At 65.8% G+C, this 201,690-nt stretch carries 182 protein-coding genes, 9 tRNA genes and 1 other RNA gene; 63 read left to right on the forward strand and 129 right to left on the reverse strand.

Going from position 1 to position 201,690, the window contains the following annotated elements; translation table 11 throughout:
• Positions 1 to 74 precede the first annotated feature (74 nt).
• Genes AC5RT8_RS03695 through AC5RT8_RS03705 form a run of 3 tightly spaced genes read right to left on the reverse strand, consistent with a single transcriptional unit; the run spans position 75 to position 3,101 of the window.
• The gene (locus AC5RT8_RS03695; RefSeq protein ID WP_494094337.1) at positions 75 to 719 is read right to left on the reverse strand and encodes a hypothetical protein; all 645 of its coding nucleotides are present in this window, start codon (positions 717 to 719) and stop codon (positions 75 to 77) included.
• On the reverse strand, positions 716 to 2,263 hold the full coding sequence (locus AC5RT8_RS03700) for a nicotinate phosphoribosyltransferase (protein ID WP_494094338.1): 1,548 nt from the start codon (positions 2,261 to 2,263) through the stop codon (positions 716 to 718). Before AC5RT8_RS03700 ends, AC5RT8_RS03695 begins: the two co-directional genes overlap by 4 nt.
• Before the next feature lie 25 nt (positions 2,264 to 2,288).
• Positions 2,289 to 3,101 (reverse strand): ribose-phosphate diphosphokinase, encoded by an 813-nt coding sequence (locus AC5RT8_RS03705; RefSeq protein ID WP_494094339.1) that lies wholly within the window; start codon positions 3,099 to 3,101, stop codon positions 2,289 to 2,291.
• A gap of 68 nt (positions 3,102 to 3,169) precedes the next feature.
• Between AC5RT8_RS03705 and AC5RT8_RS03710 the strand changes: the two genes are divergently transcribed.
• Positions 3,170 to 3,358 (forward strand): hypothetical protein, encoded by a 189-nt coding sequence (locus tag AC5RT8_RS03710; protein WP_494094340.1) that lies wholly within the window; start codon positions 3,170 to 3,172, stop codon positions 3,356 to 3,358.
• Between the two features lie 432 nt (positions 3,359 to 3,790).
• Positions 3,791 to 4,222 carry a hypothetical protein gene (locus tag AC5RT8_RS03715; RefSeq protein ID WP_494094341.1) on the forward strand — a complete coding sequence of 144 codons (432 nt, stop codon included), beginning with the start codon at positions 3,791 to 3,793 and terminating at the stop codon, positions 4,220 to 4,222.
• A gap of 659 nt (positions 4,223 to 4,881) precedes the next feature.
• On the opposite strand, the gene nrdF is transcribed toward AC5RT8_RS03715, so the two are convergent.
• The 4 genes from nrdF to nrdH all read right to left on the reverse strand — a co-directional run bounded on the left by nrdF (position 4,882) and on the right by nrdH (position 8,909).
• The gene (gene nrdF, locus AC5RT8_RS03720) at positions 4,882 to 5,856 is read right to left on the reverse strand and encodes a class 1b ribonucleoside-diphosphate reductase subunit beta (protein ID WP_494094342.1); all 975 of its coding nucleotides are present in this window, start codon (positions 5,854 to 5,856) and stop codon (positions 4,882 to 4,884) included.
• A 54-nt stretch (positions 5,857 to 5,910) separates the two neighbouring features.
• A complete protein-coding gene (gene nrdE / locus AC5RT8_RS03725; protein WP_494094536.1) occupies positions 5,911 to 8,049 on the reverse strand; it encodes a class 1b ribonucleoside-diphosphate reductase subunit alpha in 2,139 nt (712 codons plus the stop codon).
• Positions 8,046 to 8,555 (reverse strand): class Ib ribonucleoside-diphosphate reductase assembly flavoprotein NrdI, encoded by a 510-nt coding sequence (nrdI, locus tag AC5RT8_RS03730; protein WP_494094343.1) that lies wholly within the window; start codon positions 8,553 to 8,555, stop codon positions 8,046 to 8,048. The genes nrdE and nrdI overlap by 4 nt, the downstream gene beginning before the upstream one ends.
• 108 nt (positions 8,556 to 8,663) lie before the next feature.
• Positions 8,664 to 8,909, reverse strand: coding sequence for a glutaredoxin-like protein NrdH (nrdH, locus tag AC5RT8_RS03735; RefSeq protein WP_146361766.1), 246 nt, complete (start codon positions 8,907 to 8,909; stop codon positions 8,664 to 8,666).
• Between the two features lie 440 nt (positions 8,910 to 9,349).
• Between nrdH and AC5RT8_RS03740 the strand changes: the two genes are divergently transcribed.
• The 3 genes from AC5RT8_RS03740 to AC5RT8_RS03750 all read left to right on the forward strand — a co-directional run bounded on the left by AC5RT8_RS03740 (position 9,350) and on the right by AC5RT8_RS03750 (position 12,181).
• On the forward strand, positions 9,350 to 10,270 hold the full coding sequence (locus AC5RT8_RS03740) for a LysR family transcriptional regulator (RefSeq protein WP_494094344.1): 921 nt from the start codon (positions 9,350 to 9,352) through the stop codon (positions 10,268 to 10,270).
• Between the two features lie 58 nt (positions 10,271 to 10,328).
• Positions 10,329 to 11,429 carry an FUSC family protein gene (locus tag AC5RT8_RS03745; protein ID WP_494094345.1) on the forward strand — a complete coding sequence of 367 codons (1,101 nt, stop codon included), beginning with the start codon at positions 10,329 to 10,331 and terminating at the stop codon, positions 11,427 to 11,429.
• Positions 11,430 to 11,878: 449 nt separating this feature from the next.
• Complete coding sequence (locus AC5RT8_RS03750) at positions 11,879 to 12,181, forward strand: hypothetical protein (RefSeq protein WP_494094346.1); 303 nt, start codon at positions 11,879 to 11,881, stop codon at positions 12,179 to 12,181.
• Here AC5RT8_RS03750 and AC5RT8_RS03755 read toward each other — a convergent pair.
• Both AC5RT8_RS03755 and AC5RT8_RS03760 read right to left on the reverse strand, forming a co-directional pair.
• Complete coding sequence (locus tag AC5RT8_RS03755; protein WP_494094347.1) at positions 12,178 to 13,251, reverse strand: App1 family protein phosphatidate phosphatase; 1,074 nt, start codon at positions 13,249 to 13,251, stop codon at positions 12,178 to 12,180. The genes AC5RT8_RS03750 and AC5RT8_RS03755 overlap by 4 nt on opposite strands.
• 62 nt (positions 13,252 to 13,313) lie before the next feature.
• Positions 13,314 to 14,411: a fatty acid desaturase family protein gene (locus tag AC5RT8_RS03760; RefSeq protein WP_494094348.1), complete on the reverse strand. Its 1,098-nt coding sequence runs from the start codon at positions 14,409 to 14,411 to the stop codon at positions 13,314 to 13,316.
• A gap of 184 nt (positions 14,412 to 14,595) precedes the next feature.
• On the opposite strand from AC5RT8_RS03760, the gene AC5RT8_RS03765 reads away from it, so the two are divergent.
• Genes AC5RT8_RS03765 through AC5RT8_RS03775 form a run of 3 tightly spaced genes read left to right on the forward strand, consistent with a single transcriptional unit; the run spans position 14,596 to position 17,956 of the window.
• On the forward strand, positions 14,596 to 15,891 hold the full coding sequence (locus AC5RT8_RS03765; RefSeq protein ID WP_494094349.1) for an alanine racemase: 1,296 nt from the start codon (positions 14,596 to 14,598) through the stop codon (positions 15,889 to 15,891).
• Positions 15,888 to 17,195, forward strand: coding sequence for a D-arabinono-1,4-lactone oxidase (locus tag AC5RT8_RS03770; protein ID WP_494094350.1), 1,308 nt, complete (start codon positions 15,888 to 15,890; stop codon positions 17,193 to 17,195). Before AC5RT8_RS03765 ends, AC5RT8_RS03770 begins: the two co-directional genes overlap by 4 nt.
• 56 nt (positions 17,196 to 17,251) lie before the next feature.
• Entirely contained in the window at positions 17,252 to 17,956 is a 705-nt protein-coding gene (locus AC5RT8_RS03775) for a lysoplasmalogenase (protein WP_494094351.1), read from the forward strand.
• Between the two features lie 21 nt (positions 17,957 to 17,977).
• On the opposite strand, the gene AC5RT8_RS03780 is transcribed toward AC5RT8_RS03775, so the two are convergent.
• From AC5RT8_RS03780 to AC5RT8_RS03860, 17 genes are all read right to left on the reverse strand, one after another.
• Positions 17,978 to 18,718, reverse strand: coding sequence for an NUDIX hydrolase (locus tag AC5RT8_RS03780; protein ID WP_494094352.1), 741 nt, complete (start codon positions 18,716 to 18,718; stop codon positions 17,978 to 17,980).
• A complete protein-coding gene (locus AC5RT8_RS03785; protein WP_494094353.1) occupies positions 18,718 to 19,824 on the reverse strand; it encodes an AAA family ATPase in 1,107 nt (368 codons plus the stop codon). The genes AC5RT8_RS03780 and AC5RT8_RS03785 overlap by 1 nt, the downstream gene beginning before the upstream one ends.
• Positions 19,821 to 20,483: a nicotinamide riboside transporter PnuC gene (gene pnuC, locus AC5RT8_RS03790; RefSeq protein WP_494094354.1), complete on the reverse strand. Its 663-nt coding sequence runs from the start codon at positions 20,481 to 20,483 to the stop codon at positions 19,821 to 19,823. Before pnuC ends, AC5RT8_RS03785 begins: the two co-directional genes overlap by 4 nt.
• Positions 20,484 to 20,632: 149 nt before the next feature.
• A complete protein-coding gene (locus tag AC5RT8_RS03795) occupies positions 20,633 to 22,282 on the reverse strand; it encodes an FAD-dependent oxidoreductase (protein WP_494094355.1) in 1,650 nt (549 codons plus the stop codon).
• A gap of 277 nt (positions 22,283 to 22,559) precedes the next feature.
• Positions 22,560 to 22,635 (reverse strand) — tRNA-Ala (locus tag AC5RT8_RS03800).
• A gap of 49 nt (positions 22,636 to 22,684) precedes the next feature.
• A tRNA-Ala gene (locus tag AC5RT8_RS03805) sits at positions 22,685 to 22,760 on the reverse strand.
• Between the two features lie 126 nt (positions 22,761 to 22,886).
• The gene (locus AC5RT8_RS03810; RefSeq protein ID WP_494094356.1) at positions 22,887 to 23,570 is read right to left on the reverse strand and encodes a histidine phosphatase family protein; all 684 of its coding nucleotides are present in this window, start codon (positions 23,568 to 23,570) and stop codon (positions 22,887 to 22,889) included.
• Positions 23,571 to 23,573: 3 nt separating this feature from the next.
• Positions 23,574 to 23,960 carry a ribosome silencing factor gene (gene rsfS, locus AC5RT8_RS03815; protein ID WP_227921091.1) on the reverse strand — a complete coding sequence of 129 codons (387 nt, stop codon included), beginning with the start codon at positions 23,958 to 23,960 and terminating at the stop codon, positions 23,574 to 23,576.
• Between the two features lie 24 nt (positions 23,961 to 23,984).
• Entirely contained in the window at positions 23,985 to 25,241 is a 1,257-nt protein-coding gene (locus AC5RT8_RS03820; protein ID WP_494094357.1) for a hypothetical protein, read from the reverse strand.
• Positions 25,242 to 25,264: 23 nt separating this feature from the next.
• Complete coding sequence (gene nadD, locus AC5RT8_RS03825) at positions 25,265 to 25,930, reverse strand: nicotinate-nucleotide adenylyltransferase (protein WP_494094358.1); 666 nt, start codon at positions 25,928 to 25,930, stop codon at positions 25,265 to 25,267.
• Positions 25,931 to 25,965: 35 nt separating this feature from the next.
• Complete coding sequence (locus AC5RT8_RS03830; RefSeq protein WP_494094359.1) at positions 25,966 to 26,199, reverse strand: hypothetical protein; 234 nt, start codon at positions 26,197 to 26,199, stop codon at positions 25,966 to 25,968.
• Between the two features lie 120 nt (positions 26,200 to 26,319).
• Positions 26,320 to 27,630, reverse strand: coding sequence for a glutamate-5-semialdehyde dehydrogenase (locus AC5RT8_RS03835; RefSeq protein ID WP_494094360.1), 1,311 nt, complete (start codon positions 27,628 to 27,630; stop codon positions 26,320 to 26,322).
• Positions 27,627 to 28,835, reverse strand: a complete 1,209-nt coding sequence (gene proB, locus AC5RT8_RS03840) for a glutamate 5-kinase (protein ID WP_494094361.1) — start codon at positions 28,833 to 28,835, stop codon at positions 27,627 to 27,629. The genes AC5RT8_RS03835 and proB overlap by 4 nt, the downstream gene beginning before the upstream one ends.
• A 55-nt stretch (positions 28,836 to 28,890) precedes the next feature.
• The gene (obgE, locus tag AC5RT8_RS03845; protein WP_494094362.1) at positions 28,891 to 30,468 is read right to left on the reverse strand and encodes a GTPase ObgE; all 1,578 of its coding nucleotides are present in this window, start codon (positions 30,466 to 30,468) and stop codon (positions 28,891 to 28,893) included.
• Positions 30,469 to 30,575: 107 nt separating this feature from the next.
• Positions 30,576 to 30,839, reverse strand: coding sequence for a 50S ribosomal protein L27 (rpmA, locus tag AC5RT8_RS03850; protein WP_104053918.1), 264 nt, complete (start codon positions 30,837 to 30,839; stop codon positions 30,576 to 30,578).
• An 84-nt stretch (positions 30,840 to 30,923) separates the two neighbouring features.
• A complete protein-coding gene (rplU, locus tag AC5RT8_RS03855; protein ID WP_146361875.1) occupies positions 30,924 to 31,235 on the reverse strand; it encodes a 50S ribosomal protein L21 in 312 nt (103 codons plus the stop codon).
• A gap of 349 nt (positions 31,236 to 31,584) precedes the next feature.
• On the reverse strand, positions 31,585 to 34,839 hold the full coding sequence (locus AC5RT8_RS03860; protein WP_494094363.1) for an Rne/Rng family ribonuclease: 3,255 nt from the start codon (positions 34,837 to 34,839) through the stop codon (positions 31,585 to 31,587).
• 438 nt (positions 34,840 to 35,277) lie between these two features.
• Here AC5RT8_RS03860 and AC5RT8_RS03865 point away from each other — a divergent pair, with 438 nt between their 5' ends.
• A complete protein-coding gene (locus tag AC5RT8_RS03865) occupies positions 35,278 to 35,937 on the forward strand; it encodes a vitamin K epoxide reductase family protein (RefSeq protein WP_494094364.1) in 660 nt (219 codons plus the stop codon).
• 12 nt (positions 35,938 to 35,949) lie between these two features.
• Here the strand turns inward: AC5RT8_RS03865 and AC5RT8_RS03870 are convergent, their stop codons facing one another.
• A complete protein-coding gene (locus tag AC5RT8_RS03870; RefSeq protein WP_494094365.1) occupies positions 35,950 to 36,588 on the reverse strand; it encodes a CG0192-related protein in 639 nt (212 codons plus the stop codon).
• Positions 36,589 to 36,713: 125 nt separating this feature from the next.
• Between AC5RT8_RS03870 and AC5RT8_RS03875 the strand changes: the two genes are divergently transcribed.
• A complete protein-coding gene (locus AC5RT8_RS03875; RefSeq protein ID WP_494094366.1) occupies positions 36,714 to 37,814 on the forward strand; it encodes an SDR family oxidoreductase in 1,101 nt (366 codons plus the stop codon).
• Positions 37,815 to 37,890: 76 nt separating this feature from the next.
• On the opposite strand, the gene ndk is transcribed toward AC5RT8_RS03875, so the two are convergent.
• From ndk to AC5RT8_RS03905, 6 genes are all read right to left on the reverse strand, one after another.
• On the reverse strand, positions 37,891 to 38,307 hold the full coding sequence (gene ndk, locus AC5RT8_RS03880; RefSeq protein WP_494094367.1) for a nucleoside-diphosphate kinase: 417 nt from the start codon (positions 38,305 to 38,307) through the stop codon (positions 37,891 to 37,893).
• A 42-nt stretch (positions 38,308 to 38,349) separates the two neighbouring features.
• Complete coding sequence (locus tag AC5RT8_RS03885; protein WP_494094368.1) at positions 38,350 to 38,826, reverse strand: DUF4233 domain-containing protein; 477 nt, start codon at positions 38,824 to 38,826, stop codon at positions 38,350 to 38,352.
• 11 nt (positions 38,827 to 38,837) lie between these two features.
• Positions 38,838 to 40,217: a bifunctional folylpolyglutamate synthase/dihydrofolate synthase gene (locus AC5RT8_RS03890; RefSeq protein WP_494094369.1), complete on the reverse strand. Its 1,380-nt coding sequence runs from the start codon at positions 40,215 to 40,217 to the stop codon at positions 38,838 to 38,840.
• Entirely contained in the window at positions 40,214 to 43,516 is a 3,303-nt protein-coding gene (ileS, locus tag AC5RT8_RS03895; RefSeq protein WP_494094370.1) for an isoleucine--tRNA ligase, read from the reverse strand. The genes AC5RT8_RS03890 and ileS overlap by 4 nt, the downstream gene beginning before the upstream one ends.
• Positions 43,517 to 43,911: 395 nt before the next feature.
• Entirely contained in the window at positions 43,912 to 44,670 is a 759-nt protein-coding gene (locus AC5RT8_RS03900) for an SDR family oxidoreductase (protein WP_494094371.1), read from the reverse strand.
• A gap of 130 nt (positions 44,671 to 44,800) precedes the next feature.
• Complete coding sequence (locus AC5RT8_RS03905; protein ID WP_494094372.1) at positions 44,801 to 45,679, reverse strand: hypothetical protein; 879 nt, start codon at positions 45,677 to 45,679, stop codon at positions 44,801 to 44,803.
• Between the two features lie 317 nt (positions 45,680 to 45,996).
• Between AC5RT8_RS03905 and AC5RT8_RS03910 the strand changes: the two genes are divergently transcribed.
• Entirely contained in the window at positions 45,997 to 46,290 is a 294-nt protein-coding gene (locus AC5RT8_RS03910) for a hypothetical protein (protein WP_494094373.1), read from the forward strand.
• 11 nt (positions 46,291 to 46,301) lie between these two features.
• On the opposite strand, the gene AC5RT8_RS03915 is transcribed toward AC5RT8_RS03910, so the two are convergent.
• Positions 46,302 to 46,685, reverse strand: coding sequence for a DUF488 domain-containing protein (locus tag AC5RT8_RS03915; protein ID WP_494094374.1), 384 nt, complete (start codon positions 46,683 to 46,685; stop codon positions 46,302 to 46,304).
• A 76-nt stretch (positions 46,686 to 46,761) separates the two neighbouring features.
• Here AC5RT8_RS03915 and valS point away from each other — a divergent pair, with 76 nt between their 5' ends.
• A complete protein-coding gene (valS, locus tag AC5RT8_RS03920) occupies positions 46,762 to 49,389 on the forward strand; it encodes a valine--tRNA ligase (RefSeq protein ID WP_494094375.1) in 2,628 nt (875 codons plus the stop codon).
• A gap of 86 nt (positions 49,390 to 49,475) precedes the next feature.
• Here the strand turns inward: valS and AC5RT8_RS03925 are convergent, their stop codons facing one another.
• From AC5RT8_RS03925 to AC5RT8_RS03950, 6 genes are all read right to left on the reverse strand, one after another.
• Positions 49,476 to 50,111: a mycothiol-dependent nitroreductase Rv2466c family protein gene (locus AC5RT8_RS03925; RefSeq protein WP_494094376.1), complete on the reverse strand. Its 636-nt coding sequence runs from the start codon at positions 50,109 to 50,111 to the stop codon at positions 49,476 to 49,478.
• 66 nt (positions 50,112 to 50,177) lie between these two features.
• Positions 50,178 to 51,467, reverse strand: a complete 1,290-nt coding sequence (gene clpX / locus AC5RT8_RS03930; protein WP_494094377.1) for an ATP-dependent Clp protease ATP-binding subunit ClpX — start codon at positions 51,465 to 51,467, stop codon at positions 50,178 to 50,180.
• Between the two features lie 170 nt (positions 51,468 to 51,637).
• Positions 51,638 to 52,312, reverse strand: coding sequence for an ATP-dependent Clp protease proteolytic subunit (locus AC5RT8_RS03935; RefSeq protein ID WP_494094378.1), 675 nt, complete (start codon positions 52,310 to 52,312; stop codon positions 51,638 to 51,640).
• A 46-nt stretch (positions 52,313 to 52,358) separates the two neighbouring features.
• Positions 52,359 to 52,979, reverse strand: a complete 621-nt coding sequence (locus tag AC5RT8_RS03940) for an ATP-dependent Clp protease proteolytic subunit (RefSeq protein ID WP_494094537.1) — start codon at positions 52,977 to 52,979, stop codon at positions 52,359 to 52,361.
• Between the two features lie 284 nt (positions 52,980 to 53,263).
• Positions 53,264 to 54,613 carry a trigger factor gene (gene tig / locus AC5RT8_RS03945; RefSeq protein WP_494094379.1) on the reverse strand — a complete coding sequence of 450 codons (1,350 nt, stop codon included), beginning with the start codon at positions 54,611 to 54,613 and terminating at the stop codon, positions 53,264 to 53,266.
• 54 nt (positions 54,614 to 54,667) lie between these two features.
• Positions 54,668 to 54,741, reverse strand: a tRNA-Pro gene (locus AC5RT8_RS03950).
• Positions 54,742 to 54,893: 152 nt separating this feature from the next.
• On the opposite strand from AC5RT8_RS03950, the gene AC5RT8_RS03955 reads away from it, so the two are divergent.
• Positions 54,894 to 54,967, forward strand: a tRNA-Gly gene (locus tag AC5RT8_RS03955).
• 50 nt (positions 54,968 to 55,017) lie between these two features.
• Here AC5RT8_RS03955 and AC5RT8_RS03960 read toward each other — a convergent pair.
• Both AC5RT8_RS03960 and AC5RT8_RS03965 read right to left on the reverse strand, forming a co-directional pair.
• Entirely contained in the window at positions 55,018 to 55,914 is an 897-nt protein-coding gene (locus tag AC5RT8_RS03960; protein ID WP_494094380.1) for an Fpg/Nei family DNA glycosylase, read from the reverse strand.
• The gene (locus tag AC5RT8_RS03965; protein WP_494094538.1) at positions 55,914 to 56,384 is read right to left on the reverse strand and encodes a ribose-5-phosphate isomerase; all 471 of its coding nucleotides are present in this window, start codon (positions 56,382 to 56,384) and stop codon (positions 55,914 to 55,916) included. Before AC5RT8_RS03965 ends, AC5RT8_RS03960 begins: the two co-directional genes overlap by 1 nt.
• A 251-nt stretch (positions 56,385 to 56,635) precedes the next feature.
• On the opposite strand from AC5RT8_RS03965, the gene AC5RT8_RS03970 reads away from it, so the two are divergent.
• The 5 genes from AC5RT8_RS03970 (at position 56,636) to AC5RT8_RS03990 (ending at position 64,167) form a co-directional block, all read left to right on the forward strand.
• On the forward strand, positions 56,636 to 59,707 hold the full coding sequence (locus tag AC5RT8_RS03970; protein WP_494094381.1) for an FG-GAP repeat domain-containing protein: 3,072 nt from the start codon (positions 56,636 to 56,638) through the stop codon (positions 59,705 to 59,707).
• A gap of 131 nt (positions 59,708 to 59,838) precedes the next feature.
• Positions 59,839 to 62,391 carry an aminopeptidase N gene (gene pepN, locus AC5RT8_RS03975; protein WP_494094539.1) on the forward strand — a complete coding sequence of 851 codons (2,553 nt, stop codon included), beginning with the start codon at positions 59,839 to 59,841 and terminating at the stop codon, positions 62,389 to 62,391.
• Between the two features lie 55 nt (positions 62,392 to 62,446).
• Positions 62,447 to 62,956, forward strand: coding sequence for an OsmC family protein (locus AC5RT8_RS03980; RefSeq protein WP_494094382.1), 510 nt, complete (start codon positions 62,447 to 62,449; stop codon positions 62,954 to 62,956).
• A gap of 58 nt (positions 62,957 to 63,014) precedes the next feature.
• Positions 63,015 to 63,683, forward strand: coding sequence for a mechanosensitive ion channel family protein (locus AC5RT8_RS03985; RefSeq protein ID WP_494094383.1), 669 nt, complete (start codon positions 63,015 to 63,017; stop codon positions 63,681 to 63,683).
• On the forward strand, positions 63,676 to 64,167 hold the full coding sequence (locus AC5RT8_RS03990) for a globin (protein WP_494094384.1): 492 nt from the start codon (positions 63,676 to 63,678) through the stop codon (positions 64,165 to 64,167). The genes AC5RT8_RS03985 and AC5RT8_RS03990 overlap by 8 nt, the downstream gene beginning before the upstream one ends.
• Before the next feature lie 20 nt (positions 64,168 to 64,187).
• On the opposite strand, the gene AC5RT8_RS03995 is transcribed toward AC5RT8_RS03990, so the two are convergent.
• Positions 64,188 to 64,859, reverse strand: coding sequence for a DUF8185 domain-containing protein (locus AC5RT8_RS03995; protein ID WP_494094385.1), 672 nt, complete (start codon positions 64,857 to 64,859; stop codon positions 64,188 to 64,190).
• Positions 64,860 to 65,333, reverse strand: coding sequence for an acyl-CoA thioesterase (locus AC5RT8_RS04000; RefSeq protein WP_494094386.1), 474 nt, complete (start codon positions 65,331 to 65,333; stop codon positions 64,860 to 64,862).
• 147 nt (positions 65,334 to 65,480) lie between these two features.
• Between AC5RT8_RS04000 and AC5RT8_RS04005 the strand changes: the two genes are divergently transcribed.
• The gene (locus AC5RT8_RS04005; protein ID WP_494094387.1) at positions 65,481 to 66,368 is read left to right on the forward strand and encodes an acyl-CoA thioesterase; all 888 of its coding nucleotides are present in this window, start codon (positions 65,481 to 65,483) and stop codon (positions 66,366 to 66,368) included.
• 71 nt (positions 66,369 to 66,439) lie between these two features.
• On the opposite strand, the gene ettA is transcribed toward AC5RT8_RS04005, so the two are convergent.
• The 4 genes from ettA to AC5RT8_RS04025 form a co-directional block, all read right to left on the reverse strand.
• Positions 66,440 to 68,122, reverse strand: a complete 1,683-nt coding sequence (ettA, locus tag AC5RT8_RS04010) for an energy-dependent translational throttle protein EttA (RefSeq protein WP_494094388.1) — start codon at positions 68,120 to 68,122, stop codon at positions 66,440 to 66,442.
• 112 nt (positions 68,123 to 68,234) lie between these two features.
• Positions 68,235 to 68,708 (reverse strand): DUF6993 domain-containing protein, encoded by a 474-nt coding sequence (locus tag AC5RT8_RS04015; protein WP_494094389.1) that lies wholly within the window; start codon positions 68,706 to 68,708, stop codon positions 68,235 to 68,237.
• A 66-nt stretch (positions 68,709 to 68,774) separates the two neighbouring features.
• The gene (locus AC5RT8_RS04020; protein WP_494094390.1) at positions 68,775 to 69,362 is read right to left on the reverse strand and encodes a single-stranded DNA-binding protein; all 588 of its coding nucleotides are present in this window, start codon (positions 69,360 to 69,362) and stop codon (positions 68,775 to 68,777) included.
• A gap of 244 nt (positions 69,363 to 69,606) precedes the next feature.
• A tRNA-Arg gene (locus AC5RT8_RS04025) sits at positions 69,607 to 69,679 on the reverse strand.
• A 194-nt stretch (positions 69,680 to 69,873) separates the two neighbouring features.
• Between AC5RT8_RS04025 and AC5RT8_RS04030 the strand changes: the two genes are divergently transcribed.
• The 5 genes from AC5RT8_RS04030 to AC5RT8_RS04050 all read left to right on the forward strand — a co-directional run bounded on the left by AC5RT8_RS04030 (position 69,874) and on the right by AC5RT8_RS04050 (position 73,589).
• Positions 69,874 to 70,701 carry a DUF4397 domain-containing protein gene (locus AC5RT8_RS04030; protein WP_494094391.1) on the forward strand — a complete coding sequence of 276 codons (828 nt, stop codon included), beginning with the start codon at positions 69,874 to 69,876 and terminating at the stop codon, positions 70,699 to 70,701.
• Between the two features lie 90 nt (positions 70,702 to 70,791).
• Positions 70,792 to 71,466, forward strand: coding sequence for a class F sortase (locus AC5RT8_RS04035; protein WP_494094392.1), 675 nt, complete (start codon positions 70,792 to 70,794; stop codon positions 71,464 to 71,466).
• Between the two features lie 68 nt (positions 71,467 to 71,534).
• A complete protein-coding gene (locus AC5RT8_RS04040) occupies positions 71,535 to 72,101 on the forward strand; it encodes an RNA polymerase sigma factor (RefSeq protein WP_494094393.1) in 567 nt (188 codons plus the stop codon).
• Positions 72,082 to 72,831 (forward strand): anti-sigma factor, encoded by a 750-nt coding sequence (locus tag AC5RT8_RS04045; RefSeq protein ID WP_494094394.1) that lies wholly within the window; start codon positions 72,082 to 72,084, stop codon positions 72,829 to 72,831. Before AC5RT8_RS04040 ends, AC5RT8_RS04045 begins: the two co-directional genes overlap by 20 nt.
• Positions 72,832 to 72,851: 20 nt before the next feature.
• The gene (locus AC5RT8_RS04050; protein ID WP_494094395.1) at positions 72,852 to 73,589 is read left to right on the forward strand and encodes a M50 family metallopeptidase; all 738 of its coding nucleotides are present in this window, start codon (positions 72,852 to 72,854) and stop codon (positions 73,587 to 73,589) included.
• Between the two features lie 10 nt (positions 73,590 to 73,599).
• On the opposite strand, the gene AC5RT8_RS04055 is transcribed toward AC5RT8_RS04050, so the two are convergent.
• Positions 73,600 to 74,019, reverse strand: coding sequence for a DUF3224 domain-containing protein (locus AC5RT8_RS04055; protein WP_494094396.1), 420 nt, complete (start codon positions 74,017 to 74,019; stop codon positions 73,600 to 73,602).
• A 118-nt stretch (positions 74,020 to 74,137) separates the two neighbouring features.
• Here AC5RT8_RS04055 and AC5RT8_RS04060 point away from each other — a divergent pair, with 118 nt between their 5' ends.
• A complete protein-coding gene (locus tag AC5RT8_RS04060; protein ID WP_494094397.1) occupies positions 74,138 to 75,403 on the forward strand; it encodes a glycosyltransferase family 87 protein in 1,266 nt (421 codons plus the stop codon).
• Here AC5RT8_RS04060 and mptB read toward each other — a convergent pair.
• On the reverse strand, positions 75,366 to 76,910 hold the full coding sequence (gene mptB / locus AC5RT8_RS04065; RefSeq protein WP_494094398.1) for a polyprenol phosphomannose-dependent alpha 1,6 mannosyltransferase MptB: 1,545 nt from the start codon (positions 76,908 to 76,910) through the stop codon (positions 75,366 to 75,368). The genes AC5RT8_RS04060 and mptB overlap by 38 nt on opposite strands.
• 236 nt (positions 76,911 to 77,146) lie before the next feature.
• Here mptB and AC5RT8_RS04070 point away from each other — a divergent pair, with 236 nt between their 5' ends.
• The 7 genes from AC5RT8_RS04070 (at position 77,147) to AC5RT8_RS04100 (ending at position 83,874) form a co-directional block, all read left to right on the forward strand.
• Positions 77,147 to 77,713 carry a hypothetical protein gene (locus tag AC5RT8_RS04070; protein ID WP_494094399.1) on the forward strand — a complete coding sequence of 189 codons (567 nt, stop codon included), beginning with the start codon at positions 77,147 to 77,149 and terminating at the stop codon, positions 77,711 to 77,713.
• 50 nt (positions 77,714 to 77,763) lie between these two features.
• Positions 77,764 to 78,366 carry an oligoribonuclease gene (orn, locus tag AC5RT8_RS04075; protein WP_494094400.1) on the forward strand — a complete coding sequence of 201 codons (603 nt, stop codon included), beginning with the start codon at positions 77,764 to 77,766 and terminating at the stop codon, positions 78,364 to 78,366.
• 140 nt (positions 78,367 to 78,506) lie between these two features.
• Positions 78,507 to 78,582, forward strand: a tRNA-His gene (locus AC5RT8_RS04080).
• 372 nt (positions 78,583 to 78,954) lie between these two features.
• Positions 78,955 to 79,635: a hypothetical protein gene (locus AC5RT8_RS04085; protein WP_494094401.1), complete on the forward strand. Its 681-nt coding sequence runs from the start codon at positions 78,955 to 78,957 to the stop codon at positions 79,633 to 79,635.
• A 71-nt stretch (positions 79,636 to 79,706) separates the two neighbouring features.
• Positions 79,707 to 80,675, forward strand: coding sequence for a capsular polysaccharide synthesis protein (locus AC5RT8_RS04090; RefSeq protein WP_494094402.1), 969 nt, complete (start codon positions 79,707 to 79,709; stop codon positions 80,673 to 80,675).
• 1,427 nt (positions 80,676 to 82,102) lie between these two features.
• Positions 82,103 to 83,260, forward strand: a complete 1,158-nt coding sequence (locus tag AC5RT8_RS04095; RefSeq protein ID WP_494094403.1) for an acyl-CoA dehydrogenase family protein — start codon at positions 82,103 to 82,105, stop codon at positions 83,258 to 83,260.
• Between the two features lie 41 nt (positions 83,261 to 83,301).
• Positions 83,302 to 83,874 carry a peptide deformylase gene (locus AC5RT8_RS04100; protein WP_494094404.1) on the forward strand — a complete coding sequence of 191 codons (573 nt, stop codon included), beginning with the start codon at positions 83,302 to 83,304 and terminating at the stop codon, positions 83,872 to 83,874.
• A gap of 98 nt (positions 83,875 to 83,972) precedes the next feature.
• Here AC5RT8_RS04100 and AC5RT8_RS04105 read toward each other — a convergent pair whose 3' ends face one another.
• The 3 genes from AC5RT8_RS04105 to rnpB all read right to left on the reverse strand — a co-directional run bounded on the left by AC5RT8_RS04105 (position 83,973) and on the right by rnpB (position 87,411).
• Positions 83,973 to 85,439, reverse strand: a complete 1,467-nt coding sequence (locus tag AC5RT8_RS04105) for a glyceraldehyde-3-phosphate dehydrogenase (RefSeq protein WP_494094405.1) — start codon at positions 85,437 to 85,439, stop codon at positions 83,973 to 83,975.
• A gap of 110 nt (positions 85,440 to 85,549) precedes the next feature.
• Positions 85,550 to 86,872 carry an MFS transporter gene (locus tag AC5RT8_RS04110; RefSeq protein ID WP_494094406.1) on the reverse strand — a complete coding sequence of 441 codons (1,323 nt, stop codon included), beginning with the start codon at positions 86,870 to 86,872 and terminating at the stop codon, positions 85,550 to 85,552.
• A 131-nt stretch (positions 86,873 to 87,003) separates the two neighbouring features.
• Positions 87,004 to 87,411: RNase P RNA component class A (gene rnpB / locus AC5RT8_RS04115), an RNA gene on the reverse strand.
• A 76-nt stretch (positions 87,412 to 87,487) separates the two neighbouring features.
• On the opposite strand from rnpB, the gene AC5RT8_RS04120 reads away from it, so the two are divergent.
• Positions 87,488 to 88,258, forward strand: coding sequence for a YaaA family protein (locus tag AC5RT8_RS04120; protein WP_494094407.1), 771 nt, complete (start codon positions 87,488 to 87,490; stop codon positions 88,256 to 88,258).
• 26 nt (positions 88,259 to 88,284) lie between these two features.
• Here AC5RT8_RS04120 and AC5RT8_RS04125 read toward each other — a convergent pair whose 3' ends face one another.
• From AC5RT8_RS04125 to AC5RT8_RS04135, 3 genes are all read right to left on the reverse strand, one after another.
• Positions 88,285 to 89,250 (reverse strand): reverse transcriptase-like protein, encoded by a 966-nt coding sequence (locus tag AC5RT8_RS04125; RefSeq protein WP_494094408.1) that lies wholly within the window; start codon positions 89,248 to 89,250, stop codon positions 88,285 to 88,287.
• A 3-nt stretch (positions 89,251 to 89,253) separates the two neighbouring features.
• Complete coding sequence (locus AC5RT8_RS04130; protein ID WP_494094409.1) at positions 89,254 to 89,994, reverse strand: zinc ribbon domain-containing protein; 741 nt, start codon at positions 89,992 to 89,994, stop codon at positions 89,254 to 89,256.
• A 77-nt stretch (positions 89,995 to 90,071) separates the two neighbouring features.
• Positions 90,072 to 90,971 (reverse strand): Nif3-like dinuclear metal center hexameric protein, encoded by a 900-nt coding sequence (locus AC5RT8_RS04135; protein ID WP_494094410.1) that lies wholly within the window; start codon positions 90,969 to 90,971, stop codon positions 90,072 to 90,074.
• Between the two features lie 131 nt (positions 90,972 to 91,102).
• On the opposite strand from AC5RT8_RS04135, the gene msrA reads away from it, so the two are divergent.
• From msrA to epsC, 3 genes are all read left to right on the forward strand, one after another.
• Positions 91,103 to 91,627: a peptide-methionine (S)-S-oxide reductase MsrA gene (gene msrA / locus AC5RT8_RS04140; RefSeq protein ID WP_494094411.1), complete on the forward strand. Its 525-nt coding sequence runs from the start codon at positions 91,103 to 91,105 to the stop codon at positions 91,625 to 91,627.
• An 82-nt stretch (positions 91,628 to 91,709) separates the two neighbouring features.
• A complete protein-coding gene (gene cysK, locus AC5RT8_RS04145) occupies positions 91,710 to 92,645 on the forward strand; it encodes a cysteine synthase A (RefSeq protein WP_494094412.1) in 936 nt (311 codons plus the stop codon).
• Positions 92,646 to 92,695: 50 nt separating this feature from the next.
• Complete coding sequence (epsC, locus tag AC5RT8_RS04150) at positions 92,696 to 93,280, forward strand: serine O-acetyltransferase EpsC (RefSeq protein ID WP_494094413.1); 585 nt, start codon at positions 92,696 to 92,698, stop codon at positions 93,278 to 93,280.
• 81 nt (positions 93,281 to 93,361) lie between these two features.
• On the opposite strand, the gene gnd is transcribed toward epsC, so the two are convergent.
• The 6 genes from gnd to AC5RT8_RS04180 all read right to left on the reverse strand — a co-directional run bounded on the left by gnd (position 93,362) and on the right by AC5RT8_RS04180 (position 97,876).
• A complete protein-coding gene (gene gnd / locus AC5RT8_RS04155) occupies positions 93,362 to 94,798 on the reverse strand; it encodes an NADP-dependent phosphogluconate dehydrogenase (protein ID WP_494094414.1) in 1,437 nt (478 codons plus the stop codon).
• 117 nt (positions 94,799 to 94,915) lie between these two features.
• Positions 94,916 to 95,776 carry a serine hydrolase gene (locus AC5RT8_RS04160; RefSeq protein WP_494094415.1) on the reverse strand — a complete coding sequence of 287 codons (861 nt, stop codon included), beginning with the start codon at positions 95,774 to 95,776 and terminating at the stop codon, positions 94,916 to 94,918.
• A 112-nt stretch (positions 95,777 to 95,888) separates the two neighbouring features.
• Positions 95,889 to 95,961, reverse strand: a tRNA-Val gene (locus tag AC5RT8_RS04165).
• Positions 95,962 to 96,045: 84 nt separating this feature from the next.
• Positions 96,046 to 96,999, reverse strand: coding sequence for an NAD-dependent protein deacetylase (locus AC5RT8_RS04170; protein ID WP_494094416.1), 954 nt, complete (start codon positions 96,997 to 96,999; stop codon positions 96,046 to 96,048).
• A complete protein-coding gene (locus AC5RT8_RS04175) occupies positions 96,996 to 97,460 on the reverse strand; it encodes a peroxiredoxin (RefSeq protein ID WP_494094417.1) in 465 nt (154 codons plus the stop codon). Before AC5RT8_RS04175 ends, AC5RT8_RS04170 begins: the two co-directional genes overlap by 4 nt.
• Positions 97,457 to 97,876: a DUF3052 domain-containing protein gene (locus AC5RT8_RS04180; protein ID WP_494094418.1), complete on the reverse strand. Its 420-nt coding sequence runs from the start codon at positions 97,874 to 97,876 to the stop codon at positions 97,457 to 97,459. Before AC5RT8_RS04180 ends, AC5RT8_RS04175 begins: the two co-directional genes overlap by 4 nt.
• 290 nt (positions 97,877 to 98,166) lie before the next feature.
• Here AC5RT8_RS04180 and aceE point away from each other — a divergent pair, with 290 nt between their 5' ends.
• Positions 98,167 to 100,911, forward strand: coding sequence for a pyruvate dehydrogenase (acetyl-transferring), homodimeric type (gene aceE, locus AC5RT8_RS04185; protein ID WP_494094419.1), 2,745 nt, complete (start codon positions 98,167 to 98,169; stop codon positions 100,909 to 100,911).
• Positions 100,912 to 100,987: 76 nt separating this feature from the next.
• Here aceE and AC5RT8_RS04190 read toward each other — a convergent pair whose 3' ends face one another.
• Positions 100,988 to 101,683, reverse strand: a complete 696-nt coding sequence (locus AC5RT8_RS04190; RefSeq protein ID WP_494094420.1) for a FadR/GntR family transcriptional regulator — start codon at positions 101,681 to 101,683, stop codon at positions 100,988 to 100,990.
• Positions 101,684 to 101,851: 168 nt separating this feature from the next.
• On the opposite strand from AC5RT8_RS04190, the gene AC5RT8_RS04195 reads away from it, so the two are divergent.
• The 8 genes from AC5RT8_RS04195 to fabF all read left to right on the forward strand — a co-directional run bounded on the left by AC5RT8_RS04195 (position 101,852) and on the right by fabF (position 111,093).
• Complete coding sequence (locus AC5RT8_RS04195) at positions 101,852 to 103,213, forward strand: SLC13 family permease (RefSeq protein ID WP_494094421.1); 1,362 nt, start codon at positions 101,852 to 101,854, stop codon at positions 103,211 to 103,213.
• Positions 103,214 to 103,258: 45 nt separating this feature from the next.
• Positions 103,259 to 104,458 carry a CaiB/BaiF CoA transferase family protein gene (locus tag AC5RT8_RS04200; protein ID WP_494094422.1) on the forward strand — a complete coding sequence of 400 codons (1,200 nt, stop codon included), beginning with the start codon at positions 103,259 to 103,261 and terminating at the stop codon, positions 104,456 to 104,458.
• Positions 104,455 to 105,966 (forward strand): carboxyl transferase domain-containing protein, encoded by a 1,512-nt coding sequence (locus AC5RT8_RS04205; RefSeq protein ID WP_494094423.1) that lies wholly within the window; start codon positions 104,455 to 104,457, stop codon positions 105,964 to 105,966. The genes AC5RT8_RS04200 and AC5RT8_RS04205 overlap by 4 nt, the downstream gene beginning before the upstream one ends.
• 111 nt (positions 105,967 to 106,077) lie before the next feature.
• Complete coding sequence (locus AC5RT8_RS04210; RefSeq protein ID WP_494094424.1) at positions 106,078 to 107,301, forward strand: PucR family transcriptional regulator; 1,224 nt, start codon at positions 106,078 to 106,080, stop codon at positions 107,299 to 107,301.
• A gap of 109 nt (positions 107,302 to 107,410) precedes the next feature.
• A complete protein-coding gene (locus tag AC5RT8_RS04215) occupies positions 107,411 to 108,361 on the forward strand; it encodes an ACP S-malonyltransferase (RefSeq protein WP_494094425.1) in 951 nt (316 codons plus the stop codon).
• Entirely contained in the window at positions 108,358 to 109,419 is a 1,062-nt protein-coding gene (locus tag AC5RT8_RS04220; RefSeq protein ID WP_494094426.1) for a beta-ketoacyl-ACP synthase III, read from the forward strand. The genes AC5RT8_RS04215 and AC5RT8_RS04220 overlap by 4 nt, the downstream gene beginning before the upstream one ends.
• A gap of 110 nt (positions 109,420 to 109,529) precedes the next feature.
• A complete protein-coding gene (locus tag AC5RT8_RS04225; RefSeq protein ID WP_055240832.1) occupies positions 109,530 to 109,775 on the forward strand; it encodes an acyl carrier protein in 246 nt (81 codons plus the stop codon).
• Positions 109,776 to 109,854: 79 nt separating this feature from the next.
• A complete protein-coding gene (gene fabF / locus AC5RT8_RS04230; RefSeq protein ID WP_494094427.1) occupies positions 109,855 to 111,093 on the forward strand; it encodes a beta-ketoacyl-ACP synthase II in 1,239 nt (412 codons plus the stop codon).
• A gap of 78 nt (positions 111,094 to 111,171) precedes the next feature.
• Here fabF and AC5RT8_RS04235 read toward each other — a convergent pair whose 3' ends face one another.
• The 7 genes from AC5RT8_RS04235 to AC5RT8_RS04265 form a co-directional block, all read right to left on the reverse strand.
• On the reverse strand, positions 111,172 to 111,675 hold the full coding sequence (locus AC5RT8_RS04235; protein WP_494094428.1) for a DUF3145 domain-containing protein: 504 nt from the start codon (positions 111,673 to 111,675) through the stop codon (positions 111,172 to 111,174).
• 168 nt (positions 111,676 to 111,843) lie between these two features.
• The gene (locus AC5RT8_RS04240) at positions 111,844 to 112,782 is read right to left on the reverse strand and encodes a tyrosine recombinase XerC (protein WP_494094429.1); all 939 of its coding nucleotides are present in this window, start codon (positions 112,780 to 112,782) and stop codon (positions 111,844 to 111,846) included.
• Positions 112,783 to 112,813: 31 nt separating this feature from the next.
• Positions 112,814 to 113,341 (reverse strand): methylated-DNA--[protein]-cysteine S-methyltransferase, encoded by a 528-nt coding sequence (locus AC5RT8_RS04245; RefSeq protein WP_494094430.1) that lies wholly within the window; start codon positions 113,339 to 113,341, stop codon positions 112,814 to 112,816.
• Between the two features lie 48 nt (positions 113,342 to 113,389).
• Positions 113,390 to 114,631 carry a DNA-processing protein DprA gene (gene dprA, locus AC5RT8_RS04250; protein ID WP_494094431.1) on the reverse strand — a complete coding sequence of 414 codons (1,242 nt, stop codon included), beginning with the start codon at positions 114,629 to 114,631 and terminating at the stop codon, positions 113,390 to 113,392.
• Positions 114,628 to 116,169, reverse strand: a complete 1,542-nt coding sequence (locus tag AC5RT8_RS04255; protein ID WP_494094432.1) for a YifB family Mg chelatase-like AAA ATPase — start codon at positions 116,167 to 116,169, stop codon at positions 114,628 to 114,630. The genes dprA and AC5RT8_RS04255 overlap by 4 nt, the downstream gene beginning before the upstream one ends.
• Positions 116,169 to 116,534 carry a YraN family protein gene (locus tag AC5RT8_RS04260; RefSeq protein WP_494094540.1) on the reverse strand — a complete coding sequence of 122 codons (366 nt, stop codon included), beginning with the start codon at positions 116,532 to 116,534 and terminating at the stop codon, positions 116,169 to 116,171. Before AC5RT8_RS04260 ends, AC5RT8_RS04255 begins: the two co-directional genes overlap by 1 nt.
• 128 nt (positions 116,535 to 116,662) lie before the next feature.
• Positions 116,663 to 117,250, reverse strand: coding sequence for a 2'-5' RNA ligase family protein (locus AC5RT8_RS04265; protein ID WP_494094433.1), 588 nt, complete (start codon positions 117,248 to 117,250; stop codon positions 116,663 to 116,665).
• Between the two features lie 44 nt (positions 117,251 to 117,294).
• Here AC5RT8_RS04265 and AC5RT8_RS04270 point away from each other — a divergent pair, with 44 nt between their 5' ends.
• Complete coding sequence (locus AC5RT8_RS04270) at positions 117,295 to 117,879, forward strand: GNAT family N-acetyltransferase (RefSeq protein ID WP_494094434.1); 585 nt, start codon at positions 117,295 to 117,297, stop codon at positions 117,877 to 117,879.
• 3 nt (positions 117,880 to 117,882) lie between these two features.
• Here AC5RT8_RS04270 and AC5RT8_RS04275 read toward each other — a convergent pair whose 3' ends face one another.
• The 16 genes from AC5RT8_RS04275 to AC5RT8_RS04350 form a co-directional block, all read right to left on the reverse strand.
• On the reverse strand, positions 117,883 to 118,203 hold the full coding sequence (locus tag AC5RT8_RS04275) for a DUF2469 domain-containing protein (protein ID WP_227901490.1): 321 nt from the start codon (positions 118,201 to 118,203) through the stop codon (positions 117,883 to 117,885).
• A 7-nt stretch (positions 118,204 to 118,210) separates the two neighbouring features.
• Positions 118,211 to 118,990, reverse strand: coding sequence for a ribonuclease HII (gene rnhB, locus AC5RT8_RS04280; RefSeq protein WP_494094435.1), 780 nt, complete (start codon positions 118,988 to 118,990; stop codon positions 118,211 to 118,213).
• Entirely contained in the window at positions 118,987 to 119,745 is a 759-nt protein-coding gene (lepB, locus tag AC5RT8_RS04285; protein ID WP_494094436.1) for a signal peptidase I, read from the reverse strand. The genes rnhB and lepB (AC5RT8_RS04285) overlap by 4 nt, the downstream gene beginning before the upstream one ends.
• 11 nt (positions 119,746 to 119,756) lie before the next feature.
• Positions 119,757 to 120,467 carry a signal peptidase I gene (lepB, locus tag AC5RT8_RS04290; protein ID WP_494094437.1) on the reverse strand — a complete coding sequence of 237 codons (711 nt, stop codon included), beginning with the start codon at positions 120,465 to 120,467 and terminating at the stop codon, positions 119,757 to 119,759.
• Between the two features lie 5 nt (positions 120,468 to 120,472).
• Entirely contained in the window at positions 120,473 to 120,832 is a 360-nt protein-coding gene (rplS, locus tag AC5RT8_RS04295; protein ID WP_494094438.1) for a 50S ribosomal protein L19, read from the reverse strand.
• Between the two features lie 245 nt (positions 120,833 to 121,077).
• Positions 121,078 to 121,857: a tRNA (guanosine(37)-N1)-methyltransferase TrmD gene (gene trmD / locus AC5RT8_RS04300; protein ID WP_494094439.1), complete on the reverse strand. Its 780-nt coding sequence runs from the start codon at positions 121,855 to 121,857 to the stop codon at positions 121,078 to 121,080.
• Positions 121,858 to 122,418, reverse strand: coding sequence for a ribosome maturation factor RimM (rimM, locus tag AC5RT8_RS04305; RefSeq protein WP_494094440.1), 561 nt, complete (start codon positions 122,416 to 122,418; stop codon positions 121,858 to 121,860).
• A 159-nt stretch (positions 122,419 to 122,577) separates the two neighbouring features.
• Positions 122,578 to 122,820 carry an RNA-binding protein gene (locus AC5RT8_RS04310; RefSeq protein WP_494094441.1) on the reverse strand — a complete coding sequence of 81 codons (243 nt, stop codon included), beginning with the start codon at positions 122,818 to 122,820 and terminating at the stop codon, positions 122,578 to 122,580.
• A 1-nt stretch (position 122,821) separates the two neighbouring features.
• Positions 122,822 to 123,229 (reverse strand): 30S ribosomal protein S16, encoded by a 408-nt coding sequence (gene rpsP, locus AC5RT8_RS04315; protein WP_227923663.1) that lies wholly within the window; start codon positions 123,227 to 123,229, stop codon positions 122,822 to 122,824.
• A gap of 194 nt (positions 123,230 to 123,423) precedes the next feature.
• A complete protein-coding gene (locus AC5RT8_RS04320) occupies positions 123,424 to 124,233 on the reverse strand; it encodes a VOC family protein (RefSeq protein ID WP_494094442.1) in 810 nt (269 codons plus the stop codon).
• Between the two features lie 21 nt (positions 124,234 to 124,254).
• A complete protein-coding gene (locus AC5RT8_RS04325; RefSeq protein WP_494094443.1) occupies positions 124,255 to 124,749 on the reverse strand; it encodes a GNAT family N-acetyltransferase in 495 nt (164 codons plus the stop codon).
• 8 nt (positions 124,750 to 124,757) lie between these two features.
• Positions 124,758 to 125,360: an alpha/beta fold hydrolase gene (locus tag AC5RT8_RS04330; protein WP_494094444.1), complete on the reverse strand. Its 603-nt coding sequence runs from the start codon at positions 125,358 to 125,360 to the stop codon at positions 124,758 to 124,760.
• A gap of 8 nt (positions 125,361 to 125,368) precedes the next feature.
• The gene (locus tag AC5RT8_RS04335; RefSeq protein ID WP_494094445.1) at positions 125,369 to 125,911 is read right to left on the reverse strand and encodes an NUDIX domain-containing protein; all 543 of its coding nucleotides are present in this window, start codon (positions 125,909 to 125,911) and stop codon (positions 125,369 to 125,371) included.
• 50 nt (positions 125,912 to 125,961) lie between these two features.
• A complete protein-coding gene (gene ffh / locus AC5RT8_RS04340; RefSeq protein ID WP_494094446.1) occupies positions 125,962 to 127,545 on the reverse strand; it encodes a signal recognition particle protein in 1,584 nt (527 codons plus the stop codon).
• Between the two features lie 159 nt (positions 127,546 to 127,704).
• Positions 127,705 to 128,043, reverse strand: a complete 339-nt coding sequence (locus AC5RT8_RS04345; RefSeq protein ID WP_494094447.1) for a P-II family nitrogen regulator — start codon at positions 128,041 to 128,043, stop codon at positions 127,705 to 127,707.
• Complete coding sequence (locus AC5RT8_RS04350) at positions 128,040 to 129,335, reverse strand: ammonium transporter (protein WP_494094448.1); 1,296 nt, start codon at positions 129,333 to 129,335, stop codon at positions 128,040 to 128,042. Before AC5RT8_RS04350 ends, AC5RT8_RS04345 begins: the two co-directional genes overlap by 4 nt.
• A 228-nt stretch (positions 129,336 to 129,563) precedes the next feature.
• On the opposite strand from AC5RT8_RS04350, the gene AC5RT8_RS04355 reads away from it, so the two are divergent.
• Positions 129,564 to 131,231, forward strand: coding sequence for a hypothetical protein (locus AC5RT8_RS04355; RefSeq protein ID WP_494094449.1), 1,668 nt, complete (start codon positions 129,564 to 129,566; stop codon positions 131,229 to 131,231).
• Positions 131,232 to 131,313: 82 nt separating this feature from the next.
• On the opposite strand, the gene ftsY is transcribed toward AC5RT8_RS04355, so the two are convergent.
• On the reverse strand, positions 131,314 to 132,516 hold the full coding sequence (gene ftsY / locus AC5RT8_RS04360; protein WP_494094450.1) for a signal recognition particle-docking protein FtsY: 1,203 nt from the start codon (positions 132,514 to 132,516) through the stop codon (positions 131,314 to 131,316).
• Positions 132,517 to 132,578: 62 nt separating this feature from the next.
• On the opposite strand from ftsY, the gene AC5RT8_RS04365 reads away from it, so the two are divergent.
• Positions 132,579 to 133,808 carry an MFS transporter gene (locus AC5RT8_RS04365; RefSeq protein WP_494094451.1) on the forward strand — a complete coding sequence of 410 codons (1,230 nt, stop codon included), beginning with the start codon at positions 132,579 to 132,581 and terminating at the stop codon, positions 133,806 to 133,808.
• Positions 133,805 to 134,536, forward strand: coding sequence for a glutamine amidotransferase (locus AC5RT8_RS04370; RefSeq protein WP_494094452.1), 732 nt, complete (start codon positions 133,805 to 133,807; stop codon positions 134,534 to 134,536). Before AC5RT8_RS04365 ends, AC5RT8_RS04370 begins: the two co-directional genes overlap by 4 nt.
• On the opposite strand, the gene smc is transcribed toward AC5RT8_RS04370, so the two are convergent.
• Entirely contained in the window at positions 134,533 to 138,144 is a 3,612-nt protein-coding gene (smc, locus tag AC5RT8_RS04375) for a chromosome segregation protein SMC (protein WP_494094453.1), read from the reverse strand. The genes AC5RT8_RS04370 and smc overlap by 4 nt on opposite strands.
• Positions 138,145 to 138,358: 214 nt before the next feature.
• Here smc and AC5RT8_RS04380 point away from each other — a divergent pair, with 214 nt between their 5' ends.
• From AC5RT8_RS04380 to AC5RT8_RS04395, 4 genes are read left to right on the forward strand one after another with little or no spacing between them, the layout of a single operon-like run.
• Positions 138,359 to 139,384, forward strand: a complete 1,026-nt coding sequence (locus tag AC5RT8_RS04380; RefSeq protein WP_494094454.1) for a 3-oxoacyl-ACP synthase III — start codon at positions 138,359 to 138,361, stop codon at positions 139,382 to 139,384.
• Positions 139,378 to 142,008 (forward strand): alpha/beta fold hydrolase, encoded by a 2,631-nt coding sequence (locus tag AC5RT8_RS04385; RefSeq protein WP_494094455.1) that lies wholly within the window; start codon positions 139,378 to 139,380, stop codon positions 142,006 to 142,008. The genes AC5RT8_RS04380 and AC5RT8_RS04385 overlap by 7 nt, the downstream gene beginning before the upstream one ends.
• Entirely contained in the window at positions 142,005 to 142,997 is a 993-nt protein-coding gene (locus AC5RT8_RS04390) for an NAD-dependent epimerase/dehydratase family protein (RefSeq protein ID WP_494094456.1), read from the forward strand. Before AC5RT8_RS04385 ends, AC5RT8_RS04390 begins: the two co-directional genes overlap by 4 nt.
• Positions 142,998 to 143,007: 10 nt before the next feature.
• Positions 143,008 to 143,826: a serine hydrolase domain-containing protein gene (locus AC5RT8_RS04395; RefSeq protein ID WP_494094457.1), complete on the forward strand. Its 819-nt coding sequence runs from the start codon at positions 143,008 to 143,010 to the stop codon at positions 143,824 to 143,826.
• Between the two features lie 29 nt (positions 143,827 to 143,855).
• Here the strand turns inward: AC5RT8_RS04395 and AC5RT8_RS04400 are convergent, their stop codons facing one another.
• Complete coding sequence (locus AC5RT8_RS04400; RefSeq protein WP_494094458.1) at positions 143,856 to 145,463, reverse strand: HNH endonuclease; 1,608 nt, start codon at positions 145,461 to 145,463, stop codon at positions 143,856 to 143,858.
• A gap of 187 nt (positions 145,464 to 145,650) precedes the next feature.
• Between AC5RT8_RS04400 and AC5RT8_RS04405 the strand changes: the two genes are divergently transcribed.
• The gene (locus AC5RT8_RS04405) at positions 145,651 to 145,854 is read left to right on the forward strand and encodes a tautomerase family protein (protein WP_494094459.1); all 204 of its coding nucleotides are present in this window, start codon (positions 145,651 to 145,653) and stop codon (positions 145,852 to 145,854) included.
• A gap of 135 nt (positions 145,855 to 145,989) precedes the next feature.
• Here the strand turns inward: AC5RT8_RS04405 and AC5RT8_RS04410 are convergent, their stop codons facing one another.
• From AC5RT8_RS04410 to AC5RT8_RS04445, 8 genes are all read right to left on the reverse strand, one after another.
• Positions 145,990 to 146,865: a phosphotransferase family protein gene (locus tag AC5RT8_RS04410; RefSeq protein WP_494094460.1), complete on the reverse strand. Its 876-nt coding sequence runs from the start codon at positions 146,863 to 146,865 to the stop codon at positions 145,990 to 145,992.
• Between the two features lie 204 nt (positions 146,866 to 147,069).
• Positions 147,070 to 147,609 carry a hypothetical protein gene (locus AC5RT8_RS04415; protein ID WP_494094461.1) on the reverse strand — a complete coding sequence of 180 codons (540 nt, stop codon included), beginning with the start codon at positions 147,607 to 147,609 and terminating at the stop codon, positions 147,070 to 147,072.
• Positions 147,609 to 148,694: a serine hydrolase domain-containing protein gene (locus tag AC5RT8_RS04420; RefSeq protein WP_494094462.1), complete on the reverse strand. Its 1,086-nt coding sequence runs from the start codon at positions 148,692 to 148,694 to the stop codon at positions 147,609 to 147,611. The genes AC5RT8_RS04415 and AC5RT8_RS04420 overlap by 1 nt, the downstream gene beginning before the upstream one ends.
• Before the next feature lies 1 nt (position 148,695).
• On the reverse strand, positions 148,696 to 149,208 hold the full coding sequence (locus AC5RT8_RS04425) for an ArsR/SmtB family transcription factor (RefSeq protein WP_494094463.1): 513 nt from the start codon (positions 149,206 to 149,208) through the stop codon (positions 148,696 to 148,698).
• Between the two features lie 188 nt (positions 149,209 to 149,396).
• On the reverse strand, positions 149,397 to 150,371 hold the full coding sequence (gene mutM / locus AC5RT8_RS04430) for a bifunctional DNA-formamidopyrimidine glycosylase/DNA-(apurinic or apyrimidinic site) lyase (protein ID WP_494094464.1): 975 nt from the start codon (positions 150,369 to 150,371) through the stop codon (positions 149,397 to 149,399).
• An 11-nt stretch (positions 150,372 to 150,382) separates the two neighbouring features.
• Positions 150,383 to 151,090: a ribonuclease III gene (rnc, locus tag AC5RT8_RS04435; RefSeq protein ID WP_494094465.1), complete on the reverse strand. Its 708-nt coding sequence runs from the start codon at positions 151,088 to 151,090 to the stop codon at positions 150,383 to 150,385.
• 77 nt (positions 151,091 to 151,167) lie between these two features.
• A complete protein-coding gene (rpmF, locus tag AC5RT8_RS04440; protein WP_146364453.1) occupies positions 151,168 to 151,371 on the reverse strand; it encodes a 50S ribosomal protein L32 in 204 nt (67 codons plus the stop codon).
• Between the two features lie 2 nt (positions 151,372 to 151,373).
• Positions 151,374 to 151,940 carry a YceD family protein gene (locus AC5RT8_RS04445; protein ID WP_494094541.1) on the reverse strand — a complete coding sequence of 189 codons (567 nt, stop codon included), beginning with the start codon at positions 151,938 to 151,940 and terminating at the stop codon, positions 151,374 to 151,376.
• A 233-nt stretch (positions 151,941 to 152,173) separates the two neighbouring features.
• Between AC5RT8_RS04445 and AC5RT8_RS04450 the strand changes: the two genes are divergently transcribed.
• Positions 152,174 to 152,755: a YdcF family protein gene (locus AC5RT8_RS04450; RefSeq protein ID WP_494094466.1), complete on the forward strand. Its 582-nt coding sequence runs from the start codon at positions 152,174 to 152,176 to the stop codon at positions 152,753 to 152,755.
• On the opposite strand, the gene coaD is transcribed toward AC5RT8_RS04450, so the two are convergent.
• Positions 152,752 to 153,234 carry a pantetheine-phosphate adenylyltransferase gene (gene coaD, locus AC5RT8_RS04455; protein ID WP_494094467.1) on the reverse strand — a complete coding sequence of 161 codons (483 nt, stop codon included), beginning with the start codon at positions 153,232 to 153,234 and terminating at the stop codon, positions 152,752 to 152,754. The genes AC5RT8_RS04450 and coaD overlap by 4 nt on opposite strands.
• 40 nt (positions 153,235 to 153,274) lie before the next feature.
• On the opposite strand from coaD, the gene AC5RT8_RS04460 reads away from it, so the two are divergent.
• Positions 153,275 to 154,528 (forward strand): aminotransferase class I/II-fold pyridoxal phosphate-dependent enzyme, encoded by a 1,254-nt coding sequence (locus tag AC5RT8_RS04460; protein WP_494094468.1) that lies wholly within the window; start codon positions 153,275 to 153,277, stop codon positions 154,526 to 154,528.
• Entirely contained in the window at positions 154,525 to 155,313 is a 789-nt protein-coding gene (locus AC5RT8_RS04465) for a spermidine synthase (RefSeq protein WP_494094469.1), read from the forward strand. Before AC5RT8_RS04460 ends, AC5RT8_RS04465 begins: the two co-directional genes overlap by 4 nt.
• Here the strand turns inward: AC5RT8_RS04465 and rsmD are convergent.
• Genes rsmD through AC5RT8_RS04480 form a run of 3 tightly spaced genes read right to left on the reverse strand, consistent with a single transcriptional unit; the run spans position 155,310 to position 159,169 of the window.
• A complete protein-coding gene (rsmD, locus tag AC5RT8_RS04470) occupies positions 155,310 to 155,924 on the reverse strand; it encodes a 16S rRNA (guanine(966)-N(2))-methyltransferase RsmD (protein ID WP_494094470.1) in 615 nt (204 codons plus the stop codon). The two genes, AC5RT8_RS04465 and rsmD, sit on opposite strands and share 4 nt — an antisense overlap.
• A 49-nt stretch (positions 155,925 to 155,973) precedes the next feature.
• A complete protein-coding gene (gene recG / locus AC5RT8_RS04475; RefSeq protein WP_494094471.1) occupies positions 155,974 to 158,199 on the reverse strand; it encodes an ATP-dependent DNA helicase RecG in 2,226 nt (741 codons plus the stop codon).
• A complete protein-coding gene (locus AC5RT8_RS04480; protein WP_494094542.1) occupies positions 158,189 to 159,169 on the reverse strand; it encodes a DAK2 domain-containing protein in 981 nt (326 codons plus the stop codon). Before AC5RT8_RS04480 ends, recG begins: the two co-directional genes overlap by 11 nt.
• A gap of 239 nt (positions 159,170 to 159,408) precedes the next feature.
• On the opposite strand from AC5RT8_RS04480, the gene AC5RT8_RS04485 reads away from it, so the two are divergent.
• The 3 genes from AC5RT8_RS04485 (at position 159,409) to AC5RT8_RS04495 (ending at position 164,826) form a co-directional block, all read left to right on the forward strand.
• Positions 159,409 to 159,681, forward strand: coding sequence for a hypothetical protein (locus tag AC5RT8_RS04485; RefSeq protein WP_494094472.1), 273 nt, complete (start codon positions 159,409 to 159,411; stop codon positions 159,679 to 159,681).
• Positions 159,682 to 159,799: 118 nt separating this feature from the next.
• A complete protein-coding gene (gene wecB / locus AC5RT8_RS04490; RefSeq protein ID WP_494094473.1) occupies positions 159,800 to 160,915 on the forward strand; it encodes a non-hydrolyzing UDP-N-acetylglucosamine 2-epimerase in 1,116 nt (371 codons plus the stop codon).
• A 74-nt stretch (positions 160,916 to 160,989) separates the two neighbouring features.
• Entirely contained in the window at positions 160,990 to 164,826 is a 3,837-nt protein-coding gene (locus AC5RT8_RS04495) for a CDP-glycerol glycerophosphotransferase family protein (RefSeq protein ID WP_494094474.1), read from the forward strand.
• Between the two features lie 140 nt (positions 164,827 to 164,966).
• On the opposite strand, the gene AC5RT8_RS04500 is transcribed toward AC5RT8_RS04495, so the two are convergent.
• The 14 genes from AC5RT8_RS04500 to AC5RT8_RS04565 form a co-directional block, all read right to left on the reverse strand.
• Entirely contained in the window at positions 164,967 to 166,250 is a 1,284-nt protein-coding gene (locus AC5RT8_RS04500; protein ID WP_494094475.1) for a polysaccharide pyruvyl transferase family protein, read from the reverse strand.
• 66 nt (positions 166,251 to 166,316) lie between these two features.
• Entirely contained in the window at positions 166,317 to 167,447 is a 1,131-nt protein-coding gene (locus AC5RT8_RS04505; protein WP_494094476.1) for a glycosyltransferase family protein, read from the reverse strand.
• Between the two features lie 101 nt (positions 167,448 to 167,548).
• Complete coding sequence (locus AC5RT8_RS04510) at positions 167,549 to 168,268, reverse strand: phosphocholine cytidylyltransferase family protein (RefSeq protein WP_494094477.1); 720 nt, start codon at positions 168,266 to 168,268, stop codon at positions 167,549 to 167,551.
• A 204-nt stretch (positions 168,269 to 168,472) separates the two neighbouring features.
• Entirely contained in the window at positions 168,473 to 171,118 is a 2,646-nt protein-coding gene (locus tag AC5RT8_RS04515; protein WP_494094478.1) for a CDP-glycerol glycerophosphotransferase family protein, read from the reverse strand.
• A 296-nt stretch (positions 171,119 to 171,414) separates the two neighbouring features.
• Positions 171,415 to 174,177: a bifunctional glycosyltransferase/CDP-glycerol:glycerophosphate glycerophosphotransferase gene (locus AC5RT8_RS04520; protein ID WP_494094479.1), complete on the reverse strand. Its 2,763-nt coding sequence runs from the start codon at positions 174,175 to 174,177 to the stop codon at positions 171,415 to 171,417.
• Positions 174,170 to 177,325: a bifunctional glycosyltransferase/CDP-glycerol:glycerophosphate glycerophosphotransferase gene (locus AC5RT8_RS04525; protein ID WP_494094480.1), complete on the reverse strand. Its 3,156-nt coding sequence runs from the start codon at positions 177,323 to 177,325 to the stop codon at positions 174,170 to 174,172. The genes AC5RT8_RS04520 and AC5RT8_RS04525 overlap by 8 nt, the downstream gene beginning before the upstream one ends.
• Position 177,326: 1 nt before the next feature.
• Positions 177,327 to 178,613 carry a UDP-N-acetyl-D-mannosamine dehydrogenase gene (wecC, locus tag AC5RT8_RS04530; protein WP_494094481.1) on the reverse strand — a complete coding sequence of 429 codons (1,287 nt, stop codon included), beginning with the start codon at positions 178,611 to 178,613 and terminating at the stop codon, positions 177,327 to 177,329.
• Entirely contained in the window at positions 178,594 to 180,495 is a 1,902-nt protein-coding gene (locus tag AC5RT8_RS04535; protein ID WP_494094482.1) for a glycosyltransferase family protein, read from the reverse strand. The genes wecC and AC5RT8_RS04535 overlap by 20 nt, the downstream gene beginning before the upstream one ends.
• Complete coding sequence (locus tag AC5RT8_RS04540; protein WP_494094483.1) at positions 180,496 to 181,389, reverse strand: ABC transporter ATP-binding protein; 894 nt, start codon at positions 181,387 to 181,389, stop codon at positions 180,496 to 180,498.
• Positions 181,376 to 182,260: an ABC transporter permease gene (locus AC5RT8_RS04545; RefSeq protein ID WP_494094484.1), complete on the reverse strand. Its 885-nt coding sequence runs from the start codon at positions 182,258 to 182,260 to the stop codon at positions 181,376 to 181,378. Before AC5RT8_RS04545 ends, AC5RT8_RS04540 begins: the two co-directional genes overlap by 14 nt.
• Positions 182,257 to 184,023, reverse strand: a complete 1,767-nt coding sequence (locus AC5RT8_RS04550; protein ID WP_494094485.1) for a glycosyltransferase family 4 protein — start codon at positions 184,021 to 184,023, stop codon at positions 182,257 to 182,259. Before AC5RT8_RS04550 ends, AC5RT8_RS04545 begins: the two co-directional genes overlap by 4 nt.
• Positions 184,020 to 185,219 carry a glycosyltransferase family 4 protein gene (locus tag AC5RT8_RS04555; protein WP_494094486.1) on the reverse strand — a complete coding sequence of 400 codons (1,200 nt, stop codon included), beginning with the start codon at positions 185,217 to 185,219 and terminating at the stop codon, positions 184,020 to 184,022. Before AC5RT8_RS04555 ends, AC5RT8_RS04550 begins: the two co-directional genes overlap by 4 nt.
• Before the next feature lie 65 nt (positions 185,220 to 185,284).
• Complete coding sequence (locus AC5RT8_RS04560; protein ID WP_494094487.1) at positions 185,285 to 186,004, reverse strand: hypothetical protein; 720 nt, start codon at positions 186,002 to 186,004, stop codon at positions 185,285 to 185,287.
• A 4-nt stretch (positions 186,005 to 186,008) separates the two neighbouring features.
• Complete coding sequence (locus tag AC5RT8_RS04565; RefSeq protein ID WP_494094488.1) at positions 186,009 to 187,010, reverse strand: LCP family protein; 1,002 nt, start codon at positions 187,008 to 187,010, stop codon at positions 186,009 to 186,011.
• Positions 187,011 to 187,103: 93 nt separating this feature from the next.
• On the opposite strand from AC5RT8_RS04565, the gene AC5RT8_RS04570 reads away from it, so the two are divergent.
• The gene (locus AC5RT8_RS04570) at positions 187,104 to 187,580 is read left to right on the forward strand and encodes a DUF3515 domain-containing protein (RefSeq protein WP_494094489.1); all 477 of its coding nucleotides are present in this window, start codon (positions 187,104 to 187,106) and stop codon (positions 187,578 to 187,580) included.
• Here AC5RT8_RS04570 and AC5RT8_RS04575 read toward each other — a convergent pair.
• The 6 genes from AC5RT8_RS04575 to leuC form a co-directional block, all read right to left on the reverse strand.
• Entirely contained in the window at positions 187,577 to 188,719 is a 1,143-nt protein-coding gene (locus AC5RT8_RS04575; RefSeq protein ID WP_494094543.1) for a D-alanine--D-alanine ligase family protein, read from the reverse strand. The two genes, AC5RT8_RS04570 and AC5RT8_RS04575, sit on opposite strands and share 4 nt — an antisense overlap.
• 11 nt (positions 188,720 to 188,730) lie before the next feature.
• Complete coding sequence (locus AC5RT8_RS04580; protein WP_494094490.1) at positions 188,731 to 189,774, reverse strand: NAD(P)H-dependent glycerol-3-phosphate dehydrogenase; 1,044 nt, start codon at positions 189,772 to 189,774, stop codon at positions 188,731 to 188,733.
• Positions 189,771 to 190,565: a lysophospholipid acyltransferase family protein gene (locus AC5RT8_RS04585; protein ID WP_494094491.1), complete on the reverse strand. Its 795-nt coding sequence runs from the start codon at positions 190,563 to 190,565 to the stop codon at positions 189,771 to 189,773. The genes AC5RT8_RS04580 and AC5RT8_RS04585 overlap by 4 nt, the downstream gene beginning before the upstream one ends.
• Before the next feature lie 9 nt (positions 190,566 to 190,574).
• Positions 190,575 to 191,915 (reverse strand): UDP-N-acetylglucosamine 1-carboxyvinyltransferase, encoded by a 1,341-nt coding sequence (gene murA / locus AC5RT8_RS04590; RefSeq protein WP_494094492.1) that lies wholly within the window; start codon positions 191,913 to 191,915, stop codon positions 190,575 to 190,577.
• A gap of 267 nt (positions 191,916 to 192,182) precedes the next feature.
• Complete coding sequence (gene leuD / locus AC5RT8_RS04595; RefSeq protein ID WP_494094493.1) at positions 192,183 to 192,782, reverse strand: 3-isopropylmalate dehydratase small subunit; 600 nt, start codon at positions 192,780 to 192,782, stop codon at positions 192,183 to 192,185.
• 10 nt (positions 192,783 to 192,792) lie between these two features.
• Positions 192,793 to 194,244: a 3-isopropylmalate dehydratase large subunit gene (gene leuC / locus AC5RT8_RS04600; protein WP_494094494.1), complete on the reverse strand. Its 1,452-nt coding sequence runs from the start codon at positions 194,242 to 194,244 to the stop codon at positions 192,793 to 192,795.
• A gap of 112 nt (positions 194,245 to 194,356) precedes the next feature.
• On the opposite strand from leuC, the gene AC5RT8_RS04605 reads away from it, so the two are divergent.
• Both AC5RT8_RS04605 and AC5RT8_RS04610 read left to right on the forward strand, forming a co-directional pair.
• Positions 194,357 to 195,076, forward strand: a complete 720-nt coding sequence (locus AC5RT8_RS04605; RefSeq protein ID WP_494094495.1) for an IclR family transcriptional regulator — start codon at positions 194,357 to 194,359, stop codon at positions 195,074 to 195,076.
• 35 nt (positions 195,077 to 195,111) lie between these two features.
• Positions 195,112 to 195,534, forward strand: coding sequence for a potassium channel family protein (locus tag AC5RT8_RS04610; RefSeq protein ID WP_494094496.1), 423 nt, complete (start codon positions 195,112 to 195,114; stop codon positions 195,532 to 195,534).
• A 61-nt stretch (positions 195,535 to 195,595) separates the two neighbouring features.
• Here AC5RT8_RS04610 and thiL read toward each other — a convergent pair whose 3' ends face one another.
• From thiL to AC5RT8_RS04650, 8 genes are all read right to left on the reverse strand, one after another.
• The gene (gene thiL, locus AC5RT8_RS04615; protein ID WP_494094497.1) at positions 195,596 to 196,609 is read right to left on the reverse strand and encodes a thiamine-phosphate kinase; all 1,014 of its coding nucleotides are present in this window, start codon (positions 196,607 to 196,609) and stop codon (positions 195,596 to 195,598) included.
• Positions 196,610 to 196,739: 130 nt separating this feature from the next.
• A tRNA-Glu gene (locus AC5RT8_RS04620) sits at positions 196,740 to 196,812 on the reverse strand.
• A gap of 124 nt (positions 196,813 to 196,936) precedes the next feature.
• Positions 196,937 to 197,008, reverse strand: a tRNA-Gln gene (locus AC5RT8_RS04625).
• Between the two features lie 111 nt (positions 197,009 to 197,119).
• Positions 197,120 to 197,845, reverse strand: a complete 726-nt coding sequence (locus AC5RT8_RS04630) for an HAD family hydrolase (RefSeq protein WP_494094498.1) — start codon at positions 197,843 to 197,845, stop codon at positions 197,120 to 197,122.
• An 11-nt stretch (positions 197,846 to 197,856) separates the two neighbouring features.
• Positions 197,857 to 199,374 carry a glutamate--tRNA ligase gene (gltX, locus tag AC5RT8_RS04635; protein WP_494094499.1) on the reverse strand — a complete coding sequence of 506 codons (1,518 nt, stop codon included), beginning with the start codon at positions 199,372 to 199,374 and terminating at the stop codon, positions 197,857 to 197,859.
• Between the two features lie 39 nt (positions 199,375 to 199,413).
• Positions 199,414 to 200,010: a hypothetical protein gene (locus AC5RT8_RS04640; RefSeq protein WP_494094500.1), complete on the reverse strand. Its 597-nt coding sequence runs from the start codon at positions 200,008 to 200,010 to the stop codon at positions 199,414 to 199,416.
• Positions 200,010 to 200,783: a fumarylacetoacetate hydrolase family protein gene (locus AC5RT8_RS04645; RefSeq protein ID WP_494094501.1), complete on the reverse strand. Its 774-nt coding sequence runs from the start codon at positions 200,781 to 200,783 to the stop codon at positions 200,010 to 200,012. Before AC5RT8_RS04645 ends, AC5RT8_RS04640 begins: the two co-directional genes overlap by 1 nt.
• 44 nt (positions 200,784 to 200,827) lie before the next feature.
• Positions 200,828 to 201,571: a DUF1648 domain-containing protein gene (locus AC5RT8_RS04650; RefSeq protein ID WP_494094502.1), complete on the reverse strand. Its 744-nt coding sequence runs from the start codon at positions 201,569 to 201,571 to the stop codon at positions 200,828 to 200,830.
• Positions 201,572 to 201,690 lie beyond the last annotated feature (119 nt).

Here is a 201,690-nt window from a genome sequence, read left to right on the forward strand (position 1 = left end):
TACGCTGCGGAAAGGATTGCGGAAAGAATCCTAACCGCAATGCAGTTGCCGAATAAAGACCATGACCCGACGGTTTAATTCCAGGACCATCCCGCTGCCGGGCGGCCGCGGCCCGCAGCCACTGCCTCCCCTGACTTGGACAATGCCGGATTGCGGGCCAGCATCCTGCCCAGGTTGGACGAGTCGGGTTCGTCCCGTCCGGCTGCCGCAGCCAGGCTGCGGCTCATCCGCGCGGCCTGGGCGGTGGTGAAGTGCTTCCCCAGCAGGGCTTTCGTCAGTGCCGAGTCGATCCAGAGCGCATCGAGCACAGTCCCGGCGGTGCGGCGGATGATCGCGTCGTGGTCGAACGGCAGTCCGGATACCCGCTCCACCGGCACCACCTTCACCCGCGTTTCATCGAGCCCGGCCTCCGGCCGCAGGACGGCGGTGTGGACAATCGAGATGGTCGGCCCGCGTGGATCCCGGTCCGGGTTGTCGTACACGCCGGCCGTGGCAATATGTTCCACGTCGTCCTGGCCTGCTCCGGTTTTCACCGTCAATGCCCGCAGGGCGGCCTCGGACAGCCGTTCGGCGGGAAGCAGGAGGACCCCGGGGAGCGCCTGCACGCCGGCGAAGGGGTCATTGGCCCGCTCCGCGGTCACCACGCACAGCCCCCCGTCCCTTCCGATGAAGGGCACGGTATCGATCGAGACGAGGGGTTGTTCGCGTTCAATGCTCATGAAGCGATGTTACCGAGCACCGCGCGGACGTCCGCGAAGGATTGGCGGCGGAGGAACCCGCCGTTGGCCCAGACGGGCTGCAGCAGGGATGCCTCTTCCTCCTCCGGGGTGGCCTTTTCGATGAGGTCCAGTTCGCCGTCGTCGTTGCGGGTGACCGCCAGGCGGCCGGTCGCGGAACGCTTGGAACCGAAGCCCTTGGCCGTGATCGGATCCTTGAACACGTTGCGGGGCTGGCCGTCGACCTCGATGTAGGTGACCTTGATGGCCGATGAGAACGTGTCCCGGGTGACGTACTGGTACGTGAAGGACCCGGCACCGAGCACCACGTTCTCCGAGGCGTAGCCCTTCTGCTCCAGGCGCGCGGTGATGTCTGCGGCGCGCTCGGGGGTGATCGAGTCCCCATACATCACGCGCACGCTGTCCAGGACCTTGTAGCCGGCGCTGTTGCGGGTGGAGCCGAACTCGGCATCCAGGAGGGCGACGACGCCGAAGAAAGCGGGATCCTCGGCCATGGTCGGTGCCGTAGCGGGAACGACGGCGCCGGGCCGGGTGGAGGTGCCGCAGACAATGTCGGCCGGGTCTCCGGAGTCGGGCCGGATGACGACGTTGCCGTCACGGGAGGTGATGATGTCCTTGAGCCCGGGCAGGATGCCCTGGATGACGTGCCACAGGTCGTAGCCGTCGGACACCAGCGAGATGTTTCCGGTGGGGTTGGCCGCCAGGATGTGCCGGAAGGTTTCCGCTTCTCCGTCCTGCCCGCCGGCGCACATCACGGCGTGCTCGCTGGCGGGGATCGAGCCGAGAATCTGGCCGTTGTCCGCGCCGAAGGACGAGTTGTAGTAGCGCCGGATGAAGTCGGCCGAGCCGAGGGAGTCCGAGCCCTTGAAGGAGAGCAGGTGGCCGGCGCCGGACGCGGCTGCGGCTTCGACCCCGGGCATGCCGCGGAAGGAGAAGTCGTGGAGCTGCCAGTCCACATAACCGGCGTCCGTGCCGGTCTTCGCTGCGGCGGCGTCCAGGATGCCGCGGTACTTGTCGGCGATGGTCGCCGCGGTGGAGGGCTGCCAGATGGAGGCGCTGAGGGCGGTCTCGATGTAGTTGACCAGCCAGAAGAACTCCGGCTCGGTGGATTCCACGGTGACGGACGGTACCCGCAGGGGCACCCGGGTTCCCTCGGGCACGGCGCGGAAGATCAGCGGCAGGTAGCCGCGGCGGTGCAGGGCCCTGATGTGGTCGGTGCCCACGGTGTTGGGTCCCAGGATGTCGTTGAGGCCGGCCTGGTATTCGGCACCGGCGTCGTCTTCGTCAGCGGCGAAGAACGGGGCGAAGGCTTCGATGCAGAACTTCTGCAGGAAGGCCTGCAGCCCGAAGTGCACCACGGAGTCCACGCCCTCGATCCGGGAGCCGCGGTTGGTGAAGTTGGAGAGGACCTTTGTGGTGCCCCGGGGATACATGTGGATGTGGCCGAGCTTGTACGCGTCCGTCTGGAAGAGGGCTGCGGTGACGCTGGCGGTGGTCAGGGCGGTCGGTGCTGCTGTTGCGGTCATGGCGGATCCTTAGCTTGAGACGGAATCAGATGAGGTGGGAGATGAGGGGCGTAATGGAAGCGGCGACGTCCGGGTTGGCGGCGCCGGGGTGTGAATCAGTGGTGTAAATGGAGCCGTAGGCCTGCCGCAGCTGGGCTGCCTTGCCGGAGAACACTCCGTGGCTGACCCACAGGTCCAAGCGGTCCGGTCCAAGACCGGTGGCGGCGGCCAGGCCCATGAAGGTGCCTCCGCCGTCGCAGATGTCGTCGACCACCAGGAAGCGGCCTTCGTCGGGCAGATCCTCGCAGGTGAACCCGGACAGCTTGCCGGTGGCGAAGTCCCGGTGCTTCTCTGCGGAGTAGAGCGGAAGTCCGAGGGCGGCGGCGGTGCGGGCGGTGCGGTCCTTTGCTCCGGCGTCGGGGCAGATGACGCCGGCATACTCCCCCGCCCTGTGCCGCAGGACCTGGGCGATCACGGCGGAAGAATCCACGACGCGCAGGTTGCGGACCAGGGCCGGCATGACGGGCGAGTGGGGGTCGAAGCAGACCACGTCGTCTGCGTTCATGGCGTTGATGAGGTTGGCATAGACCTTGGCACCAAAGGGATTGCCGCGGTCCTGCCGGGCGCCGGGCAGGTACGGGATGAGGGCCGTGACCTTATGGCCGCCCTGGTGGGCGTAGTCGATCCACATGGCGGCACTCATGTACTCGTTGGCGTCGGCGCCGGTGAGGTAGAAGTACAGCGGGGTCTCATCGGTGCCGGCGACCTTGAGGTGGGCCTCCCCGGCCGGGAAGGTCATGGGCGTTGCTGCCGAATGGACGGTGTATCCCTGCGGGACGGTGGCGTATGCGGTGAACATGCTGCCAGCCTACACAGGTTTTTCGTCAGTGGAAGTTTATTGGGGAAATAAACGTATTATTACGAATAATGACGGACGGCAGCCCAGGCAGTGCTGTGGTTCAGTGCCTGGGCTGCCTGCAGGGAGTGTCCGCCGTTCTTGAGCCGGGCTGTCTCATCGAACTCACCATCGGCCAAGAAACCCTCGCCCTCCCGGGCGTCGTCGGTGCCGTCCTCATCATTACCGGCACCGACTTCCTGCTTCTCCGCGTGCCTTAAAGAGCGCTGCCGCCGCAGCAGGCCCGAAGGCCCGCTGCGGCCACTGTGAGATCCCGATCTATCTGGGCTATTCGACCCAGTTGGCCCCCTTCTCTCGCGGAATTTTCCGCGCTCGTGGAGGAGTCCGAGTTCCAACGTAGTTGGACTTTTCTCAACGCCGGCTACTACCTGTTCTGGAACCTGTGGGTTCGAACACCGTGGCCGCGCTCAACGGGACAGGCGGCTGACCATTAGTCTGGTTCAGGCTCGTCGCCTGGGCATCCGAATTCCGCCGCGTTTCATTGACTGTGCCGCACACATGTAGACATAAAGAGCAGCCGCGGCTGCAAGCACTGAATAATCAGAGTCTCCAGAAACATCGATATCTTAGGGCTGGCACTCCTTGAGAGAATCCAGCATCGCCTTTATTGAGTCCCCGCACCGGAAGATTGCATGAAACCCTTCATGAAGTTCCTACTCCTCATCGCCACGGTCGGCGCTGTGATTGCTGCCGCTATATTTTTCTCCGATCAAGGCCGTGCGGTTGATGAACGCCTCCCGGTCCCCGCACAGTTCGCAACCTCGGAGCACAGGGTCAGGGAAGTCGCGCCAGACAGCGGAACGAAGAAAGATTGGGAGTACGAGGACCCTTCAGGCAATAGCATGAAAATGTCGAGATGTGATGATTCCGGCTTTTTCTCGTCCAAAACTTGCTTTGAAACCGCAGATAAACTGGTGCGGTTCGAATATGTACACCGCAGCAAAGGCGGCCAAACCCAAGAAGTAATTACTTACGACGGCGTCGAGTACAAAGCTGAGTGCATCCGGAACGGTAGTTTCTGGGACTGGCATGTCAAAATGTACTGCGGATCAGAACCTCACTGAATTTCCCCTCCTGCGGCAGTAGGCGCTGGCCGTCACCTGGCATCTCCGAGACGGCCGTGATGACCTGCCGGGCCTGGCTATATGCCGTCCGGGCAGACAAGAAGGGAGCCCGGCACGCCGGCTGAATCCTGACTACGCCGTCGAGTGTGTGGTCATCGACCAGCATCTTCCGCAACGCCTTGTGCGCCTTGGACAAGCCGAACATCACGACGCGGGGAACGATCACCACCGCCCGGCGGCCGGGCTTCAGTAAGTTGCCTGACACTGGCCAAATAAATTGTCAGCTCATGGCCAGTCACACGCCAGCGAATGTCCCAAGACTACCCATCCCGAACCTTGTTCAATGGGCCTCAGAAAAATGACGACTAGTTTGTCGACTCACGGACCGCGGACACTCACCATGGCATCCCGCGGGACCGCCACCGACCATGGATGGTGATGGCGGCATTGGTGTGGATGGCGCTGTTAGCGATCTTGCGGATGGAGTGGAACTTGTTCGGGACAGTCCCCAACTGCTCGCGACCCCGAGCGCCTGTCGTCTTCTGGTTACGCATGGTCAACTGCGTCGAGGGCCCAACAAACTTGTCAGTTTGGCCATCTAAGTTGCCAACTCGCAAAAAGGCCCCGCACGATTACGTGCGGGGCCTTCAGCTAGGGAACTAGAAGTCCCAGTCGTCGTCTTCCGTGTTCACGGCCTTGCCGATCACGTAGGAGGAACCCGAGCCGGAGAAGAAGTCGTGGTTCTCATCCGCGTTCGGCGACAGGGCCGAGAGGATCGCCGGGTTCACGTCCGTCAGGGTGGACGGGAACATGGCCTCGTAGCCCAGGTTCATCAGCGCCTTGTTGGCGTTGTAGTGCAGGAACTTTTTGACGTCCTCGGCCAGGCCGACGCCGTCGTACAGATCGTGCGTGTACTGGACTTCGTTCTCGTACAGCTCGAAGAGCAGCTCGTACGTGTAGTCCTTCAGCTCCTGGCGGCGTTCCTCGGGAACGGTCTCCAGTCCGCGCTGGTACTTGTAGCCGATGTAGTAGCCGTGCACGGCCTCGTCACGGATGATGAGGCGGACCAGGTCGGCCGTGTTTGTCAGCTTGGCCCGCGAGGACCAGTACATCGGCAGGTAGAAGCCCGAGTAGAAGAGGAAGGACTCCAGCAGGGTGGAGGCCACCTTGCGCTTCAGGGGATCATCACCGCGGTAGTAGTCCGTGATGATCTGCGCCTTCTTCTGCAGGTTCGGGTTCTCCGTGGACCAGCGGAACGCCTCGTCAATCTCCTTGGTGGACGCCAGGGTGGAGAAGATCGAGGAGTAGCTCTTGGCGTGCACGGACTCCATGAACGCAATGTTGGTGTAGACCGCTTCCTCGTGCGGGGTGAGCGCATCGGGGATCAGCGAGACGGCGCCAACGGTGGCCTGCATGGTGTCCAGCAGGGTCAGGCCCGTGAACACGCGCATGGTCAGCTGCTGCTCTTCCGGAGTCAGCGTGGCCCAGGACTGGACGTCGTTGGACAGCGGCACCTTCTCCGGCAGCCAGAAGTTGTTGACCAGGCGGTTCCAGACCTCAACGTCCTTCTCATCCTGGATCCGGTTCCAGTTGATCGCCTCGACGCCGTCGATCAGCTTCAGCTTCTCGGTCATGAATAATTCCTTGTCTTCAAAAGTGCGGGGAGAGGGGGGCGGTTCGGGCAGGCCTTACAGCATGCAGGAAACGCAGCCCTCAACCTCGGTGCCTTCCAGCGCGAGCTGGCGCAGGCGGATGTAGTAGATGGTCTTGATGCCCTTGCGCCAGGCGTAGATCTGCGCCTTGTTGATGTCGCGGGTGGTTGCGGTGTCCTTGAAGAACAGCGTCAGGGACAGGCCCTGGTCCACGTGCTGGGTGGCAGCGGCGTAGGTGTCGATGATCTTCTCGTAGCCGATCTCGTACGCATCCTGGTAGTACTCCAGGTTGTCGTTGGTCAGGTACGGAGCCGGGTAGTAAACGCGGCCCAGCTTGCCTTCCTTGCGGATCTCAATCTTCGACGCCACCGGGTGAATGGAAGAGGTGGAGTTGTTGATGTAGGAGATCGAACCGGTGGGCGGAACGGCCTGCAGGTTCTGGTTGTAGATGCCGTGCTCCATGACCGAAGCCTTCAGCGCCTCCCAGTCAGCCTGGGTGGGGATGTGCACGCCTTCGAACAGCTCACGCACCCGCTGGGTCTGCGGGACCCATTCGGAGTTGGTGTACTTGTCGAAGTACTCCCCCGTGGCGTACTTGGAGCGCTCGAAGCCGGCGAACTTGCGGCCGGTCTCGATCGCCAGCAGGTTCGACGCCCGCACGGCGTGGTAGACCACCGTGTAGAAGTAGATGTTGGTGAAGTCGATGCCCTCTTCGGAACCGTAGTAGACCCGCTCGCGGGCCAGGTAGCCGTGCAGGTTCATCTGGCCCAGGCCGATGGCGTGGGACATGTCGTTGCCCTTGGCAATGGACGGCACCGAACCGATGTGGCTCATGTCCGAAACGGCGGTCAGCGCGCGAATGGCCGTCTCGATGGTCCGGCCGAAGTCCGGGGAATCCATGGTCTTGGCAATGTTCAGCGAGCCGAGGTTGCAAGAAATGTCCTTGCCGGTCTCGTCGTAGGACAGGTCATCCTTGTACGTGGTGGGCTGGGAAACCTGGAGGATTTCCGAGCACAGGTTGGACATGATGATCTTGCCCTCGATCGGGTTCTCCCGGTTCACCGTGTCCTCGAACATGATGTACGGGTAGCCGGACTCGAACTGGATTTCGGCGAGGGTCTGGAAGAAGTCACGGGCACGGATCTTGGTCTTCTTGATCCGTGCGTCGTCGACCATCTCGTAGTACTTTTCCGTGACCGAGATGTCGGAGAACGGCATGCCGTAAACCTTCTCGACGTCGTACGGGGAGAACAGGTACATGTCCTCGTCGCGCTTGGCCAGTTCGAAGGTGATGTCCGGGACGACGACGCCGAGCGAGAGGGTCTTGATGCGGATCTTCTCATCCGCGTTCTCGCGCTTGGTGTCCAGGAACCGGTTGATGTCCGGGTGGTGGGCGTGCAGGTACACGGCACCGGCACCCTGGCGGGCTCCGAGCTGGTTGGCGTAGGAGAAGCTGTCCTCGAGGAGCTTCATCACGGGGATGACACCGGAGGACTGGTTTTCGATCTGCTTGATCGGCGCGCCGACCTCACGGATGTTGGTCAGTGCGAAGGCAACGCCGCCGCCGCGCTTGGAGAGCTGCAACGCGGAGTTGATGGAGCGCCCGATGGACTCCATGTTGTCTTCGATGCGCAGCAGGAAGCAGGAGACGAGTTCGCCGCGCTGGGCCTTGCCGGCGTTCAGGAACGTGGGAGTGGCCGGCTGGAAGCGGCCCTCGATGATTTCATCCACCATCTGCGTGGCCAGCTGCTCGTCGCCGCGGGCCAGGTGCAGGGCAACCATGCAGACCCGGTCTTCGTAGCGCTCTAGGTAACGCTTGCCGTCGAAGGTCTTCAGCGTGTACGAGGTGTAGAACTTGAACGCACCGAGGAAGGTCTCGAAGCGGAACTTCTTCTTGTAGGCCCGGTTGTACAGCTCCTTGATGAAGCTCATGGAGTACTGCTCGAGCGTTTCCGGCTCGTAGTACTCATTCTTGACCAGGTATTCCAGCTTCTCTTCCAGGTCATGGAAGAAGACCGTGTTGTTGTTAACGTGCTCAAGGAAGTACTGGCGCGCAGCCGCGCGGTCGGCGTCGAACTGGATCTCGCCGTTCTTGCCGTACAGGTTCAGCATGGCGTTGAGCTCGTGATAGCCCAGGCCCTTGTAAGCCTCCGGGAGCTCCTTGGAGTCCGTCATGCCGGCTTCTGCGACTGATGTGTCCAAAACTTTTCCAATCCTTCGTTAACCTTGGCAACGTCCTCGGACGTGCCCATGAGTTCAAATCGATACAGCACGGGGACCTGGCACTTCACGGCAATGATGTCTGCCGCGAGGCAATAGGTTTCCCCGAAGTTTGTGTTGCCCGCTCCGATCACACCCCGGATCAAGGAGCGGTTGCGCTCGTTGTTCAGGAACTTGATGACCTGCTTGGGAACGGCGCCCCGTGCCGCGGCCCCCGGCTGTGCTGCTGTTCCGCCGTAGGTGGGAAGCAGCAGTACATACGGCCTGTGGGCCAGCAGGGTGGGCTGGGAGGTGTGGAGCGGAATCTGGGCCGCGCGGATCCCGAGCTTTTCCACAAAGCGGCGGGTGTACCCGGAGGCTGAGGAGAAGTAGATCAGGGACGCGTCCGTTTCCGGGTTCCGTTCCCCTGTGGATGCCGATGCCGGCCCGAGGCCGGCCAAGTCTGCCATCCCCAGTGTCATGGTTACTGCGCTCCTGACGGGTACTGCGCGGGTGGTGCGTGATGCGGGTGATGCGAAGTGCTGCTGCCCGGCAATCCTTAGGACCGGGGCAGCCGCGCCGGCAAGTGCCTAGGCTACGGAGGAAACCTGCGCCTGGGCCAGCTCTTCGATCTTGTCGGGACGGAAGCCGGACCAGGAGTCCTGCTCGGTGACGACAACGGGTGCCTGCATGTAGCCCATGGCACGGACGCGCTCGAGGGCCTCAGGGTCCTGCGACATGTCCACGCTCTGGTACACAATGCCCTTCTTGTCGAGGGCGCGGTAGGTGGCGTTGCACTGTACGCAGGCGGGCTTGGTGTAAACCGTAACGGTCATGGCGTGGTCTCCCCTAATGAAGCGTGAAGTCTGGTTCTGTGGTGCTGGATGAAGCTGGTGATGCGGGACGTTCCTGGTGCTGGAAAACTGCTTGTGGAGCTTCGTTCAGCTCTCGAAGTCTGTTCCTAGATACTACATCCAGTTCCCTGCCCAGACACTACATCTAGTGCACCCCCTGAGGTGGAACCCCTACATGATGTATTACAAGTATGTCATTAGAGAGGGCCTCCGTCCACAGTTTGTGCACAGGGGATGCCCCGGTTTTCGGCGGATTTCCGGAGGTCGCCGAGGGTTCTCCACAGGCTGTGCAGAACCGGATACACATGTGATGAGACAGGCAAGATTCGTGCGTGTCGCGTACCGTGGGCGTGTCGGACCTAGTACCGGCCAACACTAGATATTGTGGTCGGCGCCCCCGGGCGGGAAAGGAGGGCTCAGGGATGGTCAACCCCGTGCACCTGAAGACACTGCTGGAAGTGATCCGCACGGGATCCTTCGCCGCCGCCGCCCTGCGGCTGGGGTACACCGCGTCGGCCGTGTCCCAGCAGATGTCCGCTTTGGAAAAAGACACCGGGGCACGGCTGTTCGAGCGTTCCGCCCGCACCGCCGCCCCCACCGATGCCGCCGTCGTGATGGCCCGGCACGCCGTCAAGGTGCTGACCGACATGGACGCCCTCCTGGCCGCCGCTGCCCGGCCCGGGCCCGGCAGCGGGCACGAACTGCGGCTGGGCATCTTTCCCAGCCTCGCAACCTTCGCCCTCCCGGAACTGCTGGCCTCCCCCCGGTGGCAGGATCTGGGGATCGACCTGCTGCTGTCTGTGGCGGAGCCCGCGCAGACCATTCAGGGCCTGCGCACCGGAGGGAACCTCGACGTCGCGCTGGTGTACCAGGTGGGCCAGGGCGGGCTGGCCTGGCCGTCCTCGATCAGCCGCCGATGGCTGGGGGACGACAACTTCCGTGTGGTGCTGCCCGAGTCCTGGGGCATCCGCAGCGGCGCAGAGGTGACCGCTGAACAGCTGGCCGGGATGCCCTGGATCATGCACCACCCGGGCACGCCCGACGCACTGGTGATCGAGCGGCTCTTTGCCAGCTGCAGCCTCCATCCGCGGGTGGCCGCGTACTGCGACGATTTCAACGCCAGCCTGGCCATGGCCTCGGCCGGCCTGGGGGCGGCTCTGGTGCCCGAGCTGGCGATGCTGAACCGGCCGGCCGGCACGGTGGTGCTGGATGTCCCCGAGATCCGGCTGGCACGCAGCATTTTCGCCCTGCTGATCCATGAACAAAACGTCCAGGTCCGGCTTTTCCTGGACCGGCTGGCCGAGGTGCTGGGCCGCAGGAGCATAGTGCCGCTCCCCACATAAGGGCCGCCGCACGCCGTAAAAGTCGTATCAGGAGCAGGGCCCGGGCCATACTCGAAACATGACCACTGGAGAAAAAACCATCCCCAAACGGTCATTGAGTGCCGTTACCAACCGGGTCACCGGCGTCCTGCGTGTCACCCGCTTCCAGCTCGCCTTCAAGGCAACCCTCGCCGTCGGCATCGCCTGGACCGTTGCCCCGCATGTGCCGGGCGTCGCCTCCCAGTACCCGTATTACGCGCCCCTGGGCGCCATTATCAGCATGTACCCCACCGTATCCGGTTCGTTCCGCACCGGCATGGAAACCCTGGCCGGCCTGGTGACCGGCATGCTCCTGGCCCTCGGAGCGCTTCTGGTCGGCACTCCGAACGTCTGGACCATCTCCATCATTGTCGGCATCGGCGTGCTGCTCGGCGGGCTGTCCTTCCTGGGCGCCTCCGGGCGGGAGTACGTGCCCATGGCTGCCTTGTTTGTGCTGGTCCTGGGCGGCGACGATCCAGACGGGTACTCCTTCGGCTACGGCGTGCAGATGCTGGTCGGCGTTGTTGTCGGGCTGGGCGTAAACGCCCTCGTCTTCCCGCCCCTGCACCTGAACGGCGCCGTCAACGGGCTGGTGACGCTGCGGAAATCGCTGGCACGGCAGCTGCGGGACATGGGGACGGCGCTGGAGGAAACCTGGCCGCCCAAACACGAGGACTGGTCCCAGCGTGAGAGCGAACTGGATACCTTGACCAAGGAAGTCCGGGAAGCCGTGGAGCTGGCGGACACCAGCCGGCACGGAAACATCCGCAGCCGCAAGTACAGCCGTGATTTCACTGCCGACTACCGGGCGCTGCGGGCCATGGAACGTGCCACCCGGCATGTGAAGGATATGACCGAAGTCCTCACCGACGCCATCTGGCGGAATCCGCAGAACGTCGCCGTCCCGGCTGCCCTGACCGTACCGCTGGCCAAGGCAGTGAACGGCTGCGCCGAAGCGGTGGAGACCTGGGATCCCGAAAGCGAGGAGCACTCCACGGCAACCGAGGCGCTCGTGGAGCTGGTGCGCCTGGTCAACACCTCAGGCTCGGCCGACAGCCCCGTGGATGCGACGGCGGCCCTGGCCATGGACCTGCGCCGCATCCTGCGGATTATCACGACAGAGGCCGACGACGCCGCCTAGGCCTTTTCGGCGGCGCTTACGGAAGCGCCGTTCCAAGAATTTTTTTATCACCGTAAAAAGCGCCGGATAACGCGTCTTCCGGCGTGCCGGGTGCCCCTGATGGAAATTCCTAAAGGTTGACACTGCCTGATGGAAAAGCAAGACTTCCCGGAGAAACACCTCTTACACTGCGTACCGCTAAGCACCATCCGTCGGGGTCAGCCGCCCGGAAATCCGGGTTGGACAACATGGAGGGCCTCCCCACTCAAAAGGGGGAAACAATGTTAGTGAAACAACGCAGAATCGCACTGCCGGGAATTGCCGCATTTCTTGGTGCCATATTCCTGTCGGGCTGTTCAACAGCCGAAACAGCAGAAGATCCCGGTGCGCCGGAGACCAGCCGGAGCACGGCGGCCAGCCCGTCGGCATCCACGGATCCGATCTCCGCACCGGACCCGGAGGAAGGCCCCTTGGTCACGCAAGTCCTGAACCAGGAAGGGGACCGCGGCGCCCGCAGCGTCAAAGGCATCAAGACTGACGCCGAGGCCATCTCCTTCCGAGCAAACTGTGACCGGCTCGGCACCGTGACTGTCGACGTTGCTCAGCTCGGGACCACGGCGTTCACCTGCGGGGAGGCCTCGGCCCACACCACAATAACGGTCGATGCCAGGCCAGCCGGAGGCACTATCGATGTGGCGGTAACCGGGGAGGAGGGCCTCGCCTGGGGAGTCACCATCACCGAGGCGGAACTGCCCGACTCCTTGAGGAACTAGCCTTCGTCCGTCAGCAGTCCAAGCTCCGAGAGCTGACGGGCCATCCCGGCGCCGTCGGGCGCGTAGATCCACGGCACCTCCGCGGGGGTCTGACCGGGTTTGCCCGTCCGACCGCCGGCCAGCACCGCTTCGCCGGCAGAGAGCTGGCGGATGGCAATGGCCCGGACCTTGTCCGGATGGCGCTTCGCGAAATCGGCGTAGATTTCCTCGTCGTGCTGTCCGTCATCTCCGATCAGCAGCCACTTGATGCCGGGGAACTCTTCGGCCAGCCGTTCCAGCTGCGTGCGCTTGTGCGTCTGTCCGCTGCGGAACCAGCGGTCCGTGGTGGGACCCCAGTCGGTCAGCAGCAAAGGGCCCGCGGGATACAGGTTGCGGGTAATGAAGCGGGTCAGGGTGGCCGCGACGTTCCAGGCGCCGGTGGACAGGTACAGCACGGGACCGACAGGGTTTTCCCGTGCCAGCCGGTCCATGAGCACGGCCATCCCGGGCGTAGGGGTACGGGCATGTTCATCCAGGACGAAGGTGTTCCACGCCGCCAGCATCGGCCGCGGCAGCGCCGTAACCATGATGGTGTCGTCAATGTCGGACACCACTCCGACTTCGGCGGCAGGATCGACTACGTAGATCGGGGCAGTGGTTTCCTCACCGTCTTCGGAACGCAGCAGGACGGAGGTCCAGCCGGGAGCAAGATCCGCCGGGAGGACCGCGTCGACCACTCCCCCGCGGTCCGCGGTGACCACGTGCTTCTGGTCGCCAACAACCACGGTGACCGTGGCTTTGTTGACCGGCGGGCTCATGAAGTTCCGCCAGCCGCGGATGCCGTCGGCGATCGCCTTGGACGCCATCGACTTTTCAGCGCCGTCAAAGTAGCCGGGCTTGGCCAGAATGACCCGGCCGAGCACCCGCACCCATTCAGTGGAGCCGTACCCGGTGAAGGGAAGGACGGTCTGAACGTCCCCACGTTTCCGGGCACGTTCATCGCGCCATGCATGCAGGGAATCCTCCATGCGCATGCCGATGTGGGCCACGGGGGTCTTATCCGCCGGATGGGCTGCGGGGTTTTTAGTCATATTCCTAGTCTGTCAGATGCTTCGATCGCAGGTATTCGCCGTTGCTCCGGAGGCTCCGCGAGCTAGATGCGGTACTTGGACCGGACCGGGCAGTCGAACGGGTCACGGGCGGAGAGGCCAACCTCGTTGAGGTACCGGACCACAATGGCGTAGGACTGCACCAGCGTGGTCTCCGTGTAAGGAATGGAGTGCTTGGCGCAGTGTTCCTTCACCAGTTCACTGGCCCGGGCCAGGGACGGCCGGGGCATGCTCGGGAAGAGGTGGTGCTCCACCTGGTAGTTCAGTCCACCCATCAGGGTGTTCATGCCGCGGCCGACGATATTGCGGGAAGTCAGCACCTGGCGGCCGAGGAAGTCCACCTTGGAGTCCCTGGGGAGGATCGGCATGCCCTTGTGGTTCGGGGCAAACGACGCGCCCATGTACACACCGAAGACGGCGAGCTGCACGCCGATGAAGGCGAAGGCCATTCCCACCGGCAGGAAGAAGAACACGGCCGCCACGTACAGGCCCAGGCGGGTGAAGACCATCACCAATTCGGAGACGCGTCCCTTGACCTGCTTGTTAGCGAACAGGTGCTTGATGGACGTCGCGTGCAGGTTGATGCCCTCGAGCATCAGCAGGGGGAAGAACAGCCAGCCCTGGCGGCGTGCAAACCAGGCCATGAAGCCCTTCTGCCGTGCGGCCTGTTCCGGCAGGAAGGAAATGGTGTCCATGTCGATGTCCGGATCCTTGCCCACCGTGTTGGGGTTGGCGTGGTGCCGGCTGTGCTTGTTCATCCACCACTGGTAGCTGATGCCGACGACGGCGTTTGCCACGAATTTGCCGGCCCGGTCATTAGCGGGCCCCGATTCGAAGACCTGCCGGTGCGAGGCCTCGTGCGCAATGAAGGCGAGCTGGGTCAGCAGGATGCCCAGCGCGGCGGCGATGAGGAGCTGGAACCAGCTTTCCCCGATGAAGAAGGATCCTGTTGCGGCGGCGACCAGGCCGAGGCAGAGGAAAACGAACGTGGTGATGTAAAAAGAGCTCCGGCGCTTCAGCAGGCCTTCATCGCGGACCGCTTTGAGCAGTCCTGAGTAGGTGCTGGTGACGTTGTTCCGGCGCGGCTTCTTCTCGCTCGGGCTTTCATCAAGGGGTGCAGTGGAGGATGCGGTTATGCTCATTCGGCCTTCAGGTGGTGTACGACTTCCCAGCCGGCGTGACGAGCGGTTTCGCTCTGCAGATGTGATCAGCCTAACCCGGAAGTCTGGTGTTTGTCTGTGACGCTGTCCGGCTAACTGCCGCGCGTTGCGTGATGGAGGGTGTGGCGGTCCGCGTTTAGGGTGGGGGCAGACAACGGAGGTCACCATGGGTAACACCAACGACGCCGGAGCTCCCGCTCCCCCTCTGCACCTTTTCCCGCCCGGATTCCCGGGCCCGCCGGACACCTCCGCCGCCCTCTCTCCCTGGCTGACCCCGGAAACCTATTGGCCTGCCCTCTCGGAGGCAACCGCGGCACTTCCCGCGCCGGTGGCAGCGCTGGAGCTGGAGGCTCTTCGGTTCAACGCCGCTGACCTGCTCCGGCGCGCCGGCGGTGTTCCCCTGCGCATTGCCAGCAAGTCCCTCCGGGTGCGCGGTGTCATCGAGGCGCTGCTTCAGCTCCCGGGTTTCCAGGGCGTCTTCGGCTACACGCTTCCCGAGGCGCTGTGGCTGGCGGAGCGGTGCACGGACGTCCTGGTGGGATATCCCAGCACGGACAGAGCGGCCCTGGCCCGGCTCCTCGGCGACGAGCGGCTGGCCGCCCGGGTGACCCTGATGGTCGACGACGAATCCCAGCTGGACCTGGTGGATGCCCTGGCGCCGGCGGGAAAGCGTCCCGAGGTGCGTGTCTGCCTGGATGCGGATGCCTCCTGGCAGGCGCCGGCGCTGGGCTTCATCGGCACCCGTCGTTCTCCCCTGCACACCCCGGACGACGCCGTCGGTCTGGGCCGGCGGATTGCCGCCCGTCCCGGCTTCCGGCTGGTGGGCCTGATGATGTACGAAGCCCAGGTCGCCGGCGTCGGCGACGCCGTTCCCGGGGCAGGTCCGATGAATGTCCTGATGCGGCACCTCCAGCCGCGGTCCATGGCCGAGCTCCTCGTCCGCAGGCAGCTCATTGCAGGGCGGCTGCGCGAACTGGCCCCGCTCGAATTCGTGAACGGCGGCGGCACCGGGTCCATCGAGGCCACCCGCGGGGACCCTGCGGTCACCGAGATCACGGCCGGCTCCGGGCTCTTCGGCGGACACTTGTTCGACAACTACCGCGCGTTTGCGCCGGCCCCCGCCGCAGCCTACGCCTTCGACGTCGTCCGCCGTCCGACGTCGGACACCGCCACCGTGCTGGGCGGCGGATGGATTGCTTCGGGGCCGCCCGGGCCCAGCCGCGTCCCGCGTCCGGTCTGGCCGCCGGACCTGCGTTTCCTCCCGCGCGAAGGGGCAGGTGAGGTGCAGACTCCCCTGCGCGGCGCTGCTGCCGGGACGCTGCATCCCGGAGACCGTGTCTGGTTCCGGCACGCCAAGAGCGGCGAGCCGGCCGAACATTTCAATGAGTACCAGGTAGTGGACGGCGGGAAGATCGTGGGCACGCTGCCCACCTACCGCGGCGAGGGGAAGGCGTTCCTGTGACGGCGACGGGCACCGTGTGGGAAAACTGGGGACGGACCGTGACGGCGGAACCGCTCCGCGTGGAGCGCCCGGCCGACACTGCTGCGCTGCAGCGTTGCGTCGCCGACGCGGCCGGTGCCGGGCTGCGGGTCAAAGCCGTGGGCGCGGGCCACAGCTTCACCGACATTGCCGCCACCGGCGGCGTCCAGCTGGACCTCGGCGCCCTGCAGGGGCTCATCGCAGTAGACACCGGAAGGTTCCGGGTACGGCTGCTTGCCGGCACCCGCCTGCACCGCATACCGGCGCTGCTGGAACCGTACGGGCTGGCAATGCCCAACCTCGGCGACATCGACCGGCAGTCCGTCGCCGGCGCAGTCTCCACCGGTACGCATGGAACGGGCGCCGCGTTCGGCGGGATGGCCACCCAGGTGGTGGGAGTGACCCTGGTCCAGCCCGACGGCGGCCTGCGCAGCGTGGGCAACGACGATCCCCTGCTCCCGGCGGCAGCGCTCGGACTGGGTGCCCTGGGTGTCATCGCCGACGTCACCCTCCAGTGCGTACCTGCATTCGTGCTCCAGGCCGAAGAACGCTCCGAACCCCTGGCGGATGTGCTCGAGAGCCTCACCGACCGGATCAAAGCTACCGATCATTTTGAGTTTTACTGGTTTCCGCACACCGACCGCGCTGCCACCAAGGCGAACACCCGCCTGCCAGGCGCTGCCCGCTGCCGTCCGCCCGGTCCCGCCGCGCGCTGGGTTAACGACACCCTGCTGGCGAACACCGTGTTCCGGGCCACCTGCGCTGCAGGCAGCGCCGTACCGGCTGTAGTCCCCGCCGTGAACGCCGCAGCGGCACGGCTGCTCGGCGGCCGGGACTATTCGGATGTCTCGGCACGGGTCTTCACCACCCGGCGCACCGTGCGGTTCCGGGAAATGGAGTACGCCGTTCCGGCGGACCGCGTGGGTGCGGCCTTCACCGCCCTGCAGGAGCTGATCGAGGAACGCCGCTGGCGGATCTCGTTTCCCGTAGAGGTCCGCTGGGCGGCGGCCGATGACCGGTGGCTATCCACCGCCTACGGCAGGGACACCGCATATATAGCCGTGCACCGTTATTACCGGGAGGATTTTGCCGAGTACTTCAACGCCGTCGAGGAACTTATGCTGGCGCACGGCGGGCGGCCGCATTGGGGAAAGCTGCATTCGCTGGACGCGGCGGCACTGGCTCAGCGGTATCCGCGTTTCGGGGACTTCCTGTCGGTACGGGAGCAGCTGGATCCGGACCGGGTCTTCGCCAACGCCTATCTGGACCGGGTGCTGGGCGCCTAACCGCCAGCGCGCCGGAGGCACCGTACGATGGTCTGCAGCCGACCCGAAGGAGTGCCGTGACCACCGCGCCCGCCCAAAGCCAGACCACCGTCCTGCCCCGCTCGTGGTGGTGGGGGTTCCTGCCTTTCGCGGCAGCTTCTGCCGTCCACATCGGGGCGCGTGCGGTCGAAGCCACCGATATCGCGGAGCCCACCAAGCTCATCCTGATGCCGTTGCTGGCCATTGCTGCCCTGTGGGGCGCGCGCGGCGTCGTCCGCGGGACCGCCGGCCGGACGCTGCCGGCGGCCCTGCTGTTGGCAGCTCTGTTCTTCTCCTGGATCGGTGACGGCGCCGCTGCGTTCTTCCCGTCGGCACCTGAATTGCCGGTGATGCTCGGCTCCTTCGGGCTCGCCCACATCTGTTACATCTGGATCCTGGCACGGTACACCGCTGCCGGGCGGTTGCCCCGGTGGGCACTGGTCTTCCCGCTGTGGTGGGTGCTGATGCTCGTGGTGCTGTGGCCGGCCCTGGGCGGACTGGCCCTGGCCGTGGCCGCCTACGGCATTGTCCTTGCCGGTACGGCCGCGACGGCGGCGCGGTGCAGCCCGATGGTGGCATCCGGCGGCCTGTTGTTCCTGGCCTCGGACACGATCCTGGCCTGCCGGATCTTCCTGCCCGAGCAGATGCCGGACTGGACCAATCCCCTCGTGATGCTGACCTATTGTGCGGGCCAGGCCCTGATTGTTGCCGGAGTGCTCCGGACCTGGCGGGACGGGCGCTGAACACCCCGGCCCGGCGGAGCCTCACCCCTCGGTTGGACGCATCATCGGCGGGCTGAGGTACTCGTCCTTGACGGTGAACAGGGCGGCCGGGGCACCCTTGTCGCGGTGGACCTTGCGTCCGGCCTCGTGCAGGGCGCCGGTCATTTTGCGGGTGAAGTTCCCTGCATCGAGCTTGTCGGTGTTCCACACGGCCTGGTAGACCCGGCGCAGCTGGAACAGGGTGAATTCCTCGGGCAGGAGCCTGGCGGCGGTGAGCGTGTATTCGATCTTTCCGGCAAGGCGGTCCAGGGCGGCGGCGAGGATCTCGCGGTGGTCGAAAGCCAGCTTTTCATTCGCGAGGACGTCGTACACGGGCATCCACTGTGCGGCTGCAGTGTCGGTGCCGGGGCTCAGTGCGGGCAGGGCGAGGCCGTCGGTGGCGAGCAGGGCCAGATGGGCGACGGATACAACGCGCATCCGCGGGTCACGGCCTGGTGAGCTGTAGGTGGCGAGCTGTTCCACGTAGGCGTGGTGCGCGCCCAGCTCCAGGCCGGTCTCCTCCTGCAGCTCGCGCCACGCGGCCGTGAGGGCGTCCTCGTCCGGTCCCACAAAGCCGCCGGGCAGTGCGAGGGCCCCCTTGAAGGGGTGCCCTCCGCGGCGGACGAAGGCTGCATGGAGCGTGCTTCCTGTGACGGCGAAGACGACCAGATCCACGGTCAGCGCCACGGAGGGATACTCCCTCGGTGCGTAGTCCTGAAGGAACTGCTCTTCTTCGGTCGCCATCAGGCTCCTGTCAGTACCGTCCGTGTTGCCCAGGGCGGGGAGGTAAAGCGGTTCCGCTGGGCGATGATGAGGTCGATTATGTCAGTTGCCGTGGATATCCGCTCCTCCGGAGATCCGGTAACGAGTATCCAGGAGTGCCCGGCCGCCGTGAGCTCCTCCTTGAACCACTCGGTCATTTCGGAGCGGGGGTGCTCAGCCTCGCGCCATCCGTCGTCCTCGAAGGGGACGCCGTCGTGGTCGGTAATAAGGTAGAGGTCGCGGCGCGGCAGCCGGTCGACGGCGAGGTAGGAACCATAGCTTTTCTCACCGATGTAGACCCGCTCAAAGAGGGACGTGGTGATTACATCCGTGTCGGCAATGACCAGCGGACAACGCGCCGCCGCTTCGTTTTCCATCTCGTTCTGCCGTTCACCGATGACGGCAAAATCCTCGGCGGTCCAGACCATGTCGGACAGGACGGCGTCTGGCTTTGTTTCCTGCACTGCAGCAAACTTGTCGTAGGTGTAGTGGCGGCCGTATTCGGGAACGTCGACGAGCTCGGGAAAGCTCTCCCGGTAGTGTTCGGTCAGGGCCCGGGCGAGGGTGGTGGTGCCGGTGGATTCGGCTCCGACGACGATGATGCGCACGGCCAGGTCCTGGCGGGCATCTTTGATGATGTTCCGCCAGGCTGCGCGGAGGTCATCCCGGCAGAGGGTGCCGCTGACGGGATAGGCGGTGCGGAGCCTGTCCACCATGACGTGGGCGGCTCCGAAGTCCTGTGCCAGTTCGCTGCCGTAGTCCTCGGAGCTGAAGACGGCGTCGACGGAGGTGATGCCCTTCAGCTTGAGGGCGATGCGCAGGGACTCGTTGTGCGCCTTCCAGATGGTCCGGGAGGTGTAGTCCACGGGGCAGTCGTCCGGCATCCCGATGACGGTCACGTTGGTCTCCGCGAACTCGGCGGCAAGCCACTTCACCCGGTCTTCGAGGGTGATGCTTTCAAATCGGCTGGAGAGGACGACGACGGCGAGCCTCGTGCACTGCTCCGACGCCCGGGCAATGAGGTGCCGGTGGCCGACGTGCGGCGGATAGAACTTGCCGATCACCACACCCTGTCCAAACCGGCTCATGCCGGCACGTTTCCGGCTTCAGCACCCGCGGGGACGGCTGCGGTGCGGGTGCGCTTCCAGTCGATGAGGCCGTAGACGCAAAGGGCGGTGAAGCCGATGTAAAGGATGGCCGTGAGGTTGAGGCCGCGGGAGAAGTACAGCGGAACGCTGACGAGGTCGATGGCAATCCAGACGTACCAGTGCTGGAAAATCTTCTTGGCCTGACCGTACGTGGCCAGGAGCGACGCGGCCAGGACGAACGCATCCGGCCAGGGAACCTCGGAGTCGGTTCCATGGGTGAGGATCATGGCGATCCCTGCGGTGGCCAGAACGACGGCGGCAACGCCGGCGATAGCCTCGTTCCGGCTCGCGTCACGGATGGGCAGGTCGCTTTTCTGCTCCGTGTCCTTGGCGCCGCGGACCCAGTTGTGCCACCCGTAGACGGACACAGCGGCGAACACGGCCTGCAGGAGGGTCTCCCCGTAGAGCCCGGCGCCGAAGAAGAGGACCATGAACGCGATGTTGTTAATGATGCCTACGGGCCAGTTCCACGCCTTTTGCCGCGCAACGCCGTAGACACACGCTGCGCCGGTGACGAACCCGATGACTTCGATCCAGCTGACGGGTGCTCCAAGCAGGTTTGCTGCCGGCGAGTTCATCCAGTCCAGTACTGCATTCATGTCGTTCTCCCCATTTATTGTCAATGTGACAATGAGTAGCCTAAGGCCGGCAGTGGAAGAACGGAAGACTTCGTCCGGGCCGGAAGTGAGACCTGTGTCACACAGAGATAAAGCCCCACCCGCCAGGGTGGGGCTTTATCAAAACCCGGTCAGGCCTGTACGTCGGCCAGATTTCGAGCGGCCGCGTACCCGAAGGTCAGACCCTGCCCGATGGTGGCACCGGGGCCCGGGTACACCCGTCCGAAAGCGTTCCCGGCGGCGTTCCCGATGGCGTACAACCCGGGAATCGCGGTGCCGTCCGTGGCCAGGGCCTGCCCGTTGGCATCGGCGCGTATGCCGCCGCAGGTGCCCAGATCCCCCGGGACAACCTGCACCGCGTAGTAGGGGCCGGCGTCGATAGGCCCAAGACACGGATTGGGTGAAACGGTGGGATCACCGTAGTAGCGGTCGTAGGCACTGTCGCCCCGGCCGAAGTCGTCATCCCGCCCGGCCCGCGCCAAGCTGTTGAACCGCTCCACCGTTGCAGGCAGCTCCGCCATGCCCAGCGAGGAGGCGAGCTTCTCAAGGGTTGGCTCCTGCTTTGCGATGCCCGCTTCATACCAGGCCTTGGGCAGCGGCTGGCGCGGGAAGAGCCCGCCGCCGAACAGATAGCGGTTTCGGTATCGCTGGTCGAAGATCAGCCAGGCCGGGATGTGGGGGTCTTCCGGACTGTGCTTGGACGTGATGATCTGCCCGGCAGTCATGTAGTTCACGGCTTCGTTCATGAAGCGTCGTCCGCTGCCGTTGACAATGATCTGCCCCGGAAGCGACCGCTCTGCAAGGAGTGCGCCCGGCATGGGTCCCGGCGTGGGCACGGCCGGGAACCACCAGGCTGCATCCATGAACGCCAGATCCGCGCCGTGGTTTTGGGCAATGGAGATGACATCACCTGCATTGGACTCCGCACCGAAACTCCAGGACCCGTCGACGTAAGGAGATTGGAATTCATGCCGCATCCCGGCGTTCCGATCGAACCCTCCCGTAGCCAGGATGACGCCGCGGCGGGCCCGCACGCTGGTTTTCCGCCCATCACGCTCAACGACCACGCCGGTGACACGTCCGTCTTCGATGATCAGGTCCTCCAGCGGCGTCTGCGTCCAAATCGGCACCCCTGCCTTTCGCAGCCCGGCCAGGAGGCCGGCAGCCAGTGCCTGGCCACCGGCCAAATACTCGCGTCCAAGGGCCATGCCGCCTACGCCCAGGCCGAGCTGACGGGCGCCTGTGAGCACACCCTTCGGGCTGCGGGCCACCAGGTTCAGCCACTTGTAGGCGCGACTGGTAATCGGCATGGGAAACGGTGCCTTGAGCTTGGGCTCCCGCAGAAGGGCCCGGTCAGCGCCCAATGATTTGGCATCGAACGGCTTGGGCTCGCAGGCCCGCCCTGTCGCCGACCCTCCGGGGAGCTCGGGAAAATAGTCGGCATATTCGGTCATGAACTGAAACTTCAGCGGCGTCATGCTCCGCAGCAGGTCGACGGTCGCTCGGCCTGCATCGATGTGGGTCTGCCAGCGCTCGTCTTCGACTTCGCCCCGGGTGGCTTCCCTGAGATAGGTCCGGATCCGCTCCGGGTCCTCTGTCTGCCCGTTCTCCTCCAGGACGGAGTTTCCCGGAATCCAAAAGCCACCCCCGGACAGCGAGGTTGATCCCCCTACATACGGGGATTTCTCCACCACCAGCGCGGACATCCCGTGATGCGCGGCCGCAAGCGCCGCGAACATTCCCGTCCCGGCACCGACTACAACAACGTCTACTTCTTCCATCAGACTGACTCCCCCGGTTTTACCGAATTCAGGTCGAGGAACGGGCAGTCCCCGGCAAAGCAACGCTTCGATGCTGTGCAGCCCATCCCATTGGCGGTGAGTATCACAGAGAAAGACCATCTGCGCTAGGCGGGGGCCGCTGAGAAAGCGGCCAGACCGGCTGCAGCCAAACAGCCGGCGCAGAACAAATCGGTTGGGATGCGCGCGGGCCTGCCGCCCGGGGCAGCGTCCAAATGCAGACATGAAAAAAGAGGCCTGATGACTCAGACCTCTTTCTTGGTGGAGCTGAGGGGACTCGAACCCCTGACCCCCTGCATGCCATGCAGGTGCGCTACCAGCTGCGCCACAGCCCCGAACTTTCAGTGGTTTTCCACCGCAAACCCTTCGGTCTCCCGAAGGTTTTGGTGGAGCTGAGGGGACTCGAACCCCTGACCCCCTGCATGCCATGCAGGTGCGCTACCAGCTGCGCCACAGCCCCAAAACTAAAGGTTGTCTGCCTCACTTTTCCGTTCACCGGGGCGAAGCAACTCCTCTACCTTAGTACAAATCAACAGGAGCGCAAAATCCACTCAGCGCGGCCCTGCAGGGCAGGAAAGACAGCCTTTCAACCCTCCACCGGCCCGCTCGGAAGCGAGTCCAGCCCGACATTGTGCTGCGCCAGGTGCCACGCGGGATTACCATGCCGGTCCGGGATTTCCTGCAGGACGGACCAGTGGCAGTTGGATACCCCCGAGATGACCGCCCAGGACTCCGTCGGCAGGCCGAGCAGGGCACAGATTCCGGCGCGGATGGCTCCTCCGTGGCTGACGGCCACGAGGGTGCCACCGGCCGGCAGTTCCTGGACCGCCTCCCCCACCGCTTCCGCTACGCGCCGGCCGACGTCGACGCGTGTTTCACCGCCGCCGGCCCGGGCACTGCCGACTCCTGCGGACCAGGCGGTCAGCAGCGGAGCATCCTGCTCGGCAATCTGCGTGAAGGTACGCCCCTCCCACGTGCCGGCAAACGTTTCACGCAGGCGCTTATCCTCTGCGACGTCCAGGCCGGTTTCGGCAGCCAGCGCCCTACCCGTGGCCAGGGCGCGGCTCAGGTCAGATGAAACGATGGCGGTCGGTTCGAGAAAACGCAGCACTGCAGCCGCCTCGGCCGCCTGTCGAAGGCCGGTGGCGTCAAGGGAGATATCCTGCTGCCCTTGGAAGCGCCCCGCCCGGTTCCATTCCGTGCGTCCGTGGCGCCAGAAAACCACCCGGCGCGACGCGGTATCCGGATCCCAAGGGGCAGGGGCGCTCATGTGTTATTCGGACTCGGCGCCGGCAGGAGCGTCTTCGAGCTGCAGGTCAACTTCGGGGCAGTCCTTCCACAGGCGCTCCAGGGCGTAGAACACCCGGTCCTCCTCGTGCTGGACGTGCACTACGACGTTGGCGTAGTCCAGCAGGACCCAACGGCCTTCGCTGCGTCCTTCCCTGCGCACCGGCTTGAGGTCCATCTTGGACAGTTCCTCTTCGATGCCGTCAACAATGGCGTTGACCTGGCGCTCGTTCGATGCCGAGGCAATGAGGAAAACGTCGGTGATGGCGAGCCGTTCGCTCACGTCGATTGCGACGATATCGTCCGCAATCTTGGCCGAGGCCGCTTTGGCCGCCGCCCGTGCAATGTCGATGGAAGATTCGGTGGCGCTCAAAGTGTGTCTCCTTGGGGTAATCGGTCAGCCGCCAAGGCCGCCGACGATCATTAGTACTCCGACGATCAGGGCAAGTGTGCCCAGACCTGCAACGCCGGCGGCTGCAAAACGCAGCCTCCGGGTACGGCCGAGTCCGGCCGTCATAACATCTAGGGGGTCGAGGCCAAAGGCGCTGCGGGCCCCGATGGGGGTGGCCTCCTCCGCGTCCGGTGCGTTGACCAAAGCGTCCGCCCGCGCAAGGATGTGCGAATGGCGCACATCCGTGGCACCCACGGGCACCCGGCGAGGGGCGGAGGCCGGACGCTTTGCGGGGGTCGCCGGCTGGGGCCGGGCTGGAGCCGCAGCCTGCTGCGTGGCCGTGACGATGGGCACGTGCGAGGTCGGCGGCGCTTTCATCACCGGATGTTCCATCCCGGGGACGGACACGAATTCAAGCGGGGTCACCATGGCCAGGTTGTGCGCCGTGCTCGGGTCCCCGGAAGAGGGCCGGCGCTGCCCGTTCTCCTCCGACAGCTTCTGGATGGCCTGCGTCCGGCGGTTCAGTACCTTGGCACGCTCGGCCAGGGCCTTCTGCTGCGCCAGCAGTTCCAGGTCCACGGCCTGCGGATCTTCCGCCTGGAGGGCTTCCATGGCCGCAACCTGGTTGCGGGCCTGCCCCTCAAGGGCCTGGCGGGCGGCCAGGGCCTGTTCCACGCTCATGCCTTCGACGTCGGCATTGGGGTCGGTGCCGCGGGCGTCCTCCGAGGCGGGCACCGCAGCGAGGGATTCCGTTGCGGCTGCGCGGCTGTCGTCCGATCCCGGGGCATCCTGCCGCACTTGCGCCGCACGGCGGCTCTGCCGGGCCGGCTGCCCGGTGCCGGCGTCCCCGGTCTGCAGCTCGGGTGCCTGCTGCTCTTCACCGGCGGCTGCCAGCTGCCGCCGGCGTTCCCGGCGCAGGGGTGCACCGGCAGCGGAAGGATTCCCGCCGCCGGAGGGGACCGACGGTGAGTCCACCGGTGACGGCTGCTCCTGCCCGGAGACTGCCGCAGGGGTGGCGGCCGGCGGGGCACCTGCAGCTGCACGCTGCTGCTGTTGCTGTAGCCGTAACTGCCGGCGGGTGGGCAGGGAGGGTTCAGGGTCCCGGCGCTCCTGCGCTTCGGTCAGTGCCTTGTACGCGCGCAGCGCTTCCCGGTCCCGTGCACGCTGCTGGGACTCACGTTCCCGCGGCTCGGCCGGGGAATCCACGGGTACGTCAGCCGCCCTGCGGCTGCGCCGCGGCGCGGACTCTGGACCGTTCGTCATTTCCTACCCATCGGTATGTATCTTTACGCTACTGGTTCTGTTTCGGTTTCCGCGGAGCTCTCGGACTGCCGTCCGGCGGCATACAAACGATGCTTCGCGATGTACTGCACCACTCCGTCCGGTACGAGGTACCACACGGGTTTGCCGCCGGCCACCCGGCGCCTGCAATCGGTGGAGGAAATCGCCATGGCCGGCACCTCCATCAGGGAGACATCATCACGGCCTACGTTTTCCAGCACGTGGCCCGGCCGCGTCACTCCCACGAAGTGGGCCAAGGACCACAGTTCCTGAATGTCCTTCCAGGACAGGATCTGTGCCATGGCGTCGGCACCGGTGATGAAGTACAGCTCCGCATCGGGGCGCGCCGCCTTCAAATCCCGCAGGGTGTCGATGGTGTAGGTGGGACCGGGGCGGTCAATGTCCACACGGCTCACCGTGAAGCGGGGGTTCGACGCGGTGGCGATGACCGTCATGAGGTACCGGTGTTCGGCCGGGCTCACCTGCTGCGCTGCCGGCTTGTGCCATGGATCGCCGGTGGGGACGAAAACCACTTCGTCCAGATCGAACGTGGACGCCACCTCGCTCGCCGCCACGAGGTGGCCGTGATGAATGGGGTCGAACGTTCCACCCATGACTCCGAGCCGGAATCTGCGCTTTCCGTTGCTGTCTGTCCGCTGCGGTTCAGCCATGGCCAGGAACGCCTCCGCCGGATTCACGTGTCAGGTCAGTCTCGGATGGCCTGGCCGTGGTCATGCTTATCCGGGAACTGGCGCTGGGGGTCAACGTGCTCCGGCTCGGCCGTGTGGCGGTTGCCCACGTTGCTGAAGGACACCGTCACCAGCATCAGCAACAGCAGCACCGCGAAGATCACCCCGCCGTAGACGTACGGAGACGCCGGCAGTTCGACGTGGTGTTCTTCGGCAGCAGTAAGGACCGCGCCCGTAAGCTGGATCAGCATGTATCTCCCCTAGAGATTGATAGGTTCCGCCGGGCAGCCGGCGGAACGGGTTCTTAGTCAATGGTACGCGTAACGGAGTACACATCGCAGCCGGAGGCGCCGCGGGCGTACCCGGCGGAATCAGCCGCGGATCTGGCCGTCGCCCTGAATGATCCATTTGGTGGTGGTCAGTTCCTTCAGCCCCATGGGACCGCGGGCATGCATTTTCTGCGTGGAGATGCCCACCTCGGCGCCCAGTCCGAGCTCTCCCCCGTCCGTGAACCTGGTGGACGCGTTGACGATCACCGCTGCCGAATCGATCTCGGCAATGAACCGCTCGGCATTGGCGAGGTCGTTGGTGATGATCGCCTCCGTGTGTCCGGTGGTCCAGCGCCTAATGTGCCCGAGTGCGTCGTCAAGTGTGTCCACGACCGCCACAGCCAGGTCCAGGTCCATGTATTCCCGTGCCCAGTCCCCCTCGTCGGCGGGTTCGGCGCTCACGCCGGCGGGCAGCAGATCCATGGCACGGGCGTCGGCATGCAGGCGGACCCCGGCAGCGGCGAGGGCCGCCAGGACGTCCGGAGCCGCCGCAGCACCCTCGTGGATGAGCAGGGTTTCGACGGTATTGCAGACGCTGGGCCGCTGTGTCTTCGCATTGAGGAGGATGTCGACGGCCATCTCCACCGGCGCACTCCGGTCGAGGAAGATGTGCACGTTGCCCTCCCCGGTTTCGATGACCGGGACGGTGGCATTGGCGACCACCGACTGGATCAGGGAACGTCCGCCGCGGGGAATCAGCACATCCACCCGGCCGCGTGCCCGCATGAGGACATTGGCGCCTTCGCGCCCGTACCGGTCCACGCTCTGCACGGCATCGGCGGGAAGGCCGACGGCGTCTAGGGAGTCGCGGATGATGTCCACCAGTACCTCGTTGGTGGCCGCGGCTGCGCTGCCTCCGCGCAGGAGCACGGCGTTGCCGCTTTTCAAGGCCAGGCCGGCAATATCGAGCGTGACGTTGGGCCGGGCTTCGTAGATCGCCGCCACCACGCCCATGGGAACATGCACCTGGCGCAGCCGCAGGCCGTTGGGCAGCGTCTGGCCGCGGGCTACCGATCCCACCGGATCGGGCAGCCCGGCAAGGTTCTCCAGCGCTGCCGCCAGTGCGGTGATACGCGCGGAGGTCAGCGACAGCCGGTCCAGCATGGCCGGTGAGGTCCCGTTGTCCCGGCCGGCCGCCACATCCCGGGCGTTGGCCGCGAGGATAGCGGACTGCTGTGCGGTGACGTTCTGTGCGATTTCCCGCAGGGCGCGGTCTTTCCACGCGCGGTTGGCCCGGGCCAGGCGCCGGGCAGCGGTGCGCGACCGGTCCGCCAGGGCATGGACCTGTGCTTCCACATCGGCGGCGGGTGCGCCGGATTCGCGTTCGGCCTCAGTCGTGTTCACGGAAGTCATGCTCCCAGTGTAGGTCCGGTGCCGTCCTCCGGGGCGGGTGCCTCATTGGGGTGCAGGAGAACGAGGTCGTTCACGTGCACCACGGCACGTTCGTAGCCGCGCCCGAGATCCCGGGACAGTTCGCGGGTGGAGCGCCCGAGCATGGCGGGCAGCTCGTCTGATCCGTAGTTGCTCAGGCCATGGGCAATGACCCGGCCTGCGGTATCGGCCAGGGCAACGGCATCGCCGGGCTCGAACTGCCCCTTCACGGCGGTGATTCCCGCCGGCAGCAGGGACCGGTGCCGGTCCCCCACTGCCTTTGCCGCGCCGTCGTCGAGCACCAGCGTGCCCTGGATCCGGGCGAGGTGGGCGAGCCACAGCAGCCGGATGGACCGGCGCCGGCCGCGGGTGGTGAACCAGGTCCCCACGTCCTCTCCGGCCAGTGCGGCCGCCGCGTTCGGCGTAGAGGTCACCAGGGCGGGGATGCCGGACTCAGCGGCAATGGTGGCCGCTTCGACCTTGGTCGCCATTCCGCCCGTACCCACGCCGGCCCTGCCCACCCTGCCGATCCGCACGTCCTCCAGGTCCTTGGGACCGGTGACTTCGGGGATGCGGCGGGCACCTTCGGACGGCGGACCGTCATAGAGGGCGTCGACGTCGGAGAGCAGGATCAGGGCGTCGGCCTTCACCAGGTGCGCCACCAGGGCGGCCAGGCGGTCATTGTCCCCGAACCGGATTTCGTGGCTGGCGACGGTGTCGTTCTCGTTCACGATCGGCAGGACGCCGAAGTTCAGCAGCCGCTCCATCGCCCGGTGCGCGTTGGCGTGGTGGGCGCGGCGCATCAGGTCCTCCACGGTGAGCAGCACCTGGCTGACCGTGACTCCGTGGACGCCGAAGGCCGAGGTGTAGCGGGCCATCAGCAGGCTCTGCCCCACGCTGGCAGCCGCCTGCTGGGAGGAAAGCTGGGTGGGACGCTTTGCCAGGCCCAGCGGCGCCAGCCCGGCGCTGATGGCACCGGAGGAGACCAGGATGATCTCGGTGCCCTGCGCATGGCGGGCGGCCAGCACGTCCGCCAGTGACCGCAGGGCCGAGTCGGAGATGCCGCCCGCCACCGAGGTCAGGGACGAGGAGCCCACCTTGACCACTACCCGGCGGGCACGGGCCAGCCCGGAACGTGAGGTCAGTGCCCTGCGGGCAGGGGCAGCGGAAACGGTTTGTTCACTCATGGTCAGCCCAGCCTATGCGCAGGTGCTGCACCGCCGTCGGACTGTGAAGCAGAAGTTACTCGGCTTCATGGTCCTCCGCCGGACGCGTGGAGTGCTTGTAGTTCACCGACTCGGTCCAGATTCCTGCACGGCGCTCGGCTTCGAGCTCCTCGCGTGCAGCGGCACGGGCGTCCCGGCGCTTCTGGTGGTCCTCGCGCTTCTCCTCGCGGGTGGGCCGGGAGAACTCCTCGACGCGGATGTCGCTGCCGCGCGGCGAGGCGGCAAGCAGCTCGGCGCCGCCGACCATGGTGGGCTCCCAGTCGAAGACGACGCCGTCGCCCTCGCCGATCACCACGGCGTCGCCGGGCTTCGCGCCTTCCTTGAACAGCTTGTCCTCGACGCCGAGCTTCGCCAGGCGGTCGGCCAGGTAGCCCACCGCCTCATCGTTGGTGAAGTCGGTCTGCTGGACCCAGCGCACCGGCTTTTCGCCCAGGACGCGGAAGAGGGGTTCGAGGTTGCGTTCCTCGCGGCGGATGATGAAGCCGCCCTTGACGTTGACGGCACGCGGCTTCAGGACCGGCGGCTGGATCCGCGGCGGGGCCTGCTCCACGGCGTCGCGGGCTTCCTTGACGATGGCAGCCATCGCGAAGCCCAGCTCCCGCAGGCCTTCGTGGCTGGAGGCGGACACTTCGAAGACGCGGTAACCGCGCTTCTCCAGTTCGGGCCGGACAAATTCGGCCATGTCGCGCCCGTCGGGCACATCCACCTTGTTCAGCGCGACCAGCCGCGGACGGCGGTTCAGCGGCACGACGTCGCCGTCGGTGCCGGCGTAGCTCATGTCCACTTCGTACTTCTCGAGTTCGCGTTCGATGATCTCGAGGTCGCCGATCGGATCGCGGTCCGTCTCCAGGGCGGCACAGTCCAGCACGTGGACCAGCGCGGCGCAGCGTTCGACGTGGCGCAGGAAGTTGTGGCCCAGGCCCTTGCCCTCGGAAGCACCTTCGATCAGGCCGGGCACATCTGCCACGGTGAAGCGGACGTCACCGGACTGCACTACGCCCAGGTTCGGGATCAGGGTGGTGAAGGGGTAGTCGGCAATCTTGGGCCGGGCGGCGGACATGGCCGCGATCAGGGATGATTTGCCGGCGGACGGGAAGCCGACCAGCGCAATATCGGCGATGGACTTGAGTTCCAGGACAATGTCCGCCTCTTCGCCCGGGATACCCAGCAGCGCGAAGCCGGGGGCCTTGCGCTTCTGGGAAGACAGCGAGGAGTTGCCCAGGCCGCCCTGGCCGCCTGCAGCGGCGACGTACTCGGTGCCCTCGCCCACCAGGTCCGCAAGGACCTCACCGTCCTTGGTCTTCACGACGGTGCCGTCCGGCACCGGGAGGATCAGCGTCTCGCCGGTCTTGCCGGCGCGCCAATCGCCCATGCCGTTGCCGCCGTTGGTGGCGTGGCGGTGCGGGGCGTGGTGGTAGTCGAGCAGCGTGGTGGTCTGCGAATCGACGCGCAGGATGACGTCGCCGCCATCGCCGCCGTTGCCGCCGTCGGGCCCGCCGAGGGGCTTGAACTTTTCACGCTTGACGGACACGCAACCATGGCCGCCTGTACCGCCCGAAACATGCAGCACTACGCGGTCTACAAAGCTGGCCATGGTTCTCCTTCAGAGGAACTTCTTGATCATGCCAATTCTACTTGGCTTAAAAAACGACGGGGCGGGCCATCAAGGCCCGCCCCGTCGGAAAAGCTAAATGCCGGTGATTACTCGGCGGCTGCAGCAGCCACGATGTTCACGACGCGGCGGCCACGACGGCTGCCGAATTCAACTGCGCCTGCTTCCAGGGCGAACAGGGTGTCGTCGCCTCCGCGGCCGACGCCCTCACCCGGGTGGAAGTGGGTGCCGCGCTGGCGAACGATGATTTCGCCTGCCTTGACAACCTGGCCGCCGAAACGCTTTACGCCGAGGTACTGGGCGTTGGAGTCGCGACCGTTGCGAGTGGAACTCGCACCTTTCTTATGTGCCATTTCTTTGCCTGCCTTTGCTAACTGATATTGAAACCCTCAGGCGGGATCACACCCGCGGTCCCGGCCCTGGGGCCGGCAGGAGAATCAGGAGTTGATGGACGTAACCTTGACCTTGGTCAGCGAGGAGCGGTAGCCCTGACGCTTCTTGTAGCCGGTCTTGTTCTTGAACTTCTGGATGACAATCTTCGGACCCCGGAAGTTCTCGACGATTTCTGCAGTCACGGTAACCTTGGCCAGGTCCTGTGCAGCAGAGGTGACCTTGTCGCCATCAACCAAAAGCAGGGCAGGCAGCTCAAAGGTGCTACCGGCTCCACCGGGGACGCGGTCCAGGGTTACGAGGTCTCCGACGGAAACCTTTTCTTGGCGGCCGCCAGCGCGGACAATCGCGTACACCACTTGGGAACTCACTTCTCTCGACGTTTAATACTTGGATGCGCGTTTAGCCTGGACCAGATTGGTCCTGCCTTGCGCCATGCAGTTCCGCCTAAGCCGATAATCGGTTGGAAGGCGTTCGCACCGAAGTTCAAGGCTACGCTAATGGCCCCATAACCCGCAAATGCGGACTGCGCACATGCAGGCGGACCAAGGCGCCACCGAACCGGTGCCACTGCTCAATCTCTACTTTATCCCATGATGCCGGTGATCCGGGCATCGGCCCGCCGGGCAGGCATGCCGCAGGGTTAAACGCCTGCGGGCGGCCGGCCCCCTGAGGGACAGGCCGCCCGCAGGCGGTACGGCAGGAAGGCTACAGCTCGGAGGCAGGTACGCCTACGCCCAGAATGACCGGAGCCGCTGCGCCGGCCTTCTCCTCCCGGGCCACCGGCGGCGTGCCTGCAGCCGCGGCCTTATGCGGTGCCGGAGCGGAAGCAGCTGCTTCCCCCGCTGCCGGCGCCAGGACCTCGGCGCCGCCCTGCGGGCTGCTGGCCGCCCTGCGGCGGCGAACCGGGCGGGCGGGCACTTCCGGAGCCACGGCCGGAGCGTCCACCTTCGGCGCGTCGGCCTTGGGGGCATCGGCCTTCGGGGTGTCCGCCTGTTCCTGCTCCCGTCCCGGTTCCACCGGCCGTGACACCGCCGAAGCGACCTCGTTAAAGGCCTCGGTAAGGCTTTCCAGGGTCAGAGCGGGTTCCTCCTTGACCGGACGGCGCCGCTGGCGGCGGGGAACCACCACAGTTTCACCCTGGATATTCAGCACTGCGCCGGGTTCCGTGTCGGCCCCGTCGTCGGACTTCGCCGGTGCCGCGGAGCCGCCGTTGCCGTTGCCGTTGGCGGCAGCGTCCACGACGTCGTGCGCAGCAGCGGTGGCTGCCGCAATGCTGGCGAGGGCGGCGCGGGCGGCTTCGGCCTTGGCCTGACGCTCGGCATCTTCCTGCACCGGCTCCTCCGCCTGGGGCTGTTCCTCCGCCTGCTGGGCATTGCCGTTCTGGCCGCGGCTGCGGTTGCGCTTCCGGTCCCCGCGGGACTGCTTTTCCTGCTTGATGTGCTGCTGGTGGTTGTCGTCGGCAACTGCGTGGCCGTTGCCGGACGGCATGTGGCCGGTGCTGCGGCGGTGCTCCACGGGTACGTCCTGGGTCACCACGCCGCGTCCGTCACAGTGTTCACAGGTCTCGCCGAAGACTTCCAGCAGCCCGGTTCCCATCCGCTTGCGGGTCATCTGGACCAGGCCGAGCGAGGTAACCTCGGCCACCTGGTGCTTGGTCCGGTCCCGGCCCAGGCATTCCACGAGGCGGCGCAGCACCAAGTCACGGTTGGCTTCAAGGACCATGTCGATGAAGTCGATGACAATGATGCCGCCGATGTCACGCAGCCGCAGCTGGCGGACCACTTCTTCGGCAGCTTCGAGGTTGTTCTTGGTGACGGTTTCTTCCAGGTTGCCGCCGCTGCCGGTGAACTTGCCAGTGTTCACGTCCACCACGGTCATGGCCTCGGTGCGGTCAATCACGAGGGAACCGCCCGAGGGCAGGAACACCTTGCGGTCCAGGGCCTTGGCGATCTGCTCGTCGATGCGGTGGGCGGAGAAGATGTCCTCTTCCTTGGTCCACTTCTCCAGCCGTCCCACGAGGTCCGGTGCCACATAGGTGACGTAGGCCTCGATGGTGTCCCAGGCTTCCTCTCCGGAAACCACGAGCTTGGAGAAGTCCTCATTGAAGACATCGCGGACCACCTTGATGGTCAGGTCCGGTTCGCCGTACAGGAGCTCCGGCGGCAGTGTCTTCGTGGACGTGGACCTGGCCTCAATGGTCTCCCACTGTGCCCGGAGGCGGTTGATGTCATTCATCAACTCTTCCTCGCTGGCACCTTCAGCGGCAGTGCGCACAATGACGCCGGCATTTTCCGGCAGGTGGTCCTTGAGGATCTTCTTGAGCCGGTTGCGCTCGACGTCGGGCAGCTTACGTGAAATGCCGGTCATCGAGCCGCCCGGAACGTACACGAGGTAGCGGCCGGGAAGGGAGATCTGGCTGGTCAGGCGTGCACCCTTGTGACCCACCGGATCCTTGGTGACCTGCACCAGGACCGAGTCGCCGGACTTGAGCGCGAGCTCAATGCGGCGCGGCTGGCCGTCCAGGCCGGCGGCATCCCAGTTGACCTCTCCGGCGTACAGCACGGCGTTGCGTCCGCGGCCGATGTCCACGAAGGCCGCCTCCATGCTGGGCAGCACGTTCTGGACCTTGCCGACGTAGACATTGCCGATGAGCGAGTCCTGCTGGGTGTTGGAGACAAAGTGCTCGGCGAGGATGCCGTCCTCCAGCACACCGATCTGGATCCGCTCGCCGCGCTGTCGGACAATCATCTGCCGGTCCACTGATTCCCGGCGGGCCAGGAACTCAGCCTCGGTGATCACGTGGCGCCGGCGGCCCGACTCGCGGGATTCGCGGCGGCGCTGCTTCTTGGCCTCGAGCCGGGTGGAGCCCTTGACACTGGTAACGCGGTCCGACGCCGGGGCGTCGGCGTGCGCACGCGGGGCGCGCACACGGGTGACCGTGTTGGGCGGGTCGTCGTCCGCTCCCCCGGTCAGCTCCAGGTCCGCGTCTCCGCGGCGGCGGCGACGACGGCGGCGGGACGTCACGCCGTCGGACTCACTGTCCTCGGGACCGGCCGATGAGTCCTCGGCACCGGCTTCCTGTCCGCCTGCCTGCTCCGATCCCGCGCGGCTGCGGCCACGGCGGGAACGGCGGCGCGAACGGCCGGAGTCATCACTGCCGTCCTGCTCATCAGTTTCTTCGGCGTCGGCGGGCTTGGCCGCCGGTACGGAACGGACAGCCGTAAGGTCCGGGGCGTGGAAGAGCACCGAGGTGGGTGATTCCGGCACGGAGAAGGGATCCAGCGCCGAGGCAGGCCCGGCGGCTTCGGTCTTTGCCGGACCTTCGGCCGCGTCGGGCAGCACCGGCTCGGCAGGGGTTTCGGCGGGTTCCGCGGGCCCCGCCGACTCCGCCGAGCGCGCCGGACCCGTCGGTGTGCTGGCACGGCGGCGGGTGCGGGTCTTGGCTGCCGGCGCTTCAACGGCGGGCTCGGCAGTGTTGGTGGACTCGGGACCGGCAGCCAGCGTCACTTCATCGGCAGCGCTGTCTTCGACGGCAGCCTTCTTGGCGGGGCTGCGGCGCCGCCGGACCGTCTTAGCCGGAGTTTCGGACGCGGCGTCGCCGGCAGCAGTTCCGTCGGCGGGGACCGAATCCGCGGCGGCGGAACCGGCCGCGGCCTCCGGGGCGGCCGATGCGTCAGTGGTCGATGCGTCGGCTGCCGGTGCCGCCTTCTTGCGCGGTGCGCGGGTCCGCTTGGGCTTCTCGACGGCGGCTGCCGGGGCAGCCGTTTCGGCTGCCGTCGTTACCTCTGCCTCGGTGTCCTCGGCCGGCTGCTCCTCGGGGGAAGAAACCGGAACGGACTTGCGGCGGCTGCGGGTTGCCTTCTTCACCGGGGCGGGCTGCTCATCCGGCTGCACAGGGAGGTTGTCTGCCGTACCGTTTTCTACAGGCAGTTCATTGGTTCCATTATTCTGATTCGTCATGTAGGCCTATGCTCCGGCCCTGCGGCACTGGCCACATTCCAATGCCCCAAGGCAATGTATCGGCTGTACGGTGGCATCGCAGCCTGCCCGCCAGCCGGAAGTCGTCTGGATGTCATTCGAGGTCGTGCCAGCTGTGGGGCGCGGTATCACTCGAAGACCAGCGGCGCTTTTCCTGCTGCCCCCGCGGAACGGATAATTTTCGTTACGGCTATGGGCAGGTCTGGCCGGCGGATTCCCTGGTTCCCATCCGGATTGATGGGCAAACTGCACGGGAAGCGTCACCGGCAGAACCGGAAGCCTGTCGCTGGACCGGTGACGGAATGTGGTTCCGCCATCAGCCAAGCTTCATTATCGCATACGGCCGCCTTTTTGGCCCGTCCCTGCGCATAGACTCGACGCAGATAGTTACTTCCACCATCTACTCCGTAAGGAGCTTCCGTGCCCTCCAGTGCAGCACGTCCATCCTCCGGCGCCGCCCCGGGCGAAACCGCCAGTCCCCGGGATCCGGCAGCTGCGGCCCTTCGTCCCGAACGCCGCTCCTTTGTCTGGACACTGCTGGCCACGGCGGTGATCGGGTGGGTTGCCTCCGGAATCCTGGTGATTGAACGTCTCCGCCTGTTTGCGGACGCAAACTACATCACCAGCTGCGACATCAGTCCTTGGGTTTCCTGCGGCACCGTCTTCCAGACCTGGCAGGCGGCTATTTTCGGCTTTCCCAATCCACTGATCGGCATCGTTGCCTTCAGCGTGGTCATCACCACGGCAATGGGGCTGCTGGCCGGGGCGCGGTTCGCCCGCTGGTACTGGATCGGGCTGCAGATCGGCGTGACCCTGGGCATGGTGTTCGTCGTCTGGCTGTGGAGCCAGGCACTGTTCGACATCTACGTGCTGTGCATTTACTGCATTGTGGTCTGGGCTGCCATGATTCCGCTGTTCGTCTTCACGACCATCCGCAACCTGGCGGCCGGCGCCATACCGGCGCCGGCCGGGCTGGTCCGTTTCCTCACGGACTGGGCGTGGCCGATTGTCGTCCTGCTCTGGGTGGCGACGGCCGCGTCCATCTTCTTCCGCTTTATGAATTCCTTCATCGGCGGCTAGCAGGGCAGGCGCTTAGGAATCCAGCGGAAGCCCCCAGGCGAGTACCACCGGGATGTCCTGGCCCTCCCAGGTGGCGGTCAGCGCGGGGTCCGGTGCGGTGCGGCCGTCCAAATCCAGCAGCCGCACGACGGAGAACTCCCAGCCGCCCTCGGTCAGGACGGAGGTTGCCCATCCCTCCGGATCGGAGGCCGGTGCATCGACCAGCTCGGCGCCGTCGGGCATCCCCGTGCTGCTGACCTGCATGGTTTCCGGCAGCAGCTCGCGGGCGCCGTCGTTCTCAAGATACTGGGCCGCCTGCGGCTGCCGGGAAAGGAGGGCGGCTTCCAATGCCCGGGCATAGACCGGGTCGCCGACCGCGTCGTAGACCCAGCGCCGCCCGAGGACCGAATGCTCCATCTCGTTGATCAGGAATTCCTCCGCACCGTCCAGCGGAGCGCCCCGGTAGGTCAGGGGCACCTGTACCACTGCCGATCCGGCCTCCACGATGTGGGTTTCGATGCCCACGGCGCCCTCCGGATCATCGAAGCGGAAGGACGCCACCTTCCGGACCGTTACCGGTTCCGTTGAGGGAAACCACCAGGTGCCCGGCAACCAGCCGGAGATCAATTCCATTTTGCCCGGACGCAGCTCGGCGTCGTAGATAAGTGCCATGGGCACAGCCTAGGCGACTTTCTCCGGAACCCGTGAGGAATTTCCCCCGCAGGTTCCCCGTTGCCGCAGGAGAAGGCGGGATGACATTTGCCCGCAGCTCCACATCTCGACCCATCAGGAGAACCATGCTCAGAACCACGCCCGCCCGTCCCGAAACTCCGCGCACCGCACTCGTTGCCGGGGCTACCGGAATTGCCGGAGCGGCCCTGGTGGACCTGCTGTCGAACGAGGGCTGGACAGTCCTGGCCCTGTCGCGGAAGGCCGGCGCGCCGGACCCGGCGCGTCCCGGCGTCGTTCCGGTTGCAGCGGACCTCGGCTCCCCCGAGTCCCTGGCCCGGGCGCTGGAGGGTGCCCGTCCCACGCACGTGTTCTTTACGTCCTGGTCGCGGCAGGAAACGGAGGTGCAGAACATAGCCGTCAACTCCGCCATGGTGCGCCACCTGCTCGAGGCACTGGCGGATGCACCCCTGGAGCATGTGGCCCTGATGACCGGGCTCAAGCACTACATGGGACCGTTCGAGGCCTACGGCGCGGGCCCCATGCCGGATACCCCGTTCTCCGAAGACGAGCCGCGGCTGCCGGTGGAGAACTTCTACTATGCGCAGGAAGACGAGCTGATGGAGGCCGCGCAGCGGCAGGGCTTCGCCTGGTCGGTCCACCGGGCCCACACGGTGATCGGGTTCGCCGTCGGCAACGCCATGAACATGGGCCAGACCCTGGCGGTACAGGCGACGCTGTGCCGCGAGCTGGGGATGCCGTTCGTCTTCCCCGGTTCCGAAACGCAGTGGAACTCGGTCACCGACATGACCGACGCAGGTCTGCTGGCCGAGCATATGCTCTGGGCGGCCACGGACGGGAACACCGCCAACGAGGCGTTCAACGTGGTCAACGGCGATGTCTTCCGCTGGCGTTCGCTCTGGCCGCGGCTGGCCGCGGAGTTCGGGGTGGAGCCCGTCGGTTTCGAGTCCGAACCGCGTCCGCTGGAACAGCAGATGGCGGGCATGGAGGACGCCTGGGCCAAGGTCGCCGACCGTTACGGCCTGGCCGAACCGGATCTCGGACGCCTGGCCTCGTGGTGGCACACCGATGCCGACCTGGGCCGGAAGGTGGAGGTCCTCACCGATATGAGCAAGAGCAGGCTGGCGGGCTTCACCGGCTACCGCCGTACGGAGGACGCGTTCAAGGCGCTCTTCGGACGCCTCCGCGCCGGAAACCTCATCCCCTAGCTTTGTCAGGAGCAGCAAAGGGCCGGCACCGTTATCGGTGCCGGCCCTTTGGTGATCCGTACGGTAATCCCGCGTACTAGCTGAACCAGATACCGATTTCCCGGGCTGCCGATTCGGGCGAATCGGAGCCGTGGACCAGGTTCTGCTGCACCGCGGAGCCCCAGTCGCGGCCGAAGTCGCCGCGGATGGTGCCGGGGGCCGCCGACGTCGGGTCGGTGGTGCCGGCCAGGGAGCGGAAGCCCTCAATGACGCGCTGTCCCTCAAGGACCACGGCGACAACCGGGCCGCTGAGCATGAACTCCACCAGCGGTTCGTAGAACGGCTTGCCCTGGTGCTCGGCATAGTGCTCTTCGAGGATGGCGCGGGTGGCCACGGTCTTCTTCAGTTCCGCCACGGTGTAACCCTTGGCTTCGATCCGGGCCAGGATGGCGCCGGTGAGCCGCCGCTCGACGCCGTCGGGCTTGATCAGGACAAGTGTGCGCTCGGTGCTCACGGTGTATCTCCTTGGAAGAACGATTGGATATCGGGTCTAAGCCTAGTCGGTGCCGGAGGCGGAGCCGGGGCCGGCGGCAGCATTCCCTTCTTCGGGATGCGCCTTTTCCCATTCCGCCTGCATCCGGTCCCGTTCGCGGTTTTCCCGGTCCAGCCGCATCCCGGCCCGCAGGCCGTACCACCAGGTCAGGGCAAAGAGCCCGCCGACAATGAACAGCGTGTAGTCCAGGAAGCCGCTGGCGATGAGCACCAGCTGCAGGATCCAGCCGATCAGCGGACCCGCCGGTTTCGAGAGCAGCGCACACGTTCCGATCATCGCCGCGGAGAGCAGCACGCCGCCGCCCAGCAGCAGCGGCGGGGAGACGGTGTCGCGGTGCAGCCCGAAGACGGCCAGCGTCCCGAACAGCACCACGAACGCTTCCAGCACCAGCACCGTGGAAGCGAACATTACCTTGACGGAGCGGCGCTTCTTGGGCATGCCCGGGCGCCACTCGCGCTGTGCCTTGGTGAGTCTAGCCATAGCTGCGAAGCCTACTTTCCGAGAAGGGTGCGCGCTTCAGCGACCACGGTGATGGAGCCGACGACGAGCACGCCGCCGGAGAGGTCATTGTTCTCCTCAGCCTTGGCCACGGCCTGTTCCAGGGCATTGTCCAGGCCTGCCTCGACCTGGATGTCCTCGTCGGCGAACCCGGCGTCCACAGCGTCCTGGACGAGTTCCTCGGCGGGGATCGCACGCGGCGAGCTGGACTGCGTCAGGATCACGCCGCTGACCAGGTCCCCCAGCTGTTCGCGGAGTTCGCTCAGGATGCCGACGGCGTCCTTTTCCGCCAGGATGCCGACCACCAGGACGAGGGTGGTGAAGTTGAACGCCTCGCGCAGTGCCTCGGCGGACGCCTTTGCGCCGGCGGGGTTGTGCGCGGCGTCGACCACGATGGTGGGCGCGGTCCGCACCACTTCGAGGCGTCCCGGAGAGGTGACGTTCAGGAATCCTTCCCGCAGCAGTTCGACGTCGAGCTCCTTGCTGCCGCCGCCGATGAAGGCTTCCAGCGCCGCCACGGCAACTGCCGCATTTTCGGCCTGGTGGGCGCCGTGCAGCGGAACCTGGAGGTCCTCGTAGCGGCCGGCGAGGCCGTTGACGGTGACCATCTGCCCGCCCACCGCCATGACGCGGGACTCGACGCCGAACTCGACGCCCTCGAACCGGAACGGGACACCGGCTTCGTGTGCCTTCTCCAGCAGTACCTGCGCCGCTTCCATGGGCTGCGCGGCACTGATGAGGAAGCCGTCCTCCTTGATAATGCCGGCCTTTTCCCGGGCGATATCGGCGACGTCGTCCCCGAGCAGCTCGGTGTGGTCCAGCGAGATGGGGGTAATCACCGAAACGGTGCCGTCCCCGACGTTGGTGGCATCGGTGATGCCGCCGAGTCCCACCTCGATGACGGCCACATCCACGGGCTCGTCCGCGAAGACCGCGAACGCCAGGATGGTCACCGCCTCGAAGTACGTCAGCCGGGGTTCCCCCTCGGCCTCCAGCTCGGCGTCGACGATGTCCAGGTAGGGGTGGATTTCATCCCAGATCCGGACAAACGTTTCGTCGCTGACGGCCTCGCCGTCAATGCTGATCCGCTCGGTGACGCTGCTCAGGTGCGGGCTGGTGTAGCGTCCGGTGCGCAGCCCGTAGGCGCGCAGGCCGGCTTCGATCATGCGGGCTGTCGAGGTTTTGCCGTTGGTGCCGGTGATGTGGATGATCGGGTAGGCCTTGTTCGGCTCCCCCAGCACCTCCATCGCACGGAACAGCGGAGCCATGCGCGGCTCCATTTTGTTTTCCGGGGCGCGGCTGAGCAGTTCGGCATAAACGCTCTCCACGGAGAACCCGTCGATGGAACCGGACGGGCGGTCTGCTGAACTCATGAAATCTTCTCCACTGTAACGATGTATTTCTCGGCGTCCGTGTCGGCGCCGTCGGTGGCCAGGTCCCCGGTGATGACCAGGTCATCGGTGAGCGTTTCACTCTTCACCAGGCCGGCGTTGGCCTGGAGCGCGGCCGCTTCTTCCCCGCCGGTGCTGATGCGGGTGCGGATGCGGTCGCTGATGTGCAGGTCCGCATCGCGGCGGGCCTGCTGAACGGCACGGATGGCGTCGCGGGCGGTGCCCTCGGCGGCCAGCTCGGGCGTGACCTCGGTGTTGAGGACCAGGAAGCCGCCGCCGGGCAGCACGGCGACCGCCTTGGCGGATTCCCCTTCGTCCGATTCGACGACGGTCTCCAGCGTGTATTCCTGCGGTTCCAGGGCGAGGCCGCCGGCGGTGACGTTGCCGGCGTCGTCCACGGACCAGTCGCCGGACTTGGCGGCCTTGATGGCCGTCTGGACGTTCTTGCCCAGGCGCGGGCCGGCCGCACGGGCATTGACCACGAGCTTCTGGCTGATGCCGAACTCGGCCGGATCGGCGTCGGCCGCGTCCACCAGGCGGACGTTCTTCAGGTTCAGCTCGTCCGCGATGATCGCCGCAAACTGGCCTGCCAGGGACTGGGCTTCCGGGGCGACGACGGTCATCCCGGACAGCGGCAGGCGGACCCGCAGGTTTGCTCCCTTGCGCAGGGAGGACCCGACGGAGGCAATCCGGCGGGTGGCTTCCATGCGTTCCACCAGGGCGGGGTCGCTCGGGAAGAGGTCCGCGTCCGGCCAGTCGGTCAGGTGCACGGAGCGCCCGCCGGTCAGGCCGCGCCAGATTTCCTCGGCGATCAGCGGCAGCAGCGGGGCCGCCACCCGGCAGACGGTCTCCAGCGCCGTGTAGAGCACGTCGAAGGCCTGGGTGTCTTCTTCGAAGAAGCGCGTACGGCTGCGGCGGATGTACCAGTTGGTCAAGGTGTCCGTGTAGCCGCGCAGGATCTCGCACGCCACGGAGACGTCGTAGCTGTCCAGCGCCGTGCCCATGTCCCGGACCAGGTCGCCGGTGGCGGCGAGCAGGTAGCGGTCCAGCGGCTCGGTGGAGTCATAGCAGGCCTTGGCTTCGTAGCCGTTGCCGTTGTTCGCGGCGTTGGTGTACAGGCTGAAGAAGTGCCAGACGTTCCACAGGGGCAGGATGGCCTGGCGGACGCCGTCGCGGATGCCCTGTTCTGTGACGATCAGGTTGCCGCCACGCAGGATGGGCGAGGCCATCAGGAACCAGCGCATTGCGTCGGAACCGTCGCGGTCCAGCACCTCGGAGACGTCCGGGTAGTTCCGCAGCGACTTGGACATCTTCTGCCCGTCCGAGCCCAGCACGATGCCGTGGCTGATGACGTTGCGGAAGGCGGGCCGGTCGAACAGCGCCGTGGCCAGCACGTGCAGGGTGTAGAACCAGCCGCGGGTCTGGCCGATGTACTCCACGATGAAGTCGCCGGGGTTGTGGTTCTCAAACCAGTCGGCGTTTTCGTGCGGGTAGTGCACCTGGGCGTACGGCATGGAGCCGGAGTCGAACCACACGTCCAGGACGTCTTCGACGCGGCGCATGGTGGACTGCCCGGTGGGGTCATCCGGGTTGGGCCGGGTCAGCTCGTCGATGAACGGGCGGTGCAGGTCCGGCTGGCCTTCCTTGTTCAGCGGCAGCCGGCCGAAATCGGCTTCCATTTCGGCCAGCGAACCGTACACGTCGGTGCGCGGGTAGTTGGGATCATCGGAGACCCAGACCGGGATGGGGCTGCCCCAGTACCGGTTGCGGCTGATGGACCAGTCGCGGGCGTTTTCCAGCCACTTGCCGAACTGGCCGTCCTTGACGTTCTCCGGGATCCAGTTGATCTGCTGGTTCAGCTCGACCATGCGGTCCTTGATCTTGGTGACCTCCACGAACCAGGAGGAGACCGCCTTATAGATCAGCGGGTTCCGGCAGCGCCAGCAGTGCGGGTAGCTGTGCTCGTAGCTGGCCTGGCGCAGGAGCCGGCCGTCGGCCTTGAGGACGCGGGTGATGGGCTTGTTGGCGTCGAAGACCTGCAGGCCGGCAATGTCGGCCAGTTCCCCGGTACCGAACATGGGCAGGAACTTGCCGCCCTCGTCCACGGAGAGGATCACCGGGATGCCGTACTCTTCGCAGACCTTCTGGTCGTCTTCACCGTAGGCCGGGGCCTGGTGGACAATGCCGGTGCCGTCGGTGGTGGTGACGTAGTCGGCGGTGACGATCTGCCAGGCGTTGGCGGTGCCCCACTTTTCCGTGTCGGCGTAGTAGTTCCAGAGCGGTTCATAGCACAGTCCGGCCAGGTCCTTGCCCAGGTGCACAGCGGTGACGGCCGCGCGGGCCGCCTCGGCGTCGTCGTACCCCAGGTCCTTGGCGTAGGAGCCGACCAGGTCCTCGGCGAGGAGGAACCGACCCTCCCCTGCCTGCGTGCCCTTCTCTCCGGCGGGCACGACGGCGTACCGGACGTCGGGCCCGACGGCGAGGGCCATGTTGGTGGGCAGGGTCCACGGCGTGGTGGTCCAGGCGATGGCCTTGACGCCCTCGAGCTCGGCGGAGAGCGCGTTGTCGCCGGCGGTGATGGGGAACGTGACCGTGACCGTCTGATCCTGGCGCATCTTGTAGACGTCGTCGTCCATGCGCAGCTCGTGGTTGGACAGCGGGGTCTCGTCCTTCCAGCAGTACGGGAGCACCCGGAAACCGCTGTAGGTCAGGCCCTTCTCATGCAGGGTCTTGAAGGCCCAGATGACGGATTCCATGTATTCGACGTTGAGCGTCTTGTAGTCGTTCTCGAAGTCCACCCAGCGGGCCTGGCGGGTGACATAGTCCTGCCAGTCCCCGGCGTACTTCATGACCGAGGCACGGCAGGCATCGTTGAACTTGTCGATGCCCATCTTCTCGATCTGGACCTTGTCGCTCATGCCGAGCTGCTTCATGGCCTCGAGCTCGGCGGGCAGGCCGTGGGTGTCCCAGCCGAAGCGGCGTTCGACGCGGCGCCCGCGCTGGGTCTGGTAGCGGGCCACCAGGTCCTTGACGTAGCCGGTCAACAGGTGGCCGTAGTGCGGCAGGCCGTTGGCGAAGGGCGGGCCGTCGTAGAAGACGAATTCGTTGTCGCCGTCGTTTCCGGCCCGCCGGGCGTCAATGGAGGCCTGGAAAGTGCCGTCTTTGTCCCAGTACTTCAGAACGCGTTCTTCGAGTTCCGGAAACCGGGGAGAGGAGGGAACGGCAGCAGAAGCTGCGTCGCCGGTGCTGGCTTTGGGGTATACAGAGGGCATATTCGTCATCCTGATAGCGGCAAGTGAATCTGGCTGTGGAACAGGATGCGAGGGCGGCCTCTACCGGCCCCGGAAGGCCGGCGGTCACCGCGGTACCACCTCGCTTGCCGCCGCCCGTCCTCCTGCTGGTGCTGGAGGCGCGTGCGGCTGCCGCTCATTGACTGCTGTGACGGGCTTACCCGTCCGGTTCTACTGGGTTGCCCCTACTAAAGAGGTAACTGTTCTTCCGGAAGCTCACCGGTGATGGCCGGGTCAGTGCTGCTCGCTCAAGTTTAGGCCACGCCCGCGGGCTTGTCGAAGCAGTCCCCGCGGGCTCCCTGCGGCGCCGGCCGGTTTACTGCCCGGCGCTGCCGGCTTACGGCCCGGTGCTGCCGGACGGTTGCGGCCTGGGCGCTGCCGGACGGTTACTGCCCGGTGCGTATGACCTTGTGCTGGGCCGCCTGCGCCACCGGCCGAAGGACCACCTGGTCCAGGTTCACATGGTGCGGCACGTTCAGCGCGAACGCCACGACATCGGCAACGTCTTCGGCCGTCAGGGGTTTTTCGACCCCGGCATACACTTTGTCCGCAGCTTCCTTGTTCCCCATCCGGTTCAAGGAGAATTCCTCCGTCTTGACCATGCCCGGGGCAATCTCAATGACACGGACATTGTGTTCGGCTTCCTCCAGCCGCAGGGTCCGGGCCAGCATCTCCTCACCGGACTTTGCCGCGCTGTAGCCGGCACCGCCCTCGTAGGCAGTGAAGGACGCCGTCGAGGTCAGCAGCAGCACGGAGCCGCGGCCGCTGGCCCGCAGGGCGGGCAGGAACGCCCGGGTCATCCGCAGGGCGCCAAGGACGTTGACGTCGTACATGCGCTGCCAGTCGTCGATGCTGCCTTCGGCCACGGAGTCCATGCCGAAAGCGCCCCCTGCATTGTTGACCAGGGCATCCACTCCCCCGCCCGCCAATACGGCTTCGGCGAGCGCCGCCACGCCGGCGTCGTCGGTGATATCGGCGGCCATGGCCACGGCCCCCGTCTCCTCGGCGAGCGCCTGCAGCCTCTCCGCACGGCGGGCCACCGCGACGACGTCCCACCCTGTCGCCCGAAGCGCCCGTACGGCTGCGGCTCCGATTCCTGAACTTGCTCCGGTAACTACGGCCCGCTTCGGTGTGTTCTCAGTCATGGGGTTACTTTAGCCAGCGTTTGCCGCAGACCTGTTTCTTCGGCGCCGGGTCGCCGGGCATTGTTACGACGGCGGTGGCGGTTACGTCTGCCCTTGCAGCGGCTGCCACCCTGCGCCTGCTGTGGCTGCACTACACCTGCCCCTGCACACTACGGCCGCTGCTTTCCTGCTGCTGCTGCCGCCGTCGCACCCGACGGCTCCACGTATCCCGTGTCTTTTTCACCAGTTCCACGAATTCCTCCGGCCGGCGCAGGATCATTTCCGCGGTGATCCGCAACGTGATCCATCCGCCTGCAGCCGACGCGTTCCAGCGTCGCCGGTCCACGCGGTAGTGCTCTCTGCTGCTGTGGAACGCGAATCCGTCGATCTCGATGATCAGCCAGCCGTCAACAACCAGATCCACTCGTCCGATACCCGGCAGTGCAACTTCCGTCTCCACGCGCACACCCGCGGACAGGAGGTGGAACCGCGCGCAGACCTCCAGTGGTGATGCCGTGGTGCGCCGGACGGTGCGCAGCAGGGCCCGGACCTGCCAATCCTGCTGCCCGGAGAATTCCTGCTGCAGGCCCGGCAGTCCCACGGCGCCGGTGACGACTGCGGATTCCGCCATCACCAGTGCATCCAGCCGGGGAAGGCAGCGGAAGGCGTCCCGGAGGATCTGCCGGGGCGGCGCTATCAGCCGGTGTGCCGACCGTTGTCCCCGGTGGACGACCGTTCCGGGTATTGTCCGGCCTGCGTCGAAACGGACATGGACGGTTTCGTGTGGGGACAGCACCCACCAGCCAAGAATGTCCGCCGCAGAGATGCATGTCAGCGATGTCTGGCTCCGTGCGGCATGGACCAACCGGGCGTCTGCCTGGGGCAGCGCAAACGTTCCGCGGCCCACGCGCCGGACGATGCCGGTGCGCAGAGCCTCGTCGATCATCCGCCGCGGGAACCCGTTGACGGTCAGCGTCCCATAGCTGGCTACTCCATGCCGCGTGAGCAGGAATGCCTCCAGTTGCTGCATTCCCTCACAGTGACGCGTCTCCGGCCGGTTTGGGTTCTTCAGCACCACGTCGTGGAATCCGGCAGGGCACCCTGTGCGGCTCGAGCCGCTGGGGAGGGATAGCGGCCGCAGCCTGCCCGCACGGCGTCCCACGATGTGGGGCTGCCGGCACCTCCCGAGGCCCCACAGGCACCACAAGCACCACCCGGTGGGACGCTGTGCCCGCAACGGACCCCGGACCGGACCGCACGGGTGGGGCAAAGCTGTAGGCTCTCGGTACGCCAGCTTCCCCCACCAGCTGCCCGACCGCCGTCCGCTGCCACGAACAGGACCCAGCCATGCCTCTCATCAGTAGATTTTTCGCAGGGATACTCCTCGCCAACGCCGTCCCGCACGGGGTCAGTGCCCTGCAGGGAAGACGGTTTCCGACCCCCTTTGCCAACCCGCCCGGCGTCGGGCTGTCCGGTCCCAAGGCGAATGCCCTGTGGAGCGGCCTGAACGCAGCCGGCGGCATCGCCCTGTTGGGCCGGTCTCCTCAGGGTCCCCGTGAACGGATCTCACTGGCCACCGGGGCTATTGCCATGAGTTTTTTCCTGGCTCACTACTTCGGCAAGGCACAGGACAGGGCATAGCCGGCCGGAAACTACACCCCCGGGCCCGGCACCGTCAGCAGATACTCCCTCAGGACCACCGCCTCGTTTTCCTTTTCATTCCGGGCCCCGTACAGCAGGACGGTGTCCGGACGTGAGCGGCATTCGCGGGTGAAGTCCGCCACCAGCAGATTCTCCGCGAGCTCGCCCCGGTACCGGTGCACAAACTCCTCCCAGCGCTCCGGCCGGTGTCCGAACCACTTGCGCAGGCCGGTGCTGGGCGCGAGATCCCGGAGCCATTCATCCAGGTCGGCCCTTCCCCGGGACACACCGCGCGGCCACAGCCGGTCCACCAGCACACGGAAGCCGCCGTCGGGCGGTGCGTAGATTCGCCGGACCCGCACGTTCCAGGCGGAGGTTTCCCGGTCGGCAGCCATACCTGGGATGCTACTGCCGGCAAGCCCCGGCCGGACAGTGCCTCAGACCATAGCCCTGCATGGAAGAATGGAAACCATGGCTGAACACATCCCGGGCACAGACACGCCCGACAACGAACCCCAGACCGTTTCCGTCCCCGACAAGCCCGCCCTTGAGGGGCTCGAGTCCAAGCTGAGTGCCCGCTGGCGCGAGGAGGGAACGTACGCGTTTGACCCGGACACGGTCCGGGACGAGGTCTACTCCATCGACACTCCCCCGCCCACGGCGTCCGGCTCCCTGCACGTGGGGCACATGTTCTCCTACACGCAGACCGACGTGATGGCCCGCTATAAGCGGATGACCGGCAAGAACGTCTTCTACCCGATGGGCTGGGACGACAACGGCCTGCCCACCGAGCGCCGCGTCCAGAACTACTACGGCGTGCGGTGCGATCCCACCAAGCCCTACGACCCGGACTACCGCCCGCCGGCCAAGGCCGCCAAGAACCAGCGCGATTTCGACGTCGTCTCCCGCCGCAACTTCATTGAACTGTGCGAGGAACTGGCCGTCGAGGACGAAAAGGTCTTCGAGGACCTCTTCTCCACCCTCGGCCTGTCCGTGGACTGGAAGCGCACCTACCGGACCATCGATGATCACTCCCGCGCCGTCAGCCAGCGCGCCTTCCTGGACAACCTGCGGGCCGGCGACGCCTACATGGCCGAAGCACCGACCCTCTGGGACGTCACCTTCCGCACCGCCGTGGCCCAGGCCGAACTCGAGGACCGGGAACAGCCCGGCGCCTACCACCGCGTGAGCTTCCATGCCCCCGACGGCGAGAAGATTTTCATCGAAACCACCCGCCCGGAACTGCTGCCGGCCTGCGTAGCGCTGGTGGCACACCCCGACGACGAGCGCTACCAGCGCCTCTTCGGCACCACCGTGAAGTCCCCGCTGTTCGACGTCGAGGTGGAAGTCAAGGCACATCCGCTCGCCAAGCCGGACAAGGGTTCCGGCATTGCCATGATCTGTACCTTCGGCGACCTCACCGACGTCACCTGGTGGCGTGAGCTGAACCTGCCCACCCGCGCCGTTATCGGCCGCGACGGCCGCATCCTGGCCGACACCCCGGAGTGGATCGCCACCGAGCAGGCAAAGGAAAACTACGCCGCCCTGGCCACGAAGACCGTCTTCAGTGCCAAGGAAACCGTTGTCGAAATGCTGCGCGAAAGCGGCGACCTCGACGGCGAGCCGAAGAAGATCACCCACCCGGTCAACTTCTTCGAAAAGGGCGACAAGCCCCTGGAAGTGGTGACCAGCCGCCAGTGGTACATCCGCAACGGCGGCCGCGATGAGGAACGCCGCGAACGGCTGATTGCACGGGGCAAGGAAATCGACTTCCACCCGGCCTTCATGCGCTCCCGCTACGAAAACTGGATCGAGGGCCTGAACGGCGACTGGCTGGTTTCCCGCCAGCGTTTCTTCGGCGTCCCCGTTCCCGTCTGGTACCCGCTGGATGCAGCCGGCAACCCCGACTACGACCACCCCGTGCTGCCTGCACCGGAGTCCCTGCCGGTGGACCCCGCCGCAGAGCCGGCTCCGGGCTACGAAGAAGCCCAGCGCAACACACCGGGCGGCTTCATCGGCGACGCCGACGTGCTCGACACCTGGGCCACTTCCTCGCTCACTCCGCAGATCGTGGGCGGCTGGAGCGTGGACGAGGACCTCTTCGCCAAGGTGTTCCCGTTCGACCTGCGCCCGCAGGGCCACGACATCATCCGGACCTGGCTGTTCTCCTCCGTGGTGCGTGCCGATGCCCTGAACGCTGCCGCTCCGTGGAAGCACGCCGCGATCTCCGGCTGGATCCTGGATCCGGACCGGAAGAAGATGTCCAAGTCCAAGGGCAACGTGGTGGTCCCCACCGATGTGCTCAACGAATACGGGTCCGACGCCGTGAGGTACTGGGCTGCCTCGGCCAAGCTCGGTGCCGACACGGCCTACGAAATTGCGCAGATGAAGATCGGCCGCCGGCTGGCCATCAAGCTGCTCAACGCCTCCAAGTTCGTCCTGAACCTGGGCGCCACGGAGAAGAACGTGGTCCTGGATGACGCCTCGGTGATCACCAATGCGCTGGACCTGTCACTGCTGGCGCAGCTTACCGACGTCGTCAACGCCGCCACGAGTGCCTTCGAGCGTTACGACTATGCCAAGGCCCTGCAGCTGACCGAGTCCTTCTTCTGGTCCTTCACCGATGACTACGTGGAGCTGATCAAGGACCGTGCCTACGGTGCTGCCGGCGACGCGGAGCAGGCCTCCGTGCTGGCGACGCTGGCCACCACGCTGGATGCACTGCTGCGGCTGTTCGCGCCGTTCCTGCCCTTCGCCACCGAAGAGGTCTGGGGCTGGTGGCGGGCAGGGTCCGTGCACCGGGCTCCGTGGCCGAACGTGGACGGGCTTTCTGCAGCCGTCGCCGATGCCGACACCGGCATCCTTGGCACAGTTGCGGCCGCACTGGGCGGCATCCGCAAGGCGAAGTCCGAAGCCAAGGTCAAGCAGCGCACCGAGGTCCTCAAGGCCACGGTCACTGCCCCCGAGGGTTCCGTCGCCAGGATCCGTGCCGGACAGGCCGATCTGCAGGCCGCCGGGAACGTCCGTGAACTCACGCTGGCAGTCGGCGAGGGTGAGCTGACCGTCTCCGACGTCGAGCTGGCACCGCCGGCCGAATAGCAGGCAGCAAAAAGGGCCCGTCCGGATCATCCGGACGGGCCCTTTTTGCCTGCTTTCCCTGCGCCGCGCTGAGCGGCGGGAACGGGTTAGTCGAAGCGAGGGCTTTCGGTGCGGCTGCGCTTGAGTTCGAAGAACGCCGGGTTGGACGCCAGCATCACGGCACCGTCAAACATGGCGCCTGCTTCTTCACCGCGCGGAATGCGGGTCAGCACCGGACCGAAGAAGGCGGTGCCGTTGAACGCAACGACGGGGGTTCCGACGTCGTCGCCCACCTTTTCGATGCCCTCCTTGTGGGAGGCGCGCAGCTGGTCGTCGTACTCGTCCGTGTCGGCGTAGCGTGCCAGCTCGGCGGGCAGGCCCACCTCGGCCAGGGCCTCGCGGATCACGGCCGGGAAGTCATCGTTGCCGCCCGCATGGATGCGGGTTCCCATGGCGTCGTACAGCTTCTTGATGTACTCCGTACCGTGCAGTTCGGAGGCAGCGATGATGACCCGCACCGGACCCCAGGCCAGGTCCATCCGCTTCCGGTAGTCCTCGGGAAGGTCACGGCCCTCGTTCAGGACCGCCAGGCTCATGACGTGCCAGTTGGTGCGCACGTCGCGCACCTGCTCCACCTCGCCCATCCAGCGGGAGGTAACCCAGGCGAACGGGCACATCGGATCGAACCAGAAATCGGCAGTCGACGCTGAACCGGCGGCGGACACGGAAGCGGTGTCGGTCATGGAAACTCCTTCGAAGCGGTGAACGGCGCGTTACGCGCCCTGCATACTACTTCTACCAACCGCGGCTCAGGCGGATTTGTTCCGCCGCTTCGTGGCTACCGCATGCGAGATGAGGGTGGGTTCGGCCTTCTTTTGAACGGTATCGGCGGTAATGACCACCGTGGCAACGTTGTCCTGGCTGGGCAGGTCGAACATGACCGGCAGCAGGACTTCCTCCAGGATGGCTCGCAGGCCACGGGCACCGGTGCCGCGCTCGAGGGCCTGGTCGGCAATCGCGTCCAGTGCGCCCTGCTCGAAGGTCAGTTCCACCCCGTCGAGCTGGAACATCTTCTGGTACTGCTTGACCAACGCGTTCTTGGGCTCGGTCAGGATGCGGATCAGGGCGGTCCGGTCGAGGTTGGAGACGGTGGTGATGACGGGCAGGCGGCCGATGAATTCGGGAATGAGCCCGAATTTCAGCAGGTCCTCCGGCATCACCTCCGCGTAGGAGTCGGTGCCCTTGGCCGTTTCGATCAGCGGTGCGCCGAACCCGATGCCCTTGCGGCCGGAGCGCGATCCAATGATCTCTTCCAGGCCGGCGAAGGCACCGGCGACGATGAAGAGGACGTTGGTGGTGTCGATCTGGATGAATTCCTGGTGCGGATGCTTGCGTCCGCCCTGCGGCGGTACGGAGGCAACCGTGCCTTCGAGGATCTTCAGCAGGGCCTGCTGCACGCCCTCGCCGGAGACGTCGCGGGTGATCGACGGGTTTTCGCTCTTGCGCGAGATCTTGTCGATCTCGTCAATGTAGATGATGCCCTGTTCAGCCTTCTTGACGTCGTAGTCGGCCGCCTGGATGAGCTTGAGCAGGATGTTCTCCACGTCTTCCCCGACATACCCGGCTTCAGTGAGCGCGGTGGCGTCCGCGACGGCAAAGGGAACGTTGAGCCGGCGGGCCAGGGTCTGCGCCAGATAGGTTTTACCGCAGCCGGTGGGGCCGATCAGGAGGATGTTGGACTTCCCGATTTCGACGTCGTCGGTGGCCACTGCGTCCGTCAGGCTGCCGCCGCGGGGAGCGTGGCCGGCCTGGATGCGCTTGTAGTGGTTGTAGACCGCCACGGCCAGCGACCGCTTGGCGGGTTCCTGTCCGATGACGTATTCCTGCAGGGAGTCGAAGATCTCCCGGGGCTTGGGCAGCTCGAAGGTGCCGAGGTCGGCCACCTCGGAGAGCTCTTCCTCGATGATTTCGTTGCAGAGGTCGATGCACTCGTCACAGATGTACACGCCGGGGCCGGCAATGAGTTTGCGTACCTGCTTCTGGCTCTTTCCGCAGAAAGAGCACTTGAGCAGATCCGTGCTCTCACCAATGCGAGCCATAGTTCAGTCCCCTTAGATGGTCCATTCAAAAACGGTTCCGCAGCATGGGCTGAGCCAACCATGATCCACTCTAGGACACTTGGAGGAGCTATTCAGCAACCAAGCGGCCCGTGGTGCGATATTACGCGCCACGGGCCGCTCGGTTTACGCTGCTTGTGCAGTGGAGCAGGCTACATCTTGTTGATGGCCGGCGTCTTGATCTTGCGGGAATCAAGCACCTGGTCGATGAGCCCGTATTCCAGGGCCGAATCGGCGGTCAGGATCTTGTCGCGCTCGATGTCGGTGTTGACCTGCTCGGAGGTGCGGTTGGAGTGCAGCGCCAGCGTGTCCTCCAGCCAGGTACGCATCCGCATGACCTCGGCGGCCTGGATTTCCAGGTCGGAGGCCTGTCCGCCCTGTCCGCCGGACAGGGACGGCTGGTGGATCAGCACGCGGGCGTTCGGCAGTGCCAGGCGCTTGCCCGGGGTGCCGGCGGCCAGCAGCACTGCTGCGGCGCTGGCGGCCTGGCCAAGGCAGACCGTCTGGATTTCCGGGCGGATGTACTGCATGGTGTCGTAAATGGCCGTCATGGCCGTGAACGATCCACCCGGGGAGTTGATGTACAGGGTGATGTCGCGGTCCGGGTCCGTGGACTCAAGGACCAGCAGCTGGGCCATGATGTCATCGGCGGATGCGTCGTCAACCTGGACGCCCAGGAAGATGATGCGGTCTTCGAAAAGCTTGGTGTACGGGTCCTGGCGCTTGAATCCGTAGGGCGTACGCTCTTCGAACTGCGGCAGGACGTAGCGGCTGGTGGGCATCTGCGGGGCTACGGCGGAGCCGGCGGTGCCGAAATTATGGTTCATGAATTACTCCTGAAGTCTGCAAATGGAGGGGTGGCTGGCCGGGACCCTAGTCCTCGTCCTTGCCCTCTGCCTGGTCCTGGTTGGTTCCGCCGCCGCCGGTCACTCCGCCTGCGTGTGCGGAGATCTTGTCGAAGAAGCCGTATTCCAGGGCTTCCTGCGCGGTGAACCACTTGTCGCGGTCATTGTCCCGAAGGATGGTCTCGACGGTCTGGCCGGTCTGCTCGGCGGTCAGTTCAGCCATCACGCGCTTCATGTTCAGGATCAGCTCTGCCTGGATCTTGATGTCGGAAGCGGTGCCGCCGATGCCGCCGGAGGGCTGGTGCATCAGGATGCGGGCGTGCGGCGTTGCATAGCGCTTGCCCTTGGTGCCGGAAGAGAGCAGGAACTGGCCCATGGAGGCGGCCAGGCCCGTGGCGACCGTGACGACGTCGTTCGGAATGAACTGCATGGTGTCGTAGATCGCCATGCCTGCGGTCACGGAACCGCCGGGAGAGTTGATGTAGAGGAAGATGTCCTTCTCGGGATCTTCGGCCGAAAGCAGCAGAAGCTGGGAGCAGATCGCGTTGGCATTATCGTCCCGGACTTCCGAGCCCAACCAGATGATCCGCTCTTTGAGCAGGCGGTTGTAGATGTAGTCGTCCCGGCCGGCCGGGTCCACCGTTGCCATGGTGGGTGTGTTCGGTGCAGTTGCCATACTAAGTGACCTCTCGCTCTGGCAGGAACGGATGCTGGCCGTGCCAGCTGCCCCTGCCGTTTGTCTCTTCTAGGACACTAGCCTGTTGCGGCGGTGATCTGCTGAGGTTTGGGCGGCTGTTCGCTGACGGCGCACGATGCGCGTCACAGCGGGCTGTGGCGCAGTCCGGGACCTGTTATCTCCGGTTAAAGCAATGTGCCGCCGGTCCGTTGGGACCGGCGGCACATCAGGCGGTCTCCGGAAGAGACCGGGACAGGCTAGGCCTTGTCTTCGTTCTGCTGCTCTTCGGCTTCCACAGCCTCGGCCTCGTCGCCGGCGGGGCGGACGAAGTCGGTCAGGTCGATCTCGGCACCGGTGGTGTCGGTGACCTTGGCCAGTTCGAGGACCTTGGCCAGCGCCTTGCGGCGGCGGACTTCGCCGACCATCATCGGAACCTGGCCGCTCTGGTCGATCAGCTGGGCGAACTGGTTCGGATCCATGCCGTACTGGGAGGCGGAGGAAACGATGTAGTCGATCAGTTCGTTCTGGGCAACGCCGACTTCTTCCTTCTCCGCCACGGCGTCAAGGATGATTTCGTTCTTGAAGGCGGCCTCGGTGTTCGCACGGACCTCGGCGCGGTGCTCTTCGGTGTCGTGGTCGGCACCGGACGCCTGGGCACTCTCAGAGTTGAAGTGCTGTTCGATCTGCTCTTCGATGACGGATTCGGGAACCGGAACCTCAACGAGTTCCAGCAGCTTCTCGAGGACCTTGTCGCGGGCCTCGACGCCCTGCTCCATGAGCTTGGACTCAGCGGCGCGCTTGACGAGGTCTTCACGCAGTTCGCCGATCGTGTCGAACTCGCTGGCCAGCTGTGCGAAGTCGTCATTGGCCTCGGGGAGTTCGCGCTCCTTGACGGCCTTGATCGTAACGGTCACCTCGGCGTCGGCACCGGCGTGCTCGCCGCCGGCCAGCTTGGTGTTGAAGGTGGCGGACTCGCCGCTGCTCAGACCGGTGACGGCCTCGTCCATGCCTTCGAGCATGGTCCCGGCACCTACCTGGTAGGACAGGTCAGCGGCGGAATCCACCTCTTCGCCGTCCACCTTGGCAACCAGGTCCATGGTGAGGAAGTCATCGGCAACTGCGGGGCGGTCCACGGACTTCAGCGTGCCGAAGCGGCCGCGCAGCTCGTCCAGGGCCTTCTCGACGTCGGCGTCGGATGCCTCGGCGGGCTCGACGGTGACCTCAAGGCCGGCGTAGTCCGGCAGCTCGATCTCGGGGCGGATGTCCAGCTCGACGGTGAAGACCAGCTGGCCCTCGTCGGTGGCGGGGTCCGGAACTTCGGTGATTTCAACTTCGGGACGGCTCAGGGGGCTGATGCCGGTCTCGTTGACGGCTGCGGCGTAGAAGCCGTTCAGGCCGTCGTTGATCGCCGTCTCGAGAACGTAGCCGCGGCCCACGCGCTGATCGATGATGCGGTTGGGAACCTTGCCCTTGCGGAAGCCCGGGACCTGAACCTGGGTGGCGATGGTCTTGTAGGCCTCGTCGATGCTCGGCTTCAGTTCCTCGAGCGGAACTTCAACGTTGAGCTTTACCCGCGTGGGTGTGAGGTTTTCTACGGCGCTCTTCACAGCGTAAGTTCTCCTGAGGGTTCTGGGATTGGTCTGCACCATGGTTATACAGAGTCGGGGTGACAGGATTTGAACCTGCGACTTCCTGCTCCCAAAGCAGGCGCTCTTCCAAGCTGAGCTACACCCCGTCAGTGCACCTGACAGCCTACCTGCCGTTGAGCGGGTATGACGAATTTTCCTGCTCCGGGACGGAATCCGCGCGCCCGCCGGGGAACCGGAGGCGGGCCGATTACTCACGGCCGGTTATCGCGTGCTAAGGTAAAACCTGCCTTACGGCGCCGGGGATGTAGCTCAATGGTAGAGCCTCAGTCTTCCAAACTGATTACGCGGGTTCGATTCCCGTCATCCCCTCCACCATAGAAGGGCCTTCCGCTGATGCGGAAGGCCCTTCGTGCGTTAACGCGTCAGCGGGCCTGGCAGGACGGGCACCAGTACAGTTTGCGGGCACCCATTTCCGTTCCGGCCACCGGCGTGCCGCAGCGCCGGCACGGCAGCCCCGTGCGTTTGTAGACGTAGTGGGCTTCAGCCACCGGGACGGGTTCGGCGGCATCGTCCCGGTCCTGCGGATCGGTGGTGATGATCCTGCCCAGCCGCACGCCGTCCTCCATCAGGCGCACGACGTCGTCCCACAGCTCCGCGGCCTCGGCTTCGCCAAGGTCACGGCCCAGCCGCCAGGGTGAGATCCGGCGGCGGAAGAGCACTTCCGCGCGGTAGACGTTCCCCACTCCGGCCAGCACCTCCTGGTTCATCAGCAGCAGCCCCACCGGTGAACCCTTGCTGCGCACCCGGCGGCTGAACTCTGCTGCGCCGTCGGCGTCGCGGGCTCCGTCCGCCAGCGGGTCCGGTCCGAGCCTGGCGAGCACCTTCCTGCGCTCGGCCCCGGTAACCACCTCGCAGGCGGTGGGCCCGCGCAGGTCCGCCCAGCCGTGCTCGGAGACCAGCCGGACGCGCACGGCCCCCCGAGGTTCGGGCGGGCCGGCATACCCTGCACCGTCACCGCCGGACACCTCCAGCTCCCCCACCCGCCGGGGCGCCCCGATGCTGGAGGCGCCGGCAAACGTTTCATCCCCGCCGAAGTCGAACGCGCCGTAGAGGCCGAGATGGATGCGCAGGTACAGGTCATTGTCGAACTGCAGGAACAGCTGCTTGCCGTGGGCCTGCGCTGCTTCAAGCACATGTCCGTCCAGCCGGGCCGCGCCCGCAGCGAACCGGCCCTGCGGGCTGCTGACCGAGAGCCTGGCCCCGCCGAACACCGAAGTGAACTGCCGGGCCAGGCGGTGGATCGAATGGCCCTCCGGCATTAGAGCGTGGAGCCGGTGGTTTCGTACCGGGCGATCTGCGCAATCCGGCGCACGTGGCGTTTCGCATCGCTGAAGGGCTCGGAGAGGAAGGCTTCAATGATGCCCGTTGCTTCCTCCACGCTGTGCTGGCGGCCGCCGACGGCCACGATGTTGGCGTTATTGTGCTGCCGGGCGAGCCGCGCCGTCTCCAGGTTCCAGGCCAGCGCCGCCCGGACGCCGCGTACCTTGTTGGCGGCGATCTGCTCACCGTTGCCGGACCCGCCGAGCACGATCCCCAGTGCCTCGGTGCCTGCCTCCTGGTCCCGGACCACGGCTTCTGCTGCGTCGATGCAGAACGCCGGGTAGTCGTCCTCGGCGTCGTATTCGCGGGGGCCGTGGTCGACGACGTCGTACCCCTTGCCGGTTAGGTGGGCAATGAGGTGGGAGCTCAGCTCCATGCCGGCGTGGTCGGTTGCAATGTGGACGCGCATTTTGGGGTGAATCCGTTTCTTGAGGAAGGGCAAAAGACGCTTCCAGCGTAGCTTCCGCTGCAGCAGCGCCTCCAAATTGCCGGGCAGACGGCGGGAATCCGTCTTACATTCCGCGGCTGCCTGCCGATAGGGCACCACGGACCCGTCCGCCGACGGCATTTCCACGGCCCGGTTCTCCACTTCGGACGCGGGCACTGCGGTCACTTCACCGCTGAGTACCCGCCACGTCTCGTTCTACAAGGAATAATCCATTGAAAAGTGCAAAAATCGCAGTTCTGGCTCTCCTCGCTGCCTCGTTGACGGCCGGGGCGCTTCCCGCCCAGGGACTTGCTGATCCCGCGGCGCCGGCGCCCGCGCCGGCGACACCGGCGCCGGAGAGCGCACCTTTGGATGTCCTGCCGACCGACCCCGTGGAGACCCTCCTTCCCGTTCCGGAACCGTCCGGCACACAGGATCCCGAGGCAATGCTGCCGGGGTCCACGGCTCCCGCCTCTCCCCCTGCTCCCGTGCCCTCTGCCACTCCCTCCCCCGACGGAACCGCTGAGGCAGAGGAAACGGAAGAGGACAAGGACTTCGTCCCGGTAGTCGGCGGCGGTTTCCCCGTCCCGGGACCCGAGACACCGTTGGTGACCGACCCCGACGGAACGGTCCGCTCCGCCGTGGAAACCGACATTTCCGCGGCGCATGACCATGGGGCCTCGGCCTTCAGCAGCAAGGCGGGCGGCGCCAGCACCACTGGTACCGCAGCAACCCGCAGCGGAACCATCCAGGTGACCATGGTGTTCGCGACCCTTACCGACAACCGCGGCAGCGTGGACGAGGCGGCGGCCAAGAAGTCCATCACGGAGGCGAACAAGTACTGGCGCGCCATGTCCAACGGACGGCTCGGAATGGAAATCGTGCACACCCGCTCCCTGAAGAGCACGGCGAACTCCGGCCAGGACTACGCAGCGATGATGAACACCATCCGGCGTGACCTGCAATGGTACGAAGACCCCAATGAAGCCCTCGTCGTTTTCGTCCCTGCAGCGGATCTGCGCAGCGGCGGCTACGGCGGCATCCTCGGCGGCGGCTGGACCAGCGGACCCACCAGCGGTTCCGTGCTGATGCCGCGACCCTCCGGCTTTACGAACAATGTGGTCACCCACGAGCTAGGCCACGTCCTGGGCCTGCTGCATGCCAACAGCCTCAAATGCACTAACGGCCGCGGCGACGTCGGCGTCGGCTCCAACGGCGCCTGGAGCGACCGCTCATGCACGTCGCGGGAATACGGCGACACGTCCGACCTCATGGGTTACGCCCAGTACAGCCTGCCGGTCATCAATTCCTACTTCTGGGACGCCGGCGGGTTCGGCCGCGGCAACGAAATCCGCAATATCGGCACCCCGGCGAAGGCGGCGACGTATACGCTGCAGGCCTGGGCAGGATCAGCGGCCAACCGGGCGGTCAAGTTCCGGGACACGTCGGGGGAAACCTACTACCTCGAACTGCAGCTGCCGGTCGGCTATGACGCCGCCACAGCGGTGGGGGGCAACCGGGGCGTCAAGATCGTCAAGGCCGACCTCGCGAACGACTGGGCCGTCAACTCCCTGGTCGTGGCTCCCAACACACGTGACTTCGCCGGATACACCAACGCCAACAGCACCTGGCAGGCCGGCCAGACGTTTTCCACGCATGCCGGCACCACGGTGAAGATCAACTCGATCAGTTCCACCTCCGCCAGCATCACCGTCACCCCCAAGATCACCCTGGACTGGTCCAAGAAGGTTTTCTCCCCCGGTGACTTCAACCGCGACGGCAAAGCCGACATGCTCACCCGCCGCACGGACGGCACCCTGTGGTTCTCCGCGGGACGGGGTGACGGCAAGTTCTCCGGCGCCGTGAAGATCGGCACCGGATTCCAGGTCTACAACTACTTCATCGCCACCGGCGATTACGACGGCGACGGCAGGAACGACTTCCTCGCGCGGCATGCCGACGGAAGTCTGTGGCGCTATTCAGGCACCGGCGCCGTCGGCTCCGGCCAGGAAGGCTACCGGCAGGGCCAGAAAATCGGCATGTTCGGCTGGGAAGGGTTTGACGCCTTCGTCGGCGTAGGCGACGCCAACGGCGACGGCCGCAACGACATTGTTGCCCGCACCCCCAACGGCACGGCGTCCCTGTACACCGGCACCGGAAACGGACAGCACGGACCCTCCCGCGTTATCGCTTCCGATTGGAACAAGTACAGCGCCCTCGTGGGCACGCGTGATTTCAACGGCGACGGCCGTGCGGATGTCGTGGCACGGACCTTTGACGGCAACCTGCACATCCTGCGCGGAAACGGCAGCGGAATGTTCATTCCCGGCCCGACCATCGGCACCGGCTGGAACACCTTCACGGACATTATCGGCGGAAGCGACTTCAACAAGGACGGCCGAACCGACATGATCGGGTACCGGCTCGGCAACGGCTCCTTGTCCTTCTACGCCGGGACAGGACGGATTTCCGAAGGGTATACGGCAGCCGCCAACACCACGGGCCTGGCACTGCCCGGCGGCTCGAAAGTCATCAGCGCCGGCGATTTCAACGCAGACAAGGTGGATGACCTGATCTCGGTGGACCGTGCCGGACTCCTGTGGCTCCATCCGGGCAACGGAACCAAATCCGGTGCCTACCGTGCAGCAGTGAAAATCGGCTCCGGCTGGAACATCTACGAGGACATCAGCGCCGGTGACTTCAACCGCGACGGCAAAACGGACCTCGTGAGCCGGGCTGCCGACGGCACGCTCTGGTTCAACGCCGGCACCGGTCGGGTCAAGGGCAAGGACGAAGGCTACCTTCCGCGGGAACGGGTCGGAACCGGCTGGAACGTGTACACCGAGGTGTCTGCGGCGGGCGACCTCAACGGCGACCGGATCCCCGACCTCATCGCACGGCACCGGGACGGAAGCCTGTGGTTCTACGCAGGTAACGGCGCCATGGGAGGCGGCCGGGACGGATACCGGGTCGGGTCCAGGATCGGCAACAGCGGCTGGGATACCTTCACCTCCCTGACGGCTGCCGGGGATTACGACCGGAACGGGACCGGCGACATCCTCGCCACGACTGCTTCCGGAAGCCTTTTCCTCTACCGCGGTGCCGGGAACGGAACTCTGCGCACTGGTGAGCCCGTGGGCACCGGATGGAACATTTACGCGGATCTGGCCGGACCGGGAAACACGGCAGTGGCAGCACGCTACGGCTTCGTGGCCCTGCAGGCGAACGGCAGCACACGGTTCTACAAGAGCACCGGCATGCCGGACGAGGGGTACCGGCTGGCAGTGGCGGCAGGCACTCTGTAGCCTCCGCCACTTGGCAGGGTGCCGGGCAATGAGAGAATGGTGCACAAGATCACCATGGCCGGTGCATCCTGCCTTACCGGGCAGACAGGCACCGGCCCCTTTTCCTTGAGAAAGGCCCTCCCTTGCCAGGTATGAATCTCACGCGCTCAGAAGCGCGTGAACGTGCAGAACTGCTGAACGTTGAGTCCTACGACGTCAACCTTGACCTGACCCGGGGCGAGACGGTGTTCGGCAGCACGACCGTTGTCCGGTTCTCCGCCCGTCCCGGGGCGTCGACGTTCATCGACGCGGTCACCGACACGGTGCACCGGATCACGCTCAACGGCGTCTCCCTGGACCCGGCGGAGGTGTCCGACGGCGTGCGGATCTCGCTGCCGAACCTCGCCGAGTCCAACGAGCTCGTGGTCGACGCGGATGCCCGCTACATGAACACCGGCGAGGGCCTGCACCGCTTCGTGGATCCCGTCGACAACGAGGTCTACCTGTACTCGCAGTTCGAGGTGCCGGATTCCCGCCGGATGTTCGCGGTCTTCGAGCAGCCGGACCTCAAGGCCACGTTCCGCTTCACGGTCACGGCACCGTCGCACTGGGACGTCATTTCCAACTCCCCCACCCCGGAGCCGGTGGCCGCCGGAGAACTGACCGAGGCCAGCCCGCGCTCCACTTGGTCCTTCGAACCCACGCCGCGGATCTCCAGCTACATCACCGCGCTGATCGCCGGCCCCTACCAGTCCGTCCGCAGCGAACTGACCAGCTCCGACGGGCGCACCATCCCGCTGGGCGTCTTCGCCCGCCGGTCCCTGATGCAGTACATGGACGCCGAGAACATTTTCGAGCTGACCCGCCAAGGCTTCGCCTTCTATGAAGAGCAGTTCGGCACCCCGTACCCGTTCGAGAAGTATGACCAGCTGTTCGTTCCGGAGTTCAACGCCGGCGCCATGGAGAACGCCGGTGCCGTGACCTTCCTCGAGAGCTACGTCTTCCGCTCCCGGGTCACCGAGGCCACCGTGGAACGCCGCGCCGTGACGATCCTGCACGAGCTGGCCCACATGTGGTTCGGCGACCTGGTCACCATGCGCTGGTGGAACGACCTGTGGCTGAACGAATCCTTCGCCGAGTTCATGTCCACCCTGGCCGCCGCCGAGGCGACCGAATTCCGGCAGGCGTGGACTACCTTCGCCTCGCTGGAAAAGGCCTGGGCCTACCGCCAGGACCAGCTGCCCACCACGCACCCGATCGTCGCCGAAATCCGGGACCTGGAGGATGTCCAGGTCAACTTCGACGGCATCACCTACGCCAAGGGCGCGTCCGTGCTCAAGCAGCTGGTCGCCTGGGTCGGACAGGATAAGTTCATGGCCGGCGTCCGCGAGTACTTCGGCAAGCACGCCTGGCAGAACACGGAACTCTCGGACCTGCTGTCCGAGCTGGAAACCGCCAGCGGCCGGGACCTGTCGGACTGGTCCGCGAAGTGGCTCGAAACCGCCGGCGTGAATACCCTGCGTCCCGAGTTCGAGACGGACGAGGACGGCACCATCACGTCCTTCGCGGTGCTGCAGAGCGCTGTCGAGGAATACCCCACCCTGCGCCCGCACCGCCTTGCCATCGGTTTCTACAACCCGGACGGGGACGGCCGGCTGCAGCGCACGCACCGCGTGGAGCTCGACGTCGACGGCGCCCGCACCGAGGTGCCCGAACTCGCCGGCCAGCCGCGCCCGGCCCTGCTGCTGCTCAACGACGACGACCTTGCCTACGCGAAGATCCGCCTGGACGACGCCTCGCAGCACACCGCCACCCGCAGCCTGCGCAACATTGCAGACTCCCTGCCCCGGACCCTCGTCTGGGCATCTGCCTGGGACGCGGCCCGTGACGCGGAGATCCCGGCCCGCAACTATGTGGAACTGGTGCTGCAGAACATCGCCTCCGAATCCGATTCCACCGTTGTCCAGGTGCTCCTGCGCCAGCTGGCCACCACCCTGGCCTTCTACGTCAGCCCCCAGGACCGCGACGCCATGACGGCCGCCGCCGCCGACAGCCTCTGGGAACTGGCCACCGCGGCGGAACCGGGCTCGGATTCGCAGCTGCAGTTCGTCAAGGCCTTCGCCGCCCACGCTTCCTCGGACGAGCAGCTGGACGCGCTGGCCGGACTGTTCACCGGCAGCCAGACCCTCGAGGGCCTGGCCGTCGACGCGGACCTGCGCTGGGAACTGCTGACCGGCCTTGTCGCCGGCGGCCGGATGGGTGCAGAGGACATCGACGCCGAACTCGAGCGCGATGCCACGGCCACCGGCGCCCTTGCCGCGGCCATGGCGCGTGCGGCCATTCCCACGGCCGAGGCCAAGGCAGCCGCCTGGGAAGCGATCGTGGAGCGCTCCGATATGCCCAACGCTGCCCAGCGTTCGGCCATCGCCGGGTTCATGCGGGTCCACGACACCGCCCTGCTGGAACCGTACGCGCAGAAGTATTTCGCGTCGGTCCGCGAGGTGTGGGCCAGCCGCACCCATGAGATCGCCCAGCAGATCGCCGTCGGTCTCTATCCGTCCCGACTGACCCGCCAGGACACCGTGGATGCCACCGACGCCTTCCTGGCCGAACTGGGCGGGGACTCCCCCTCGCTGCGCCGGCTGATCCTGGAAAACCGCGACGGCGTGGTCCGCGCGCTGAAGGCACAGGCAGCGGACCTCTAGCAGTTCCCGCCGCGGTTTCCCGCCCGCCGGCCAGGCAGACGGTACCTTGGAGAACGTGAACCTCTCCGAACACCGTTACACGCTCAGCCTGGAATGGACGGGAAACCGCGGCGACGGCACCGCCTCCTACCGCGGCTACGGCCGCGACCACATTCTGCGGGCCCCCGGACTGCCGGACCTGCCCGGCACCGCCGATCCCACCTTCCACGGCGACCGGGACCGGTGGAACCCCGAACAGCTGCTGCTGGCCGCGCTGGCGCAGTGCCACATGCTCTCCTACCTGCACGTAGCGGTCCGGAACGGCATCCGGGTCCTGGCCTATGAAGACTCACCCGTTGGTCTGCTGCGGCTCAACCGCGACGGCAGCGGCGAATTCATTTCCGCCGTGCTGCGCCCCGCGGTAACGATCGACGACGGAGCCGGGCCAGCCGCCGTCGAGCTGGCCTCCGGCCCGATGCACGGTGAAGCGAACCGGCTCTGTTTCATTGCGCGCAGCGTGAATTTCCCGGTGGAGCACCAGCCGGTGACACATGCCGGGCCCGGGATGCCCGCCGGGCACGGCTGACCCGGGTAGCCTTAACCGCAGACCACCGTCCGGCTATCCCAAGGATGAACAGCTACCCGTGCTTTCCGCTTCCGAAGTCGACCTGTCCTCAGTGACCGTCGACGACTTTGATTTCTCCGGCCTGATCGAGGCGGCCATCATCGCCCTGGTCGCCACCGGCATCTGGTTCGCCGCCCGTTTCGTCATCAACCGGCTGGTGGCGCGTGCGCAGAAGGGCTATTCGCTGTTCCACGCGTCCAAGCTGAAGTGGGCACAGCCGTCCATGCGCAACCTGGACAAGAAACGGCGTGCCCAGCGGGCCGATACCATCGGCGCACTGCTGCGCAGCGCCGTCAACGTCTCCATCTGGACGTTGGCGATCATCATGGTGCTGGATGCGATCGGCATCAATATTGCTCCGTTGCTCGCCAGCGTGGGCATTGTCGGCATCGCCCTGGGCTTTGGTGCCCGTGAGCTCATCCGCGATGCCCTGGCCGGATTCTTCATCACCATCGAGGACCAGTACGGCATCGGCGACGTCGTCGAGGTAGGTGAGACGGCCGGAACGGTGCAGTCGGTGGGTATCCGCATCACCCGCATCGTCGATGACCGGGGCGTCATCTGGTATATCCGCAACGGCGAGATCGCCAAGATCGGCAACCGCTCCCAGGGAACCTACGTCGGTGACGCCGCCGCGGAACCGGCAAAGACAGATACCCTGACGGACGGCATGGCTGCCCATGACTGAGCCGACGCACGGGGAACAGCTGCCGGAAGCTCCGCCCAGCGTAGCTTCCCTGCCCCTGAGGCCGGCGCAGCAGCCCACGCAGCAGCCCGCAGCCTTTTCCCAGCCGCAGTACACGGACAACTTCTACGACGCCGTAGGCGGCCATCCGACTTTCGTGAAACTCGTCGACGTCTTTTACGCAGGCGTGGCGGAGGACCCGCTGATGCGCCCGATGTATCCGGAGCAGGACCTCGGTCCGGCAAAGGAACGCCTCCTGCTGTTCCTCGAGCAGTACTGGGGCGGACCGAAAACCTACGGGGAGCAGCGCGGCCACCCGCGGCTGCGGATGCGGCACATGCCCTTCATCGTCACACCCGCAGCCCGGGACGCGTGGCTGCGGCACATGCGCACTGCCGTCGACTCCCTGGACCTCTCGCCCCTGCATGAGGGAACGCTCTGGGACTATCTGGAACGTGCCGCCCATTCCATGGTCAACTCTGCCTGAGGCACTGCCGCCGGCTGCGGCTACAGGACCGCGGGTGACCGGGTCAGCACGTGCCCGCGGTCGGTACTCAGCCGCAGCCAGCGCCCGTTGCTGAACAGCGCGGCGTCACCGGACCCGGTGTCCGCTCCGCCGCCCGGCAGGAAACCGAGCGAGAGCGCTGCGAAAGCCGCCCCCGCCGGCACCGGGACGGCGGTTCCGCCCATCGGCTGCGCCCAGACCCCGGCCCGGGCACTGTGCACGACGGCGGCTCCCGGGCTTTGCGGCAGCATGGCCGCCACCTCGCGGATTCCGCGGTGCGCCGTCTGCTCCAGCAGCTGTACCGGAACCCTGCCGGCCGGCTGCCAGCCGGAACGCGGCGCGAGGATGCCTGCCCAGGTTTCGCGGACGGTCATTGGCGGTACCGGCAGCACGGTGTCGGCTGTTCCCATCCGGGCCAGCCGGTCGGCGACGGCCGCCAGCTGGACCGTCGTGTCCACCTCGGCCGTGGCCGCCAGGGGCATGGTCCGCAGGCCCAGGACGGTCGGCGTTGCCTCGCCGAGGATCCTCGGCCGCAGGATGCAGACGTAGGCCGCGAGGACGCTGCCCACCGCCTGCAGCCGGACCGCGCCGTCGTCGGCCGCCCTGGCGCGGGCAACGAAGTTGCGCAGATCCGCGGTGACCTGCGGGTCTGCCAGCCGGAGTTCGCTGTCCATCTAGCTGCCCTGTCCGGCTGCCACGGCGTCACGGAAGGGCACCGGCTTCCCCTGCCAGTGCTGGAGCACCTGCCGCTGCCCATCGGTGAGCGGCGTGGGCCTGCCGGTCACGGAGTCGACCTGCACCATGGCTGCTTCCGCGTAGGCGTACACCGTGCCGGCATCTTCGTCCGCCAGGCGGAAACCGTAGGCAAGGCTGCTGGTGCCGATGCGGGTGACCCACACGTCCACCCACAGGGGCTCCCTGCGGTGAAACAGGGGTGCCCGGTACTCGATAACCTGCCGGGCCACATAGGTGGCCGTGCGGTCCCCGGTCAGGTCCCGGAAGCTGCCCGGCCCGCCGGCGTCGGCCGGAAGCGGCAGCAGGCCCAGCTGGACCCGCGCTTCCTCCAGGAACTGGACGAACGCTACGTTATTGATGTGGCCGTTGGGATCTTGGTCGCCGAACCGAAGCTGGACGGGAAAACGATGCATGGCTCCATCTTTCCAGAGAGTGAGCTTTGCCCTAAAACGGCGGACCCGGGCCGCCGGACTTGTTACTGACCGGTACGTTTAAGCTAGAAGTGTTCCACGGTTCCTGCCCCAGGCAGCACCGCCTTTCCTGCTAGGAGATAGTCCCAGATGTCCATTGATGAGTCCTTCGATCCAACCGCGTCCCTGCTCGAACTGCTGGACCTTAGCTCTGCAGGCGGCGCCAAGACGGATGAGGACATTTTTGTGGGCGGTTCCCAGCCCGAACCCCGCAAGCGGGTTTTCGGCGGGCAGGTGCTGGGCCAGTCCCTGATTGCCGCGGCCCGGACGGTCCCCGAGGACCGCGTGATGCATTCCATGCACGGGTACTTCCTTCGCCCCGGTGACAGCGACATGCCCATCACCTTCGGGGTGGAGCGGCTGCGCGACGGCCGGTCCTTCTCGGCACGGCGCAGCCATGCGTACCAGAACGGGAAACCGATCCTGTCCATGATTGCCTCCTTCCAGATTCCCGACACGGGGCTGGACCACCAGGAAGAGATGCCGGCGGGAATCCCGGACCCGGAAGACCTGCCGACCACGGCAGAACTGCTGAAGGACTTCGACCACCCGGTGGCCGAGGCCTGGTCCCACCGACGGCCCATGGACATCCGCCACGTCATGGATCCGGTATATGTGCGGGCCGGCCGGGAAAAGACACCCCACAACGCCGTCTGGATGAAGACCTTCAAGCCGATGCCCGACGGCGAGAACCTGCACCGTGCCGCGCTGGCCTATGCCAGTGACTACACCCTGCTGGAGCCGGTGCTGCGCGGCCACGGTCTGTCCTGGACCACGCCGGGCATGAGCATCGCCAGTCTGGACCACGCCATGTGGTGGCACCGTCCGCTGCGCGTGGACGACTGGCTGCTCTACGTCCAGGAATCCCCCAGTGCCTCCGCGGCCCGGGGCCTGTCCACCGGTCGCATCTTCAACCGCAGCGGCGAGCTGGTGGCCACCGTTGCCCAGGAGGGCATGGTGCGGATTCCGCAGCAGTAGTTCCCGGCAGTAACCAAAGAGCTCCGCTTCCCGGCCGGGAAGCGGAGCTCTTTTTGGTGCCGTAGACAGACTTAGTCGCGGGTCAGGCGGCGGTGGGTGACCCGGTGCGGCTTGGCTGCATCGGGGCCCAGGCGCTCGATCTTGTTCTGCTCGTAGGACTCGAAGTTGCCCTCGAACCAGTACCAGTTCGCCGGGTCTTCCTCGGTGCCCTCGAAGGCCAGGATGTGGGTTGCCACCCGGTCCAGGAACCAGCGGTCGTGGGAGACCACCACGGCGCAGCCCGGGAATTCCAGCAGCGCGTTTTCGAGGCTCGACAGGGTTTCGACGTCGAGGTCGTTGGTGGGCTCATCGAGCAGGAGCAGGTTGCCGCCCTGCTTCAGGGTCATGGCCAGGTTCAGGCGGTTGCGCTCACCGCCGGAGAGCACGCCGGCCTTCTTCTGCTGGTCCGGCCCCTTGAAGCCGAAGGCGGAAACATAGGCACGCGAAGGCATTTCCACCTGCCCGACCTGGATGAAGTCCAGGCCGTCGGACACAACTTCCCACAGCGACTTTTCCGGGTCGATGCCGCCGCGGGACTGGTCCACGTAGGAGATCCGGACGGAATCGCCGATCTTCAGGTCGCCGCCGTCGAGCTCTTCCAGTCCGACAATGGTCTTGAACAGGGTGGTCTTGCCGACGCCGTTCGGGCCGATCACGCCGACGATGCCGTTGCGGGGCAGCGAGAAGGACAGGCCGTTGATCAGCTGGCGGTCGCCGAAGCCCTTCTGCAGATCCTTGGCTTCCAGGACCAGGGAGCCCAGGCGCGGTCCCGGCGGGATCTGGATTTCTTCGAAGTCCAGTTTGCGGGTGCGCTCTGCTTCGGCAGCCATTTCCTCATAGCGGGCCAGACGGGCCTTGGACTTGGTCTGGCGTCCCTTGGCGTTGGAGCGGACCCAGTCCAGCTCGTCGGAGAGGCGCTTGGCCAGCTTCTGGTCCTTCTTGCCCTGGACTTCGAGGCGGGCGCGCTTCTTCTCCAGGTAGGTGGAGTAGTTGCCTTCGTACGGGTACAGGTGTCCGCGGTCCACTTCGGCGATCCACTCGGCCACGTGGTCGAGGAAGTACCGGTCGTGGGTCACGGCCAGGACGGCGCCGTGGTACGAGGAGAGGTGCTGTTCGAGCCACAGAACGCTCTCGGCGTCCAGGTGGTTGGTGGGCTCATCGAGGAGGAGCAGGTCCGGCTTCTGCAGTAGCAGCTTGCACAGCGCCACCCGGCGGCGTTCACCACCGGAGAGGACGGTCACGTCCGCGTCCGGCGGCGGGCAGCGCAGGGCGTCCATGGCCTGTTCCAGCTGGGAGTCAATGTCCCACGCGTCGGCAGCGTCAATGGCTTCCTGCAGCTTGCCCATTTCCTCAAGCAGCGAGTCAAAGTCGGCGTCCGGCTGGGACATCTCCTCGGAGATCTCATTGAACCGCTGGATCTTGCCGTAAATCTCGCCGACGCCCTCCTGGACGTTGCCGAGCACGGTCTTTTCCTCGTTCAGCGGCGGCTCCTGAAGCAGGATGCCGACGCTGTAACCGGCGCTGAGCCGGGCTTCGCCGTTCGAGGGGGTGTCCAGTCCCGCCATGATCTTCAGGATGGTGGACTTACCCGCACCGTTGGGACCCACCACGCCGATCTTGGCACCGGGGTAGAAGGACATGCTTACGTCGTCCAGGATAACTTTGTCGCCAACGGCCTTACGGGCCTTGGTCATCGTGTAGATAAATTCCGCCATAGATCAAGGCTAATGTGTCAGCGCCGATATCCACCATTTTCCGGCTTCCGGCTCGCTCTGCCGTTCCACCGGCCGTGCACGCCGGTCCGGCCCGGCGGCTGGTGCCGGAAGGCTAGTTGCCGACGAAGCAGCCGCCGTCGGAGAGCACCGGGAGCACGGTGACACTCGCCGCCCCGTCCCGGATTTCGCCGAAAATGCACTCCCCGCCCTGCGCGGCCGCCGCCTGAATGGAATCGACGTCCAGGCCGGTGGGCGTGCGGTCTGCCGACACCTCTACCGAATCCGCCGCAAAGCCGGCGGCGGCAAACGCTGCTGCCACCGCGTCCCGGTCCGGGGAAGGATCGGTGTCAGCCAGCTTCCGCAGCTCGGTTTCCAGCGCGGCCGTGACTGCGTCCGGGGTGCTGTCCGGTGCCGCACCAGTGGGAACGGCCTCCGGCGCGGCGGATTCCGCCGGGACAGGTGCAGGGTCATCTTCCCCCGCCGAACCGCAGCCGGAGAGCCCGACCGCGAGCGCAAGGAACACCGTGCCCAGCAGGGCGGCGGGTCTGGTCAGTCGGCTTAGTCGGCACAGACGGCGGCGGTTCATCCGGTGATTGTGTCACGCGCCGCACCGGGCGGACAAAGGGGCCACGGCATCACCGGAAAGCGCCGGTTAGTAAGGTGCTCCTGCCCGTTCGCGGCCTTCCGCTGCAGCTTCCGTCCCGTCGTCGTCCGCAGTGCCGCCGGTGTCGTCGCCGGGATCGAGCAGTTCACCGGTCAGCGGGTCCAGCCGGCCCAGCGCTCCGGTGAGGTCCGGATCGCCGTTTTCGCCGTGTCCGCTGCCGTCTTCCGTCCTGGCCGGGCTGTCCGGCCGCTCCCCCGCGGAGGTGTCGGTGCCCGCCGAGGCCGTTCGGCGGAAGCTGGCGGTGCCCCACATCAGGTCGTGGCCCACGGTGTCGGCATCGATGTCCGCACTGGTGCCGCTGCGGCCGTCCTCCGTCATCCACTGCCGCAGCCGCAGCCTGCCGGTAACCACTACCCGGTCCCCCTTGTGGATGCTGAACACGGCGTTGGTGGCGAGCTGGCGGAACAGGCTGACGGCGTACCAGTTTGTCTGCCCGTCCTGCCATCCCCCGGTGTCGCGGTCGTAGCGGCGTTCCGTGGTGCACATCCGGAAACTGGCAACGGCTAGACCGTTGTCGGTGGTGTTCTGGCGGAGATCGGTGGCCACGTAACCGCGCAGCGTAATGGTGTCACTCATGTTTTCCTGCCTTCGGCTCAAGGCCGCGGCGCCGGCTCAGAGGCTCGGCCCGGACGGCCCGGGTACCGGCGGAACCACCGGTCCACCCAGTCTTCGCCCGAGGCACGGCGGGCGCTGCACAGGCACGGCCTTTGTGGATACCTGCGGAAGGCACCAGGCACGGGAAGCGCTGTGGAGGAAAAGCCGCCTACGGGAACGGCCGCCCGGTCAAAGACCCGGCGGCCAGCTGTTCCCGTCGTTTCGGTGCCCCCGGCGCGACTCGAACGCGCAACCTACGGATTAGAAGGCCGTTGCTCTATCCATTGAGCTACGAGGGCCACCCGTCGATGGTACTACGCCGGGCGGTGCCGTCCGTGCACCCGGGGGGCGGGCGGCCCGGTGCAGGCGTCCCCCGGAGACCCGCCGAAAAAAAATCCCGGCTGCCTGCATCCAGCGCGGGCACCCCGGGAGTAGTAGGGGTGTAAGTCACAATCCGTACCCGAGAGGTGCGGCAGATTAAGGAGCTCAGACCATGCGCAAGACCGCTACCGCTCTCGCTACCCTCGGCCTGGGTGCCGCCGCAGCCTTCTCGGCTGTACCGGCGTCCGCCGCTGAATCCGATATGGCAAAACTGTCGGTACTGCACGGAGTCCCGGACACTCCTGTGGACGTGTATGTCAACGGCACACTGACCCTGGACGACTTCATGCCGGGCGAACTTGCCGGGCCGCTGGATCTGCCGGGCGGCAACTACCAGCTGGCCATCACGGCCGCGGACGCCGCCGATGCATCCGCCCCGATCATCGGCCCGGTGTCCGCAGACCTTGCCGCGGGGGGCAACTACACCGCCACGGCCAACCTCGATGCCTCCGGTAACCCGACGGCAAACCTGTTCACCAACGACACCTCCGCGGTGGAGGCGGGCAAGTCGCGCCTGACCGTCCGCCACGTGGCCGCCGCGCCTGCCGTCGATGTCCTGGCCGGCGGGACGCCGGTGATCTCCGGCCTCACCAACCCCAATGAGGAAGCATTGACCGTTGATGCCGGCACGGTCTCCGCGTCGGTCGCCGCAGCCGGCACCACCACACCGGTGATCGGCCCGGCGGATCTGGCCCTGGCCGAAGGCACCAACACGATTGTCTACGCGTGGGGTTCCCTCGAGGCGGGCAACCTTGCCCTCGCCACCCAGACCATTGAGGGACTGCACTCCGCTCCGCACGCTGTTCCGGGTGCACTGGAGCAGGTCGCCGGGTCCGGGGATGAGCAGGCCGTAACGGCGGCTGCCGCTGCCGGCGGTGTCGCACTGCTCGCGCTGGGCGCCTTCCTGCTGCGCCGCCGGTCCGCCGTCAGCGACAGCTAGGCAGCACCCCGCCAGATTCCCGGTGCTGCGGTGCACCCCCCTTTCCGCACCGCAGCACCGGGGTTCCCCTTTTTTCCGGAGGTTCCATCCATGTCCGTTGTTCCCCTGCGGCGATTCACGGCAGCAGCCTGCCTCTCCGCTGCCGTCCTGACCGGCACGGCGGCCTGCAGCGGTGCCCCCGACGCCGTCGCCCCCGCCCCCGCCGTTTCGACGGCACCGCCGTCGACCGAAGCCCCGGCGCCGGCGTCGACGGCGGAACCGACCATTCCCGCCACCGGCATCCCCGTGCGGCCGGCGGTGCCCACGCCCGCCGAAGCCGTTCCGGATCCCGTGCGGGTGAGCGTGGAAGGTACCGGCATCGAATTGGAGGTGATTCCGGTGGGCCAGGAAGAAAACGGTGCCATGACGCTGCCGGACAACCACTACCAAGCCGGCTGGTACCGCTACGGGCCCGCCCCCGGCTCGTCCCGGGGAGCTGCAGTGCTGGCGGCCCATGTGGACTCCCGCACCGAGGAACTTCCCATCGCAGGGCTGGACGATGTCCCTTCCGGCACTCCCGTCACCGTAACCCGCAGCGACGGAACCACGGTCCGCTACACCACCGAGAGGGTGCAGAACATCCCCAAGGCCTCACTCGCCGATTTCGATCTCTTCGCCCGCGACGGCGCTCCGCGGCTGGAACTGGTAACGTGCGGCGGTAGATGGCTGGACTCGGTCGGTGATTATGAAGACAACGTTGTGCTCACCGCCGTGCCCGTACCATAGTGGCAACTCCTTCAGAGCTGCCGCAGACCGGATGCAGCCCCGACGGCAGGAGAACGGCACTGATGCCCATGGGCGCCTCAGAACGCGACGCCGCCATGGACCGTGCCTTCGCGGCCGGGGACGAGGCGGCGCTGGCGGAGGCCTACCGCCGCTTCTCGCCCCTGATCCGTGCCCTGGCGTTCCGCCGGCTGCTCGACCAGGGTGCGGCGGACGACGCCGTGCAGGAAGTATTCATCCGGGCCTGGAAATACCGGGGCAGTTACGTGCCGGACCGCTCCACCCTCGCCGCCTGGCTGGTGGGGATCGGGCGGAACGTGGCCTCGGGCATGGCCACGGCGAGCGTCCGGGCGGCGGAGACCCTGGTGGAAAGTCCCGAGCCCGGCAGGAGCACGGCGGGACCCGCGGGTCCTGACCCCGACGGGGTGGCCGACCGCGTGGTGCTTGAGGCCGAACTCAACCGGCTCGGGGAACCGCAGGGTTCCATCCTCCGGCTCGCGTTCCACGAAGACCTTACACATCAGCAGATATCGGAAACACTGAAATTGCCGTTGGGCACCGTAAAGAGCCACATACGAAGAAGCCTTGTCCAGCTCCGGCAGCGATTGGAGGTCAGCGATGCAGCATCTGCCACCTGAGACGCTGGCCCTGTGCGCCCTGGGCGAAGCCGGGCCCGAGGACGCGGCCCATCTCGCGCACTGCAGCGCATGCGCCGACGAGGTCACCGCACTGCGGCGCGTGGTTACCGCCGGAAGGGCTTCCGCCGAACCCGGGGACCTGCCGCGGCCGCCGTCGTCGGTGTGGGACTCCATCCACGCCCGGCTCGAACTCAGTGATGCCGTCCGCGCCGATCCCTTCGACCCAGCCGATCCCCTCGACTCAACGGAGACCGGACAGACCGCCGTCGTTCCGCTGGAGGCCGCCCGGAAGCGGCGGGCACGACGCCGGCTCCCGCAGATCCTCGGTGCTGCCGCCGCCGCCGTGGTCCTGGCCGCCGCGGGAACGTGGGGCATCTCGCGAATCCTGGCCGACCGCAGCGAAGTGATCGCCGCGGTGGAGCTGGACCCCTTGCCCGCTTACACCGAAACGGGGCGGGCCGAGGTGGACCAGCGTTCCGACGGCGCCCGTGAACTGGTCGTCACGGCGAGCGGATCCGATGCCCGGGGATTCCGCGAGGTCTGGCTGATTGCCCCCGACGTACAGCGCATGGTCAGCCTCGGAACCATGGAGGGCACGGAAGGCCGGTTCACCATTCCGGCTAACCTGAACCTCGATGAGTACCCCATTGTTGATATCTCGGACGAGCCATTTGACGGCAATCCCACCCATTCCGGGGATTCCATCCTGCGCGGTGTCCTCGACCTCTAACGCCCCGCCGGCGGCCGTCCGTGGCTGAACCGCAGGAAATCGCCGCCGAATGGTGGTCCCGGGTCCTGGCGGGCTTCGACCGTGTTCCGGGGCTGGAGCCCGGGCCGGGGGTGCTGCTGCTGATTGCCGGCGCCGCCGCACTGCTCAGCATTCCCCGGGCAACGTGGCGCTGGTTCGGGTTGTTCGTCACGTTTGTGCACGAACTCGGCCATGCCTTCGCGGCCCTGACAACCGGACAGGCCGTGAAGGGAATCCGGCTGCGCTTTGACCATTCCGGAGACATGCGCTCCCTGGGCCGGGGCGGTTTCCCGGCAGCGTGGGCCGGTTTCTGGGGCTACCCGGTGCCGGCCGTGGTGGGCGCCGTCCTGGTGCTGGCGGCGCTGGGCGGCTGGTCCGGCGCGGCGCTTTCCCTCAGCGCCCTGGTGCTGCTCGCGGCGCTGCTGTTCATCCGGAACGGCCAGGGGTTTGTCATTGCGTTCGGCTGCGCGGGAATCGCGGTGCTGCTGGTCTGGTTCGCCGACCCGGGCGCCGCCGGGTATGTGGCCATGTGCACGGGCATCGCACTCCTCGTCGGGGCCGTCCGCGACTGGTTCAATCTGCTGAGCGTCCACCTGCGCCGGCGCCGGAACCTGGAAAGCTCCGACGCCTATATCCTCTCCCGGCGCACCGGGATCCCTGCAGCACTGTGGCTGGCGGCGTTTGCCCTGGTGATAGCCGCCGCACTGGCGGCGTCGGTGTCCGCCGTGCTCGGGGGCTAGTTCCGAAAAGCTACACCTGGGGAACGGGGAAGGTGACCCGCAGTTCGAGCCGGTGCTGGCCGTCCGCTTCCTGCGTGTAGATGGCCTTGCCGGAGATGCCGGCGAGGTCATCGGTGCCGGAGCCGGGGATGATGTGCCCGGAACTGGCCGTGGCGGTTCCCTCCGCCAGCCCCCAGTGCTGGATCACCATGGTTCCGGAGCGGCCCGCGATGGTCCCTGCAAAGACCTCGGAGCCAACGTACCCGGCGCCCACGGAATTGCCGGCCATGATGAGGTCCGCGACGGACGTTCCGGTGATGTCGCCCTCATAGATTTTTACCGCCCGGACCGTGGAGAGTTCGCTGTTGGTTCCTTCCACCTGGTACGGGGTGGGTTCCCACTCCGAAACGTCGAAATCCGCCACAATCACTTCTTCAGTTAGGTCGGTCATTCCTCCAGTATCCCGTGTCCGCCGGCGGATTGCATGCCGGGGGCCGCGCTTGGGTAGCCTTATCGCTGTGCACGGACGCGGCACGGCAACGGATTTACCTAAGGAGCACCACCCTCGCATGACCCGGAAACCGGCATCCCTGCAGCCGCAGCTGCTCCGCCCCGCCGCCCTCTGGACGGTCTTTGCCGTAGTCCATCTGGGCTTCCTCGCCGCCTTGGCGACGCGGATCCTGAACGGCGATGTCCTCAGCGACGTGAACCTCTATCGGCAGTGGGCGTTCGAAGGAGTCCAGGACGGCCACTGGGTCGGAATCGACACCGGCTGGGTCTATCCGATCGCAGCCCTCGCCCCCATGCTCCTGGCTACGGTCTTCGGCTACGGCGCCTACCAGTTCACCTGGTTCCTCCTCTTTGCGGGTTTGAACGCGGCCGGCGTGGCGGTCCTGGCACGGCGTGCCGGCACCACGGGCATCGCCGCCGCGTACTGGTGGCTGGCGGTCACGGCGCTGCTCGGCCCGGTTGCCGTGGGACGTATTGACGGGCTGACCGCTCCCCTGGTGATCGTGGGACTGCTGTTCCTGGCCACCCGTCCCGTGCTCGCGTCTGCGCTGCTGTCCCTGGCCACCTGGATCAAGGTCTGGCCCGCCGCGGTCATCCTCGCTGTACTCGTTGCCTGGAAAAAACGCCTCACTCTTCTGGCCACCGGCGCCGCAGTGTCGGCGGTGATTGCCGTTGCCGTGGCACTGTCCGGGGGCATCAGCTACCTGCTGAGTTTCGTCGGCGAACAGGGCGCGCGCGGGATGCAGATGGAGGCGCCTTTCACGACGCCGGGACTGTGGCAGGCGATCCTTGGCTCCTCGGATGCGCACATCTTCGAAGACAAGGTCATCAACACGCGGGAGGTCCGCGGTGCCCTGGGCGAGCCCGTCGCCGCACTGATGACGCCGCTGCTGGCAGTGGCGGCCCTCGCCGTCGTCGGGCTGCTCATCTGGGCGCTGCGCCGCGGCGCCGATGCCCGGGCCCTGCTGATTTCCGGATCGCTGGCACTGGTCAGCGCGTTCATTGTGTTCAACAAGGTCGGATCGCCGCAGTTCATGCTCTGGCTCGGCGCCGTGACCGCCGTCGGACTGGCATGGGAAGGCAAGGCCTGGAAGGTACCCGGGATCCTCATGCCGGCCATTGCCGCGCTGACCACCCTGGTCTACCCGATGTTCTACTCCGCACTGTACGACGACCTGAACATTGCCGTAGCCCTGCTTCTGACGCTCCGCAACATCCTGCTGCTGGTGCTTTTCGGCTGGTCGCTGGCCCGGGTCATTCACCTGACCCGGGCAGGCGGCGACAGGGTCAGTGCACCCGCAGTTCGCCCGGAGCCGGCTCCGTAAGCTTCTTGCGGAACAGCACCTTGGTCTTCGGGTCCAGGAAAATCAGGTAGAGGGCGAAGCCCAGTGCAATGACCGCGGCAATCTGGCGGGCCGCGCTGAGGCTAAAGTCGAAGTAGGGCCAGATATCCAGCTGGTCGCTGATGGCGTAGACCATGAAGAACGAGACGAACAGGTACAGCGTCTTGGCCTGCCAGTCATCCCGCAGTCCGGTAACCGCAAACAGCGGAATGAGCCATACGACGTACCAGGACTGGATCATCGGCGCCAGCATCACGATGGCGGCGAAGGCCAGGGCCAGCCGCCGGATCAGGCGGCTGTGCTGGCCCACGAACATCTGCCACAGCACGATCGCCACGGAGGCCAGGCGTCCTATCGTGTGGACGATATCGGCCAATGTCCAGCCCGGCAGGCCCAGGGCGTTGCCCAGCGTGGCCACCAGCATGCCGGCAAAGCCCACCGGTGCGTACCAGATCCAGACGCTGCCGGGCGTGCTCAGCGCGCCCACCCAGCCGAAACCGAAGCCGTTGATCAGGCCCATGATCCAGAGCAGGCCCAGGGATATGCCCGCCGTCATGAACCAGTAGGCGAACTTCCGCCGCCACGACGCGTTCTTTCCGGCCCAGAGCAGGCCGATGAACGGAAGGAAAATAATGGTGATCGGCTTGATGCCGATTGAGAGGGTCACCAGCAGGATGCCGGCCAGTGCGCGGTTGGTTGCGGTCAGGTACAGCCCGGCCAGGGCGAGGCCGATCATGAGGGAGTCATTGTGGACCGCGGCAATGAAGTTGACCAGGAACAGCGGGTTCGCTGCGGTCAGCCAGAGGGCGCGGTTCGGGTTGATGCCGTGCAGTTCAGCCAGCTTCGGCACGTAGTACACGCACAGGGCGACGCCGGCCAGGGCCACCAGGCGGAACAGCAGGATGGAGAATTCCGGCTGGCCTCCGGTTATCCGCACAATCAGTTCCTCGATCCAGAGGAAGACAGGACCGTACGGGGTGGGACTCTGCGCCCAGAGATCGTCCGCGCCCAGCTGCAGGTAGTTGGAGATCTGCGAGTAGCCGTCCTTGTACGGGTTCAGTCCGCTGACCATGACCAGGCCCTGGGCAATGTAGGCAAAGACATCGCGGCTGAACAGCGGCAGGGTAAAGCACATGGGAGCCGACCAGGCGATCACCGCCCGCAGGATCACGGGCCGGGACTCCGGACCCCAGCTGCCCTTCATCCGCTGGCCCAGCCGGAGCCAGGACCGCACCAGGAGCATGCCGCCCGTGGCCAGCATGAGGACGGCGGCGACGGCGCCGACGGGCTCGTCGTAGCGCATCCAGATGATCAGCGGGATGCTCCGCAGATTGGCGGAGTCAAGCGACAGCCAGCCGACGCCGAGGGAGCCTACGAGCATCAGGAGGGAACCTATGAACCCCTGCAGGATCGCGGTGTTGGGGCGGTCGGCTTTCACTGTCTCCGAGCCCGGAGACGAAGGCTCGGTCGCGGGGACCTGGGCGGTCATCTGCGTGGTTCCAATCTCTGATTTAACGCTTTGTCCTGCGGGCCTGTCGGCAGTCAGGGTCGGGTACCGGCTGCGAGATGCGGACACAAGAATGCCCGGTACCGTAACAGGCTGATATTAGCATCGAGGCCTGCAGGCATCCCGGGCGCAACCGGCGCGGCCGCTGCCGGTCCTGTGAGGTGAACCACGGTCGCATACACTGAAGTTTCAGTCGGGACACAAGAGGCAAGGCGGTAATGGCTGTGGGGCGCCACCGGGCAACAAAGACAAGCACACCCGTAGGGACACTGGAAGCACTAAGGCGGCCGGGACGCAGTCCGGAACTGCTGGGCTGGGGTGTTTTCCTCACCGCGGTTGCGGCCGGCGCCATGGTGTGGGCGGAGGTGCCGCGGGGCCCGGCAGTGGCAGGTTCGGTTCTGCTGTTCCTGGCTTTTGGGCTGAGCTGGCTCTTCGCACCCCCGCGCCTTCCCCATGCCGCGGATCCGGTCGGCGGCAGGCCGACGGCGGCCTCCGCGGCACCCGCGGCGTCCTCCCCCGGCCGGTCCGCGCAGGATCCTGCCCCGCGTGCTGCCGCTTCCCCTGCCGCGGCCGGCAGCCACCACGAACCCCACGGGCGCCGCGCCGCTGCCGCGCCGGTCTTCCATGAAATGCCCGCCGAACCCAGCCGCTGGACCCGCACCTTCGGACCGCCCGAGACGGGACAGATCCCCCTGCAGCCCTACCGGACAGGCGTTCCGGCCAGTTATGCCACGGCCGACAACGACCTTCCCGACCGGCGCCAGCGCAGCCACTCCAGCCTCTAGCTCTCCCCGGCCCCCGGAGACGGGTCCGGTGAAAGCGGTACATTGGAGAAGTGCCAATAACAAATGAACGTATGGTCTGGATCGACTGCGAAATGACCGGCCTGGACATCAAGAACGACGCCCTGATCGAAGTGGCTGTCCTCGTCACGGACTCCGAGCTGAACATCCTCGGCGACGGCGTAGACGTGGTCATCAAACCGGATGAGGCCTCGCTGGCCCAGATGGGGGATTTCGTGCGCCAGATGCACACCACCTCCAAGCTCCTGGATGAGCTGCCCAACGGCATCACGATGGCCGAGGCCGAGGCCGCCGTCATCGAATACATCACCACGTGGGTGCCTGAGCCCAAGAAGGCGCAGCTCGCCGGCAACTCCGTCGGGACGGACAAGATGTTCCTGGCCCGCGACATGCCCGAGGTCATCGACTACCTGCACTACCGCATCATCGACGTGTCCACCATCAAGGAACTGGCCCGCCGCTGGTACCCCAGGGCCTATTTCCAGGCTCCGGCCAAGAGCGGCGGCCACCGTGCCCTCGGTGACATCCGCGACTCCATCAACGAGCTGCGCTATTACCGCGAAGCCGTGTTCGTCCCCGCACCGGGGCCGGATTCCGCCACCGCCAAGAAGATTGCGGCCGGGATTTCGAGTTAGGTCGGTCACAAAAACCCTACCCGGGACCGGATGTGTCAAAAGCACTCCAAAAACCGTGTAAGCTTGATTCCGCTGCCTCAGATAAATGAGTCCGCAAGACCACTCGCCTGGACTTCGCGGATGAACGTTTGAGGCACATGGTGGGTATAGCTCAGTTGGCAGAGCGCCTGGTTGTGGTCCAGGAGGTCGCGGGTTCAACCCCCGTTACTCACCCCAGAGAAACGCCTTGTGGGACGCCGGAGACGGCGTCCCACAGTCGTTTTGGTGGTGGTACTTGGTAGCATCTGACGCAACATCAGAGCATGTGAGGCAACCATCCAGACCCGCAAGGGCAAGAACGGTGAGTCCTACCGTGTCGGCGATTACGACGAAAACGGAAAATTTGCCTTCACCCCACACTGAAGAACCGGGACGGCGCCGAGCGCATCGCGCAGATCATCGACCGCCTGGGCACAACGTCGCCCTCAAGATCCTGAACGTGAAGCAGCGCTCCGAAGTCATGACCGAGTTTTCGTATGGTCATGGCGATCCATTCAGCAAGGCGCCCCGGCCCTCACGGAAACCATCAACCTTGAGGTCCGGAACACCATGGAGAAGGTGCAGTCATTCACTGTGAATGCAGGCAACATAATCTTCAGCTACGGGGCCGGCAAGGGGAACATCTACATTTCCGTATATACCCACACCGGAAAGCTGCAGACTGCCTTCCAGTCCTCCAAGGCCGACTTCGCCCGAGCACTAAACGATGGCGCCCCGGGGACAATCAAGAATGTTGATTCCTATCGCCATGAGTCCGAAGGTGCTGCTGTCTACAACGGCAAGCTCCTCACTGGACACATCGTTGACAACAACACTACGGACTACACGTTCTGCATCATGTCGCATAACGAATTGGGTGGCCGGCTCGTTACGCCGACAGCCATCCCGATGAACTATGACACTGGATGGGTCGCCCCCACCCTCAGCCCGGGCATCTCCTCATATAGCGGAGAGGCCACCGCCCCTCGAATTAGGCGGATCGGCAACCGCGTGTATCTTGACGGGGGGATAAAGGGAATCCCGGGAGCACCTGCGGACACCCTGGTGATGTCAGCCCCTGGCTTCGGGCCGAGCAGGCAACTCGAATTGCCTATGCAAAAATCGAATACCAAGAGTTTCGCGGCATGGAAAGTGCGCCCCAATGGAGACATCCTCGTCTCCTATAGCACCCTGACCGCGCCGACTGAGGCCAATTGGTATCCGTTCGCCTTTTCCTGGCTTATTGATTGACGCTGGCAATGGCGCCCCCTGATGTATGGTGAACGGATTAACCGAGGACGTCAGGGGGCCCATTGGTTGACATGAAAACAGTAGAAGCCAGACGACTGCTACGTGAGGGTACGCTTGCCGAGCGTGCAGGCGACAAGAAAGCAGCCGCGGACTTCTACCGCCAGGGTCTCATATTGGACCCAAGGGCATCACAAGCTGATTGGGACTTACTGGAAGAGTCCCCGGGTCAATTCCGGGAGCGGCGCGCCCTTTATTCGCTTCTGGCGATCCGCGTTGAAGACATGTCGCGGAAAGCCTACACGGAAGCAAAAGCAGCCAAAAGGCTACCAGGCTCGGAGCCGTTGACTTTCATGTACTGGGGTCAGGGTTTCAGCTCCGCCCCACCCATTGTCCGGGCATGTTATGAGCAGGCGGCCCGTTTGCATGGCCCTGATGAGATTGTGTTTCTGGACAACCAGAACATGCACGACTGGGTTGAGCTTTCGCCAGTGGTAATGAATCTCATGCACACCAACCGAGCGCACTTTTCCGATGTGCTACGGGTCGAACTTCTCGCCAAGCATGGTGGCGTCTGGCTGGACTCGACGTGCCTTCCGTCAGAACGCATGCTGACTATCTACCCGGAGCTTGTCCGTGGTTCCGGCTTCTTTGCATTCAGCAAGGGAAAGCCGGGGCTTATCTCGAACTGGTTCCTTGCGAGTACCCCCGGAAACTATGTGACCTGCATGATTCGGGATGCGCTGCGCCTGTACTACGGGGTCTATGACAAGCCGATCACCTACTTCTTCATGCATCAGATGTTCATGTACCTCACCCGGCTTGATGACCGGTTCGGGAAGCTGTGGGATAAGACGACAGCAGTAAACGCCGACCCTCGTGCGATCAATCGGGCCTTGCTGAAGGAAGTATCGGAGGTGGACCTCCACGCCTTACTCCAGGGAAGCTTCGTGCACAAACTCACCCACAAGAACAAGCCGGAACTAGTCACAGCCACTTCCGTCCAGCAGGCAATAATCGACGGCGCCGCGCAGTTGGTTTAGGTGCAGGAACCGCCCTCACCCTTCACCGGGTGGGGGCGGTTTCGTCGTTAAGTCACCGCCGCCTGACATCATCCTCGGGTGAATAAAGTTGATGTCATGGACGCGTCCCGACACGTTCACCCGGAGCCTGCACGCTGGATCCCTGATCCCGCCGACGTCGTGCATGCCCCCTACCGGCGAGAGCTGTACGTCCGGGTGACGTGGCACGACGGGACGGTGCGCGACGGAAAAGCCATGGCCTGGACCCGGGAGCGGGTACGGTTCTACGCCGAGCCTGAAGGCGTGGTCACCGACGAGTGGGTGCCGGCGAGCGCCGTCCGCCGGATCCACCGGGACGAAAGCAGATGGGTAGATCCCATGACTTGCTGCGCTAGGTACTCAGTTTTCGTTCACCGGAGCTTGATAGCGTCTTAGCCATTCGTCCGCTTGAGAAGCGATGCGCTCTGCTTCCGAAACCAGGTCTTGGAGCAATAGACCTCCGTCTAGAACGCGAACCTCATGGGTGTGATTGTCTACGAAGCGTAGATGGGTCGGAGCGTGACCATTGATGACTATGGAACCGGATGGCCCAACATTCATATCTACAACGACCGATGGCCGGACTCCCGTACTGATCTCGTAGAGGAACCCATCCAGATACTCGTCAAAGTGGGCGAAGGCGTTCCGGACTTTCCTTCGACCCAGCGGAGACGTATTCATGTCCACCGGACCGAGGAGGGATCGCAGAGTGCGACCACGGGCTATGGTCCATTTTCGCCTAGTTTCAGCCTCCCCCGTCAAGGGATCACCGTTACGATCCTTGCTGGCAGGGTTGGGCCACAGCAACTGGCCAATAGCCGCACCTGCGGTCACAGCGGCGTGAGCTGCTCCAATCACGACGGCTGCTCCTTGCGCCCCTTGAATCGCGGCGTTATAAGTCTGAACTGCCAGCATGAGCGCTGTGCGCTGAACTTGGATTTCTCTCATGTAGTGAACGACAACGTCGTCGTCGAGTGCGTCTGACCGTTTACCCATCGAATCCCCCATTCCAACCTGGAAGGCTCAGCCTATAGCCAGGGCCGGCCGTGATCAGGTTGGGTCCTCAACAGGACCAAGGAGGGGGAGCGCAAATGCACGCCAAGTGCAACCATGGTAGTGTTTTAGCCAGATTTAGAAGCACCTAACACAACAACCAAGTTCCGAAAGATCCACCGAATCCCGCTAGATTCCGGGGCTTTCAGGGGTAGTGAGCGTCTGGTTCAACCCCCGTTACTCACCCCAATGAGGCTGGCGGTTCCAGCTTCGAAAGGCCGCCTCGGATGTTTCCGGGGCGGCCTTTGTTGTTTGTGTTTCACTGTAAGCGGCGTGCGTTTCCGCGGCGCCGCGGGTTTCGGCCCGGTCAGCACCATTCCCGCCTATGCGTGGCTTATCAATGAGGAGGCGCCGCCTTGGAGCGCAGACTGTTCGAAGAGGACCATGAGCTGTTCCGGGACGTCGTTCGGGAATTCGACGCCCGCGAGGTGGCCCCGGGCTATGCCGAGTGGGACGCTGCGCACATGATGCCGCGCCGGCTCTGGAAGGCCGCCGGAGAGCAGGGCCTGCTCGGCCTGGCCGTCCCCGAGGAGTTCGGCGGCGCCGGCATGCCGGACTACCGATTCCGCGCGGTGATGGATGAGGAATTCGCCCACACCAACCACCTCGCCGTCGGCCTGGCCTTCCACCTGCATGACGACCTGGTCCTCCCCCACCTGCTGGCCTACGGCTCCGACGAGCTCAAGGAACGCTGGCTGCCGGGCATGGTCTCCGGAGATCTGGTCACCTCTGTGGCGTGGACCGAGCCGGGAGCCGGCAGCGACCTGCGCGGCATCCGCACCAAGGCGGTCCGGACCGACGACGGCGACTGGCGACTCAGCGGCCAGAAAACCTTTATCGGCAACGGCATCAGCGGTGACGCCTCGCTGGTCCTGGCCCGCACCGACGGCGGCACCGGACGCGGCGCCCGGGACTCCTTCAGCATGTTCATGGTGGAAAAGACCGAGGGCTACAGCACCGGCCGCCAGCTGGACAAGATGGGCTTGAAGGCCTCCGACACCGCCGAACTGTTCTTCGACGACGTGCACGTCCCCGCCGGGAACCTGGTCGGGGAGGTCGGCCGCGGGCTCGAGTACGCCGAGGGCCAGCTCCCCCAGGGCCGGCTCGCCATCGCCGTCGCCTCCTCCGCCGTCGCCCGGCAGATCTACGAAGCCACCGTGGAGTACACCGCAAACCGCAACGCCTTCGGGGAGCGCGTCGCGGACTTCCAGAACACCCGCTTCGCGCTGGCCGATATCCTCACCGAGGTCGAGGTCACCGAAGCCTACGTCGACTCCGCCATCCTTGCCTTCAACGACGGAAAGCTCGACGCCGTCTCGGCCGCCAAGGCGAAGCTGTGGGCCAGCGAACGGGCGAAGTCCATCACGGACCGCTGCCTGCAACTGCACGGAGGCTACGGCTACATCCTGGAATACCCGGTGGCCCAGGCCTTCCTTGCGGCCCGCCTGCTGACCATCTTCGGCGGCACCAGCGAAATCATGCGGGAAGTCATCGGACGCGGCATCGTCCGCTGAGCCCGGTTCCCGGCACCACCACCCACGAGAGAAAGACAGCAATGACCGTTCGTCCCATCGTCATCCATGGAGAACCCGTACTGCACCGCAGGGCGGCCGAGGTGGAAGAGTTCAATGATGAACTGCGCACCCTGGTCGCCGACATGTTCGAGACCATGGACGTCGCCAACGGGGTGGGCCTGGCTGCCCCCCAGATCGGTGTGGGCCTGCGCCTGTTTACCTTCGCCTATGAAAACGACGACGACGCCCCCGACCGCGGCGTCGTCATCAATCCGGTCCTGATCACCTCCAAGGTGCCCGGCTCGGATCCGGATCCGGACGAAACCTCCGAAGGCTGCCTTTCCGTCCCGGGCGAGAATTTCCCGGTGAACCGGGCCGAGTGGGCCAAGGTGACCGGTTTCGATGAATTCGGTGCCCCGGTGGAGTTCGAGGCGACCGGCTGGTTTGCCCGCGTGATGCAGCACGAGTACGACCATCTCGACGGCAAGCTGTATGTGGACCGGCTCACCGACCGCTGGAGCCGGAAGGCCCGGAAGGTGATGAAGGCCCAGGGCTGGACCGTTCCGGGCAACTCCTGGATGCCCGGTGTGGACCCGGACCCGTTCGGCCACTAACCCTCGGCAGCATCAGCGCCCGGGCAGATAGAAGGACCCGCAGGAAGCTCCTGCGGGTCCTTCTATCTGCCGGCTTATCTGCCGGCGTTGCTGCTCCGTTAGCCGGTGATGGCAGCCAGCGACTCGGCCCTGGGGAAGGCCGGCGGATTGACGTGGGCCATCTCTTCCAGGACCCGGACCACCTGGCAGCTGTATCCGAATTCGTTGTCGTACCAGACGTACAGCACGAGGTTCTTCCCGTTGGAGATGGTCGCGAGGCCGTCCACGATTCCGGCGCGCTTGGAGCCTACGAAGTCGCTGGAGACCACTTCCGGTGAAGCAATGTAGTCAATCTGCTTGTGCAGCGGCGAGTTCAGCGAGGTTTCGCGGAGGAAGGTGTTGACCTCGTCCCGGGTGGCGGCCGTCTCCAGGTTCAGGTTCAGGATGGCCATCGAGACGTCCGGCGTGGGAACGCGGATGGCGTTGCCGCTGAGCTTGCCCTCCAGCTCCGGCAGCGCCTTGGCCACGGCCTTCGCCGCGCCCGTTTCGGTGATCACCATGTTCAGGGCCGCCGAACGCCCGCGGCGGTCGCCGTTGTGGAAGTTGTCGATCAGGTTTTGGTCATTGGTGAAGGAATGCACCGTTTCCACGTGCCCGTTCACAATGCCGTACTTGTCGTTGAGGACCTTGAGGACCGGGGTGATGGCGTTGGTGGTGCAGGAGGCCGCCGTGATGATTCGGTCCTCGTCGGTGATCGACCCGTGGTTGATGCCGTGCACGATGTTCTTCAGGTTCCCCTTGCCCGGGGCTGTCAGCAGTACCCGCGATACGCCCTTGGCGGCGAGGTGCTGGGACAGGCCTGCCTCATCGCGCCAGCGGCCGGTGTTGTCCACCACCACCGCGTCCCTGATGCCGTAGGCCGTGTAATCCACGGTCGCCGGGTCGTTGGAGTAAATGACCTGGATCAGGGTTCCGTTGGCGAGGATGGTGTTGTTCTCTTCGTCCACCGTGATGGTGCCGTTGAAGGCGCCGTGCACCGAGTCCCGGCGCAGCAGGCTGGCGCGCTTGACGAGATCGTTCTCGGATCCCTTCCGCACCACGATGGCACGCAGCCGCAGTCCCTGCCCGCCGCCGGCCTTCTCCACGAGGATCCTGGCGAGGAGGCGTCCGATGCGGCCAAAGCCGTAGAGCACGACGTCGGTGCTGGTTCTTTCGTCCGCTCCGCGCTTACCGGCGACGTCGGCCAGTTCGGTGCGCAGGAACTCGGTGAGGTCCCCGCCGCCCTGTTCCTTGTACTTGTTGGTCAGCCGGGCCAAGTCCACGGAGGCTGCGCCCAGTTCCAGTCCCGTGAGGGCCAGGAGCAGCGGATAGGTTTCCGCCACCGGCAGTTCGGTTTCGTCGATCTGGCGGGCGAACCGGTGCGCCTTCAGAATATCGATGACTGACTTGTTGACGAGCGGACGCCCGTATACCGAGGTCACCACGCTGTTCTCCCGGTAGAGCCTGCCGATCAGCGGGATCATGGCCTCGGCGAGGGCCTCCCGGTCCATCCAGGCGTCAAGGCACGTATCCGAATTGGAGTTCACAGAACTTCACATCCTTCTCTCAGCCGGCACCGCGTTGTGCCGGTTGGGGGTAATCCCTACCAGTGTATTAGGACACATCCAGCCCACCAGCACCATTGCTGAGATATCTGTCACATCCGGGAGGCGGGCCGGCCCGCTTCGGCGGCGTTTCCGGCCGTTCCCTCCGACTCTGCAGGGCGGGCGGGTTCCAGGTCCGCCAGGTCGCGGACCCGGCGCAGCGGACCGAAGGCGGCGGCCAGCGGGGCCAGGGCCGCCACCAGGATGCCGATCAGGATGGCTTCCCGGATCCCCAGCAGCTCGACGAGCAGCCCAGCGGCAAACGCGGCTACGGCCAGCATCCCCCAGGTCACCATCCGCTGGGCGGACCCGAGCCGGCCAAGCATCTGCGGGGGGCAGACGCGCTGGCGGAAGGTGGTGGACACGACAATATTCAAGGCAACGGAAAAACCCGCGATGAAGAGGCCGATGAAGCCGGCGGCCATGCCCCAGCCCGGCGAGATGAACAGCAGGGTGGCGTATCCCGCCACGACCGGAAACATCGAGAACCGCCACACGCGGCCGGAACCCAGCCGGCCGGTGATCCACTTGGCGGCCAGGCCGCCCAGGGTGCCGCCCACCGCCGTGGATGCGGTCAGCAGGCCCAGCATGCCGGGGTGTTCGCCGAGGGAGCGGATCACCAGGAGCACCAGGAGCGACACCACGATGTTGCCGCCGAGGTTCCAGAGCGCTCCGGTGATCAGCAGCATGCGCAGCGGCACTGTGCTGAAGGTGTAGCGCAGCCCCTCCCCCATGTCCCGGAAAACCGGACGGTCCTTCGGACGGTCGGGGCGGGGCTCGGTGATATCGAGCCGGAGGATTGCCGTCAGGGACGCTAGGGATGCGGCAACCTGCAGCAGCAGGGCATTGGAAGCACCCCAGGCGTCGGTGACCCAGCCGCCCGCGGCGCGGCCGCCGGCATCCCCGAGGGCCCCGGAACCGGTCATCAGGCCGTTGCCCTCGACAAGCTCATCCCGGTTCACAGCGGCGGGTACCAGTGCCTGCTCCGCAAGGGTGAAAAACACGGCTGCCAGTCCTGCGCCGAACGAAACGGCAAACAACTGGCCAAGCGTCAGGACCCCCAGCCACCACGCGACCGGCAGGCTGGCCAGCAGCACCGTCCGCACGGCCAGGGAAACCACGATCAGCGGCCGGCGCCGGTACCGGTCCACGAGCACGCCGATGGGCAGGGCGAACAGGAGCCAGGGAAGGAAAGTCATGCCGGACAAAACGGCGACCATGGAGTTTGAGGCGTCCAGTTCCGTTACCGCTATTACGGGTAAGGCAACGCTGGTGACGGCAGTGCCGAGAATTCCGGCGGTTGAAGAAATCCACAGCCGCCGGAAATTGGCATTGCGCAGAACCAAGGGCTTCCTGGCCGTCTCCGTGTGGGACATTGCCACAGACTAGCCCAGCACCGGGCGAATAAAACCAGTCAACGTGCCGGAATAAACGCATTTGCGCCAAAGCGTAACCGGAGAATGCGTGTTCCCTTGTCCTGGGGAAACCGCAGCCAGGGGAAAGTATGTGGACGGGCTGGCCGATAAGCCGGGTTTTGTACGCCCGGACCGTTACCGGACCGGGAGCGGCAATCATCCATCTAGGGCCGCCGTTGCCGGCGGCCTCAAGCGGCCTACCCGGACGCATCGGGCGGGCAGCCCTCAAACGTGTCCTGTATGGCCTTGCTCCGGGTGGGGTTTACCGAGCCGTCCCGGTCACCCGGGACGCTGGTGGTCTCTTACACCGCCTTTTCACCCTTACCTGCTGCAGCTGCATAAAGCGGCCGCAGCGGGCGGTTTCTTTTCTGTGGCACTGGCCTGCGGGTTTCCCCGAGTGGGCGTTACCCACCACCCTGCCCTGCGGAGCCCGGACTTTCCTCGGCGGCAGCGGATTCCCCGAAAGGAATCCGCGCCGACGCGATTGCCTGGCCAACCCGTCCATCCCCAACTCTACCGTCCCGGTGGGAGCTTCCGGACCGGAAGGCCCCCGGCCCGCTCGCGTAGGATTAACCGGTGCTGATTCTGCTTCCTCCCTCTGAAGGAAAAACCGCTGCTCCGTCCGGACCCGTCATGGACCCGTCCCGGCTGCATTTTCCGTTGCTGACCGAACCGCGGTCCCTGGTGCTCAAGGCCCTGGCCGACGCCAGCAGCAGCGCGGACGCCTTGTCGGTCCTGGGAGTAGGGGCAACATTGGCCCCGGAAGTGCAGCGCAACACGGTGCTCGAGACACAGCCGTGCGCGCCGGCCCACCGGGTGTACACCGGCGTGCTGTACGACGCGCTGGGGTACGCATCGCTTCCGGTCCAGGCGCAGCGGCGGGCCGACGACGCCGTGCTGGTGATCTCCGGCCTGTGGGGCGCCCTTGGATTCGGGGACCCGATCCCGGCGTATCGGCTTTCCATGTCGGTGCGGCTGCCGGAAACCGGACGCCTTGCCGCCTTTTGGAAGCAGCACCTGACGGGTCCGCTGGACGAATACGCCGGCGGCGACCTGGTGGTTGACTGCCGGTCGAGCACCTATGCGGCGGCGTGGACACCGGATCCGCAGCGCACGGCGGCGGTCAATGTGTTCCAGATCCGCGGCGGCCAGCGCAAGGTGGTCTCGCACTTCGCCAAGCACACCCGCGGTGAACTGGCCCGGCACCTGTTAATCCGCAGGGGTGCCGAGCCTGCCACTCCGCAGGAACTGCTGGACGCAGCCCGGGAAAAGTGGGACGCCGAGCTGGTGGCTCCCGCCGGGAAGAAGCCGTACCAGCTCAACATCATCCTGCCGGAGCAGGCCTAGGGCACGAATCGGCCCTGGGCCGACAGCTAGCCGGCCACCAGTTCCACTTCGAAGCCTTCTTCGTTTTCCAGGTACGCCGCGTAGTGCTCCGCTCCCCCTGCATGGGGGTGCCGGTCCGCGAACAGGAGCGTCCAGCCGTGGCTGGCTGCCCGCCGGGCCAGGAGTTCGACGTCGGCCTCCGACCCGGCGCGGAACGCCAGGTGGTTCAGTCCGGCCCGTTTCCGGGAGTACGGACCCCGTTCGACGTCGGGCCCTGCTTCGAGGACGATGTACCCGTCGGCGCCCTGCCAGCTCGCTCCGGTGCTCCAGGTGTCCTTCCGGATATAGCCCAGCCGTTCGAGCAGCCAGCCGAGGGATTTCTCCGCCGCAGCGAAGTCATTGACCCAGATTTCTGTGTGATGCACCCGTCCCGTGGGCGCGGCCGCCTCAGCGGCCGGGGCAGCAGTTTCGAGCTCTGCCGCCGCGGCGGCTGCCTTGGCGTCGGCTCCGGCACGCGGCTTCCACGGCACCCCGGCGGTGCCGGCGTCCATCGCCTCGTTGGACAGCCGGTCCGCGTCCTTGTTCAGCTCGCGCGGAATCCACTGGTACTTCACCCGCTGGGGGTTCACGACCGACCGCGCCTTCGCAGCAAGCTTCTGCATATCCGCATGCTTGATCTTCCAGCGGCCGCTCATCTGCTCCACGACGAGCTTGGAATCCATCTTGGCCAAGATCCAGCAGTCCGGGTCGATGCTGTGGGCGAGTTCCAGGGCAGCGATGAGCCCGGAGTACTCGGCCACGTTATTGGACACCCGGCCCACGTATTCGGCCTTCTCGGCCAGGATGCGGCCGGTGTCGGGGTCACGGACCAGTGCGCCGTAGCCCGCAATGCCGGGGTTGCCGCGCGAGCCGCCGTCCGCCTCCACGATCAGGGTGCGCCGGGCTGCGCGGGCCGCGGAACGGGCAGGCGGGGGCTCCGCGCCGGAGTCAGGCTCCGGGTCGAACAACGTCACCGCTCAGCTGCCCCACTCGGCGGAGCGGACCAGGATGCACCCTGAATCCGGGCAGAAGACAATCTCGTCGTCGGCGGCCTTGCGGATGTCCGCCAGGTCACCGGGGCTCAGCTGCATCCCCGAGCCTTCGGACGTGCCGTGGAACAGCCGTGCGGCGCCGATGCCGTGCTTGGAAAGGGTCTTTTCATAGACAGCAAGCAGTGCCGGATCGAAGCTGGCTGCCAGTTCCGCGCGGCGGGCTTCGGCATCGGTGCTGTCGGTACCGATAACTGCCAGTTCGGCGTCACGCTTGTCTTCCAGCTCCCGGCGCTTCTCGTGCAGGGCGGTCAACGCCGCACCGGCTTCGGCCTCGCGGCTGCGCGCCGCTTCCAGCCGTTCCATCACGTCGAGTTCCACGTCTTCCAGGTCGGACCGGCGGCGCTGCAGCGACACGATTTCCGCCTGCAGGGCGGTCAGCTCCTTGGAGCCGCCCTTGCCGCTGTCCAGGTGCTGCTGGTCACGGGTCATGCGTGCAACAACGGACGCCACGTCCGCTTCCGCACGGGTGAGTTCACGTTCAATGTCGGCCACTTCGGTGCCGGCTGCCACGCGTGCGCTTTCGGCGGCGGCAACATCATCGGCAAGGGACGCGATCTCGGGATTATTGCTAACGTTGCGGGCCTGGTTCCGCAGGGACTTGATCCTGCTGTCCAGTGCCTGCAGATCCAGCAGCCTCAGCTGCTCCGCGGGCGATGCTTTTGCCACCGGTTACCTCCGTGTATATCCGGACCTGCCTGGCCCGGCTCTCCTAAGCCTATGCCACCGACAGGGATCACTTCAGCCTAGGGAGTAAGGACAAAGTCCCACGGATCGGTGTTCACGCCGCTGACCCGCAGCTGCGTGGAGAAACCCTGGTCCGTCAGGACGTTTTCGAGGGCGCTGGCGGCGGGCCCCAGCCACAGCCATTCGCTGCCGAAGTGGGAGACGTCAATGAGATAGGGGCGGCCGTTTCCGGTGAGGGCACGCTCCCGCAGTTCCGACGCCGGGTGGTGGCGGAGGTCCGCAGTGACGTAGACATCAGCGCGGGAGGCGCGCACGGCGTCGAACAGGCTGTCGCCTGCACCCCCGCACACGGCCACCCGGGAGATCAGCCCCTTCGCATCCCCTGCCACGCGGACTCCGCCTGCGACGGCCGGCAGGAGGCCGAAGACACGCTCGGCAAAGTCAGCCAGGGAAAGCGCTTCGGGCAGGTCGCCGACCCTGCCGATCCCTTCTTCCGGCAGGCCCGCGGCGGCGGGCACCAGCGGGGTTACGTTCCCCAGCCCCAGGGCATCGGCGAGGACGTCGGAGACTCCTCCGACGGCGCTGTCACCGTTGGTGTGCACCGTGAGCAGGGCGCAGCCGCCCTCGATCAGGCGGTGGACGGCGTCGCCCTTGAAGGTCGTGGCTGCAACCGAGTTCACCGGTTTCAGCAGCAGTGGGTGGTGGGTGATCAGCAGATCCGCGCCCCATTCGAGGGCCTCGTCGATGACTTCCCTGGTGGGGTCAACCGCGAACAGGATCCGCCGGACCTCCCGGTCCGCGCGTCCGGCCACCAGGCCTGACGCGTCCCAGTCCTCCGCCAGCGATTCAGGCCACAGCTCTTCCGCTGCCAGCAGTATGTCGCCGAGGGTGGGGATGTCGGTGTCCGGTGCCTGGTCAGTGTCCGGGCCGGCGTGCTCGTGGGGATGATCCGCTTCCATGACTTTAGTTCTACCCTGCTCCCGTTACCCCGCTCAATTCCGCCGCGCCTGCCGTGATGGAGGGAACACCGCTGCCCGTGTTTTCGCCGGTCCCGGGAATCAAAACAGGACGCTGTGCCTTGTTAAGGGGCATGAAGACGTATGTATTAGGCGGAGGCTGCTTCTGGTGCCTCGATGCTCTCTACCGCAAGGTCCGCGGCGTAACCGACGTGGTTTCCGGCTACACGGGCGGGTCGGTGGACAACCCCGACTACGACAGTGTCAGTGCCGGTGTCACCGGACACGCGGAAGTGGTTGCCGTGACCTTTGACGAAGAGGTCATTCCGCCCGAAGTGATCCTGGACATGTTCTTTTCCCAGCACGACCCCACCACGCTGAACCGCCAGGGCTACGACGTCGGAACCCAGTACCGCTCGTCCATGTTCTACGGGAACGAAGAGCAGCGCAGCGACTTTGCTGCTGCGCTGGAGCGGGCACGGGATAACTGGAAGGACCCGATTGTGACCGAGATCGTGCCCCTTCCGCGGTTCTACCCGGCAGAGGACTTCCACCAGGATTTCTACGCCAAACACCCCGGCCAGGGCTACTGCCAGGTGATTATCAATCCGAAGCTTGCAAAGGCCCGCAAGTATTACTCCGAATGGCTTCAGGGCTAGGGCTCTCCTGCCCCGCCGATAGGCTGGAACGGGCATAACCGAGTCCGGCTTGTACAGGAACGTTGAAGGAATAGAGGAAATCATGGCTCGTATCTATGACGATGTAACCCAGCTCGTCGGCGGAACCCCGCTGGTCCGCCTGAACCGGCTCTCGGCCGGGCTCCCCGCCCAGGTCGCAGTGAAGCTGGAGTTCTACAACCCCGCCAACAGCGTCAAGGATCGGATCGGTGTGGCAATCGTCGACGCCGCCGAGAAGGCCGGGGCGCTTCAGCCCGGCGGCACCATTGTCGAAGGCACCTCCGGCAACACCGGCATTGCGCTGGCCATGGTCGGCGCTGCCCGCGGCTACAAGGTGATCCTGACGATGCCCGAGACCATGTCCACCGAGCGCCGGGTCATGCTGCGGGCTTACGGTGCCGAGATCGTCCTCACCCCCGGCGCCGAGGGTATGCGCGGAGCCGTGGAAAAGGCCAAGGAGATTGTCGCCACCACCGAGAACGCCATCTGGGCCCAGCAGTTCGCCAATGAGGCGAACCCCGCGATGCACCGCGCCACCACCGCCGAGGAGATCTGGGCGGACACTGACGGCCAGGTGGACATCTTCGTGGCCGGCATCGGCACCGGCGGCACCATCACCGGCGTCGGGCAGGTACTGAAGGAACGCAAGCCGGGCGTGCAGATCGTGGCCGTGGAGCCCAAGGACTCCGCCATCCTCAACGGCGGCTCCCCCGGTCCGCACAAGATCCAGGGCATCGGTGCGAACTTCGTCCCCGAGATCCTCGACACCACCGTCTATGACGAGGTCTTTGACGCCTCCATCGAGGATTCCGTCGCCACGGCCCGTGCCCTGGGCACCGAGGAGGGCATCCTGGGCGGCATCTCCTCCGGCGCCATCGTGTGGGCCGCGCTGGAACTCGCCAAGCGCGAGGAGAACGCCGGTAAGCTGATTGTTGCAACCGTCTGCGACTTCGGGGAACGTTACATCTCCACCGTCCTGTACGACGACATCCGCGGCTAGACCGCGTTCCGGCCCTTCCGGGGGCGGACCATCCGAGCAGAAAGTTCTCTGTGAGTCTGTTATCCCGACTGCGCGAAGACCTCGACGCCGCCGCATCGCATGATCCGGCGGCCCGGGGTTCGCTTGAAAACCTCGTTGTGTATTCCGGCCTGCACGCCATCTGGATGCACCGGCTGACCCACCGCATGTGGGCGAAGCCTGCCCTGCGGTTCCCTGCACGCGTGCTGTCGCAGGTGACCCGTTTCGCGACCGGCATCGAAATCCACCCGGGCGCAACCATCGGCCGCCGGTTCTTCATTGACCACGGCATGGGCGTGGTCATCGGCGAGACAGCGGAGATCGGCAACGACGTCATGCTCTACCACGGGGTGACCCTTGGCGGCCGTTCCCTGGCCAAGGTCAAGCGGCATCCCACTATCTGCGACGGCGTTACCGTCGGCGCCGGAGCAAAGATCCTGGGCCCGGTCACCATCGGCGCCAACAGCGCGGTGGGAGCCAATGCCGTAGTAGTCAAGGATGCCCCGGAGGACTCGATTATCACCGGCATTCCGGCCACCTGGCGACACCGGGACACCAAGATGACCCAGCCCGCCGTGGACCCCGCCGAGTACGTCGACCCGGCCATCTACATCTAGCGGCTCCGCTCCGCGAGCCGGCAGGGCGCAAAAAAAGGTCCGCAGCATCCGCTGCGGACCTTTTTTACGCCTAGGCCGGTCCTAGTGGGTATCCACTGCCTCGACCTCGGCGCGGTCTTCGCCCCACATGGTGTGGAAGGTGCCTTCAGCGTCCACCCGCTGGTACGTATGCGCACCGAACAGGTCCCGCAGGCCCTGCGTCAGGGCCGCGGGGAGGCGCTTGCGGCGCAGGCCGTCGTAGTAGGCCAGCGAGGACGAGAACACCGGCACGGGAATGCCCAGCTGCACGGCAACGGAAACCACCCGGCGCCAGGCCGGGACGGCGGCGGCGATCGATTCGGCGAATGCCGGGGCAAACAGCAGGTTGGCGGGTGCCTCGCTGCCGGCGTAGGCCTTCATGATGTCATCGAGCAGTTCGGCGCGGATGATGCACCCTGCCCGCCAGAGCGAGGCAATTTCGTCCAGCTTCAATTCCCAGCCGTACTCCTTGGCGGCGGCGTTGAGCATGTCGATGCCCTGCGCGTAGCTGACCAGCTTGGAGGCGTAGAGCGCCTGCTTTACGTCGTCCACGAATGTCTCGGGAAGCTCGACGGCGGCTTCATTGCCCGCGAGGGTTTCCTGGGCGACCCCGCGCTGCCCGCGCTGGGAGGACAGGGCGCGGGCGAAGACGGACTCGGCAATGGCGGAAACCGGTGACCCCAGGTCAAGGCCGGAGACGACGGTCCAGCGTCCGGTGCCCTTCTGTCCTGCCGAGTCCACGACCACGTCCACGAACGGTTTGCCGGTACGGACATCCACATGCCCCAGGACCTCGGCGGTGATCTCGATCAGGAAGGAGCTGAGCTGGCCGGTATTCCACTCGGTGAAGATCGCGGCCTGCTCGGCCGGTTCGATGCCCGCGGCGGAGCGCAGCAGGTCATAGGCCTCGCCGATGACCTGCATGTCGGCGTATTCGATGCCGTTGTGCACCATCTTCACGAAGTGGCCGGCACCGTCCGTCCCGATCCAGGTGCAGCAGGGATCGCCGTCGTACTTCGCGGCGATCTTTTCCAGCATCGGGCCGAGGGAATCGTAGGACTCCCGGGAGCCGCCGGGCATGATGGACGGGCCCAGGAGGGCGCCCTCCTCGCCACCGGAAACTCCGACACCCACAAAGTGCAGGTCCTTCTCTGCCAGCGCAGCCTCGCGGCGGCGGGTGTCTTGGAAGTGCGAATTGCCGCCGTCGATCACAATGTCGCCCGGTTCCAGCAGCGGCACCAGCTGGCCGATCACCGAGTCCACCGGCGCACCTGCCTTGACCATGATCAGGACCCGGCGCGGTTTCTCCAGCGAGTCGACCAGTTCCTGCAGTGTTTCGGTGCGGATGAAGTCGCCCTCATCGCCGTGCGCGGACAGCAGTGCATCCGTTTTCTCGATGGAACGGTTGTGCAGGGCCACCGTGTAACCGTTGCGGGCGAGGTTGCGGGCGAGGTTCGCACCCATGACGGCAAGGCCGGTTACACCAATTTGTGCACTCAAGTTCTCTCCAAGGATGTTTCAGGTGCCTGGCGGGCACGGGGCAGGCGCTGCGGAATCGCGCCGGTTCACGCTCCAGCCTATGCTTCTTCGGCTGCCCGCCGCCACATCGGCACGGGGTCACCCGCCCCGGTCATATTCGTGAACCACCGAGGCAACTGATTCAACGACGCCGATGCCTTCCGGGAAGGTGGAGTTCCCGGCGCTGAGCACAACGATGCTGTAGTCGCTGTCCTGCGTGCGGACAAAACCGGCACTGCCCACGTTCCACGCGCCGTCGTCGTCCTGCAGCCAGCCGTTCTTCAGCGCCACCTCGGCATCATGGTCCGGAATCCCTGCACTGATGCCCCAGTTCTGTTCCGGGCAGACGTTTTCCATCAGCCCCACGGCGAAGGCGAGCAGGTCCGCATCCAGCCAGTCGGCACCGCATGCTACGGTCCGAGCAATCCGCAGCTGATCCTGGGCCGTGGTCTTATTGGCGCCCCATGTATCGCCGGCCTCCGTGTCGGAGACCCCGATGAGCCGATACGTCCGGTCCAGCTCCGTCCGGCCCCCGATCCGGCGATACAGCTCGCTGGTGGCCGCATTGTCGCTGTATTCGATCATCGCTGCCGCGAGCTGTACTTCCTCCGCGGTGAAGCTGCGCTGGTCCTGGGTGGCCTGACGGACCAGGGTCAGCAGGATGGGCACCTTCACCAGGCTCGCTTCGAGGTACCGTTCTTCGGGGTTGTGGACCCAGGTCCGGCCCGTGCGGTTGTCCTGGACGGCAACGGAGAAGCCGGGGCCGATCTCTTCGGCGACGTGGTTCAACTGTGCGGCGATTCGGTCCGGCGCCGGCTCCGGTGTGCCTGCGGCAATGCTTTGGGGAGCCGGGCCCGCGGATCCCGTCACGGGAGTGTCCGGCGCGGCGCAGCCGCCCAGCAGGAGCAGTCCGGCCAATACGGCACCGGTGGTTTTCGCCGCCTTCGATGGTGCAGCCATCAACCCCCTCGGTTGGTCACGTTTCCCTTCGTTTTCGGCAGTCCTACTGGTTAAACGACAAAAAGCCGCCGTTGCCTCCCGCATGTGCGGAAGGTAACGGCGGCTTCTCCTGTGGGTCCTACCGGGATCGAACCGATGACATCCACGGTGTAAACGTGGCGCTCTACCAGCTGAGCTAAAGACCCGAATCATGGTGCCGGCCCGGGCGGAAACTTCCTCCACGGCCCTGCATCACGAGGAATTACACTACCCCAGATGCCGGCGGATGCCTAATCGGCGTGATCCGGGTTTCCGTCCGGCAGGTCCGGAAGGTTCTCCGCCAGCCAGGTCAGTGCAGTACTGACACCCATGTCGATTTTCAGCGTCGCCAGCGGATCCCCCCGGGTTGCACCCCGGTTGATAATGACCACCGGTTTGCCGGCCTTCACCGCGTACCGGACGAAGCGCAGGCCGCTCATCACCGTCAGGGAGGAGCCGGCAACCAGCAGGGCGCCGGCGGCATCCACCATGGAATAGGCCCGTGCCACCCGGTCCTTGGGGACGTTCTCGCCGAAATATACGAAGTCCGGCTTGAGCATTCCGCCGCAGACGGGGCAGTCCGCCACCACGAAGTCGTCGGTGTCGGCAATATCCGCGTCGGCGTCGGGAGCTATTTCGCCGTCCACCCGGGCCCGGTCAAGGTAATCCGGGTTCAACTGCTGGAGCAGCGCGGCGACCTCCGAGCGGGAGAATTCCGACCGGCAGTTCAGGCAGATGACGCGGTCGTACCGCCCGTGCAGGTCAATGACGTTGGTGCTGCCGGCGTCCGTGTGCAGGCGGTCGACATTCTGGGTGATCAGCCCGGACAGCAGTCCCCTGCGCTCCAGCTCCACCGCTGCGGCATGGCCGGGGTTGGGCACGGCGTGGCGCAGGTGGTGCCAGCCGATATGGTTGCGGGCCCAGTAGCGCCGGCGGAGGTCCGGATCACCGACAAACTGCTGGTAGGTCAGGGGATTGCGCGGCGGCGCGTCGGGGCCGCGGTAATCGGGGATGCCCGAGTCGGTACTCAGCCCCGCCCCGGTCAGCAGCGCAATCCGCTTCCCGCCCAGATAGCCGGCCGCACGCTCGAGCAGCCTCAGCTCATCCTCCGTGGGAGCCGGAACGGATTCCAGCGCCCTGCCGCTGGCGAAGCCCGTGAGTCCCAGGCCGGGGCGGGCATTGTTCGGTTCCTGCTGTTCGCTCACAGTTCCTCCAAGGCGGTGCGGTACTGTTCCAGCGGCCGCGCTGCACCGGGGCCGGAACGGATGCAGGCACGAAGGATCCCCTGCCCGTCGATGACGAAGCTCGCCCGTTCCGCCAGCCCGCGACGCTCATCAAGGACTCCGAAGGCCCTGGCTGTTTCTCCGTGGGGCCAGAAATCGGACAGCAGGTCGAAATCGAACCCTTCCGCCTCTGCCCACGCACGCAGCGTGTACTTCGAATCGCACGACACTGCCAGCAGGTGCACGCCGGCGTCGTCAAACAGGGCGCGTCCGGCCTGCAGTTCAGCGAGTTCTCCGCTGCACACCTGGGAAAAGGCAAACGGAAAAAAGACCAGCACGACGCCGGAGCCCCGCAGGCCGTCCAGCCGGATCTCTTCGCCGAACTGGTTGGGGAGGCAGAAGTCCGGAACCGCAGCACCTGCCGTGGGCAGGCCCGCAGTCACTTCTTGCGTCGGCTCACCAGGCGTGTGGCAGCCCAGTCGGCGGTGACGCCCGGGGACGTCGTCACGTGCAGTCCCGCGGTGGGGGCCGCCTCCTCGATGTCGGCCGGAGGAACGTAGCCATCCCGTCCGGACTTCGGCGTCAGGACCCAGACCACTCCGCCGTCGTCGAGCGTGGTCAGCGAATCGACCAGCGCATCCACAAGGTCACCGTCATCGGCACGCCACCACAGAATGACGCCGTCTACGACATCATGGTCGTCTTCGGTCAGGAGCTCACCGCCGATGAGGTCCTCAAGGTCCTCACGGAAGTCGAAGTCCACGTCCTCGTCGTAGCCGAACTCCTGAACCAGGTCCCCGTCCTTGAAACCCAATCTGCTCGCCACGTTTTCCTCAGTGACGGCCTCGGCCTCGCTCACTTCACTCCTCCTGGTTGACTGCATAAATACAAGGGAATCACACATTTGCCTGATCCGCGCGGTCTCAGACTCAACGAAACACCCAAACCCTGCGGGCATCAAGGGTTTGGGGGCTGTACGCCGTCAGCGATGACTTCCGTGCAGGCTACGCAACAACGGCGGCTCGGGACTAGAGTGGAAAGAAAGCAGGTTTGGGCGCCGAGGCGCGCATACGCGCAAGCGAAGATCCGGCGGACACCGGCCGGATCCCACAGAATAATGTCGCAGACACAATCTGTACATGAGAGAGGTTGGCCGTGGCCGCAGAAGACACAACGGACATCCTGAGCGGTTTAACAAACCAGCTACCGGACCGTGATCCTGAGGAAACCGCAGAATGGATCGAATCACTTGACGAACTGATCCGTTCGCAGGGCACTGAACGCGCGCAGTACATCATGCGTTCACTGCTCCAGCGTGCCGGTTCCCAGAGCGTGGGCGTGCCGATGGTTACCACCACCGACTACGTCAACACCATCCCGGTTGATCAGGAACCTGAATTCCCCGGCGACGAGGAAATCGAACGGCGCTACCGTGCCTGGCTGCGGTGGAACGCCGCCATCATGGTGCACCGTGCGCAGCGCCCGGGAATCGGCGTGGGTGGACACATTTCCACGTACGCCGGCGCGGCGACCCTGTACGAAGTGGGCATGAACCACTTCTTCCGGGGCAAGGACCATCCGGGCGGCGGAGACCAGATTTATTTCCAGGGTCACGCCTCCCCCGGCATGTACGCCCGCGCCTTCCTCGAAGGCCGCCTGTCCGAAGAGGACATGGACGGCTTCCGCCAGGAGAAGTCCCGCGAGGGGCACGCACTGTCCTCCTACCCGCACCCGCGCAGCATGCCGGACTTCTGGGAGTTCCCGACCGTGTCCATGGGCATCGGTCCCATGAACGCGATCTACCAGGCGCAGTCCAACCGCTACCTGCACAACCGCGGCATCAAGGACACCTCCGAGCAGCACGTGTGGGCCTTCCTCGGCGACGGCGAAATGGACGAGCCGGAATCGCGCGGCCTGCTCCAGCTTGCCGCCAACGACAAGCTGGACAACCTGACCTTCGTGGTCAACTGCAACCTGCAGCGCCTCGACGGCCCGGTCCGCGGCAACGGCAAGATCATGCAGGAACTGGAAGCCTTCTTCCGCGGTGCCGGCTGGAACGTCATCAAGGTGGTCTGGGGCCGCGAGTGGGACGACCTGCTGCAGCGGGACAAGGACGGTTCGCTGGTGGAGATCATGAACTCCACCCCCGACGGCGACTACCAGACCTACAAGGCCGAGTCCGGCGGATTTGTCCGTGAGCACTTCTTCGGCAAGAGCCCCGAAACCAAGGAACTCGTGGCCAACCTGACCGACGAGGAAATCTGGAACCTCAAGCGCGGCGGCCACGACTACCGCAAGGTCTACGCCGCATACAAGGCCGCCATGGAATTCAAGGGCGCTCCGACCGTCATCCTGGCCCACACGGTCAAGGGCTACGGCCTGGGCACGCACTTCGAGGGCCGCAACGCGACCCACCAGATGAAGAAGCTCACGCTCGATGACCTGAAGGCTTTCCGCGACCACCTGCGGATCCCGATCAGCGACGAGCAGCTTGAAGCCGACCCCTACCAGCCGCCGTACTACAACCCGGGTGCCGACGCCCCCGAGATCAAGTACATGCTGGAACGGCGCCGGGAGCTGGGCGGCAACGTCCCCGAGCGCCGGGTGAAGCACGAGCAGGTCCACCTTCCGGACGAGAAGGCCTACGAAGTAGCCAACCGCGGCTCCGGCAAGCAACTGGCGGCCACCACCATGGCCTTCGTCCGCCTGCTCAAGGACCTGATGCGGGACAAGGAATTCGGCAAGCGGATTGTGCCGATCATTCCCGATGAGGCCCGTACCTTCGGCATGGACTCGTTCTTCCCCACCGCCAAGATCTACAACCCCAAGGGACAGAACTACCTGTCCGTGGACCGGGACCTGGTCCTGGCCTACAAGGAGTCCCCGCAGGGCCAGATCGTGCACGTGGGCATCAACGAGGCAGGCTCGATCGCGGCGTTCACTGCGGCCGGCACGTCCTACGCCACCCACGGCGAACCGTTGATCCCGGTCTACGTGTTCTACTCGATGTTCGGGTTCCAGCGCACCGCCGACTACATCTGGGCGGCCACCGACCAGATGGCCCGCGGTTTCCTGATCTCGGCCACCGCCGGCCGCACCACCCTGACCGGTGAAGGCCTGCAGCACGCCGACGGCCACTCGCCGATCCTGGCCTCCACCAACCCCGCGGTGAAGACCTACGATCCGGCCTACGGCTACGAGATCGGACACATTGTCCGCCACGGCCTCGAGGAAATGTACGGCCCGGATTCGAAGGATCCGAACGTCATCTACAACCTCATGGTCTACAACGAGCCGATCCAGCAGCCCAAGGCCCCCGAGGACCTTGACGTTGAGGGCATCATCAAGGGCATCTACCTGCTGGCGCCGGCCAAGATCGACGGCCCCCGCACGCAGCTGCTGGCCTCCGGCGTTGCCGTCCCGTGGGCCTTGGAAGCCCAGAAGCTGCTGGCCGAGGACTGGGGCGTTTCGGCCGATGTCTGGTCCGTGACCTCCTGGAACGAGCTGCGCCGCGACGGCCTGGCCGCCGAGGAGGAAGCGTTCCTGAACCCCGGCTCCGAACCGCGGGTGCCGTTCGTGACGCAGCAGCTGGCCGGGGCCACCGGTCCGATCGTTGCCTCCACGGACTACATGAAGGCCGTCCCGGACCAGATCCGCCAGTTCCTGCCGAACGAGTTCGCCAGCCTCGGTGCCGACGACTTCGGGTTCGCGGACACCCGGGCGGCGGCCCGCCGGTACTTCAAGATCGACAGCCACTCGATGGTGGTGCGTGCACTTGAGATGCTCGCCCGCCGCGGTGAAGTCGATGCCAACGCCCCCAAGGAGGCCATGGAGAAGTACCACCTGCTCGACGTCAACGCCGGTACCAGCGGAAACGCCGGAGGCGACGCCTAGACCCGGCCTGCACTGACGAAAGGAACCGCCGCATCTGCGGCGGTTCCTTTCGTTTAAGTGCTTGGTGCTGCCGGACCTACATGCCGGTTTCCGACACCAGGTCTATGTGGGCCTGCATGGCCTCGGCGGCGGCAGCCGGATCCCCGCTGCGGATGGCAGCGGCAATGGCGCGGTGGGATTCCAGGGAACGCTCCGGACGTCCCGGCTGGCCCAGGGATGCCAGCCGCGTTTCACGCACCAGCTCCGAGATGAACGTCATCATGGACGCCAGGATGGAAGAGTGCGCAGCTGCGGCCACCGCCTGGTGGAAGAGCTCGTCGCCGGCTGTTCCGCGGTTTCCCCCGGAGATCTCGGCGGCCATGGCCTCCAGTGCCGCATCCACTGCGGCAAGGTCCGCCTCGGTACGGCGTACGGCCGCCAGCGAGGCCAGCTTTACCTCCAGCGTGCTCCGCGCCTCGACAATTTCCGGCATCCGGTCCCGGTGCTCACGCAGTTCCCGGAGCACGGACGCCACGCTGGGCCGGTACACCAGCACGGCGCCGGTGCCGTGCTGCACATCGATGACGCCCAGCACTTCCAGTGCCACGAGGGCCTGGGCCAGGGTTGCCCGCGATACCCCCATCCGTTCGGCGAGGTCGCGCTCTGCCGGCAGCAGGTCCCCGGGGCCCAGGCCGGTGGAGGAAATGAAACCGAGCAGCTGCTCGACCAGCCGTTCATACAGCCGCGGACGGGAAACACGCACGAACTCGCTGCCGCCGTTACTGCCGGGCATGGAAACCTCTCTCTGCTGCGCGGCGTCCGCCGGGTAGGTTTCCCGAGTATATCCAGCCCGGCGCTGTAGTTGACAAGACTCCTAGAGTCTAAGAGGCTAGTCCAGTGACACAGGTCACACGGAAGGCCGCCGGTCCGACGGCCTTGATCTTCTACTAAGGGGACGACGATGTCCGCTCCACTGCTCTCTATCCTGATACTGGCGGCCATGTTCCTGCTGGCCACGGTATTGCCCCTCAACATGGGCGCACTGGCCTTCGTCGGAGCGTTCCTGCTGGGCTTCGTCTTCCTCGGCATGAGCACGGAAGACATCCTGGCCAACTTCCCGGGCGGCTTGTTCCTGACCATAGTCGGGGTGACCTACCTGTTTGCCATCGCGCAGAACAACGGCACCATCGACCTGCTGGTCCGGGGAGCCGTCAAGCTGGTCGGCAACAAAGTGGCCCTGATTCCCTGGATCATGTTCGCCATTACCGCGGTCATCACCGCCGTCGGCGCCCTTTCCCCGGCCGCCGTGGCCATTGTGGCCCCGATCGCCCTGGGCTTCGCCGCCAAGTATCGGATCAATCCCCTCATGATGGGCATGATGGTGGTCCACGGCGCCCAGGCCGGCGGGTTCTCCCCCATCGCCGTCTACGGTGTCACGGTCAACGGCATCATCGCCGAAACGGACCTCGAATCCAGCCCGTTTGCCGTGTTCATGTCCAGCCTGCTGTTCAACATCCTCATCGCCCTGATCCTCTTCTTTGTGCTGGGCGGGAGCAAGCTGCGTGCCAGCACGGCCGGCGCCTTCGTGGAACAGGTGGCGCAGGCACGGATGAACGCCAGCGTGGCCGGCCGCACCGACGTCGCCTACAAAGGCACCGGATCCGATATCTACGGCCCCCGCGACCCTGCCGGCGACGGACTCGCCGCCACCAAGACGCGCAGTGAGATCCTCCCCCAGATCGCCACCATCGCCGGCCTGATCACCCTCGCCGTCGTGGCCCTCGGCTTCAAGGTCGATGTGGGCTTCGTGTCCATCACCATTGCCATGGTCCTCGCCCTGATCTCGCCGCAGGCGCAGAAGGGCGCGATCAACAAGATCAGCTGGACCACGGTCCTGCTCATCTGCGGCATGCTGACCTTTGTCGGCGTCCTCCAGGAAGCGGGCACGGTCGAATACGTCTCCGACGGCGTCGTCGGACTGGGCATGCCGCTGCTGGCGGCACTGCTGATCTGCTACATCGGCGCCGTCGTCTCCGCCTTCGCCTCGTCAACGGCCATCCTTGCCGCACTGATCCCGCTGGCCGTGCCGTTCCTGGCATCCGGGGAAATCGGCGCGGTGGGCCTGATCTGCGCCCTTGCCGTCTCCTCCACCATCGTGGACGTCTCGCCTTTCTCCACCAACGGAGCCCTGGTGCTGGCCAACGCCCCCGAAGGCGTGGACAAGGACCGCTTCTACAAAAAGATCCTCGCCTACAGCGGCATCGTCGTGGTGGTGGGCCCGCTGGTGGCCTGGCTGGTCATGGTGGTCCCGGGCTGGCTCTAGTCCCGCCGCTGCTTCTGCCCGTACTTCATCAGGAAAGAGTTACCCATGAGCACCACATCCACTTCCCGCGGACCCCTGGACGGTTACCTGGTGGTCGACCTCAGCCGCGCCCTCGCCGGACCGCACGCCGGCATGATGCTGGCCGATCTGGGGGCGCGGGTCATCAAGGTCGAAACACCGGGCTCGGGTGATGACACCCGCGGCTGGGGGCCTCCCTTCGTCGGACCCGAAGACGACCAGCAGTCCACGTATTTCCTCTCCTGCAACCGCAACAAGGAATCGATCGCACTGGACCTGAAGTCCGAGGACGGCATCGAGGTACTGCAGCAGCTGGTCGAGCGGGCCGATGTGCTGGTGGAAAACTTCCGTCCCGGGGTGCTGGACCGCCTGGGCTTTTCCGCCGCCCGGCTGCATGAACTCAATCCCCGTCTCGTCATCCTTTCCATCAGCGGATTCGGCCATGACGGCCCGGAGGCCACCCGCAGCGGCTACGACCAGATTGTCCAGGGCGAGGCCGGACTCATGTCCCTGACCGGTTCCAGTGCTGCCGACCCGCAGCGGGTGGGGGTACCGATCGCGGACCTGCTCTCGGGCATGTACGGAGCCTTCGGCCTGCTTGCGGCGCTGCTCGAACGCGAACGCACGGGAAAGGGACAGGTGGTGCGCACTTCCCTTCTGGCCGCCGTCGTGGGCGTCCATGCCTTCCAGGGCACCCGGCACACCGTTGCCGGCGAAGTCCCCGCCGCGCAGGGCAACCACCACCCGTCCATCGCGCCCTACGGATTGTTCTCCTGCCGGGGCGGCAAGGTCCAGATCAGCGTCGGGAGCGAAAAACTCTGGGATTCGTTCGCCTCGGCCTTCGGGATCGACGCCTCCCGCCCGGAGTTCGCCGGCAACGCGCAGCGGGTGCGCAACCGGCAGGCGGTCATCGACGCAGTGGAGGAGGCCTTCGCGGAGATCGAAGCCGAACCGCTGCTGGAGAAGCTCCGGGCCGCCGGAATACCGGCCGGAAAGGTCCGCACCCTGGACGAGGTGTATGCCTGGGAACAGGTCCACTCCCAGGGGCTGGTGGTCGACGTCGACCATCCGGTCCTCGGTTCCGTTGCACTCCCCGGCCCGCCGCTGCGGTTCTTCGAGGCTGACCGGGGCGCCGAAACCACCCGCCGCTCCCATGCCGCCCCTCCCCTGCTGAACCAGCACGGCAGCGGAATCCGCAGCTGGCTCGCCGAGGAGGCCGAAGCATGAGCGTCCAGGCACCGCGCCGCCGGCTGGACGCCCGCGGGCTGCTGGACCTGGTGGTCGATCCCGGCTCCTACCGCTCCTGGGATTCTCCGGTGGCGTACACCGAGCACAGTGCAGCCTATGAAGCAGACCTAGCCGCCGCCCGGGAAAAGACCGGGGTGGATGAATCCGTGCTGACCGGGGAGGGCCGGGTCCAAGGGCGGCGGGTCGCCCTGGTGGTCTGCGAATTCGGATTCCTGGGCGGCTCCATCGGGGTTGCCGCAGCCGACCGCCTGACCGAGGCCGTGGAACGTGCCACCCGCGAGGGGCTGCCGTTGCTGGCGGGACCGGCCTCGGGCGGGACCCGGATGCAGGAAGGCACCCTGGCCTTCCTTTCCATGGTGAAGATCACCGCCGCCGTCCGGCGGCACAAAGAGGCCGGCCTGCCCTACCTCGTGTATCTGCGCCATCCGACCACCGGCGGGGTGATGGCCTCCTGGGGGTCGCTGGGGCACATCACCGTGGCCGAGCCCGGTGCCCTGCTGGGCTTCCTGGGGCCGCGGGTGTACGAAGCACTCTACGGCGAGCCGTTCCCCGCGGGGGTGCAGACCGCCGAGAACCTGCATGCGCGCGGGCTGGTGGACGCAGTGCTGGCCCCGGAGGAGCTGGCCGGAACCGTCCACCGGGCACTGTCCATGCTGGTGCCCGGACCCGCCTGGCCGGTACCGGAGCCCCCGTCCCTGGCGGCCCGCCCCGAGCCGGTGCCGGCCTGGGAATCCATCACCATTTCCCGCAACCTGCACCGCCCGGGAGTGCGCCAACTGCTGCACTTCGGGGCCGAGGACGTACTTCCCCTGAACGGCACGGGGCAGGGCGAAAAGGATCCCGGCCTCCTGTTGGCGCTGGCCCGTTTCGGGCAGACATCCTGCGTGGTGCTGGGCCAGGACCGGCAGCGCGGCGTCCTCCGGCCGGCGCTGGGGCCGGCGTCGCTGCGGGAGGCACGCCGGGGCATGCGGCTGGCGGAGGAACTGGGCCTTCCGCTCCTGACCGTCATCGACACTGCGGGCGCCGCACTGTCCAGGGAAGCGGAGGAGGGCGGCCTTGCCGGCGAGATCGCCCGGAGCCTGAACGACCTGGTGGGGCTGGACTGCCCCACGGTCTCGGTGCTGCTGGGCCAGGGGGCCGGCGGCGGGGCGCTGGCACTGCTCCCGGCCGACCGCACGGTCGCGGCGCAGCACGCCTGGCTTTCCTCCCTGCCGCCCGAAGGCGCGAGTGCCATTGTGTACCGCGACACCCTCCACGGCGAGCAGATGGCCGAATCGCAGGGGGTCACCGTCGCCGCGCTGGCCGCGCACGGGATTGTGGACCACACCGTGGCGGAGCTGCCCGACGCCGCCGCAGAGACACCCGCGTTCTGCCGCCGGATGGCGCAGGCGGTGGAATACGAGCTGGCGACGCTGCGGACGGTGCCCGCAGCCGACCGACGCCGGAAGCGGACAGCGCGGTTCCGGCAGCTCGGATCCGTGCTCTAGCCCACAGTGTCCCGGGCTGTGCCCCATGTTCCGCGGAAGCTTCCGTCCTAGCGAACTTGTAGCCTTCACACAAAATAGCGGTTCGCGGACGCAGCCCGTAAGCTCGCAGGTATGCCAGTGCGCCCCACCACGTCCGCTGCCTCGTCGCCGCCGGAAGCAGATCAACCCACCGTCGAGCGCCTGAAAGCGAACATCGGCAGGCTTTCGACCGCCACGCTGCAGCAGCTGGACATTTCGCTGCCCTGGTACCGGGGGCTGCGTCCGGACGAGCGCTCGGCGCTGGGCATGGTTGCCCAGAAAGGCATCGCGTCCTTTGTGAACTGGTACCAGCGTCCGGCCTCGCCCGCCTGGGTCCTCAGCGATGTCTTCGGTACCGCCCCAACCGAGTTGACCCGTTCGATCAGCCTGCAGAAGGCCCTCCAGCTGATCCGCGTGGTCGTGCAGGTAGTCGAGGACCGGGTACCCGAACTGGCCGGCAGCGAGGTCCAGTCCAAACTGCGCGAAGCGGTGCTTCGTTATTCGCGGGAAGTGGCGTTCGCCGCGGCGGATGTTTATGCCCGTGCGGCCGAAACCCGGGGCGCCTGGGATACCAGGCTGGAAGCCCTCGTTGTCGACGCCATCCTGCGCGGCGAGAGCTCCGACGCCCTCCGCTCCCGGATTGCCGCCGTCGGCTGGACCTCGGCGGCACCCGTGACCGTCATGGTGGGCAGCTCCCCTGCGGAAACGAATGCCACGTTCGTCAATGAACTCCGGCGGGCCACGGGCCGGCTGGCGGAAGACACCCTGGTCGGGATCCAGGGCGAACGGCTGATCCTGGTGCTGGGCGGACTGGAGGACAAGGCCTTCTCCTACACCCGCCTGTCGGAGCTTTTCGGCCCGGGACCGGTGGTCTACGGCCCGCCGGCGCTCTCGATCGTCGAGGCCGGCCCGTCGGCCCAGGCAGCGTTCGCCGGACTTACCGCAGCCCGCGCCTGGCCTGCTGCTCCCCGCCCGGTGGCCGCTGACGACCTGTGGCCCGAACGTGTGATGTCCGGAGACGACGCCGCCCGCAAGGCCCTGGTGCAGAGCATCTACACTCCCCTGCTGGGTGCCTCCAACGGGCTGGCCGAAACCCTCAGTGCGTATCTGTCGCTTGGCCACTCGCTGGAGGCCACCGCACGGGAACTCTTTGTCCACGCCAACACGGTGCGCTACCGCCTGCGGCGCGTCTGCGACGTGACCGGCTGGGATCCGATGCTGCCGCGGGAAGCTTTTGTCCTGCAGACCGCCCTGGTGGTCGGACGCCTAGCCCCGCCCGGAAAAGCAGCACCCGAGAAGCCCTCCGCCCGCCCGTAACCCTTGCACGGATGCCGCTCCCGGCTTGTAGACTTCCTACAAAGCCGTCCGGGGAGCTTGGTTCACGCAAACACCCGGCCCCGCCGCCTAAGTTTGGAAAGCTGTATACGTGCTTGCAATTGTCTGCCCCGGCCAGGGGTCCCAAACGCCAGGATTCCTCGCACCGTGGCTGGAACTGCCCGGCGTGCGGGATCACCTCTCAGCGCTCAGCGACGTCGCCGGGCTCGACCTGATTGCCCACGGCACGGTCTCCGATGAGGAAACCATCAAGGACACTGCCGTCGCTCAGCCGCTGATCGTGGCCGCCGGCCTGATGGCCGCCCGCCTGCTGCTGGAACCGGAGGCACTGACCTCCGCCACCGTCCTCGCCGGCCACTCCGTCGGTGAAATCACCGCTTCCGCCATCGCCGGGGCGCTTCCCGAGAAGGACGCCCTGGTCTTCGTCCGGGAACGCGCCAATGCCATGGCCCGCGCCGCAGCGGTGGAGCCCACCGGCATGAGTGCGGTCCTCGGCGGGGACCCCGACGACGTCGCCGCCGTGCTGGAAGCCGCCGGACTCACGGCAGCCAACGCGAACGGCGGCGGACAGACGGTCGCAGCCGGAACCCACAACCAGCTCGAGGTCCTCACTGCAGCACCCCCGGCCAAGGCACGGGTCATCCCCCTGAAGGTCGCCGGCGCTTTCCACACCTCCCACATGGCACCCGCAGTTACCGTCCTCGAAGAACTGCGACCGTCCCTTCTGCCCCAGGCCCCGCTGGCCACGCTGCTCTCGAACCGCGACGGTGCCGCCGTGACCTCCGGCGAGGCGAACCTGGACAGCCTGATCGCCCAGGTATCCCGCCCCGTCCGCTGGGACCTGTGCATGGAGAACATGCTGGCCATGGGCGTCACCGGCCTGCTGGAACTGCCGCCGGCCGGAACCCTCACCGGACTTGCCCGCCGCGGCATGAAGGGTGTGCCTACACTTGCCCTGAAATCCCCAGAAGACCTAACCGCTGCCCGGGAGTTCATCCGTGAGCATTCCGGAACGGCAACAACCGGAGAAGGTAACGCGTGAGCACGCCCACCCTGAAGCAGTCACCCGTCAATGAATACAGCCGGATCCTCGGCATCGGCGCCTTCCGGCCGGATGTCATTGTCAGCAACGAGGACGTCTGCCAGTGGATCGACTCCTCCGACGAGTGGATCCGCCAGCGCACCGGCATCGTGACCCGGCACCGCGCGGACAAGGGCACTTCCGTAGTGGACATGGCCGAAGCCGCCGGCCGTGAAGCCCTGAAGAACGCGGGCATCGAAGGTTCGCAGCTGGGCGCGGTCATCGTCTCGACCGTGACTCACCCGTACGCAACACCGTCCGCCGCAACCCAGATCACCGAGCGGCTGGGAGCAACCCCGGCCCCGGCCTACGACGTTTCCGCCGCCTGCGCGGGGTACTGCTACGGCATTGCCCAGGCAGATGCCCTGGTCCGTTCCGGCGCTGCCGACTACGTCCTGGTCATCGGCGTGGAGAAGCTTTCCGACTTCATCGACAACACGGAACGCACCATCTCCTTCCTGCTGGGCGACGGCGCCGGCGCCGTCGTCGTCGGTCCCTCCGACACCCCCGGCATCGCCCCCTCGGTCTGGGGCTCGGACGGCAGCAAGTCCGGCGCCATCGGCATGACCCACTCCATGCTGGACGTCCGTGAACTGTCCCTCGCGGCAGAGGCCGACGGCGGCGTAGGCCCCGCGGACCTGGCCGACCGGGACACCAAGCTCTGGCCCACGCTGCGCCAGGACGGCCAGACGGTCTTCCGCTGGGCCGTCTGGGAAATGGCCAAGGCAGCGCAGCAGGCGCTCGACGCCGCCGGCATCACCGCCGATGACCTCTCCGCCTTCGTCCCGCACCAGGCGAACATGCGCATCATCGACGAGATGGCCAAGCAGCTGAAGCTTCCCGAGTCGGTCGTGATCGCCCGGGACATCGCCGACGCGGGAAACACTTCCGCTGCGTCCATTCCCCTGGCCACCTACCGCCTGCTGCAGGAACACCCGGAGCTCAGCGGCAAGCTGTCGCTGCAGATCGGCTTCGGCGCCGGCCTCGTGTTCGGCGCGCAGGTCGTCGTCCTTCCCTAGTTTCCCCGCCCGCTGCAAGGCACAGCCCGTGCAGCCCCCAGAACCACACCGCTTCGGCGGTTGGAAAACCGAACCGGTCCCGGACCGGCACTACAAGAAAAGGAGCCACCATGGCTAGCAACGAAGAAATCCTGGCCGGCCTCGCCGAGATCGTCAACGAAGAGACCGGCCTGGCCCCCGAGGCCGTCGAACTGGACAAGTCCTTCACCGACGACCTGGACATCGACTCCATTTCCATGATGACCATCGTCGTCAACGCCGAAGAGAAGTTCGGGGTACGCATCCCGGACGAAGAGGTCAAGAACCTGAAGACCGTCGGCGACGCCGTGGACTTCATCTCCAACGCCCAGGCTTAACCCTCCGGCGGCCGCCGCCCCGCGGCGGCCGCCCGGCTCCGCCGGAACTGCACCTGCAACTGCTTCAAGAGAGTGAATCATGGCCCGCAAAGTAGTCATCACAGGCCTTGGCGCGACCACGCCCATCGGCGGGGACGTTCCCACCATGTGGAAGAACGCACTGCAGGGCGTCTCCGGCGCCCGCACGCTCGAAGACGAGTGGGTGCAGAAGTACTCCCTCCCCGTAACCTTCGCGGCACGGGCCTCCACTCCTGCCGGCGAGGTGCTGTCACGCGTCGAAGCCAAGCGGATGGACCCCTCCACCCAGTTCGCCGTCGTCGCCGCCCGTGAAGCGTGGGCCGACTCCGGCCTGAACGGCGATATCGACAAGGACCGCCTCGGGGTTACCTTCGCCACCGGCATCGGCGGCATCTGGACCCTGCTTGATGCGTGGGACACCCTGCGCGAAAAGGGACCCCGCCGCGTCCTGCCCATGACCGTACCGATGCTGATGCCGAACGGCCCCGCTGCCGCCGTCAGCCTGGACCTGGGCGCCCGCGCCGGCGCGCACACCCCAGTTTCCGCCTGCGCCTCCGGAACCGAAGCCCTGCATCTGGGCCTGGACATGATCCGCTCCGGCAAGGCGGACATCGTCGTCGCCGGCGGTGCCGAAGCATGCATCCACCCGATGCCGCTGGCCTCCTTCTCCTCCATGCAGGCCTTGTCCAAGCGCAACGATGACCCCGAGCGTGCTTCCCGGCCCTACGACCGCGACCGTGACGGCTTTGTCATGGGCGAAGGTGCAGGCGCACTGGTGCTCGAAAGCGAAGAGCATGCCCTGGCCCGCGGCGCCCGGATCTACGCCGAACTCGCCGGCACCGCCGTGACGGCCGACGCGTACCACATCACCGCTCCGGACCCCGAGGGCCTGGGCGCCACCCGAGCTTTGAAGGGCGCGCTCCTGGACGCGCAGGCGCAGGCCGAGGACGTTGTCCACGTGAACGCGCACGCCACGTCCACGCCGGTGGGCGACAAGCCGGAATACACCGCGCTCAAGGCCGCCCTGGGCAGTTCGCTCGATGGCGTGGCCGTGTCCGCCACGAAGTCACAGATGGGCCATCTCCTGGGTGCCTCCGGTGCTGTCGAAGCCGTGCTGACCGCGCTGGCGGTGTACGAACGGCAGGCACCGGCAACCATCAACCTGGACAACCAGGATCCGGAAATCCCGCTCGACGTCGTGACCGCCAGCCGCCAGCTGCGCGGCGGCGACATCGTGGCGCTCAGCAACTCCTTCGGGTTCGGCGGGCACAACGCAGTTGCCGTGCTGCGCAGCCGCTAGCCTTCCCGGGTAAGAAAAAGGCGTCCGGTCCCTTGCGGGACCGGACGCCTTTTTTGTCAGCTACGGGGAGGGAAGGGCCTAACCGACCTGGTGGAGCCAGCGCACCGGAGCGCCGTCGGCGGCGTGCCGGAAGGGTTCCAGTTCATCGTCCCAGGCCTCGCCCAGGGCCAGCGAGAGTTCATGGTAGACCGCGGAGGGGTCGCCGGCACCGTTTTCATAGGCGTACCGGATGCGGTTCTCGGAGACCATGATGTTGCCGTGTACGTCGGTGGCGGCATGGAAAATGCCCAGCTCGGGGGTGTGGGCCCAGCGGCTGCCGTCCGCGCCGGGGCTCTGCTCTTCGGTCACCTCATAACGGAGATGGGCCCAGCCGCGGAGCGCGGACGCCAGCAGGGAACCGGTGCCCTGCGGCCCGGTCCAGGCGATTTCTGCCCGTACCATGCCGGGCGCAGCCGGCTGAGGGGTCCACTGTAGATCCGTTCGCTTTTCCACGACGGATCCGATGGCCCACTCGATATGGGGGCACAACGCGGAAGGGGCAGAGTGCACAAACAGTACTCCGCGCGCCATCACAACAGACATTCCATCCTCCATAGCTGTAGGTACGTCTTCCCCAACGACCTTGCTGCATGGACGGATATCGAGCCCTATGTGTCCGCTGTCCATCATTGTGCCGCAAGTTACGGCGATGCGCCAATGGTGCTCCCTGCGTCGCTCCGATGCCCGGATTACCGTGCCTCCCGGCGGACCTCAGGCCCGCGGATGGGCCTGGCTGTAGCTCCGGCGCAGCCGGTCCACGGAGACATGCGTGTACAGCTGGGTCGTGGCCAGCGACGAGTGGCCCAGGATTTCCTGGACCGCACGCAGGTCTGCCCCGCCGTCAAGCAGATGGGTTGCGGCAGAGTGGCGGAGAGCGTGCGGTCCGGAGGCAGAGGTATCGGGCACGGTTTCCAGGAGACCGGCAACGACGCCGCGGACCTGGCGCTGGTCCACCCTCCCGCCGCGCTTGCCCAGGAACAGGGCGGGGCCGCTGTTGGCGTTGGCCAGCGACGGCCGGCCGCGGCGCAGCCAGTCATCCACCGCGAGCGCGGCCGGCAGGCCGTACGGCACCGTGCGCTCCTTATTGCCTTTGCCCAGCACGGTCAGTGTCCGGCGGTCCGGCTCGAGGTCATCAACGTCCAGGCCGGCCAGTTCCCCCACCCGGATGCCCGTGGCGTAGAGCAGTTCCACCATTGCCCGGTCCCGCAGGGCTACGGGGTCGCCCTCGGCGGCAGCGGCCTGCAGGGTTTCAAACAGCTCATCCAGCTGATTGCTGCGCAGCACACCGGGGAGGGTCTTTTCCTTCTTGGGTGCCTTCAGCCGCAGGGCCGGGTTCTCGCTGATCAATTCCTCACGCAGCGCCCAGTTGCTGAAGCTGCGGGCCGTTGCGGCGCGGCGGGCAAGTGTGGAGCGGGCCTGCCCGTCTGCGCTGAGTTCGCCCAGCCAGCCGCGCAGGATGCCCAGGTCCAGTTCCTTCAGCGACCCGGCGCCGGAGGACACAGCGTAGGTCAGCAGTTGGGACACGTCCGACTCGTAGGCACGGACGGTATGTTCCGACCGGCCGCGTTCCGCGGTCAGGTAGCGGCAAAAGCCTTCCAGGGCGGCATGGAATTCCGCGGGCCATACGGTTCGGTCTGCTGGGGATGTCACCTCTTCACTGTTCTCTGTTTGCCGCCGGCGTTCAAGCAGGCACGCTGTCGGTCCGCAGACAGCTGCGCCGCAGATGCTCTGTCTGCGGTGCGCGCTCCAGGTCCAGCAGGTACCGTTTCGCGTCCACCCCGCCCGAGTATCCGGTCAGGGCTCCGCGCGAGCCGACCACCCGGTGGGTGGGAACAACCAGGTTCAGGGGGTTGTGGGCCAGCGCGGCGCCGACGCTCCGCGCCTTGGCTGCATCACCGAGGCGCACCGCCACCTCCTTGTAACTCGCGGTCCGCCCGTAGCCGATGCCCGCTACCTGTTCCCACACCCTGCGTTGGAACTCGGTGCCCTGCGGATTGGTGTCCACTTCGAAGCAGCACCGCCTGCCCTCGAAGTATTCCGCCAGCTGCCGTTCGATATCTTCAAACCCTTCCTCCGCAGCTATCCCGTAGGGTGTGCTTCCCCCGGCGGGTGCAGGCGGCGGTCCGAGCCGCACCGATGCCAGGACTCCGTCCAGTGCCACGAGGGTGAGCACCCCTATCGGGGAGGTGATGATTTTATGCGTAACCATGATGGTGTTCCTTCCTGGGTAAAGCAGTGAGTGAAGGCAGGGGTGAAGCTAGTGCCGTCCGCGGCGCCACAGATCCGTGCCGTACCGAACTGCGAGGCCTTCCAGCTCCAGCCGCGCCAGTCCGGCCCGCACTCCGGGCGGGGACAGGCCGGCAACGGATGCCAGCTTGTCGATGGAGGTTCCGCTGCGGACGGGGAGTGCATCCAGCAGGAGAAGGTCCTCGATGTTCAATCCGTCATGAACAGCCCGGCGGTTTACGCCCCCGCTGCCGGGCTCTCCCTGCTCCCCGGGCCAGCCGGCATCGACCGATGCGGTGCCGTCCGGCACGGCGGTGCCCAGCGGTCCGGCCAGCTCGGCAACCTCCTGCGCATCGGTCACGCAGACTGCGCTCCCGTCACGCAGCAGCCGGTGGCAGCCGGCGGAGTTGGCCGAGTACACCGATCCCGGCACGGCACCGACCTCCCGCCCCAGTCCCGCCGCATGGTGCGCAGTATTTAACGCGCCCGACCGCCACCGGGCCTCCACCACCACGGTGACGGCGCTCAGAGCCGCAATGATGCGGTTGCGCTGCAGGAACCTCCAGCGGGTGGGTGCCGAGCCGGGCGGAACCTCGGACAGCAGCAGCCCGCGGTCGGCAACGGCACGCAGCAGGTCTTCGTTGCCGGCCGGATAGAACCTGTCGGCTCCGCAGGCCATGACGGCGATGGTGGCTGCAGCTTCGGCAGGGGCAGCAGCGAGTGCGGAACGGTGGGCCTGGGCGTCAATCCCGTAGGCACCCCCGGAGACCACTGTGTATCCGCGGTTAGCCAGTCCCGCCGAAATGTCCCCCGCGATGGATAAGCCGTATCCGGTGGCGTCCCGGGAACCGACCACCGCCACTGTCTGCTCCAGTACGGGCAGCCCCCCGGCCAGGTCTCCGCGTACCCACAGGCACAACGGCATCCCCGTCTCCAGATGGCGCAACTGCTCCGGCCAGCGGGAATCCTCCGGAACGAGCAGCTCACCGCCCAGACGGCGTATCGCGGCCAGGTCGCGCTCCGGGGCCAGCTCCGGCACCCGCGGAGCCCACCGTTGGAGTGCCTCGGCGAGTGCACCTGGCTGGCCGCCGTCCGGGGATAGGTACCGGGCGGTGGCAGAGGTCAGTTCCGGCGATGCGGCGACGGCTCCGGTGGCAACCTGCAGGGCCTGCACCGGGCCGGCGGCTGCCACGAGGGCCAGGCCCACCGTGTCCGACGGTTCGAAGAGCCGGGACAACGCCGCCCGGGCCGTCACCACATCATCGACGCTCATGCTGCTGCTCCCTGCCGGCGGAAGGCCAGCGCCTGCCCGACGTCGTCGGCGTCCGGGGCTCCGTGCCCGTTAAGATCGGCGACGGTCCAGGCCACCCGCAGTACCCGGTCATAGCCGCGTGCCGTCAGCAGCTGCCGTTCCATCGCACGGTCCAGTGCCGCAGTCGCCTTGGACGGCGGCCGCAGGCTCTTGCGCAGCAGTGTGCCGGGAACCCCCGCATTGGTTTCGCAGTCCAGCGGCCCCAGCCGGTCCCGCTGCAACCGCCGGGCCTCCCGCACCCGGGCGGCCACCGTGGACGTGGTTTCACTGCCCTCGGCGCCGAAGTAATCGCCCAGGGAGACCCGCTGGACCGCGAGCTGCAGGTCCACCCGGTCCAGCAACGGCCCTGACAACCGGCCGAAATAGCGGCGCCGCTGCGTTGAGGTGCAGGTGCACTCCAATCCTTTGCCTGCGGCCAGTCCGCAGGGGCAGGGGTTCGCGGCGAGGACAAGCTGGAAACGGGCCGGGTACACCGCAGTACCGGCGGCCCGGTGCAGGACCAGTTTCCCGCTTTCCAGCGGCTGGCGCAGCCCGTCCAGGACCCGCCGTTCATACTCGGGGGCTTCGTCGAGGAACAGCACGCCGCGGTGGGCACGGGAGGCGGCACCGGGACGGGGAATACCCGAACCGCCGCCGATTACGGCGGCGGTGGAGGCGGTATGGTGCGGGCTCTCAAAGGGCGGCCGGCGGAGCAGGGAACTGCAGGGGCGCCCCTGCCAGGCCAGGGAGTGGATGGCGGTGACTTCCATTGCCTGGTCGTCGGGAAGGTCAGGAAGGATGCCCGGCAGCCGTTCCGCCAGCATGGTCTTTCCCGCTCCGGGCGGACCGGTCATCAGCAGGTGGTGCGCTCCGGCGGCGGCCACTTCGAGGGCGAACCGGGCCTCGGTCTGCCCTGCCACGTCTGCAAGATCGGGAACCCGTAAGGCGGGTGTGTCCTCTTCAGGATCATCGCCGGTCCGGGCCACGGGCGGCGGATAGCTCAGCTGTTCGGGGTTGGCGCCGAGATCGGCCGCCACCTCGGCCAGGCAGGTGTACCCCCGCACCTGCGCGGCGGGAACCAGCGCAGCTTCGGCGGCGTTCTCCGCCGCTACCGCAAACTGCGTGTAGCCGGCCGCCACCGCGGCCATCACCGCCGGAAGGATGCCCCGGATGGGCCGGAGCCTGCTGTCCAGCCCGAGTTCGGCCAGGAAGACGCACCGGCCCGGGCTTCGGAGCACCCCGCCCGCGCACAGAGCGGCAACGACAATGGCCAGGTCGAAACCGGAACCGTGCTTCGGTACATCCGCCGGCATCAGGTTCACGGTGATCCGGCGCCGGCTCAGCGGAAGCCCCGCGTTCTTTGCCGCGGATTTCACCCGGTCGCGGGCCTCGTTGAGCGAGGCATCCGGCAGGCCCAGCAGGACGAAGGAGGGCAGGGACTGGCCGATGTCCGCCTCGACCTCAACAATCCTGCCCTGCAGCCCGACCAGCCCCACCCCGTAGGTCCGTCCGAGTCCCATCAGGAGATCCCCCGCAGGTGCTCCACGACGGGCGGATGGGTACCGTCATCGAGGATCGACACTGCGTCGACCCGGCGGTGGGTGAAATAGCGGCTGTTGGCCCGAGCCCAGGCGCCCGCCAGCAGATAGAGGCGGGCGAGTTTGGCCGGCCCGATTGCCTCGAACGGATGCCCGAAGTCCAGCGAGGACCGCGTCTTCACTTCCACCACCACCAGGGTGGCCCCGTCCACCGCGACCAGGTCGATTTCACCCTCCGGACACCGCCAGTTCCGGTCGATGATGCGCAGCCCCGCCTCGGTCAGATACCGCGCCGCGAGCTCTTCTCCGCGGCTGCCCAGGATGTCTTTGGCTTTCATGTCCACCACAGTCGCCGCCACGGACGGGACCCGGCAGCAGGGAACGGCGCAGTGTGGAAAAAGACCCCGCCGCAGCAGCCACGCCGTCCCTGTGGAGGAACAGGCCCGGGTTGGGCCGGTCCGGCTCAGCGCCCGGCTCAGTGTCCCGGATACACCACCGGCATCGGCGTCAGCGTGACGGATTCCAGCATGGGCGCCGGCAGGGCACCCTCGAACCGCCGGGCCAGGGTGATGTGCGGGCGCAGGGTCGCGGCGAACATAAAGTTCGGGTCCGCCGCCATGAAGGCAGCAGTATCACGGACCCCGCATGCGGCCAGGAATTCCACCAGCACCGCCAACAGCTGCCCGTGCAGCGCCGTGAGTTCCGGCGTGGGCAGGTATTCCACCACCAGCGTCGATCCCCTGGCACCGAACCCGGCCAGTCCCGCCGGTTCGAGGCGGAAGGATTCAGGGGGCAGCAGTGCCTCCGTCCGGGCAATGTACCCGGTGAGCAGCTGCTCATAGTCCGGCAGGGAAATACCCGACTGCCGGGAAAGAATCCGGTGGACGTCCAGCACCTTGCCGAAGTGGATCAGGGTCAGGTGCAGCTGGCGCCGCGGCACCAGCCGGGCGCCGGCGGGCAGTGCCTCCTGCAGTGACACCAGATGGGCCAGTGAGGGACCGTCGGGCTGCATCTGGGCGTAAAGCCGGAGGTTGGCATCGAAGCCGGGGCGGGATGCGGACATGCCGGTTAGTCTAGGCCGCATCCGCCGTCGGCTACGCTGTCCGCATGGCTTTCGACATCCCGTCGCTGGACGACGGCACCCTCCTGCTCCGCCCGCACACCGCGGCGGACCTTGACGCCGTGCACGCCCGCTGCGTTGACCCCCTGTCGATCCAGTGGACCACCGTCCCGCTGGATTACACCCGCGACATGGCGGCGGAGTATCTGGCAGCCATCTCGGTACCGCAGGACGACGCGGTGTCCTGGGCACTCGACCTCGAAGGCAGCTACGCGGGAACCATCGACCTGCGCTTCCAGGGTGCGGCGTCCGGCTCCCTGGGATTCGTCACCTCGCCGGAGTACCGCGGCAGGGGGCTCATGTCCCGTGCCGTCCGGCTTGCGGTAGGCCATGCCTTCGACCATCTGGAATGGGAGGTGGTGACCTGGAGCGCCAATACCGGGAACGTCGGAAGCTACAAGACGGTCTGGCGCTGCGGTTTCCCGCAGCCGGTTGCCGTGCCGTATCTGCTCAACCACCGCGGAAAGATGGTGGAGGGCTGGATTTCCAGCCTCGCCCGGGAGGATCCCCGGGAGCCGTCGGTGAGCTGGGCGGAGACGGCCGAAAGGCTGCTGCCGGTCAAGGCGGGATAGACCCTAGAGTTCGTCGGCTTTGGGCAGGGTGAGGTCGTCGTTGCGGGTCAGTTCCTCCACGTTGACGTCCTTGAACGTAATCACGCGCACGCTTTTGACGAACCGGGCGGACCGGTAGACGTCCCAGACCCAGGCGTCCTGCAGCGTGAGGTCGAAGTAGATCTCGCCGTCGGCGGACCGGGCCTGAAGGTCAACGTGGTTGGCCAGGTAGAAACGGCGTTCGGTTTCCACGACATAGCTGAACAGACCGACGACGTCGCGGTACTCCCGGTACAGCTGGAGCTCCATGTCCGTTTCATAGTTCTCAAGGTCTTCGGCGCTCATGTTCCTATCATCCCCCAACTGTGCTTAGGTCGTCGCCGGCCTCCGCTACCGGTTCGCCCGGACGCGGCTTCGAGCCCAGCCGCCAGGACATGCGGTGCAGCGGCGTGGGTCCGTGGACGTCGATGGCCGCTCGGTGCGACCCGGTGGCATATCCCTTGTTGATCTCCCACGAATAGTGCGGGTTCGAAGCGGCAAACTCTATCATCATGGCGTCGCGTTCAACCTTCGCCAGGACGCTGGCGGCCGCCACGCTGAGGCACTGCATATCCGCCTTGATCCGGGTAAATACCGGTGCCGTGCAGCCTTCACCTGCGGCCGCAGCAGGAGCCCCTGCCGCTCCCCCGACATCGTCGAAGCCGTCTAACTCGTCGAACAGGCTCCCCTGCCGCTCGGGTGAGAGCCAGTTGTAGTTGCCGTCCAAAAGCACGACGTCGGGACGCACCGTTTGGCACACCTGGTCCCAGGCGCGCGTGCCGGCCAGCCGAAGCGCAGCCGTCAGCCCGTGCAGGTCGATCTCGGCGGCGGTCGCGTGGCCTACACCCCAGGCCAGGGCCCACTTCTTGATCTGCGGAACCAGCGCATTGCGGTCCGCCACGGAGAGCAGCTTGCTGTCCCGCACGCCCTTGAGGGACCGTACGCTGGCCAGGTCCACGGCCACCAGGCCCACCGAGACGGGTCCGGCCAGGGCACCGCGGCCCACTTCATCGCAGCCGGCCAGAATCCGGTGCCCCGAGGCAGCGAACGTCCGTTCGTGCCGCAGGGTGGGTGCCTTGGCAGTGGAAGTCACTGTCCGCTGCTCGGTTCGGGGACGTCCTCGAAGACCTCCGAATAGCTGCTGACCCCGCCGATGCGGTTCAGCGGCCAGGCGGTGACCACTGCCTTGCCTTCGATGTCCGACACGTCGACGAAACCGCTGCCCTCGCCGTACTGATGCTCGCGTGAATCCGCGGAGGCATTGCGGTGGTCCCCCATCACCCAGACCTTCCCCTCGGGAACAACTACGTCGAAGGGGATGTCGGAAGGCGCAGCGTCGGGGTACAGGTAGGGCTCGTCCAGCGGCTCGCCGTTCACGGTGATCCTGCCGTCCGCGTCGCAGCAGACCACGTGGTCGCCCTCGGTGCCGATGACCCGCTTGACCAGGTGCTGCTGGGACTCATCCGGCAGCAGCCCCACGAAGGTCAGCGCCTCGCGGACCGGGTTGGTTGCCTTCTCCGCGGTGGGCGGCAGCCAGCCCTTGGTGTCCTTGAAGACCACCACGTCACCGCGGTTCAGGTCGATGGGTTCGGGGACCAGGAGATTCACGAAGATGCGGTCATTGATCTCCAGCGTCTCCTCCATGGACCCGGACGGGATGTAGAAGGCCCGGAAAAGGAAGGTCTTGATCAGGAAGGACAGCACGAGCGCTATCACCACGATGGTGAGGACTTCCTTCAGCCAGGCTCCGAAGCCGCGCTTTTTCTCCTTCGGCACGTGGGCGCCGTGATCCCGCTGGTCCCCGGAGCCGGGCGTCCCGTTCGGGGACTGGTCCGGTTGCTGCGACATTGCGTTTCCTCTTATTTCTCCGTGTTCCACTCGGCTCCTAAGGATAGCCGGTCAATACTGGTACTGCGTTCGAGCGGCCAAAGAATCCGCTGGGCTTCTCCGATAACCCGTTCGGTGGAAATCAGGCCGCCGCCGGGAGCCCCCAGCAGGGAGCGGGAGTCCGCCGAGACTGAGCGGTGGTCCCCCATCAGCCACAGCCTGCCCTCCGGAACGACGACGTCGAACGCGGAGTCGCTGGGGGTGTCCCCCGGGTAGACGTACGGTTCCTCCACCGGAGTTCCGTTGACCGTGATCCGGGGATCCCCGTCGGAGCAGCAGCTCACATGGTCGCCCGGCACGCCGATGACCCGTTTCACGTAGACGGTGTCGCTGCCGGCCAGGCCGAGCCAGCGCCCTACGGTGACCGCGGCGTCGGCCAGCGCCGGACGTCCGCTGTGCAGGGGTGCGAGGGAGCCCCGGCCGTCGAACACCACTACGTCGCCGCGCCGGATCTCCGCCGTGTCGTACGCGGTGCGGGAAACGAGGATCCGGTCCCCGGGTTCCAGCAGCGGCTGCATGGAATCGGAGGGGATGTAGAAGACGTCAAACAGGAAGGCCCGGACGAGTGCGGCCAGGATCACGGCCGCGGCGAGAGCACATAGCACAAAACGCCAGCCCACAAACCGGGACCGGCGTTTCGCGTGCTTCGCGGGGGGACCCCCGGAGGCGGATGCTGCAGTCAAGTAAATTACTTGGCGGGACGGAAGTCGCGCTTTTCCTTGATCTTGGCTGCCTTGCCGCGCAGGTCGCGCATGTAGTACAGCTTCGCGCGGCGGACGTCGCCCTTGGAGACGACCTCTACCTTGTCGATGACCGGGGAGTGTACCGGGAAGGTACGCTCGACACCGACGCCGAAGCTGACCTTGCGGACCGTGAAGGTCGCACGGAGGCCGTCACCCTGGCGCTTGAGCACGAAGCCCTGGAAGACCTGAACACGGGTGTTCTTGCCTTCGATGATGTTTACGTGAACCTTGACCGTGTCACCGGCGCGGAACTCGGGGATGTCCGTACGCAGGGAGGCTGCGTCAACAGAATCTAGGATGTGCATGGTGTATCACTCCTGGTGAACGCCACAGGTCATTCACTTTGGTAACGGCAGCAAGAATGCGCCCGAAGGCTGCACGGATGCTGTCGAAGCTAGAGACCGGCAGGACCTAGGATGGATTGCCGGTGTGTACATATCTGTTGGCCGCGTTCCCCCTGTGGCAGGTACGGACCCAGATGACACAACTCCCTATTTTGCCATATGCGGTGGAAGGGCACCAATCCGGTGCTGCCGCGGCGCCGCTGCGCTCAGGCGGGCGGGCAGACCCTTCCGTCGCGGACGTCATAGCCCAGCGCCGCCAGGGTGGCGCGGTCCGCCTTGTCCAGCGAAGAGGCATCGAGCTTTTCGATCAGGTCGGGCCGGCGTGCCGCGGTGCGCCGCAGCTGTTCATCCCGCCGGAACCGGGCAATTTTGCCGTGGTTTCCGCTGAGCAGGACCTCGGGGACGGCACGTTCGCGCCAGTCGGAGGGCTTGGTGTAGACCGGGTATTCCAGCAGTCCGTCCGAATGGGATTCCTCCACCAGAGACTCGGGATTGCCGACGACGCCGGGCACCAGCCGTCCCACGGCCTCCACCATGGCCAGCACCGCCACTTCCCCGCCGTTAAGCACGTAGTCGCCCAGGCTGACCGGGCGGACGTCGAAGCGTTCCCCTGCCCATTCCAGGACCCGTTCGTCAATGCCCTCGTAGCGGCCGCAGGCGAAGACGAGGTGCTTTTCCTCGGCCAGCTCGTAGGCCATGGCCTGGGTAAAGACGGCACCGGCAGGCGAGGGAACAATCAGGACCGGCCGCCCGTCGCCGTCGCCGGCCACCGCGTCCAGGGCCTGCGCCCACGGTTCGGGCTTCATGACCATGCCCGCTCCCCCGCCGTACGGGGTGTCATCGACGGTGCGGTGCCGGTCCGTGGTGAAGTCCCGCAGGTCATGGACGGCCAGGTCCAGCAGGCCTTCGGTCCGGGCCTTGCCGATCAGTGACAGCTCCAGGGCTGCCAGGTACTCGGGAAAAATGCTGACGACGTCGATGCGCACTTACTGTCCGGCTTCCTTCGTTTCGGCCGGTGCTGCCTTGCGGTCCTCGGGCTTATTCAGCTCGAACAGGCCCTCCGGCGGGGTGAGCAGCACGTAGCCGTCCTCAATGTTCACTTCGGGGACGATCGCCTCGACGAAGGGTACGAGGATTTCCTCTCCGCGGCTGTCCTCGACCACCAGCAGGTCCTGGACCGTGAGGGTGCGCAGGGCGCTGACGGTGCCGACGACGTCGTTCCCCACCCGGGCCTTCAGGCCCACCAGTTCGTGCTCGTACCAGCCTTCGTCGTCGTCGTCCTCGTCCACTGTTTCGGTGTCGATGAACAGCTTGACGCCGCGCAGTTCCTCGGCGCCGTTGCGGTCCGCGATTTCCTCGAAGCCCAGCAGCAGGATGTCCTTGTTCCAGCGCGCGCTGCTGACCGTCAGCGGGCCCTTGGCGGCCGGCTCCACGGTGAGTTCGGTGCCCGGGACAAAGCGGTCTGCAGGTGCGTCGGTCAGCACCTGGACGGTTACTTCACCGCGGATGCCGTGCGGCTTGCCGATGCGTGCCACCTGTAACTGCATGGATTCTCCTCTGTGGGGGTTTCGTTGCCTGGCTTGGCCGGCCTGAAAAAAATCCGGCCCCTTCACCATTATCTGGTGTCGGGGCCGGATCCTGTGTACTGCTGTTACTGCAATGAAGAACTGTTCGCTTCCGCAGCGCCGTCGGTGATCTTTACCGGATCAGCGGCGCCGGTCCGTGTCCACTACGTCCACCCGGACCTGCTCACCGTTGGCAAGGGCTGCGATGACCGTGCGCAGTGCGCGTGCGGTCCGTCCCTGCCGGCCGATGACCCGGCCGAGGTCGTCCTGGTGAACCCGAACCTCGAGGGTTTCCCCGCGGCGGTTGCTCTTGGCGGAAACGACGACATCCTCAGGATTGTCGACGATTCCGCGCACGAGGTGCTCCAGCGCTTCAGCGAGCAAGTTACTCTGCCTCAGCCTCGGTGGAGGCCTCGGGGGCCTCTTCCTTCTTGGCCTTGGGGGTGATGGCCTCGGGGACAATCACGGACTTCTTTTCGGGAGCCACGAAGGCTTCCTTCGGGGCCTTGGTACGCAGGGTACCTTCCTGGCCGTCGATGTTCTTGAACTTCTGCCAGTCACCGGTGATCTTCAGCAGTGCTGCGACCTGCTCGGTGGGCTGGGCGCCGACGCCGAGCCAGTACTGCGCACGGTCCGACTTGATGTCGATGTACGAGGGCTCTTCGGTCGGACGGTACAGTCCGATTTCTTCGATGGCACGGCCATCGCGCTTGGCACGGGAATCCATGACAACAACGCGGTAGTGTGCTGAGAACTTCTTGCCAAGGCGCTTAAGGCGAATCTTTACGGCCACTTTTGTGGTCACTCCTGATCTGAAATGGGGCGAACCCGTACTTCTGCTCCCGTGGGGCGGGCCATAACGTTGGGGTTCAAAAGGACAAGATGCATGCACGGAGAGAGGGGCCGCGCAGATCGAGTACCTGACCATTGTGCCAGATGACTCCTTGTTTCGCGACTCGCCCGGCTGCAGGCGCGGCGGCGGCGAAATCAGCCGACGGCGACGCGCAGCCGGTCCGCCAGCGCCGCGACGTCGTCCGCGGAGGGAACGCTGATCAGCACCTCCCCCAGGCCCAGGGTGTCGCGGCGGGGGCCGGCGCCGCGGCTGTTCCACACATTCATGGCCATGTGGTGGTGGTAGCCGCCGGCGGAAACGAACAGGGCCTGCCCGTGGAAGCCGGCCGTGCGTTCGAACCCTAGCGTGTCCACGTAGAACGCGGCCGCGGTTGCCGTGTCCCCTACCTGCAGGTGGACGTGCCCGACGCCGGCGCCCGCACCGTGGAGTCCCTCCAGTGCCGCTTCGGTGAGGTGGGTGCGGAAGTAGTTCTGCGGGGGCAGGGACAGCGATGCCATCCGCACTTCCCTGCCCGTGTCGGTCTCGTCCCAGTTCCAGGTGCTGCGCGGCTTGTCATAGTAGAGCTCAATGCCGTTGCCTTCGGGGTCGGTGAAGTAGAACGCTTCGCTGACCAGATGGTCGGCAGAGCCGGCGAAGGCGGACGGGTCATGCCGGGCGGCGGAGGCAACAGCGGCGGCGAGGTCCGCCTGGGTGTCAAAGAGGATGGCGGTGTGGAACAGGCCGGCCTCTCCGCGGGAGGCGACCTGCAGGCCCGGGGCGGAGGCAAGATGGACCACCGGCACGGCACCCCGGCCCAGGTACATCCCGCCGTCGGCCTCTGCCACCACGTCCAGCCCGAGGGCACCCTGATAGTAGGCCGAGACCTTCGCCAGGTCGCCCACCTTGAGCATCACCGTTCCCATGGTGAGCTCGTTGGGCAGCCGGTCTATTACTTGAAGGTTCATGTAACGAGTTTACTTGAAGCTTCACGTATTGGCCAGTGCTGCCCTCATCGCGACCCGGGGGCCCAGCGCATCCAGACCAAGGGCGGCTTCGTGCTGCCGCACCGCGGCCAGTTCCCCGACGGGCTCGCTGACGACCTCGAAGCCGCAGCGGGCGTAGAACGGAGCGTTGAACGGCACATCCGCAAACGTGCACAGGGTCATTGAGGTGTACCCCTGCTGCCGGGCCCAGTCGAGGGCGGCCTCGACCAGCGCCCGTCCCACGCCGGCACCCGCGGAGCCGGGATGCACCGAAAGCTGCTCGAGGTGGGCCTGGCCGTCACACTCCTCCAGCCGGGCGAACCCCACCGGCGGGGTGCCTGCCACCAGGATGTGCAGGGCAGCAGCGAACTCCGGAAGCTGTGCCGCCGGCGGCAGCTCGGCAGCTGCCGGCAGCGTTGTCTCCAGCAGGGTGTCGGAAGCCTCCTCCAGTGCGGGCAGGAACGCCAGGTCCCCCGGGCCCGCGCTCCGGATGGCCACCCCGCCCATCAGCTGTCACCGGTCCGGTGCCCCCGGGCGAGGAAGTCCCGGATGGCCTGCCGCCCGGCGTCGGTGTCCTGCGGGCGGTGGTTCCCGCCGACCTGCCGGTGATCGGCTCCGGTGGAGACCAGGAATTCGGCCACTTCCTCATACAACGGCTCCCATCCGCCGGTGAGGACCAGGGTGGGGACGCCCGGAACAATGTCCAGCGGTTCTTCCCACGGCGGAAGACCTTTTTCGGGGGCAGCCTCAAAGAGCGGCTGCAGCAGGTTCCGGTGCGCCGTGGTGGCGGGGAGGTCGCGGGTCAGGGAGAAGACGGCCGGCTCGCACAGGACCAGGGACGAAACCCTCGCCGGGTTCTGCAGGGCGGCCAGCATGGCCGGAACCGCGCCGGCGGAATGCGCCACCAGGTGCCCGCCGCCGGCCAGTTCCTCAGTGATGATCGCGATGTCGGCAGCCAGGTCCTCGGGCACCGGTCCGACGGCGGCGCCAAAGCCGTGGCGCCGCAGGAACAGGCAGTCATAATCAAGGGCAAGTCCGTGCTGCCGCGGCCAGGCAGCGGCGCCGAAGCTGCCCGCGCCGTGTACAAACACCACCCGTTCCCGAGCCACACCCACTCCTACTGTCCAAGAACTCCGGAGAAGCCCTCCAGCGGCGGCATCATCCTGCGCAGTGACGGCGGCGCGGCAACCGGCCCCGCGGAGGCAGGCTCACCGTTGACCAGTTCCACCACGGCGCCCAGTTCCAGGGCCTCCAGCGCAGCGGCCCACTGCTTGGCCGGTTCCCCGCCGTCCGGGCCGGCGAGCGGGACAAAGCGGGCCTCCCACTCCCCTCCGGCTCCGGTGAAGCCCGTGACGGAGGTGGCCACCGTGCCGCCGTCGAACAGGAAGGCAATGGAATCCCCCTGCCCCCGGACGCCCTGCACATAGTCCAGGACCAGGACCCGGCCGATGTCGAACTCCGGATCCAGGGTGGCGCGGGCCATCCGGCGGGCGGCCGAGCGCGGGTCTTCCCCGCTCTTCACGACACCGCCGGGCAGCTCCCAGGCCCCGCCGCTGCGCAGCAGCAGCACCCGGTCATCGCTGGTGCGGATCAGCACGTGCGCGGTGATGCTGCGCCGGAAGACCGACCCGTAATAGCCGCTTAGCCCCTGTGCCGCCATGCTGGCCCCCTCCTTTGCCGAACCTCAGCGGTGCCGGGGATGGCCGGATCCTACTTGCCGAGGAACTTATCGAAGCCCTTGGGCAGGTTCAGCGAGGACGGGTCGAAGTCCGCGTCCTGGCCGCCGAAGGCGCTGCCGGTGGGAAGGGCCTTGCGGGCCCCTGCGGCCCGGGCCTCCGCGGCGGCGCGCTCCTGCGCGGCCTTGGCCGGGTTGCCGGATTTGGCCTTCTTCTTGCCCTTGGCTGCCTGCTGCTTCTTGCGCGCACCGCCGAAGCCGCCGGGTCCTGCCATGCCGGGCATGCCCGGGATGCCGCCGCCGGCTGCCATCTTCTTCATCATCTTCTGCGCCTGGGTGAAACGCTCCAGCAGGCCGTTGACCTCGGAGACGTGCACACCGGAACCGCGGGCGATGCGGGCGCGGCGGGAACCGTTGATGATCTTGGGGGCAACCCGTTCATGCGGGGTCATGGACCTGACAATGGCCTCCACCCGGTCGATTTCCCGCTCGTCGAAGTTTTCCAGCTGCTCACGCATGCCGGCGGCGCCGGGCATCATCATGAGCATCTTCTTCATGGAGCCCATCTTGCGGATCTGCTGCATCTGGGCGAGGAAGTCGTCGAGGGTGAAATCCTCCTGGTCGACGAACTTCTTCGCCATCCGGTTGGCTTCGTCCTTGTCCCAGGTCTGCTCGGCCTGTTCGATCAGGGACAGGACGTCGCCGAGGTCCAGGATGCGGCTGGCCATGCGGTCCGGGTGGAAGACCTCGAAGTCGGTCAGGCCCTCGCCGGTGGAGGCGAACATGATCGGCTTGCCGGTCACCGAGGCCACCGACAGTGCGGCGCCGCCGCGTGCGTCGCCGTCGAGCTTGGTGAGGACCACGCCGGTGAAGTTCACACCCTCGTTGAAGGCCTGGGCCGTGTTGACGGCATCCTGGCCGATCATGGCGTCAATGACGAACAGCACTTCGTCCGGGGTGATCGCGGCGCGGATGTCTGCTGCCTGCTGCATCAGTTCGGCGTCCACGCCCAGGCGGCCGGCGGTGTCGACAATGACGACGTCGTGCAGCTTGGTGCGTGCTTCCTCGACACCCTGGCGGGCAACGGCCACCGGGTCGCCCGTGGCTGCCTCGAATTCGGAGGAGACACCGGGGTGCGGAGCGTAGACGGGCACGCCGGCGCGTTCGCCGTTGACCTGCAGCTGGCGGACGGCGTTGGGGCGCTGCAGGTCCGCTGCGACCAGCAGCGGGCTGTGGCCCTGGGACTTCAGGTACTTGGAGAGCTTGCCGGCGAGGGTGGTCTTACCGGCGCCCTGCAGGCCCGCGAGCATGATGACGGTCGGCGGGTTCTTCGCCAGCCGCAGCCGCCGGGTCTCGCCGCCGAGGATGCCCTTGAGCTCCTCGTTCACGATCTTGACGACCTGCTGGCCCGGGTTCAGCGCCTGCGAGACCTCCAGGCCGAGGGCGCGTTCCTTGACGGAGGCAGCGAAGGCCCGCACCACGGGAACGGCGACGTCGGCGTCCAGCAGGGCGCGGCGGATCTCGCGTACGGTGCCGTCGACGTCGGCCTCGGTCAGCCGGCCCTTGCCGCGGAGGTTCTTGAAGGTTGAAGTCAACCGGTCAGACAGTGAATTGAACACGTGCCGCGCACTTCTTTCGTCAGTTCTTCGCCATGTTGGCAGGCCCAGCTGTTAAGGGTACCAAGCCGGTCCGGCTATTTGCCCCTCCCGCGTTACCTGCCCACGGCTGCCGCCCGGCCGGTGCTCCGGCCGGGCGGCAGGTTGCCCCTGGTTGTGGACCTACAGGGCGGAGTCCCCGCGTTCCCCCGTCCGGACCCGCAGGGCTTCCTCCACGTTCACCACCCAGACCTTGCCGTCACCGGCCCGTCCGGTGTTGGCGGTGGAGACCAGCACGTCCACAATGTCGTTGACCCAGTCATTGGCCACCAGGATTTCCACCCGGACCTTGGGCAGCAGGTCCACTGTGTATTCGGCGCCGCGGTATACCTCGGTGTGGCCGCGCTGGCGGCCGTACCCGTTGGCGGGGCTGACGGTCAGCCCCTGGACTCCGTAGCTCTCGAGGCTGCCGCGGACGTCGTCGAGCTTTTCCGGCCGGACAATAGCGGTTACGAGTTTCATGAGTTGACCGTCTCCTTAGTGGTGGTGCGTACCGTGTCCGGGAACGGGCTGAAGGAGCCGCCGGTGCCGAGTCCGCCGAATTCGTAGGCAGTTTCGGCATGTTCGCTCAGATCCACGCCGTTCACCTCGTCTTCCTCGGAGATCCGGAAGCCCATGGTCTTGTGGATCGCCAGCCCGATGGCCAGGGTCAGGACGGCGGAGAAGACAATGGCGATAGCGGCAGCCGCCGCCTGCGCGCCGAGCTGGCCGGGGCCGCCGCCGTAGAACAGGCCGCCTCCGGCGCCGTCGACCGGCAGGGCGATGAATCCGAGCGCGAGGGTCCCCGCGAGGCCGGCCACCAGATGCACGCCGACGACGTCCAGCGAATCGTCATAGCCGAGCCGGTATTTCAGTCCGATGGCCAGCGCGGACAGGACCCCGGAAACCAGGCCGAGTCCCACGGCTGCCAGGGGGCTGACGTTGGCGCAGGCCGGGGTGATGGCGACGAGTCCCGCGACGACGCCGGATGCTGCTCCCAGCGACGTGGCGCGGCCGTCGCGCACCCGTTCGGTCAGCAGCCAGCCCAGCATGGCGGCGGCCGGGGCGGCGAGGGTGTTGATCCAGATCAGGCCCGCTTCCTCGGCGGTGCCGGCGGCGCCTCCGTTGAACCCGAACCACCCGAACCACAGCAGTGCGGCTCCGAGCATGACGAACGGGATGTTGTGCGGGCGCTGGTTCGGATCCTTGCCGAAGCCCTTGCGCTTGCCGAGGATCAGGGCCAGGACCAGGCCGGCCACGCCGGCGTTGATGTGCACCACGGTGCCGCCGGCGAAGTCGATAGCTTCACCGACCACCGAGCCCACGGCGCCTTCGGCGCCGAGGAGGCCGCCGCCCCAGACCATGAAGGCCAGCGGGCAGTAGACCAGGGTGACCCAGACCGGGACGAAGACCACCCAGGCGCCGAACCGAGTCCGGTCCGCAACCGCACCGCTGATCAGCGCCACGGTAATGATTGCGAACGTTGCCCCGTACCCGGCAGTGATCAGGTCTTCTGCGCCGAGGATGTCCTGCAGCCCGAAGGAGGTGAAGGGATTGCCGAACAGCCCGGCGACGCCGTTCCCGCCCGTCATGGAGAAGCCCCAGAGGACCCAGACCACGCCGATGAGTCCGATCGACACAAAGCTCATCATCATCATGTTCAACGCGGCCTTGGCGCGGGTCATGCCGCCGTAAAAGAATGCCACGCCGGGCGTCATCAGCAGCACGAGCGCCGCCGAAATCATCACCCAGACGTGGCCTGCTGACAGATCCATCTTCACGTCCCTTCACAGTTCGCGGGCATCTCCCGCACAAGGAACTCTGCCGGGGCCAGATTTCCGGCCCGGCCCGGAGGTGTTGCCGGGAGGTTACAAACCCGGCATTCGCGTAAAAGGATCGTGACGGACATATTTCGCCCAGGTTTCACGTGCGGCCGCAGGGCACCCCTGGATCCGGTGGCTAGGATGAGGACACTTGTCTCACACCTCAAAGGACCATGCCCCGTGCCACACGCGAGCCCCGACCAGAACACTCCGGATCCGAAAAGACCACTACGACGCCGCACCAAGGTGCTGGCCGCCGTCGCCGGCGTAGCGCTTGTCGCCGCCGCCGCGGTGGCCGTGCCGCTCCTGCAGGAGAACACTGACTCCCCCGCAGCGGCGGCCCCCAGCGGAACACCGTTCACCGTCGAGGCGAAGCCGACGCTGCCGCCCGCGCCGGAGTTTACGTTCTACGAGCAGGCAGGCCCGCCTGCCGGCTCCCCGCTGAACCCGGTGGAACCGCTGAATATCAAGGTGGCGGGGGAAACGCTCGGCACGTCGCTTTCGCCCGGTCTGGTCGGCCTTTCACTGGAAGCAACCGACCTGGCGAATCCTGCGCTGGCCGGGGACAACCCGGAGATGGTCGAATCATTCTCCGGACTGGGCCGTCCGCTGCTGCGGTTCGGCGGCAACGCCGTGGACCGGCGCTTCTTCTGGACCTCCGCGGGAGAAGCCATTCCCGGAAACCTCACCGGAGACAAGGCCCATCCGGTCCGTGCGGTCACTCCGGCCGACCTGGAGCGCGTCAATACGCTGCTCGAGGCAGTGGACGGGCAGATCGCCCTGACGGTGGACCTGGGCAACTACGACCCGGCGCGTGCGGCGGACATGATGAAGTACGCCTCCGCGACGTTCGGCGAGCGCCTGGCCGGCGTCACCGTGGGCAACGAGCCCAACGGTTTCGCCAAAACGGGCCTGCGGGATGCCGACTACGGCATTGAGGACTACCTGACGGAGCTGAAGGCCTACGCCGAGGCGATTTACGCCGTCGCCCCCGAGGTGCCGATTGTGGGCCCGGGCACGTACGAGGAATCCTGGTGGGGTCCGTTTGCCGAAGCGGAGCTGCCGCAGGAGAAGATCCTGTCCTTCCATTACTACCCGCTCTCCTCCTGCGACGCCGGTGATCCCTACGGCGAGCCGGTGCTGGCCAACCTGACGGCGCAGCGGATCCATGAGCATTCCAACGGGTACCGGACCGCCGGGCTGGAAGCAGCAGCCCCCGCGGGCCTGGAGACCTGGATTCCGGAAACCGGCATCTCCGCCTGCCCCGGCTCCAACGAAACCACCAAGACCCATGCCTCTGCCCTGTGGAGCGCCGACTACGCGCTGAGCGCCGCGCAGCTGGGGATTCAACGCGTCAGCTTCCACAGCTCACTGCTGACCTGCACGGGCGGCCCGCCCATGTCCGCCATTTGCTTTGGCGGGGCCTACCTCCAGCCCAACGGCATAGTGGATGAGCGCGCCAACTACTACGGACTTTCTCTGGTTGCCGAAATGGAGCCGGGCGATTTCCTGAAGCTGGACGCCAACGAGGCCGGGCTCGCCTACCCGTATGCGGTGCGCCACGCGGACGGCAGCATCAGCGTGGTGGTGGTGAACAACCACAACCCCGAGACCGATGCCCAGACCGAGGTCACCCTGGAGCTGCCCGGACAGCCGCTGACCGGGACCATGACCCAGCTGACCGGCCCGTCCTATGCTGCCGAGGACGGCACACTGATCGACGGGCAGGCAGCGGAGGGCACCCCGGCCGCCGAACGGCTGACCGTCCCCGGGTTCGAGTACGGTTCGGCCACCCAGACATTCCCGCTGACCGCCGGAACCGTCACGGTCCTGAACTTCACGTTCTAACCCGGCGGTTCCGTCCAACAGCAAAGGACCCCGTACTTTCGCAAGCACGGGGTCCTTTTGGCTGTCCGGAGCGGAACAGTGCCTAGCTCAGCAGGGCGTCCACGAAGCTCTCGGCCTCGAACGGTGCCAGGTCATCCGCACCCTCGCCCAGGCCGACCAGCTTCACCGGCACGCCCAAGGTGCGCTGGATCGCGACGACGATCCCGCCCTTGGCGGTGCCGTCCAGCTTGGTCAGGACAATGCCGGAGATGTTGACGACCTCGGCGAAGACCTTCGCCTGGGTCAGGCCGTTCTGCCCCGTGGTGGCGTCCAGGACCAGCAGGACCTCGTCCACCGCGGCCTGCTTTTCAATGACGCGCTTGACCTTGCCAAGCTCGTCCATCAGGCCGACCTTGTTCTGCAGGCGTCCGGCGGTATCCACCAGCACCACGTCCACGTCGCCTTCGATGCCGGCCTTGACCGCCTCGAACGCGACGGAGGCGGGGTCGGCGCCGTCGACGTCGGAACGCACGGTGGGCACGCCCACCCGCTGTCCCCAGGTGGCCAGCTGTTCGGCGGCTGCGGCGCGGAAGGTGTCGGCCGCACCGAGCAGCACATCCTTGTCTTCGGCCACCAGCACACGGGCGAGCTTGCCCACGGTGGTGGTCTTGCCGACGCCGTTGACGCCTACGACCATGACGATCGCGGGGGTATCGGCGTGGCGGGTCACGGCCAGGGAGCGGTCCATGGTCGGATCCACCAGCTTGATCAGTTCCTCGCGGAGCATCGCGTGGACTTCCTGCGGGTCCTGGCTGCCGGACACCTTGACCCGGCGGCGCAGGGCATCGACGAGTTCCATGGTGGGTTCGGTGCCAAGGTCGGCAAGGAGGAGGGTCTCCTCGATCTCGTCCCAGACGTCTTCATCGATGGTGTCGCGGGAAAGCAGCGCGAGCAGCGCCTTGCCCAGCGCGTTGTTGGACTTTGCCAGCCGGGCGCGCAGCCGGGCCAGGCGGCCCTGCACCGGTTCGGGTGTCTCGATGGCCGGCTTTTCGGGAGCCGGTGCCGGGGCGGCGGGGGCTTCCTCCAGGTCGCGCAGGTCATCCGGAACAACGACGTCGGTCTCCCCCGGCGGTGCCTCAAGGGTGTCGGTGCCGCCGCCGGTTCCGGTGACCGGATCGTTGGCGTCCCGGCGGGTGGGGTACATGCTCTTGGGTGTACGCCGGGTCCGTACCAGCAGTGTTGCGGAGAAGCCGATCACGGCGATCGCAACAAGGACATAGATCACTATCGAAAGGGTCTCATTCACGCCTCCAAGCTTCTCACACGCTGCTCATCCGTTCCCCGGGAATCTGAGACAATCGCCTTATCATGGTGAGCTCCCCCAAAATCCGAATCCCCCAGGAAATCCAGGTCCTTATCGCGGCCGCCTTCGTCATAGCCCTCGGCTTTGGCCTGGTGGCACCGGTACTGCCGCAGTTTGCGCAGAGTTTCGACGTCGGCGTCACGGCTTCCGCCGTCATCGTCAGCGCGTTCGCGTTCACCCGGCTGGTGTTCGCCCCTGCCGGCGGCGTGCTGCTGGAAAAGCTCGGCGAGCGTCCGGTGTACATTGCCGGCCTGCTGATCGTGGCCCTGTCCACCGCAGCCTGCGCCTTTGCCCAGAGCTACTGGCAGCTGCTGGTCTTCCGCGGCCTGGGCGGCATCGGTTCCACCATGTTCACCATCTCGGCCATGGCGCTGATCATCCGGCTCGCCCCTCCGGAGATCCGGGGCCGGGTTTCCGGAGCCTATGCCTCCTCCTTCCTGCTCGGGAATATCGGCGGCCCGCTGCTCGGCGGCCTGCTGGCCGGATTCGGACTGCGCATCCCCTTCCTGGTCTACGCAGCCGCGCTGGTGCTGGCCGCCGGCGTCGTCTTCCTCCGGTTGAAAGACGCACGCCCGGTGGCCGGACCCGATGACACCAAGCCTGCGGCGCTTCCGGTACTGACCGTCACGGAGGCACTGCGCGATCCGACCTACCGGGCGTCCCTGGTGTCCTCCTTCGCCAACGGCTGGTCCTCGTTCGGTGTCCGTAATGCCCTGGTCCCGCTGTTCGCCGCCGCGGCGCTGTCCGCCGGACCGGAGGTGGCAGGCATTTCCCTGACCGCCTTCGCCGTCGGCACCGCCGTCGTCCTGACCTTCTCCGGCCGCCTGGCCGACAGCTGGGGCCGCAAGCCGCTGGCCCTCATCGGACTGGCCGTCAATGCCGTCGCCACCGCGCTGATGGGCTTCAGCTCCAGCGTGCCGGAGTTCCTGATCATCTCCGTCATCGCCGGCACGGGTACCGGGCTGCTCAATCCCTCCCAGCAGGCTGCGGTGAGTGACATCATCGGCAACGGACGCAGCGGCGGCAAGGTCCTGGCCACCTTCCAGATGGCCAGCGACACCGGGGCGATTGCCGGGCCCATCCTGGCCGGCATGCTCGCCGATTCGCTCGGCTACTCGTGGGCGTTCGGTGTCACCGGCGCCATTGCCGCAATGGGGTTCGTCGCCTGGCTGACCGCGCGGGAGACCCTGCCCGCACGGAAAGCGGCCCCCGCCCCTACTACCATCGAGGAATGAAGCCTTTCCTGCTCCTGGCCACCCGTGCCGAAGATGACGCCGCCGACGAGGAATACGCCTCCTTCCTCCGTTTCGGCGGGCTCGCCGAGGAGCAGCTGCACCGGGTCCGGCTTGAAGCCGGCCCGCTGCCGCCGGTGGACCTGGAGAACTACAGCGGCGTGATCGTGGGCGGCGGGCCGTTCAACTCCAGCGACCCGGAGGAGTCCAAGTCCCCCGTCCAGATACGCGTGGAAGCAGACATGTCCGCGCTCCTGGACGACGTCGTGGCCCGCGACTTTCCGTTCTTCGGCGCCTGTTACGGGGTGGGCACGCTGGGCCGGCACCAGGGGGCGACGGTGGACCGGAGCTACGGTGAGCCGGTGGGACCGGTCGAGGTCCGGCTCACGCCCGAAGGCCGCCGGGACCCGCTCCTGGACGGTGTTCCGGATACCTTCGCCGCGTATGTGGGGCACAAGGAGGCCGTTGCCCAGCTGCCGCCGCATGCAGTGAACCTCGCCGGCTCGGACACCTGTCCGGTGCAGATGTTCCGGGTGAAATCCAACCTCTATGCCACCCAGTTCCATCCCGAACTGGACGTGGCCGGACTGCTGACCCGCATCTCCGTGTACCGGCACGCCGGCTATTTCCAGCCCGAGGAGGCGGAGACAGTGATGGACGCGGTCCGGGGATCGGCCGTGCACGTACCCCCGCGCGTGCTGCGCAACTTCGTCAGCAGGTACGCGGCCTAGGCCTCCTGCACGGCGGAGTCCCGCGCGCGGTCGATCCGCTGGCTGATGACTGTGGACACGCCGTCGCCGCGCATGGTCACGCCGTACAGCGCGTCTGCGACCTCCATGGTCCGCTTCTGGTGCGTGATGACAATCAGCTGGCTGGACTCGCGCAGCTCCTCGAAGATCGTGAGCAGCCGGCCCAGGTTCGTGTCATCCAGGGCGGCTTCCACCTCGTCCATCACGTAGAACGGTGAGGGCCGGGCCTTGAAGATGGCCACCAGCAGGGCCACCGCCGTCAGGGACCGTTCACCGCCAGAGAGCAGGGACAGCCGTTTGATCTTCTTGCCGGCGGGCCGGGCCGTGACTTCGACGCCGGTGGTCAGCATGTTCTCCGGATCGGTCAGCACCAGGCGGCCTTCCCCGCCCGGGAACAGTGTTGCGAACACTTTCTGGAACTGCTCCGCGGTGTCCCGGTAGGCGGCGGTGAAGACTTCCTCCACCCGGCGGTCCACGTCGGCAATGATGTCCAGCAGGTCCTTGCGGGTGGCCTTGAGGTCTTCCAGCTGGGTGGAGAGGAACCGGTGGCGTTCCTCCAGTGCGGCAAATTCCTCCAGCGCCAGGGGGTTGACCTTCCCCAATGCGGCGAGGTCCCGTTCGGCCCGTTTCAGCCGTTTCTCCTGCTCGGCCCGCACATACGGCATCCCCTCCGTGCGCGGATTGCCGTCCTCGTCCACCGGTGTGCGCAGGGCAGCCCACTTGTCGCCGCTGGCCGGTTCAACCGGCACCGGAACAGGTTGGTCCGGACCGAAATTCGCCACCAGGTGCTCGGCCGTCATGCCCAGTTCCTCGAGGGCACGGGCTTCGAGGGCTTCGATGCGCAGGCGCTGCTGGGCACGGGCAAGTTCGTCGCGGTGGACCGAATCCGTGAGCCGGGCCAGTTCGGCCGCGGCCTCGGTGACGGCGCTGCGCACTGCCGCCAGCTCGGCGTCCCGGGCGGCGCGGTTTTCCTCGACCCGGGTCCGTTCCGCGGCTGCCAGCGCGAGGGAAACCTCCACGTGGTCCAGCACGGTTTCGGCTGCCGCGCCCACGGCGGCGGCCCGGGCACGCTCCCGCGCCCTGCGCCGTGCACGTTCGGCGGCGGCAGCCCGTTCGCGGCGTTCGGCCTGCGCAGCACGTTCGAGGGATTCGGCGCGTCCGGCCACGGCCTTGAGCTGCTCTTCAGCCGAGCGCAGCCCCAGCCTGGCCTCCGTTTCCGCCTGCCGGGCGGAGGCTGCGGCGAGCGCCAGGGCGTCGCGCCGTTCGGCGGACGGTTCCTCCTGGTGCCCTTCGCCGGCTGCGGCCAGCCGCTCCGTGACGGCAGCCAGTTGCGCTTCCTCCGCCAGGACATTGGCTTCGGCGGACTTCAACAGGGAGGTAAGCCTTTCGGCCTCTCCCGCGGCAGCACGCAGGGCGGAACCCAGGGTGCCGAGCCGTTCGGCAACGGCGGCGAGCCGCGCGTCGGACTCATGCAGCGCCGCCAGGGCCGCGTTTGCCCGCACCCGGCAGGCTTCGACCCGTGCGGCGGCGGCTCCGATGCCGGCGCCGGCTTCCTCCGCCCGGGTCCGTGCTGCCGCCAGCCGGGCATCGGTGTCCTCCACGGCTGCCTGCAGTTCGAGCAGGCCCGGCGCCGAGACGGACCCGCCGCGGACGCTGAAGGAGGACAGGACGTCGCCGTCCGCTGTCACCGCGGTGGCCTCCGGAGCGGCAGTCACCAGCTTTACCGCCGCTTCCAGGTCGGCAACGGCCACCGCATTTCCCAGCAGGGTGTCCAGCACGGCCTGCACCTCGGCAGCGGCGTCCACCAGCGAGAGCACCGGCACCGCACCGGCGGGTAGATCGGCGGACGGTTCCGCGCCGGGCACGGATGTGCCGCCCAGCAGCAGTTCCGCCTGGCCCTCCCCGGCGTCCTTCAGGTGCTGCAGGGCGCGGGCGGCAGCGGCGAGATCCGTGGCGGTCAGGGCTTCCGCGGCCGTTCCCAGGGCGGCAGCCACCGTGCGTTCCCGGCCGGGCTGAACACTGATTCGATCCGCGAGCGGCGCCAGCACCCCGTCCAGGCCGGCGTTGTGCAGGAAGGTGCTGCCGTCACGCCGGTCCAGGCCGACGGCGAGCGCTTCCCGCCGCGCCGAGAGGTTCTCCGCCTCGCGGAGGGCATCCTGCCGGGCCTGCTTCAGCAGCTGCAGTGCCTCTTCCGCCTCCTCCTGCGCCGCCTGCGCGTCTTCATACTCGGCATCCAGGTCCGCTTCGCCGGCTTCAGCACCTGCGGCGGAGCCCTGCACCTGCTCGAACTCTTCCTGTGCACGCGTGCGCCGTTCCTCGGCGGCGGCGATGGAAGCACGCAACCTGCCCGCTTCGGACTGCGCCGAGGCCACCCGTGAGCGGGCGGCATCCACGGACCCGGCCAGCCGGGCCAGGCCTTCGCGCCGGTCCGCGGCGGCGCGCAGCAGCTCCGCGTAGCGCTTCTCTTCGGCAGCTGCCTCCTCTTCGGCGGCGGCACGGATTTCCACGGCATCCTGCAGCCGTGCCCGCCGGTCCTCGAGGTCCGTTTCCAGGGCGGCGGCTTCCGCGCGCACCCGGTCCGCCGAGGCCTGCAGCTGTTCAGGGTCCCGGCCGCTGCCGGCGGCCGGTTCCGCAGCACCCAGCAGGCGGGCGCGTTCGGCCGCGAGTGCGGCCAGGGAACGGAACCGCTCCTGCAGGGAGGACAGCTCGTACCAGGTGTCGCGGGCGGCGTTCAGCTGCGGGGCGGCCTCAGCGGCCTGCGCTTCCAGGGCCGCCTGGCGTTGCCGGCCGCCGGTCACTGCGGCTTCAACCTCGTCCCGGCGGGCCTTCAGGGCGTTTTCGTCCGCGGTTTCCTTGTGCCAGGCGGCAGTCAGGGTGGCCAGGTCATCGGCCAGCAGGCGTGAGCGGGCGTCCCGGACATCCTGCTGCACCGTCTTGGCCCGGCGGGCGACGGCGGCCTGTTTCCCCAGCGGACCGAGCTGTCGGCGCAGTTCCGCCGTGAGATCCGTCACCCGGGCCAGGTTGGCCTGCATCGCGTCGAGTTTGCGCAGGGTTTTTTCCTTGCGCCGGCGGTGCTTGAGGATGCCCGCGGCCTCTTCGATGAAGCCCCGCCGTTCCTCGGGACCCGCATGCAGCACCCTGTCCAGCTGGCCCTGTCCCACGATGACGTGCATCTCGCGGCCCAGGCCGGAGTCGGAGAGCAGTTCCTGGATGTCCAGCAGGCGGCACGGGGCACCGTTGATGGCGTATTCCGAACCTCCGGCGCGGAAGAGCGTGCGCGAGATGGTGACTTCGGAGTATTCAATCGGCAGCGCGCCGTCGGCGTTGTCGATGGTCAACGACACCTGGGCCCGGCCCAGCGCCGCGCGGCCGGAGGTGCCGGAGGTGCCCGCGAAAATGACGTCTTCCATTTTGCCGCCGCGCAGGGTCTTGGCGCCCTGCTCCCCCATCACCCAGGCCAGGGCATCCACGACGTTGGATTTTCCTGATCCGTTGGGACCCACCACCGCCGTGACACCGGGTTCGAACTCAAAGGTGGTGGCCGATGCGAAGGACTTGAATCCTCGCATGGTCAGGGTCTTCAGATGCACGGGTGTTAATCTCTCCTACCGGGGTTGATTCCTTAAATCTACGCGGTTAGCGTCGAAATTCCGCTCTACTCGGAGAGCGTAATCGGGCTTTTCCCTGCGGATTCGCGGGCCCGGTAAGTAGGCTTCTAGATGAGTCATATGATTTTAGGGCGTGGATGCAGGCTTCACGGCGGCCGCCAGCGCGATAGGTCCAGCAGCAGACAAGGCAGGCATTTTGACCGGGAACTTCAACTTCCAGCACTCGAACTCGGCCATCCTCAGCGTGAACAGCGTTGAAGCTCCGGTGGTGATGAGTTCCAGCGAATTCGACGAGCGTCTCCAGCCCTCGCTCAAGCGGCTGCGGCTTTCCAAGCGCCTGCTGGAGCGGGTGGCCGGCGTCAGCGAGCGGCGCTGGTGGGCGCCGGGCACCGCATTCGACGACGGCGCCATCGAAGCCGGGGCGAAGGCCCTGGCCGAAGCCGGCATCGAGGCCTCCGAGATCGGGCTGCTCATCAACACCTCGGTGACCCGCCGGAACCTGGAGCCCTCCGTGGCCGTGAAGATCCACAACGGCCTGGGCCTGCCCTCCTCCGCCATGAACTTCGACCTGGCCAACGCCTGCCTGGGCTTCGTCAACGGCATCACCCTGGCGTCCAACATGATCGACTCCGGGCAGATCAACTATGCCCTGATCGTGGCCGGCGAGGATTCCCAGGGGGTGCAGGAAGCCACCTTTGACCGGCTCAACGCCCCCGATTCCACGCGCGAGGACTACCTGCGCGAATTCGCCACCCTGACCCTGGGCTCCGGTGCAGCCGCCGCCGTCATCGGCCGGGCGGACCGGCATCCCGGCTCGCACCGCATCCTCGGCGGCGTCTCCCGCGCCGGCACCCAGCACCACGAACTCTGCGTGGGCGGCATCGACGGCATGTACACCGACACCAAGGGCCTGCTGGACGGCGGCCTGGAACTCGTGGTGGACGCCTGGCATGAAGCGCACGGCAACGGCTGGGACTGGTCCGGCATGGACCGCTACGTCACCCACCAGGTGTCCAACTCCTACACCAACGCCATCATCAAGGCCGTGGACCTGGAGCGGAGCCGGGTGCCGATCACGTTCCCGAACTGGGGCAACGTGGGTCCGGCGTCTTTGCCGATGACCCTGGCCCAGGAGTCGCGGTCCCTGAACCCGGGCGACCGGGTGCTGTGCATGGGCGTGGGCTCCGGCCTGAACACCACCATGATGGAGATTGCGTGGTAGAGGAGCTTTGGCCCGGCGTTTCCCCCGCCTGGTCCACGTTTGTCCACGTTCCCTCCACTGCCGCCGTCGACGTTCCCGGCACGGTCCGCAAGTGGCACATCCTCGATAACGGTCCCGACCTGGCCGCCGCAGGGGTGGAACCGGTAGGAACCCTGCTCTGCGTGCACGGCAACCCCACCTGGTCCTACCTGTGGCGCACGCTGCTGGCTGCCGGAGCGTCCGCCGACAAGCCGTGGCGCGTGGTAGCCGTGGACCAGCTGGACATGGGCTTCTCCGAACGCACCGGCACCTTCCGGAGGCTGGAGGACCGGATCGCCGACCTCGGCAACCTCACCGACACGCTGGGAATCACCGGCCCGGTCGTGACCGTCGGCCATGACTGGGGCGGCGTCATCTCCCTGGGCTGGGCACTGCGGCACCGCCGCCAGCTTGCCGGCGTGGTGCTGACCAACACCGCGGTGCACCCGGCGGGATATTCGCTGCCGCCGGCCCTGAAGCTGGCCCTGCATCCGGCCGTGCATCCCTGGGGTACGCGCAGCACCGATGCCTTTATCCGCGTCACGCATTCCCTGGCGCAGCCTGCCCTGGCCGCGCCGGTCCGCGAAGCATTCGCACTCCCGTACCGCAGTGCTGCCCGCCGGCACGGGGTGGCGAACTTCGTTGCCGACATTCCCGCCGTCGAGACCCATCCGAGCTGGCGCACGCTGAACACGGTCGCCGAAGGCATCCGCAGGCTCAATGTTCCCTCGCTGGTCCTCTGGGGACCCAAGGACCCGGTCTTCTCCGACCGCTACCTGCGCGACCTGCTGGACCGGCTTCCGACTTCCTCCGTGCACCGGTTTGAAGGTGCCGGGCACCTGCTGCCCGAAGATGTCGATATCGCCTCCCCTGTTTTCTCCTGGCTGCAGACCGCTGTGGAAGAGCCGGTCGCCAAGACGGCTCCCCGCAGCGCCGGCGTCTTCCGGCCCATGCTGGCGGAACTGGACGAACGTGCCGCGGATTCCACGGCCGCCGTCGTCGACATGGCTCCGCTGGGCGGCGACGGCGCGGCTGCCGGGCCGCGCACCCTCTCCTGGGCCGGGCTTGCCGAACGCGTCAATGCCCTCGCAGCCGGACTCGCCGCCGCCGGTGTACGTCCCGGCACCCGGGTGAACCTGCTGGTGCCGCCCGGCATTGAACTGACCTCGCTGATCTACGCCTGCCTGCGCCTGAACGCCGTCATTGTGGTGGCCGACGCCGGGCTGGGCACCAAGGGCCTCGGCCGGGCCATCAAGGGTGCCGGCCCGTCCTTCCTCATCGGCATCGACCGTGCCCTCATCGGGGCCCGCGCCTTCGGCTGGCCGGGTACGCGGATCAGCGTTTCCACCCTGTCTCCGGCCCGCAAACGCCTGCTCGGCGTGAAGCACTCCGTCGAGGAGCTCATCGCGGACGGCACAGCGGCCGAGGTGCCGTGGTACCCTGCGGAGCCCGACGCCGACGCCGCCGTTCTCTTCACCTCCGGCTCCACCGGACCGGCCAAGGGCGTGGTCTACACGCACCGGCAGCTGGCCGCGATGCGTGATGCCATCAAGGACACCTACAACCTGCGGGCCGGCACCTCCCTGGTGGCGGGCTTCGCGCCGTTTGCCCTGCTGGGTCCCGCGCTGGGCGCCACGTCGGTGACACCGGACATGGACGTCACCTCGCCGCGCACCCTGACCGCCGCCGCCCTGGCCGATGCTGCAGTAGCCGTGGACGCCACCACGATTTTCGCGTCTCCGGCAGCACTGACCAACGTACTGGCGACGTCCGGGGCACTGGACGCGACGCAGCGGGCCGCGCTGGCACAGGTGGAACTGCTGCTTTCCGCCGGCGCACCGATTGCGGAGCCGCTCCTGGCCCAGGTGCAGGACCTGGTGCCGAAGGCATCCCTGCACACCCCCTACGGTATGACGGAAGCACTGCCGGTCACGGACATCAGCCTTGAAGGCATCCGTGCTGCCGGGTCCGGCAATGGTGTCTGCGTCGGCAGTGCGGTGTCCGGCGCCGAGGTGGCTATCGCCGAAGTCTTCCCGGACGGGTCGGTGGGCGATAAGCCCTTGACCGTCGCGAACCGCACCGGAGAGATCCTGGTCAGCGCTCCGCACGTCAAGGACCGCTACGACCGGCTGTGGATCACGGAAAGTGCCAGCTCGTCCATCGACGGCTGGCACCGTACCGGCGATGTCGGGCATTTCGACGACGAGGGCCGGCTGTGGGTCGAGGGCCGTCTCGGGCACATCCTCACCACTGCGGACGGTGTCCGGACGCCGGTGGCTGCGGAACAGGCGGCCGAGGCGGTCGATGGCGTGAGCCGTGCCGCACTGGTCGGCGTCGGACCTGCCGGAGCGCAGGTTCCCGTGGCCGTGGTGGAGACCGATCCTCCCGCACGGCGGGCCGGGACCCCGGCTTCCGGGCTCACGTCCGCTGTTCGGTCCCGCGTGGCTGAGCTGGTCGGCATGGACCTGGCGGCGGTGCTGGTGCTGCCGCAGATGCCCACCGATATCCGGCACAACTCCAAGATCGACCGTTCGGCGCTGGCTGACTGGGCATCCCGCCTGCTGGCAGGCGGCCCGGTACCCCGCCTCGGGAAGGGCAAGCGGTGAGCGCCCTGCCCCCGCACAATGTCCTGGTCACCGGTGCGAGCGGCCTGCTGGGCGGTGCCGTCGCGGACCTGCTGGAAGCCAAGGGCCACAGGGTGCGCACCTTCCAGCGCCGTCCCGGAGTGCCCGGCCGGGAGTCCGTTGCCGGGTCCGTGGCTGATGCTGCTGCCGCTGCCCGCGCCGTCGACGGGATGGACGCCGTCATCCATCTCGCCGCGAAGGTCTCCTTCACCGGCGAGTGGCACGAGTTCGAGGAAACCAACATCCGCGGGACGCAGGTCCTGCTCCAGGCGGCGCAGGCTGCCGGCGTCCGCGACGTCGTCTTCGTGTCCTCCCCGTCGGTGGCGCATTTCGGCGAACCGATTGCCGGTGCCGGTGCCGGCACCGCTGATCCGGCCCGGGCCCGCGGTTTCTATGCCGCATCCAAAGCCGAGGCTGAGCTGATTGCGCTCGGGCAGAATTCGCCCGCCTTCCGCGTGACTGCCATCCGGCCGCACATCGTCTGGGGCCCCGGCGACACGCAGCTGGTGGAGCGCGTGATTGACCGTGCCCGGTCCGGCCGCCTGCCGCTGCTCGATGCCGGTGCCGCCCTGATCGACACGACGTATATCGATAATGCGGCAGCCGCCATTGTCCGTGGATTGGAGCGGATGGATACCGCTTCCGGCCGTGCCCTCGTGGTGACGAACGGTCAGCCGCGTCCGGTGGGCGAACTGATTGCCGGTATCTGTGCGGCCGCAGGTGTGGCGGCGCCGGGCTGGAGCGTGCCGGGAAAGGTTGCGCGCGGCGCGGGAAGCCTGATCGAACGGGCCTGGCTGAAGGCCGGACAGCGGGGACTGGTTCATGACGAACCGCCCATGACACGTTTCCTGGCCGAGCAGCTCTCCACGTCGCACTGGTTTGACCAGCGGGAAACCCGTGAAGTCCTGGACTGGACTCCGGAAGTGACGATTGAAGAGGGCATGCTCCAGCTTGCCCGGCACTACTCCTAGGATGATGTCCGTGAAAAGCCTGCAAACCATCGAGTCCTGGCCCGTGGACCATGCCGCTGCCGCCGTAGTGTCCGCGGACGGTGAGGTGCTGGGAACAGCCGGCGACCAGGACCGCCGGTTTCCACTGGCTTCCGTCACCAAGCTGCTGAGCGCGTATGCCGTGCTGGTCTCCCTCGATGAGGGCGCTTTGGAGCTCGATCAGCCTGCCGGACCCGAGGGATCGACCGTCCGTCATCTGCTGGCCCATTCCGGCGGCTACGATTTCGGCGAGCGCACGGTCCGCTACGCTCCGGGCACGCGCCGCCTGTATTCCAATGCCGGCTTCGAGGTCCTTGGGGAGACGTTGGAGCAGGCTACCGGTATGGCCTTTGGCGAATACCTGCGGGAAGGGGTCCTGCTGCCGTTGGGCATGTCCTCCACCGCTTTGGAGGGTTCGCCTGCTGCCGGTGCCGTTTCCACAGCTGCGGACCTGAGCCGGTTTGCAGCCGAGCTGCAGGCTCCCACGCTTACCGACCCCGGCCGGCTCACCGAAGCCACCCGGGTGGTCTTTCCCGGTCTGGCAGGGGTGCTTCCCGGTTTCGGCCGGCAGAAGGGGAACGACTGGGGCCTCGGCTTCGAAATCCGGGCACGGAAGTCTCCGCACTGGACCGGTTCCAACAGCTCGCCTGCCACGTTCGGGCACTTCGGCCAGTCCGGAACCTTCCTTTGGGTGGATCCTGCGGCCGGTGCTGCTTCCGTCTGCCTGACCGACCGCGATTTTGGCCCTTGGGCAGCCGAGGTGTGGCCTCCCTTCACCGACGGAATCCTGGCGGAACTGGCTGGCCGGTAGGGCCGGCAGGATCGGCAGGAGTCCAGTCACTAGGCGGCCCACACCAGATCCGCGATGCAGGTTTCCAGGAACCCCTTCGCTGGCGGAGGTCCTGGCCGTGTGCCGGATGCAGTAGCTGTGTTCGTTTCGTCGGTTCCGGTTCCGGTACCCGTTCGATCACCGGCGTTGTTCCCGGTTCGATCACCAACGGCCCTTCCGGCCCGATCACCGACGCTTCTCCCGTCCGTGTTTCCTGGCAGCGGCGGCGACGTGGACCGGTAGCTGTGTCCGGTGGGAGTAGTGGTCTCGACGGTGTGGCGGGGATCCGGCCCGGATGGGTCTAACTGTTGTGCTTTCCAGCCGGGTGCTTCCTTCGCGTGGTTGCACGCTTCGCAAAGCCCCTGTCCGTTCGCGGTGCTGGTGGCCCCTCCGGCGCGGTGCGGATTAATGTGGTCGACATGCCGGATGGGTGCACCGCACCACGGCATCCTGCAGGTCTGGTCCCGTGCAGCGATAAACCGTCCCAGTGATGCAGGGAACAGGCGTGCCCGGGAATCCATTGCGACCAGTTCGCCTGTTCCGGGAGCTGCATACAATCGCCGAAGCCAGCGTTCTGCCTGCCTGTCCTGCTTTGCTGTCCTACCCGAGACCTTATGCTGACCCTGTTCCGGCCCGCTGCCGACAGCGGAATCGTCCAGCTCGCTGCCCTTTCCCGGGCGCCTGCGCTTTCCCCGGACCAGATCCCTCGCCCACTGGGCCGGCACCGGACCGTACCCGGGAACCAGCGCAGGTTCGGAATCGCCGCCAAACAGTGTCCGGTCCGACATCACCAGTTGCACTTCCACCTTCAGCTGACCTGCCTCGGTCTGCCCGGTTATCCGCTCCACGAGGGTGTCCGCCATGATCTGGCCCCGCCCCCGCCCATCTCCGGAGGCACGCAGCCGGTCCGCTTCGCGGGACAGCGCGGCATAGACACCCACCCCTTGGGCGACCGGCAGCAGTCCGGTCAGATAGGTCATGGTGTCCGGCGCGGGACGGCAGGAGACGAAACGTTCGGATTCGGCTTTCGCCGCGCGGTGAACCGCAGCCTGCGGATCCAGCCGGTAGGCCGCACCCCTGGCACGAGACATGATCTGCCGGTCGCCCAGGGTTTCAAGTACGTCCGGATCGCCGGCGACTTCCTCATCTACCCGGCGCCGGTCTTCCAGGCTCAGGCAGGCCGTTTCCCGGACCAGCAGGGTTGCCCGCCACTCGCTGATTTTTCCGCTGGTCAGCGCGTGCAGTGTGTGCGGCATTTCCTTGGTCAGAGCCTTGGCGAACCCTAGTAGCCGTCCTCCACGGCTCGGTGACTCCCTGCGCGCCAAGGCAATCTGGGAAGCGAGACCGCGGCCCAGTTCCTCGCGCCGTACTCCGGCTTCCGCCTGCTTCCGGCGCTGCGAGGCGTCGAACGCTGCCGCAGCCCGGGCCTGTGCAGCCGAGGCTGCCGCTTTGAGTTCCTCCAGCACCCGGATTCGGTCAATGAGCTCGCGGTCTTCCTCCTCCTCCAACGCCTGGTCCTCAACCTCCCCCAGCAGTTCAACCCATGACCTCACCACCGCGCTACCGGCAGTCAAAACGCCGGTTGGCTGATGGTCGGCAGATCGCGAGTACTCGAACATGTGTTCGATTCTAGCGAGACCTCGGAGCGGGACCAAGGGGAAAAATACCTGTTCCACCACCTGTTTTCTCAGGCGTTTTGAGCCGCACCCGAACGTCAATGACCTACTCCTGCAGGTGGCTCCTCCCCGCTGAAACCCGCCGTCCCGCTCCATCGGAATTCTTCACGAGCGATGACAGAATCTGAGGATGCCGCTTATCCAGGTTTTCAACGCCTCCCCATCCTCCACTGCCAAAAAGCGTCAGCTGCTCGCCGCGCTGACGGCCACATACGCTGAAGTGATGGAAATCCGACCCGACACCATCCGGGTGCTCCTGAACGAACTCCCGCGCGGGAACTGGTCTGTTGCCGGCGTAACCCTGGCAGATTCAGGACAAAACGAAAACATCTGATCGCGGCTCTATTACTGACGCAGCAACGGTTGCAGCTCTCGTTCTCGGCATCGCCGGATTCTCAGCCCCGTTGTCGACGCGCTGAGGCCCAGCAGCCAGTGCAGCACGTAAACGGATCCTTGGCCGAGACGGCCCTCAGTGTTGGCTGAGGTAAGTCGCTGACAGGGCCGTTTGTCGGAACCATGCATTTGCTCTTGAGATTGCCCTGTCTATCTCTGCTTCAGGTCGATCATGCAGAATGGCGAAGGCGACCTGTTGGAGCCGGAAGGTATTTCGTCGGACGGCGGCCCGGGCCACCACCGCAGCGTCCGCTATAAGTGGGAGTTTTTCCCAGCCGTTCCACACGCCCACGCAGGCGAGGTCGGTGGATCGGTCGCTTCGGGAAGACAGGTCCCAGTCGAGTACACCCGATATGCGCCCGCCCTTCCAGAGGACGTTGTGACCCCCGAGGTCGCCGTGGGCAAACGCCTCCTTGACCGGCTCAAGGTTCACCAGCGCCCAGATCGCATCGCTAGCCTGCGTCTGAACGTCCTGACCGAGCCGTGGGAGTACTTCCTCGCATTGGATCCGATACCACTCCGGCCCTCCACAAAACGCCAGAGGCTCAGCCAACAACCCTGCGATGGGGTCCGTGGGAATCGATGAGACCTGGGCGAGCAATTCCTGGAGCTCCACCGGTTCACCTTCGCCCGCCGGACAAGGTGCGCCCGGCACCAGCTCAACCGCAACGGCTGAAAACTCATCCATCTCCACGACCGGACCCAGTGATCTGGGTACTTGGAACCCGACCGACGCCGGAATACTGTCGACTAGTTTCTGGCGCTTTCGCATCTCGACGGCCATGTTCGGATCGCGGCCGACCCGAACGGCGGCCGCCCCATCCAGCAGGACAACAATATGCGCTGATCCGATCTCCACGACCTGCCGCCGAGCTGCTTGTGCTGCCGGCGACAGATTCTCAATAGCGGAATCCACGACCGCGTGAAGACTGCCTTTTCCTATACTCCCCATGAACGGAAGCTAACAGGGCTCCGACTGAGATGTCACTTTGCCTGTAGGTCGCAGCAGCAAAAGGCATGGTACCGCTGTGTATTCCCTACGGCCGAGCCTACAGACCGTTCCTTTATTGAGCATAGGACTGCCTCTTGAAATAGAACTGCTGGAGGTCCCTTTAGGTATCAAAGATTCAAACTGCATTCGCCGCCGACAAATCCCCTAACCAGCGAGGAAAGAAAGCACGACGACGGCAAGCAGCAGCGCGGCGTTCCCTGCCAGCGCGAGATTGCCGGGCTCCTTCTTCGCCTTCTTCCGGGTCTTCGTCTTCTTCCCGGCCTTCACCTTTTTCACCGCCACCGCAGGGATGCTGCTTGCCCCAGGAACGCCGGCCACGCGCGCAGCTGCCATCTCCAGCACCGAAACATCCTCCTCCTCCACCGACCCCGCAGGCCCCGACTCCGCCTCCCCCTTCGACACCGCAGCCCGCCCCGGCAGCTCCGGCCACCGAAGGACGGCACCTGCAGCAGCCGCTGCCAGCGCGACGACGGCCACCACCCAAAGGACCACCAACCAGGACGTCCACGGCAACACCAGCCGCAGAAGGCCTGCAAACGAAACCGCTTCCATCAACCCGGCCAGCAAAGACCTCCGTCCGGGTCCGGTTGGCTGTCCCGCCCGCTTCCAGACGGACACCGCCATGGACAGACACGTCACTGCCAGCCAGCCGGCCAGAACCCAGGACACAATGCTCGTTCCCATCAGAGACCGTCCTTCAACAGGGTCAGTGCGGCTTCTTCCTGCCCGACATCCACGTTGGACAGGACGAGCACCGCAGTGCCTGCCTCACGGTCCATCGCCGCCATGGCCGTGAAGCCTCCGGTCTTGCCGTTGTGCCATGTCGCAGCCCGCCCGTTTGAGGGGGAAACCTGCGTAAACCAGGCCAGGCCCACCTGCTCGCCCTCCTCGCCCGTGTCCCAGCGCGGCTCCAGAGCCCCGGAGCCCGGTGCAGTGCCCGCCAGCAGTGCCTGGAGGTAGAGCGACATGTCAGCTGCAGTAGAGCGGATCCCGCCCGCCGGAGCAGAGCCGTTGGCGGTCCATGCAGCCTTCGACACTCCGCTCGCTGCCCGGCCGGTGGGTGCATCGGGACGGAGGTTGTCGGCGGTGACAGGTACGTACGTATCCTTCATTCCCAGCGGCTCGAGAATCCGCTGCTGCACCAGATCGGCGTAGTCCATCCCGGCTGCCTTGGCGAGCAGCTGCCCGAGGAAGGCATAACCGAGGTTGGAGTAGGCCACGCTGCCCCGTCCTTCCACGGACGCAGACTGCCCCTGCTCCAGCACCTCGGCAGGTGAGGCGGTGTAAGGGTCACGGTGCAGCACGGCACCGGTGAGCAGGGAAATCATCGCCCCAGGATCGGTAGCAAGACGGGGAAGCCCCGAACGGTGGCTGGCCAGCTCCGCCAAGGTGACGGTGCCGATCTCCGCTTCCGGATCGCGCAGCTCCGGACCCAGGATCTCGGCAACAGTGGTCTCCAATGTGACCTCACCGCGCTCGACGGCGTCCGCCAGCAGGGCGGCCGTGAACGTTTTCGATACGGACCCGATTTCGAACTCCGTCCGCTCGTTGGCACCGAACCCGGCAAACCGGACAGTGCCGTCGTCCAGATACGCCACGCTGACCGCATCCAAAGGTTTCTGCAGCAGGGGCTGGACAGCATCGGCCAGTTCGGCATCCCCGGAAACCTCCGTGGACAGGCGCGGGGTCCACGGAGCGGCCAGGAGTCCGCAGGCCAGCACCGCCGATGCGGCAAGGGCAGCAAGGGTAATACGTTGACGTCGAGACATGTCAGTTCCCTCCGGAGGCAGCGGTCAGGATGGCGAGAAGCGGAATGACCCGGTCCGGCGGGATCCGGTAGCGGGACCTGGCATGCGGAGCGAGCCAGCCCGCGGCCGTCAGCTGGTGGACGTGGTGGTAGACCTGCCCGGAAGTTCCGGAGCCCAGTGCCTCCACCAGCCCGGCCACGGTTTCGGTGCCGCCGAGCACCGCCTGCAGTATGGCCAGGCGAAGCGGATGCCCCAGGGAGGCCAGGGAATCGGCAAAGCGGGTCCAGTCGACGTCGAGCAGATGCTCCGTCTCCAGGCCGTACTGGTACTCGTAGCGGGCACCGGCAGGGGTTGAGGCAACACCGGTGAAGAGTACGGCGCCGGGGTCGGGATGGCGCTCCCGCAACCCGTTCAGGGCCCAGAAAACGTCAGAGGTGTCAGCGGCCGACGGCGGCACGTGGGCTTCGGAGCGCTGTTCCAGGGCTGCGATACGCGCCTCCAGCGCCTGAAGCCGGGCGTCTTCATCATTGGGCATGCCTAAGAATTACGTAAATCCATAGCAATTACAAGAGATTCGTAATGAACGGCCGTACGCGGAGTCGGGCGGCCCTAAACCGGGCAGGGCAGGGCAGAAGGCGTTTCAAGGCCCACATAGGGGAACTCCGCGAACCGGCCCCGTCCGGAGACGGCTCAGACCCTAACCCGGGCCAGCAGAGGGGAAAGCTACCAGCGCCCGTTCCGGGGCCGTGGCTGGCACACGGGGCAGCTGTACGAGGACCGATTCATGAACGAATCCCGCCGGATCAGGGTATGCAGGCCCAGCTCCTCGCACCGCGGGCAGGGCAGCCCTTCACGCCCGTAGGCATTCAGGGAGCGGGAGAAGTAGCCCGAGGCCCCGTTCACGTTGACATACAGGGAGTCAAAGCTGGTGCCGCCCGCCGCCAAGGCACGGGTCATCACATCCCGCGCGGCTTCGACAAGCCGCAGCGCGTCTGGCCGGCGCATGGTGTCGGTCGGCCGGGCAAAGTGCATCCGTGCCGCCCACAGCGACTCGTCGGCATAGATGTTCCCGACCCCGGAGATCAGCCCCTGGTCCAGCAGAGCACGCTTGATGCCGGTTTTCCGGGCCCGCAGCCGGTGGTAGAACTCGTCAAAGGAGAACGCGGGGTCGAGGGGGTCGCGGGCAATATGTGCCGCCTCCGCAGCCACCAGCGGCAGCCCGGTTTCGGACAGGCCGCCCGGCGCGCCGTCGGGCGTCGCAACCAGATCGGTAAGGAACACGCCGCCGAAAATCCGCTGGTCCACAAAGCGCAGCTCGTCCGGCATGGCAACACCGGACGCATCGACGGCGGGGCTGAGCGTGAACCGGACTTTCAGGTGCTTTTCGTCCGGAAGGGCGGAATCCTCCATCAGCAGTTGTCCGCTCATGCCGAGGTGGGCCATCAGCGCAAAGGGGGGCACGGCGTCGTCGTCCGCCGGCGAAGGAGGCGACTCCAGCAGCGGCAGCCAGAGGAACTTGCCGCGGCGGACGACGTCGGCCACCACCGCGCCCTCGAGGTTGGCCACGAGGTCGGCCGGCCCGGGTGCGTGGCGCCGCACGGAGCGGGGATCCACAACCTGGACGCCGGTGATGGTGCGGCCGCGGACCCATGACGCCAGTCCGCGGCGGACCACCTCCACCTCGGGAAGCTCAGGCATGGCGGGCGCCCCTAGGCGCCGGCAGCCGGGGAGCCGGCTTCCTTAGCGTTGATCATCTTCCAGGTGGCGGCCGCGGCTTCCTGCTCGGCTTCCTTCTTGGAATGGCCGGTGCCGGTGCCGAAAGGCTTGTCGCCGATGTGCAGGACGGCCGTGAAGCTGCGGGAATGGTCCGGCCCGGATCCGGAGACCCGGTACTCGATGTCGCCCATTTTCCGGCCGGCAGCGATTTCCTGGATGCTGGTCTTCCAGTCGGTGCCGGCGCCCAGCGCTTCGGCGTTGGAGAGCAGCGGACCGACCAGGCGCATCACCATCTGGCGTGCGGTTTCAATTCCGTGGTCCAGGTACACGGCGCCGATGATCGCCTCGGTGGTGTCGGCCAGGATGGAGGACTTGTCGCGGCCGTTGGTGAGCTTTTCGCCCTGGCCGAGCAGGATGTACTCCCCCAGCCCCAGGCCGCGGGCAATCCCGGCGAGGGCGCGGGTGCTCACGACGGCGGAACGGCGCTTGGCCAGCTCGCCCTCGGAAAGGTTTGGATTATCCCGGTAGAGCGCATCGGTTACCGAGAACCCCAGGATGGAGTCGCCCAGGAATTCCAGGCGCTCGTTCGTGGGGATGCCGCCCTGCTCGTAAGCGTAGGAGCGGTGCGTGAGTGCAAGACGAAGCGTCCCGGCGTCGATATCGACACCGAGACGCTTCATAAGCTCTTCAGTATTCTTCACTTTTGGATACAACCCGAAAAGCAGTATTCACGTGCCCGTCCGCAGCGAAGGCTGCGGTGCCGGGCCGAACACTGGTCTTAGACGTCCGCGACCTTGCGGCCCTTGTATTCAAGGAACAGCGCGGTGCCTGCGGAGTCGGTGACGACCTTGGCCTGGTGCGGCAGGCTATAGGTGACGCGGCCGTTCTCCACGGTCTTCACCAGGTTGGGCGCGGTCGCCTTCCACTGGGACCGGCGTGCACGTGTATTCGCGCGGGACATTTTCCGCTTCGGAACAGCCACGGCTAACTCTCTTCTCTCTCGTCTGACTCTGTACTTGGTGCCGCAGTATCTTCTGCGGCTGTGCCGGTCAGCCCGGCGAGGGCTGCCCAGCGAGGATCCACTGCTTCATGGTGGTGACCCGGATCCTCCTCAAGGCGCACTCCGCATTCGGAGCAAAGGCCTGGGCAGTCTTCCCGGCACACCGGCTGGAACGGCATGGTAAGCACCACTGCGTCCCGCAATACCGGCTCAAGATCGATGACATCTCGCTCGATCCGGTGCTGCTCTTCTTCATCTTCTTCTTCGAAGGACTCAGCGTCCTCGTAGTAGAAGAGTTCCTGCACATCGACTTCTTGGTCGTACGCGAGTGGCTTCAGGCACCTGCCGCATTCGCCCCGAACGGGGGCAATCGCGACGCCGGATACCAGAATCCCTTCGTGCACGGCCTCCAACCTCAGGTCAAGCTCGAGGTCGGATCCTTCCGGAACGCCGATAAGCGCAACACCGAAGTCTTTCGGTGCCGGTACATGTTCATGCAAGGTCCGCATCGTTCCCGGGCTGCGCCCGAGGTCCCTGACGTTGATAGCCAGGGGAGTTTCCGGATTGGACCGCGAAAATTCGCTAATGAGAACTCCTGTAGAACATAGACCGACATATCATCTTAGCCTGACTTGCCGGAATCTCTCAAACTGCGGCTGCACCGCAGCCAGGAAGCAGGTGCAGGCACCCGCTCCGTACCCCAGTTTACCTGCCGGCGGGCATCCGGCTAATCGGCCGGGGGTGCCTCGCGGGCGGACGCCGGACTGTCCCCTACTGTTGGTACGTGACTTTCCTCCGCTGGTTCCTGGGGCACCGGCTGCTCCGGCGCTGTACGACGGCGGCGGCGTGCCTTTTTGCGGTCTGGCTCCTGGCCGCGTCCATCCTGTTTGTCTACCCTTCGGCCGGTGCCGCCGAACCTGCCCGGGCGGACGCCGTCGTCGTCCTGGCCGGTGCGGCCAACGAGCGGCTTCCGGTGGGGCTGGACCTGATGGAGCAGGGGTACGCCCCCGTGCTGGCACTCTCCGCGACGTTCACCCCCGGCAACGTCCGCACCGACGCCGTCTGTGTCGGCAACCGGAACCCGCTGATCCTCTGCTTCTCTCCGGATCCGATGACCACCCGCGGCGAGGCACGCGCCGTCGCCCGCCTGGCGAAGGACCGAGGCTGGAACGACATCATTGTGGTGACCTCCCGCTACCACGTCACCCGCGCCGAGCTTAGCCTCGAACAGTGCACCTCGGCGAACATCACCATGGTGGAGTCCCGGCCGGAGCTGGGGCCGGGACAGTGGCTGGGACGCTTCGTGGAGGAGACCGGCGGCGTGGCCGCCGGGCTGATCCGGCCGGCCTGCGCGAACCCGATCTAGCTGCCCGCCCCGCCTTCCGTCAGCCGCTTGAACACCGTGGAGGGAACGTAGCCGGAGACGTCGCCGCCCAGTGCAGCCACTTCCTTGATGAGCGACGAGGAGAGATGGGTGTAGCTGCTCTCCGCGGCGAGGAAGACGGTTTCGACGCCGGTGAGCTGCCGGTTCATTACGGCCATCGGCAGCTCGTACTGGTAGTCCTGCACCGAGCGCAGGCCCTTCACGATCGCCGTGGCTCCGTGCTCCCGGCAGAAATCGGCCAGCAGCCCCTCCCCCATGGGAAGCACGGTCACCCCGCGCAGGGACGCAAAGGTTTCCGCCGCCAGCTCCAGGCGTTCGGCGGCATCGAAGCGGTACTTCTTCGCATAGTTGGTGGACACCGCCACGATGACTTCGTCAAAGAGGCTGGCCGCACGGGCAATAACCTCCACGTGGCCGTTGTGGATGGGATCAAAGGAACCGGGGCATACAGCGCGTCGCATAGGTCGAATCTACCGGGTGCCGGCGGGTAATACTTGGTGGATGAGTATCAACACAGCCGCGTCCCTGCTCCGCGCCCGGCACGGCACCGGTGACGCCGCCGCCCAGCCGTGGCAGCGCACTGCCGCCGGAGCGAACTTGCTGGGCCCGGACGGCAATCTCGGGCTGACCATCTTCGAGGAAATCACCGCCCTGGCCGGCCGGCACGGTGCCATCAACCTGGGCCAGGGCTTCCCGGATGAGGACGGACCCGCGGAAATGCTCGAGGCCGCCCGGGCCGCGATTGCCGCCGGCGGGAACCAGTACGCGCCCGGGCAGGGCCTGCCGGTGCTGCGGGAGGCCATTGCCGCCCACCAGGAGCGGTTCTACGGCCTGCAGGTTGACTCCGGCACCGAGGTGATCGTCAGCACCGGCGCCACCGAGGCCATCGCCTCCGCCCTGCTGGCCCTGGCCGGCCCCGGGGACGAAGTGCTGACCTTCGAACCGTTCTACGATTCCTACGGCGCCGTCATCGGCCTCAGCGGCGCCACGCACACCACCGTTGCCCTTCAGGCGCCGGACTACCTGCCGGCCGACGGCGCCCTCGAGGCGGCATTCACCGACCGCACCCGGGTGGTCCTGGTGAACAATCCGCACAACCCCACCGGCGCCGTGCTGCCGCGGAACGTGCTCCAGCAGATTGTGGAGCTGGCTGCCAAGCACAACGCCGTGATCGTTACTGACGAGGTGTACGAACACCTGACCTTCGGCCCCGAACACATCCCGGTGGCAACGCTGCCCGGCGCCGCGGAGCGGACCCTGACCATTTCCTCTGCGGGCAAGACCTTCTCGGTCACCGGCTGGAAGGTGGGCTGGCTGACCGGCCCGGCCCCGCTGGTCTCGGCCGCGCGGACCGTCAAGACCTTCCTGACCTACACCTCCGGCACCCCGTTCCAGTCCGCGGTGGCCGTAGGGCTGGGACTTCCGGACGAGTATTTCACCGGGGCGGCCGCAACGCTGCACAAGAAGCGGGACCTGCTGGGTTCGGGACTGCGCGCTGCGGGGCTGGGCGTGCTGGAGTCCTCCGGCACCTACTTCGTCACCGCCGATACGGCGCCCCTGGGCATCACGGACGCCACGGCACTGGCGCGGAGGCTGCCGGAGCTGATCGGGGTGGCCGCGATCCCGGTGGCCGTGTTCTGCCACGACGACGGCGCGCAGCGCACCCGTTCCCTGCTGCGGTTCGCCTTCTGCAAGAAGTTCGACGTTCTGGAGCGGGCCGCCGAGCGCCTGGCCGGGCTGGGAGGTGCACTGTGACCGCGTCCCGGCTGCTGCGCGGCATCGGCGCGCACGCCACCATCAGCGAGGACGGCTTCACCCCCGGTGCGTACGTGCTGAGCATCGGCGGGGCGGAGCAGTCCCATGTGGATCTGGCCCGCCCGCAGGAAATCTTCTACGAGTACCTGCGCCGGATGGGCAATGTCCTGGATCTGGCGGCACCGGCCGGGCAGCCGGTCCGGGCCCTGCATCTGGGCGCCGGAGCCCTCACGCTGACCCGCTATGTGCAGGCCACCCGGCCGGGCTCCGGACAGGTGGCCGTGGAGCTGGAACGCGAGCTGCTGGACTTTGTCCTGGCGCACCTTCCGCTGCCGGAAGGGACGGAGCTGGAGACGGTGATCGGCGATGCGCGGGAATCGCTGAACCGCTTCGCCGGCCGGTCCTTCGATGCCATCGTGCTGGACATCTTCGCCGGGGCCGATGCACCCGGACACCTGACGACGTCGGACTTCTATGCCGAGCTGGCGGCGCTGCTCTCCCCCGGCGGCGTGCTGCTGGTCAATGTGGGGGATGATCCGCCGCTGACCTTCGCCCGCCGGCAGATCCGGGAACTGCAGGCCGGGCTGGCGTCCGTGGCCGGGCCGGACGCCGACGTCGCGGCCCTGGCGCAGCAGGACATGTTCACCGGCCGGTACCCGGGCAACATTGTGCTTGCCGCTACACCCTTCCCCTGGCCCGCCGAGTGGACCCGGCAGCTGTTGGCCGCCGGCCCGCATCCGGCAGCGGTGCTGACCGGGGAGGACCTGGACGTGTTTGCCGGCTAGGCCTGCGCGGCGCCGCCGTCGTCTGTGCCGCCGTCCGTCTCTTCGTCACTGGGCTCGGCGAACCACAGGGTGGTTTCGCCGTATTTCCGCTCGCTGAAGCACTCCAGGCCTGCGGGCCAGGCCGGTTCGGGCGAGCGGGTGGAGCGCTCGAGCACCACCACCGCGCCGACGGCGAGGTGCGCCGACACCGACGTGAGGACATCCGCCAGCTCGGTTTCGGTCAGCGCATACGGCGGATCGATGAAGACCACGTCCCACCGCACGTCCGCCGGGACGCGCAGCAGGAAGGTTTCGGCCTTGGCCCGGTGCACGTTGACGCAGGTCCGGGCCAGGATCTTGTTGACCAGTTCGGCGTTCTGCCGGCAGACCGCGGCCGGCTTGTCGGCAAGTTCCACCAGGTCGACGGCGTCAGCGCCGCGGCTGGCGCTTTCCACTCCCAGTGCCCCGGATCCGGCGAACAGGTCCAGCACGCGGGCTTCCTGCAGGATGCCGTAGGACTCGAGCCGGGAGAACAGGGCTTCCTTGACCCGGTCCGTTGTGGGACGGGTTCCGTCCCCGGGAACGCTGAACAAGGTGGATCCGCCGGCAGCCCCGGCAATAATGCGGCTCATGCCTTCACTTTATCCGCTGCCGGCGGCCGGGCCGGTCCCATAGTGAGGGCTAGCCGCGTTCCAGGAACGCCTCGGCCTCGGGGTTCAGGTAGGCCTCGATGGCCGCGTCCAGGGCCGGGTATTCCCGCAGGTCCGGATCCTCGGCCACCAGCGCGACGGCGTCGGCGCGGGCCTTTTCGATCAGCTTTTCGTCCTGGACCGCACGCAGCAGCTGCAGGGTGGACCGGCCGCCGGACTGGCTGGCACCGAGGATGTCGCCTTCGCGGCGCAGCTCCAGGTCCTTGCGGGAGAGTTCGAACCCGTCGGTGGTGGCCGCGACCGCGTCCAGCCGCTCCCGGCTGGGATGGCCCGGCTCCAGCTGGGTGACCAGCAGGCAGGTGCCGGGCAGCCCGCCGCGGCCCACCCGGCCGCGCAGCTGGTGCAGCTGGGAGATGCCGAACCTGTCGGCGTCCATGATCACCATCAGGGAGGCGTTGGGCACGTCCACGCCCACCTCGATGACGGTGGTGGAGACCAGCACGTCGATCTCGCCCCGGTTGAAGGCGGCCATGGTCTCGTGCTTGTCCGCCGGGTCCAGCCGGCCGTGCAGCGGGGCGATCACCTTGTCGGCGAGCGCCGGCACCGTGGTGAGGTACTCGGTCAGGTCCGTGACCGAGGTCAGTTCCTGCCGCTGGGCGCGGTCCCGTCCCGCGGCGGCTTCCTTCGGGTTGAACAGCGCCAGGTCGGTGCCCGGCTCATCTTCCTTGGCGCCGATTTTGGGGCAGACCACGTAGACCTGCCGGCCGGCGTCGATCTCTTCCCGGGCGCGGGCCCAGATCCGCCGCTCCCACTGCGGATTTTCGGCCAGCGGCGAGACGAAGGTGGAAATGGGCGCCCGTCCGGCCGGCAGCTCGGTGAGCGTGGAGACTTCCAGGTCGCCGAAGACGGTCATGGCCACGGTGCGGGGAATGGGGGTGGCCGTCATGACCAGCAGGTGCGGGGTGCTGTGGCCCTTGGTGCGCAGCAGATCGCGCTGCTCAACGCCGAAGCGGTGCTGCTCGTCCACCACCACCAGCCCGAGGTCGGCGAAGGAGACGTGCTCCGAGAGCAGTGCGTGGGTGCCGATGACGATGCCGGCCGCCCCGCTGGCGGCGTCCAGCATCGCGGTGCGGCGCCCGGCGGTGTTCATCGACCCGGTCAGCAGCACCACCTTGGTGCCGTTCGGGTCCCCGTCCAGCTGGCCGCCGCGGCCCAGCGGGCCGAGCATGGCGCTGATGGATTCGTAGTGCTGGGAAGCGAGGACCTCGGTGGGGGCCAGCAGCGCAGCCTGTCCCCCGGCGTCGATGACCTGCAGCATGGCGCGCAGCGCCACCAGGGTCTTGCCGGAGCCCACCTCGCCCTGCAGCAGCCGGTTCATAGGATGGTCGCCGGCCAGTTCGGCGGACAGCTCCCGGCCGATCTCCGCCTGCCCGCGGGTCAGGGTGAAGGGCAGGGAGGCGTCGAAGCGGTCCAGCAGCCCGCCGGACACGGCCGGACGGGCCGTGGCTTCCTCTTCGGCGGTCAGGGCACGACGGCGGGCCAGCGCCGTCTGCAGGACCAGGGCCTCCTGGTAGCGGAACCGGTGGCGGGCCCGGTGCGCTTCGGCGGTCTCGGCGGGGCGGTGGATCTTCTCGTATGCCTCGGTCAGCCCCAGGAGGTGTTCCCGTTCCCGGACGGGCCGGGGAATGGGATCGCGCAGCCGGTCACTGTCCAGCGAATCCAACAGCTGGTCAACAGCCCTTTTGATCTCCCAGCTGTTGAGCTTGGCCGTGGCCGGGTAGACGGGGATGGGCCGTTTGGCTACTTCCTCGTCGTCGGCTTCGTCGTCGAGCACCACGTAGTTGGGGTTGGTCAGCGTCAGCTGGTTCTTGTAGACGCCCACTTTGCCGGAGAACATGGCCCGGGTGCCCACGGTGAGTTCCTCCTGGGCCTTCCAGCCGTTGAAAAACGTCAGGTGCAGCTGGCCCAGGGCGCCGGAGGCGTCGTCGGTGACGACAACCTCCACGAGTATTCCCTTGCGGGTCTGCATCCTCCTGCTGTTGGCGCTCTGTACCCGGGCAATGAGGGTGACGTTCTCATCGAAGGGTATTTCTGCGATAGGGGTCAGCTCCCCGCGTTCCAGGTATCGCCGTGGGAAATGATGGAGCAGGTCACCGACGGTTTTCAGCCCCAGCTGTTTCTCCAGCTTGGTGGCGGAGGATTTGCCGATGCGGCGGTCCAGCGGAAAGTCGAGTTCTCCGGGGAGCCTAGAGTCCATGTGCCTCGGGGATTTCATTGGTTTCGGAGACAACTTCCTTGGTTTCGTGCCCGTCCGCGGACAGCTCCGTGATGGTCAGGTTCACCGGATCGCCCAGGCTGCGCAGGAGATCGATGGTGGCGCCGGCGTCGGGCGTGTGGACGTGGATGCGCCACCGGTAGCCGTCGCCCACCGGGTTGACGGCGCTCATGATGACCGAGTCGCCCAGCTCGTCCAGCTGCAGGCGCAGGGTCGCGGCGTCCAGGGGGCTCAGCGTAATGGTGCACATGACCTCCACGCCCTCCATCTGCGGCATGTGCGCGTGGATGTGCGGATCCTGGACGTCGTAGCCGTGCAGTCCGTCCAGCAGCTCTTCCTGCAGCTCCTCCCCCAGGGCAGCGGCGCGCAGGGCATCAAGAACCAGCAGGAAGCCGACGCCGCCGGCGTCGACCACGCGGGCCTCGGTGAGTGTATCCAGCTGACTCTCCGTATCGACGACGGCGGTCAGCGCGGCCTGCATCATGACCCGCAGGGTCAGTGCCAGCCCCACGTTGCTGTCGTCTCCAGCAATGGCGGCTTCACTGTCGGAGGCAGCGTTGGCTGCTGCCTCGAGCACGGAGAGCATAGTGCCGGGTACCGGGTCGCTGAGGACGGACCAGGAGCGCAGCTGGGCGCGCTGGAGAGCGGCAGCGAGCAGGGGTGCGGAGAGCCGGGTGGCGCCGGCCAGGGGTTCGGCCATGGAGGTGAGGAAGACGGAGAAGAGGGTGCCGGAGTTGCCGCGCGCTTCCTCCATGGCGGCACGGCCGGCAATTCCCAGGAGTTCACCGATGTCGGCGGTATCTTCCTCGGCGGCGGCCTTGGCGGCGGCGCAAAGGGTGAGGTAGAGGTTGGTGCCCGTGTCGCCGTCGGCGACCGGGAAGATGTTGATGGCGTTGAGGCGGTCGCTGTGGTTGCCCAGGGACACTTCTGCGTTGCTCAACCATCGCTTCAGCGCTTGCGCGTTGGCGGTGATCTTAGTCTGCAAGGTAATCCCTGTTCCTGCTCGCGTAGGTGTCTTTGGTGCTGCTGGTGCCGCTCATCAGGGCCCGTCCCATCCGGTCTTCGCCGTCATTGCCGCTAACCGTTCATGTCATTAGGAAGCCTACCGCAGGGCACTGACAGAAGCCGATAACGATTTGCTGCCGGCTGGCGGGTGCATTCAATAGGGGCGTGATGTGGAATGGTTGATCCATGCCCCAGAAGCACTATCCGGACATTGCCGCTGCCCGGCACATGCGCGAGCCCTCCTCCGGCGGCCGGAGCCGCACACCGTCTTCCGCCCCCGCCCCGCAGGATGCACGGCCGACGGAATCAAAGCGGCGGACGGCGGCGAAGCCTGCGCGAGTGGCGAAACCCCGGAAGGACAAGGCCTACCGCCGTAAGCGGTTCATTGCCGTAACGGTCAGCACGCTGGTGGCTGTTTCCGTACCTTCGCTGATTGGGTTGTTGGTCCTCTTTGGCTAGAGAGAATCCCTACGGGCGCGGAACCGAATACGGCAAGGAAAATAAGAGCCGCTAAATTGAAGGCTTTCCGCTAGACTGACGACGAATATTAGTCAATGGGAAGTATCGTGGGGGAATCATGCCGGTCGTTATGCCGATTTACGGGACCCGGCCGGAAGCCATAAAGATGGCCCCGATCATTGCCGAGCTCCAGGCATCCACCACTCTCGACTGCTTCGTCACCGTTACCGGCCAGCACCGCTCCATGCTGGACCAGGTGAACGCACTCTTTGGCATTACTCCGGACCATGACCTCAACATCTTTGAGCCGGGCCAGTCGCTGAACGACATCCTCGTTCGCACCATCAGCGGACTGGACAAGCTTTTCGCGGTTAGCCGTCCTGACGCAGTACTCGTCCAGGGCGATACCACCACGTCCACGGCAGCAGCGCTGGCGGCATTCAACCACGGCATTCCGGTGGTGCACGTCGAGGCGGGCCTGCGCAGCGGCAACCCACTGTCCCCGTTCCCGGAAGAGGGCAACCGGAAAATCACCTCCCAGATCGCGAGCCTGCATCTGGCGCCGACGGAGACAAGCCGCGCAAATCTACTTGCAGAGAACATTGATTCCGAGAGCATTGTCGTCACGGGTAATACGGTCATCGATGCCTTGCTGGCCACCGTCAAGAAACAAATCCCCTTCGCTGATCCAGCCCTGGAGACCTTGGCGTCCTCCGGGCGGCGGATCCTCCTGGTGACCACGCACCGGCGGGAGAACCAGGGCGAGGCCATGCAAGGCATCGGACGGGCACTCGCTCGAATAGCCGCGGTCGAACCGGACCTGACGATCGTCCTGCCGATCCACCGCAACCCCGTGGTGCGCGAAGCAGTCCTCCCCCATGTGGCTGCGACCGAGAACGTCCTGGTGACCGAGCCCTTGGAGTACGGCGAATTCACCCGACTGCTGTCCCTCGCGCACGTCATCCTGACCGACTCCGGTGGAGTCCAGGAGGAGGCACCCAGCCTAGGCACGCCCGTGCTGGTCATGCGGGAAAACACCGAGCGTCCCGAAGCCGTGGACGCCGGCGTTGTGAAGCTCATCGGAACCGATGAGGATCGGATCGTGTCCGAGGTCGAACGGCTGCTCAATGACCCCCGTCATTACAAGTCGATGTTCGATCCTATAAACCCATACGGCGACGGGACGGCTGCGGCACGGACAGTTACAGCACTCGCAACGCATCTGTGTCCTTGACTAGAGCTTGCCATACATAGACAAACAAAGCATTTAGTAGCGGACGCATCAGTGCGTCGATCGGAAGGAAAACGATGATTGGATGGCAAGCTGCTTTCCGAATGGCTCGAGAACTAGAGAAAAGGGAAAGCTGGGACGCCGCAATAAAGGTGTACCAAAGGCTGGTCAACTCCGGTGAGCAGGACAACCCAAGGGTGAATTTCCGTCTTGGAAATGCACTCTTTCGTGCCGATGACCTCGGAAATGCTGAAAAATACTTGGCGCATGCAGTCGATCTCGATTCCACACAAGCGTCATGGCACTACAGACTGGGATTTGTCCGCGAACGTCAAGGCCGCTACGGTTTGGCCACTGAAAGCTACCACCGGGCGCTGGATCTGGATCCATCCCAATCCGCTTGGAAGTACCGACTGTATAAGTGCTACAAAGAACTTGGGGATAACGCACCTGCTCTCGATAACTTGCGTAGCGCCTTGAACGAAGATCCCCAAAATCCCAGATATCACGACCTCGCAGCGCTTGAGTTCCGCCGTTCCGGACCACGTTGGCAGGAGGCTAAGTCTCTTGAGCGCGGTCTGCCGCTGAACCAAAATAATCCGTCCTGGCATTCCCGCATGGGCGATAGCTATGCATCTCTCAGCCGCCCCTTAGAAGCAGCTAAAAGCTACAGACTGGCGAATAACCTTGAACCCAGCGTTGCTGAACGCTTGTTCAAGGAAGGGGATCAATGGCGAAAAGCTGGGCACCAAGACGAATCTCAGCGCGCTTTCAGTGCCGCGACCGAGTGTTCCGACGATCACGACGTTAAACGATTCGGTGTAGGTGCTTTTTACCAGAAAATCGGTGATTGGCACCGCGCCTCCACCGCATATGAAGAGCAGATGAAGATTGCCCCTCTAGATGGAGAGCTCCTTTACAGGACCGGATTGGCGCACGACCGGTGTTATCGGTGGGAAACGGCTGCAAGTTACTACCTCTCGGCTGTCTCTCTCGAAGATCAACCTTACTGGCATTACAAACTAGGCTTCTCATACGAGCGAATGGAGGCGTGGGACGAGGCCGCCGCTGCCTATGAATACGCTGCAATCTTGGGCAAGAATAACCGGTATTGGTGGTACAGGTCTGGGTATGCTCACCTACGAGCCGGCAGATTTGAGGACGCCTGCATATCCTTCCTCAAGTCCTCGCCCAAAAAACTACCGTCCGGCGCCGGCGTCAAGCCAAGTAGCCCCGCGACACCTGGAACCACAGCACACGTCACCCAGATCTCAGCTCGCAGGAGAGAACTTCGAGACAAGGCTAACGACGCAGCGTCCCATAGGAGAATGGCTGACGCGTTTTCAGCATTGGGGGAATGGCAGCTAGCTGCTGATTCCTACGATAGGGCCATCCACTCCTCTAACGAGCATGAACCCGAGCTATATTACCTGTGGGCCAATGCCTTGTTACAAACGCGCGATTTCCGAAGGGCTGCCGACGCTTTTCGGCAAACGCGTATTTTTAATACCCCTGACGGCATCGATATACCGAAGTATCTAAAAAACCCCGCACAGAAACACTCGATGCAGTATCTCGAATATTTTGAATCTTCGAGCATAGCGGAGAAAACGATTCTTTGGGAGAGCAACCACGGCTCAACAATTGGCTGCCACCCCTTGGCGCTTTTCCGCCATTTGATCGACCGATCCGACTTCGCCAACTACCGCCACATTTGGGCAGTAAACGATCCCGCTGTGATTCCGGAGGATCTAAGAGGCCGACATAACGTCTTCTTTACCAAGACGCATTCGGATCTCTACCTCCGAACTCTGGCCACTGCATCTCACCTTATAAACAACGTATCGTTCCCCCCGTATTTCATCCGCCGGCCTGGCCAGCGATACCTGAATACCTGGCACGGAACTCCGTTCAAGACATTGGGTAAAGACATGCGGGGCTCTGCCATGGAGCACAGCAATCTCGCTCGCAATTTTTTACACAGTACTCACATAATGTCGCCGAACGAGCATACTTCTTGGGCCCTCATCGATCGCCACGACCTTACTGGTCTCTTCCGTGGACAGATCAAAGTGACAGGATCGCCGCGTCTCGACCGCATGATCAGCTCCCGCAACTCAATGCGTCAGATGATCCGGACAAGACTGGGCATGGACGATGATCGTCCGGTAGTCCTGTATGCCCCCACCTGGCGAGGCTCAACGACGGATCGAGTGCTGGACGGTGAGGCGCTCGAGGCCGATTTAGAGGCCATGTCAGGTACAGGCCATCACCTGCTCTTCCGCGCACACCGGCTAACGGAGAAGCTGCTATCTAACATGGATATCCAGGCGACCGTGGTGCCGCCAGAGATCGATACCAATGATCTGTTGGCCGCTGTGGACGTTCTCATTACCGATTATTCGAGCATTGCATTCGACTTTATTGCAGCCAAGAAGCCCATCATCTACTACGCGTATGATTTCGAGGAATACGCAGAAAAGCGGGGACTCTATCTCGATAATGAAGAGATGCCCGGCGACTTTTGCTATACCCGCGAGGAACTTATCGACGTACTGGGCGCAGCAACCTCGGAAGGTATCCCTGCGGCACAACGAAAAGAGTACGAAGCTGCAGCAATGCGGTTCGCGCCGTATGAAGACGGGAGGGCGTCCGAGCGAGTAACCGAATTCTTCTTTATGAACGATTGCGTAGAAGCAGAGATAGTCACCGCTCAGCCGACCATCCTCTTTCATCACAGCCTCATCCCTAATGGAATTGCCACCTCGTTCCGTAATCTCGTTGGCAGCATTGACCCCTCCGAGCTTCGAACCGTTCTCGTCGTCGAACCGCACATGCTAAATCGGGAACCGGCGCGGCTTACCCAATATGAGGTGTTGCCGGAGCATGTTCAGCTTGTAGGACGTGTTGGCCAGCAGTCGCTTCGAGGAGAAGAGCGTTGGCTAAAGGACAAATACACCCAGCAGCATACGCTGCACTCGACCGAACAATGGGACATCTACATGCATGCGATGCGACGTGAATTCCGGCGCATCTTCGGTCCAGCGTCTTTCGATTCAGTCGTTGAGTTCGATGGCTATTCTCCATTTTGGACTAGCCTGCTGGCCGCAGGTGGTGATCGAGAAACGGTCCGAACTGCATACCTCCATAACGACATGCTTGATGAATGGAAAATGAAGTTCTCAAACCTGGAAGCTGTTTTCCGTTTATACCCACATTTCGACAAGCTACTCTCGGTCTCGAAGAGCATCGGTGAACGTAACGCAGAACACCTGGCTCCGCTTTTTGGGGTCAGTCCAAAGAAGTTCGGCTTTGCTCACAACCAAATAGATGCGGACGCGATTATATCTCGATCAGCAGAGCCGCTTGACGATGATCTATTGTCGTGGTTCAGCGGTGCTGAGTTCAATAGCGTGGCTATCGGCCGCCTATCACCCGAAAAGGACCACGCCAAATTGATACGTGCGTTCGTTCGGCTTCACCAGACGCACCCTGACACCAACTTACTTATCATAGGCGACGGTCCTCTTCGGAACGATCTCGAGCATCAGATTGCGCAGGCTGGTGCAGCTGGTTATATACGGCTCGCTGGACAACGCCTAAACCCGTATCCCGCACTCGCGATGGCTTCTTCTTTTGTGCTTAGTTCGCTTCACGAAGGGCAACCGATGGTTCTGTTCGAAGCAATGGTGCTAAACCGACCAATCATCTGTACAGATATGCCTGGACCAAGGGACATACTGCAAGACCAGCACGGGCTCATTGTGGAAAATTCCGAGGACGGATTGCTCGAAGGTCTGATTGGACTAATTAACGAGACGGTTCCCCATGAAGAATTCGACTATCAGACATATATCAAGGACGCGAAGGAACATTTCCTGAGCCAGGCGTTACCCCATTACGCGCAACGTTGAACTGAGTCGCCTGGGGATATTGCCTGTAGCCGCTATATACCGGATTACATTTTGAAAAACAATACGACCGGATGGCGCTTCCTTCGCAGGATCGCCATCCGGTACGTTACAGACTAGAAACGGAAACTGACGTAACGTCGCTATCCGATCTGGCTCAATCGCTTCACTTCTTTGCGAAGCTGAGTAATTATTGCAGTCGATGATACTTCCCGCTGCCGGTCCCGCCGAAGGCGAGCCATCTGAACCTCGTCCATATCCGCCCATACCGTAGTCTGCGGAAGAGCGTAATCAACTGTAGATAGCTCGCTATTATACGCTGTAAGCGCTGATACATGGTTAGACTCGTATATATTATCAAACCCGTTTTGTCGCATAAAGCCCGTGAGCTTATTGAATCGCTCAACGTGACCTTTGTTGAATGACGAGAAGTCGGCGCGCTCAAAGACTTCCTCCAACGTCGAAACGCGACCAATTTCTTCAGGCTTGAAATGTGGTATGTCGTGATACTCGGCGAGTTCCAGGGTCCGGCTATCATGGGCGAAAACCACCGAAGGGGTGCCGGCTAGAATTGCAGCGATATTACCGTGAATGCGAGCTCCGAACGAAAGATCATAGTTCCGCATTTCCGCGATCCATGAAGCTGCATCCAACATAAAGTATGCTCTATTATCTGCAAACTGAGAGTGCTTAGAGCTCAGGGGCAAGAGCGGCGAACGCTTCGGACCGAATTTCTCGACACCCCAGAGCATCATTTCAAGCGTAGCGATATCTTGTGGAAAATAGCGGGACTCGTAGTTTCTGTCGACTAAATCGACAATCGCGGTCATAATGTCCTTGGAAGTTTCAACGTTGTAGGCGACTCTAGCGTTGGCTCTGAAACTAGGATTCGAGACGGTATGGCCTGGACCGTTCATGGTCAATGACGGGCAGCCGATAATGAGCACGTCCGAAAAACCGAGACTTTTTATATATGACGCTGTCCGCTCACCACGGACTGTAATGTGAGAGGATTTATCCAATACCGCGGAGCAGAAATCCCGGATGCTGGCTTCCATAGGTTTGAGATGGTCATAAGAGCCGTCTTTCCCAGATTGCGCACCTCCGCTCAACATAATGAAGGGAACTTTCAAATCGCGGATAAATGCCGTTACATTCTTAAGGGCTCCCTCCCATGACGGACGGAATGCATTGGCCAAAGGCAGAACAAAACCGTCGGATTCGGCGTTGACCGCTGCTGCTTGGTTTGGACGTATGGAGTACCCGAGAGCGTCAACCCGAGTATCAGTAACGGAAAGCAACTTGTGAGCGGCGGCGGCGAAAATTAGATTACCGTTGTTATTGCCGATCGTATTTCTGTCAAACGTAGCGTATCCATCTGAACTCTCGAACGGTGTCTTTCCTGCTCGCATTAAAATTCGCTTCATACCACCAAGCGTAGCAACGGGTCCTTATTCCACTAAATCGGGTCCAAAAGCCCTGCTGCTCAGTTGTCACGATTCCTTCATAAGTGACCGTTGCAGAGCGTCGCGGAGACCATAGTCGAGCCTGTGATGGAGAGTCAGAGGCTTTGCCGCGGTCCTTTGCCACTTCCAGTCTAGGCTAATTCCCATAAAATGCCGATGCATGGTTTGTCTGGTTGGCTCCATCTGCACGCCCACAATAGTATGCGTCTTCCATTGGCGAGCCAGGCGCACCTTTGCAGGGTCGAGTGCCCACTTAGCAGTCGTCGGGGCTCGCCGGACGTCATAGTATGAAAAGGCATCGTACGATCTGTTTTCCCCTATAGACCCAGAGGTTTCGATCCAACGTCCCGTGTATGTGACTACACCGCTTTGGGATTCCCTCACCGCGTCGAAGACAGTCTTGTCGCCCTCAGTTACAACGAGTTCGTCGACGTCTGCGTTTAAAACTCCTGAAGCATCATCCAGAAATCTGTGGCGCGCATGCTCCATGATTCCATACTCGCAATAGTCCGAGTCCCATGGTGCACCTTTCAATCCGCCCCAGTTGCCCCCCTGTGGACCGAATTTAAAGGGCCAATTTACAACAACCGACGTTTGAATCCCTGGTTGCGCTATCGCCTCTAAAACGTCTTCAGCGCCATACTCTGTCGATCCGTTGTCGTAAAAGAGTACTGCATCGATGCCCTGTTCCCCTGCATGAAATCTCACCCAGTCAGATATCCAAGTCAGGCTATTATTCTTCGATTTCGTCACCAGCACACGACGACCTCTGAACAAGCCTAGGTGGCTCTGGCTCACCGATATCGTTCTGGAGAAGTCCTTAGATGACAGTGTCACAAGTTCCGTTAATGAGGGCGCGATCTCTAGATCAACAATGGAGGTTCTATCCAGCTGATTTATCGTGCAAGTGGCAACTTGATTCCTGTCACTCGAGAAAACTCCCTCTGACACAAGGCCTGCCAAGTTCAGCAACGGTGGGCCGATCAAAACAACTCCGTGATCCGTCTGCATAGCATCATAGAAGAGTGTTCTGTAATCGAACATCTCTTCGTAGCCCGTTTGTCGCTGACCGGCAGGACGCGGCGCTTCTCGTGCCGTCATCTTTTCCGGCAAAGTTACCGGAGCAGTATGTACGACCATTTTGATAGCGCTATCCATCGCGAATCCCCTTGATCATGGATGCGCTCGGCTGTCCCATCAAGCTGCGCGCTAGTCCGTGCTGTTATGAAGGGTAGATTACGTTGTTAATTAGAACAGGTCTAGGCTTCGGCTGGGTCATAGTCGCTGGACATTCGGGCATTTGCCCGCACCAAGTCCTCCGCAAAGTCCACTTCCACCGCATAAAACTCACTTATATCAATGGGCAAGTAACGTAGGCCGTCTTCGGTAACGGTTAGCTCCATACCCCGCTCGAAATAGTCTTGGTCGTCGACCTGCCACAGGCGGGAAACCAGAGCAGTCTTGTCTTCTGATGAGATGTAGTTGATTCCCACTGCCTCGCCCAGGCCTCCGTGTACTGTCTTGGACAAGGCGTCGATGTAACCAGCTTCGTTGACGGTGTACTTTACTTCTTCGTCCGATACGGACGACGTGTCGACTGCAACAAAAGACTCGTCTGATTCGATGTTTCGACGAAGATATCCGAGCATGCCGGGGTCGAAGACCACATCCCCATTCATCCACAGGACCCCTCCGTCGAAGGAGTTCAGCAGCGCTTTTAGAAGGCTTTTCGATGTGTTCGTCTGGTCAAACGCTTCATTGTAGACAAAGGATGCGTCCGGCATATGTTCCATGATCTGCTCGAGCTTGTACCCGACGACTATGGTTAGCCGAAGTTCATCGCCGAAGGCTGCTCGCAGGTTCTCCACCTGCTGGGTCATAATGGTCCGACCATCGTCCAGTTGAGTCAGCGATTTGGGATGTGGCCGCGCTAGTCTGGTTCCCATTCCGGCGGCGAGGATTACAGCTTGCACAGTCATGTGATTGTCCTGTCGATCAGAGAGAAACGGCTCGAGGGAAATACCCTACAAGTACTCGCAGCTACCCTGCACGCCGCCAATCATCAGATGTAACGTGTTCCCCGGGAACAGGATACGTGGAATATGAACAAATAGTGAACTGTCGATGGATAACCGTGTCCTCGCAGCACCTCGGCATCAGAGAGTTGCCGGAGATCCAGCGATTTAGACCCAAATCGCAGCAATCACCCTTATGGCCGCAGTACCGTTGTCGGCCGGTGCATACCGCTGAACGAACTGTCGGTAGTACCCACGTTGTAACTTATTCTCTGCTGCACTGCCTCGAATTTCTGCCACTAGATCGTCGGTGGTTTCTACCAACGGTCCGGGGGACTGGGCCTCGAGGTCAAAGTAGAATCCCCGTTCGGAGTCGCGGTATCGAGCCAAGTCGGGCGTCAGAAAAAACATCGGCTTGCCGGTCACGCAAAAATCAAACATAGCCGACGAGTAATCGGTGACCAACAGGTCCGCCGCGAGGTACAAGTCGTTGATTTCCGGGTAAGCGGTGACGTCTACATAGCAGTCCTGTCCCGTTGTCTTCCGCTTGCCGGCAATTTTGTGATGCCCGCGGTAGAGCATTACGTAGTCCTCCCCCAGCGCTGCTGCGGCAGCTTCAAAATCCAGGTAGGGACTGTCTGCGTATCCGTTATCCCTCCACGTGGGCGCGTACAGCAGCACCTTACAGCCGTCCGCTATGCCCAGCCGGCGGCGGGTTTCAGCCCGGCGGGCCGGGGCTGAACCGGAAGTCAGGGAATCATTGCGCGGATAGCCGAAAACGGCAGGCTCGCCCCGGTAACCGAAGGCAGCCGCCAAAGTCTCGGACGCAAACTCATTCTGCGCCAGCAGCATGTCCCAGGCCGCTGCCTCACGCGCAATGAGTGCCCGGTACGAGGCCGTCGTGCCGGCTATCGGAGTATCGGCTCCTACGCGTTTGAGCGGGGTTCCATGCCAGGTCTGCAGGTAGAACTGCCCCGGCCTTTTGCGAAAGTAATACGGGAAATTGTTGTTGTTGACCAAATAGCCCGCGGTAGCCAGGAGCCGGAACCACTGCGGGCTTTCCCTCAGGACCGGCGTACAGCCCGGCGGCACCGGCACCGAGAAGTCGGCAACCGTCCAATAACGCCGCAGACCGGGGACCCGGTCACCGAGGACCTCGCTGATCGCCCGCCCGCTGTCGGAACATGATTTGCCCTCAAAGGTCTCAAACAGCACGATGCCGGTATTCACCGGCTCGGCGGTCTGGGCATAGTCCGCGAGCGCTTGGCCGCGGCTCAGCGCACTGCGTTCGTCAAGGGATCGCGGCGCCGCCACGCGCAGGACCAGGTCCTGCTCATTGCCCTCCCCCACGAGTTCCAGGTTCATCAGATCATGCCGCAGGTGCAGCGGCAGGGACGTGAGAAGCTCTCCGAGCGCGGGCACCCGGGCGACACCGCCTCCGCGTTCCTCGGGTATGGCGTACAGGACGCGATAGTGCCCGGGTTCCAAAGCAGACTCGCCGAAGCCCCATTTGTCCTGCACAAGTGAAAACTCTGCCCGGAACCGGCCGGCATTATCCAGCCAGCGGGCAGATGATGCGTGCACCTCGTTACGGGCCGTCAACAGCATCAATTTCGGGGCGGCCGGGTCCTGGCGTCCGGGGCTTCCACCGACTTGTCCTTCCAGAATGAGTGTATTTGCGCCGTCGAGCATCCGGACATGGCTTAGTGTCAGCCGTTCCGGGCGGCGGGACACCTGCAGGTAACCGTAACCGGTGCACTCCATGCGCAAGGCCGCCGACGCGTCCGATACTGCGGACAGGACAGCACCCGACGCCTTCCAACCCACCGGTTCTGTCCGCCCATTGGGCAGGAGTGCCTTAAGTATCCAGTGCTTCTCCCGGTCGCCCGGCAGGCCTGTTTCGGTCTGCGGCATCCGAAGGGTGAAAGTCGAACCATTGGCGTCCTGCCGGAACTCCAGTGCATTCTCTCCCGTTGCCTCCAGATAAAGTGCCGCCGGTACGACGTCACCCGTTCCGTCAAAACCGACCGTCAGGACGCTGCCGTCAACCTGGACTGTGGAAGCCGCGCAGGAATAACGGACTTTTTTCAGTCGCAACCCGTGGTCGGCGTCCATCAGTCCGATCACCCTGGTGCGGCCGTTCACCGGCACCCCTACCGGAAGGCGCCGCGGCACCAGGTCCTGGTTCCGGTACCGGATCACGTCGGAGGCGGTGAACCCCTTGAGGCGCAGTGTCACGTGGAGGAACCATTCCGAAGCCCCGGTGGACACACCGGGCAGCTCACGCGTATCCACCGCCGTGGTAAACGCTGCGCCGGCATATGACCGGTAGCGGTCCCCTGCGGTGGCATCGATGCGCCGTTCTTCTCCCCTACTCACCGCGAGCGCCAAGGCTGAGGCTGATCCCTGCTGCCTGAGTTCCACCTGCAAGTCGCATTTCGCCGGATCGATGCCCGGCAGATAGGCCCACGCCCCGATGGTCAGTGTCCCGTCCTCTTCCCACGAGAAGTGCGTGAGTTGAGCCGTCACGGGCAAATCAACTGCTCCCAGGCTCAGGAGCCTGGGAGCAATCGGTTCCGCCAGCAACGCAAGGTACCCTGGAGCCGCAGCCAGACCGCCGGCGGCCAACGGATCCGAAGTCGTTTTGGTGCGGTAACTCCTGCCGTTGTCCTGTAGGTCGGCCAGCACCAGCAGAAGGTCGCTCCGCCGCCCGTCGGCGGTCAGCGAAAGCAGCACCCGCTGGTGGACGCCGAGGGACATGAGCATCTCGGGGCCGCCCACCCCGTGGATTACGGTGGTAACAAACTTCTGCACGAGGACAAAATGGTCATCGACACTGTGTTGGAGATACTCGATGTGCGGTTGCAGGTCTGTCAGGCGTTGAACAGACCATTGCCGGGCCTGGGCATCCGTAGCCTCCGCACTCACGGCCACGGCCGCGGAAGCAGCTTCCTCCAGCCAGGATCCCAGCGCAGCTGTATCCGGACCGGGCGCAGGTATAGGCGGCAGTTCCGGCACTAGCCAGGCTGAGGGTGAAGGATGCCCGGGGTTCTGCCGCGGCGTCCCCGTCAAAAGCCCTTTGACACCCCGTTTAAGCCATCGCGTGCCCTTCATACGGCTTGTCCATGCATGTGAGGCAGTTCTTCTAGGGACACCTGCTCGTTCCAGGGGCGCCCAAGATTTTCAACGGCTGCGGTAAGCCGGGCGCATGACTGCGAATCCCAGAAAGGGAAGGTCTCCTGCACCCGGTCCTCGTACAGTTTCTCCCGTGCAAATCCTCTCTCGGCCACGCGCTTCAGTTCCATCAGGGCACCGTTGACATCCTGCGAAACCGGCCCGAACCCATGCCGGGTGTAGTCGAAGTAGCCCTTTCGGTATACGTGCTTACCGCGGAAGATTTCGTCGCCGTCGAAGTGCATGTAGATAAGGTTGCTGCCGGCATAGGCGGCGTCGAAGGCAACTGAGGAATGATCGGTGATCATTGTGTGGGACTTCACCAGCTCTTCTTGCACTGAGATATCCGAGTACCTGGCAGTCTCCACATGATCCGGGAGATCCAGTAGCGGGACCATAGCCTCCAGCTCGGGATGCGGAAGAAAAACCACCCTGTGTCCGTGGGACAGACAGAGAGTCCTCAGCATTGGTGAGCGCAGCACTGCTAGCCACGCGATCCCAAATTCACTTTGTTCCAACATTCTCACTCGTGCAGTGTCTGTCTCCTCCGCGGCGAGCTCGTCACGAAGGTATTGGCGCCAGGTGGGAGCAATCAGGATGGTGCCGCGTTCCTCCACCGGGGAGCGCCGTGCCGCCTCCAGCAGGGCATCGTGCCGGGCGAACCCGGTGAGCTTCACCTCATAGGGCGTTGCGTTGTAGCTATTGCCGTCCCCCGAGATCGATTCCTGCTCAGCTTCAGTGGCCGTTATCATCATGACTATTTCTTTGGTGTTGAGCCAAAGGGACATGTCGTCTTTCGTGACGCCGTGTTGCAGGAACACGAACTTTGCCTTCCCCGGGCCAAAGCGCTGTTTGCTGACTGGGAACTCGATGTCAGCATTGGCGTGGGAAGAAATCTTGAACGCTGCGTTCAGGTACAACAGAACAGACTCATCCGATCCGTACTCCACGAGTTTGAAGCCGTCCCGTGCCAGCCTGTCCCAGTCTGAGCTCTCACGGTCCAGAAGGAACCAAGCATTGATGTCCGGGCGCTCCCGAAGCAGGTAGCGGTACAAATGCTCCGCGTTGTCGTCGGCCCGGCCGATCCGGTCCATCAGAATCCAGGCGTCCTTGTACCGCGAGACAGCAGGTTCCTGGCCCGCTCGGACGATCAGCCGTTGGTCGGCTTTGGTCTGCAGTGTCTCCTCGCGTCGTGTCGTGAGTCGGCGTACGTAGCGCGTGCTGCTGTCCCAGGCTTCTGCTGCCACGCTTTTCCCGGTGAGTGCACGGTGAACGGTGCGGTTGCGCCGCAGTGTTTCGGCTTTCGTGCCCAGACGGTTGACCCGGTTGAGCAGGGACGCGGAAGTCTTCGGTGCGACGGCCGGCGGCACCAGCACGAACCCCGGCAGCTGTTCGGGCACCCGGCTTGGCTGGAGCGGGACCCCCCGGTCGGTGCTGATGGCTGCGGGGGCGCCGTCCAGGAGGATTTCCAGTCCGGCGGCATCGGGCAGGACCAGTATCCGCTCCTTGATGAGGGTCCTGCCCAAGACCCGATGGTCACGCACCTTAGCCGCGAGCGGAGCAACCGGAGCAGCGTCAAGGAAGAACTTCTCTTCGGGGCACTGGCCCTGGAACAGATACGAGTACCGTACGGTGCCGCGCTGTTCATCACGGGCACCCACCTGAACCGTCGGAGGGACGTCTTCGAGTTCCTTGTAGTAGCTGCGCAGGATGTTGTGGAAAATCCATCCCTGGCTGACCACGCTGAAGGTGTCGATGACTTCCGTGTCGATCAAGGCGACGATGTCTTCAAGCAGGGCGTGCATGGTTTCCTGCTGCTCCGCAGTTGCCCCGGCAGTGAGGCTGTGCATGCGCTTGTCATCAATGTAGAACCACACCAGGTCGTAGAGCACCATGTACTGCGCCCAGTGCGGGATTCGCCCGAGCTGTGCTTCGACGGCCTGCAGCATTCCCAGGTAACCGTAGCGCGGGAGCGCGTTGTAGGCCCGTGGGTCTCCCCAGGCGCCCGCAACCAGGGATGCGCCCTGCTGCCGGCTGCGCCGGTACAGGTACCGTGCCGTGGCCACGATTCCGAGGATGGGTTCATCCACCGCCGCAAGGTAGCGGCCGATCAGGTGGGAGTCCTCGAACTTGGGCCGGATCCGTTCGTCAAACGCAAGGTTGTGCCGGACGAGGATGTCCCGCCGCAGGAAGGCGGTGGGCCCGTGCAGCTGGATGTATTCCGGATTGGCGTCAAGACTCACGAGGGTGTTGCCGAACCGGAATTTCTTGCCAAGGGGATGGTTGTGGTTGAGGTTGCTTGTGCCGTCCTGAAACTGGACAAGCCGCGCCGCCAGCAGCTGCGCAGACCCGTTCACATCCCCTTCAACGAAGTTGGCCACTTCCTGGAAATAGGACGGATGGAAAACGTCGTCCGGATCGCAGAAAGTAACCCAGGTGTTTTCGGCGAGCGCCAGGCCGGCGTTCCGGGCGGCGCCGGGACCGGCGTTCTGCTGGCGCACCATCCGCAGGGCAGGGTGGTGTTTCCTGGACCATTGCTCAACCAGCTCAGCGGAGCTATCAGTGGATCCGTCGTCGACGACCACGATGTCGAGGTCCTGGAGAGGGTAGGACTGCGTACGCAGTGACTCCAGGAACGCCGGGACGTAATCGGCAACGTTGTAGAGTGCCACCACAAGTGAAAACTGGCCCTTAGCCACGTTGTTCTCCAGTCAGTTCAGTCAATCCGTCAAGGTGATGTGCGCGGGCGTGCTGTACCTGCGTCGGCAGGGCATCGGCGGCGGTAGCAGCACTGATTCCCGGTTCCCGGGCCGCAAACCGTTCGGCGAGCTTAGCCGAGCTAGGCGCAGGTTCGCTTGTGCGGTGTCGCCGCAGCGCCGGGACCAGCTCGGCCGTCGAGCCAACGAGCGGAAGGTGGGGTAGATCCACCGCCGGCTCCAGATACAGCCCGCGCGTCCGGCGGTACTCCTCCAGGTCCGGCACCAGCAGGTAGATCGGCCGGCCAAGCGCCGCATAGTCGAAGAGCGCCGAGGAATAGTCGGTGACCAGTGCATCGGAGGCCAGATACAGATCATTGACCTCCGGATACTCCGTGACGTCGATGGCGGCGGGATGGTTCTCGATCCGGCGCTGGCCGGCAACATTGTGGTGCCCGCGGATCAGGAACCGGTAGTCCGGTCCCAGTTCGCGGCTGGCTTCCGCCACGTCCAGGAAGCCCACCCAGTCCGACCGACCGGCACCGTCCCGCGCACCGTCCCGCCAGGTGGGTGCGTACAACAGCACCTTATGGTGGGGTGCCAGCCCCAGCAGGGTCCGCACCCGGGCGCGGGTCTCCCCCGCCTCCGGATGGACCAATGCGTCGTTGCGCGGATACCCGGCCGTCAGCACCTCGCCCTTGTAGCCGAGCGCCTTCGGAAGAACCCCCGCGGCAAACTCGTTCTGCGCCAGCAGCAGGTCCCACCACTGTGCTTCACGTGCCATCAGGTCACGGTATGACGGCGAGAGCAGGTGCTGCGGCACATCCAGGCCGATCTTCTTCAGCGGGGTTCCGTGCCAGGTCTGCAGGTAAAACTGACCCGGAGCCTTGCGGAAGTACCAGGGGAAGTTGTTGTTATTCACCAGCCGGCGGGTGGTGGCAAGCCGCCGGTACCACTCGGCCGATCCCTGCAGCAGCGGCACGGCATAGTCCGGTACCGGCACGGAACGGTCCGCCACGGACCAGTACAGCGGTTCGTCGAAGCCTGAGCCGGCGAGGTAATCGGAGATGGCCCGGGGACTGTCGGTGCAGCTCTTGCCCCCGAAGCTCTCGAAGAAGATGCCCGGTTCCAGTTCCGGCCCAGCAGATGCGCTGAAGGCGGCACGCCGCAGGCGGTACTGGTGGAAGGTGCCGGTCTCGTCGTCGGCCAGGGGTGCACCGATGCTGACCGCCATGGTTCCGGCACCGGTCCGCAGGCCGCGGATGCGCGCGGCGGGCAGCAGGACGGACGCAAAGTCCCGTGAGACGGAGACGGCAACGGCCGGATCTCCGGGGCCCGGTTCCCTCCCGTCAGCTCGCCAACGCAGGGTGTAGGAGCCCGACGGCGGCGCGGGCAGCACGGTGCCCCAGCGCTCCGTCGCCAGCGGAACCCGGACCCGCACCGCTCCGTCGGGCTGCCGGCTCGCTTCGCCGGCCAGCCGGAAGCGGGCAGTCACGAGGGCAAAGGAGGCACCGGGCGGGGCACCGGCAACATCAATCAGCAGCTCGCCGCCGTCGTCCGCCCGGGCTGCCAGGCCCGTCACCATGGGGGTGCGCGGCGCAGGCGCAGTCTCGGCGCTTTCGCCGGCCGGCGCCGGAATCTGCAGCGTCTGCTGCAGCGTGTGTCCTCCAACCTCGACCCGGATCACCAGCTTCCGCGGCAGCGGGCGAGGGAGCTCCAGGGCAAACGCGGAATCCGCGTAGCTGCAGTTCCGGTCCCCGGACAGCAGGTCGATCTCCGGATCGGTGTAGCGGCGCAGCGCAACGTCCTCCAGGCCGTCGGCGGTGGCAACGAAAGCCGACAGCGTCAGCGGGTTGCTGCGAAGATCCACGTTACGGACGTAGGCGTGGCCGTGCAGCGTGGCGGCGTCCGTTCCGCCCGGCAGCGCTTCCTTCAAGGCCGCGACCAATTCCAGCTGTTCGGGAAGAACCTCGAGCAGGTCCTCGGGCACAGCCGCTTCCACCGCTGCGAGCAGCGGCGGGCAGGCGACGATACGGCCGGCGTCGAACACCAGCGGACTGGCGGTGCCGTTGTTGATCCGGTCCACCACGGCACGGCGGATGTCCTCCCGGTAGCCGCCCGCTGCCAGGTGCAGCAGCACCCGCGACTGCGGATCGATCCGCGACAGGTACGGCTGCCCGGCGGCATACAGTTCCCGCACGCCGTCCCGGAGCAGCTGCCAGAAGTCCTCCGACGCATCCGGCACCTGCTCAATGTACGGAATCAGGTCGGTGCCCAGCAGCCGCCGGTACCAGTGCTCCTGCACGGCGGGCGGCCCTTCGGCCCGGAACAGCTCGGTGACGTCCGCAGCGACGGTGAGCCGGTCCTGCAGGTCCTCGAGCAGGTGCTTGGCCTGCGTGATGGAGGACCCGTCCTCACGGATCCGCCACCAGTAGACCACGGGGCTGAGGATGTCGAAGGCCCGGGCCCGGAGGTAGGCCCGGCTGGTGGTTTCCTGGTCCTCGTAGCGGATGCCCTCGGGCATGGGGCCGACGCAGCGGTTCCAGAAGTCCCGGAGGAACACCTTGTTCCACAGGAAAACATCATCGATCACCTCCGGGCAGTCGGCCAGGCTAATGCCGAGCCGCTGCCGGCCGTGGATCCGCTCAGCCAGACGGACCGGGGTGCGTTTGCTCCCGCGGATCCGGCCGTAGGACCCCACGCAGAACTCGGACCCGCTGCCGGCCAGGGACGTCACCATGGCGGCGTATGCGTCGGAGGGGACGACGTCGTCCGCGTCCGCGAAGGCGAGGAACCGCCCCGTCGCGGCGTGGATGCCTTCGTTGCGTGCCCGCCCGTTGCCTCCGTGAGGCAGTTTCAGCAGCGTGATCCGCCGGTCATGGCGGGCGTAGCCGGCGGCAATTGCCGCCGTTCCGTCCGTGGAACCGTCATCCACCAGGAGAATTTCCAGGTTCCGGTAGGTCTGGGCCACCAGGCTTGCCAGGCACCGCTCCAGGTACGGAGCAACGTTGTACATGGGGACAACAACGCTCAGCAGCCCGGCATCGGCCGGGCCGCTGCCCGGAGCGGCCAGCCGGCGCAGCCGCGCCCGCAGGGCGGGGTGCAGCGAGCCGGCCAGACCGCTGAGGGCGCGGACGGAAGCTTTCGGCATGTCAGTTCCGCCAGAATCCCCGGGTATCCACGATCTTCTTGCCCGCCAGCTGTTCGGGAGTGATTTCCCGGAATGCGTCGTGGTCCACCAGGAGGACGACGACGTCGGCAGCTGCCACGGCGGCGTCGGCGGACACGGCAGTGATGTTCTCGAAGGCGGTCAAACCGTCCGGCAGGTTTGGACCGGTAAAGGGGCTGCCCACCGCGATCCGGGCACCCGGGTTGCGGTCCGCAAGGCGCCGCACAATCTCCACCGCGGGCGATTCGCGTGTGTCGTCCACGTTGGCCTTGAACGCCAACCCCAGGGCAGCAATGGTGGGGGTATCGGTGCCGGCTATCGCGGACTCGACGTCGGCCACAACGTGGTCCGGCTTGGCGTCGTTGACTTCCCGTGCGGTACGGATCAGCCGGGAGTTTTCCGGATCCGCGGACACGATGAACCAGGGGTCGACGGCGATGCAGTGCCCGCCGACGCCGGGGCCGGGCTGCAGGATGTTCACGCGCGGATGGTGGTTGGCCAGCTCAATCAGGTTCCACACGTCAATGCCGAGATTGCTGCTGATAACGGACAGCTCGTTGGCGAAGGCGATGTTGACGTCGCGGTACGCGTTCTCCACCAGTTTGGCCATTTCCGCCGTGGCCGCATCGGTCAGGTGGATCCCGCCCTGGCAGAACGTGCTGTACAGGGCGGCGGCAGCAGTGGCGCCTTCCGGGGTCAGCCCGCCGATGATGCGGTCATTGGTGACCAGTTCGATCATGATCCGGCCGGGCAGGACCCGTTCGGGGCAGTGGGCGAATAGGACGGCGGCCTGGCCGCCGTTGGCGTCCGCCGCCAGGTCGGGCCTGAGCTCGAGGATGACGTCCGCCATCCGCTGGGTGGTGCCGGGAGGGGACGTGGATTCGAGGATCACCAGGTTGCCGGGCCGGATCTGCGGGGCAATCTTCCGCGCCGCCTGCTCCACGTACACCAGGTCGGCCGTCTTATCCGCACGGAAGGGAGTGGGCACGGCAACGATGTAGGCGTCGGCCTGCGGGGTGGTGGACTGGGCCACGAGGTGGCCCTGGCTGACGGCGCCGGCCACGTGGACTCCGAGGTCCGGTTCCACGAACGGCACGCGGCCTTCGTTTACCGCCTCCACCGTGTACGGGTTTACGTCCACGCCGATCACGTGCAGTCCCTTGCCTGCGAGGATGGCGGCGGTCGGCAGGCCGATGTAGCCCAGCCCAATGACGGCGACGGTGGAAATATCGGTTGCCGTTTCACCGGCGCTATATGTCTGTGTGTGCATGTGGTTCCCCATAGAATCGGAGGTCGCCCGAGGCCAGCAGGCTGGCGTCATCGACCTTCCATGTATGTCCGCTGGTTTCACGGACCTGGTAGTAGTTGAAGCGGTCGGCCGAGTAGATCCGTTTTCCGGCGGCGGCGGCCTGCCTCAGGAAGCCCGTGTCCTCGCCCAACCCCAGTGACGGGAAGGGCAGCTCGAGGGCCAGGGTGCGGCGGGTGACAATGGTCGGTCCCATGACGAAGTCCGTGTAGCGGTGTTCCCGGTGGCCGAAGCGCAGGAGCACGGCGTTGGAGCTGCGCAGGTGCATGTAGTGGGCCTGCTTGCCCACCACATCGGCCCCGGAGTAGTCCAGCGCGTACAGCTGGTCGCTCAGGTAGTGCGGGCCGTAGTGGTCGTCGTCGTCCATCTTGGCGACCACCTCGCCGGAAGCCGCCTGCACGCAACGGTTCAGGCACTCCCCCAGCGACACCTCGGGGCCTGCACTCAGCAGGCGGACCTTCCGCAGCCCGTAGGCGGCGGAGAGTTCCTGCAGCCGTTCCGGCTCAAGGACAAACCCGTGGGTGAGCAACACCAGTTCCACGTCCACATCCTGCTGGGCTGCGAGGGTACGGAAGACATGCTCGATCTGGTGCGGCCGGATGGTCGGTACCAGGGCGGACACGGTGGGACGGGCCAGCGGACGGCTCTTCAGCGGTGCGGCGGCGGCCACCACGGTCTCGGCGCGATGCGCGTAGGTATGGGCGGACCAGATGCGGCGCTGGGCGCGGTGCACGGTGCGGTCATTGTATTCGGCGTTGCGGGCCAGCCCCCGGCTCAGCGCGGCGGCCTCTTCCCGGGTGGCAGCCACGGGGACTTCGTCCGGGCTGAAGAACCGGGCCACTGCGTCGCTGGGCGTGCTGATGACGGGCGTTCCCGCCGCGTTGATCTCGAAAATGCGGCGGGCGCACATGCTCGGAGAATCCACCACGGAGTTCACGTTCAGGAACACCTTGTAGGCCTTGTAGGCGGACAGCATCTGCGGATAGGACAGCGAGCCGACCACCCGGGAATCCAGAGGTTCCGGGAACTGGTAGTTCGGGTCGCCGCCGAGTTTCCGGGAAAAAATTTCCAGGCCGGTGGGCAGTTTCGCATCCATCGCTCCCCCTAGGAGCATGTCCATCTGCTGACGGCGTTCAGGATACTTGTGTGCGAAATACATGCCGGCAAAGGCGATGTCCCGGGCGTGGCGGCCGTGCTTCGGCCGCGCCGGGTTATGGATCGCCGGTGAGGCAGCGAACGGGAGGACATCGATGTTGTCGTGGCCCAGGTCCCGCCGGTAGTGCTCAACCCGGCGGACGTCTGAGGTGAAGACATGGTCGAACAACGCCGCTGCGGGAAGGAAATCCTCGTAGTGCGGCGGGTCTTCCTTGTTCCAGAAGACGGTGGGGATGCCCTGGCTGCGGCTGTATGCGAGCAGGTCCACGAGGGCGGCGGCCGGGCCGGCGGGTCCGGCGAGCTTTCCGCGCCACAACCGGTTATTGCCGGCCCAGGCAGACTCGACGAAAACCAGGTCCACGGCGTGGTCGGCCAGCTGCTGCTGCCAGGAGGCCGGGTCCAGCGCCACCGTGTTCCACTCGAAGGCGAAGGCCGACGCGGAAAATTCGTCAAGGATCACGCCGACGGTCAGGTCGCTCCGCCGCGGCGGCCGTGCCGGTACGGTGGCAGCGGGAATCGACAGCCGCCGCTTGGAGCCGCGGCCAATCCAGCCGGCTTCGACGCCGCGGGCGTTTGCGGGGTCCGCGAACCCCTGTTCGGCACGCCGCCGCAGGTTCCATTCGCGCAGCTCCGCCGGACCGCCGGAACGCAGGTGCCAGAGACCGGTGCGGATATCCTGCAGGGCCGCCATTTACTGGGTCCTCGCGCTGCGGCGGCCGGTGGTGCGTTCCTGGATCCGGGTGACGGTGAGTGCTTCCATGGCGTCGTCGCGGATTTTGGCCGCGCTGATGTTGTTGCCCTTGGAGAGGTGCCGGGTGAAGTCCTTGTAGGCCTTCACCACTTCCCGGGGCTCGCCGTCCATGAGCAGGTCGCCCTTGTCCATCCAGACCACGCGGGAACACATATCGATGACCGTCTCGAGGCTGTGGCTGACCAGGAAAACGCAGCCGGCGTTTCCGCGCAGTTCATCCATCCGCTTGCGGCTGCGGTCCGCGAACTGGGCGTCGCCGGTGTTCAGGGCCTCGTCGATCAGCAGGATTTCCGGGTCGATACTGGCCGCGATGGCAAACCGGAGGCGGGAGGACATGCCGGAGGAGTACGAGCGCATGGGCAGGTGGATGGCTTTTTCCAAGCCCGACAGTTCAACGATGGACTCGTACCGCTCGGCAATCTGGTCATAGGTCAGGCCCATGGCCAGGCAGCCCAGCACCACGTTGTGGTCCCCCGGGAGCTCGGGCACCAGGGCCGCGTTGACGCCCAGCATGATCGGCGTACTGGAGGCGTAGACGGCGCCGGTGTCCGGCGTGACCTGGCCGTTGATGAGTTTCATCAGCGTGCTCTTGCCCGAGCCGTTGCGACCGACGATGCCGATGGATTCGCCCCGGACAGCCACCAGCGACATGGGATTCAGGGCGTTGACGGTCACCAGGTTGGGTTTGCCCGTGATGCGGCGCATCAAGCCGCCCAGGCCGTTCCGGCTTCCCGGAACCGTTTCGCTCGAGGGCACCCGGTAGGTCATGCTCACTTCGTCAATGACAACGCACGGGTCCTCTGCGAGGAACTGCAGGTCTTCAGCCGCGTCCATAGGTCTCCTCCGCCCGCCAGAAATACACCGCACCGACGGCAAGTGCGCCCAGTGCCCAGCAGCTCAGGATGGCCCAGGACTGCCAGGACGGCACGGCGGCGTACAGCAGGCAGTCCCGCACGATGTCCAGGACCTGGAACAGCGGGTTCAGTTCCAGAATGTTGAGCAGCACGGGGTCATCGATAAAGCGGTCGAAACTGTAGAAGACGGCGCTGGCGTACATCCAGGCGCGCAGGGCGAAACCCAGCAGGTGGACGACGTCGTTGACCTTGGAGATCACCCGGGCCAGGATCAGGCCCACTCCCAGGTTGAAAATCCACTGCAGCGCCAGCGCCGGGATCACCAGCAGCCACCGCCAAGTGACCTCCTCCGTGGGCGGGACCAGGAGGACCAGCAGCATCATCACGATCAGCACCGGGATGTTGGCCAGCAGCTCGCGCAGGTTCACCGAAATCGGCAGGGTGGCCCGCGGGAAGCTGAACGCCTGGATCACGGCGCGGTTCTGCTGGATGGACCGGGCGCCGTTGGTGATGGCCCGGGAACTGAACTGGAACAGGAAGATGCCGATGACCAGGTAACCAATGAAGTTCTCGATCCCGTTGCCGGTGTTCAGCAGCAGTCCGAAGATCAGGTAGTAGGTCAAACCGTTCAGGATAGGGTTCAGGACCAGCCAGGCGCTGCCGAGGCGGTCCCTCCGGTTGCCGCTCTGCACCCGCGACCTGGCGTCGTAGGCGATGAAGTGCCGGTAGTTCCATACCTGGACAAGGTAGTCAACGAAACCGGGACGCGCGCCGACGCGCTGCAGTCCCCTGATGTCTACGGACAGCGGCTGGACGGCTGCACTTGCATCCTCGTTGGGCCGGGCCGTCACTCGGCGCCTGCCGACGTGAGGCTGCGGTACCACCGGGTGGTCTGGTCTGCGGCTGACTCCCAGGTACGGGTGGCGAGGACATGGGCGCGTCCGTTACTGCCGAGCTCGTCGCGGAGCGCGGCGTCGGACATCAGGGAGTTGACCGCCTCCGCCAGGTGCGCAGGGTCGGAGGGCCGGACCAGGAGCCCGTTGGTGCCGTGCCGGACCAGTTCGCCCAGGGCCGGCAGATCGCTGGCTATTACGGGCCGGGCGCAGGCCATGGCCTCCACCGGCTTCAGCGGGGTTACCGCTCGTGTCACGTCCAAATCCTTCCGAGGCACAACAAAGACATTGATGGCCTGATGGTACAAATGGGCCTGCTGCCGGGGAACACGGCCCGTGAAGATCACCCGGTCCGTCAAGCCCAGCCCGTCAGCCAGTGCCTTCAACCGGGGCCCGGCTGCCCCGTCGCCGACAATCAGGCACTTGAGCTTCCGCTGCCGGTCGGCGACCAGTCCGAAGGCTGTGATGAGGTCATCCAGCCCCTCATAGTCAACCAGACTGCTGACCGTTCCGATCAATTCAGTGTCCGGGTCCAGTCCCAGCGCGCGGCGGGCTTCGGCCGGCGCGACCGGAGTGTCGAGGTAGCCCTCCCCCACGGCGTTGGGCAGCAGGCGGATCCGGTCACGGGCAATTCCGCTGCCGGCGATCTGCTCGGCCATCACGGTGCCGAGCGTGGGCACCAGGGATGCCCGGTTCATGACCTCCGCTTCCCGCTCCGAAAAGAGCCGGTACCGCTCGCTCTGCCGCGCCTCGGCCGGCCGGGTCGAAGCCCAGGTATCCGCCAGCTGGCCGCGGACCTCATAGATCCAGGGAATCCCGAGGGCTTCGGCGACGGCGGCGGTCACCAGTCCGTTGACGAAATGCGTGGTGGTATGCAGAACTGCGGGCCGTGTCTTCAGGGCGAGGGCGAGGGTTTGTTCGGCCTGCAGCTGAAGCCTTGCCTGCATGCCGAAGGGCAGCCGTGCCGGCAGGAGACGGTGATACGTCACCTCGTCAAGGACGTCCTGGTCCCGGGCAAAGAGCTTCCCCACCTGCACGGGATACCCGGGCCGGGTCACGGCATGGACCTTCCATCCGAGTTCGTGCTGCGCCTTCAGGATGGAATGGCTGCGCTGGGCATAACCGCTCCCGGTGTGCGGCAGGGAATTGGTGAGGACGTGCAACACGGTGGCGGGTGCGGGAGTGTAGGACCCGACGGCCGCCAGCCGGGGCCGCCATCCCTGGAACACGGCCATCTCGGATGCCAGGCGCCGTTGCTGGCGGCGCTCGGCACCTCGTCCTGCGGAAAGGACGTCGACGGCGCCGCTCATGTCGCCCATGTGCCACCGGCTGCGCGCAACGGTCCCCGGCAGGCCCTTGGTATCGGGGGATATTTGTGCAAGCAGCTGTTCGGCCTCGCGGGGGAAGCCGGCGGCCACGGCAACATCGGCCAGGTGCAGGGCCTGCGCGCTTCCCATGGACGTGCCCGGTGCGGCGGCGGCCCCCAGGCTGCGGGATACCGCGGGGATATCTCCGCGGACATACGCTGCCAGCGGCCCCAGGAATCCGGCCCCCGGCATGATGCGGGTGATCCGCCCGGCACCGGCGGTCAGCGGATGCACCAGGGACGCCGGAAGCCGCCGGGAGACCTGCAAAGCCAGGACGACGGGATCATCGCCAAGGTGTTCCAGCACGGTGGCCGCGGCGAGGGCGGCGTTGCGTACGTATCTCAGCGCCGTCACTCGGGCCGGCCTGCTGCCACGCTTCGCAGGAGGTCCGCGTAGGCGGCCGAGAGCGCGTCGAGGTTCGCGTTGTTATGCACCCAGTCCCTGCCGTTGGTGCCCGTCAGCAGCCGGCTGCGGTCGGCGTGCAGCTCTTTCCACAGCTGGGCAATGGCCGAGGCCGAGGAATCGACGACGTCGCCTGCGTTGGCTTCTTCGATGATGGAGCGGGCTTCGCCGCGGACAATGCCCGTGACGTGCCGGCCCACGGCCAATACTTCATAGGTTTTGGACGGGATGGTGGTTTCAAAGGACTTCCAGTCATCCCGCAGGGAAACCACGCAGGTGTCTGCTTCCCGGTAGTACTCCATGACTTCGCGGCGGCGTGCCGGGCCGTGGAAGGTTACCGGCGCGTCCAGCTCTTCCGCCAGCGCCATCAGCTCGCGCCGCTGCACGCCGTGCCCCACCATGGTCAGCCGGACATAACCGCGGGCCTGGGCGGCAGCCCGCACCACCAGGTCCAGCCGCTGGCTTTCGCCGTGGTTGCCCAGGTACAGCACATTCAACAGGTCCCGCTCTTCCGGAGGCGGGGGCAGGAGTTCGCGTATCGAAATGTCCACGCCGTTCACCACGGTGGCAACGTTTTTCAATCCGCGGTCCCGGAGGGTGGAGGCGAAACCGTAGGTCACCGTCACCACCAGCTCCGCCCGTTCCTGGAAGGCCACCACTGCGCGTTCCGTCATGCTCTTGGCGCTGCCCCGGACAATCCGGGCATCCCGTGCAATATCGGGCCAGGCGTCACGCATATCCACGACGAGCGGCACGCGCCGGAGCCGGGAGACCAGGTACCCGGCGCCCAGAATGGGAAGGCTGGGAACAGTGACGATCACGGCGTCCGGGCGGCGGGTCATGAGTCCCGCAAGCACGGAGGCTACCGCGCTGAAACAGTGATCCAGCAGCCGTCCCAGCCGGGTGGTGCGGTGCCACAGATAGGGAACCCGCAGGATCCGTTCGCCGAAGCGGCCGGTGTCCCGGCGAAAGGCACGGCCCGCTTCCCGCTTCGGCAGGGTCCGGCGCCCGTGCGGGGCATGTGCCACGGGAGTAATAACGTCAATGTCCCAGCCAAGGCTGCGGAAATACCGGTTGAACTGCGTCCAGCGGCGCTGGGGAGGGCTGTGCTCCGGTGAATAGGAATGCGTCAACAACTGAAGCCGCATTTACCATTTCCCCCATTACTTAAGATATTCCCGCGCGCTATTGGCGCAGGAGAACCGGACCCATCTTATGCTTCGTTCTCGCCTGCTTTGAACGGAAGCGATGTGGTGGATCCCCGAAGCTTTAGATAATAGAACACTCCGGCACCCAAAAGCAGCAGGACGACGCCGCCCCGCACGATCCAATCCGTGCCGCCGGAATCGGAATTCACGTTTTCGGCGGCAATTGCGGAGGGTGTGGGCCGAGGCGTGGCCGCAGTGGCCGACGGTGTGGCGGAGGCGGTAGGGGAAGCGGTAGGCGAAGCGGAAGGGGTGGACGACGGCGAGGGCGTCGGTGTCGGTGTCGGCGTAGGTTCATCGGCCGGATCCACGATTTCCATGGTTACCGGATCCCAGACCGTCCCCGTGTAGAACCGGGTGACCGGATCGATGAGATTACCGGTCACCGGTTCGATGAGCAGCCCGGTGCCCGGATGGATCAGGTAGCCGGTGGCGGGGTCGACGACGTACCCGGTCACCGGGTCAATCTGGTTGGCCCGGGGGCTTGGGGACGGTTCGGGCGCGGGGGCCGGTGGGGCCGGTTGCGGCGGTGCCGGTGCCGGCGGCAGCTGCGGGGCAGGTTCGGGCGCGGGTGTGGTCGGACCAGGTTCCGGCGGGGTCACTACCACCGGCGGATCGCTTGGCGGTGGCTCCGTCCCCTCGGCCAGCGCGGGGCCGGCAAACAGCGTGGCCGCTACCAGGGCGCCGGCAAGGGCGCCCAGGGGGCGGCGGGCAGGAATGCGTTGCATGGCGTTAGTTCCCCCGCTCGGCAGCCGCATAGGCCGCCATCGTGTCGTCGTCGAGAGCGGCGGCGATGTCATCAATGGCAGCATAGTCCGGCACCACAATCGACTGTCCGTCCGCGGAGGTACCCACTCCGGCGTTCGGCAGGGTGAACATGGAGATGTCCCCGGAGCGGATGTTGACGAGGCTGGCTGCCAGTCCGCCGGCCGCTGCCGCGTCCAGGTCCTCGTCCACGCTCAGGTACGGCGATATTTCGCTCACGACGTTGCTGATCTTCACCGGGTTGGTCAGGGTTCCCTTGTTCAGGACCCCGGAAATAACGCCGCGGAGGAAAGCCTGCTGGTTCTTGACCCGCTGGTAATCTCCGTCGGTAAAGGCATACCGCTCCCGGACGTACTTCAGCGCCGACTCCCCTTCAACAGTGATGGGGCCGGCGGCAAAGAACTCCCCCTCGGCGCCCTCGGACTGGAAGGCCACGTCGTTGGTGACGGTGACCCCGCCCAGTGCGTCCGTCAGGCCCTGGAAGCCTTCGAAATCGATAATTGCCACATGGTCAATCGGCGCGTCGAAAAGCGTCTGCACGGTGTCCACGGTCAGGGAAACACCTCCGAGTGCCATAGCCGCATTGATCTTGGCTTCCCCGTGTCCCGGGATCTGCACGAAGGTATCGCGCATAATCGACATCACGTAGACGCCGCTCCGGTCCCCCGGAAGGTGGACGAGCATCATGGTGTCGGACCGCGCATCTCCGGACGCCGGGTCCCGCGTGTCGCTGCCCAGGAGCAGGATGTTCTGCGAGTCCTTGGCTGCGTCGGTTTTTGCCGGGCTGTTCTCCGGCAGGGCATCGGCAATCGTGGTGGTTCCGTTGTCGAAGGTCCGGGCCAGATGCCACAGGTATCCCCCAACCGCCAGGGCCGCCACCAGCACGAGGGTCAGCAGCACCAGCAGGACGTTACGGACCGGATGCCGCTTCCGTGGCTGGTAGTCCGGGGACAGGGAGTACTCGCTCAAGTCTTTTTCCTCAGGTCGGTGGCGGTATGAGTCTATACACTCCCGGGCCCTCCCGATTCAGGCCGGGAGCGCCCCGGCAGATACGCTGAAAGCATGAAGTTCTACGCCCTGTCCGCAGTACTCGCACTTTCGGCGCTGGCAGCCACCGGCTGCAGCCCCGTGGCCAGCATCGAGTCCGCCCCCGACGCCGCCAACCCGGGCTGCGCCGCCGTGATGGTGGCGCTGCCGGGTGAGATGGCCGGCTATGAACTGCGGGACACCGACAGCCAGTCCACTGCAGTGTGGGGCAACCCGTCCAAAGCGATCCTGAAGTGCGGGGTCCCGGTCCCCGGCCCCACCACCGACCCGTGCGCCGAGGTGAACGGCGTCGACTGGATCCTGCGGGAAGGCGAGGAGACCTGGACCGCCACCACCTACGGCCGGGAACCGGCGGTGGAGGTGATGTTCGATCCGAACGAAGTCGCTTCCTCCACGGTCCTGGTCCAGCTGCAGAACGCCGTGTCCAACATCGAGCCGACCCGCCAGTGCCTCAGCCCCGAGGACACCCTGGAGCTGGAACAGCAGGGTTAGCGCAGCCCGGTCTTCCGGGCCAGGGCGAGGGAAATCAGCTCGTCGATCAGCTCGCTGTACGGCAGCCCGGACTTGGCCCACATCTGCGGGTACATGCTGATGGGCGTGAAGCCCGGCATGGTGTTGATCTCGTTGATGATCAGCTGGCCGTCCGGAGTGTAGAAGAAATCCACCCGGGACAGTCCTTCCCCGCCCACGGCGTCGAACGCAACGCCGGCGAGCCGGCGCACCTGGGCGGAGATATCCGCGGGCAGGTCGGCCGGGCAGCTCAGTTCCGCAGCGGTGCCGTCCACGTATTTGGCTTCGAAGTCATACCAGTCGTGGCCGCCGTCGTGCACGGCGATTTCGCCGGGCTGGCTGGTGCGCGGGTCCTCGGTGCCGCGTCCCTGCAGGACGGCCACCTCGATCTCCCGGCCGGTGATCCCGGCTTCCACCACGACCTTCGGATCGTGCAGGCGCGCGGCTTCGATGGCGGCCGGCAGTTCCGCGGGGTTGGTGACCCGGGTGATGCCCATGGAAGACCCGGCGCGGGCCGGCTTGACGAACAGCGGGAAGTCCAGGGCACCGGCGCGGTCCAGGCAGGCCTGCGGATCCCGCAGCCACTGCCGGTCGGTGATGACCTCGTACGGACCGACCGCCAGGCCGGCCGATTCAAAGACCACCTTCATGTAGTGCTTGTCCATCCCGACGGCCGAAGCCAGAACGCCGGCACCGACGTAGCGGATGTCCGCCATTTCCAGCATGCCCTGGAGGGTTCCGTCCTCGCCGAAGGGCCCGTGCAGCAGCGGAAGCACGACGTCGACCGGGCCGAGGCTCCGGGGCAGGCTGCCGGCGGAGTGGGCCACCAGTTCGCGGCTGCCGTTCTGCGACGAGAGCACCACGGATTCCTCCGATGCGGGAACCTCGGGCAGGGTGGCGGCGCGCAGGGACCACTGCGCGGGATCAGCTGAGACCAGGCTCCACTGGCCGTTCTTCGCAATGCCGATGGGAACGACGTCGTACTTTGCCGTATCGATGGCCTGCAGCACTCCTGCTGCGGTCACGCAGCTGACGGCATGCTCGCTGGAACGTCCGCCGAACAGGACGGCCACGCGGGGGCGGGAGGCTCCGGGAGAGTCCGTTACGGCAGCAGCGGGCAGGGGTTCAACAGTCACGGAACGGACACACCTTCGGATTTCAGTTCGCGGGCCAGCAGTCGCGGGCCCAGTTCATCAACAGTAATAACGCCCTGGAGTACGGCGACAACGTTTTCGGTGATCGGCATGTAGACGCCCAGCTGGGTGGCGCGGTCCAGCACGGCCTGCGCGGACTTAATGCCCTCGGCGGTCTGCGTCATGGAGGCATTGACCTCCGCCAGGCTCAGGCCCTGGGCCAGCAGCGTACCGGCGGTGTGGTTGCGTGAGAGCGGCGAGGAGCAGGTGGCAATCAGGTCACCCATCCCGGCGAGGCCGGCCATGGTTTCCGCGTTGCCGCCCATGGCCAGGGCCAGGCGTGTGGTTTCGGCCAGGCCGCGGGTCATGACCGAGGCCTTGGTGTTGTCTCCCATGTTCTTGCCGTCGCAGATTCCCACCGCGAGGGCAATGACGTTCTTGACGATGCCGCCGATCTCCGTGCCCACCACGTCCACATTGGTGTAGGGACGGAAGTAGGGTGCGGTGCAGGTCTCGGCGATCCATGCTGCGGTATCCAGGTCGGTGCAGGCCACCACGGACGCGGTGGGCTCCTGGCGGGCAATCTCCATGGCAAGGTTCGGCCCGGATACCACGGCGATGCGCTCGGGGGGCAGCCCCAGTTCCTCGGCGATCACCTGGCTCATCCGCGCGTCCGTGCCGCGTTCGAGGCCCTTCATGAGCGATACGACGACGGCGTCGGCGGGGATGAGGTGCGCCACGTCCCGGAGCTGGGCGCGGAGGGACTGGGCCGGAACGGCGAGGACCACCATCCCGGCTCCCGTGAGCACCTCGGCAAGGTTCGTGGAGGCGCGCAGGTTGGCGGGCAGGACAGTGTCCTTGAGGTACTGGGTGTTGCGGTGCCGGGTGTTGATGTCCTCTGCCACCTCGGGCCGGCGGGCCCAGAGCCGGACATCGGTGCCGCGTTCGGCGCCGGAGTCGGCGGCGATCTTGGCGAAAGCGGTACCCCAGCTTCCGGCACCAAGGACGGCGACGACGGCGGGGTGTTCACTGCGGGCGGTCACTGGCCGGCCTCCGGTTCGGTTGATGGTGTTTCTGTCTTGGATCCGCTGGGTCGGGTCTCAAAGGAGCGGCCTACCTGCCGCTGGCCCTTGGCCACGGGGTTCCAGCGCTCGGCGGGCGGCTGGGCGCCGCGGAGCTTGGAGATCATGTCCGTCAGGTCGGACATGATCCGCTCCGTGGCGGCATCCAGCACGGCCTTGCTGATCGGCATTCCGTCGAACTCGGACAGGTCCACGGGCTTGCCGACCACCAGCCGCACCCGCTTGCGGGGGAACAGCTTGGGGAATTTGGCGTAGCGCGGGAACGCGTCCTGCGCGCCCCAGTGGGCGATCGGAATCACGGGGACCCCGGTCTGCAGTGCCAGCCGCGCCGCGCCGGTCCGGCCCTTCATGGGCCAGAGGTCCGGATCGCGGGTCAGGGTGCCTTCGGGGTAGATCACCAGGGTGCGTCCCGCGTCGAGAGCTTCGCGGGCGGCGTCCAGGGAACCGGCGGCCCCGGTGGAAATGCGTTCCACCGGGACCTGGTTCGTGGCGGACAGTGCCGGTCCCAGCACGGGCACCTTGAAAAGCGATGCCTTGGCCAGGAAGTGCGGCGGGCGGCCCTGGTTGTACAGGAAATGCCCCACCACCACCGGATCGATTTCAGTCACGTGGTTCGGGCAGACAATGAAACCCGTATCCCGGGGCAGGTTATCCGCCCCCTGCCACTGCTTTTTCAGGAAAACATTGAATACCGGCCGCAGTGTTCCGGCAAGCAGGGCAAAGACAACCCGTGACTTATTCGATTCGGTCATGCGGTCAGGCTACCGGAGTCCGGCAGATACGCCGGAAGTGACATCAAAGTCCGCTCCGAGGCCCTCGAGCTTGTCCTGGAAGTGCTCGTACCCGCGGTTGATCAGCTCAATGCCGGTGACCCGCGAGGTGCCCTCCGCAGCCAGGGCCGCAATGAGGTGGCTGAAGCCGCCGCGCAGGTCCGGGATGTCAATCTCGGCGCCGCGCAGCTGCACGGATCCGGCGATGACGGCCGAGTGGAGGAAGTTGCGCTGGCCGAAACGGCACGGAACGCTGCCCAGGCATTCACGGTGCACCTGGATGTTGGCGCCCATGCGGATCAGCGCATCCGTGAAGCCGAAGCGGTTCTCGTACACGGTTTCGTGCACGATCGACACGCCCTCCGCCTGGGTCAGGGCAACCACGAGGGGCTGCTGCCAGTCGGTCATGAAGCCGGGGTGCACGTCGGTTTCCAGCACGAGCGGATTCAGCGCACCGCCGGGGTGGTAGAACCGGATGCCGCCGTCGTCGATGTCGAAGGCGCCGCCGATCTTGCGGTAGGTGTTCAGGAACGCGGTGAGGTCCTTCTGGTCCGCGCCCTCCACGTAGATATCGCCCTTGGTGACGAGGGCCGCGGAAGCCCAGGAAGCAGCCTCGTTGCGGTCCGGAAGCGCACGGTGGTTGTAGCCGCTGAGTTCCGACACGCCCTCGATGCGGATCACCCGGTCCGTCTGCACCGAGATGATGGCGCCCATCTTCTGCAGGATGGCAATCAGGTCCATGATTTCCGGCTCCACGGCAGCGCCGCGCAGCTCGGTGATGCCCACGGCCTTGACCGCCGTCAGGAGCACCTGTTCGGTGGCTCCGACGCTCGGGTAGGGCAGTTCCAGCTTGGCACCGCTCAGGCCCTTGGGTGCGGAAATGGAAATACCGCCGGGGCGCTTTTCCACCACGGCACCGAAGTTGCGCAGCATCTGCAGGTGGTAGTCGATGGGCCGATCGCCGATTTTGCAGCCGCCGAGGTCGGGGATGAAGGCTTCGCCCAGGCTGTGCATGAGGGGACCGCAGAGCAGGATCGGGATGCGGGAGTCGCCGGCGTGGGCGTCGATATCCTTGGATGCTGCCGTCTTGGCGTTCTTCGGGTCCATGGTGAGGTCGCCGGTGACGGGGTCCTTGGTGACCTCGACGCCGTGCAGCTGCAGCAGGGACGTGACTACCTCAACGTCCTTGATTTCCGGAACGTTGCGCAGTGTGGACGGGCCGTTGCCAAGCAGGGCCGCAACCATCGCCTTGGGGACCAGATTCTTCGCCCCGCGGACCGGTACCTTCCCGGAGAGAGGAACACCGCCTCGGATGGTGAGGACGCTACCCATGAACACCTGATTTCTTATAAATAGTTGAGCCCCGGAAGCAATAAGAGACTGCACTCAAGCATATGAGGAAGCGTCTGCTTACTGAAATAACTCCGCCCCTCCGACGCGCAGGTCGGGTGTGATTCCGGTCATGCGCACCGCACGGAAACGCGGATAGGCCCCGCCGCAGCGGGGCCTATCCATGCTATCGGGACTGCGCCGGGGGCAGAAAACCTGCGGGAGCGCAAACCGGCACCGTGCCGGATGGCCCCCGCCGGGCGGGAAGCCCTACTGCCGGGCGGGAAGCGTGGCGGGTTTGTAGGCCGGACGTTCCGCCTCGAAGGCCGTGATGTCGGACTCGTGGCGCAGGGTCAGGGCAATATCGTCCAGTCCCTCCAGCAGGCGCCAGCGGGTGTACTCGTCAATCTCGAAGGGGGCCGTGACGCTGCCGCAGACCGCGGTCCGGGCCTGCAGGTCAACGGTGACGGCGGTTCCCGGGGAGTCCTCCAGGACCTTCCAGATGAGTTCAATGTCATCCTGCGCCACCTGCGCGGCCACGAGGCCCTGTTTGCCGGCGTTCCCACGGAAGATGTCGGCGAACCGGGAGGAGAGCACGGCCCGGAAGCCGTAGTCCTTCAGCGCCCACACGGCGTGCTCCCGGGAGGAGCCGGTGCCGAAGTCCGGCCCGGCCACCAGGACGGAGCCCCGGTTGTAGGGTTCCCGGTTCAGGATGAAGTCCTCGTTCTTCCGCCAGCCGGCGAACAGGGCATCTTCGAACCCGGTGCGGGTGATCCGCTTGAGGTAGACGGCCGGAATGATCTGGTCGGTGTCGACGTCGCTCTGGCGCAGCGGGACACCCATTCCGGTGTGGGTGGTGATCTTTTCCATGGCGGTTCTCCTAGGCTGCGGTGCCGACGACGGCGCCGGGCAGCGGGTCAAGGTCCGAAGGTGAGCTGAGTGTTCCGCGGACGGCCGTGGCAGCTGCGACCACGGGTGAGACCAGGTGGGTGCGCCCACCCTTGCCCTGCCGGCCCTCGAAGTTGCGGTTGGAGGTGGAGGCGCAGCGCTCCCCCGGTTCCAGCTGGTCCGGATTCATGCCCAGGCACATGGAGCAGCCGGCAAAGCGCCATTCGGCCCCGAACTCCTTGAACACCCGGTCCAGGCCTTCCGCCTCCGCTTCGAGCCGGACACGCGCGGAGCCGGGCACCACCATCATCCGGACTGCGGGGTCCTTCTGCCGGCCGCGGATGATGTCCGCAGCTATCCGCAGGTCCTCGATCCGGCTGTTGGTGCAGGAGCCGAGGAAGACGGTGTCCACCCGGATGTCCTTCATGGGTGTTCCGGGCGCCAGGTCCATGTAGCTCAGCGCCCGCTCAGCGGCGGCACGGGCGTTGTCATTGCTGAAGTCCTCGGGCGCGGGAACGGCTTCGGAAAGCGGAACGCCCTGCCCGGGGTTGGTTCCCCAGGTGACGAACGGCTCCAGGGTGTCGGCGTCGAGGAACACCTCGGCGTCGAACGCGGCGTCGTCGTCCGTGGCCAGGGACTTCCAGTGCTCGACGGCGGCGTCCCAGTCCCGGCCCTGCGGCGCGTGCGGGCGGTCCCGGAGGTAGGCGAAGGTGGTCTCGTCCGGTGCCACCATTCCCGCCCGGGCGCCGGCCTCGATGGACATGTTGCAGATCGTCATCCGCGCCTCCATCGACAGCGCGCGGATGGCCGAGCCGCGGTATTCCAGCACGTAGCCCTGCCCGCCGCCGGTGCCGATCTTGGCGATCACCGCCAGGATGATGTCCTTGGCCGTGACGCCCGGCCGCAGCGTGCCCTCGACGTTGATGGCCATGGTCTTAAACGGCTTCAGGGACAGGGTCTGCGTGGCCATCACGTGCTCGACCTCGGACGTGCCGATGCCCATCGCCAGCGCACCGAACGCGCCGTGCGTGGAGGTGTGGGAGTCGCCGCAGACCACGGTGAGCCCGGGCTGGGTCAGGCCCAGCTGCGGGCCGACCACGTGGACGATTCCCTGCTCGGCGTCCCCCAGCGGATGCAGCCGTACACCGAACTCGGCGCAGTTGGCCCGCAGGGTTTCGATCTGGGTGCGGCTCACCGGATCGGCAATGGGCTTGTCGATGGCCAAGGTGGGCGTGTTGTGGTCCTCGGTGGCGATGGTCAGGTCCGGGCGGCGCAGCCCGCGCCCGGACAGCCGCAGCCCCTCGAAGGCCTGGGGCGAAGTGACTTCGTGGACGAGGTGGAGGTCGATGTACAGCAGGTCGGGAGCACCGTCCTCCCCCTTGCGGACCACGTGCTCATCCCAGACCTTCTGCGCAAGCGTCCTGCCTGCCACATGCTCTCCCATACCGGTACCCCTCATTGGTTCAGTCCGTAGTTCCTTAAGAGAACCAGCAGGCGGAGCGGGCGGTCCAGCTTTTCGATTTGCATCTCAGATAGTGAGACGGCAGTATCAGCTTATGGACACAGCGAGCGGGGTAGGCGTTATCGATAAAGCGGCCATGGTGCTGGATGCACTGGAGGCCGGGCCCACCACGCTCGCACAGCTGGTTTCCGCGACCGGCCTCGCCCGCCCCACCGTGCATCGGCTGGCGCTGGCCCTGGTGCACCACCGGTTGGTCGGCCGTGATATCCAGGGCCGCTTTGTCCTGGGCGGCCGCCTCGTGGAACTGGCCTCCGCCGCCGGAGAAGACCGACTTATTGCCGCCGCCGGGCCGGTGCTGCTGGCGCTGCGGGACGCAACCGGGGAAAGCTCGCAGGTCTTCCGGCGGCAGGGCGAGTGGCGGGTGTGTGTTGCCTCCGCCGAGCGCCCGATTGGCCTGCGTGACACCATCCCGGTCGGCACCCAACTGTCGATGAAAGCCGGGTCCGCTGCCCAGTGCCTGCTGGCCTGGGAGGACCACGACCGCCTCCTTGAGGGCCTGCAGAATGCCCGCTTCACCCCTACCGTCCTGGCCGGTGTCCGGCGCCGCGGCTGGGCCCAGAGCCTGGGTGAACGCGAACCCGGTGTCGCGTCCGTGTCAGCACCGGTGCGCGGGCCGTCCGGCCGGGTGATTGCCGCCGTGTCGATTTCCGGACCGATCGAGCGCCTTACCCGCCAGCCGGGCCGCGTCCACGCGGAAGTGGTGGCCAAGGCAGGAGCCCAGCTGACCGAGGCGCTGCGCAAGGGCGGCGAGTAACCCTATATTGGGACTCTCCAACGCGGGAGGTTCCCATGAAACGGCTGCGCGTGCTGTGGAACATCATCCGGGTTACCAGCGCGGATTATGTCCTTTACGGCTTCCTGATGGCCCTTGGCGTGGCGGCGTTGCTCCTGCCCCGAGTTGAGCCCGGGATCCCGGACTTTGGTAACAGCCTCTGGTACCTCTTCAGTTCCTTCACGACCATCGGGTTCGGGGACTATGTGGCGGTCACCCTGGCCGGCCGGCTGATTACGGTGGCGGTGGCACTCTACGGGATCTTGGTGGTCGCGCTGCTGACCGGCATCATCGTGGGCTTCTACAACGAACTGCTGCGGGTCCGGTCCAAGAACTCCCTGAACGATTTTATTGACGATCTGGAGCACCTGCCGGACCTCTCGCGCGAACAGCTTCTGTCCCTGGCCCAGCGCGTCCGGGAACGGCATATCCTGCGCTGAATCCTGCCCGGATTGAGACTATCCCCCGACAGGTCGGCCAGCGGCAAACCGCGCAAACCGCTCAGCCGGCGAAGTGGTCCCAGCCCGTCACCGGCGGAACGTCGCCGCCGAAGGTCACTCCCCCGCCTTCAGATACCGTGCCGATGCGGACGAATCCCTCGGGCAACATTGCGTCCGGCGGGAACGTGGCCAGCAGGCCGTGGTCCTCTCCCCCGCCCAGCACCCAGGCCAGCGGATCCGCACCCAGCCGGGCGGCGGCCGGGGCCAGCGTCTCAGCGCGGGAGATGAGGTGACCGGTGTCCAGGTCGATAGCCACGCCCGAGGCCCGCGCAATCCGGCCGGCGTCCCGCACCAGGCCGTCGGAGACATCGAGCATGGCCGTGGCGCCGGCCACCGCAGCGCGCGGTCCGCGGTGCACCGGCGGGTGGGGCCGGTTCTGCGACGCCGCGAGGGCGGCAAGAAGCTGGTCATCCTCTTCGCGGACGGTCGAGTAGTCCAGGCTGCTTTCCAGCACGGCAAGGCCCCCTGCTGCAGCTCCCAGCGCACCGGAGTGCGCCAGGATATCCCCTGCGCGGGCGCCGGAGCGCAGGACCGGGGCACGGCCCTCGAGATCACCGGTCACGGCTGCCGTCACAACAACCTGGCTGCCGCGCCCCAGGTCACCGCCGACCACCGAACAGCGGCCGGCGTCGAACATCAGGGACTCAATCCCCGCCCTCAGCCCGGTCGCCAGGTCCTCCACCCAGGCCACCTGGGTACTGCCCGGCAGCGTCAGGCTGACCACGAGCGAGGTGGGAACCGCGCCCATGGCGGCAATGTCCGCGAGGTTCTGCGCGGCACACTTCCACCCCACGTTGAATCCCGTGGTGCGGTAGCCCGAGGGCCACAGAAGGCGGAAGTCGGCGTCCTGGACAAGGGTGTCAATGGAAATCACCGTCCGGCCGTCCGGAGCCGCGATCACTGCTGCGTCATCCCCGGGGCCCACCATCGCCGTCGTTGGTCCCAGGCGGGGAAAGATCCGGGCCAGCAGCGCCTTTTCATCGAGCTGGTCCACGGTCAGGGCGTCAGGCGGCACGGGCTGTTCCTCGAGTGATGGCGGTGCGGATACGGTGTTGAAAGTAGCACGGCAGCGAATCGGACAGACCGTGATATCCCCGGACATAACAAAACCGGCCCCGGACATATTGTCCGGAGCCGGTTATCTGTGACCCCAGCGGGATTCGAACCCGCGTTACCGCCGTGAGAGGGCAGCGTACTAGGCCGCTATACGATGGGGCCGTGTACAGTGCTCCGGAAATTCCTTCCCGTGCACTTCCTTGCCGGTTTCAGCGAACCGGCCAAAGGAGTATTTCATACTCCTTCAGAGGAAACCAATCGGGGCTAAACCCTTGATTGATGACCGCTGGGATACCAGGACTCGAACCTAGAATGTCGGTACCAGAAACCGATGTGTTGCCAATTACACCATATCCCATTGCGCTTATCCGGCTGTTTCGCGGGAAGTTCTTCCCGGCCTCAGCCCCTCAGCACGAGATATAACTATACACGGGTTTCGGAGCAAGTACAAAACCGGCCCGGTGCCGGCTCAGACGAGCGCCAGCAGGTCCCCGAGCGAGGCGATGGTGGACACCCCGGCCGGGACTGCCGCACCTTCGGTCCGCACCGGAGAAGGATTGCCCGGACGGTCGAGCCAAACGCCCTGCAGCCCGGCGTTGGCTGCTCCCACGCCGTCCACCGCCAGGTTGTCCCCCACATAGGCGGTGCGCCCGGGAGCACTGCCGAGCAAACGGACGCCTTCATGGAAGATCGCCGGTTCCGGTTTGGCAACGCCGACGGTGTCGATGCCCACCAGGACCTTGATGCGCTGCAGCCCGGCGGCGTCCAGCTTGGCCCGCTGGTAGTCGTGGACGTTGTTGCTGACCGCCCCGTACGCAATGCCGCGGGCGTCCAGCGCATCCAGGAGGGGCACGACGTCGTCGAACGCCCGGAAGTAGCGCGGCAGCTCCGCTTCGTAGGCCTCGTTCCAGGCCAGGGCCGCGTCGCTGTCCAGCGGCGCCAGCCCTGCCTGTTCGCGGGCGTGCTGCAGGCGCAGCACCCGCTGGTCGGCGAAGCTCAGCCGGCCGGCAAGGTAGGCGTCGTAGTGCCCCTGCGGGTCGGCGGCGAACAGGGAGGTGTAGGACTCCCAGTCCGCCGCCGTGAAATGGGTCAGGTCCGCAGTGCCGAGGGCCTGCAGCGTGCTGCCCATGGCAGCCTGCAGGTCGATCAGGGTTTCATCAATGTCGAACAGCACTGCATCAACGGACCTGCCCATGGTGCGGTTCCCTACGCTGCGGCGCGGAACGCGCGGATCCGTGCGAGGGAGGATTCCCGGCCGAGGATGACCATGGATTCGAACAGCGGCGGGGAAATCCGGCGCCCGGACACGGCCGTGCGGACCGGACCGAAGGCCAGCCGCGGCTTGATGCCCATGTCTTCCACCAGTGCCTGGCGCAGCGCGGCCTGGATGTTCTCCGCGGTCCAGTCTTCCACGGACTCCAGAGCGGCCAGGGCGGCGTCGAGCACCTCGCCTAGGTTCGCCGGCAGGCCCTTGCGGGCGTCGTCGGCAACGTCAACGGCGTCATCGGCCTTGAAGAGGAACCCGAGCATCTCCGGAGCTTCGCCCAGCAGGGTGATGCGTTCCTGTACCAGGGGCGCCGCTTCGGTGAGGATCTCTTCTTCGCGGGGAGTGAGGGTCTCCCCCACCAGACCGGCGTGCTGCAGGTACGGGACCAGGCGGCTGCGGAAATCTTCCGCCTCGAGCATCCGCACATGGGTGCCGTTGATGGCCTCCGCCTTCTTCAGGTCGAACCGGGCGGGGTTGGCCAGCACGTTGTGGATGTCGAAGTTTTCCACCAGCTGGTCCACGGTGAAGATGTCCTCGTCCGCGGACAGGGACCAGCCCAGCAGAGACAGGTAGTTGAGCAGGCCCTCGGGAATGAAGCCGCGTTCCCGGTGCAGGAACAGGCTGGATTCCGGATCGCGCTTGGACAGCTTCTTGTTCCCGGCGCCCATGACGTAGGGCAGGTGTCCGAACAGGGGCATGTACCGGGCCACGCCGACGTCGATCAGCGCCCGGTACAGGGCAATCTGGCGCGGGGTGGAGGAGAGCAGGTCTTCACCGCGCAGGATGTGGGTGATGCCCATGAGGGCATCGTCCACCGGGTTGACCAGGGTGTAGAGCGGGGCGCCGTTGGCGCGGACCACCACGAAGTCCGGAACGGTGCCGGCCTTGAACGTGATTTCGCCGCGGACCAGGTCGGTGAAGGTGATGTCTTCGTCGGGCATCCGGACGCGGAGCACGGGTGAGCGGCCTTCAGCCTTGAAGGCTTCGATCTGCTCGGGCGTCAGGTCGCGGTCAAAGTTGTCGTAGCCGAGCTTGATGTCGCGGCCTGCGGCACGGTGGCGTGCTTCGATTTCCTCCGGGGTGGAGTAGGACTCGTACACATACCCGGCATCGCGCAGCTTGGCGATGACGTCCTGGTAGATCTCCCCGCGCTGGGACTGCCGGTACGGTTCGTGCGGCCCTCCCACTTCCACGCCCTCATCCCACGTGATGCCGAGCCACTTCAGCGCATCGAGGAGCTGAAGGTAGCTCTCCTCGCTGTCGCGGGCGGTGTCGGTATCTTCGATGCGGAACACCATGGTTCCCTTGGTGTGCTTGGCATAGGCCCAGTTGAAGAGGGCGGTCCGGATGAGGCCGACGTGCGGGGTGCCCGTGGGAGACGGGCAGAAGCGCACGCGCACGGGCGTGTCATCGGTGACGGTGGGAAGGTCGGCTAAGGGAGTGGGAGCGTTAGTCATGATGGTTCCCAGTTTAGACTCTTCTTCCCCGCGGCCGGCTTATTCCGTGATGGACAGGAGCCAGAGGAAGAGACCGCCGCCCGCAACGGCTCCGGCCGCACCTGCGGCCAGGTGCCGGGTCCCTTGCCGCAAGCGAAGGGCGAGGAAGCCGGTAAGCACGGCCGCGATGATGATCCCCGCCGTTGCTCCCGGCAGTCCCGGAAGAAGCCGCGCCGCCGTCGACCCCAGGATCACGGCACCGGCCCCCAGGCTGACGTCCAGCCAGGACCAGGAGGTAAAGGCATTGGCGATAAGAAGCACGACGGCGCCGGCCAGCAGGGCGAAAACGGCAGCCGACAGCGGCAGCGGCCCCTGCAGCCAAAGGATGATGCGCTGGAACATGAAGGCCAGGGCGGCGGCACCGAGCACGGTGGGCGGAAGGGACGCCGGCGGCAGGCGGCGCAGGTCATTGCGGCGCTGCAGGTAGGAGACCAGGACGGCCGGGAACACGCCCATCAGCAGGGCAGCACCTGCACCCCATGGCAGGGCCTCACCCGGCGGCAGGCTCAGGAACGGAGCGGCCAGGAGAACCAGGGACCAGATGAACGAGGCCCCTGCCATGTGGCGTCCGGTCTCCCGGACCGCTCCGCGCGGCATCAGCTGCGGACGGTATTGACCAGTCGGCCAATGCCCTCGATGTCGACCTCGAAACGTTCGCCGTCGCTGATGATGCCGACGCCGGCCGGGGTGCCCGTGAGGATGACGTCGCCGGGCAGCAGCGTGAAGGCCTGCGAAACGTAGGAGACCAGTTCCTTGACGCCCCAGATCATCGAATCGGTGTTGCCGTCCTGGACCAGCTCCCCGTTGAGGTAGCCGCGGACCGCGGTGTTCTCCGGATCCAGTTCGGTTTCGATCCACGGCCCGAGGGGGCAGGAGGTGTCGAAGCCCTTGGCGCGGGCCCACTGGTCATCGGTGCGCTGGGCATCGCGGGCCGTGAGGTCGTTGGCGCAGGTGTATCCGAAGATGACTTCGTCCACGCGCTCAACCGGCACGTCCTTGCAGATGCGGCCGATGACGACGGCGAGTTCGGCTTCGTAGGAGACCTCGTCCGAGAAGGAGGGAAGCACCACGGGATCGTTGGGACCCACCACCGAGGTGTTGGGTTTGAGGAACATCAGCGGTGCCGGCGGAACGTCGTTGCCCATTTCGCTGGCATGGTCCGCGTAGTTGCGCCCGATACCCACCACCTTGCTGCGCGGAATGATCGGTGCCAGCAGGCGCACGTCTTCCAGTTTGTGCCGCTCCCCCGTCAGCTGGACGCCCGAAAAGAACGGGTCACCCTTAATGACGGCGATTTCTTCGCTGCCTTCTTCTCCGCCGACCACGCCGAAGGCGGGGTCGCTGTCCTGTACAAATCGAGCAATACGCATGGGTCTAAGCCTAGTGGAGAAACTCGCGAAGCCGCAGGCGGTACCTAGGCGGCCAGGAAAAGGGCCGTGGGAAGGACAACAAACACCAGCAGGAACACGACGACGGCGATGCGCCCCCTGCGGTTGCCTACGTTCACCGTCAGACCCGTCCCGGACCCGTTGCGTTTGGGGACCAGGATGTGGGGATCGGCGGGATCGTTGTACAGAATGCCGCCCACCCAGAGCCTGTCCTCGTCCTGTTCCTTCTGCGTCGGACGGACACCGTCCCGGCCGGCCCTGCGCCGTGCCCAGCGGGCGGCTGCACCGTAGCAAAGGAGCAGGCAGGCAATTATCAGGGGCACCATGAGCAGGGCCGGTCCGGCCGGTACACGGTCCGGGGTCCGCCAGCCGGCCACCGTCAGCCCACCGATCAGCAGCGCGATGAGGAAGGCAGTCGCGCCCAGGGAGGCAACCGTGCCGCGGATCATTCCCTCCCGGCGATAGATCTCCCAGTCCGAGGCGTCCTTCTCCGCCGGAACCATGACGGGCACGACGGCGGCCACCACTGCCAGGAGCGCGCTGGTACCGGCGCCCATGATCAGGGGGAAGAAGACAGTGCCGAAAGACTTCGGCTTCCATTCATCCGGAACGCCGCCGGCACCCCAGTGCGTGGGGATGGTCTCCGGCAGGGAAGCATAAATGGAGGATCCGTAAGCCCAACAGGCCCCCAGTACGAGCACCGGAAGAAGATAGATCCACCAGAGAAGGCCGCGGCCGGCGATGATTTTGGTCTCGACGTGCGACTGCATGCCCTAAACCTACCGGGAACTGCCGGTTAAACAGGTCAGGTCCCGCACCAATGGTGCGGGACCTGACCCTCTACACAAATATTGTCCGGCGGTGACCTACTCTCCCACATCCTCCCGGA

It is taken from the genome of Arthrobacter sp. Ms25 (genome assembly GCF_059090365.1).

Bases quoted from the DNA above. Each gene is read 5' to 3' on its own strand.
- AC5RT8_RS03695 (WP_494094337.1), bottom strand. From the start codon at position 719: ATGAGCATTGAACGCGAACAACCCCTCGTCTCGATCGATACCGTGCCC.
- AC5RT8_RS03700 (WP_494094338.1), bottom strand. From the start codon at position 2,263: ATGACCGCAACAGCAGCACCGACCGCCCTGACCACCGCCAGCGTCACC.
- AC5RT8_RS03705 (WP_494094339.1), bottom strand. From the start codon at position 3,101: ATGTTCACCGCATACGCCACCGTCCCGCAGGGATACACCGTCCATTCG.
- AC5RT8_RS03710 (WP_494094340.1), top strand. From the start codon at position 3,170: ATGACGGACGGCAGCCCAGGCAGTGCTGTGGTTCAGTGCCTGGGCTGC.
- AC5RT8_RS03715 (WP_494094341.1), top strand. From the start codon at position 3,791: ATGAAACCCTTCATGAAGTTCCTACTCCTCATCGCCACGGTCGGCGCT.
- nrdF (WP_494094342.1), bottom strand. From the start codon at position 5,856: ATGACCGAGAAGCTGAAGCTGATCGACGGCGTCGAGGCGATCAACTGG.
- nrdE (WP_494094536.1), bottom strand. From the start codon at position 8,049: ATGACGGACTCCAAGGAGCTCCCGGAGGCTTACAAGGGCCTGGGCTAT.
- nrdI (WP_494094343.1), bottom strand. From the start codon at position 8,555: ATGACACTGGGGATGGCAGACTTGGCCGGCCTCGGGCCGGCATCGGCA.
- nrdH (WP_146361766.1), bottom strand. From the start codon at position 8,909: ATGACCGTTACGGTTTACACCAAGCCCGCCTGCGTACAGTGCAACGCC.
- AC5RT8_RS03740 (WP_494094344.1), top strand. From the start codon at position 9,350: ATGGTCAACCCCGTGCACCTGAAGACACTGCTGGAAGTGATCCGCACG.
- AC5RT8_RS03745 (WP_494094345.1), top strand. From the start codon at position 10,329: ATGACCACTGGAGAAAAAACCATCCCCAAACGGTCATTGAGTGCCGTT.
- AC5RT8_RS03755 (WP_494094347.1), bottom strand. From the start codon at position 13,251: ATGACTAAAAACCCCGCAGCCCATCCGGCGGATAAGACCCCCGTGGCC.
- AC5RT8_RS03760 (WP_494094348.1), bottom strand. From the start codon at position 14,411: ATGAGCATAACCGCATCCTCCACTGCACCCCTTGATGAAAGCCCGAGC.
- AC5RT8_RS03765 (WP_494094349.1), top strand. From the start codon at position 14,596: ATGGGTAACACCAACGACGCCGGAGCTCCCGCTCCCCCTCTGCACCTT.
- AC5RT8_RS03780 (WP_494094352.1), bottom strand. From the start codon at position 18,718: ATGGCGACCGAAGAAGAGCAGTTCCTTCAGGACTACGCACCGAGGGAG.
- AC5RT8_RS03785 (WP_494094353.1), bottom strand. From the start codon at position 19,824: ATGAGCCGGTTTGGACAGGGTGTGGTGATCGGCAAGTTCTATCCGCCG.
- pnuC (WP_494094354.1), bottom strand. From the start codon at position 20,483: ATGAATGCAGTACTGGACTGGATGAACTCGCCGGCAGCAAACCTGCTT.
- AC5RT8_RS03795 (WP_494094355.1), bottom strand. From the start codon at position 22,282: ATGGAAGAAGTAGACGTTGTTGTAGTCGGTGCCGGGACGGGAATGTTC.
- AC5RT8_RS03810 (WP_494094356.1), bottom strand. From the start codon at position 23,570: ATGAGCGCCCCTGCCCCTTGGGATCCGGATACCGCGTCGCGCCGGGTG.
- AC5RT8_RS03820 (WP_494094357.1), bottom strand. From the start codon at position 25,241: ATGACGAACGGTCCAGAGTCCGCGCCGCGGCGCAGCCGCAGGGCGGCT.
- nadD (WP_494094358.1), bottom strand. From the start codon at position 25,930: ATGGCTGAACCGCAGCGGACAGACAGCAACGGAAAGCGCAGATTCCGG.
- AC5RT8_RS03830 (WP_494094359.1), bottom strand. From the start codon at position 26,199: ATGCTGATCCAGCTTACGGGCGCGGTCCTTACTGCTGCCGAAGAACAC.
- AC5RT8_RS03835 (WP_494094360.1), bottom strand. From the start codon at position 27,630: ATGACTTCCGTGAACACGACTGAGGCCGAACGCGAATCCGGCGCACCC.
- proB (WP_494094361.1), bottom strand. From the start codon at position 28,835: ATGAGTGAACAAACCGTTTCCGCTGCCCCTGCCCGCAGGGCACTGACC.
- obgE (WP_494094362.1), bottom strand. From the start codon at position 30,468: ATGGCCAGCTTTGTAGACCGCGTAGTGCTGCATGTTTCGGGCGGTACA.
- rpmA (WP_104053918.1), bottom strand. From the start codon at position 30,839: ATGGCACATAAGAAAGGTGCGAGTTCCACTCGCAACGGTCGCGACTCC.
- AC5RT8_RS03860 (WP_494094363.1), bottom strand. From the start codon at position 34,839: ATGACGAATCAGAATAATGGAACCAATGAACTGCCTGTAGAAAACGGT.
- AC5RT8_RS03870 (WP_494094365.1), bottom strand. From the start codon at position 36,588: ATGGCACTTATCTACGACGCCGAGCTGCGTCCGGGCAAAATGGAATTG.
- AC5RT8_RS03875 (WP_494094366.1), top strand. From the start codon at position 36,714: ATGCTCAGAACCACGCCCGCCCGTCCCGAAACTCCGCGCACCGCACTC.
- AC5RT8_RS03885 (WP_494094368.1), bottom strand. From the start codon at position 38,826: ATGGCTAGACTCACCAAGGCACAGCGCGAGTGGCGCCCGGGCATGCCC.
- AC5RT8_RS03890 (WP_494094369.1), bottom strand. From the start codon at position 40,217: ATGAGTTCAGCAGACCGCCCGTCCGGTTCCATCGACGGGTTCTCCGTG.
- ileS (WP_494094370.1), bottom strand. From the start codon at position 43,516: ATGACGAATATGCCCTCTGTATACCCCAAAGCCAGCACCGGCGACGCA.
- AC5RT8_RS03900 (WP_494094371.1), bottom strand. From the start codon at position 44,670: ATGACTGAGAACACACCGAAGCGGGCCGTAGTTACCGGAGCAAGTTCA.
- AC5RT8_RS03905 (WP_494094372.1), bottom strand. From the start codon at position 45,679: ATGCAGCAACTGGAGGCATTCCTGCTCACGCGGCATGGAGTAGCCAGC.
- AC5RT8_RS03910 (WP_494094373.1), top strand. From the start codon at position 45,997: ATGCCTCTCATCAGTAGATTTTTCGCAGGGATACTCCTCGCCAACGCC.
- AC5RT8_RS03915 (WP_494094374.1), bottom strand. From the start codon at position 46,685: ATGGCTGCCGACCGGGAAACCTCCGCCTGGAACGTGCGGGTCCGGCGA.
- valS (WP_494094375.1), top strand. From the start codon at position 46,762: ATGGCTGAACACATCCCGGGCACAGACACGCCCGACAACGAACCCCAG.
- AC5RT8_RS03925 (WP_494094376.1), bottom strand. From the start codon at position 50,111: ATGACCGACACCGCTTCCGTGTCCGCCGCCGGTTCAGCGTCGACTGCC.
- clpX (WP_494094377.1), bottom strand. From the start codon at position 51,467: ATGGCTCGCATTGGTGAGAGCACGGATCTGCTCAAGTGCTCTTTCTGC.
- AC5RT8_RS03935 (WP_494094378.1), bottom strand. From the start codon at position 52,312: ATGAACCATAATTTCGGCACCGCCGGCTCCGCCGTAGCCCCGCAGATG.
- AC5RT8_RS03940 (WP_494094537.1), bottom strand. From the start codon at position 52,979: ATGGCAACGGTGGACCCGGCCGGCCGGGACGACTACATCTACAACCGC.
- AC5RT8_RS03960 (WP_494094380.1), bottom strand. From the start codon at position 55,914: ATGCCGGAGGGCCATTCGATCCACCGCCTGGCCCGGCAGTTCACTTCG.
- AC5RT8_RS03965 (WP_494094538.1), bottom strand. From the start codon at position 56,384: ATGCGCGTCCACATTGCAACCGACCACGCCGGCATGGAGCTGAGCTCC.
- pepN (WP_494094539.1), top strand. From the start codon at position 59,839: ATGAATCTCACGCGCTCAGAAGCGCGTGAACGTGCAGAACTGCTGAAC.
- AC5RT8_RS03990 (WP_494094384.1), top strand. From the start codon at position 63,676: ATGACTGAGCCGACGCACGGGGAACAGCTGCCGGAAGCTCCGCCCAGC.
- AC5RT8_RS03995 (WP_494094385.1), bottom strand. From the start codon at position 64,859: ATGGACAGCGAACTCCGGCTGGCAGACCCGCAGGTCACCGCGGATCTG.
- AC5RT8_RS04000 (WP_494094386.1), bottom strand. From the start codon at position 65,333: ATGCATCGTTTTCCCGTCCAGCTTCGGTTCGGCGACCAAGATCCCAAC.
- AC5RT8_RS04005 (WP_494094387.1), top strand. From the start codon at position 65,481: ATGTCCATTGATGAGTCCTTCGATCCAACCGCGTCCCTGCTCGAACTG.
- ettA (WP_494094388.1), bottom strand. From the start codon at position 68,122: ATGGCGGAATTTATCTACACGATGACCAAGGCCCGTAAGGCCGTTGGC.
- AC5RT8_RS04015 (WP_494094389.1), bottom strand. From the start codon at position 68,708: ATGAACCGCCGCCGTCTGTGCCGACTAAGCCGACTGACCAGACCCGCC.
- AC5RT8_RS04020 (WP_494094390.1), bottom strand. From the start codon at position 69,362: ATGAGTGACACCATTACGCTGCGCGGTTACGTGGCCACCGATCTCCGC.
- AC5RT8_RS04030 (WP_494094391.1), top strand. From the start codon at position 69,874: ATGCGCAAGACCGCTACCGCTCTCGCTACCCTCGGCCTGGGTGCCGCC.
- AC5RT8_RS04035 (WP_494094392.1), top strand. From the start codon at position 70,792: ATGTCCGTTGTTCCCCTGCGGCGATTCACGGCAGCAGCCTGCCTCTCC.
- AC5RT8_RS04040 (WP_494094393.1), top strand. From the start codon at position 71,535: ATGGGCGCCTCAGAACGCGACGCCGCCATGGACCGTGCCTTCGCGGCC.
- AC5RT8_RS04045 (WP_494094394.1), top strand. From the start codon at position 72,082: ATGCAGCATCTGCCACCTGAGACGCTGGCCCTGTGCGCCCTGGGCGAA.
- AC5RT8_RS04055 (WP_494094396.1), bottom strand. From the start codon at position 74,019: ATGACCGACCTAACTGAAGAAGTGATTGTGGCGGATTTCGACGTTTCG.
- AC5RT8_RS04060 (WP_494094397.1), top strand. From the start codon at position 74,138: ATGACCCGGAAACCGGCATCCCTGCAGCCGCAGCTGCTCCGCCCCGCC.
- mptB (WP_494094398.1), bottom strand. From the start codon at position 76,910: ATGACCGCCCAGGTCCCCGCGACCGAGCCTTCGTCTCCGGGCTCGGAG.
- AC5RT8_RS04070 (WP_494094399.1), top strand. From the start codon at position 77,147: ATGGCTGTGGGGCGCCACCGGGCAACAAAGACAAGCACACCCGTAGGG.
- AC5RT8_RS04085 (WP_494094401.1), top strand. From the start codon at position 78,955: ATGGAGAAGGTGCAGTCATTCACTGTGAATGCAGGCAACATAATCTTC.
- AC5RT8_RS04090 (WP_494094402.1), top strand. From the start codon at position 79,707: ATGAAAACAGTAGAAGCCAGACGACTGCTACGTGAGGGTACGCTTGCC.
- AC5RT8_RS04100 (WP_494094404.1), top strand. From the start codon at position 83,302: ATGACCGTTCGTCCCATCGTCATCCATGGAGAACCCGTACTGCACCGC.
- AC5RT8_RS04110 (WP_494094406.1), bottom strand. From the start codon at position 86,872: ATGTCCCACACGGAGACGGCCAGGAAGCCCTTGGTTCTGCGCAATGCC.
- AC5RT8_RS04135 (WP_494094410.1), bottom strand. From the start codon at position 90,971: ATGGAAGCGGATCATCCCCACGAGCACGCCGGCCCGGACACTGACCAG.
- msrA (WP_494094411.1), top strand. From the start codon at position 91,103: ATGAAGACGTATGTATTAGGCGGAGGCTGCTTCTGGTGCCTCGATGCT.
- cysK (WP_494094412.1), top strand. From the start codon at position 91,710: ATGGCTCGTATCTATGACGATGTAACCCAGCTCGTCGGCGGAACCCCG.
- AC5RT8_RS04160 (WP_494094415.1), bottom strand. From the start codon at position 95,776: ATGGCTGCACCATCGAAGGCGGCGAAAACCACCGGTGCCGTATTGGCC.
- AC5RT8_RS04190 (WP_494094420.1), bottom strand. From the start codon at position 101,683: ATGCCCGGCAGTAACGGCGGCAGCGAGTTCGTGCGTGTTTCCCGTCCG.
- AC5RT8_RS04195 (WP_494094421.1), top strand. From the start codon at position 101,852: ATGTCCGCTCCACTGCTCTCTATCCTGATACTGGCGGCCATGTTCCTG.
- AC5RT8_RS04200 (WP_494094422.1), top strand. From the start codon at position 103,259: ATGAGCACCACATCCACTTCCCGCGGACCCCTGGACGGTTACCTGGTG.
- AC5RT8_RS04205 (WP_494094423.1), top strand. From the start codon at position 104,455: ATGAGCGTCCAGGCACCGCGCCGCCGGCTGGACGCCCGCGGGCTGCTG.
- AC5RT8_RS04210 (WP_494094424.1), top strand. From the start codon at position 106,078: ATGCCAGTGCGCCCCACCACGTCCGCTGCCTCGTCGCCGCCGGAAGCA.
- AC5RT8_RS04225 (WP_055240832.1), top strand. From the start codon at position 109,530: ATGGCTAGCAACGAAGAAATCCTGGCCGGCCTCGCCGAGATCGTCAAC.
- fabF (WP_494094427.1), top strand. From the start codon at position 109,855: ATGGCCCGCAAAGTAGTCATCACAGGCCTTGGCGCGACCACGCCCATC.
- AC5RT8_RS04235 (WP_494094428.1), bottom strand. From the start codon at position 111,675: ATGTCTGTTGTGATGGCGCGCGGAGTACTGTTTGTGCACTCTGCCCCT.
- AC5RT8_RS04245 (WP_494094430.1), bottom strand. From the start codon at position 113,341: ATGGTTACGCATAAAATCATCACCTCCCCGATAGGGGTGCTCACCCTC.
- dprA (WP_494094431.1), bottom strand. From the start codon at position 114,631: ATGAGCGTCGATGATGTGGTGACGGCCCGGGCGGCGTTGTCCCGGCTC.
- AC5RT8_RS04255 (WP_494094432.1), bottom strand. From the start codon at position 116,169: ATGGGACTCGGACGGACCTACGGGGTGGGGCTGGTCGGGCTGCAGGGC.
- AC5RT8_RS04265 (WP_494094433.1), bottom strand. From the start codon at position 117,250: ATGTCCGCATCCCGCCCCGGCTTCGATGCCAACCTCCGGCTTTACGCC.
- AC5RT8_RS04270 (WP_494094434.1), top strand. From the start codon at position 117,295: ATGGCTTTCGACATCCCGTCGCTGGACGACGGCACCCTCCTGCTCCGC.
- AC5RT8_RS04275 (WP_227901490.1), bottom strand. From the start codon at position 118,203: ATGAGCGCCGAAGACCTTGAGAACTATGAAACGGACATGGAGCTCCAG.
- lepB (WP_494094436.1), bottom strand. From the start codon at position 119,745: ATGTCGCAGCAACCGGACCAGTCCCCGAACGGGACGCCCGGCTCCGGG.
- rplS (WP_494094438.1), bottom strand. From the start codon at position 120,832: ATGCACATCCTAGATTCTGTTGACGCAGCCTCCCTGCGTACGGACATC.
- rimM (WP_494094440.1), bottom strand. From the start codon at position 122,418: ATGCAGTTACAGGTGGCACGCATCGGCAAGCCGCACGGCATCCGCGGT.
- AC5RT8_RS04320 (WP_494094442.1), bottom strand. From the start codon at position 124,233: ATGAACCTTCAAGTAATAGACCGGCTGCCCAACGAGCTCACCATGGGA.
- AC5RT8_RS04335 (WP_494094445.1), bottom strand. From the start codon at position 125,911: ATGGCGGCACAGGGGCTAAGCGGCTATTACGGGTCGGTCTTCCGGCGC.
- AC5RT8_RS04345 (WP_494094447.1), bottom strand. From the start codon at position 128,043: ATGAAACTCGTAACCGCTATTGTCCGGCCGGAAAAGCTCGACGACGTC.
- AC5RT8_RS04350 (WP_494094448.1), bottom strand. From the start codon at position 129,335: ATGGATCTGTCAGCAGGCCACGTCTGGGTGATGATTTCGGCGGCGCTC.
- AC5RT8_RS04365 (WP_494094451.1), top strand. From the start codon at position 132,579: ATGGTGAGCTCCCCCAAAATCCGAATCCCCCAGGAAATCCAGGTCCTT.
- AC5RT8_RS04370 (WP_494094452.1), top strand. From the start codon at position 133,805: ATGAAGCCTTTCCTGCTCCTGGCCACCCGTGCCGAAGATGACGCCGCC.
- AC5RT8_RS04400 (WP_494094458.1), bottom strand. From the start codon at position 145,463: ATGTTCGAGTACTCGCGATCTGCCGACCATCAGCCAACCGGCGTTTTG.
- AC5RT8_RS04405 (WP_494094459.1), top strand. From the start codon at position 145,651: ATGCCGCTTATCCAGGTTTTCAACGCCTCCCCATCCTCCACTGCCAAA.
- AC5RT8_RS04410 (WP_494094460.1), bottom strand. From the start codon at position 146,865: ATGGGGAGTATAGGAAAAGGCAGTCTTCACGCGGTCGTGGATTCCGCT.
- AC5RT8_RS04415 (WP_494094461.1), bottom strand. From the start codon at position 147,609: ATGGGAACGAGCATTGTGTCCTGGGTTCTGGCCGGCTGGCTGGCAGTG.
- AC5RT8_RS04420 (WP_494094462.1), bottom strand. From the start codon at position 148,694: ATGTCTCGACGTCAACGTATTACCCTTGCTGCCCTTGCCGCATCGGCG.
- AC5RT8_RS04425 (WP_494094463.1), bottom strand. From the start codon at position 149,208: ATGCCCAATGATGAAGACGCCCGGCTTCAGGCGCTGGAGGCGCGTATC.
- mutM (WP_494094464.1), bottom strand. From the start codon at position 150,371: ATGCCTGAGCTTCCCGAGGTGGAGGTGGTCCGCCGCGGACTGGCGTCA.
- coaD (WP_494094467.1), bottom strand. From the start codon at position 153,234: ATGCGACGCGCTGTATGCCCCGGTTCCTTTGATCCCATCCACAACGGC.
- AC5RT8_RS04460 (WP_494094468.1), top strand. From the start codon at position 153,275: ATGAGTATCAACACAGCCGCGTCCCTGCTCCGCGCCCGGCACGGCACC.
- rsmD (WP_494094470.1), bottom strand. From the start codon at position 155,924: ATGAGCCGCATTATTGCCGGGGCTGCCGGCGGATCCACCTTGTTCAGC.
- recG (WP_494094471.1), bottom strand. From the start codon at position 158,199: ATGGACTCTAGGCTCCCCGGAGAACTCGACTTTCCGCTGGACCGCCGC.
- AC5RT8_RS04485 (WP_494094472.1), top strand. From the start codon at position 159,409: ATGCCCCAGAAGCACTATCCGGACATTGCCGCTGCCCGGCACATGCGC.
- wecB (WP_494094473.1), top strand. From the start codon at position 159,800: ATGCCGGTCGTTATGCCGATTTACGGGACCCGGCCGGAAGCCATAAAG.
- AC5RT8_RS04495 (WP_494094474.1), top strand. From the start codon at position 160,990: ATGATTGGATGGCAAGCTGCTTTCCGAATGGCTCGAGAACTAGAGAAA.
- AC5RT8_RS04500 (WP_494094475.1), bottom strand. From the start codon at position 166,250: ATGAAGCGAATTTTAATGCGAGCAGGAAAGACACCGTTCGAGAGTTCA.
- AC5RT8_RS04505 (WP_494094476.1), bottom strand. From the start codon at position 167,447: ATGGATAGCGCTATCAAAATGGTCGTACATACTGCTCCGGTAACTTTG.
- AC5RT8_RS04510 (WP_494094477.1), bottom strand. From the start codon at position 168,268: ATGACTGTGCAAGCTGTAATCCTCGCCGCCGGAATGGGAACCAGACTA.
- AC5RT8_RS04525 (WP_494094480.1), bottom strand. From the start codon at position 177,325: ATGCCGAAAGCTTCCGTCCGCGCCCTCAGCGGTCTGGCCGGCTCGCTG.
- wecC (WP_494094481.1), bottom strand. From the start codon at position 178,613: ATGCACACACAGACATATAGCGCCGGTGAAACGGCAACCGATATTTCC.
- AC5RT8_RS04535 (WP_494094482.1), bottom strand. From the start codon at position 180,495: ATGGCGGCCCTGCAGGATATCCGCACCGGTCTCTGGCACCTGCGTTCC.
- AC5RT8_RS04540 (WP_494094483.1), bottom strand. From the start codon at position 181,389: ATGGACGCGGCTGAAGACCTGCAGTTCCTCGCAGAGGACCCGTGCGTT.
- AC5RT8_RS04555 (WP_494094486.1), bottom strand. From the start codon at position 185,219: ATGCGGCTTCAGTTGTTGACGCATTCCTATTCACCGGAGCACAGCCCT.
- AC5RT8_RS04560 (WP_494094487.1), bottom strand. From the start codon at position 186,004: ATGCAACGCATTCCTGCCCGCCGCCCCCTGGGCGCCCTTGCCGGCGCC.
- AC5RT8_RS04570 (WP_494094489.1), top strand. From the start codon at position 187,104: ATGAAGTTCTACGCCCTGTCCGCAGTACTCGCACTTTCGGCGCTGGCA.
- AC5RT8_RS04585 (WP_494094491.1), bottom strand. From the start codon at position 190,565: ATGACCGAATCGAATAAGTCACGGGTTGTCTTTGCCCTGCTTGCCGGA.
- murA (WP_494094492.1), bottom strand. From the start codon at position 191,915: ATGGGTAGCGTCCTCACCATCCGAGGCGGTGTTCCTCTCTCCGGGAAG.
- leuD (WP_494094493.1), bottom strand. From the start codon at position 192,782: ATGGAAAAGATCACCACCCACACCGGAATGGGTGTCCCGCTGCGCCAG.
- leuC (WP_494094494.1), bottom strand. From the start codon at position 194,244: ATGGGAGAGCATGTGGCAGGCAGGACGCTTGCGCAGAAGGTCTGGGAT.
- AC5RT8_RS04605 (WP_494094495.1), top strand. From the start codon at position 194,357: ATGGACACAGCGAGCGGGGTAGGCGTTATCGATAAAGCGGCCATGGTG.
- AC5RT8_RS04610 (WP_494094496.1), top strand. From the start codon at position 195,112: ATGAAACGGCTGCGCGTGCTGTGGAACATCATCCGGGTTACCAGCGCG.
- AC5RT8_RS04630 (WP_494094498.1), bottom strand. From the start codon at position 197,845: ATGGGCAGGTCCGTTGATGCAGTGCTGTTCGACATTGATGAAACCCTG.
- gltX (WP_494094499.1), bottom strand. From the start codon at position 199,374: ATGACTAACGCTCCCACTCCCTTAGCCGACCTTCCCACCGTCACCGAT.
- AC5RT8_RS04640 (WP_494094500.1), bottom strand. From the start codon at position 200,010: ATGCCGCGCGGAGCGGTCCGGGAGACCGGACGCCACATGGCAGGGGCC.
- AC5RT8_RS04645 (WP_494094501.1), bottom strand. From the start codon at position 200,783: ATGCGTATTGCTCGATTTGTACAGGACAGCGACCCCGCCTTCGGCGTG.
- AC5RT8_RS04650 (WP_494094502.1), bottom strand. From the start codon at position 201,571: ATGCAGTCGCACGTCGAGACCAAAATCATCGCCGGCCGCGGCCTTCTC.